The sequence below is a fragment of the Chryseobacterium taeanense genome (genome assembly GCF_900099685.1).
Classification (GTDB): Bacteria; Bacteroidota; Bacteroidia; order Flavobacteriales; family Weeksellaceae; genus Chryseobacterium; species Chryseobacterium taeanense.
Genome location: NZ_FNDW01000006.1, coordinates 1 through 230686, shown reverse-complemented (window position 1 = coordinate 230686; position 230686 = coordinate 1). Strand labels below are relative to the sequence as shown.

Sequence of the window (230686 nt, the reverse complement as noted above, 5' to 3'; positions counted from 1 at the left end):
CGAATTCATTAAAAAAGAAAAAGTATAAAAAGGCGACCTGAAGTTCAGGCTTCATTATTTACCGTAAATCTATAAAAGTAATCGGCTTCCTGCTATTCGGATTAAAAATTGTTTTAGACAAAACATCAAACTCAACCATTTCAATTTTCGGGCTCACTCTTAATTTTGCTCTGAAATGATCTCTCACCTCATTTACAAAAGTTTCGGAATCGCTGTCTGTGCTGATTTTAATGATAATTTCATCCAACCCGATTTCATTCGACTGGATAACTATCTGATAACACAGAATATTATTGAAATCATTAAGAATATCGCTCATCGCCGGCGGATATAATGTAGTTCCTTTATATTTAATCATTTGCTGTTTTCTTCCGATCACAGGCCCGAGTCTCATCGTATTTCTTCCGCACGCACAAGGCTCATAATGTGCTTTTACAATATCTCCCGTTTTGAATCTTAATAAAGGGATCGCTTCAACACCTAAAGTTGTAATGGTTAATTCTCCGCTTTCGCCTTCCTTAACGGGTTTTCCTTCATCATCAAGAATTTCTGTGATAATGAGTTCCGGATGCTGGTGACCGCCGATTTGTTCCTCACATTCTGTAAAGGCTGTACTCATTTCTGTTGAAGCGTACGTAGAGAATAGTTTAATATTCCATTTTTCTTTAATCTTCTGCGATAAAATATTATCGGTAAAATCCTGATTTTTGATGCTTTCTCCGATACAAACTGCGCCATAAACACTGGAATTTTTATAATCAACTCCGTGTTTTTCGGCATAATCGATCATTTTCAATAAAAAAGACGGAACAGTAATTAAATATTTCGGCCTATATCTGAAAATCGAATCCCACTGCAATTCAGGAATTCCGGGTCCCATTCTTACCACGCTGGCTCCCATTTTTCTTAACCCTAGAAAATAAGCGAGTCCTGCCATGAATCTTTTATCAATCGTCGTAATCATCTGCACCACATCTCCTTTTTGAATTCCGGCGCAGGCGAACGAAATAGCTTCGTTATAAGCCAGCCTTTCCAGATCATTATCTGATAACCCGAAAGTTACAGGATCACCCAACGTCCCTGATGTTGTGCTGTAATCCACAATTTTATCGGGTGTGATACAGAAAAAATAATCATTATTCTCCTGAATATCGTTTTTTGTCGTTGTCGGGATTTTCTGCAGATCTTCCAACGTCTGAATATCAGCGATATTGATATTGTTTTCTTTGAATAATTTTTGATAAAAGGGCGAATGAGTTTCAAGATAAACCAAAAGCTCCCGAAGTTTTTGCTCCTGAAACTTTTTTATTTCCTGAATGTCTGATCTTTCGATGGATGGATAAAATTCCAATGGTTGTTATTTTTAGAGGACAAATTTATTTAAAATTAAAAGATTGAATGATTAAAAATTTAAAATTAAATTCCGTTATGGATTTCAAAGATGATTGTATTTTAATGTCCCATGCAGATTTTGCAGATGGCGCAGATTTTTTGTTTGTGGAAAGTTTTTTTGAAACGACGTTTAGTAACATGATAAATTAACCTTTTTGAATAAATTGATTTCAAAAAATTCACTTATTCACCCTTGACCATGCATCTTTAATTTATATTTCCGAAACAGAACTTTTTCATTGCAAATATCAAAATAAAACATATATTATAAACCGGTAAATTTTAGTAAATTTGCCAACTTAATTAATCAACGATATTGATATATTACAATGAGCCAATTTAAAGAGTACAAAAACCTCAACCTTATTGACGTAGCCGAGAACATCGCAGAATTCTGGAAACAGAACAAAACTTTCAATAAAAGTGTTGAGATTCGTGAGGGGCAGCCTGAGTTTGTTTTTTATGAAGGTCCGCCTTCGGCAAACGGTATGCCCGGAATTCACCACGTAATGGCCAGAGCGTTGAAGGATATTTTCTGTCGTTATCAGACTCAGAACGGAAAACAGGTTTTCCGTAAAGCGGGTTGGGACACGCACGGACTTCCGGTAGAGCTTGGTGTGGAAAAGGAATTAGGAATCACTAAAGAAGATATTGGCAATAAAATTTCAATTGAGGATTACAACAAAGCGTGTCGTGAGGCGGTAATGCGTTACACAGACGTTTGGAACAACCTTACCGAAAAAATTGGTTACTGGGTTGATCTTGATGATCCGTATATCACGTACAAATCAAAATATATGGAGACCGTTTGGTGGCTGTTGAAACAATTGTACGATAAAGGATTATTATACAAAGGCTACACAATTCAGCCTTATTCTCCAAAAGCGGGAACCGGACTTTCTTCTCATGAAGTCAACCAACCGGGAGCTTACCGTGATGTTTCTGATACAACAGTAGTGGCGCAGTTTAAAACATTACCGGAAACATTACCTCCATTTTTACAAGGTTTTGGAGATGTACATTTCTTAGCTTGGACAACAACTCCCTGGACACTACCTTCCAACACAGCGTTGACGGTAGGTCCGAAAATCGATTATGTTTTGGTTAAAACTTTTAATCAGTATACCTTTGAACCGTTAAATGTTGTTTTAGCTAAAGCTTTGGTTGGAAAACAGTTTGCAAAAAAATACACTGAAGGTACAGAAGAAGATTTTGCAAATTACACTTCGGAAAGTAAAGTTATCCCTTATCAGATTTTAGCAGAATTCAAAGGTGCCGATTTGGTTGGAATTAAATATGAGCAACTTTTAGATTACGCTAAACCTCATCAAAATCCGGAAAATGCTTTCAGAGTAATTTCAGGAAACTTCGTAACAACGGAAGATGGAACTGGTATCGTTCACACAGCCCCTACTTTTGGTGCTGATGATGCTAAAGTGGCCAAAGAAGCGACTCCTGAAGTTCCGCCAATGCTTGTTCTGGATAAAAATGGAAATCCTGTTCCACTTGTTGATTTACAGGGAAGATTTTTACCACAGGTGAGCGATGAAATCTATGGTTTTGCCAATGAATATGTAAAAGGAGAATACCTGAGCGAAGCAGAAAAAGAAACAGAATTCAAAATTCAGAAGGAAAATCTCAAGTCGATTATTTCAGATTTAAAGACTTATCTTTCTGTTGATGAAAGAATTGCTTTAAAATTAAGAAAAGAAAACAAGGCTTTCAAAGTAGAAAAATACGTTCACAGTTATCCCCACAGCTGGAGAACGGATGAGCCTCTATTATATTACCCGTTGGATTCATGGTTTGTGAAAATGACTGCCGTGAAAGACAGACTGGTAGATTTAAACAAAGAAATCAACTGGAAGCCAAAAGCTACCGGAGAAGGTCGTTTCGCCAACTGGCTGGAAAACGTAAACGACTGGAACCTTTCCCGTTCGAGATACTGGGGAATTCCGCTACCGATCTGGAGAACAGACCCTTCGACAGCCTCAGGGCAGGCGGAAGAAAAAATCATCGGTTCCGTAGAAGAATTGTATAATGAGATCGAAAAATCTGTTGAAGCTGGATTCATGAAAGAAAATCCGTTCAAAGATTTTATCATCGGAAATATGTCTGAATCCAATTACGAACTTGTTGATCTTCATAAGAATGTAGTTGACAAAGTAATCTTAGTTTCAGATTCAGGAAAGCCAATGAAACGTGAAAGCGATCTAATCGACGTATGGTTCGATTCAGGTTCGATGCCTTATGCACAGCTGCACTATCCTTTTGAAAATAAAGAATTAATCGACAATCATAAAGCATTCCCTGCTGATTTCATTGCAGAAGGCGTTGACCAGACACGAGGTTGGTTCTACACACTTCATGCGATCGGAACTGCCGTTTTTGATTCTGTGGCTTATAAAAATGTAATGAGTAACGGACTTGTTTTGGATAAAAACGGTGTGAAAATGTCGAAATCCAAAGGAAATACAGTTGATCCGTTTGAAACAATTGCTATTTATGGACCAGACGCAACACGCTGGTACATGGTATCGAATGCAAATCCGTGGGAAAACCTGAAATTTGACATCGAAGGAATTGATGAAACGAGAAGAAAATTCTTCGGAACACTTTACAATACGTATTCATTCTTTGCTTTGTATGCGAATGTTGACGGATTCAACTATTCTGAAAAAGAAGTAGAAAACAGACCGGAAATCGACCGATGGATTTTATCTGAATTAAATTTATTAATCAAAGAAGTTAAAGCTTTCTACGAAGATTACGAGCCGACAAGAGTAGCAAGAGCCATTAATACTTTTGTAAATGATAATCTATCAAACTGGTATGTAAGATTATGCAGAAGACGTTTCTGGAAAGGTGATTATTCGGAAGATAAAATCTCTGCTTACCAGACTTTATATACTTGCCTTGAAACGGTTGCTAAATTATCTGCGCCAATCGCTCCATTCTTTATGGATCAATTATATCAGGATCTAAATAAAGTAACAGGAAAAGAAAATGCAGAATCGATCCACCTTACAGACTTCCCGGTTGCTGATGAAAGTTTGATTGATGAAAACCTTGTTGAAAAAACACATCTGGCTCAGAACATTACCAGTATGGTTTTCTCGTTGAGAAAGAAAGAAAACGTAAAAGTTCGTCAGCCACTACAAAAAGTTTTAATTCCAGTTTTAGATAAGAAAACGGAGGAACAGATTATTGCGGTTTCAGAGTTAATCAAACAGGAAGTAAATGTTAAAGAATTACAATTAATCAATGCAGAAGAAGCTTCACATTTAATTGTAAAACAGATCAAACCGAATTTCAAAGCGCTGGGTCCTAAATTAGGAAAAGACATGAAAACGGTTGGAGGAGAGATTGCCAATCTTAATGCGGAACAGATTTCAATACTTGAAAAAGAAGGAAAATTAGACATTCAAGGTTATGAAATAACTCTTGATGATGTCGAAATTTCTACAAAAGATATCCCGGGATGGACGGTAACTTCCGATGGGAAAACGACTGTGGCATTAGATTTGACATTAACAGACGAATTAAAATCTGAAGGGATTGCAAGAGAATTTATCAACAGAGTTCAGAATCTTAGAAAAGATAAAGAATTTGATCTGACAGACAGGATAAATATCTTCATTGAAGAAAATTCTCCGTTTATAAATGACATCAGGAAAAATGAAGAATATATTTCATCAGAGGTCTTGTCAAATAAAATAGAAATTGTATCTTCACTTTCAAATTTTAACGAAATCGAAATAGATGAGGTTAATTTTAAGATAAATGTTGAAAAAAATTAACATATAGTTATTGTTTTTCAAAATCCATTTCATAATTTTATTAAAAAAGAGAAACGAACATGTCAGACGAAAGAGTAAGATACAGTGATGCTGATTTACAAGAATTTAAGGCAATCATTAAGGAAAAAATAGAAAAGGCGGAAAATGATCTGAAACTGATCAGAGAAAGTTTCATTAATGACCAGAACAATGGTACCGATGATACTTCGCCTACATTTAAAGCGTTTGAAGAAGGTGCTGAAACGCTGAGTAAAGAACAGAATTCTATTTTGGCCGGGAGACAGGAGAAATTTGTACGAGATCTTAAAAATGCTCTGATAAGAATTGAAAACAAAACGTACGGTGTATGCAGAGTAACAGGAAAGCTGATTCCTAAAGAAAGACTTCTGGCTGTTCCTCACGCAACATTGAGCATTGAAGCGAAAAATATGCAGAAATAACCGGAAGGTTTATTAAAATAAATTTGGGTTTATATTGTATTTTTGACAAATACTTTATAAACCTAATTTTTAGTATATATCCATGAGCGAATTATTATTTTTAATTATTATTGTCGTTGCGGTTCTGGTGTTTTTCAACAGAGATTGGATTAAAAACAGATTCTTTCCTGATAAACAAAAAAACTATACAATTGACGATCAGTTTAATTCTGATAAACGCGAAAGGGAAAAAGAAATAGACAGACTTTTAAGCAAAATGGGCAAAAACGGCATCAATGATCTGTCGCCCAAAGAAAGAAAAAGGCTTGATGAACTGTCCAAAAAATAACTTAAACTTAAAAAAGTGGAATCCATTATCGTACATACTAAAAATGCAATGGAACTGAACGCACTGAAAAGCGTTTTAAAAGAAATGAACATTAAGTTCGAAAAATTCCATACCAAGAATACGCATCACAACCAGAAAACGATTAAGAAAATCGTTGATAAGAAAAATGAAAAGATAGGAAAACCTTCAAAACCAAAAGGACTGTAATGAAAAAGATCGTACTTGTAACTTTTCTTATTTTATTGATCGATCAGGTATCAAAAATCTATATAAAAACTCATTTTGAACTGAATGACAGCGTGTCTGTTTTACCTGGATTTAAACTTACTTTTGTAGAAAATCCGGGAATGGCTTACGGGCTTCATTTCGGAGGCATCATCGGTAAATATTTTCTCGTTATCGTAAGAGTTTTCCTGATTGGAGGAATGATTTATTTATTCAAAAAGTGGCTGCAAAGAGGTGAATCTAATTATCTCCTGATCCCAATGGCGATGATCTTTGCAGGAGCAATCGGCAACCTGATCGACGGAATGTTTTACGGCTTAATTTTCGACAGCGGAATGGTGTATGATGAAAGTGTCAATCAATGGATTGGCTATGGAGGAGTTTCTAAATTCGTTCCATTCGGACAAGGGTATTCCTCATTTATGAAAGGTTGTGTTGTTGATATGCTTCACTTTCCGCTGGTAGATTGGAATGTTCCTGAAAGCTGGCCTTTGATCGGAGGAAAACATATTGAATTTTTTAAATATATTTTCAATGTTGCAGATTCTGCGATCACTGTTGGAGCCGCATTGTTGTTGATTTTCAGAAAAAAAGCTTTCCCGAACGGACTGGAATTTTAAAGAATTTTTCACTCAATGAGAAAAATAATCAAAAATATTTTTAAATTTTTCCTGCTTCTTTTTGTGGCAGGAATTATTTTTATTGCCTGGGCCAATTACAGCATAAAAAAAGAAAGCGACCCTTATGTTTCTTACCAGGTTAAAAATCTTCCGGTAGCCAAAACAGCTCTGCTTCTGGGAACCAGCAAAACACTTAACAACGGTTTTCCGAACGCATATTTCTATAACAGGATTTATGCGGCCGTAGAATTGTACAAAAGCGGAAAAATACAGTATATTATTGTAAGCGGAGACAATAGCAGAAAAGATTACAATGAGCCTGAAGACATGCAATTTGCTTTGATGGAGCATGGAATTCCGCAGGACAAAATTTTCCTTGATTTTGCAGGTTTCAGGACGTTGGATTCTGTAGTCAGAGCAAAAGAAATTTTCGGTCAGAAAAAAATCATTATTGTTTCTCAGAAGTTTCATAATGAAAGAGCCGTATTTCTTGCCAGACAAAACGGAATGGAAGCTTTCGGGTTTAATGCTGAAGATGTGAATAAATATGCAGGCTTTAAAACCAATATGAGAGAATATCTTGCTAAGGCAAAAGCCTATTGGGATTTAATTTTCGGAATTGAACCTAAATTTGGAGGAGATAAAGTTTTGATTCCTTAAGCTGATTTACAGAGTACGCAGGCTTTATTGATGATATTGTTAAATTTCAGCTGAAGTCTAATCTTTAATTCCAGCTTCAATTTCCATCTAATCAACAGAGTTTTTCTTCATTAAAAAATTACAGAGTAAACATCTTTGTAAATTCATGAAATCTGTGGGATAAATCCATAAATTTGCAATTCATTAATTTTTAAATAAATTTTTAACAATGTCAAGAATTCTTACCGGCATTCAAGCCACCGGAACACCTCACTTAGGAAACTTGTTGGGTGCTATTATTCCTGCAATTGAGCTATCAAAACAGGAAGGAAACGAATCATTTTTATTCATCGCCAATCTTCATTCTTTAACCCAGATTAAAGATGCAAAAGAACTTAAACAAAATACCTACGAGATTGCTTCGGCTTGGCTTGCTTGTGGGCTGGATACTGAAAAAACCTATTTTTACAGACAGAGTGACATCCCTGAAACCTGTGAACTTTCTTGGCATTTATCATGTTTTTTTCCGTACCAGAGATTGACTTTAGCACATTCATTTAAAGATAAAGCGGACCGCTTACAGGACGTGAATGCCGGTTTGTTTACCTATCCGATTCTAATGGCTGCAGATATTTTATTGTATGATGCAGAGATTGTTCCTGTAGGAAAAGACCAGCTTCAGCATTTGGAAATCGCCCGTGATGTCGCTTCAAGGTTTAACAACCAAATGGGTGAAGTTTTTGTTTTGCCACAATCGGAACTCCAGGAAAACACCAAATATGTTCCCGGAATAGACGGACATAAAATGTCGAAATCGAGAGGAAATATCATTAATATTTTCTTACCTGAAAAACAACTGAAAAAACAGGTAATGAGCATCGAAACTGACTCTAAATCACTGGAAGAACCGAAAGATCCTGAGACAGATAAGGTATTTGCTATTTATCAATTAATTGCCACGCCTGAACAAACAGAAGAATTAAGAGCGAAATATCTAGCCGGAAACTTTGGTTATGGCCATGCGAAAAAGGAACTTTTGGATTTAATTTTAACAAGATTTGAGAAAGAAAGAGAACTGTTCTCTTATTACATGAACAATCTTGAGGAATTGGAAGCAAAACTTCAGGAAGGAGCAGCCAAAACGAGAGTGATTGCTACAGAAACGATTACAAGAGTGAGAGAAAGCTTGGGAATTTAATTTCTTGAGCCAGATAGTATATTTTCGGCGGCACCAAAGGTGCCGCCGAAAATATTATAAATACTCTTTTAATTGTAAAAGATGCTTAATCACTTTTAGTCCTTGCCCTTCCCTGTTTTCATGTAAAGCATCAAAGAAAATAACATCCATTCCAAAATTCTGCGCGCCAATAACATCAGCGATCCAGTCATCTCCTATAAACAAACTTTCCTCTTTTGATGCACCTGCAAGCTTGAGAGAATATTCAAAAATTTCAGGTTTGGGTTTTCTTACGCCAACAGAATCAGCACTCGTAATAGTCTGAAAGTATTGAGCTATTCCTGACAAAATGCATTTTCGTTCTGTTACTTCTTTAAAGCCATTGGAAATAATATGCAATGTATAATCTTTGGTTTTAAGATATTCCAAAATATATTCTGCTCCTTCAACCAATTCATTATGATTAAGTATTTTATCTAAAAAATGTTCTTCAAAATAAATTGACAATTCTTCATCATCAACATCGAAATGTTTAAACGTATCATAAAAACGATGCTTTCTTAAATATTCCTTATCAATAATTCCATCTCGTATATCTTCCCAAAGTTTTTCATTGATTCCGTGATAAACGGCATGAAACTGTTCAAATTCAATATTATATTTTAAGGCAATTTCTTCTTTCTCAAAAAGACTTTTAATCGTCAGATAAGCATTTCTGCGATGATCCCAGAGTGTATTGTCGAGATCAAAAAAAATGTGCTGAATTTTCATACAGCACAAAATTAATTTTAATTTTTGGAAATCAGATAATTCTTGCTCTTGGTTTTCACAACCTCAAGATTCTTCGAATAATTGAGCAGAAACTCAATCGTTTGTTTTTTTGGTTTCAAAGTTTTCACTTTTAAGGAATCATTTTTTCTCATAGGCGATTAAATGTTTTTCCTTAAAACGAGAATTTTCCGAAATTATTATCTATCGTGTCAAGACAATATGTTTTTCATCCATGATTTTTCTCAGGTTGATAAGTGCATACCGCACTCTTCCCAATGTAGTATTGATACTCATATCGGTATGATCTGCGATTTCTTTAAAACTTAGTCCGTCAAAAAATCTTAACTTTATTACTTCCTGCTGATTTTCAGGCAGAAATTGAAGCATTTTTAATAAGTCTTCCTGAATCTGGTTGGTCACCAGCTGATCCTCAATATTCTCAGATGGCTCTCTCAATAGATCAAAAACAGAATATTCGTCTGTCTCAAAAGTTGTTTCTGAAACTTTAATATTTTTTGCTTTTGCCCTGAAATGGTCGATAATAAGATTATAGGCAATTCTCTTTGCCCATAGAATGAACTTTCCTTCTTCGTTGTAACGTCCTTCTTTCAGCATAACGATAATTTTCATAAAGGTATCCTGAAAAACATCGTTTGCCAGATCTTCATCATTAATTTTGTAAAAAATGAATGTAAACAGTTCTCTCTGATGGCGGTGAATAAGGGTAGACAACGCCTCTTCGTCTCCTTTTTGGTAAAGGGAAATTAGTAAACTATCCGATTTTGATTTCATAACTCTTCTCAATAATATTTTTGCTGATAAATTACTTTCCAGATTTTTTACCTGGCTTCAGCTGTAAATACAAAACAATTCTTCAGAGTAAAGTCTAATCAATAGGCGGATACAATTTTTAATGATGTAAATATAATAATTTTTTAATAACTGTTAACCTATTATTAAATTTTTAAGAGAAAAATTTAAAAAAAATCATTTAAACATATCGTGAATGAACACAGTAGGGATATTTAGTGTAAAATTAATATTCAGTCCTTTTAATTCTTTGCCATTAATTCCGTTGTCTCCTATCGGAAAAGCATAGCCGCCTGTGAGGTCAAGCATCCCAAAAAGAGTAAAGCCCACTTTTGGAGCTACATATTTATTGGTGCCTTCCGCTCCAATCAGGAAATAATAAGAATGATAAAAATCTACATTTTTTTGAAAATTCAATAAAACATCAGTAGAAACTTTCGGCATGATGGCAAATTTTGAATTGGCAGAACCCATTAAAGCAGAACCGCCCAATCTGTAGATAACGTCATCATTTTTTAGAAAAAGAAGTTTTCCTCCTGCTTCACCGAAACTCTGGTTTTGATAAGTATAACCGACGGTTATCATTTTATGGACAGTAAGTTGCGCTTTTGTAAAAATGCCAAAGAAAAATATAGAAAGGATTGTGATTGCAAATCTGGTGTTTATCATTTTAATTTATTTAATCGTAAAATTAAAAAAAACTGCTTTACCGGAAAGATAAAGCAGGGTTTATTATGAAACGTTTTAGTTTATTATAAATTTAAAAATTAAATTCCGAAAGAAGCTTTAATCTCCTCCACTTTATCTAATTTCTCCCAGGTAAAGAACTCTAAATCAGTAAGCGTAAGCTCATTTTTCTGTCCTTTATTGAACGTTTTATCTGCTACATAATGTTCTTTCCCCATATGTCCGTAAGAAGCCGTCTCCTGGTAAATTGGATTTCTCAATTTAAGGTTTTGCTCGATAGCGTAAGGTCTGAGGTCAAAAATCTCAGAAACTTTCTTCGCAATGACTCCATCATGTAGATCAACTTTCGCAGTTCCATAAGTATTGATGTATAAACCGCAAGGTTCAGCAACACCGATCGCATAAGAAACCTGTACCAAAACTTCATCTGCAACACCTGCAGCTACTAAGTTCTTGGCAATATGTCTTGTCGCATATGCGGCACTTCTGTCTACTTTTGAAGGATCTTTTCCTGAGAAAGCACCACCACCGTGAGCTCCTTTTCCACCGTAAGTATCTACAATGATTTTTCTTCCTGTAAGACCTGTATCTCCGTGAGGACCACCAATTACAAATTTTCCGGTAGGATTAATGTGATATTTAATTTGGTCGTTGAATAAAGTTTTAATTTCATCAGACTGTAAAGCTACTACTCTTGGAATCAGAATATTTTTAATGTCTTCTCTAATTTTGTTAAGCATTTCTTCTTCAGTCCCGAAATCATCATGCTGGGTAGAAACAACGATGGAATCTATTCTTACCGGTTTGTGATCGTCAGAATATTCAATCGTTACCTGACTTTTCGCATCCGGACGAAGATATTTAATATCAGAATCTTCTCTTCTGATCGCAGAAAGTTCTTTAAGAATTGTATGGGCAAGATCAAGCGCTAAAGGCATATAGTTAGCCGTTTCATTCGTGGCATACCCAAACATCATTCCCTGGTCACCGGCTCCCTGTGCATTGGCCTTTGCTTCAAAAGACTCATTATCCACCGCTCTGTCAACCCCCTGGTTGATATCTGGAGACTGCTCATGAATCGCTGAAATCACCCCGCAAGAATCTCCATTGAACATATACTCTCCTTTCGTGTAGCCAATTCCGTTGATTACTTCTCTTGCAATCGTCTGTACATCAAGATAAGCATCTGATTTTACTTCACCCGCCAGCACTACCTGCCCAGTCGTAACAAGCGTTTCACAAGCTACTTTTGAAGATTTATCATATGCTAAAAAATGATCGATTAATGCATCAGAGATCTGATCGGCAATTTTATCCGGATGTCCTTCTGAAACGGATTCAGACGTAAATAAATAAGACATATTACTCTATTGTTTTAAAGATTAACATTCACGAAGAAAAATAAGAATAATTGTCGAAAGGGCTAAAAAGAAATACTGTTTTAGCATTTTTTTATAGAGGTTGCAATCAGGTCAAATTTTTCCTCGTTCGTAAACGTGGGCAAATTTAAGTACTATTTTTTTAATACTCAAATTTTTGCTTACTAATTATAATTTTCTTGAAACTAGCAGTTTAGAATCTCATTAGCAATAAAAACCTATTGTGGTTTTATGCTTACGAATTCTTTTGGATTTTCGTGATAATTAAGCTTTTTTTCTAATGAACTACGGATGGAATGCGATAATTCATCAATGATTTTCTGCTTGAATGTAGGCTTATAATAGATAATGCTGATCTCTCTGTACGGGAAAGGTTTTTTAAACCTGAAAACATTTTCTTTCTGCTGTTCCGAAAGCTGGCTTAGCGCAAGTTCCGGCAAAATACTGATTCCGCCGACTTTGTCTACCATATGAACTAATGTCTGAATATTGGAAGCAAGAAAATCCAGATTTTTAGGTTTTAATGTATTTTCCTTTAAATGACAAATATTTTCAAACTGATTTCTCAGACAGTTTCCTTCTTCAAGCAACCATACTTTCTCAACATTCAGATCTTCAGGAACAACATATGTATTTTTCTTGTTTGCTTCCGTGTCTGAGCTGTAAATCATCAATTCTTCATTAAACAGGAAATCCTGATAAAACTCATCGGCAGAATCATAAGGAGTGGAAATAATTCCCGCATCCAGTTCTCCGGATTTTAGAGCCTTAATAATATTATCCGTTGTCATTTCCTTTACATTCATCTGAATTTTCGGATTATCTTCCAGAAATTTAAAAATTTCCGTTGGGAGAATGAAAGAAGAAACGGTAGGAATAATTCCTACATTGATTGTTCCTCCTAAAATATTATTTAAAAGATTGGCTTTATTTTTAAGTTCATTGACAGATTCTATAATCACCTTGGCCTGATCGATAATCTGAAGCCCTACATCAGTGGTTCGGATCGGATGCGTGGTTCTGTCGAAAACCTTCACATCCAGTTCATCCTCAAATTTCTGTATCATGGCACTTAATGTAGGCTGAGTAATAAAGCACGCCTGAGCTGCTTTACCAAAATGTTTATACTTATCTACAGCGATAAGATACTCCAATTGCTGAATGTTCATCTGATTAATATTATCTATGACAAAGATAAAATGTTTTTGCAATTTGTAATTAAAAATTAGAGTAAATTTGATATTTAATACGTCATTATAAACTGATACAAGTTCAATATCAGCAAAACAAATCATAAGTATATGGATTCTAAAAAATTAACGTTAAGCAATGGCGCTCCTTACTATGAGCATCAGGATTCGCAAACAGTAGGACCAAGAGGTCCGGTATTATTGCAGGATTTCGTTTTACAGGAAAATCTTGCTCATTTTGTAAGAGAAAGAATCCCTGAAAGAATTGTTCATGCTAAAGGAACCGGCGCTTACGGAACATTCACGGTAACGCATGACATCAGCCAATATACAAAAGCAAAATTATTTTCAAAAGTTGGAAATTCATGCAGAATGTTTGCCCGTTTTTCTACAGTAGGCGGCGAGAAAGGAAGCGCGGACACTGCGAGAGATCCAAGAGGTTTTGCTTTAAAATTTTATACAGAAGACGGAAACTGGGATCTTGTAGGAAACAACACCCCTGTTTTCTTTATTAAGGATGCCAAAAAATTTCCTGATTTCATCCATACTCAAAAGAGGGTTCCGAAAACCAACCTGAAAAGCGCTACCATGATGTGGGATTTCTGGAGCCTTAATCCGGAATCTCTCCACCAGGTTTTAATCTTAATGTCCGACAGGGGAACACCTTACGGATACAGACATATGCACGGTTTTGGGTCTCATACTTTTTCGATGATAAATGATAAAAATGAAAGAGTTTGGGTAAAATTCCACATGAAAACAAAGCAGGGAATTAAGAATTTCACGGATGCTGAAGCGGTAAAAATGGCCGGTGAAAATCCCGATTTTGCTCAGGAAGATATGTGCAACGCTATTGAAGAAGGAAATTTCCCGAAATGGACGATGTACATTCAGGTGATGACGGAAGAGCAGGCAAGAGATTTCAGATGGAATCCTTTCGACATTACAAAAGTTTGGTTCCAGAGCGATTTCCCTTTAATTGAAGTCGGAGAAATGGAATTGAATGAAGTTCCTGTCAACTACTTTGCTCACGTTGAACAATCTACATTTTCACCAAGCAATTTAATTAGCGGAATCAGTTTTTCCCCGGATAAAATGCTTCAGGGAAGGTTGTTTTCCTATCCCGATGCACACCGTTATAGAGTTGGCGTTAATGCTCATCATCTGGAAGTAAACAGATGCCCGTTCGCTGTAAATAATTATCAGAGAGACGGCTTCATGGCAGATTCCAGCCATTATCAGGACAAACCGAATTATCATCCCAATAGTTTTGATGACATTAAACCTGACGCATCTTACAAAAACTACGAATACGAGCTGGACAGCGCCCATGTTGCCAACTACAGCAGAAATGAAAATGACGACGATCATTATACGCAACCCGGACTGCTCTATTCAAAAGCAATGAATCAGGAGGACAGACAAAATCTCGTGAATAATATTGTAGGAAGCATGAAAGGAATCACAGGTCCTAAAAAAGATGAAATCATCAACCGTCAGCTCTGTCATTTTTTCAGAGCTAATATTGAATTAGGCATGAAGGTGGCCACGCAGCTTAATGTGGTAATCGATGCCAATATGATGAATCATTCAAAATAATCATCGCAAAAAAACACTAATTTCAATCAAAAGGAAAAAAAAGCAAGATTTTTCCTTTTTTTTTGTAAAAAATTTATAATTTGCACAAGATAATATTTTATAGTGGAAAAATGGGTTACGAAAATATATTATTAGATAAAGAAGATAAAATCTCTATCATTACAATAAACCGCCCTGAAAGTTTAAATGCATTAAATGCAAAGACGATCAGTGAAATCAGTTCTGCCTTGGATGAATTAAACTCTGACGCAACCTGCAGAGTCATCATCCTTACAGGAAGTGGCGAAAAGTCTTTTGTTGCAGGAGCTGACATTAAAGAATTCAGTGATTTCGGACAGGAAAAAGCAGAGGAACTTGCCAGGAACGGACAAAACTCATTATTCAATAAAATAGAGAATATGACCAAGCCTGTGATTGCAGCCGTAAACGGTTTTGCATTAGGCGGAGGTCTGGAGCTTGCCATGGCGTGCCATATCAGATATGCATCGGAAAATGCTAAATTAGGTCTTCCGGAAGTAACGTTAGGATTAATTCCTGGCTACGGTGGAACCCAAAGGCTTCCGAAGCTTGTAGGAAAAGGTATTGCCAATGAAATGATCTTCTCTGCCAAAATGATTCCTGCACAGAGAGCAAAGGAAATCGGGCTGGTGAATGAAGTGTACCCTATTGAAGAATTATTAACTAAAACACGAGAATTAGCAAACATTATTGCCCGAAATTCCCCAATGGCAATATCTAAAGCAATTCATGCTGTTAACCTGTCGGACACAGACAAAGGCTTTGAAACCGAGATCAGATATTTCGGAGAGCTTTTTGACCTGGACGATAAAAAAGAAGGAGTTTCCGCTTTTTTAGAAAAGAGAAAACCTAACTTCTAACCTCAATTATCCTTAATACAAAATTATTTCGAAAATCAATGCTGCTGTATGAATAAGTTTGACAAAGCTTATCTAAAGATGGCTCAGGAATGGGCAAAACTTTCCTACTGTAAACGAAAGCAGGTAGGAGCTCTTATCGTAAAAGATAGGATGATTATTTCAGATGGTTATAATGGTACTCCTTCAGGATTTGAAAACTGCTGCGAGGACAATGAAGGAAAAACACACTGGTATGTACTCCATGCAGAAGCCAATGCTATTTTAAAACTGACTGCTTCCACACAATCTGCAAAAGGAGCCACGCTGTATTTAACGCTCTCTCCGTGTAAAGAATGCAGCAAACTGATTCTTCAGGCAGGAATTACCAGGCTTGTGTATATTAATGAGTATTCGGACGACGATGGGATATCATTTTTAAAAAACCATGGAATTGAAATAGAACAAATTTCGGACTGTGAACTAAAAAAATAACACAACATGACTTGGGATGAAAAAATTAAGGATTTTGAAATCTTTCTTCGTTTTGAAAGAAATTTTTCAGAAAACACTCTCGACGCGTACATTCGGGATATCAAAAAACTAAAAGAATATGCAGAAGCAGATCTGGAAAATATTGGCCCGGATACCATTGCTTACGAAAATCTGCAGGAATATATCTTTAACCTTTCCAAACAAAAATTCAGCGAACGGTCTCAGGCCAGATGGATATCTTCATTGAAAGCATTTTTCAAATATCTTGTGGAAGATGAATTTCGCGAAGACAATCCGGCTACTTTGCTTGAAGGACCAAAGCTTGGGCTTTATCTCCCTGATACATTGAGCCTTCCTGATATCAATAAAATCATCGGTGCCATTGAGCTGAATTCTGATCTCGGAAAGAGAAATCAATGTATTATTGAAGTACTTTATGGATGTGGTCTGCGCGTTTCAGAACTTATAGACCTGAAAATCTCCAACGTCAACTTCAGAGAGCATTACATTAAAATATTAGGAAAAGGAAATAAAACACGTTTCGTTCCCTTAGCCGATTATACCGCCCGATTGCTTCAAAATTATATTGCAGAGGTACGTTCTAAAGTGAAAGTGAATAAAAAGCATGAAGATACTCTTTTCCTGAATAGCAGAGGAACATCCATGTCAAGAGTTATTGTTTTTTTAATCATAAAAGAACTGACGGACAAGGCGGGGGTGAGCAAGAAAATATCGCCTCACACTTTCAGGCATTCTTTTGCGACACATCTTCTGCAAAACGGTGCAGACCTTCGTTTTATTCAGGAAATGTTGGGGCATTCCAGCATTACAACAACGGAAGTCTATACACACCTGAAAACAGAAGAGCTTCGGGATGTCATTCTGACTTATCATCCAAGAAATATTAATACGGCCTAATGAAAATATTGAAATACTGCCCAAACTGTGGTAAAGAATCTCTAAACTGGGATGGCGAAAAGAAATGGAGCTGCTCAAACTGTAATTTTCGGTTGTACAATAATGTAGCAGGAGCAGTTGCTGTTGTAATACGCTGTGACAATGAAATTTATCTTACCCGAAGGAACAGAGATCCGAAAAAAGGCAAGCTTGATCTTGCAGGAGGATTTGTAGATCCAAAGGAAAGCGCTGAAGAAACCTGTAAAAGAGAACTTTTTGAAGAACTGCAGCTTGAGGTGGATATTTCAAAATTAAAATATCTGAAAAGTCTTCCAAATATTTATCAGTACAAAGAAATTGATTACAATACAATTGATCTCTTTTACGAATATAATGTCGCTGAAAAGTTCGAGGTAAATCTTGATTTTTCGGAAATTTCGGAAGCGATCTGGATTCCTATAAAAGATCTTAACCTGGAAGACATTGCCTTTGATTCTCAGAAAAAGTTTTTTGAAGAATACCTGAAGTCTTATTAATATTATTACACATTTCCCGCAGATTGTGAAGATCGCTATAAACTAAACCTTTACAAGCTGTGGGAATTTATCAGTAAGTTTTTGATTCTAAAATTTCATTGAAATATCTTGTCAGCAAAGCTCTTTCAGCGTCGGATAAATTAGCTGCTTTATGATAAACAATATAACCGGGCATCGGCATTGTTTTATTTTGAATTGTCTGTACAGATTTATTGAGCATACTTTCTTTCAGCTCTTTATTGTATGTACCCCAAACGGAAAAATTAAGATGTTCCCGACCTTCGTTTACGTGACTCTTCACAGACCATGAAACAGGAGCTACATAGGCATATTCCGGATATACTGTTTCGTTGGAGTGACAGTCGTAGCAAGCTCCTCTAATGAGTTTTGCGATTTTCTGAGGTGTCTTTTTTACATCAATAAAATTTACTCTGCGGTCAACAGGCTCATTCACTTTATCCGTAGGAATGAACTGAATCAGCGCAAAGCCGATCAGACTCCAGAATAGTATTTTTTTAAATGTTTTCATTTTACCTTGTTGGTGTCAGCAAAGATTTATCAGATTGCAAATCCAGATTCTTATTGTCTTTCTGAGAAGGTGTACTGTCTGTTTTCGGAGCCGTCAGCTTTGAAGTGTCGAGTACTCTTGTATCTTTCAAATCCCAATTTTCATTGGTATCCCATAAAGGTCTTACGACTACCATTTTGTAATAAATATAAGAATCTTCCGCAAACACATCATTTACAAAATCTGCTTCATCCCAATATTTATTCTCATTATTATCGACCAGTATTTTTACAACATATTCGCCTGGCTTCAGGATATCAAATTTAACTTCACTTCCTTTGGTATATTTCTGATACGCTACTTTATCTGAAGAATCCACAAGCTGAATCCAATAGCTTGTAGACGGCGCGTTTTCCAGCTTAAAGGCTAGGCTGCCGTAATTTTCAACTTTATCAACTTCAAAATCAAATCGTTTTGACTGATAATTTTTAGCATAGAAGGATGAAATTGTCTCTTTCGGAACCGTTAGCTGATACTTTTTTCCTGAAATATAATCTGCGTGCACGATGATCTGATAAGGATTGGTTTCAGAAATTTTTGCGGTAAAAGGCAACGTATTCAGGCTGTCACCTTCAGCTCTGAAAATCCACTTATCTGTATTGATAGAATTGATATAGTAATTTGAGCTGATTTTAAAATCCTGTTTCGGAGCTAACATTCCGCCACCGTTATCACTATTTACATCCATTGTATTCTTGGCATTATAGCGGTAAAAAAGTGAAGCATTGTAAAGCGTGTCTTTTTTAGTTCCGGCATTATACCCGAATTTTAAATTTTCAACGGTACTCTGACCAATATTGCTTTTTACGGCATCAAACCAGATTCTTACCGTATCAGATTTTGGCTTATGGGTTACTTTATAATCCGTAAGTTTTTCGTTTAGTGATTTCACCGTTACACTATCTGGTCTTCCTTCAAAAGCCATTGAAACACCTCCCGGCACTTCTTTCATCTCCAGATATTTCACCGTTTTTTTAGATGGATAAAGCTTTAAATTCAATCCCGAAATAGATTTTTCAACAACCACAGAATCTTTCTGAAATCCTACCTTTTCTTTTCCCGGATCGTAGATTGAATTCCCGTTCTCGTCTTCGTAGGCAATAATCCTGTATTTTCCGGGAGCAAGATAATTCAGCTCATAATAGCCATCGTCATCCACTTTTGTAATATAGTACGGCTTCTGTTTGTAGTCGATCGTGTCTTTTACGGGATAAAGTCCTATAACAAATTTATTTTCGCTTGCTTTTTTAATAGAAAGAGCATCTTTTACCTCTCCACTAATATAAAGATCATCAAGCTTATCGCCTGTAGAAAAGGCAAAATTGAAATATCTTAGAATATTATTCTCATTGTTATCCGCAATGGCGTTTCCAAAATTAAAATTGTACGTTGTATTGGCCTGCAAAGTATCTTTCCATTGAATAAGAACGAATTTATTAGCAATATTGGAAGGAATAATTCTCGTAATATTTTTAATCGGAGGAGAAATACTGAGATTTTTGTTGATGTCTTTCAACGTGACATATTCGTCAAAATCAATGCGCAGTTCCTTAATATCTCTTGGAACATTGATACGCGTCGTATCTATATTTGAACCTAAAAACTTAGGAGCCAAGGAATCTTTCGGTCCTCCCACAGGTGATCCCACTCTTGCACACGACTGCAGAAGAAAGCCAAAAACAAATAATAAAAGAAGTCTTTTCATGAAAATGTTTACACAAAAATAAACATTATTCTCCATAAACTTCGCCATGTCCTTTCAATGTATCTTTATCATCACTCATAACACTGTGGAGCTTATCTTTCTGAGCAGGAAAATCTTCAAACAATCCCGAAAGAGCAAGTGCTGTGTAGACTCTGTTTGAATACTTGTTGCCTATCGCCACAATTGTCACTTTTGATTTCAGCAAATGAGCAAAAACAGAGTTGGTTCCGTGCCACCACCCATTATGATACGTGAGTTTTTCACCGTTATCGAAAATTTTCATTCTGAAACCAAACCCATAGTTATTCATGCCGGACTTTTCATTGCTGTAAGGTGTAAAAACCTGTTCCATGAGTTCCAGTTTTAAGAAATCCTTCGAAAACATCGCTTTAGAGAAATTATAAAGATCTCTTGGTGTGGTGTACACATTTTTATCTCCATAAATCAAATCCAGCCTATCTAAAGGATACAGTCTGTTTGCACCATAATAGAACGATTGTGATGCTGTAGGAATATCTTTTTCCTGAAAAATAAAAGTATTTTTCATCTTTAGCGGTTCAAAAACCATTTCTTTCATAGCTTGTGGAAAAGGTATTTTTGTCACTTTCTCAATAAGCAGTGCAAGCATAGCAAAATTGGTATTGCAATACATGAATCCGGTATCCGTTTCTCTTGCCAGATCAGGTTTATATTTAATCATCATATTCAAAATATCCTGATTGGTAAGGAAATCTTTTGAAAGTTCATCGGGAGCCGGCTTTATTTTTGTGATAAAGTATTCATATTTCGGAAGACCGCTTCTCTGGTCGAGCAATGTCTTAACGGTTACATTCGGATAAGGAAATCCCGGAAAAAACTCAGTCAGGTGATCTGAGAGTTTTATTTTTCCGGCTTCTACCAATTTAAGCATAGCCATTGCGGTGAGTGTTTTTGAGACAGAAGCTACGTGGAGTGGAGTATTTCTACCGATAGGATCCTGATTCCCTTCTCTCGCAAAACCTCTGTAGTTTTCGTACAGAATATCATCTCCTTTAGCTACCAGAATTCCACCGCTGAGATCCCCTCTCTCCCAAACTCTTTTGTAATACTGATCGATGTATCGTACAAGTGACGCCTTATCTTGAATCCGACTGTCTTCTTTTGTAAAAACCTTACTTAAATCTACATTCCCGTAATTGGGAAGATTCGTCGTACTTTCAACGACAGCTTCCTGATTTTCAGATTTGTTTTTGCATGAAAAAAGGGATAAAAAAACAGTGATAATAAGTATAAAAGTACGCATCTTACGAATTTCAAAATGAGCGGCAATTTAATAAAACTGAAAATAATTATTAAAAAATGATTCTAAATTATGAATTATTTAACATAATAATAAGGTACATCAGATCCCCTTTTCAGAGTCATTAAAAATAGAAGCTCAAAACTTATTTAAGAACTGTGCTATAATTTTATCCACAATCACCTGCGCGAGCTTTTCCTTGCTTTGCACAGTCCAGCCAGCGATGTGTGGTGTCACTATTACTTTTTCGGATTCCAGAAGAAATTTAAGATCTTCATTTTCAGATTCCAATTTTTCAAATGATGACTTTTCGTATTCCAGAACATCAAGACAAGCTCCTTTTACTTTTCCGGCTTTTATGGCCTCCACCAGACTTTTTGTTTCCACATTTTTCCCTCTGGCAGTATTCACGAAATAGAAATCATTCTTCATATCTGATATAAAAGGACCGTCAACCAGATAATATGATTCGTCAGTCAACGGAATATGAAGACTAAGAACCTCTGCTTTTTCTTTAAGTTCTTCAAGAGAAACCTGTGTAGCATATTCATCAGAAAGTCCCGAAAGAATATCATGGAAAATCACTTTACATCCAAAACCGGAAAGTCTTTTTGCCGTAGCTTTTCCCATATTTCCGTAGCCGATAAGACCAACAGTTTTGCCCAGCAGCTCATCGCCTCTGTTTTCTTCACGAAGCCAGATTCCATTTTTAACTTCCTGAGAAGCAATAAAAAGACGGTTCATAAGAATAAGCAGCATTCCGACAACATGTTCCGCCACGGAATCACGGTTTCCTTCCGGAGAGTTGATTAACTGAATTCCAAGCTTTTCTGCTACAGGAATATCAATATTTTCCATCCCTGCTCCTACTCGTGCAATAAATTTCAGATTTTTTGCTTTCTCCAAAAAGTTTTTATCTAAAGGGATTCTGCTTCTGATAATGACACCGTCATAATTTTCAATTTTATGACAAACCTCATCGTATGAAGACGTGAAATCTTCTTCAAGAATAAAATTTTTGGCTAAAAGCTGTTCGGTAATTAAAGGATGATTTTTATCGAGAAGAAGTATTTTCATATTTCGAGATTTCATTTTCAGAAATTATATTTTCCATCATGTTGCATTACGAAATACACTATTTTATATTAATAACAAGAATAATTATTTGTTGAAATTTGTGTAAAGATTTGTGTTTTTGTTTTTTAATTAGCTCGGTTCCTGAAAAAGCTTTTTAAGCTCCACAGATTCTGCCGGTTTCATTCTTCCGGAAAGAATCAGAGATAACTCTTTGCGTCTTAAAGCCGCCGCATATCTTTCTTTTTCAAGATCTGTCTCAGGCTGCATTTCGGGGATCGGGATCGGGCGGTTAAATTCGTCAACTGCTACAAAAGTGTAAATCCCTTTGTTGGTCTGAATTTTTTTATGATTGATAGGATCATCCAACCAAACATCTACATAAATTTCCATGGAAGTAGAAAACGCTCTCGAAACTTTAGATTCCATCACGACGATTCCACCTTCAGGAATCGGATGATCGAATGAAACATGATTTACCGAAGCGGTTACTACCCTTCTTTCACAATGTCTTGTTGCTGAGATAGACGCACATCTGTCCATTCTTGCCAACAGTTCGCCTCCGAAAAGATTTCTTAATTGATTTGTATCATTGGGAAGAACGATATTCGTCATCACCGTCAGGGATTCTGACGCTTTTTTTATTTTTGCCATTTTTTCTTAGTGTTGTTTGTAGATACAGGAACTTTTACCGTTTTTTCTGCTACAGGCTGAATATTCTGTTCCTTAATGCTATCCTTTTTTAAAGAATCTGCTGCAACCGGCGGTGTAATTACCTTTACTTTCGCAGTATCTTTTTTGATTCTGTGTGTTGTGGTCTGCACGGAAACATTTGCTTTGTCAAAAGATTTTTTACCAAAAAGGAGTTCCTGCTGCGTATAAGCGACGTACAGAAGTCCTAAAACAGGAATAACAATAAGGAAAATCCAGAGAATAGATTTATTAAACCTGTAATCTTTTTCGGATTTTTTGACAGCAGATGTATTAGTTTCCTTATTATTAATGTCTGAAAATTTAATTTCTTCAAGACCATAAAAATCAGGATGATCGGACTGAAGCCTGTTTCCTTTGAAATGCGTTTCGCCATCCTCAACAAAGAGGGTGCCGAGTCCCTGAATTTCCAGCATCTGATCGGCCTGTAATTTTTTCTTCCAGAAATCGGTCTGAATCTGCAAATCTGTTTTGGATGCGTCTACAGTCATCTGTTTGTGCCCGGCAATGAAAGCCGCCAGATCATCAGACTTCACCCTGTAATCCGGCGTGTACACAATTTTGCTTGCAGGAGGAAGAATACTCCCATTTTCGGAATTGATAATTGCCTTGGATTTTTCTAACGAAAATATGCCAAAATCCGGAACGGTAACGGTTCCGAACTGTTTCAAATATTCTAAAATGTAAGCTGAAATATTCATTTGGTGGCAAATTTATGACTTTTTCATGACTTTTTGTGAGATTTTATTTCCATGCATTGGTAAACCATATTGACTTCGAGAGCCAGTACCATCAAATGCCGACTGCTACCCTAGCCCCGATAGAAACGGCATCCTTTTGGGTTGCGGCCGGAGCAAAGCGGAGGCCGTAACCCAAAAGATATAGTGGATAGCGGGATCAGCTTCTTAAAAATAAAAAGGCCACCGAAGCAGCCTTAAAATCTAACTTTACTTTTTACTATAATTATTTCAATATAGCCTGATTGATTACTGAATTTTCCAGCTGATCCCGAACATAAAATTCGTTCCTGCCTGAGAAAAATAGTACGGAGAGCCATCGTACACAGCGCCGTTGTTCACATATTTTTTGTTGAAAATATTATTGACCAGGAGCTTGAGGGCGATGTCATTATTTTTAATTTTGAATTGATATTGGGCGTTAAAATCGGTCAGAAAATAATCTTTCAGCTGGAGATTTTGGTCTTCAGAATTGTCGAGATACTGTTTTCCTACATATTGATTAGTAAGGGCAAACTGGAAGTTTTTATCGGGATTAAATCTGATTCCGAGATTGGCGATCACGTCCGGCGAGAAGGAAATCTGAGTATTTCCGAGATCCTGCACGCCACTTTCATTTTCCACTTTAAAGTCTAAATTCCTATTATTGCTGAAACTCACATTTCCGGTAAGTTCCCATTGCTTGGAAAGTTTAGCCAAAGCTCCAAGTTCGATTCCGCTGCGGAAACTTTTACCTGAATTGGTTCTGATGAATGCGCCTACGTTATTCAGCTCACCATTCAGAACAAGCTGATTGACATAATACATATAATATAAGTTCGCTGTAAAAGATACAGGTCCGAACTGTCTTTCCAGACCTGCTTCAAAATCGTGAAGTTTTTCTGCTTTTACGTCATTATTTGCCAAAAGGTCGTCACGATTCGGTTCACGGTGAGCATGGGCGTAGGAAACAAAGATTTTTCCATTGCCAATATTATAGTTAACTCCAACTTTCGGATTGAAAAACAGCCAGTTTTTATCCAAATTAGCGCCTTCGTCATCTCCTGAAGTTAAGATTTTTATATTGTAGTCCACATTTCTCAGCTGAAGATCTCCGAAGAACTCAAAATCATGTACTCTTACCAATGCTTTTGCAAATCCTGCCACTTCATTCTTAACCGAGCGGTTTCTGTAATATTCGTGTTCATCAATCTGCGGAACGAAAACACCTGTCACATTTCCGAAATGCCTTCCGTAATATTGATTCGCAACTGCACCAAAATTTAAATCAACAATTCCCAGTTTTCCATAAAGAGTTGATACCATTCCGTAGAAATCATTATTCAACCATTTCTTTCTGATAAAATCCGAATATTCTTCACCATTAAAATCCGGCAAATTGTATCTGGCAAAAGGATCGCCCTGCTTATAATTTTCGTAGTATCCTTTTCCTTTTGTATAATGGAAAGTGGTCTCAAGGTTCCATTTATCATTAAACTTTTGCTGCCAAAGCAACTGATAATGATTCTGTCTGTAGTTGTCGGTTTCATTATCGTAAAAGCCTACAATATTCTCCCAGTTGGCATCGTAAATTGCCCCGGAATAATTGAATTTTGGATCGGTTTCCCAGGTTTTTCTGTCGATTCCGTTCCAGGCCTGATAGGTTTTCTCTTTACCACCGAACGCCATCAGGCGGATTCTGGTATTTCCTTCTTCGTACAAAGCTGTAAAGTTGTAAGAATTCAGCTTTGAAAACGCCCTGTCGATATATCCGTCGGAATTAATATGCGTATATCTTCCCATCACAGAAAGACGGTTGCCCCAGAATTTTCCGGAACCAAGTTCTGCGGAATATTTATAGGTATTAAATGATCCATAACTGTCATCTGTTTTTACATAAAACTTGTCTTCCGGATCTTTTGAAAGCACGTTAATGCTTGCTCCAAAAGCCGCGGCTCCGTTATTCGATGTTCCCACACCCCGCTGAATGACAATTTGCGATGCAGAACTCGTAAGATCAGGAACATTCACAAAGAAAGTACCTTGGCTTTCAGAATCATTGTACGGAACTCCGTTCATCATGACATTGATGCCGCTTCCTGAGACACCACGAATTCTGAAACCGGTATAGCCTACCCCGTTTCCGGCATCAGAAGTTGAAATCACAGAGGTTTGGTTTTTAAGGAGAATCGGAAGATCCTGTCCGAGATTTTTACTATCTAAATCTCTCTGAACGTTGATGATCTCTTTAGCAACAGGCAGTCTTTTGGTAAAATTAACAGCTTCAATTTCCTTTATTTGTAAGGAATCGGTATTCTGTGCCTGGATAAAGGCCACTGAGCCTATGGTAAGGCCTAAAAAAAATAATCCTTTCATTCTATAAATTTTAACATTTAATGAATAAAAGGGGTGGATTATCTTATAAATGATTAATGATAAAAGATGATTGATTTTGCGCTCTTATTGACAAATTATTTATCAATTATCATTTTTCAATTATTTATATGTTTCCCTAAACGGCATTACCCGTTCCAGGTTCATTGGGTATAATCTCAGCTTGTTAAAGCACCCCTTTATTTCTGTCGCAAAAGTACAAAATTATTGTTGGATCACCTTAAAAATTTAACCATTTCATTATATTCTATTATTTTTATAAACGACACCCCTCAATTTAAAGGCTAATTTTTAATATGTTTTATTATTTGAATCGATGTAATAATAATTTTTGCCATCTTTGGAAACATCAAACATTTTCCCAAGTTTCCAGCTGAAGTTCCGTTTGATATCGTCATATTCGAAAGGAATAATAATTCTGTTGTGAACATCAATAACTCCGAACATATTATTTTTAGAGGCAACGATCATAGGATTAGACACATCATCGCCTTCAAGAATAAATAAGTATTCATATTGAGGATAAATCTGAAACTGTCTGTAATCCGCCGGATCTTTAAAAGTAGCTTTCTCAATAATTCCGTAGAATCCGTTTAAAGTATAAGCCTGGTAAAGTTGCTGTGTATATTCTTTATGGACACATTTACCAAGATCTTCCTGCCTAAAACGATATACTCTTTTCCCCTTTTTATCTACTCTGTACGAGATTTCGTTCTTCTCTACTGTGGCATATTCCGCCATTCCGAATTTCCTTAGCTTTTCATCCGGAGAATTCAGAAGGTTACAGTCTTCATAAAAGAAAACAGCAATATGATACTCGGGCTTTATGACAAATTTTCCTTTCTGATCAACATACCCGAAATTACCGTCTTTCTTTTTTGGAATTAAAAGAGGAAGATCCTCATTAACAACAGGTAAAACAGTATTTCCCTTAGCAACAATCACTTTCTTTTTTACAGGTGCTTTTTTCGGAGCTGATTTTTGAGAAAATACAGTAATCGAAATCAACAAACTTAGAACCTGAATTATATTTTTTATACCCATATTGCCTGCAAAAATACGTTGAAAAATAGAAATTATAAAATTCATATTTATAAAGAATCTAAATAAGATAACCCCTATAAAATATTAAAAATTCGTACTTTTGGGAACATTTATAATTGTTTGATAATTTTAAAACATTTTTGAGATATGACATTTGATATCGATATGATCAAAAAAGTGTATGAGCGTTACCCTGAAAGGATTGCAGCAGCAAGACAGGTGGTGGGTAAACCTCTTACATTATCAGAAAAAATATTATACACTCACCTTTGGGAAGGAAATGCCACACAGGCACATGAAAGAGGAAATTCTTACGTAGACTTCGCACCGGACAGAGTAGCAATGCAGGATGCAACGGCACAGATGGCGCTTCTGCAGTTTATGCAAGCTGGAAAATCTAAAGTAGCCGTTCCTTCAACTGCTCACGCCGATCACCTTATTCAGGCAAAAGTTGGCGCTGATAAAGACTTACAGGAAGGTATCAATAAAAACTCTGAGGTTTTCAACTTTCTGAGTTCTGTTTGTGACAAATATGGAATCGGTTTCTGGAAGCCGGGAGCGGGAATCATCCACCAGGTAGTATTAGAAAACTATGCATTCCCAGGCGGTATGATGATCGGAACGGACTCTCACACGGTAAATGCAGGAGGTTTAGGAATGGTTGCTATCGGTGTCGGAGGCGCTGATGCGGTAGACGTAATGGCTGGTATGGCATGGGAACTTAAAATGCCTAAGCTTATCGGAGTAAAACTTACCGGTAAAATGTCAGGATGGACTTCTGCAAAAGATGTTATCCTTAAAGTAGCAGGTATCCTTACCGTAAAAGGAGGTACAGGATGTATTGTAGAATATTTCGGTGAAGGAGCAGAATCTCTTTCCGCAACAGGAAAAGGAACAATCTGTAACATGGGTGCTGAAATCGGTGCTACCACTTCTACTTTCGGGTACGATGATTCTATGAGAAGATATTTAGCAGCTACAGGAAGACAGGATGTCGTAGATGCAGCAGACAAAATTGCCGAACACTTAACAGGTGATGCTGAAGTATATGCAAACCCTGAACAATATTTTGACCAATTAATAGAAATCAACCTTTCTGAACTTACCCCTCATTTAAACGGACCTTTCACTCCGGATTTGGCAACTCCTGTTTCTGAATTCAGAGCAAAAGCTGAGGCTAACGGATGGCCTTTAGAAGTTGAATGGGCGTTGATCGGATCTTGTACCAACTCTTCTTATGAAGATTTATCAAGAGCTGCTTCTATCGTGGAAGACGCTGTTGCTAAAGGAGTTAAACCTAAAGCAATCTTAGGGATCAACCCAGGTTCTGAGCAGGTAAAATATACTGCTGAAAGAGACGGATTCTTAGACTCTTTCAGAAAATTTGAGAATGCAAGAATCTTTACCAATGCTTGTGGACCATGTATCGGACAATGGGACAGAGAAGGTGCTGAAAAAGGAGAGAAAAACTCTATCATCCACTCTTTTAACAGAAACTTTGCGAAAAGAGCAGATGGTAACCCAAATACCCACGCTTTCGTAGCTTCTCCTGAAATGGTAGCTGCGGTTGCAATCTCCGGGAGATTAGATTTTAACCCGATTACAGACACTTTAACAAACGAAGCGGGTGAGCAGATCAAATTAGACGAGCCAAAAGGTTCTGAATTACCTGCAAAAGGTTTTGCTGTAGAAGATGCAGGATATCAGGCTCCGTCTGAAGACGGATCTCACGTTGTGGTAAATGTAAGTCCTACTTCAGACCGACTTCAATTATTAGAAGAGTTCCCGGCTTGGGACGGTAAAAACATTGAAGGTGCTAAAGTTTTAATCAAAGCATTCGGAAAATGTACAACTGACCATATTTCTATGGCTGGACCATGGTTGAAATACAGAGGACACCTTGACAATATTTCCAACAACATGCTGATCGGAGCGGTAAACGCTTACAACATGGAAACCAATAAGGTGAAAAACCAGTTAGATGGTTCTTACGGTGAAGTTCCTGCTGTACAAAGAGCTTACAAAGCTGCAGGAGTTCCTTCAATTGTTGTAGGAGACCAGAATTATGGTGAAGGTTCTTCAAGAGAGCACGCTGCCATGGAACCAAGACATCTTGGGGTAAAAGCAGTATTGGTAAAATCATTCGCAAGAATCCATGAAACTAACCTTAAAAAACAGGGGATGCTTGGATTAACTTTCGCTAATGAAGCTGATTACGATAAAGTACAGGAGGATGATACAGTTAATTTCCTTGATCTTGAGCAATTTGCTCCTGGAAAACAACTTACTTTAGAATTCGTACACGCAGATGGATCTAAAGACATTGTTATGGCAAACCACACCTACAACGATCAGCAGATCGATTGGTTCAAGGCAGGTTCTGCACTAAACCTCATTAAACAACAAGAAAATTAATTGTTAGATTTAATTAATCATAGAAAAAGCAACTTCAAATTGAGGTTGCTTTTTTATTTGATGCGAGACATAAAATTCATTCTGTAGTTCTCTCCTATCGGGATCTCATGTTCAGGATTAATAATAATCTTTTTAGTTCCTACACTTTTAATTTGATTAAGATTGATAATAAAAGATTTGTGAATTCTCGTAAAAGAGCTTTCAGGAAGTTGCTGCTCCATTGACTTTAATGTATCTAAAACGATGAATTCTTCATCAGCAGTTTTTATATTAACATAATCTCTGATGCTCTCAATATATAAAATATCCGCAAAGTTGACCTTGTGCTGTTTTCCAGAAGATTTCACAAAGAAATGGTTTTGTTCCTGCTTACCCAACGAAAACCGTTCTTGAGCTTTTACAGCACTTTTGCGAAAACGCTCAAGGGAGATCGGTTTCAAAAGATAATCGACAATATTATGCTCATAACCTTCCAGAGCATATTCGGAATAAGCCGTCGTTAAAATATACTTCATCTTATCTCCAAGAATCTTCATGAAATTGATTCCCGTAAGCTCCGGCATCTGGATATCCAGAAATACAAGATCTGAATCATTTTTCTGAATGTATTCCAAAGCTTCAATGGGATTTTCAGAGGAAAAGGCCATCTCAAGAAAAGGAATTTCCCGTATATAATTCTCCAGCAGAGAGATAGCCAGTGGCTCATCATCAACAACAATACATTTAATGGTTTTCATCTCTTAAATTAATTTTCAAATCTACCACAAATTCCTTTTTCAGGTCTTTAATATCCAAAATATATTTTTGAGGATATAAAATTTCCAGTCTTTTTCTCACATTTTCAATACCAATTCCGGATACCGGATCTTTCATTTTTTCTTTTTTATAGTTTAAAAGATAAAAGTGTAATGTCTTATTCTCATCAGAAATTTTCATTTCAAAGCCTTTATTCCTGAAGTCACCATGTTTAAAAGCATTTTCAACAAACGGAACTAAAATCATTGGCGAAATACTGAGATTCGGATGAAGGATTTTCTTTTCAAACACCAGCAGTTCAGGATTTTTAATCCTGAGTTTTTCCAACGCCATCAAACTTTCAATATAACCAATCTCTTTTTCCAAAGCAATGCGGTCTTCGCCGAGGTCTTTCGTACTGTACCGGAGCAGCCGGCTCAACTCTTCAATAGCTGGCAATGCATTATCTGATTTCTGATATACAAGAGAATAAATGTTATTCAAAGAATTAAAGATAAAATGAGGATTGATCTGGGTTTTCAACGCCTGTAATTCTGCGGTTTTCCGGGCTTCAATAAGCTGAGATTTTTCTTCTTCTGCAATGATAGAATATTTGAAAAACCAAAACGTAGTGCTGATAAAGATCGTGGTGCTGCTGTAAAAAATATTATCGAAGAAATAAAAGCCGAAACTGGTATCTTCCGAATAATTCCTGATTCCGAAATAGGTTGGCAGAAACCATTCCTCTGCGAAATATCTTACCAATACAAAAGAACTTACGCTCAGGAAAAAAGCAACAAAAGATTTATAAATTTTGTCGGCATCGAAAAATCGGGGAACAACTATAAAATAGTTGACATAAAAGCAGATGATACTGGTGAAAAAGAAAGTAATATCCAAAATGGTATGCCTGGAATGGAATACAAAATACGGAATCAGAACCGCACCGATAATATAGATCGCCCAAAAGAAGATATGCAGATAAAGTAATTTACTGGTTTTCATATAACAAAAATAAATTTTCCATGAAAATTTACCCTATATTTTCGATAAACAAACCTTTTTTTCCGACCAATCTATTTCGTGGCTATTTTACTGGGGTTGGTCGAAAGGATATTACTTCTAATACTAACAAACGATAATTTTGTACAAAACCATACAGATTATCCATTCCTTAAACCTTAATCAATCATTATGAAAACATTAGTATACACATTTTTTCTTTGCTTATCAACAGTAATTACCGCCCAGAAAAAGCCTGCGGAATATTTTTACGTTTCCAAAGCAAAAGTGCTCGTCGTAGGATCCTTCCATTTCGATTATCCGAATCTCGATGCCCACAAGACCGAAAAAAAAGATCAGGTCGATGTACTGTCTCCGAAAACAGCAAAAGAAGTTACTGAGCTTGTGGAATATATCAAAAAATTTAAACCTACAAAAATTGCCATTGAAGCATTTCCCGATTGGAATGCCAACCAGAAACTAAAAGAATATAAAGAAGGTAAGCATAATGACAAAAGAGACGAGCGTTATCAGCTTGCCATGCGTATTGCAAAAGATCTTGGAATAAACGAGCTGCATAGTATTGACGCTAATTCGGTGCTGGGTGATCTGCAGGAAAAATTTGGAAAGACAGATTCATTATATTTCAAAAATCTGAGCGCAGAATATGACTTTAAAAGTAATGATCCTATTTCAAAACAATATGATGCATTCTTTAAAAGCTCGGAACCCAAAAACTTCAAATCACTGCTGGATCTCTTCAAATATATGAACGGAAAAGAATATCACCAGCATGAATATGGAGCCTACCTGAATGGAGATTTTAAGCTGAGAAAATATGATGGTGCAGATATGCTGGCATTATACTGGTACAACAGAAATCTGAGAATTTTCAGAAATATTCAGAATATTCCGCATAATTCGGAAGACAGATTGCTGGTGATTGTCGGCAATGGCCACGCCTCTGTGTTGAGACAGTTATTCACATCATCCCCCGAATTCAATTACATAGAATTTAATTCTTTGAAATAAGGCAATACTTTTTTTAGTGATACGATTACGACTTTCGAGCCTTCCATTAGTAGCCCCATATCTTTTCCGATTAAAAAACATTAACTATGAAAACCATATTTATAGTCCTGCTTATCTCTTCTTTTGCAGCTTCCATGCAGGCACAGCAGTTTAAAGATAAATTTAATGAAGCTATTCCTGTCTTGAATATTGCTACATTCCATATGGGAAACACTTCTGATGCGAACACGACCGAATTCGATGAGCACAATGCAGATAATAAAAGAAGCATCCATGAGATAGCCGGGGAGATTGCGGTATTCAAACCGACTATTATCATTGTGGAAGAATTGCCTGAAAACAATGAAAAGCTTCGTAAATCCTATTTCGAATATCTGGACAACCCTGAAAAGAAGTATGAAAATCCGGGTGAAATAGAATTATTAGCCTTTGAAATCGGAAGGCTTTCCCATACATCTAAAATCTTCGGTATAGACCATAAAGAGCCCTATAACTATAGCCTGTATTATAATCTCAAAAACAAACAGGAAGACGAAACCTATCAGAAATATGGTGAACTTGTAGAAGAAAGCGAAAAAAAGTATCCCGAAGATCAAATGACTTTCCGTGAATTATTTAAATTCAACAATCATCCTCAGGTATTGGATATGCTTATCAATATCAATGCTGATATGCTCACTTATGTTTTCACGAAAGATAAAAACGAAGGAGCAGATGAAGCCGCTAAAATGTATCATCGAAACCTGGTAATGTTCTCAAATCTTAATAAAATTCAGATTAATAAAAATGACCGTATCGTGCTGCTCATGGGAGGTACCCATACCGCATTTTTCATGGATTTTTTAAAAAGGAGCCCAAAATATAAGCAAGAATCCGTTTTAAAATATATAAAATAAAGCCAACTCCTGTAACAAAAATAAATTTCATGCGTCTAACCTGATACGACAAGACATTATGAAAAAAACAATTATTGCTTTATCATTTCTGGGTACGGTTTTTACCTACGCTCAGGAAAAGACCAATAACCAGGTTAAAGAAAAACAGATTGAAGGAGTAACGCTTACTAAAACTAAAAAAGCCGTTGAACAAAAAGCCGACCGTACGATTTTCGACTTTTCGGAGCAGCCACAGCTCAATAACGGAAATGTTTTAGAAGGCATTAAAAAACTTCCAGGATTGGTATCTACCGATATCGCAGGAATGATGTATCAGGGAAAGATGCTGGAAGTATATCTGAACGGAAGACCTTTGAACATTACCTCAAACGAGCTTAATTCATTTCTTGAAGGAATGCCTGCTAACTCTGTAGACAGAATTGAAGTGATTACCCAGCCGGGCGCAGAATTTCCGGCTACTTCAGGAGGCGCTATCATGAACATCATCACCAATAAGAACGCTAATAAATATTTAACGGCTACCTATTCCGGGAACTATTCATTTACGAACTATGATAAATTCCGCAGCAGAACCAGTAATTCGGTTAATCTAAATGCAAGAAATAAAATCTTCGGATGGCAATTAAATATTGGTCAGAACTACCGTGAAAGTATGCTGAACGGAAAACAGGATGAACTTTTAACCAGCAATACCGATCGATTTGGAAGAGGATATTTTGCAAAATCAGGATTGACTTTTGATCTCGGTCAGGACAGATTGTTATTAAACTATGATATTTACCATAACAACAATGACAATTATACTTTAAGTGATGGTAACGGGCAGGAAAAAAATCTGATTCCTAATACAGATCCTCAGCAATATACATACAAAGATTTTAATTTTGATGCATCCGATGCCGCTCATACACTTACAACAAGGCAGGAAGCAGTTGCAACTTACCAAAAGCGCTTTACAGACAAAGCTCAGAAATTGGATTTCCAGTTTGGATACACCACATCCGACAGCAAGTTTGCGCAGGATAATATTTTCAGAGATGTAACCTATGCAGACTCCGGCGCACAACCCAGAATCTCTTTAGGTAATCTTCTGAATAATAAATCTGATATGAGAATTGCCAATTTTAAAGTGGATTATTCTCAGCCAATCAATTTTCTTGACGGAGGAAAAGTAAGTTTGGGTGGTTTGTATGAACACCAGAAATTCGATACGGAAAGTAAAGGAATTACTAACCTGGATTATACTAGGCAAACCACTTCAACCTATCTCGAATTTCAGGCAAAGCTGAAGAAGTTTGATTTCATATTGGGAACCCGTGCAGAAAATTATGACATTTCGGGAATTACAAGATATTACGATAAAAACGATATGCTTATTGAAGCAGATCTTATTCCTTTTAATAAGTTTAAATTATTCCCCAATGCAAGTGTACAGTATAATCTGATGAATCAGGTGTACGTGGCGGCTAATTATAATAAAAAAATAAACCTTCCAAGTATATCTGCATTGAACCCGAATAACGTGACGTTCCAGGGACCTAATACGCAGGTTACCGGTAACCCGAATCTTCAACCAACTATTTTCGACAATTATGAACTAAAGATTTCGGCATTCGATTATGCATTCATCGGATACAGCGTGAGTTCAGCCAAAAATCAGGTGGCACAGATCATCAGGAAAGATGGAAAAAATTTATTTAACGAGCAGATCAATATTTCAGACATGAGAATTCATAATTTTAATGTCGGATTACCTGTTCCGTTTATGATTTTCAGCAAACCGTTGAGCGAGATCATGAAGTTTAATTTTAATCCTGATAAAATTAATTTCATGTACCTCTATGCCGGGTATCAAAAACATGAAATTGACAATCTGAATAACAAAGGTTTCTGGATCTTCAACATCATGACGCAGATCATTTTACCTAAAGATATCAAGCTCACTGCGAATTATAGTTACTTAACTCCTAAAGCCGGATACTTCTATTTCACGGCAGAAAAACCTTTCAACAATTCTTTTGACCTTACGGTGACAAAGAAATTTATGGATAATCGTCTCACTGTTTCTGTTTTTGCAAATGATATTTTTAACGGACAGGTAATGCAGGTGCGTTCTAACCCGCCAACAGGTGAATCGGTTTACATAAAAAGTAAATACGACACCAGAAACTTCGGACTTTCTATTAATTACAAAATCCCAACAAAAAACAAGCTGGCGAAAGAAGATGCCAGCATACTGAATCAGACTAAAAAAGAAGAAACAGGCGGCGTGATGCAGCAGGGACAATAATTGATAAAAAAACAGCTTCGATAGCGGAGCTGTTCTTTTTTCAATATCATTTCATTTATCATAACCATAAATAAAAAAGACTGTCCTTTCGGTCAGTCTTATATATAGTTAATCTTTTGATCCCAAATCATCCATCGGGTCATCCATTCCTTCAATGATGTTAGAATGATATACCCTTTGGGAGCCCAGGAAATAAATGTTATGTCTTGCCTTGGCAATGATTCCATTGTATTCTTCTTCGGTCATTCCTTCAGGAATATCTGTTTTATTCTCAGTTGGTTTTCTATAGACTTCAAGAGCACCTTGTTTATTTAAAATCGAATTTGCGCTCATCGCCTGTTCAATATTTTCGGCATAAACAATCACATTATTTCTACCTATACTATGCTTACGGTAAGCCTCCAGCATCTCTGCATCATGAGCAAAAGTATATTCAAAAAAACCTTTTGTCTGCTCGTCTTCATGGTAATCGTCAGGTGACAATCCACTTTCTAGATTTGATTTTGAAACAATAATATTTGCTTCGCTAAAACCGTTTTCTTTTAATTCTTTTTTTATTTCCTCTGTATCTACAGTCACCGGAAATACTGAAACTACTGTATAAGCCATAATGAAAATTTTCATTAAACTATACAAAAGCTATGCAACTTATACTTTTAAAAAGTTAATTTTAATTTAAAAATTTCTCCAAAATATCCACTGCGCACTTTGGAAGATTGGTACCCGGTCCGAAAATAAAGTCGGCTCCGTTGGCATACAAAAATTCATAATCCTGTTGCGGAATTACTCCCCCAACAACGATCGTGATATCATCGGCACCAAGTTTTTTCAATTCTTCCACAACCTGTGGAACGAGCGTTTTATGTCCGGCTGCCAGAGAAGAAACTCCCAGAATATGAATATCATTTTCCACGGCCTGCTTCGCCACTTCTTCCGGAGTCTGGAATAACGGGGCGACATCTACGTCAAATCCCATATCGGCAAACGCAGTGGCAACTACTTTTGCACCTCTGTCGTGACCGTCCTGTCCCATTTTGGCAACCATTAATCTCGGACGGCGACCTTCTTCTTCCTCAAATTTCTGAGTCAGATGTAAGGCTTTTTCAAAATATTCGTTCTTTCCTGCATTCATGGCATAAACTCCTGAAATTGTTCTGATGTTGGCTTTATATCTTCCAAAACTTTCTTCCATAGCATCGCTCATTTCACCAAGCGTTACCCTTCTGCGTGCCGCTTCGATACACAATGCGAGAAGATTTCCCTTTCCTGTTTTTGCAGATTCGCGGATTTCATTTAGAATTTCTTCAACTTTTTCAGAATTTCTTTCTGCTTTTATTTTATTTAATCTTTCGATTTGTTTTCTGCGAACTTCCGTGTTGTCAATATCTAAGATTTCAATTGCCTCTTGTTTTAAAGCTGATTTAAATGAATTTACGCCAATAATAAATTCTTCACCACTGTCGATTTTTGCCTGTTTTCTAGCTGCCGCTTCTTCAATTCTCATTTTAGGAATTCCGGCTTCTATGGCTTTTGTCATTCCACCTTCCTGCTCAACCTCATCAATGTATTTCATCGCCTCTTCGATCATTTGCTGGGTAAGACTTTCTACCAGATTACTTCCTCCCATCGGGTCTACCACGTCGCAAATTCCACTTTCCTGCTGAAGAATAATCTGGGTATTTCTTGCAATTTTTGCTGAATAATCTGTCGGAAGGGCAATAGCTTCATCCAAAGCATTGGTATGAAGAGACTGTGTTCCGCCTAATGCTGAAGATAGGGCTTCAATCGCTGTTCTGGTAATATTGTTGAAAGGCTCCTGCTCAGTTAATGACCAACCTGAAGTTTGCGAGTGTGTTCTTAGTGCTAAAGACTTAGGATTTTGTGGATTAAACTGCTTCAAAAGGGTTGCCCAAATATATCTCGCGGCACGCATTTTTGCGATTTCCATAAAGTGATTCATTCCAATAGCCCAGAAAAAAGATAGTCTTGGTGCGAAATCGTCAACGTTCATTCCTGCTTTGATTCCGGTTCTAACATATTCCAATCCGTCTGCAAGGGTGTAAGCCATTTCCAGCACCGGTGTAGCACCAGCTTCCTGCATATGATATCCTGAGATCGAAATCGAATTAAACTTCGGAATATTCTGCGATGTATATTCAAAAATATCGGCAATGATCTTCATGGAAGGTGCCGGCGGATAGATATACGTATTCCGTACCATGAATTCCTTCAAAATATCATTCTGAATCGTTCCTGAAAGCAGTTCCTGCGAAACGCCCTGTTCTTCTGCAGCAACAATATAAAAAGAAAGAATCGGCAAAACAGCTCCATTCATCGTCATGGAAACGGAAATCTGATCTAATGGAATTTCATTAAATAAAATTTTCATATCCTCGACAGAATCGATCGCCACCCCGGCTTTTCCAACATCGCCGACTACTCTTACATGATCCGAATCATACCCTCTGTGGGTCGCCAGATCGAAGGCAACAGAAAGACCTTTTTGTCCTGCCGCCAAGTTTCTCCGGTAAAAGGCATTGGATTCTTCTGCAGTTGAAAATCCGGCATATTGACGGATTGTCCAGGGTTTCTGAACATACATCGTAGAATAAGGACCTCGCAAATAAGGTTCTATTCCCGGAGTGGTATGGGTTAATTCTTTATCTTTAACGTCTTCTGCCTTATAAGAGGATTTTAATTGTAATCCGTCTTTCTCAAAACTGTAGATTTCAGTATTCTTTGATGATATGTTAAAATCCGGTTTTTTAACAGAAATTGTTTTTCGCATTTCAATATTTTTATCTCAGTAAAGTTAATTTTTTTAAACGAAAGAGAAAACTTTCATAAATAACTGTTCGTCAACAAATAACAATCCCGGACGTTTGCCCGGGATGTAAATATAAGGTTATATTTCCTATTTTTTAATCAATTTAGTTGTATATGTTTTAGAATCATCTTTAATGGTAATCACATAAACTCCTTTTATCAGATCTGACACATTAATTCTTTGATTATCAATTTTACCTGTCTGAACCAATCTTCCATCTGCACTATAGACCTTATAGTCTGCATTACCTTTCAGATTCTTGACTTCAACAAATGTATCGGCTGGATTTGGATAGATAGAAATTTCAGATTTTAAATCTTTTGTTTCATTAACTGCAAGGTTTGAATCAGAAATTTTAACAGAGAAATCCTTAAAAGATCCCTGTGAAATAACACCTCCACCACTTACTGGAACAGAAGGACTGCCACATGGACCTGAAGCTGTATTAAAGAACGTATTGGCAACTCTCATTCGTAAAAGTTTATCTCCTGAATAAGCTGTAGTAGGAACAGTAAATGTAAATGATCCTGTGTATTGCCCGCTAGCCGGCGGATCTGTGCTTACAGAACCTACCTTTTCAGAAGTTTCAAAAATACCATTTCTATTATAATCAATCCATACTTCCATATTATCATTATATGTTGAAGCTGTGGTTCCTACATTAAAGTAAGAAAAAGTGTATTGCGTTCCTTTCGTTAGGTTGATTAATTTGTTTGCATCTTCAGTAAAATCTCTATATGTACTAAAGATTGTACTGTAATACAATTCTGAATAGGTCAAATTGCTTAAAATAAATTGTGCTAAACCACTATTGTATGAGAAACTGGCAAAACTATTTCCTCCGGTAGTCATTAAGCAATAATCCACTCCTGTTTTCAATCCTTTTGTTTTAAAAGTGTAGCTTGGAGAAAAAGTTCCAACAACGGTATTAACTACAGTGGCAACCTGAGCCTCATAATCAGACTTATCCTCAAGCCCTGTTAGCAAAACAGAATTTATAGTGCTTGTTGTATTAGACCAGTTGGTTTGTCCTATTTTTCTATATTGTATTGAATACGTTGCTCCGGGTACACTGTTCCATGACAGTCTTGCAGTTGTTTTCATTATTTCGTTACTTAATGCTGCCACACCTGTCGGAGCTGCGGAAGTAGATGTTGGAGCGGTACCAATAGTTACTTGAGGAGAAACCGCATAGAATATATTTCCAATAGCAGAAATCTTAAGTTTTACTGCACCCGTTAAGCCGGAAGGCATTTGCAAAGTATAGCTTCCTGTATTAGGGGTTGAAGCGACCAACTCTGTCCACGTTGTTCCATTTGCAAGATCGGTTGTATATTCAATCTTTACATTAGATACATTATATGGGGCTGTATTAGTACTAGCGACATCCCAAGTTACAGTGTTTGATGCATTATTATACAAAATGGTAGAAGGTGTTAGGCCCGAGAATTTAAATGGCCCGTCACCACCAACAGTAACGGTGGTTTCGGATGAAATGAGCAATGGTCTTGTAGCATTTTCATCTCTCACTGTAACTGCATAGTTGAGGGTTCTCGGAATATATGAAACCGTTTCCCATTTTACTTTATCTGTCAGATTACCTGCCATCACACTAGGGAGACTTGGGAAATATCTTCTTCCGCTGGTTGTTCCGAAATATGATCTCGCGATAGCTCCCTGAGCATTGTAGCCCCATCCGCTATCCCCGGAAATGGAATTATAAGAATCAACACTGTCGTACTGTTCCCACGCATATTTAATTGGATCAGTATCCGTAGCGGATGCTTCCAAATAGTAAGCAGTCCCTTTAGGAATAGTATAAGCCATAAGAGGAGAAATTACCGGAGGAACATTTGTTGTAATTGCTTCCGATGTTCCGCAAGAGGTTTTACTATCCAGACTGTTTAATATCTGATTGATTGAGGAATAATGAAAATAAGCATCAGTATAATTCTGTACATTATCTCCTGTAATTCCTGCATATCCCATGATAGTTGTTCCACCTCCCGGCTCTACATTTACTCCGGATCCTTCAGAAACATGGGAAAAAGTATGATTGGCTCCCAGCTGATGCCCCATTTCGTGAGCAACATAATCAATATCAAAAAGGTCTCCTGTAGGATCTGTATTTTGAGTAAAGGCAGAACCTTTAGCCAAAGAAGTTGATGTTGCAGGATTTACACATGTCGAACCAATAGATCCGGCGTTACCATTACCTCCTGAAGCATTAAATACATGTCCCATATCATAATTAGCATTCCCAACCTGTGACGTTAATGTCTGCTGTAACTGTAAATTTAAATTATTTGTATATGGGTCTGTAGAGGGATCTGTATAGATAATATTTGGTAAATCCTGAACAATTAATTTAATTCCGAATTCTTTTTCAAAAACACCATTCACGCGAGTCATGGTAGCGTTCATTTGTATCACAGTGTTTGTGATTCCTCCAGTAGGGTCAAATTTCTTCGTGTATTCACCTGTTGTTGATAGTGCCAGTCTGTAGGTTCTATATTTCGTAGTAGCAGGTCTGTTGGTAATTCCTACATTAGAAAGACTGTTTCTTCCATTGTTTTCTAATGCTTTAATGTCTTTGAAGTTCTTTTCACCAGTAGTACATTCAAAGCCGTTATCACTTTTTGTTTTCTTCGTTTTATAGAATACACCGTAAGTTTTTTTATCAATGCTGATAGGCTCTATAAACTGAAATACACCATCTTTAATAATCATAGATTGAATTTCAGTCGGGGAAGTACTAAATCTCAGATACTTTGAAGGATCATCAACTCCCACTCCCACATAAGAGCCCAGTTGATATCTATCTGCCATAGATTTTTCTACCACGGGATTGCTGTAGACGGCAAATCTTTCAATTTTTCCTTCTGCTGTAGGTAGGGAAATAATCACCGGTTTGGCACCCGTTCCGGTTTCTACGGCATTTGAAAGCATGTTTCTTAATACCGATATATCAAATTTGTAGGAGTACCGTACATCCACTCCTTTTCTTATTTCAGAAAATTTCTGTGATGCAGGCTCCCATTTTTGTGCACAAACAGCTGTACTGAGACTTATGAATGAGCAAATTAATAAAGTTTTAGATTTCATATTCATGAATATTATCTTTCAAATTAAATATTTACAAAAGTTTTAAGCAAAAAAAAACGGACACTTTTAAAATAAGCATCCGTTTTTTATAATTTTTTAATCTTTTTACTTTAAATTTTTAATCCCCATTTCAAATAAAGCGAAAGAAATCAAGTCTGCATTTTCTCCGATCACCTGATCTGTAGATCTGCCTGCTCCGTGACCTGCATTTTTTTCAATCCTTAAAAGAATCGGATGATCGCATGCCTGCTTTTCCTGAAGCTCAGCTCCGAATTTGAAAGAATGCGCAGGAACCACCCTGTCATCATGATCGCTGGTAATAATCATGGTGGAAGGATAGCATGTTCCGGCTTTTACATTATGAACAGGAGAATAGGATTTTAAATATTCAAACATTTCTTTGCTGTCTTCAGCGGTTCCGTAATCGTACGACCAGCCAGCTCCGGCTGTGAATTTATTATACCTCAGCATATCCAACACGCCAACTCCCGGGAAAGCGATTCTTGCCAGATCGGGACGCATCGTCATTGTTGCACCCACCAGCAGTCCTCCATTTGATCTTCCCGAAAGAGCCATAAACTGTTTGGAAGTGTATCCTTTCTGCTGCAAATATTCTCCGGCAGCGATGAAATCGTTGAATACATTTTTCTTATTCATTTTTGTTCCGGCATCATGCCATTTTTTCCCATACTCACCACCTCCACGGATGTTCGGAACGGCATAAATACCACCGTTTTCCATCCAGATGGCATTGACTACAGAGAATGCAGGCTGCAAACTGATATTAAAACCTCCGTAAGAATATAAAATTGTAGGATTTTTACCATCGAGCTTAGTTCCTTTTTTATAGTTAATCATCATCGGGATTTTCGTTCCGTCTTTTGAGTTGTAGAAAACCTGTTCAGAGACATAATCGTCAGGATTAAATTTCACCTTCGGCTTCTGGTAAATCTCAGATTTTCCGGAATCTGCGTTGAATTTATACGTTGTTCCCGGTGTAATATAATTGGTGAATGAAAAATACAATTCTTTCTCGTTTTCCTTTCCTCCAAAACCAGAAACATTTCCTTTTCCGGGAAGTGTAATTTCACGGATCATTTTTCCTGCTCTGTCGTATTGTTTTACCTGATCAATCGCATCCACCATATAGGTAGCAAAGAAATATCCTCCGCCTGTTGTGATTCCCAAGACATTTTCCGTTTCCGGAATTACATCTTTCCATGTTTCAGGAGTCGAGTTTTTAATGGAGGTCTTCACCAAGCGCATATTCGGTGCATCTTTATCGGTAAAAATATAAAGATCGTCTCCTTGTGTATCGACTATATCGGCGTTGATATCAAAACCTTTATTAATCTGCACAAAATCTCCTCCGTTTTTAAGGTCTTTTATGTATAATTCATTTCCGTTGGTAGCGTTTGCTGCCGAAATAATAAGATATCTCTGATCTTCAGATACTCCTGCTCCCAAATATCTTCTCGGTGTTTTATCTCCTCCAAAAATCAATTGATCTTCGGACTGCTTTGTTCCTAACTTATGAAAATAGACTTTATGCTTATCGGTCATGCCGGAAAGTACGGTTCCTTCTTTCGGTTTGTCGTAGCTTGAATAATAGAAACCTTCATCACCCTGCCAGGAAATTCCGCTGAACTTTACATCTACTAGCGTTTCATCGATCTGTTTTTTAGATAAAGCGTCTATGATAATGATCTTGTTCCAGTCACTTCCTCCTTCTGAAATAGAATATGCGGCGAGGTTTCCTTTTTTGTTAAAAGACAATTGGGAAAGTGAGGTTGTTCCTTTGTCTGAAAATTTATTCGGATCTAAAAAGACTTCTGTTTCTTTCGTTTTGTTGTTGGTTCTGTAAAGTACAGATTGTGCCTGTAGTCCGTTATTTTTATAATAATAAGTATAATCACCTTCTTTGAAAGGAGCAGAAATTTTTTCGTAGTTCCAAATATCAGTGAGTTGTTTCCTGATTTCTTCTCTGAAAGGGATTTTTGCAAGATAATCCTGGCTATGTTTCACTTCTTCGTCAACCCATTTTTTGGTAGCTTCAGAATCATTTTCAAGATCTCTGAACGGGTCTGCAACAGCAGTTCCGAAATAATTATCGGTTTGCTTTCCTTTTAATGCTTTGGGATACATCATTTTTTGTGAATAGAATGTCGCCGAAAACAAGACTCCGGCGGTTAGTAATATTGGTCTGAATTTCATATTAAGCTATTTTCCCAAAAATAAGGAATCTGTTTAAATAAAAAAAGCCATCAGATCAGACTGACAGCTTTATAGAATTTTTCCGGGAATATTAGTTTTTGATAAACTTTAATGATTGCCTCTCACCTTTCGCCTCTGTCTGAATGATGTAGTTGCCTTTTTGTAATTCCTGAATATTTGTTTCTGCATTGAACTTGGAACTTCCAATTTGCACTATTCTTCCTGAAACATCGAAAATTCTGTATTCAAAACTGTCATTTCCTTTATTTTTGTTTTGAATGGTAAATGTATTTCCAACAGGATTCGGGTACAGTATCAATGAACTTTGGCTTCTGTCAACAGCGGTATCGTTCATTCCTAAAAAAGCACCGGTAAATTTGGTTAAATAACTTGAATAGCCATACACTCCACCACTACTTCCGGAATAGCTGAGAACGAATGAACCTTCATCGAGAACGAACAGTCTTTGAATGTCTTCGGCTTTTACTCCTGTTGACGGCGGTGTCGTATTAAATATCTGGTAGCCATTGGATGATGCTGAATAATCAATTGTACCATTGCCATTAAATCTCATTAAGATTAATTGCATATTAATATTGGCTGTCCAGAAATTGCTTACATTTCCTATCACCACTATTTTGGAATTGGGAAGCACTTTAATCTGTGACATATATAGACGAGGGGCGTTTGTAAATGAATAGTTCGGTGTTCTTCCTCCGTTTGAGAATCCGGTGACAAATGCACCATCCGAGATTTGGATTTTAGACAAAAATACACTGTCATATCCATCTGAGGCAGAATGCAAAAGCAGAATGGTATTGTTTGCATAGTCATATTCAAAATTGCTTATCACAGTATTCATATTACTTGGAACAATGACGCTTCCATTGTTGCCAAATGCGGTGTCATAGGTTCCATCTGCTAATCTTCTTTCAATATACGACTCATTGATGTTGGTAGAAGTATTCTTTTTTGAACCTACCAATACAAATTTTCCGTCATTTTGACGATACAATTTTCTCGGATCAAAAGAACCTAGCGCCAGACTTCCATTAGTTCCGAAACTATTATCTTTGATTCCGTTAGCATTAAATTTCAATATAAAATTACCCATGTTGTAGCCAAGTACATAGCTGTTTCCGGTATCATCGACAACGATGTCATCTGCTGTACCATACTGTCCCCATGGGATCTTTGTAAAGCCATTTGTCCCGAAAGTAGTATCTAAAGTTCCGTCTAAATTCATTCTTAAAATAAAAAGATTATACAAGCTGTAAGTAGGGTTTGCATTAGCTCTTCCGATCATAATTATCTTATTGTTGTGCAAAACCATCTTTTTCACAGATTCGCTTTCATCAATTGAACTGTAGCTGTCTATATCAATTATTTTTGTTCCAAAAGCCGCATCCACCGCTCCATTTTGATTGATTTTATTGATGTTAATATGGGAACTTGAGTTGTATGCCGTCAAAAACTGTCCGTCCGGCAGCATAATCGCATCTGAGAGTGTCGTACTATTGATTTTTCTATATCCGCTTTCACCAAAAGAAGCATCCAAGCTGAAGGTCTGCGCTGTCGTAAAATATGAAATTGCTAAAAGCAGTAAAAAGTAGTATTTCTTCATGGAGAATTAGTTTTATCTAATGATTTAAATGTATTAGTGTTAAATATTTTTTGCAAATATAATCTTTCAGAATTAAGTATCCATTAATAAAAAAGCCTCTGTTACCAGAGGCTTAACAAAGATTTTATGATAAAGATTTTATAAATTTTCTTCTTCGCCTTTCATTTTTTCGGCATTTTCTGCCATGATAACCGCATCGATCATTTCAGAAATATCTCCGTTCATATAAGCATCAAGATTATACATGGATTTGTTGATACGGTGATCCGTAACTCTTCCCTGAGGATAGTTGTACGTTTTGATTTTTGCGGAACGGTCTCCCGTAGAAACCATCGATTTACGCTGGGCGGCAATATCGCCCTGAACTTTCTGAAGCTCGATATCGTAGAGTTTGGTTCTCAGCATTTCCATTGCCAGTTCGCGGTTGGCCAGCTGAGAACGTGCCTGCTGACAAACCACTACCAATCCTGATGGTTTATGCGTCAGCTGAACTTTGGTTTCAACCTTGTTTACGTTCTGACCTCCGGCACCTCCAGATCTGGAAGTCTGCATTTCGATATCCGCGGGATTCAGTTCAAAATCCACCTCTTCGGCTTCCGGAAGAACAGCCACCGTAATAGCGGAAGTATGAACCCTACCTTGGGACTCGGTTTCCGGAACACGCTGCACTCTGTGAACACCGGACTCAAATTTCATGATTCCGTAAACACCTTCTCCTTCCACTTTCATGATGAGTTCCTTGTAGCCTTTTGCCGCTTCGTTAGAATCTGTCACCTCATGTCTCCAACCTTTTGTTTTGAAATACATGGAATACATTCTGTAAATATCTTCAACGAAAATCGCCGCCTCATCACCACCGGTTCCGGCACGAAGTTCCACAATCACGTTTTTATCATCTGCAGGATCTTTCGGAATCAACAATACTTTTAATTCTTCTTCCAGGCCGGGAATTTTTTCCAAAGCTTCGTTTTTCTCAATTTTTGCTAATTCCACAAAATCTTTATCGGATCCGTCAGCAATAATCTCGTCGGATTCTTCAATCGTATCCAAAGCACCTTTATATTGATCGTAAACTCTTACAATTTTCCCCAAATCACTATATTCTTTGTTCAGAGAAGAATATCTTTTCTGATCTGAAATAACATCAGGCTGAATAATAAGGTCTGCCACCTCATTATATCTTTGTTTTATAGCTTCTAATTTTGGAATTAAACTCTTAGACATAGTAAAAATTTAGTTGGCAAAGATACGGATTGATTTGTAGATGTGCTAATTTCGGAAGAAATGAGTATCGATTATCAATTTATAGCCTTTTTAAAAAGAAAAAAGACCGCAATTACGGTCTTTAAAATTTTATTTTATAATCATCTTCTGGATAGCAATTCCTGAATCAGATGTTAAATGAACAAGATATGTTCCCGGCGGATAGTTTATTTTTAATTCATAGGTTCCGTCTTCATTTTTCAGTTTAAAACTATCAAGCATTTTACCGCTCATATCGTAGATTCTGATTTCTCCATTTTTAGCTTTATGATAAATTAATTTTGCCATATTATTTTTTACAGGATTATCGGCGACTTGTAAAGATAACTTGAATGCTGCATTTTCGTCAAATGTAGATAAGCTTCCTGTGTAGTTTCCAAAAATCCTGAATTCTCCGGGCTGCAATGTGATGGTTGCCGTTGTAGAAGTAACGTTTGAAACCGTAGTATCCATCAGATTCTGCCACTGTCCGGTATATGGGAAATACGGAACAACATTTTGTGCAGCAGTGGTATAATTTGCCAGTACTACAATGTTTTTCACTCCGTTTGTAATGGTATTGTCGTACACGTAAATCCTTGTGATAAGCCCGTTCGGATCATTAGTAAGATTATTAGACTCAACAGAATATGTTTTTGATTTAAAAACCGGATACAAATTCCTGAAATTAATAATCTTCGCCCAAGTGTCATAGACTGCTTTTCTGTTTACATCAGTGTCATAGCCTAGATTAAACGCAATCGGCTTTTCATCTGTTCTGCATCCGGAATTTATAGACCCGTCGCTACATCTATTGATGCTGAATTCATAACCCAGCTCACCAAACTGCCAGATCATTTTGGGACCTGGAATGGTGAAAAATGTTGCCCCGAAAGCTTTCATTCTATCTAAAGCCGTATTAAGATTTTTTACATCGTAGCTTCCGTTTATTGCGCCATAGGATAGATTTTTGAACATTAACCGTTCTTCATCATGACTTTCACCATAACCAACCGCCGACATATTGGTAAAGCCGTGAAGCGAATGATTCATCCTGTCATAATTGCTGTTTTCCTTGTAACCCATTGTATTCTGGTTATAAGGATCTGTTTGTTTATTCCATAGCAACACTCCTTTTCCTTCCGCGATCCTGTAATTCGCCCATTGTTGTTCTTCTGCATCCGTTCCCAAATGCTCAAAAATCATATAGGAATTCGGATCAATTGCCCACTGGCGATCTGCATAATATTTCAAAATATCTACCCGGTCCTGCTGGTAGGAATTGGTGCAGGTCTCATCATTTTCAGAGCAACTTTGGGTAAATCCTTTGGTAAGATCCCAACGGAAGCCATCGATATGATATTCCGTCAGCCATTGTTGAAGACACCTTTCAACATAATATCTAGTTGAAGTACTTGTATGGTTGAAATCATTGAATACATTATATGAATGTTTCGGTACTGTATTGAAATATGGGTTATTGGAGGCAACATCACCATAACCGTCGCCATCCGGATCTACATTCCATAGTCTTACTAATGGCGAACGACCTGTTGCATGATTAAAAGCAACATCTAAAATAACAGCAATACCATTCTGATGGCAAAGATCAACGAATTCTTTGAATTTCTCAGGAGTTCCATACGCTTTATCTAAAGCATAATGGAAAGACGTATTGTATCCCCATGATAGATTTCCTTCAAATTCCATGATAGGCATTAGTTCAACAGCGTTAATATTTAAACCTTTTAAATAATTGATTTTATTAATTAATGACTGCCAATTTTTTTCCTGCGTAAAATCTCTCAGCAACAACTCATAAACTACAAGATTCTCTTTTGACGGCCTCTGGAAATTTGCGACCTGCCAATTGTAAGGGGTCTGCCCGGTTTTAAACATAGAAACTTCAAAACCTTGTCCGGCAGGAAATACCGGTAAATTCGGGTAAGTTGAAGATGTGATCCACTGATCGTCATAGGAAGACAAAATCTGTGGAGAATACGGGTCTGCTACTTTTCTAAGATCATTCGTTCGGTATTGAAAAGTATATAATTGCTGAGGAGTAAGACCCGTTAATTCAATCCAGTACAGATCCGGATTGGTGGTATCTCTTTTCATGAGATAAGTATCGTTTACCGTCCAGTTATTGAAACTTCCGATGACGTGAACGAAATTTTTGAATGGTGCATACAATGCAAGTCCTACTTTTGTCTGATCTGTTGGATGATAATTTATCCCTTGTCTGATCCAGCTTGGAATGGCTTCAGAAACCACATTTCTGGGAACCTGAAGGATGAATGTGGCATTTTTTGTATTTGAATTGGCATCTGTTGCAATGAGTTCCATATTGGCATCTCCGGTTACCGTGTAGCTGTAAGAATAAGAAGTCGAAGGTGTGGAAGTTGTATTTATTACAGATCCGTTGGCCTTGAGCTGAAATGTTGCATTAACATTTGTCGTAGCGGAAATATTAATGGAATTTCCGGATGGCACTGATGTGAGACTGTTTGCCGCAGGATTGGTCATGCTTATATTCAGAATTCCTACGTTTACCAAAACATCTGTAGTCTGATGTGCTCCTGTTTTATCCTTCAACAAAAAGCCAAGTCTTCCGATTCCCGTTCTCCCATAAAATGTTGTTGGCGTAAATGATAAAGAATAGGTGTCAGCAGTAGCATTGTAACTAAGCTTATTGAGCTCATTGGAGTTGTTCCAGCTTCCATTGGTAGGGCAATCCTGACTATTCTGATAATTGGTATCTAAAGACCACGACCAAATATAAACTGCATTGTTTGAAATTCCCCACGCTGATTCGTCAATCTGGCTTCCTGGAATGGTTAGTGTTACAGCATCCGTTTCATTAAAAGGATTTGGAGTAATGGTATAGCTTATCTGACCTGATATTATAGCGATCATAAGCAGTAAAATACCGGAATAAAGTTTTTTCATAAATATTTTTAATTGATAATACTAAAGTAATTTATTTTTAGAGAAGTTGACTTCTTAAGATAAATTTTAACGTATTAGAATATTATGCAACAGATTGAAATGTATTTCGATATAAATATTCTGGTTAATTATGTTTTATAAAAATGGAATCCGGCGCGGGACTTCGTCCCGCGCCGGATTCACTATGTAATTTAAATGAACTATTCAAAGAATTTTAATATTTAACTCTAATTTTTTATTATTTTTTTTGATAATATTTGTCCGTTTTTTAATTTCACCTCTACAATATAAATTCCGTTCGGAAGCTCCTGAAGATCAACCTTATTTTGGGAAAAACGAACATTGATATTTTGACCGACAAGATTTGTTACTTTTACCGTTTCAACAGAAGAATCTGTTTTAATATTTAAAATTCCTTTTGTGGGATTAGGATAGACCGCAACTGAATTCGTATTAAGATGGATATCAGACGTTGCCAGACCTGAAAAATCTTTTATACATCTCACCGATTCTCCCTGCCCTCTGGGAGCGCCTGCTCCAGGGTTAGCGATAGACGATCCTATGTAAAGATATTTTCCTCCGCTGTTGGCTGTCCCCGAACTCCAATAATAACCTCTTGTTCCTTCATAGGTAAATCCGCCGGTCGTATTGCTTCGGTAGCCGGCAGCGGGTAATTTAAGATAACTTGCAAATGCTGTAGCGGGGTTTCCTATCCCTTCGGCACCTACCAGTGCAGTCCATTCTGCAGGAGTAGGAAGTCTCCAGCCTTGCCCGACAGTTTTGCATGGATCTACACCAACAGCTGAAGTAATTTCAGATAACGAGGAAGCATTCCAGGCATCACTCGTGGCGTTGGTAGCCCACCATGATGCCGAACCTGATCCTAAAATAAAAGAGCTGATTCCTGAAAGCCCGTCAGGCGAATTCGCAGAAGGAGCTGTCGTGGTGGCAGAATTCCTCAACTGATGTCCGTCATCCCATCTTCCCCACTGGAAAAGATCTCCAAATGAATCTGCATCATCTAACGATGTCGCAACGCGGGAACTTCCTAAATTCTGCTGTAACCATATTTTTCCGTCAGCACCTCTTACTGTAGCGTAACTTACATCGTGTCCGTTATAGATAAATGTCACGCAACCCAGATCACCTGTATTGGTTCCCGGGTCTGTATTATTACAAACCGGATTTAAGGAAAACCTTTTCACCTTTGTTCCATTTTGGGAATATGCCAGCACAAGAGCATTATTAAAATTATCAAAAGCAAGATCATTATAAGTAGCCTGACCGTCTGAAATAAAACTTCCGCCAAGCACCTCCCATGTTTGGGATGCAGTATTTAAGTAATAAACTTTATTCTTTAAAAAATCATCATTTTCCCAACGGCTTGCCACAACATAAGGATTTCCTGATGCGCTCACCGCAATTGCCACATGCTGAACCTTTCCCTCTGAAAAGTTGGCATTTCCCAATTGTATCCAACTTGTTCCGTTGAACTTTTTCACGTTTAGCTTTTGTCCGTTTGCAGAATTGGAAACATATGCAACATATAGATTATTATTAACATCAATCGCTATATCAGAATTATACTGTTCACTCGCAGAAGCTGCATCCACAATATTGCCTCCCACAAGTACCCAATTGTCTGAAGTTGTTGCGGTCGTTGTATTCTCATAAACCCTCACTCCTCCGGATACATTACAGGTATAGACTTTATTGTTTGTCCCGATTACCATTTCAGCAAAAGTAGCTCCGTTGGAAAAACCGACATTTCCTACCTGCTCCCACACACCGTTGATATATCGCCGAACACTTCCGGAATTGTCTGTGGAATATGTAAACAGAACATTCGAAGGCGAAACTGCTGAAGCATGATAATTAATAGCAGATGTTGTCGCACTTGGCAGCTGCGTCCACGCAGATCCGTCGAATTGTCTTACTTCCAGGCCGCTACCCTGATTAGTATAATAGATATTTCCATTCGGTGCCGATAATAAAGAATTATAAGTTGCGTAGCTATTTGTAATTCCAGGGCTACCTCCTACGTATGACCAGGAACTTCCATCAAAAGCCTGAACAGAACCTTTCATTACAGATGTGTCATAGTACGAAATATAGTACTTTCCATTATTTATTACCAAATTGTTGAAACTACTTCCTCCGGCAGAAACAGTCGTCAAACCGCCTACATCTTCCCACTGTTGGGCGTATGCACAGGTCGCAGCTAATGACAATAAAGCCAGGCTGGCACTACGTATTTTAAAAAATATTTTTCTACACATAACAAATTATTATTTTTATTTATTCTAAATTATAATTAATTTTGTGCAAAAATACTTTAGATATATAAGCTCGAATAATCATTTCCGAACTTTTTGTTATCTGATATATACCTCTATTCAACTGTAGTATTATGAAGAATCTGTCGCATAAAGAATTATTATTCAGATCAGAAGCCATTAAAATTTTGTTTCAGGAAGGTTTTATCTCTGAAAAAATTCACCAATCTGACATAATAGAAGGACAGTCGAGTTTTAATCTGCTTTTTTTCCTGAGTTCAAATATTATTCTTAAAGCACAAGACTGCGGAACGAAATTGTCATTCAAAAAAAATCAATATATACTTCATTATTCCCGTGCAGAAGGCTCGGCCGAACTATGGTCAGAAAATGTTGAACCGCTCAAGTATTTACACATACAAATTGACTATGAATATATATTTAACCTCATCAATCCTGATTCCGACAAAGAAAATGAAGAGACTCTGGAAAGGATGATCCGGAACAATTATATTTTCCTTCATCAACAGACTCCGCCATTCATGACAGTTGAAATGCATATGATCTTAAATGAAATCATAAGTTATTCTAAAAAGGGAATGCTGAGGAAATTGTTTATTGAAGCAAAAATAATTAAACTTTTAATGCTGATTTTCGAACAGTTTGGTGAAAAAAATACTTTCAGGGAGAATCCTAAAATTCCCTCGATGATTAAAAAATTTGTTGACGAAAATTACCACAGAAATATTAAAGTAGAGGAAATCGGTAATATCATTGGTATCAATCAGAATAAAATCAGAAAGGAATTCAAAGCTCAATATCAGATGACCGTCAACGATTATATTGCTGAATTAAGAATGCTGAAAGCCAAGAAACTAATTATCAATAATGACATTATGATTAAAGAAATCGCTATAGAATGTGGTTATGAGTATGTTCAAAATTTTACGAGAGCCTTTAAAAAGAAATTCGGCATCTCTCCGGAAAAATTCAGAAATGAGTAAAAATCAGAAAAACCACTTATCGAGATAAGTGGTTTTAATATATGTTGTTTTGCTTTGATATTGTTTTTCCGGAATTCATGTGGAAAAACAATGACAATCAATTAATGATGTCCGTGGTTGTCGTGGCTATGATCGTGAATGAAAGGACCATGACCTTTTGGCTCGTTGTAGATAACTTCTACTCCTTCCTGCTCATACACCATTTTGCTTCTTACTTCTTCAGGATCAAAAGGCTTCACTTTACCGAAGTATTCTTTCAAGCCTTCCGTTAGCCATAAAGGAATTACAAATCCGAAGAACATGAAAATACACCAGAATCCTACAAGGAACATAATTATGAAAAATACAGTCCAAAGGAACTGGTAAAACGGCCAAAATGCTGATAAAATCGTTATCATTTTTCTTAAAGATTTTAGGCAAAAATAGGACTTTTTATTTTTTTATACAAAAGATATGTGTCCTATTTTATTATTTATTTTTATTTTAATTTAAAAGACTAAGAGATCATAGAAAAACAGATGATAGATTACATAGCTTTACTCTTATTCATCTATTCTCTATTCGTCTTTTATCTATCTGTCTTTTCTATCTTTTAATGTGCCAAATCAGCAAAGAAGTCATTTCCTTTATCATCGGTAATGATGAATGCCGGGAAATCTTTTACTTCAATCTTTCTTACCGCTTCCATTCCTAACTCCGGGAAATCCACAACTTCAACGGAAAGAATATTGTCTTTAGCCAATATAGCCGCAGGACCTCCGATAGAACCCAGATAGAAACCTCCGTATTTTCCGCAGGCATTGGTAACATCTTTACTTCTGTTTCCTTTGGCGAGCATAATCATACTTCCGCCATGGCTCTGGAATTCATCAACATAAACATCCATTCTTCCTGCTGTCGTAGGCCCGAAACTTCCAGACGCCATTCCTTCCGGAGTTTTTGCAGGTCCTGCGTAATAGATTGGATGATTTTTAAAATATTCCGGCATTGGTTTTCCGCTGTCAAGAATCTCTTTGATTTTTGCGTGCGCAATATCTCTTGCAACGATTAAGGTTCCATTAAGTTTTAATCTTGTTTTGATAGGATATTTAGAAAGTTCCGCCAGAATTTCAGACATTGGCTTATTAAGATCAATTTCAACAGCTTCTTCCAGGTGTGGAGGCGTATCTGGTAAAAATCTCTTAGGATTTTCTTCAAGCTGCTCAAGGAAAATACCTTCTTTTGTAATTTTTCCTTTAATATTTCTGTCTGCTGAGCACGAAACTCCCATTCCCACAGGACAAGATGCAGCATGACGAGGAAGTCTGATTACTCTGACATCGTGCGTTAAATATTTTCCGCCAAACTGTGCTCCGATAGCACTTTCCTGACAGATTTTCTGAACTTTCGCTTCCCATTCCAGGTCTCTGAACGCCTGACCAGCTTCGTTTCCTTCGGTAGGAAGGTTGTCGTAATATTTTGCAGATGCTTTTTTCACAGCCGCTAAATTTGCTTCCGCAGAAGTTCCCCCAATCACTAAAGCCAAGTGATAAGGCGGGCAAGCTGCCGTTCCAAGATCTGAGATTTTTTCTTTAATGAATTCTTCAAGAGATTTTTCGTTCAGTAAAGATTTAGTCTTTTGATAAAGGAAAGTTTTGTTGGCAGAACCTCCTCCTTTTGTTAAGAATAAAAACTCGTAATAATCTCCTTTTTTAGCATAGATATCGATCTGCGCAGGAAGGTTTGATCCCGAGTTTTTCTCATCAAACATCGTCAAAGGTACCACCTGAGAATATCTTAAATTTCTTCTCTGATAGGTATTATAGATTCCTTTGCTTAAATATTCACCGTCATCCACACCTGTATAAACGTTTTCTCCTTTTTTCCCCATCACAATTGCAGTTCCGGTATCCTGGCAGGAAGGTAAAGCTCCTTCAGCAGCCACTGCCGCATTCTGTAGTAAATTATATGCTACAAATCTGTCATTATCGGTAGCTTCAGGATCATCAATAATTCTTCTGAGACTTTCCAAATGTGAAGAACGAAGCATAAAAGAAACATCCGCCATCGCTTCTTCTGCAAGAAGCTCCAAGCCTTTTGGATCAATCGTTAAAATTTCTCTGTTACCGAGTTGTTCAACTTTTACATAATCTGATGTAAGTTTCTTATACACCGTATCATCCTTCTGAATAGGATACGGATCCTGATATCTAAATTCCATTCTTCTTTTTATTTGGTTGCAAAAATAAAACATCGCGAAAAAACATGAGTAAAATCAGACACTTAGATTGATATTTATAATGATTATAAATTGCGAATGTTTCAGGTAATGATTAACTTTAGGAAAACTTTTTAAACCACAAAAGTCACAAAAGATTTTTGACACATTAGTCATATAAGTTTTAAGTTAAAAACCTTTGGAAATAAAGAACACATCAGTGAAAATCAAAGATTTTCATTTTTGAGGTTTACCGATTGTTAAAACTAATCTTAAAATTTAAAATGAATTTTTTGTGCCTTTTTGATTAAATTAAAAATTTCCATCATAATGAATTACAGAATAGAAAAAGATACCATGGGCGAAGTGCAGGTTCCTGCAGATAAATTCTGGGGCGCACAAACCGAAAGATCCAGAAACAACTTCAAAATTGGTTCCGAGGGATCTATGCCTCATGAAATCATTGAAGCATTTGCCTATCTGAAAAAAGCGGCTGCTTTTACTAATGCCGATTTAGGTGTTCTTCCTGCCGAAAAAAGAGATATGATCGCAAAAGTATGTGATGAAATATTAGAAGGAAAACTGAATGACCAATTTCCTCTCGTAATCTGGCAAACGGGTTCAGGAACGCAGTCAAATATGAATGTAAATGAAGTAATTTCAAACCGTGCCCATGTAAACAATGGCGGAATATTGGGAGAAAAATCTGAAATTCATCCTAATGATGATGTTAATAAATCCCAGTCGTCCAACGATACCTATCCAACGGCAATGCATATCGCAGCTTATCGCAAAGTGGTTGAAATTACCATTCCTGCGGTTGAAAAACTGAAAGATACTTTAGCACAAAAATCAGAAACGTTTAAAGATATTGTTAAAATCGGGAGAACACATTTAATGGATGCAACTCCTCTGACTTTAGGACAAGAATTTTCCGGGTACGTTGCCCAGCTGAATTACGGAATAAAAGCTTTAAAAAATACACTTCCTCACCTTTCCGAACTGGCGTTGGGAGGAACTGCAGTAGGAACCGGACTGAACACTCCGAAAGGTTACGATGTAAAAGTCGCTGAATATATTTCTAAGTTTACCAATCATCCTTTTGTAACAGCAGAAAATAAGTTTGAAGCACTGGCCGCCCACGATGCCATTGTTGAATCTCATGGCGCTTTAAAACAACTCGCTGTTTCATTGTTTAAAATTGCCCAGGATATCAGATTACTCGCTTCCGGACCGCGCTCGGGAATTGGTGAAATTCACATTCCAGAAAATGAGCCTGGATCATCCATTATGCCAGGAAAAGTGAATCCTACGCAAAATGAAGCAATGACAATGGTTTGCGCACAGGTTTTAGGAAATGACACCACGATTTCCTTCGCAGGAACACAGGGAAATTATGAACTTAATGTTTTCAAACCTGTAATGGCTTATAATTTTTTACAGTCGGCTCAGTTGATTGCTGATGCCTGTATTTCATTTAACGATCATTGCGCTGTGGGAATTGAGCCTAATCATGACAGAATCAAAGAACTTGTTGATAAGTCATTAATGCTTGTTACTGCTTTAAATACGCATATCGGATATGAAAATGCAGCAAAAATTGCAAAAACTGCCCATAAAAACGGAACGACATTAAAAGAAGAAGCTGTAAATCTGGGACTTCTCACAGCAGAACAATTTGATGAATGGGTGAAACCTGAAAACATGGTAGGAAGTCTGAAATAAAGAATTAAATTTATCCGTTAATATTGTAAAAAAACGCCATGAAATTATTTCACGGCGTTTTTGTTATATATGAAATGGTTAAAAATTTAAACTACATTACAACCCGAGGGAAATTCCGAAAACAAGCGCTTTGTCGTTAGAAAAGTTCCCACCTTTAAAGTAGTTTGTAAAATCTTTTTTCACGAAAATACTGAAGTCGTCGTACGAAACGGTAAACTGAGCGCCAAACACAAACGGATTTACCTGATAGTTCCCTCTATCCCTGAAATCTGGGCCGTCGCCACTTATGATATTGTTGGTAGACATTTTAACTCCGCCATAAAAATATCCCGCCATTTTAAATCCGTCTCTGAAGTTTCTGTATTTAATGTCCATCCCTGCATCTTTCAGCCTGGAAAAATTATACTGTAATCCTAAAGGAACGATGATATAACCCGTTCTTAACTTATTTTTATCAAGACTTTTTCCATATTTATCGAGATAAACATTTCCTTCAGAATCTTTATTAAAGTAAAGATTATTGTCAAGGCGAAGTGTTCTCCATGAAAACCTGATTCCTGAAAGTAACCCAAAGTGGCTTGTTCTGCTGAAGTGGTAGTTAAAATTTAACCCAAATTCCAGATTACTTGCATATCCAATGTTTTTATCAAGTTCATTATCTGGCAAATCGTTGGTAAGATTCATAATTCCATAAGAAAAATAGCTGGAAAAGTTCTTTTTCGGACGATATTTCTCTAATATTTTAGCTCTAATTTCCTCATTTGAAGTTACATCTGAATTCAATAGTGAATATTTCACCTGTTTTTCTATCACTGAATCGAGGTCAAATCCCAGGTCTGCAATTCTTTTGTCGATTTTCTCGGAATAACGGTTGGCAATTTCTTTTTTCTGCAAATCAAAATCGGCTTTATCTAAATTTTTATTTTGAAGAGCAATCAGTTCTTCTTCCATCATTTTTTTTTCTTCCTGAATAATCTCGTCAATTTTCTTGGCGTAATCATCTACTTTTTCCTTTACAATAGGACTTATTTTCTCGTTTTCTTTGGAAGCCGGAAGGCTGAAAGACCATTTCGACTGAGCATATACATTATTGAATAAAATGCACGCGAAAGCCATCATGATAATTTTTTTGACCATAATATTAATTTTTTATTTTTTTAACGTTTATTTTTCTATTATTTCGATAGAAGCAACATTGCTCGTTCCTTTAGTTTGTTCTATGGCATCTTTATGTTCAATAGAAAAAAGCAAAGTAGAAGGATCGGTATATTTTCTTGTTTTTGCAGGGATCTTTGCAGAATCTGCCTGGGCAATAATTTTATCTTGCAGTACAGGTGCCGCTGTAACTGTAATATGTTTATTGATTAACGGCAATTCTTTTTGTTCTAGGGCTTCCGGAATATCAGACATTTCAGCTTTTTCAACAGAAACTATATTTTTTTCATAAGTCTCTGTTTTAGGTTTATTGTATATATACGAATCATTACTTTTAATCTTCTCCTCAAGCTTAATATCCTGCGATACAGCATCAATAACGTGAGCCGTCATTTTATTTTTATTGATTTGTCCATTTTCTTCATTAAAGAACAAAACAGCACCTAAACTGAATGTTAAAACCAGACACGCTGCCATCAGAAACCAGTTAACTCTTGATCCGGAAGATTTCATTTTCGTCTGACTTTCTATTTCTGACCAAAGGTTCCGCGAAGGGGCGATTTCCCTTTCTTCAATTTGTTTTCTGACTTGATATTCTATTGTATTTTTATCTGTTTTCATTTTGTATTTTTTTTTGTTGCTGATGATAGATTTTCCTCATTTTCTCCTTAGCCCGAAACAGCTGGGTTTTGCTTACTGCTGTAGAAATCTGTAATGCGTCCGCAATTTCCTGATGCGAGTAGTCTTCAAGGACATAGAGGTTAAAAACCATTCTGTAAGCATCGGGAAGCTGATCTAAAAGCTCCTGCGCATTAAAATTAAAATCAATAAATTCTTCCTGAATTTCTTCGGGATAATTGGGGTTGATATCCTCCAGATAAAAAACGGTCTTATGACTTTTAATAAAATTAAGACACTCATTCACTATTATTCTTCTCCCCCATCCTTCAAAACTTCCCTCACCTCGAAAACTTTCAATACTTTTAAAAATTTTGCAAAATGCTTTTATCACACAGTCTTCAGCCTGATAAAGATCGTTTATATAACTTCTGCTGACACTCAGGTATTTCTTTACATTCTGATCATAAAAAATTTTCTGTGCAGCCGGATCCTGTTTTTTGAGACGGCTGAGCAAATCATCTTTTTTATTTCCGAACAAAAGTTTCATAAATTATTTGTTTCTATTAGTAAGACAGTGAAAATCTTAAAAGGTTACAGGTTAGAGAAAAAACTTTTAAAAATATTTTTTTCAATCAATTGATGAAGAAGAAAGGTAATAATTTTAATTAAAGATATGGTGTTATTATTTTTTTTCATAAATTAGTGACTAATTACAAATCACTAACAAACAAATCATTATGAAAAATCTAAAAAAACTTCAGAGAGAAGACTTAAAGCAGGTTCTGGGCGGACACACATGCCCTCCGAATACGTATCACATTACGTACAATGGATATCATGCATGTTGCCTGCAAATCCCAACAGGAAACCCCTGTACATCAACATCCTGCCTCGTGCCTGTTGAAATGTGCGATTCGGGAGTCAGCTAAACTTATAATTAAAACAAATGGCCGGAGTTATTTTCCGGCCATACTTATATTTTATACAAATTTAAAATCAGCTAAGCATTCTCTGTGCTTTTTTCACGCCTTCAATTAATAAATCGATTTCATTAAAGGTGTTATACAATGCAAAGCTCGCTCTTACCGTTCCTGCAATATTGAAAAAATCCATTATTGGTTGCGTACAGTGATGCCCCGTTCTCACGGCAATTCCAAGTTTATCAAGGATCATTCCAACATCGGAAGCAATACCAACCCCTTCCAGATTAAAGGAAACAACCCCGGTTCTGACAGCTTTTTCACCATAAATTTTTATTCCTTCAAGCTCCAGAAGCTTTCTTTGTGCATATTCCAGTAAAGCATTTTCGTGATTCTGAATATTCTCCTGACCGACTTTTTGGATAAAATCCACAGCAGCTCCCAAAGCAATATTTCCTCCCACATTTGGTGTTCCGGCTTCATATTTAAATGGCAGACCTGCGTATGTTGTCCCATCAAAAGAACAAGTAGCGATCATTTCACCTCCTCCATGAAACGGCGGTAAATCTTCAAGAATCACCTGTTTTCCGTACAAAATTCCTGTTCCCATCGGTGCATACATTTTGTGTCCCGAGAAAACAAAAAAGTCGCAATCCATTTTCTGAACATCAATGATAAAGTGCGGTGCTGACTGCGCTCCGTCGATTACGATATAGGCATCTGTATTTTTTCTTGTTTTTGCAATGATTTCTTCAATCGGATTAACAATTCCCAAGGCATTAGAAACCTGATTTACAGAAACCACTTTCGTTTTCTCACTTAAAAAGGTCTCAAAAACATCAAGCTGAAGAATTCCGTTTTCATCCATCGGAATAACTCTTAATTTAGCTCCTGTCCTTTCACAAAGCATCTGCCAAGGAACGATATTGGAATGATGCTCCAGATAAGAGATAATAATTTCATCGTCTTTTTTTAACTTTTGGGTTAAAATATAAGCGATAAGATTTAATCCTTCTGTGGTTCCTTTGGTAAAAATTACTTCAAAATCATGTTTTGCATTAATGAATTTCTGGATTTTCCTTCTCGAAAGCTCCATCTCTTCAGTAGCCAACTGACTTAATGTATGAATTCCACGATGCACATTCGCATTAATCTCTGTATAATATCCATTCCATACTTCCAAAACGGAATTTGGTTTCTGTGATGTAGCCGCATTATCAAGATAAACCAATGGTTTACCGTTCACTTCCTGATTTAATATAGAAAACTGACTTCTGATTTCCTGAATGTCAAACATTTATTAAAAATTTAAATTAAAACGCTCTTATTTAGAACTCTTCAAATTTACGGCTTTTTTTCGGATTGTGGTTGATGGTTAATAGTTCGTGGTTGATAGAAAGATTCGATGGATTAGATATTTATTTTTCTTTCTAACGCTAAAGATCGTCAGTCATTGATAATTAATTGTGAAATATTTTAGTTCGCAAGGGCATTAAACTCAGCAAATGATAGCCATGTTATTAATTATAAAAAACTAAAATTTGGACCATTATCACTAAATTATTTTAACTATTGAAAGCATTCTAATACAAAGACGTTTCACTATAAAACGCAGAGGTTTTTTACTTTTAAAACAAAAAAAACCTGCCAAAAATGACAGGTTTCTATATTGTTTAAATAAGAAATTCTTATTCTGCAGAAGTTTCTTCTGTCGGAGCCGCTCCTTCTTCTTCATCTTCATCATCCATTGCTGCTGCACCTCCTTTCATTGCATTTCTAGACATCTTAACAGCTACAACAACTGCATTGTCCGGGTGCATGAAAGAATATCCTTCAGTTTTGATACCTCCAACATAAAGTTTGTTACCGATTCTTAGCGGAGTAACGTCCACAACGATTTCATCAGGTAAGTTAGCAGGAATTGCTTTTACTTTCAATTTTCTGAAAGACTGACGAAGAACACCACCAGCTACAACACCTTTTGAACGACCAGTGATTCTTACAGGAACTTCCATGATAACAGGCTTATCGTCAGCTAGCTGATAGAAGTCTGCGTGAAGGATTTTGTCTGTAATCGGGTGAAACTGAATATCCTGAAGAACAGCCGGAATTGTTTGACCATCAACCTCAATAGATACCGTGTGTGCTTCAGGAGTATATACCAAACCTTTGAATGCTCTCTCTTCTGCAGAGAAGTTCAATGGCTCACCACCTCCGTAAACAACACAAGGAACTAATTCAGCATCACGTAAAGCTTTTGTAGACTTTTTGCCCACGCTTTCTCTTTTTGTACCTTGAATTGTAATAGATTTCATTTATAAAAATTTAAAAAATTGTTTAAAACCAAATTTGCAATCTAATGAAAATCAATTAGATAATAAACTTACTACTAATTGATTGATGCTCGTGCACCATCTTCATAACGTCCGCAAATAATGGGGCGCAAGATAGCACTTTTATTTTAGATGACAAATTATTTTTCACAGGAATTGAGTCAGTTACAATAACTTCCAATAATTTCGAGTTTTCGATATTATCATAAGCTTTTCCTGAAAGCACTCCGTGAGTTGCCATAGCTCTCACCGTTTTTGCTCCTTTCTCGATCAAAATATCTGCTGCTTTGCAAAGTGTTCCTGCGGTATCGATCATATCATCAATAAGGATCACATTTTTGCCTACAACATCTCCGATAAGGAACATTTCTTCTACAACATTTGCTTTTTTCCTTTCTTTATAGGCAATTACTACATCCGCTCCAAGATGGCCGGCATAGTTTTTTGCTCTTTTAGCACCTCCCATATCAGGAGAAGCAATCGTAAGGTTTTCAAGATTCAGATTGCGGATATAATCTACGAAAATTGTAGATGCATATAAATGATCTACCGGAATTTCAAAGAATCCTTGGATCTGGTCAGCATGAAGATCCATGGTCATTACTCTTGTTGCTCCCGCAGCCGTTAAAAGATTGGCTACAAGCTTTGCACCGATCGGCGCTCTTGGTTTGTCTTTTCTATCCTGTCTGGCAAGTCCGAAATAAGGAAGCACTACGGTAATGCTTTTCGCAGAAGCTCTTTTTGCCGCGTCAATCATCAGCAGAAGTTCTAAAAGATTATCCGCCGGCGGAAAGGTAGAACCAATCAGGAAAACCCTGCCTCCTCTTACGGATTCGTCTAATACCGGTTCAAATTCTCCGTCACTGAAGGTTTGAAAATTGATTTTTCCTAATTCCTTCCCATAATGATGGGCAATTTTCTCTGCCAAGTCCTTGCTCGTCCTTGTACAAAATAGATAACTTAACTGGTGGGCCATTTTTACTTTTTAAAAGATTTTGCAAATTTAAAAAAAACCACAAGAATATATCTTGTGGTTTCTAAGTTTTTATTCAAAGTGTTATTACGGGAATTTGACTCCGGAATAATTATTTGGATTTACCTGTGGTAATGTAGATTTGTATTTTGCATTGATTGCTTTAATAAATTCGTTGGCTACAATTGCATATCCTCTTCCTGTAAGATGAACCCCGTCAAGAGAGAATGTACCTCCGGTTACGAATTTGGCAGTATATCTTATTCCGTCATACAAAATTCCGGACTGGGAATTTAGTTCTACCATTTTAGCATTGGCATCTACAAATGCAAGCCCTTTAGCATCTGCAATAGATTTAATAGAAGCATTATATGCATCCATAGCTGTTTTTACGCTTGCAGCTTCAGATTTTGTGAGTACATGCTGATTTTCTAAAGGATAAGAAATACCGTACACATTAATTGCAGATGGAGCACTAGGATTTGTAGCTCCTATCACTGCTCTTGTAGTAAGTAGTATATAATCTTCTGCTGTTGCCTGTCTAGCCTGTCCGTAAATCTGCCCGAAAGCAGCTGCCGTAGGAGCTCCTAAAGATGGTGTAAGCGCTGCAGTAAGCTGCGCAGATAAATTTGGCAAAGAAACATCCTTAATCAAAACAGGGTTTGCGGCAGTAGAAAATAAAAGATTAATTCTATCCCCTGCTCCAAAAGCGGTAAGTGCCTGTTTAAGCGGCCCGTATAGACTTGTGTTGAGCGTATTAAGATTAGCACCTAAAGCAGCCGGAGTTAACGGATTGTAAGGAACCGTTGTAAAGAAAGGAATTGTTGTTACACTTGGGATATTAGCAATGACTCCTTTTGCCCCGTTCGCTGTAAGAGCTGTTACGTAAGAGTTGATACTGGATGCGACTACATTAGGATCAGAAATATCATTAGATCCGTAAGTGGCAGGATTAAGATTTCCCGTTTGATCTACTCCAACACCACCACTTGTTGCATAACTTAAAATATCATTATTTCCGATCCATAAAGAGAAGAAAGTGGGATTTTGAGCCACTGCAGCCGCTACAGGACTCACCCCTGTAGAAAATCTTGAATAATAAGGATTAAGTGATCCATAGCTGGTAATTCCCAAATGGAAAGATTTTGCTCCTGGAATCCCTAAATTCTGATAAGGAGCTCCTGAAGAAATATTATCAAGTGTAGCTGCCGGTGCGGATGCTACTGGTGTCAAAGACCCATTTACCACACTAAGGACCAATTTTCCAGGAAAGCCTGTAAGATTACTGAAGCCTCCCACATTATTTGGCATCAACGGCTGTTTGAAATCTCCTCCACCCGCAAGTTTCATCTGCATCGCAATCATTGAAGGGTAAGATTCGTTTTGGCCGTCTATATAAAGAGATCCATCTCTATATCCTGATGTAAGAGAGTTTCCTAATGATACATATTTGGAAAAGTTGGCCTCTCCAGAAGTTACCACCACATCATTTACATCAGTATCGAATTCTGTGTCACAACTTACATTTAATAACAACGCTGAAATAGCGAATGTAGAAATTAATATTTTTTTCATAATTCTTTATTAAAAATTAAAATGCGTTATAAGACAAACCTAACCCAAAGTAAAATGCTTTTGCTTTAGCCTGTCCGTAAAAGTTATAAAATGCGTTGCTTATATCTCTGGATTTCTGGAAGTTGTAAGCTCCCGAAAGATCTACACCTAATCTATTTAATTTGAATCCAATACCTCCGGTAATCACATTCGCATCAAAAGATGGAGTCTCCGGACTGAAATGGTCGTCGGAGTACGGAGATTCATCATGATAATATCCAAGTCTCCCCGCAATCTTATCGGTTATCATATATTGAGTACCGATTCTGAAAGCTTTTGAATTATGGAAATTTTTAGGGGTAACATTTTTTGTAGGATCATCGACCTGATTTCCTGCCAATGCATTTTCAAAGTCTAATGTCAGTTTATTGTATTTTTCCCATCCGTAATAATTAAAATCACCGGATACCTGCCATTTCGGAGTTATTTTATAGGTCACCCCAATAGTATATTCATCAACTAATGGAAGAACAGCTTTAAAATTGTCTTGTCCGTTGGCATCTACTTTTACGGAAGAATAAAGAGCCTGAGAAATATTGAACGTTGCTTTTCCTTTATCTGCATTCATATATACCGGAGAGCGATAAGCAATACTGATATCCAGTTTATCCTCAGGTCTGAAATAGAAACCTAAACCAAAACCGTGTCCTGAAGCTTTATCGTCTTTTAAATTTAACGTTCCGCCCAGCTGGGTCACTGCTTTCGTCCAGTCTACGCTTCCTTTAGCATAAATATAGCTTGCTCCTACCGACACCCACGGAGACAATTTTACAGAAACCATTGGCTGGAAATAAAAAGCTTTTAATTCAATATTTTGTACAATTTCTTTTCCTGCCCAGTTATCCGGCCACTCTACAGTACTTCCGTATGGGGTAGAAAAATTAAAACCTAAAGAAAGATTATCTAAGACCTTATATGCCACAGCCGCGTAAATAGGAGTTCCCATAGGGTTATCTGTGGAATAAGACTCCAGCGTCGTAGGATTCTGATAGGTTACTTTAGAACTTATACCAAATCCACCTGCTGCAACACTCAGCCTTGAAGGGATAAATGACATCCCTGCAGGATTAAAAAACGTTACACTCGCATCTTCAGCGTGTGCGCTTGTATGTGCCATTGCCAGTTGTTTTACGCCCTGCAAAGAAACCCTGAAGCCTCCTGCATAAGATAAAACTCCTGCCAACAAAGCAGTTGATATTAATATTTTTTTCATAGACTATTATTATATTAACCCAAATATAAAATTATTTTACTTACTCCTGTTAATAAATCATAAAATTTTAAACAATAAATACAAATAAAACTATGTTTAAAATAGCATTTTCATTAAAAAGTGACATAAATAAAACAGTATAAGAAAATTAAACTAAAAATAGAAAGCTAAATTCAGGGTCTGTTTAAAACTAAACAGCCATCTTTCTTAATATTTGATTATATTAGACCTCATAAAGATAAAAATCATAAATTTGCAAATTAAATATATAATATATGAGTTGTGGATGTAAAACATCCGGCGATTCTGCACATTCTTGCGGACCCAAGAAGACCGCGAATGGCTGTGAAAATGTAAATACCTGTGGTAATAGTTATAAATTAAGTGTTTTTGACTGGCTTTCCGACATCAGCAATCCCGCACCGAACAGGTGTGATTTTGTTGAAGTTAGGTTTAAAAATGACAGAAAATCCTTTTATAAAAATGTAAATAATTTCCCTTTACACATAGGTAGTGTAGTAACAGTAGAATCAAGTCCCGGACATGATGTAGGTGTGGTAAGTCTCACCGGCGAACTGGTAAAGATTCAGATGAAAAAGAAAAGATTTTCTGAAGATTCTCTACTTAAAATATACAGGCTGGCCAACCAGAAAGATCTTGAGGTGTGGCAGGAAGCCAGAAAAAAAGAAGAAAACGTAAAGATAGAAGCGAGAAAAATTGCGCATCGTCTTGGTCTTGAAATGAAAATCACCGATGTAGAATATCAGGGAGATGCATCGAAGATTACATTTTATTATACTGCAGATAACCGGATAGATTTCAGACAGTTAATTAAAGATTACGCCGGAGCATTCCGGACGAAAATCGACATGAAGCAAATCGGTTTCAGACAGGAAGCTGCAAAAGTAGGAGGAATCGGCTCTTGCGGAAGAGAGCTTTGCTGCTCGACATGGCTTACGGATTTCAGATCGGTAAATACCAATGTTGCACGATATCAGCAATTGAGTATCAATCCTCAGAAACTGGCCGGGCAGTGTGGTAAGCTTAAATGCTGCCTTAATTATGAACTTGACAGCTACCTCGATGCATTGAGCAATTTCCCTTCTTCGTCAACAATGCTTGATACAGAGAAAGGACGCGCATTCTGCATTAAAATTGACGTTTTCAAAAAGAAAATGTGGTTTGCTTATGTAGACAATTCCATTGCATGGTATGATTTTGATATTGAATTAGTTAAAAAATTAATTGCAAAAAATAAACGTGGCGAAAAAACACTTCCTCTGGAAGAACTGAAGCAACCTGAAACACCTTTTGCAAGCATAGATCTGATTCAGGAGAACAATGTAGACCGTTTTGAAAAGAAAGGAAGAGGCAATAACAGAAACAGAAATCAGAACAGGCAAAATAACAATCAGAACAACCAAAATCAGGGACAGAGAAAAAATACCAATAACAGACCCGAAAGACAGGAACGTTCTGAAAGATCCGAAAGACCTCAGAAACAGGAAAGACAGCAAAACCCAAATCCGAACAACCAGCAGAAGCAACAAAGAAACCACCAACAGCAAAAGCCTCAGCCGGAAAAGATAGAAGCTGCTATGGATTCTCAGGGTGATAAAAAATCTACTCCCAACAAGAAAAAATTTAAAAAGAAATTTCCTCCAAAAAAAGATAACAATGCGTAAAATTTTAGGATTACTATCGCTTATTCTTTTCTTTAGCTGCAACTCTTCCTCAGAAGGAGAAGTGATGATGAATTCTGTTGATAACAAATGGAATAAGAAAAGTGAACAGAAATTTAATCTTGAAATTTCAGATCCGCAAAATCCTAAAAATATTATATTTGTTGTAAGAAATAATAATGAATATCCTTACAGCAATATTAGATTTATTGTGAATCTCACCGACCTGCAAACCAAAAAAAAGCAGACTGATACGCTGAATTATGTTTTGGCTAAGCCCAATGGAGAATGGTTGGGAACAGGCTTCGGAGACACTAAGGAAACTTTATTTCAGTATAAACTAAATTATAAATTTCCGGCAAAAGGAAAATATCAGATCGGGCTTACGCAGGCCATGAGAAATGATATTCTACCGGGGATTGAAGACATTGGAGTAAAAATAGAAACGGCTAAACCGTAATCATAAATGGAAGTGAACAAACAAAATACAGGAAATAAAGGGAAAACATTCCCTCTTCCTCCTAAAAAGAAAAATACCGGCTGGAAAAAGTGGGTAAAATTTATCTGGATCGGATTCTTTGCTGTAGTTTTAGGAATTTCAGGGCTTTTTTTCGCAGTCTCTCAGGGTTTCCTTGGGGAAATGCCGGATGTAAAAGAGCTTGAAAATCCGGATATTTATGTAGCCTCACAAATCTACTCTTCAGACGGAGTGCTGCTGGGTAAATTTGAGAAAGAAAAGACGCAGCCTATAACATATAAAGAACTTCCTCCTTTTTTGGTTTATGCGCTGCAGGCAAAAGAAGACGAGCGTTTTAAAGAGCATTCTGGAATTGATTTACAATCAGTTGCCAGGGCTGTAGTTTATGGAGGGGGACGTGGCGGTGGTTCTACGATTACGCAACAGCTCGCCAAACTACTTTTCACGAATGGTGCTTCTCAGAATAAAATCGAAAGAGCATTTCAGAAATTGAAAGAATGGGTCGTTGCGGTAAGTCTTGAAAAAAGATATACAAAAGAAGAAATCGTAACCTTGTATTTTAATAAGTTTGATTTCCTTTATAATGCCAACGGTATTGAAATGGCATCAAGAATTTATTTCAACAAGAAAACATCTGAGCTTACGCTGCCGGAAGCCGCTATGTTTGTAGCAATGCTTGAAAATCCTGTGAAAAACAATCCGATGAGAAATCCTGAAAGAGCAAAAGCAAGGAGAGATGTCGTTTTGGATCAGATGCTGAAGACAGGATATATCGATCAGACAACCTTTGACAAAGCAGAGGCAACACCTATTACTTTAGATTATCATCCTATTAAAAACATCAATGACGATTATTCTGCTTACTATAAGTTTTATTTGAAGAAAGAAATTGATGCTTATCTTAAGGATTACGAAAAAGAAAATGGTAAAAAGCTTAATCTTTACAAAGATGGCTTAAAAATATTCGTCACTCTTGATTCCAAAATGCAGAAATATGCAGAAGAGGCGATTAAAGAACATTTAACAGATCTTCAGAAAAGATTTGATGCCGAGCAGAGAGGTCGTAAAAACTGGCCTTTTTATTATATTAACGATAAGCAGATCAACGACCTGATGGTTCAGGCCATGAAAAGAACCGGCCGTTACAAACAACTGAAAGCCGCAGGAGTTTCTGAAGATTCCATCATGATGGAGTTTAAAAAACCAATCAAAACATCACGCTTTACATGGGCTGGTGAAGAAGAAGTGGAAATGTCTCCATGGGATTCTATCAGATGGCATAAAAAAGTCGCTCAGGCAGGTTTAATGTCGATGGTTCCGGGAACAGGAGAAATAAAAGCATGGGTAGGGGGAATCGATTGGCAGCATTTCCAGTATGACCATATCAAGCAGGGGAAAAGACAGGTAGGATCTACATTCAAACCTTTTGTATATGCAACTGCCATTATGAAATTAGGAATGACTCCATGCTCTACCGTTTCTAATGCAAGCTTTAATAAAGGAACTTACCATGTTCCGGGAAGAGGCGGAATGCTTACCCTGAAAGATGCATTAGCACATTCTCAAAACCCCGTAGCATTAAGACTCGCTGAGATGACTACCACACAAAGTGTGATTCAGACCGCAAGAGATCTTGGGGTAACAGAAGATATTTCAACAAGCCTTCCGATGGCGTTAGGTTCATCAGATATTACAATCTACGAAATGGTAGGTGCCTACAGTACTTTTGCTAACTATGGTAACTATAACAAGCCGGAAATGATCTGGAGAATTGAAGACGCGAATGGTAGAGTAATCAAAGAAGTAAATGTAGAACCTAAAGAAGTAATGAACCCATTATATGCCTACACCATGATCGAATTGATGAAAGGTGTGGCGCAGTATGGTACAGCTTCGGGAGAATTAGGAAGAAAAGGTATTTCAAAAGATATAGAAATTGCGGGTAAAACCGGTACAACTCAGAACAACTCAGACGGTTGGTTTATGGGAATCGTTCCGAAACTGGCTACCGGAGCATGGGTTGGCTGGGAAGACAGAGCAACCCACTTTTACGGAACTGGTGAAGGGCAGGGAGCTAAAATGGCACTTCCGATCTGGGCAATTTTCATGAAAAAAGTCTGGGCAGATAAAAGTCTGGGAGTTTCGCCTTCTGATAAATTTGTAAAGCCTTCCGAATGGAAAGATGGCTGCTCAAACCTTAAAGGATTAGGATCAGGTTACGGTGACGACGGCTCATTACAAACGATCGATGAGATTAAAAATCCCAAACCTACAGAACCTTCTGAACCGAAAAATTCTGGTAAAAAAGAAGAAAATGTAAATGAGAATCTCAATAAAAGCGAAGATGTAGACTTCAATAATAAATAAATTCTCTTTTATCAATATACAAGACCTTTCAACGATTTGGAAGGTCTTTTCTTTTTTAATTAATACCTTTGAGATATGAATATTGAAAACATACAGCAACCCTTTATAAAAAAATTTCCAGGGGATTTCTCGGGCAATACCATGCAGAGAAATACTCCGAAAGTTTTATTTTCAACAGTAAATCCGGTCGGTTTTGACCATCCGCAGCTTATTGCTTTTAATAAAAAACTTTCAGAAGAAATAGGACTGGGAAAATTTGAAGAAAAAGATCTCGATTTCTTAGTGGGAAATAATTTACCCGAAAACATAAAAACCTATTCAACGGTCTATGCCGGACATCAGTTTGGTAATTGGGCAGGACAGCTTGGGGACGGCAGGGCAATTCTTGCCGGAGAAATAACAAACAGTTCAGGACAAAAAAATGAAGTCCAGTGGAAAGGTGCCGGAGCAACACCTTACTCAAGGCACGCAGACGGAAGAGCCGTTTTAAGGTCTTCTTTACGCGAATACCTGATGAGTGAAGCGATGTTTCATTTAGGAATTCCAACGACCCGGGCTTTAAGCCTTGCCTTTACAGGAGAAGATGTGGTAAGAGACATTATGTACAATGGAAATCCTCAGTATGAAAAAGGCGCTGTGATCATAAGAACTGCGGAGAGCTTTTTACGTTTTGGACATTTCGAACTGATGTCTGCCCAGCAGGAATACAAAACCCTGCAAGAACTTACAGATTTTACTATTGAGAATTATTTTAAAGAAATTCAATCAGAAGGAAATCAGAAATATAAAGATTTTTTTGAAAGTGTATGCAGAAGAACAGCAGACCTCATGGTGGAATGGTACCGCGTAGGATTCGTTCATGGTGTCATGAATACAGATAACATGTCGGTTCTTGGGCTTACCATAGATTATGGCCCTTATTCAATGATGGATGAATACAATCTGAATTTTACTCCGAATACTACAGATCTGCCAGGAAGAAGATACGCTTTCGGAAGACAGGCTCAAATATCGCAATGGAACCTCTGGCAACTTGCCAATGCCCTGCACCCTTTAATTAAAGATGAAAAATTTCTGGAAGATATATTGAATGATTACGGAAGCTATTTCTGGGAATCTCATGATAAAATGCTCTGCAAAAAATTTGGTTTTGATGAATTGCAGTCCGGAGATGAAGATTTCTTCACCCGTTGGCAGAGCTTGATGCAGGATTTACAGTTAGATTACACACTGTTTTTTAATGAACTTGAAAAATATGACGATCAGAAAGATTTAAGGCTTCAGTTTGAAAATGTTTCTTATACTTTTCTGAATGATGAAAAGATTTCCAGATTGGAAGATTTTATAAAAGATTATCAGTTCAGACTGGAAAAAAACATTATTTCAAAAGAAAAATCTTTGGAAATTATGCATAAAACAAACCCTAAATTTATCTTAAGAAATTATCTTTTGTATCAATGTATTGAAGAAATTAACGCGGGAAAAACAGAAATGCTTGAAAAATTAACCCATGCCCTTGAAAATCCGTATCATACAATTTATCCGGAATTCTCTGCAAAAAGACCTTCTGATTATGATGATATTTCCGGATGTTCAATGCTTTCTTGTAGTTCTTAGTAAAATCAATTTAAAACTCATCAAAACTGATGGGTTTTTATTTACTTTTGCAAAAAACATTAAAAGTGTCAAAATTCAAGAAAAAATTTATTGAGTTTTTAAAACTCGTTTTTCCTTCAACCGGTATTGAGTTTATTATCCTCCTTTTCTTTCTGGTTGTTTACGGCTGTCTTGGTTCTTACATTGCGATCCATTACAAGATTATTTTCGACAGCAGAATTCCTTGGGATGCTTACTTTAGTTTTGATAATAAATCAATCGTTATGACTGGCGGAAGCTTCGAAAGACATCCTTTATCATACTATTTTTTCAAGCGTATTCGACAACTGGGCTTACTTTTCTCAGACGGAAAAATGGACGGAAATTTCAGATTTGCATTGGCTTGGTTCAGCAATATTGCAGTGAGCATGAGTATTGTTCAGGTGTTTAAATATTTAAAAAACATCATTCAGCTTCCATTGTTCATTTGTATTTTATTGATTCTTTTTCTGGGATCATTCTCGACAACAATTTTATTATCCTTCACTCCTGAAAATTTCACTTATACGTTTTTATTACTCACTCTTTTCAATTATTATTCAGCATTAAAACTAAGAAAAGATCAAAAAATACCGGCTCTGGCTCTGGTATTTTCAGGTATCGGCATCGGCGGGCTTACGATTACCAACATCGCTAAAGTTTTTGTTCCCGTTGCCTTTGAAAAAGATGTTTTTAAAAGCTGGAAAAAATTCGGGAATGCAGTTTTCAGAATAATTTTAACGTGCATTTGTTTTATTATACTGTATCTCAATAGAATTCATTTCAAGTACGACAACATTTTTAGCAAAACCAATGAACAGTATGAAAAGTTTTCAAATGTAAACAGCACACCTATTTGGGATATGATTCTTTCTTATTTCTTTGGAGGAAATGTTTTGTTTTCCAATTTTATTGTCACTGACAGAAATAATATGCAGGGATACAAGTACAAAGGTCTTCTAATGGACGTGTATTCATCGTGGATTCCTTACCTTTTTATTGCCACCTTATTAGTACTTGTTTTTTTGAGTTATTTCAGAAATTTCAGGAACAAGCTCGTGCAGATTCTTATCATTTCATTCCTGCTTGATATTATCATTCATTGCGTGATGAGATTCGGGCTGCATACTTCTTTTATTTACGGAGGGCATTTTGTTTTTGTGTATCCTTTACTTATTGGATGGCTGTTTAATTCTTATAAAAATTCTCCAAAAACACTATCTGGATTGATGGTTATATTCTGTATCCTTTTTGCTTATTTAGTGATAAACAATTATCTTAGAATGGTCGAATTCTTTTCGTTTTTAAACACTTATTATTAAATTCTAAAAACGATTTAATATCAATAAAAAAGCTGAGAAAGTATAATTCTCAGCTTTTACTTTTTATGATAAAAAATTATTATTTTGCCTCCGCACAGAAAATCCTGTACTGCACAGGAACCGCAGATTTGAAGTATTCTCTCACTCGTGAAAGATCTGAAGAAGCACTTTGCTTGGTAAAATAGCTTCCCGCTAAAATTTTATAGTTAGGTCGTAAAGAAGCATCTGTTTCTACTTTCAGATTAGGAAATCTTTTTCTGAAATAAGATTTCACTTCATTAGCCTCTTCATTACTTTTCACGACTGTGATCTGTATCTTGTATCCTAGAATTCTAGGATTTTTTCTGCATATTTCTGCATTCGTCAATTCTCGACTTGGCACATAGATTTTCGAGGGCTTTGAAGAACCATAATCCTCTTCATCTTCCTTGGCAACTGCCGTATTTACAGTTCTTGCACACTTATCTTCAATGCTTTTGAGTGCTGCATTTACCTTAGAATCCATCGTCATTACGAGTTCTGTGCCTGCCAATGTATCTTTTTTTACAATTTGTTGGGCATCAACAGTATAAAAACCCGCCAGCAACATTATCGAAAATATTTTAATCAAATTTTTCATTTAAACTTGTTTCCGCAAATTTAGACAAATTAAAAAATTATACCAAATACAGTTATTTAGAATGAGTACAAATTAAACGTAAATGATATTTTCCCCTTTCTATATACCGTTAAATTCCTGTTAAATATATTATTTTTGCGGAATTGATTGAATGTTCAATATTTACTAACATAAGATAATTTAAATGATTAGTTGGAGAAAGCATTATAGAAAAACGTTGATCGCAATAGGCTTATTGTTATCAACCAGTGCTTCAATTTACGGGCAAGATGGCGATCCTAAGAATGGTGAGAAACTTTTCAAAGCGAATTGTACTGCATGTCACGCACTAGACAAACAAGTTGTAGGACCACCTCTGAAAGGGGTTGTAGAACGAGTAAAAACAGAAGGTGGTGTAGACACAGACTGGCTTCACAAGTGGATCAAGGACAACAAAGCTCTTAGAGCTTCGGGAGACAAGTACGCCAATGAAATTTTTGAAAAGTACAACAAGACTGAGATGCAGGTCTTTCCAAATCTTACCGATAAGGATATTGATGACATCTTAGCTTACACAACTAATCCTCCGGAACCTGTAAAAACCGATGCTGCTAAAGACACAGCAAATGCAGTACCTGCAAATACAGCGCAAAGTTCTACCACTACAAACGTAGTCATCATTTCACTCTTAGCGATTGCAGGTTTATTGGTTTGGATCTTATTAAAACTAAGACAATTAGTAAAACTAGGGCAATCCGAAGACTTGGCAGGGCTTAACGAAACAAGAGTTAAATCTTTCAGCGAAATCTATGAAAAATACCATTATATCGGTAAAGGATTAATTGCAATTCTTGCATTATTAGCCGCATATGGTGTATGGAACTGGATCATGTGGATCGGTGTTTACAAAGGATATAAGCCGGAACAGCCTATCTATTTCTCTCACAAAATTCACGCTGGAGAACAAAAAATCGACTGTCAGCTTTGTCACTCCAGTGCCAAATACGGTAAAGTATCTGAAATCCCTTCTATGAACGTTTGTATGAACTGTCACAGAACAATTTCCGAATACAATGCAGAACACTATATGGAACCAGGAAAAGACAAAGCATTCTACGACGGAGAAATCCAGAAAATCTATGCTGCAACAGGTTGGGATCCTGAAAAACAACAGTACACAGGAAAAACTCAGCCGGTTGAATGGACAAGAATCCACAATATGCCTGATTTCGTTTACTTCAACCACTCTCAGCACGTTGTAGCAGGTGAGCAGGCGATCATCAATTCTTTCAACAAAAAGAATCCTAACAACAAAATAGATGTTGTATGTAAAGCTTGCCACGGAAAAATCGACACAATGAATGTGGTTCAGATGGCGAATGACTTCACAATGGGATGGTGTATCGAATGTCACAGAACTACTGAAGTTGATATGAACAACGGTTATAATAAAGAATACTTCAAAAATCTACATGACAAGTTGAAAAAACAATACCCTAAAGATGGTGGTAAGATTACTGTAGATGCAATTGGAGGTCTTGAGTGTGGTAAATGTCATTATTAATAACTAAAAATTAGAAGTATAAATGGCTTCAAACAAAATACAATTTAGAAGTATTCACGAACTTAAAGATCCGGCTCTAAACAATAAGCTGGCTCAGAAAGAGTTCCAGGAAGAAATTCCGGTAGAAGATTTCCTTGGAGATGCTGAAAAGAACGGATCCAGTACTTCAAGAAGAGATTTCTTAAAACTATTAGGATTCTCTACTGCAGCGGTAACTTTAGCTGCATGTGAAGCTCCGGTAATCAAAACGATTCCTTATGTGGTAAAACCGCATGATATCATTCCGGGGATTCCAAACTATTACGCTTCAACATATTTCGATGGTTTTGACTTTGCGAGTGTTTTAGTAAAAACAAGAGAAGGAAGACCAATCAAGATCGAACCTAATCCGATAGCCGGTGATTTAGGAAAAACAAGTGCAAGAGCACAGGCAAGTGTACTTTCTCTTTATGATAACGATAAAGTAAAGCAGCCTAAATTTGAAGGTAAAGATGAAACTTTTGATAAAGTAGACAGCTACATTATTAAAGGTCTGGAAGAAGCTAACGCAGCTGGTAAAAGAATCGTGTTATTATCACATTCTTTCGCTTCCCCTACTTTCAAAAAACTATTCGCTGATTTTAAGGCTAAATATCCTACAGCAGAATTAGTAACATACGATGCTTATCCATATGCTGCAGCATTAGACGCAGCTCAGGAAGTTTTCGGAACAAGAGCATTACCTGTTTATGATCTTAGAGGAACTGAATTGCTGGTTTCATTCCAGGCAGATTTCCTGGGAGATTACAACGGAGGAGGATTAGAATCTTCTTATGCTGCTGCAAGAAAACCGGGAGCAAATATGTTGAGACACATCCAGGTGGAATCAAACATGTCATTGACTGGTGCTAATGCAGATTCAAGATACAGATTAAAGCCTAGCCAGGTAAACAAAACTTTGGTTGAAGTTTACAATGCTATCGTTGGCGGAGGAACTTCTGACAAAACAGCTTCCGAAATCGCTAAAGAATTACAGGCAAAAGGAAGCAAAGCGGTAGTTTTTGCTGACGGTTCTAAAGGCGCTCAGGTTTTAGCTCACCTTATCAACCAGAAACTTGGTTCTACAGCTTTCACAGGTAAAGCGAATCTCTTAAAAGAGTTTGACAAAGCAAGATTCGAGGAATTCCTTGGATGGGTAAATGCAGGTCAGGTTGGAGTATTGATCGCCAACAACGTAGATCCTATTTACTCTTATCACAAAGGAGAAGATTTCAAAAAATCTTTAGCAAAAGTTCCTTACGTAATTGCTGTTGCTGATAAGAAAAACGAAATGTACAAAGCAGCGAAAGCTGTAATTCCTGTAGCCAACTGGCTTGAATCTTGGGGAGACATCGAACCACAGACAGGTGTATATTCATTAATGCAGCCAACGATCCAGAAAATTTACAAATCAAGACAGATCGAAGAGTCTTTATTGGTTTGGAAAAACGGAAAGAACAACGCTGCTAACAACTACTATGATTATTTGAAAGCAAATGCTTCTTCCATTTTAGGAGGAACTTCTTTCAACAAAGCTTTATATAATGGGTTTAATACTTCCACTAACGCGACAACATTATCGTATGCCGGTGGAAATGCGGCTCAAGCTGTTGCTGAATTAGGAAACTTCAAAGCTTCTGATTTAGAATTGGTATTATATACTAAAACAGCAATGGGTGATGGTACCCAAGCTAACAACCCTTGGCTACAGGAATTACCGGATCCTATTACAAGAATGTCTTGGGATAACTACTTAACAATTTCTCCTAAAGATGCAGAAAGATTAGGCATTGAAAATGATCTTAATGCAAGAATGCAGTTGGACGGTTCTATCGTAAACCTTACGGTAAACGGAGTTACCATAAAAGATGTTCCTGTATTCATCCAGCCGGGTCAGGCAGAAGGATCTGTTGGTCTTGCACTAGGATATGGTAAGAAAAACTCAGGAGCTACGGCTGATACCGGGGTAAATGCTTATCCTTTATTTGATGGTTCAAACCTTGCCGTTTCTAATGTTAAATTAGAAAAAACAGGTGAAGATCACGAATTTGCAGGTATACAGCTTCAGAATACATTAATGGGACGTTACGAAATCGCTAAGGAAGTTCCTTTAGCAGAATTCTTAAACGTAGCATTTGATGATGAACATAAAGGATGGAATAAACCTTTGGAATATCATACAATCAGCGGAGCTCTTCCTGCAAGAAAGATTGACCTTTGGGATGCTTTCGATGATACAGACGGACCTCACTTCAATATGTCTATCGATCTTAACTCATGTACAGGTTGCGGATCTTGTATCATTGCCTGCCAGGCAGAAAATAACGTTCCGGTTGTAGGTAAGGAAGAGATTAGAATGTCAAGAGATATGTATTGGTTAAGAATTGACCGTTATTATTCTTCAAGACAGAAAGTAGAAGTATATGAAGGATTAAAAGAAGGAATGGCAGTTCCTGAATTATATGGTACTGCATTCGGTGACGGAGGTGCATTGAACCACCCTGCTGACAATCCGGATGTAATCTTCCAGCCTGTAATGTGTCAGCATTGTAACCATGCTCCATGTGAAACAGTTTGTCCGGTAGCGGCAACTTCACACGGTAAGCAAGGTCAGAACCATATGGCTTACAACAGATGTATCGGTACAAGATATTGTGCAAACAACTGTCCGTACAAAGTAAGACGTTTCAACTGGTTTACCTATAACCTTAATGACAAGTTCGACTTCAATATGAACAACGATCTTGGAAGAATGGTTCTAAACCCGGACGTTGTTGTAAGAACAAGAGGGGTAATGGAGAAATGTTCATTATGTATCCAAATGACTCAGACGACTATTCTTGAAGCTAAAAAAGAGAACAGAGTAGTGAAAGACGGAGAATTCCAGACAGCATGTTCTAAAGCTTGTACTACAGGATCTATCCAGTTCGGAGACATGAATGATAAAGCATCTGAAGTTAGAAAATTATACGCTGGCGACAGAAGATATTATTTACTTGAAGAGATCGGAACCAAGCCAAATGTGTTCTATCACACTAAAGTAAGAAACAGAGTAGAAAAATAAAGTTTAAATAATAAATAGGTAAAAAATGTCAGGACATTACGAAGCTCCGATAAGGGAACCTCTAATTATTGGTCACAAAACTTATCACGATATCACAGAAGATATTGCACGACCTATCGAAGAAAGAGCAGGCAAATTATGGTGGATCTCATTGTATGCAGCCTTAGTTCTATTCATCTATGGATTCGGATGTATCGCTTATACTATCGGAACAGGTATTGGAGCATGGGGACTTAACAGAACTATTAACTGGGGTTGGGATATCACCAACTTCGTATGGTGGGTAGGTATCGGTCACGCCGGAACACTTATCTCCGCAGTATTATTATTATTTAGACAAAGATGGAGAATGTCTGTAAACAGATCTGCGGAAGCGATGACGATCTTCGCGGTAGTACAGGCAGCAATCTTCCCGGTAATTCACATGGGTAGAGTTTGGGTAGGATATTGGGTATTCCCTTTACCAAACCAGTTCGGTTCTCTTTGGGGGAACTTCAACTCTCCTCTACTTTGGGACGTATTTGCAATCTCTACGTATTTCTCAGTATCTACAGTATTCTGGTTCATGGGACTAATTCCTGACTTTGCAATGATCAGAGACAGAGCTAAAACACCTTGGACTAAAAAGATTTATACATTCCTTGCATTCGGTTGGGGTGGTAAAGCAAAACACTGGCAAAGATTCGAAGAACTTTCTTTGGTTCTTGCAGGGTTAGCAACACCGCTTGTATTCTCAGTACACACCACCGTATCTTTTGACTTCGCCACTTCGGTAATTAAAGGATGGCACTCTACGATATATCCTCCTTACTTCGTTGCCGGTGCGATCTTCTCAGGATTCGCAATGGTACAGACTCTATTACTTGTTGCAAGAAAAGTTTGTCACCTTGAAGATTATATCACTATGTATCATATTGAAATTATGAACATCGTAATTATCTTAACAGGTGGTATGGTAACAGTAGCTTACGCAACAGAATACTTCATCGGATGGTACTCAGGTTCAAGATTTGAAGATTTCACTTATCTTTCTCCAGGTGCTGCGGTAGGACCTTACTGGTGGGCGTTCTGGGCATTAATTTCTTGTAACTTAATTATTCCTGCGCTATTCTGGTTCAAGAAAGTAAGAACAAATATTATTGCAACATTTATCATTGCATTAATCATCAATATCGGTATGTGGTTTGAGCGTTTTGACATCATCGTTATTAACCTTTCAAGAGACTACTTACCTGGATCTTGGACGATGTTTAAGCCAACGATTATTGATGTGGGTGTATATTTAGGAACAATCGGATTCTTCTCTGTACTATTCTTATTATACGCAAGAACATTCCCTGTAATTGCACAGGCTGAATTAAAATCGATTTTGAAAATCTCAGGTGAAACTTATAAAGCAAAAGAAGGAGATGAGCACCACTAAAATTGTATACGGACTTTATGCTGACGACGACGATTTAATGAACGGCGTTAAAGCATTCAACGATAAAGGAATCGCAATCAACGAAGTTTACACTCCGTTTCCGGTTCACGGGCTAGACAAAGCTTTAGGGTTAAAGAAAACAAGAATTTCTGATGCCGCATTTCTTTACGCACTTTACGGTGTCACGATAGGTGCTACATTAACCTGGTATGTTATGAACCACGACTGGCCCCAAAATATTGGTGGTAAACCAGCTTTTGACTGGGCGCACAATATGCCGGCATTCGTAGTACCAATGTTTGAGCTTATGGTATTCTGTGCAGCTCACATGATGTCATTAACTTTCTTGGTAAGAAATAAAATGTATCCCGGAGCGCCGGCACAAAACCCGGATCCGAGAACAACGGATGATAAATTCATGATGGAATTTGTAACTGAAGATGTAGAATCTGTAAAACAGTTACTCATTGAAACTGGAGTTGAAGAAATAACTGTTAAAGATGCTTAAAATGAAAAAGAATGTACTAAAAATTACAGCAGTTTTAGGTTTAACAACAGTTTTACTTAACTCTTGCGGACCAAAAGAAAACGTACCGTTGGTATATTTCCCTGATATGTACTTTCCGGTAGCGTACGATCCATTGATGAAAGCACAGGATGCTTATTCAGATCATGAAAATGAAATTCCTGCTTTCGTAAAAAATAACGGAGCAACAGGTCTTGCACCGGTAGAAGGATCAGTTCCTCAAAATAAAGACGGCGTTTTTGAAGAAGGATTACTTCCGAAAACACCGGATCAGTATAACGCTGGTTATGATGCTTCCAAAAGTATGACTACTTCTCCTTTAAATCCGGCTAATGCTGCAAAAGATATTGAAAGAGGTAAAATATTGTTTGACCATACTTGTTCTGCATGTCATGGCACAGGAGGAGATGGACAAGGACCGATCGTTCAGTCAGGCGCTTTCTCTGGTGTACCAAACTATGCCGATAGAGAAATTACTGTAGGATCTGTTCATTATGTAATAACAAACGGTAGAAATGCAATGGGATCTTATGCGGGACAACTGAACGCAGGAGACAGATGGAGAGTTGCCATGTATGTGATGAATGCCTTCAAAAAAGGAGCAGCAGCACCGGCGACAGCTACAGCTACGGCTGCCGAACCAGCAGCGACTGAAACAAAAACTACCGAAACTAAAAAATAAGAAAAGAAATGTATAGTTTTTCACCAAAATTAAAATCAACTTCTATAATCCTTCTTGTTGTAGGTTTAGTTCTGTTTGGTATCGGTTTTTTCTTGAACAAAGGGATTTCTACTGAGAAAATAGAACAAATGATGGAAGCTGTTCACGCTTCTGGTCATACTGCTCCTACACATTCCAGTGAAATGGTTGGTCCTCAGGATCATGCTGCTCATTTAGAGCATGCTACTCTTCAGGTACACAATCAGCCCTTAGCGGCAATACATTTTATCGCTGTATTTTTCTTCGGAGTAAGCTGCTGCGTATTATTTTTCTATTCTATTCAGCACGCTGCACACGCAGGATGGCCAATCATTATTACAAGAGTAATGGAAGCAATCGCTTCTTATATTCCATATGGTGGTGCTATTTTGATTATCTTAATGCTTTTAAACATTACTCATCAAGGTCACCTTTTCCACTGGATGGATCCTGAATTGACAGACCCTGATTCTGCTCATTTTGATGTAATCTTATTTGAAAAAAGAATCTTCTTAAACATACCTTTCTATGCCGTAAGAACTTTCATCTATGTATTAGGTGCTTCTTTCTTCGCATGGAAACTGAAAGCTCAGTCTAAAAAAGTTGACGAAACTAAATCTAAAGTGGACTATCAGATGCTTTACAGATGGGCAGTAGGATATATCGCATTCTTCGGATTTGCTTCTGCGGCCTGGGCTTGGGACTGGTTGATGTCTATCGACCCTCACTGGTATTCTACGATGTATATCTGGTATTCTATGGTAAGCTGCCTTTCAAGTGGTATTGCAGTAATCATTCTTTTAAGTGTTTATTTAAAGAAAAACGGATTCCTTCCGCAATTCAATGATAATCACCTGCATGATTTAGGAGTATTCCTTTTCGCTACAAGTATGCTTTGGACATACACATGGTTTGCACAGTTCATGCTTTACTGGTATGCGAACATTCCGGAAGAGGTTAATTATTTCTTCGGAAGATTCCAGCACTACTCTCCTACTTTCTTACCGATGCTGATCGTAAACTTCTTATTACCGTTACTGGTATTGGTAAGCAGCAGCATCAAGAGAAACTACAAAGTGGTTACAACAATGGCAGTAGTGGTTATCTGTGGTCACATTTTAGATTACTTCAATATGGTAATGCCGGGAACAGTAGGACCATACTGGAAAACCCCTGAAGTATTCATTCTGATCTTAGGAGCTCTTCTGTTTGTAGTTGGATTATTTATGTTTACAGTGCTTTCAGCATTATCAAAACTTAAACTTATCCCTACAGGAAACCCTTACTTGCACGAATCTGAAATTTATGAATATCCTTTCTAAGGAATTTATAACAAGATAAAACGAAAAAGACTGATTGTACGATCAGTCTTTTTTTTGCATTAATTTGAAAAATTTAAAATTCAATGCAACCTTTTTAAATTTTCGTTGTCATATAATTAAGCAAAATTCATTTAAATCATTTTAATAAAATAATCATGAAAAAAAGTCTCCTATTATTATTTCTGACATTCGTATTAAATCTATTCACTGCACAAACCATTACTTTTATTTCAGAAAAAACAAATAAGCCATTACCTAAGGTTTCGGTATTTGGGAAAGATGGAAGCATTCTGGCATTTTCGGATATTGATGGTAAAATTGAAAAACAATCCTTAAAATCCGATCAGGAAAGATTTCAGTTGGTTTACGACAATGTTGTTTTGGCACAGCTCTCTTTTTCGGAAATAAATAAAGATATTGTAAAGCTTGATGATAAAATAAACGACATTGAACCTGTCGTTATCAAAAACAATAAACCGGCAAAATACCTTTTAATAAAAGGGAATTTTAATGCTTATGTCACCGTAAATAATTTGCTAAACTCTTACGTAGACGGAATAGTGACCTATGTTTTTGATAATAAAACTAAAAAAGTAAAAGATATAAAGGTACAACAGTATCGTATATTCAGTCTCGAAAATGCAACTTTTGAGAAAAAGCAAACCGGAGCCTGGGACTACAGTATGTTTTTAGATTTACCAAAATTAAAATACGCCGGAAACCTAGAAAAATACAATAATGGAGAACTGAAAATAAAAGAACTGAAAACACCTTCAAAAGACGAAGTAGAAATTACAGGAGAAGATCTTCAGGAAAAAGAAATGGCTATTTTGGGCTATAGGCTTTTCGATATTCGCGGAATCGTTAATTTCTCATTTGAAAAAAATTCAAAAAAAACGCTTCGTGATTTCAACAAATATAATTCCATTGAGTTCTTAAAATTAAAACACAAAAGTGAACCAGATTATAATCAGATCATCATCTACAAAAATTTTTATCCGACAGAACTTGATTTCAGCAACGAAAAAGACATTGCTGAAGTAAAGTATAATAAAAGACAAAGTAATTACACCATAAGATATTGGGATGAAGAAACTTTTCCAAATATGCAAAAAGTTTTCAGCTCGTTTTTCAAAGACGATTTAAAAGAAAAACAAAATATAAAATAAAAATCCTCAATTAATAAACGTTTTACTAAATTTGTGGCAAACAGAAAAAAAATGAAAAAGTTGTCTTTTCTACTAATTTTCAGCTTATTGCTTTTCACGGCATGTAAGAAAGATCATGTAGATGCTACAAATACTAAAACGCTACAGTCGAGTATTAATGATATGGCGGCTAGTCTGTCAACCATTAAGCAGATAAAATTTAATGAAGCACTGTACATATTAAAAACTTTCGGAGTAGAGGCAGACGGAGATGTAGCAGAATTAAAAGCCCTCGGACAGCTGATTAATGGAAAAAAAGTTCCTGAAATCATGGCAATGGCCGATGAAGTAGCACAAAAAAATGGCATAGACTGGGCCAGTACTGCGCCTCCTTCTTTAGGAGAAATGAATATTTTCGGGGATGACAAAGCAAAAGAAAGTGATCCAAACGACGTTAAAGCAAACTCATTAAGCATAAACACCACTCCGACAGGAGATGATGGAACAGGCGCTCCCACTGCTATACAGATTGTTCCTCGACTTGTTGACAATACAGGAAAACCTGTTTCGTTTACAGGTGCTGGGCTGGAAGCTACGCTTGAAGTTTTCAGTAATGGTGTAAAACTTTCTACCGCCAAAAATCTGATGCGGGATAACAATTTTAGAGGTTTTAATTTAAAATTCTCATCTCTTCCTGCCGAAAAAGTAGTTGATAATAAAATTGATATCACCGTATCTGTAAAAACAACGGCAAAAACATTTAAAATGACGAAAATCGGGTTAGATGTAAATCCTTTGTTATTGAAAATGCCTGCACCACCGGTGGTGGATTCTACAGCTGTTAATCAGGATCCAGCAGTTATAGATCCGAATAATCCAGGAGTAGCAGACCCAATGGATCCCAATGCGAGCAATAGCCCTACAGCACCAAAACAAACGGCAGCAGATCCTAAAACTGTTGTATCAGGATTTTTAAATAATGTAAGTTCTCAAAATCTTAAAGCAGCATATAACTCTTCAAGCAACCCAAGCTGGGGAAGTTACGAATCGTTCGCAAATCCTACTTCAGGATTCGGGTCGGTGAAAAATGTGAGCGTTAAAAATATTTCCACGAATCTTGCCAATGCCAATGTTGCCAGTGTAAATGCGACTTACGATGTTACGGACAAAAGCGGAAGAACAACTTCATTGAAAGTGACTTTTGGTTTAAAAAATGTAAATGGGGAATGGAAAATCTCCAGCTATAAAATCAATCCATAAATAATGCCTTCACAAGAATTAATAAAAAGACTGGAAGAAACCATTGAAAATATTCCTGACTTTCCGATTCCGGGAATTCAGTTTAAAGATATTTCGCCAATCTTCCTGGATCCGAAATTATATGAAGATGTGATTGCAGATCTAGTAAAGTTCAGCAAAGGAAAGGTTGATGCCGTTTGCGGCATTGAAAGCCGTGGTTATCTTTTCGGGATTGCTATTGCTGTTGCTTTGGAAGTTCCGTTTGTCTTAATTAGAAAATCAGGAAAGCTACCTCCACCTGTCATTTCAGAAAAATACGATCTTGAATACGGAAGCGCGGTCATCGAAACACGTGAAGGACAGATAAAACCCGGGCAGAGAGTTCTCATCCACGACGACCTTCTGGCAACAGGAGGAACTACAGAAGCCGCAGCAAAGCTGGTTGAAAAACAAGGAGCTACAGTTGCACAATTCAGTTTTCTAATCGGTTTAAAAGGATTAAACGGAGAAGAAAAGCTGAAGAAATTCAATGCAGAAGTTTATCACATTTTAGAATATTAAAATAAATATTCACGTTTAACAATTCACAATTCAATTTATTTGTTTAAATAAAATCAATAATACTCAGAAAGTATTTTGTAAATCATTCAGAAACAATTAAATTTGCATTTCAATTTTTAACAATTTATGGCAAAACTTACAAAGAATGCTCAACACGAGCAAGAAGGTAAAGAAACAGTGGAGTTTTTTAAAGATCTTGACAGAGAAGCTTTAAACACCGAAAGATTTATTGAAAGATATTCAAAACCATTGGGTATTGTTTTCGGAGTGCTTGTTTTAGGCGTTTTGGGATTCTTCGCATATAAACAGTTTGTTGTAGCTCCTAAAAATACTGAGGCTGTAAAAAGTTTCCTTGCTGCTCAGAAAAACCTTACGGAAGGTAAAGATAAGGAAGCATTGGGAGGAAAATCTGCTGCAAACCCTGGTTTCTTAGGAACGTATGATGAATATTCTAATACAAACATTGGTAAACTTTCTGCTTACAATGCCGGAATTTTAAAGTTTAAAGAAGGAAAATTCCAGGAAGCCTATGATCTTCTTGACAAATTTTCATCAGACAACAAAACATTAATGGCAATGAAGTATGGTGCGATGGCAGATGCACAGTCTGGTCTTAATAAAAACGATGATGCATTACAATTGCTTGATAAAGCAGCTTCTGCTTCCGATGATCCGTACACAACTTATTATTTCACAAGAAAAGCAGGTATTCTGGCATTAGGTCTTAACAAAAAAGCAGATGCTAAAAAATATTTTGCTACGATTGATGAAAAATATCAGGACTATGACAATGGAATGTCTGACTCTTATATTGAAATGACTAAATACTATTAAATAATGGCAACAGTTAATCTTTCCGATTACAAGCCACTTCATATAACCAATGCCGATGAGTTTTCTATCGGCATTGTTTTTTCTGAGTGGAATGATTTTGTAACCTACAATCTTCGTGATGCAGCTTTAGAAATTCTTCAAAAAGAAGGCGTAAAATCTGAAAATATAAAACTTTTTCCGGTTCCGGGAGCTTTTGAGCTCAACTATGCAAGTATGCAGCTTTGCAAAGAGCGAAAATTTGATGCTGTAATTTCTATCGGATGTGTAATCCGTGGTGAAACACCACACTTCGATTACGTTTGTTCTGCGGTTGCTCAGGGAATCAAAGACTGTAATATTTTGACAGATACTCCTACCATTTTCTGCGTGCTTACAGATGATACAAAAGAGCAATCCATCGCAAGAAGCGGCGGAGATTTAGGAAATAAAGGTGTGGAAGCCGCAGTTACAGCGTTGCGAATGATCGATTTCAGAAAGAATTTATCCGGCAAAAAGGGAAATATCGGTTTCGGGCATTAGTCATTAAGCTTTACTGAATTTAAATATATGGAGGACTGTACAAATAGTCCTCTTTTTTTAATATTATAAAACGCTATTACTTTTAATCACTATTAATTTTATAATATTATTTTAAATATTTATAAACTTTCTAATTAATATCAAATTTTAAGATTTTATATTAAACAATAATACGCAATAACTAAATTTGTAAGAATTAATATTTAATTAATAAAATATGTTTATTCAAAGAATAAAGCCTTTTTTGTATCTGGGATTTTTTTATCTGGCTATTTCGCTGGTATTGAGAATCATATTTCTTTTCCACCCAATCACAACTGCAGATTTCAGTTTTTTTGAGGTCATTAAAATTTTGATGATCGGAATCTTAAATGATTCCCTAGTCTTTGTGTTGACGTGTCCATTTTTGGCTTTATATTTTTTGTTTTTGTCCGATTCAAAATATCAAAAACCTTATGGATATATTATTTTAGGAGTATTACTTGTTTTCTTTTTATATATTCTTCTCATTCCGAATAACATTTTTAAACAGTATGGAGGATCCGTTGCGGAAATTGCACTTTCATTCATTGGCCTTAAGATTATTTTTTTCAGTTTGATGTTGTTTCTTCCGGAAAAACGTATTAAAATAAGAAACGTATTATATTTCATCACGATTTTTCTATATGTTTTGCTGATTGTATTTAATGCCGTGAGCGAATATTTCTTCTATAATGAATTTGGACTAAGATATAATTTCATCGCAGTAGATTATCTGATTTACACCAACGAGGTCATCGGAAACATCATGGAAAGTTATCCGGTGGTTCCTTTATTTCTGGCCATTTTTGCTATTGCTGCCGTTTTTACCATTTATATTTACCGGAAAACAAATGCAGAACTTCTGAATCTTCCCAACTTAAAACAAAAACTGATTCTATTAATATCATTTTGTGCTTTAGTAGGAATAAGTCTTATCGGATTAAATTTCACAACAAAACTTAAATCTGAAAATGTTTTTAAAGAAGAAATCCAGGCCAACGGATTACCAAAATTCTATTGGGCATTTACACATAATGAGCTGGATTATTTTCAGTTTTATCCCGTAATGAATCAACAGCAGGCAGATAGAACCTTCTTAAGTCAATACGCTCCTCCTCTTTTGAAGAGAAATATTGAATCCGGCAAACCTGAATTAAAGAAAAATGTTGTTTTAATTTCTATCGAAAGTTTATCGGCAGATTTTATGGAACATTATGGCAATACGCAGAAAATCACGCCTTTCCTGGACAGTCTTGCAGACCGATCTTTAATGTTCACCAATTTGTATGCTACCGGAAACAGAACCGTTCGTGGGCTTGAGGCGCTTACCCTCTGTATTCCTCCAACTGCCGGTGAAAGTATTATTAAAAGAGAAAACAATAAAAATAAATTTACAACCGGAAGTGTTTTTAAATCTAAAGGTTACGACGTAAAATTCTTATATGGCGGCTACAGCTACTTCGATAATATGAAAGACTTCTATGAAGGAAATGGCTACGGCATCGTAGACAGAAACAATTTTAGCCCGGAAGAAATTACCTTTGCCAATGTCTGGGGTGTTGCCGATGAAGATATGGCGAAAAAGACAATTCAAACAATGAATGCTGAAGCAAAATCCGGAAAACCATTTTTTAATCATTGGATGACGGTTTCCAATCACCGTCCATTTACCTATCCGAATGGAAAAATTGATATTCCCGGAGATGCAAAATCCCGTGAAGGCGGCGTAAAATACACCGATTATTCCTTGAAAAAATTCTTCGAGATGGCAAAAAAACAAGCATGGTATCAAAATACCGTTTTTGTTATCATTGCCGACCATTGTGCTTCAAGCGCCGGGAATACAGAACTTCCTATGGATAAATATAAAATTCCTGCGATGATTTTTTCAGAGGGTTTCATTCAGCCACAAAAATTCACGCAAACCATGTCACAGATTGATGTAATGCCTACCCTGTTGGGGTTGCTTAATTTTAATTATCAGTCAAAATTTTTAGGGCAGGATGTTTTCAGTAAAACTTTCCAACCGAAAGCTTATGTTGCCACTTATCAGGATCTTGGATTTATTAAAGATAACTATTTAACCATTATTTCTCCGGTAAAGAAGATTAAGCAATATTCACTTACACAGCAAAAAAACAATTTAAGCCCGGAATTCAATATTTATTATGATGAAAAATTTCTGAAACCCGATTCTCAGAACAAAAACCTTGTTGAACAGACCATTGCAGCGTATCAATCTACATCAAATTGGCTGAAGGAAAATCAACTCAACCGATAATGCTTAAAAATATTTTTTCATCCATAAAAAGTATATTTTTAAATAGTTAAATTTACATATCACAAAATAATAAAACTATGAGATGGACTGACGACAGAGGCGGTAACGTGGAAGACAGGCGTGGACTAGGCGGCGGAGCCGTAGTAGGAGGCGGACTGGGAACATTGATTATTGCAGCCATTATTTTTTTCCTGGGAGGAGATCCTTCTTCCATACTTTCATCCGGAAGCGGATCCGGATCTGCACAGACCGAGCAGAGAGAACTAACACCGGAAGAAATGAAAATCGGAGAAATGGTGGACATGATGGGAAAATGGAATACCATCACCTGGGATAAGGTTTTTAATGAAAACGGAATGACGTATGAACCTCCTAAAATTGTTCTTTTTGAAAGCACTACACAATCAGGGTGCGGAACCGCACAGGCAGCAATGGGACCTTTCTACTGCCCTGCAGACCAATCTGTTTATATGGACATGAGCTTTTTTAATGAGCTTCAGAAAAAATTCGGAGCAAAAGTAACAGAATTTACCGTTGCTTATGTTCTTGCCCATGAGGTAGGACACCATGTTCAGACGCTTTTGGGAACAACGCAAAAAGTAGATGAAATGAGAAGAAGCGGAAGATACAGCGAAACAGAAATGAACAGAGTTTCCGTGGCTACAGAACTGCAGGCTGATTTCTATGCCGGACTTTGGGCAAAAAGAACGGATGCTGAAAAACATATTTTAGAACCGGGAGACATCCAGTCTGCCATTGATGCTGCCGAAGCGGTAGGAGATGATAATATACAGAGAAGATCTCAGGGGTATGTTAATCAGGAAAGCTTTACACACGGATCTTCAGCGCAACGTAAAGAATGGTTTATGAAAGGATACAACACCGGAGACATCAAACAAGGCGACACTTTCAATCAGCTTTTGAAATAGTTATTTAACAAGATAAAATGAAAAGTCCTGAAGGAATTCTTCAGGGCTTTACTTTATTGTAATTCAATAGGATTACTGTTTTTCTTGGCTTCATCTTTTACTCTCTCTTCCATTCTTTTCCTCATATCAGCAGGATTTCCGCCGCCTCTGTTACCGCCTATTCTCATTGATCCGCCTTGAGACATAAAAGCCATAGGATCTTCCATGAATTTTTTCTGTTGCTTTATATAGTCTGTTCTTTTTACTTTAATGGTATTTCCAAATTGATTTAAAGTAGGAAAATCAGCAATTTTATAATTTTTCATTAAATCAAAAGAATATTCACCTTTATCATCTTCTACTTTTACGATAAGCCCTGGAAGTCCGCCGAATTTATAAGGGCCATCCTGATAAGGCAAGTCGGTCGTGAACCACGCAGTCCATTTTCTTCCACCAAAATCAGTTTCCGCCTTCTGAACCTTATATTCTCCTATCTTGGTGGTTTCCGGCATAATCTTCCAGTTTAAAGGCCGGTCTTCCTCATACGTATAAACATCTCTTCCTATTCTATCCTTAAAAATAATCTTCTGATCTTTTTTATCTTTTTCAATAGAATAGTTAATAATTGATCTCAGATTTTGCATCTGATCTCTATTGAAACCTCTTGCGCCACCACTCTGAATAGTTGCCTGAATTATTGAATCCCGTTTTATTCTGTTTTCAGAATAAAAAATCGATTTTTCAGCAGAAATATCAAGATATGCGTTTTCTGTTTTTATGTCATTTTTATCAGATGCATCAGGCTTCATGGTTACCTGATAAACAAACCTGTTGGTTTGTGCAAATACACAATGCATGAATAAGGTTAAAGCAATAATGCCTATTTTTTTCATTGGGATAAATTTAGTGTTTGGATTTTAAATCCTTCACAAAGTTAAAGCATCAATAATAAAAATTGATAAAATAAAATCGCTAATTTTTATATACTAATTATTGTACGTATTTTTGCATTATTAAATCATTCTAAATAAATACAATGATAAAAGTATCAGATCAAGCAAAAGCAAAAGCCATCCAGCTGATGACAGAAGATGGTTTTAAACCTTTTGAAGACTATATAAGAGTTGGGGTGAAAAGCGGAGGATGCTCTGGTTTAGAATATGTTTTGAAGTTTGACAATGAAAAAACAGATTCTGATCAAATTTTTGAAGACAATGATATCAAAATTATTGTAGATAAAAAATCAATTCTCTATCTGGCAGGAACCACTCTTGAGTATTCAGGAGGTTTAAATGGAAAAGGATTTATTTTTAATAATCCTAATGCATCCAGAACATGCGGATGTGGGGAAAGTTTTTCACTTTAAATTCAATATTTAAGATTTAAAATTCAATATTATTGGCAACGTATAAGAGTTTTGAAGATTTAGAAATATGGCAGCTTTCGAGAGAACTTTGTAATGATATTTACGAAATTATTGAAAATTCTGATCTTAAAAATAATTTTCGTTTAGCAAACCAAATCGATGGATCTTCAGGCTCAATAATGGATAATATTGCTGAAGGTTTTGAGAGAAACGGAAATAGAGAGTTTATACAATTCTTATACATTTCTAAAGCATTTTGTGGAGAGACAAGATCTCAATGATATAGAGTTTTAGATCGGAATTTTATTTCAAACGAAAAATTTGAGGTTTTAAAATTAAAAACGATAGATTTAAGTAAAAAGATAGGAGGCTTTATATTTTATTTACAAAATAGCGATCTTAAAGGATCTAAATATAAAAACAGATAAATAAAAAATAATTCGGAGAAGCAAAATTTTGAATTTCGAATTTTGAATTTTTTGAATATAAAATAATGAATAAATATACAGAGGACGATTTACGCGTCGACTTAGAAAATAAAAAATACGAATTCGGCTGGGAAACGAAAATCGATTACGAAGATTTTCCTATCGGTTTGAATGAAGATATTATCCGCGCCATTTCTGCCAAAAAAGAAGAGCCGGAATGGATGACAGAGTGGCGTCTGGAATCTTTCAAAATCTGGTTGAAAATGACTGAGCCTGATTGGGCTAATATCAAATACGAAAAACCTGACTTTCAGGCTGTACGCTATTATGCTGCACCAAAGGTAAAACCAGAACTAAACAGTTTGGATGAAGTTGATCCTGAATTATTGAAAACCTTTGAAAAATTGGGAATCAATATCGAAGAGCAAAAAAGACTTTCCGGAGTTGCAGTGGATATTGTAATGGACTCAGTTTCTGTGAAAACCACCTTCCAGGACACTCTGATGGAGAAAGGAATTATATTCTGTTCCATCTCTGAAGCCATTAAAAATCATCCGGATTTAGTACGAAAATATCTTGGCAAAGTAGTTCCGAGAGGGGATAATTTCTATGCCGCTTTGAATTCTGCAGTATTTTCTGACGGAAGTTTCTGCTATATTCCAAAAGGTGTAAAATGCCCTATGGAATTATCAACTTATTTCCGTATCAATCAGGCAGGAACAGGTCAGTTTGAAAGAACACTTGTAATCGCCGACGAAGGAAGTTATGTTTCTTATCTTGAAGGATGTACCGCGCCATCAAGAGACGAAAACCAGCTTCACGCCGCTGTTGTTGAATTAATCGCTTTGGATAACGCGGAAATTAAATATTCAACCGTACAAAACTGGTATCCCGGAAATGAAGAAGGAAAAGGCGGAGTTTTCAACTTTGTGACAAAAAGAGGACTTTGCGAGAGGAATGCAAAAATTTCCTGGACTCAGGTTGAAACAGGTTCTGCCGTAACCTGGAAATATCCTTCTTGTATCTTAAAAGGTGACGGATCAATCGGTGAGTTTTACTCTATCGCCGTGACCAACAATCACCAATATGCAGATACCGGAACAAAAATGATCCACATCGGTAAGAATACCAAATCAACAATTATTTCTAAAGGAATCTCTGCAGGAAAATCCCAGAACTCATACAGAGGTTTGGTAAAAGTAATGCCTTCCGCAAAAGGAGCAAGAAACTTCTCCCAATGTGACTCGTTGCTGATGGGTAACGAATGTGGAGCACATACTTTCCCTTATATTGAGATTAAAGATCCGACGGCTCAATTGGAACACGAAGCAACGACTTCAAAAATCGGGGAAGATCAGATTTTCTACTGCAACCAAAGAGGAATTGATACGGAAAGAGCAATTGCGTTAATCGTAAATGGTTTCAGTAAAGAAGTTTTAAATAAATTACCAATGGAGTTCGCTATTGAAGCCCAGAAATTGCTGGAGATTTCTTTAGAAGGTTCTGTGGGATAATATTTAAACATTAAGAAATTAAGTTTTATATTAAATGCTTAACGTTTTAAATATGAAGGAATTGATTAATCAATTCTTATAAAGAAATTAAGATGAATAAAATACAAATAACACAGCTCTCTTATGATATTGTAGGATGCGCAATCAAAGTTCATAAAGAACTTGGGCCGGGTTTGTTAGAAAGTGTTTATGAAATGTGTTTGGCATATGAATTAAAAGAAAAAGGATTTATAGTAAATCAACAGATCAGTACCAAAATCAATTATGGAAAAATTGAAATTGAAACTCCGTTAAAAATTGATTTGCTAGTGAATGACACAATTATTATAGAAATCAAAACGGTAGAAAATTTATTACCCGTTCATCAAGCTCAATTGATGACTTATATGAAAATATTGAAAAAGCCTCAAGGTCTTTTGATTAATTTTTACACGGATAATATTTCGAAATCGATGATTCCTTTGGTAAATGAGTATTTCACAAAACTTCCGGAATGATTTAATATTGATGAAATTAAGAACCGAAAGACCTTAAAAAATCTTAAATTAAAATCAATTTATTGATTTCCTTAAGAGAAATAATACATTAAAAATTGCTTAAATTCTTAATGTTTAAATAAAAAATAAAAATAGTATTTCATTCGCTGGCGTTAATGCCTTTGTAATTGTAGTTTAGTGTTATAAAGGATATACTTAAAGTCTAACCTTGCGATAAATTTGAATAAATATATGTTAGAGATAAAAAACTTACACGCCAAAATTGAAGACGGCGCAGAAATTTTAAAAGGGATCAATCTTGAAATAAAACCAGGTGAAGTTCACGCCATCATGGGACCGAACGGAGCCGGAAAATCTACTCTTTCTTCTGTTATCGCAGGAAAAGAAGACTATGAAGTGACCGATGGGGAAATTATCTTCAGAGGTGAAGATATCATTGAAGACGCTCCGGAAGACAGAGCCCACAAAGGGATTTTCCTTTCTTTTCAGTATCCGGTAGAAATTCCGGGAGTTTCTGTAACCAACTTCATCAAAGCAGCGATGAATGAAAACAGAAAAGCAAACGGATTGGATGAAATGCCAGCAAAAGAAATGTTGGCAATGATTCGTGAAAAATCTGAAAAATTGGGCATCAAAAAAGATTTCCTTTCAAGATCATTGAATGAAGGATTTTCAGGAGGTGAAAAGAAAAGAAACGAGATTTTCCAGATGATGATGCTTGATCCGAAACTGGCAATCCTTGATGAAACTGATTCAGGATTAGACATTGATGCATTAAGAATCGTTGCAGACGGTGTAAATGCTTTTAAAAATGAAGGAAATGCAGTTCTTTTGATTACCCACTATCAAAGATTGCTTAATTATATTCAACCTGACTTCGTTCATGTCCTTGCAAACGGAAAAATCATCAAAACAGGTGATAAATCTCTGGCTTTGGAACTGGAAGAAAAAGGGTACGACTGGCTTTTAAATTAATTAAAAGATTAAGAAATTCAGAGATCACGATCTCTTGGTTTAACAATTTTAGCCAAACAAAAAAAGAAAAAATGGTGCAAACCACAGATATACCAGTAATGGCATTAAAAGAACAGATTACAGAAAACCACCATGAATTTTTGGAAAGTCTTCATCACCGATTTTTGGACGAAGACAGAAAAGCAGCTCTTCAAAGATTTGAAAGCATGGGTTTTCCGACAAAAAAAGACGAAGAATATAAATATACCAGCTTAAAAGAGATTACTGAAAAAGCCTATAACTTTTTTCCGAAAGAACATCACAATATAACCCGTGAACAGCTGGATGAATTGCATTTGGGTGAAGAAAACTTCGATTGGATCACTTTCGTAAATGGTAAGCTTCACAAAGAGCTATCAAAAGTTTCGATTGAAAACGTTGAGTTTCTTTCATTTAATTATGCTTTAAATGATGAGAAGCACAGAGACGTTTTTGAGAAATATTTTAATACGATTGCTGAGGACAAATCAGCTTTCACGAATTTAAACCAGGCTTATTGTAAATACGGTTTTTTCTTGAAAGTTCCTAAAAATGTGGTGATTGAAAAACCAATTCACGTTTTCTATATTTCTCAGAATCAGGAAGAAAACACTTTTTATAATACGAGAAACTTATTAATCGTAGAAGAAGGGGCAAAAGTAGAAATCATTGAAAGCCATCATAATTTTGACAGTACTTACGTATTAACCAATTCGGTGACAGAAATTTTCACGTATCCGAATGCAAAAGCTGACTGGCATAAAGTACAAAATGACAATGATACTTCTTATTTAATCGACAATACTTTTGCAAAGCAGGAAAAAGATAGCTTAACCACTGTAAATACATTCTCTTTTGGAGGTAAACTGGTAAGAAACAATCTTGATTTTATTCATAACGGATCGAATATCAATTCTTTTATGAATGGAATCACGGTTATCGGAAAAGATCAGCTGGTTGACCATCATACGGCGGTTCACCACAACTTCCCGAACTGTGAGAGTTATCAGAACTACAAGGGTATTTTCGACGGAAAATCTCACGGGGTTTTCAACGGGAAAGTTTTTGTGGATAAAATTGCTCAGAAAACAAATGCTTACCAGCAGAATAATAATGTATTATTGAGCGAAGGTGCCGTCATCGATACAAAACCTCAGTTAGAAATTTTCGCCGATGATGTGAAATGTTCTCACGGTTGTACGGTCGGTCAGTTGAATGAAGATGCATTGTTCTATCTGAGAGCAAGAGGTATCTCTAAAAAAGAAGCTCAGGCATTATTACTGTATGCTTTCGCAAATGATGCGATGCAGAATATTGATATTGAGCCTTTAAAAGAAAAAATTTCAAAGCTTTTGGCAGAGAAACTTGAAGTAGATATAGAGTTTTAAACAATATATAATTGGTAATAATAAAGCACTTCATTTTGAGGTGCTTTTGTTTTTTAATGCTAACCACTTTTAGCGTTCCATTTATAAAATGACCAGCAGAATATCGTACAATTTGTGAAAACATTTGTGTTTTTTGTGCTTAGAAAATATTCAAATTTTGGATAAAGCCTTCATTGTATTAAACAAAAAAGTGAGCTAAAGCCCACTCTAAAGATATATTTCTTTGATTCATTATTTATTTTTTTATCCACCACTGGCTGTCCTTTCTGTCAGAACGTTTTCCGCCATTATCCAGCGTATAGGCAAAGCCAACTCCCAGCGTCTGTTTAAGCTGTGTTTTTTTGATTTGGTTATGATCGTACATTAAATCTACCGTAATATTGGAAGAAATAAATTTATTAACCTTTAAGTTTAAAACAAGCCCGTAAGCGAGAACCAGCCTTTCCGGATGATCGAGATAATTGGAGAAAACTGAAGCCGTATTGGTAACATTTATATTTTCCATTAATTTGAACTTATATAAAGCAGTTCCCAGAAAACCGTATTGCAGTAAAGAATTATCTCCATCGGCTTTCAGACCATACGTTCCTGCAGTCTGTAGATCTTCGTCAAAAACAAAAGTCCATCTGGCATTGGAAGGTCTCAATGTTACATTAATATTTTCATTGGGTCTGTAGGTGATCCCCATACCGACGTTAAGATAACCCGGTGCCATAAAGTTAGAAATTTTCTTAGCCTCAGGATTATTACCGTCTTCATATCCCACCGTAAACTGAGACTGCACACCTGCTCCTACAGAAAGATACCAGCTTTTGGAAACTTTTCTTCCGTAATTTGTAGAAAAATTAATGACATCCTGCGTTTTTCTTACGCCAAGACCTTTCGTATCGTTTTGACCGTAATTGAGGAGAATAATATTTTCCCAAAGATCATTGTCTTTTTCATATCTGATATTGTAATCTGCGCCTACAAGCCAACCGAAATTGTTTGCACCACCTCCGACCCAGTTGGAGAATGCTGCCTGATTAATCATTAAAGATTGCTTGCCAACCACCGACCAGTGCTTTACAGTATCTACTTTTATAGAAGCTGTATCCAGAATAACCTGTGCTTTCCCTAAAATTCCCAAAGAGATGGAAAGAATTAATAAAAACTTCTTCATGAGTTCAAGATTTCATTTTACAAAATTCTACACAAAAATATTAAATATAAATTTGACAAGACAAATTACATGCTTACAAATCTCTGTTTTATCGGTTTTATGTCCTTATAATTTCTTTTTTCATGACAGTTAAGTTAAAAATGAATAAAAGAAAGTAAAATCATAACTTTTTGGCTGAAATAAAAAAACAGCCTTGTAATTCATCGACAAATTTTCCGAAATTTATCCTTGGCTTTTCATTTGACATAAACACTTCATGCTAAAAAACAATGTAATTTCCAAAAAAGCTATTATCAGCCCTCTGCTCATGCTTGCAGCGATGTGGCTGGGATATTTTCTGCAGCTTCAGGGCTTTTTTGAAAGTTGTTTTGGGGCAATTATTCCCCTTCTGCCGGAAGGTTTATTAGGGATTATTACTTCACCTCTTTTACACGGAAATCTCGATCATCTTGTAGGAAATTCTATTCCTATTGCTATTCTCATGTTTCTTCTGTATCAGTTTTATCCTTTGGTCGCCAACAAAGTTTTTATACTGGGATGGCTTGCTACCGGTCTGCTGGTCTGGCTTCTTCCTCCTATTGATTTTATGACGGGCGAGTATTTGTACACCTGCACCATAGGAGCCAGCGGTGTAGTATATGTCCTTGCTTTCTTCCTTTTCTTCAGTGGTATTTTCAGATGGAATATGAAACTGCTCACCATTTCTTTACTCGTTGTACTATACTACGGAAGTCTGGTTTGGGGAATGCTGCCGGAAGAGTTATTTTATAATCTTCAGGAGCCAAGTAAAATTGCGTGGCAGGCACACCTTGCAGGAGCTGTTGTGGGCGTTATTCTTGCATTTATATTTAAAAAAGTAGGCGACAAAAAGAAAAAATATATCTGGGAATTCCCCAACTATTACAGCGAAAAAGACGATAAACTCTGGCAGGAATATAAAGAAAACCATCCTGATGATTTTATGGAACTTCCCTATAAAAAAAGAGATGATATCTGGGAGCATCTGGATGAGCTGAGACGAAAATAATTTGAACCATTCAGATTTAAATTAATAGTAAAAATTTTCTACATTTGTGAAAACGACACAAATGTATTCTGAAGAACACCTTTACTCTATTGCCCTGCGCGAATGCAACTTAATCGGTGACATTAATTTTTACAAGCTTGTACGCACTTTCGGAAGCGCAAAAAATGCCTGGCAACACACACGCAAAGAATATAAAAAAATTGAAGGACTTGGATATAAAATGGTCGCTGACATCGGAAATCCAGATCATCTGAAGTTTGCTGAAAATGAGCTTAGATTTTGTGAAAAGAATAATATCCGTATAAATCTGAGACATCATAACGAGCTTCCAAAATTACTGAATGAATGCTATGATGCCCCGGCTATTCTTTACCAAAAAGGCAGTTTCGACGATCACCAGCAAAAAGTGAGCATTGTAGGAACCCGAAATATGACTTCCTACGGCAGCCAGTTTCTTCATGACTTCTTTGAAGAAACGCAGTCCTGCAATTTTGCATCGGTGAGCGGTCTTGCTTTAGGTATCGACAAGGAAGTTCATGAGCAGTCTCTTCAAAAGCATATTCCTACAATTGCCGTACTGGCGCATGGTTTTCACACGATTTATCCTTCAAAAAACAAAAGACTTTCCGAAAAAATTATTGAAGAAGGAGGAGCTTTATTCACCGAATTTAATTCCTCACGAAAACCCGACCGCGAAAATTTTATTCAGAGAAACAGGATTGTGGCCGGCCTCTCCCCTGCTACAATCGTTGTAGAAACCGCATTTGGTGGCGGATCGATCAGTACGGCAACTTTTGCCAATCAGTATAATCGTGAAGTTTTTGCACTGCCCGGAAAAATTACCGACAAACAAAGCCAGGGCTGTAATCATCTGATATTTCAGCATAAAGCGGCGGCAATTTCTACAGTAAAAAACCTTATTGAAAATCTGGGAATCAAAAAGCCTAAAGCAAAAATGAAAGAATTGTTTTCCCATAGTGAAATCAATATTCAATTCTCTGAATCTCAACAACTCATATTCGACATTATTGCAGGCAACCCCAAGATATCTTTAGATGAAATCATCGAAAAAACAGACCTTTCTTCCCACAAAATTTTACCCATAATTCTGGAACTGGAACTTTTGGGGAGAGTAAAATCACTTTCAGGGAGACAATTTTTAGCAATATAAGATTTAACCTTTTCTTAATATTGCATTATTTTAAAGATAACATTTAATTTTTAATAACATTAAAGCGTAAATTATCAATTTAATAATATTAAGTGTTTATATTATTAAACTTTCAACAATCATTCATAAAGGTATTGTGAATCTTGAAAAAAAAATTAAATTTGTTGGCAATAATATTCAACCCTAATATATGGAACAATATAATATTGACCAGAAAATCCAAGAGTTTATAGCAAAAATTGAGGCCAAAAACCCTAACGAGCCAGAATTTTTACAAGCCGTAAAAGAAGTTGCTGTTACAGTAATTCCGTTTATTATGACTAAGAAGGAATATACGGGCATGAAACTTCTTGAAAGAATGGCGGAGGCTGAAAGAATCATCATCTTCAGAGTTCCGTGGGTTGACGATAAGGGAGAAATCCAGGTAAACAGAGGATACAGAATTCAGATGAACTCTGCGATCGGACCATATAAAGGAGGAATCCGATTCCATCCTACGGTAAACCTTTCGGTTCTTAAATTCTTAGCGTTCGAGCAGGTATTTAAAAACTCTCTTACGACACTTCCGATGGGAGGTGGTAAAGGAGGTTCAGACTTCGATCCGCAAGGTAAATCTGATATGGAGGTAATGCGTTTCTGCCAGGCATTCATGACAGAATTGTGTAAACATGTGGGTCCTGAAACAGACGTTCCTGCCGGGGATATCGGTGTTGGTGCCAGAGAGATCGGATATTTATTCGGACAGTATAAAAAAGTAAGAAACGAATTTACAGGAGTGCTTACCGGTAAAGGTCTTGCCTACGGTGGCTCACTGATCCGTCCTGAAGCTACCGGATACGGGGTAGTATATTTTGCTGAGCAAATGCTTAAAACAATCGGACAAACCTTTAAAGAAAAGGTGGTAACGGTTTCAGGTTTCGGAAACGTAGCCTGGGGGGTAATTAAGAAAGTATCCGAGCTTGGCGGTAAAGTTGTTACCATCTCCGGGCCTGACGGATATGTGTATGATAAAGATGGTATTGAAGGAGAAAAGATTGATTATTTGTTAGAATTAAGATCCTCAGGAAACAACAGAGCGGAAGATTATGCTAAAAAATATCCTTCTGCGCAATTCTTTGCAGGAAAACGCCCTTGGGAAGTAAAATGTGATGTAGCCATCCCATCTGCAACGCAGAATGAGCTTGATCTGGATGATGCAAAGCTGTTGGTTGAAAACGGATGCGTTTGCGTAACTGAAGCAGCCAATATGCCTTCGACATTAGATGCTATTAATTATTTCCTTGATAATAAAGTGTTGTTCTCTCCGGGGAAAGCGTCTAACGCAGGAGGTGTTGCAACTTCCGGATTAGAAATGACACAAAACTCTATCCGTCTGAACTGGACTTCTGAAGAGGTAGATGCAAGATTGAAAGAGATTATGATCGGAATCCATAAAGCATGCAGAGACTACGGCAAAGAGGAAGACGGCTATGTAAACTACGTGAAAGGCGCTAATATCGCCGGCTTCGTGAAAGTTGCAGAAGCAATGCTGGCTCAGGGAGTGGTATAAAATATACAAGGTTGGGAAAATTTCCCGACCTTTTTTGATACAGCCTGTTCCCGGGATTATAAATGGGATAAAAGTAAAAAGTGAAAGGAGAAAGCGTTGATAATTCAGCGCTTTTTTTGTTTTTAGTCATGCCATTGTGGAAGCTCTCGATTTTTTATAGGAATTTCCTAATCATTATACATCAACACACTCACAATAAAACACTCAGATACCTGAAACTCTCTTTTAAACCACCCCGTCAAAAATTCTTTAGAATTTTCGCCCCCCCTCCACTGAGGGGAAATTTTGTGACGTTTTAAACTCTCCCTCTCAATGGTGGCTTCGACTCCGCTCAGTCACCAAGATTTCAAATGTAACGCTGGTCTTCGACTCATCTGCGGCTCCGTCATACTATAACTTTTTGTTATTTTATAAGAATTCTCTAATCATTATACGTCAACATACTCACACTAAAGCTCTCAGACATGCAAAGGCTGGCTGAGCGGAGCCGAAGCCAAAACTCCGGCCTGGAAATCTTTCCCCAAGCCGGAGCTGTTGAATAAATCTTAAATTTTATTTTGGAATTGTTCACATCTGTGACACGATCCCACACGCACCTGTGACACTGGCCGGATCGTCCGAGTGGCAGTGTACGGACAGTACGGATGGCAGTGTGCGGACAGTACGAGTGGCACCGCCCGGTCTGAAATTACTCTACCGTAAGAGGCTTATCCAGTAATGCTGTTCTGGGTTGCTTCAGCATACTGCTGTCTGTAAACTGGGTTACTATTTCCAGATTATAGGTTCCTGCGGATAATTCAGGAATCACCACGATAATCTCCGAAGGATTATTGGTGACGATATCGGAAGTGTCTACTTTGGTTCTTGCCTGTGTTGTGGCATCTACAAAATAGATTCCCACCGAAGGATCTTCACCGGCGACTTTTATCTTGCTGCCCACAATCTTCAGGTTTCTGCCCGGTGTAAGAAGATCATTTACTGAACCACTCTTTACGTCCGTTACCTGTAAGATGACCGCAGAGGATTCAGCTACGCCAAGAATATTGACTTCAATATTAGGAATCTCCGTTCTCAGCTTTTCTCCCTGGTTAAACTGGAAAATAATGCTGTGCTTGTCTTTGTTAAAAGTCTCCGACGGACTGTCGAAGACCCCACGAATAGTAGTGCTTGCGGTAAAATACCCGGTATTGATGGAAAAACCATCACAAAGCTGGTAGGCCATTTCTTTTAGAAACAGCTCAGTCGCATGCTCCATTGCCGAAGCGGAAATATCTGCCCCGCCTCGGTTAGCTGCTGAAAGGCAGATCTGCTGTACGTTGAGACTGCGTTCGCTTGTAGTGCGTGCCGTGAAATCATTAGGATTGTCTTTGGTTAAAACGTTATCGTAGAGATACGCTTTGATTTTGTGAAGAATTGTTGCCATTGTTGTTGATTTTAAATGGTTGTTAAATTTGTTATTAAATCCTCATAGGTTTCTAAAACCTATGAGGATTAGGATTAATTAATGTAGTTGTTGTCGGATTGTTGGCGCATTCTATTACAAAAGTTTTTTAATTACAAGAGAGGTATTAGAATTATTAAAATTCCAAGCTCCAACACCTACTTGAATAAATGAACCAACATATATTGTTCCTGTAGAATTAAGAGTAAAAACTCCTACCCCCGTCATAAACCCTTCATTCGTACCAGATGTGGAATAAGAAGCTAATACTTGATAAAACGAATTATTAACATATAGGCGTTCATCAAAGTAATTTGCTATTGATGCTCCTGTAAATCCACCTCCGAGTGTAAAAACAACTTCGTAGGTTCCTTGTGGCAACGTAATAACATTTCCGGATCTGCTAGAACCTGAAATTAAATTTATTGTCTGGGAGTTTATATTTGGAATAAATGATGGGTTAGATCCTTGAGCTGCACTACTCGAAAAAGTATATCGATTTACCTGGGTAGAACCTCCAACAACAACAATTTTACCACTACCATCAACTCCTAAACCAGCTACATTTCCTGAAGTTGCAGAAGTACTTGATGTTAATTGGGTTAATTTTAATCCTGAATCATTAAGCGTTCCACTATTTACTTCTAAGTTTGCACTAGGAGCGTTTGTTCCTATTCCGACTTGCCCATTATCTTTTACAACGAAGTCTGTCCCTGCTGACCTAGCTGTTCCATCTGCTTTCGTTCCTAATTTTACCATACCGTTTGTAGTATCATTGATCCAGGCATCATTAGTGGTATCACCGGCTGCTGCACCTGTCATTTTTTGCCAGACACCACCGTCGAAATAATAATATCCTTCTGCGGTAATATTGGCTGTCTTGGTAGTTGGAGAAGCAACCGCCGAAAGGGCATAGACGATGGCTCCTTTTTGAGCGGTATCATATTTTGCATCTTTCCCTTTTATATCCACACCTTCCAACCTTGGGGCAATTAGTCCTTCAGCTGTAGTGCTGCCAGTTGTTTTAGCAGTAATATCGAGGGTCGCTTTTGGAGAGGTGTTATTAATCCCCACCTGAGCTTTAATAATGAGGCTGATGAATAGAACAGCCATTGTAATAAAATGTTTCATTGTTTTGTATTTAATTTATGTTGTTATATTTTTAATTGTGAACACGAAGTGCATTAAGATTTTTTATCTATGATACGTTTTTAAGTTTCACAAAGGCGTTACACTTATAAGAGCTCGCTAAGCTGGGCTTCGACAGACTCAACCTGATGTTGTGAACACTAAGCGCACTAAGACTCTTACTTTTCGTGCATTTTGATTCACTTCGTCACTTCGAGTAGACTTCGTAGAAGTCGTATCGAGAAGTTTATGAGTTTGAGGATCAATTTCATTCTCGATACATTTTTTTCTTCACCTTGTTACGAAAAAACACTCGAATTGACGACGAACCCAATATTCAAAATTTGGTTCCCTTACCCCTCCGATTGTCATCCCGTAGGGATCTAGGCTCGAATCTTTCCATAGTTCTATTACCAAACACTAAGCGCACTAAGATTCTTATTCGTTGTGCATTTTGATTCACTTCGTCACTTCGAGTAGACTTTGTAGAAGTCGTATCGAGAAGTTTATGAGCTTGAGGAACAATTTCATTCTCGATACATTTTTCCTTCACCTTGTTACGAAAAAACACTCGAATTGACGACGAGTCCAATACCCAAAATTTAGTTTCCTTACCACTCCGATTGTCATCCCGTAGGGATCTAAGCCAGAATCTTTCCATGCTACTATTACCAGCTATGCCGATATCAGCTATGCCGAGATTCCTAACGAGATGACAAAGACTTGTAAAACGTCGGTGACTGAGGTTCTCGAAGTCACACGCTCTGCATCATGCGTTACACTTATTTTTAAACACTAATAGTACTAATCTTTATACACTCAATTCACCATTGTTATGTGAAATGCTTTGCTGAGATCCCTACGGGATGACAAACAAAGTGGATAGTGAATGGATAATGAATGATAAAACGTTACGCAAGAAAATCGAAGATTTTCCAAGCTTATGTGTTCTATTTGTTTTCAAAGTTGTAACCTTATCTCTTATATGACTTATGTGCTAAAACTTTTGTGCCTTCAGAGGGAATTACAGGAGGAGGACGCACGAAGTGATTGATGATGATATTTCTAATTTGAAATGGATAAAACGCTCCGTTTGTAAGCTGCTTTCTATCCCTACCTATTACTACAAATGCGAGAAATAAAGATTTTATTATTTTGTCATGAAGCTTTACTGAAGAGCCTCCCATAATCCCCAACATTGAGGTACGAGAAATGCGTCCGGGGTCATTACGGTTCCACAGACTTCCTGTATAGCAGACCTTATGGGCTGCAATATTGACTGATTTTTGAGTAGAAAATGGTAAGGATGATCTTGTGAGAAAACCTCCAGACTTTTTAGCTGATGTAAAATCTTTATTCTGTTCAGAACCTGCAATAAAAACAGATGTTTCTGAATAAACATATGAGTCTTCAGCTACGAAAATAATGGAATCTGCCGGTACAAACGAACCAGAATATGCTTTTGAAGGGATGAAAATATACAACCAAACTACGCAAAAACGTAGTAACGGAAAGGGTTCATAACATTTCATCATTGTGTTCATACGTGCTATAGTAAAAAGTAGTCTTGGTTGGACTACTTTTCCTTGGTAATGAACAATAGATCACAAATATATAAAATAAATCAAGAAAACCGCAGTGTAAGTTTGTGAAGTCTTGTGGTTTTTGTTGTCAATATGTAAGAAATTAGAAAATAAGAGGTTAGTATTTGGCGGTGAAAATATTTTGTTTACATTTGTAGCTGAAAAAGTAGTCCAACCAAGACTACTTTTCTTATTAGACAAAATTTACTCAGGATCTGCTGAAGATTTTCACAATGATTGCGGATAATTTTGCACATAGCCAGCCCTTCATCAAGTCCCCTGCAAGCAAATGAAATGGTTGCATTTCTTTCGAATCTCAGCAGCTAGCTGTTCCTATCAATTTCAATATCGAATTTATATAAGAGACCATAGATTTCAGAAAGGGAAAATTTCGCCTTTTTAAGTCTGTTTTGAGAAGGATCTATAGAATATGCTATGGAGGTTCTGAAATCTGCTTTTTCAAGGTTTGTATGATCGAAAACGGCTCCCGAGAAATTACATTCTTTAAATACAGCTCCCGATAGATCACACTCTGAAAAATCTGCTTCTGTAAGGGTACACTTATCAAAAAATGTTTTCCTGAGAGTTGTTTTATAAAAGATGGAATTACTTAATATGCATCCGCTAAAACGGAATGACATTCCAAACTCATTGCAATCGCTAAAGTGAAGCCCGATCATTTTACATTCGTTAAAAGCAACGTCCCGAAAGGCTGTGGAATGCAACTTTATCATGCTCAGATTACATCCGATAAATTCACAGTCATTAAAATTGAATCCTGAAAGATCTGCATATTCAAAGTTGCAGTTTCTAAATGTACAGTTTTCGTACTCTGCCTTTTGTAAAGGTTTCTGTGTAAAATCCGTATTTTCGAAATGCTCTTCTGTGAAATAGTTGCCTGTCATCATTATTTTAGGAATAAATTAATTTTAACTCGAAGTATTAATCGTTTGGATGAGGGAAGCCGGAGGCTGGAAGTTTTTCCAGTTAATATTATAATCAGGCATCCTCAGATTACGATAAAATTGAACCCTTTACACACTAGATTCCGGATTGTAAACTTCAAGTTTCCATCATTCTGCTTCCAACCTTTACACCAAACTATTCTTATCTGAATAATTTAGTTTAAAGAAAATGAAAGTCATGATCGAGAAAGCAAGCAGTGAGCTTCCTCCGTAACTGAAATAGGGCAACGGAATCCCAACGGTAGGAAAAAGTCCCATAACCATCCCTAAATTGATCGTAAAGTGCATAAGAAGGATTGAGGCAAAGCAATACCCGAAAACCCGATTGAAACCCGATTTTTGCTGTTCTGCAAGATAGTATATCCTTCCGATGAAGATCATATAACAAAGAATCAGCACGGCGCTTCCTGCAAAGCCCCATTCTTCCCCTACGGTACAGAAAATATAATCGGTCTCCTGTTCTGGAACGAATTTTCCCTGGGTAACGGATCCTTCACGATAACCTTTCCCCCAAAGCCCGCCGGATCCAATAGCTGTTTTTGAATATAATAAATTGTAACCCGATGTATCTCTGAAAGCTTTTTCGCCTTTGTATAAAACTTCTATTCTTTCTCTCTGATGCTTAGGCAATTTTTCTAAAATATAAGGTGAGCCAAATGCCAGCCCGCAAAGAAGTACCACAGAGCCTACAATTCCTGAGATCGAAATGATGTTCCAGGACATTTTGTAATAATTCATGGCAATCCAACCTGCTACGATGAGAACAATGGAGATGGCAACCCAGATAGGATTTACGGCTAGTGAAATCAGGAAAACGCCGGCAAAAAGAAAACCAATGCCAAATAATAATCCGCTCATCCCTTCACGATATAAGGCGATAAAAAAGGCAATAAAAACCAGCATCGACCCCACATCCGGAATTGCCAGAACAACCACAGCGGGAATCCCTACGATAGCCAGCGTCGTCAGTAAGGATTTTCTGTTTTTTAAATTAAACTCAGGTCCGGAAACATAATTGGAAAGCATCAGGGCAGTTCCTATTTTAGCAAATTCTACAGGCTGCATGGTAAAACTTCCGAATTTGTACCAGTTTTTCTGTCCTAGAATTTCTTTACCAAAAGGGAAAAGACCAACGAGAAGCAGTACGCCACCTATATAGATGATCCCGGACATATTCTCGAAAAACTTACTTCTTCCAACAAAAATAACAAGACCTACAAACAAGGAAATACAAAAGAAGACCAACTGTTTTTCTCCTAATTTCTGATCGACACTGTAGATATTTGCAATGGCAAAAATGCAAAGCAGAAAATACAGGCCAAGACCTAATTTATCTATTCCTTCTGCCCATTTCATTGCTTAACCGGTTTTGTATTTTTTAGATTCTTTTTTTCGTCTTCTATCTTTTTCTGCATCTTCTTTTTCTGTTCATTCACCAGTTTTAAACTGTCCTGAATTCTCTTCTGTCTGATAGAATCTTCATTTGGCTTGTAAAGACCTTTACGTTTGAGATCGGCAATCCACTGTCTTTTGTATTCAGGCATAAAACTTGAGGTCACCATCTTCTTATAGAGATGTTCACGTTTGATGTCTCCCGTAATATACTTTTCAGCAATAATTGTCGCTGCCGGTCCTGCCCATGTTGCCCCAAATCCCGCATGTTCCATCACTGCAGCTACAACGATCTTAGGCTTATCTGCAGGAGCAATCAATACGAAAATCGAATTATCCTTTCCCTGAGGAACCTGTGCTGTGCCTGTTTTTGCAAGTTGTGTGAAATCGCTTGACTTTAGACCGCGTGCGGTACCATTTAAAACAACCGCTTCCATTCCTTTCAAAACGGGGTCAAAATACTTTTTATCGACTAATGTCTGATGTTTCTTTTTAAATCTAGGATCAGGATTTGGCTTTCCATCAATTGCTTTTACGATATGAGGCGTGTAATACCATCCTTTATTGGCAATCGCAGAAACATAATTGGCAAGCTGAAGTGGTGTTACCAGAACATCTCCCTGACCCATGCCGTTGTAGATGGCTCCGGTAGACATTTCGTCCCAGTTTTTGAAATCTGTTCTTTTTGAACCACTGGCTTTCATGATAGCCTTGAATCTATTTTCATAAAAATCCCCTGAAGGAATTCGACCTCTTGCCCCTACCGCAAAATCATTATTTAAAAACTCACCAACCCCAAAGCTGCTCATGATCTTCTTCCATTCATCAACACCTCTTGACGGATTTCCAGGGTACTTTTTAATAATAGCAATAAAAGCATACGTAAAAAAACAGTTGCTGGAAACCTGAATCGAAGGAATCAGAGGATCTGCTCCTCCGTGGCCTTTAATTCTTTTTCCTTTATAATAAAACCCGCCACCACAAGGAAAGATGGTATTTTCATCCATTACGCCCATCTGCATGGCAGCAAGAGCTGTTAACAATTTAAATGTAGATCCTGGCGGATAAGCTGCCTGAAGAGATCTGTCGAAAGTCGGTTTATTTTCGTAAATAGTGTCTTTTGAAAGAGCATATAAATTCTTTGATTTATTCGGACCGGTAAAACGGTTGGGGTCAATATCCGGACCGGTTGCGGCAACCAAGACTTCACCATTATTCGGATCAATCGCTACAATTGCACCGTGTTTGTTGACCATCATTTCCTCTGCAATTCTCTGCAAATCATAGTCAATAGTAAGAGTGATATCCTTTCCGGTAACCACATCTTTGTCTAAGGAACCGTTTTTATAAGGACCTACATTCCGTAATTTAATATCTTTCTGAATGTATTTCATTCCTTTTATTCCGCGAAGCTCCTTTTCATAAGCCTTTTCGATTCCCGTTTTACCGATGAAATCTCCCGGAAGATAATAAGCAGAATCTTTTTTAATTTCTCTCTCATTCACCTCACTGGTATAACCTAAAAGGTTTCCGGAAGTTGATACTTCATACTGCCGCTGTGGTCTTGAAACGATACTGAAGGCGGGATATTTGAATATAATTTCCTGAACTCTTGCAATATCTTCTCTGCTGAGGCTTTTCATGAAGGTCATCGGGGTGAGCTTGGAGTAATATTTTTCTTTTTTGATATTGTCAATTGTTTTGATGAAATCATTTTTTGAAATTTTCATCAGACTACAGAATGCGATTGTATCAAAATCAGGTCTCATCAGTGCCTGAGTGAAAGATATTTCATAAGCAGGCTGATTTCCCACCATGATTTTACCGTTTCTGTCGAAAATTACACCGCGTTGAGGAATAACGTATTCAATTTTAATGGAGGTATTGGCTGCATTCAGTGCGTATCTATCTGTAAATAATTGTAAATAAGCAAGCCTCGCCACAAAAATTGAAGCGATGACGATGAGAACGGAAAAAATTTTTAAATAACGTGTGTTCAAACTTTTTGTTTGATTTTAAATATTAATGCGTAAATAACTATAAATATAAACGAAATTATACTGGTTACCACTACATTAAATAATATTTCAAAAAATCTACTCAGCTTAAAGAACTCGATATACTGTACAAAAAGCTGATGTAAAAAGATACTTGTAAATAAAAACAGCAAAAACTGCGCCCATTGCAGGGACTGAAAAGAGAAAAAATCGGTAGAAGTATCGGTAGAAGTCCTGAATATCAAGGTTCTGAAATAGGCAATTAAGGTTGTTGCAAAAGCATTAATTCCCCAGGAAAAAAGAAATGCATCAACCGACAAACCGATCAGAAAGCTTAAAGCCAAAAACTGAAATTTATTTCTGAAAAAAGGATAGAACATAACAAATACCGGATAAAGTACCGGGGTGTACTTTCCGAAAAAGGTGATTCGGTTCAATACAAAAATTTGTAATGCAACCAGAAAAATCATGATTAATATGTCCGTAAATAAAGTCCTGCTAATCATCTTCCTTTTTTATTACAGATTGCATGGTATCCTGAATCTTTTGTACTTCCGCTTTTTTAAGATTTTTAACGATATATACTTTGTTCAGAGCTCCCATTTTCTCGCTCAGTTCCACTGAAATGTCCCAAAATCCGGTCTTATTATCTACGGAATAACCGGCGATGGTGCCGATCATTAAACCTTTAGGAAAAATTGCAGATTTTCCGTCTGTTACGACAGTATCCCCAACTTTCAAAGCAACATATTTTGGTATGTCTGCAAGATGCATCACTCGTGAGTTGTCTCCATTCCAAGTCAGTGTCCCGAAATACCCCGAATTCTTCAGAGCAGCATTAATTCTGATTTTATTTACACTCAACACCGACTGCACCAAAGCGTAGCTGTCAGTAGAATTGATTACAATTCCCGCAATTCCTTTAGGAGCCATAACCCCCATCTGCGGAAATACGCCGTCACGTCTTCCGCGGTTGACTGTAAAATAATTATTTCTTCTGTTGATGCTGTTGAAAACAATTTCTCCGTCTACAAAGGTGTAAATCTGTCCACCACCTAATGTATCGTGTACTTTTCTGAACTGAGGGTTTGTTGCTCCTTGTTTTCCGTACAGTTCCAGCATCAAAGCCTTATTTTGAGCTACGAGATCTTCATTAGTTTGCTTTAGCTTAAGATATGAAACTCCTTCATCAATATATCCGGAAACCCACGAATTCAAGGCCGCGGACTGTCCTGCGATCCAAGATCTCTGCATGGCATTTTTAGAGAATATCAGAATCAAAGCAATAATTTGCAGAAATATAAAGAAGACAAAAAGTGCATTCTTGGAAAATAATCTCAGCAAAAATCCCATTCAGATATGTGTCGTAAAAAGTTAGAATTATTTAATTAAGAAATTGAATTTATCCATATTCTTAAGAGCGATACCCGTTCCGCGAACAACAGCTCTCAACGGATCTTCTGCAACGAATACAGGAAGACCAGTTTTTTTATGCAATCTGTCCGCTAAACCTCTCAGTAAAGCACCTCCTCCGGCTAAATAAATTCCTGTTTTGTAAATATCAGCAGCCAATTCAGGAGGCGTAAGTGAAAGCGTTTCCATTACCGCATCCTCGATTCTGATGATGGATTTATCCAATGCTCTGGCTATTTCTTTGTAGCCAACCATAATTTCTTTAGGCTTACCAGTAATAAGGTCTCTACCTTGTACAGGAATATCTTCGATATCAACATCAAGATCTTCAACAGCTGAACCCACTTCAATTTTGATTCTTTCCGCAGTTCTTTCTCCGATATAAAGGTTGTGATGTGTTCTTAAGTAATAAGCAATATCGTTGGTAAATACATCACCTGCAATTTTCACAGATTTATCACAAACAATACCACCTAAAGCAACCACTGCAATTTCAGTTGTACCACCACCTATATCGATAATCATATTACCTTCAGGCTTCTGTACATCAATTCCAACCCCTATAGCGGCAGCCATTGGTTCGTAAATCAAACGTACTTCTTTGGCGTTTACTTTTTGAGCCGAATCTCTTACCGCTCTTTTTTCAACCTCTGTGATTCCGGAAGGAATACAGATCACGATTCTCAATGCCGGCTGAATGAATTTACCTTTAATTCCCGGAATTTTTTTGATAAATTCCTTAATCATGTGTTCAGAAGCATGGAAATCGGCAATCACCCCATCTTTCAAAGGGCGGATTGTTTTGATATCCTCGTGAGTTTTACCCTGCATATGTTTTGCCTGTTCACCCACGGCAATCGGTCTGCCTGTAGAACGTTCTATCGCAACAATCGAAGGCTGATCTATAACAATTTTATTATTATGGATGATAAGGGTATTGGCGGTACCAAGGTCTATCGCAATCTCTTGCGTAAACATATCGAATAAACTCATACTTTTACTTCTGATTTTTTAAAGAGTTACAAAGATATAAATTTAAGACGTGCAAAGAAATTTCGTGTGAAGATAATTTGGTTAAAATTTTATTAAAATTTGTAATCACCTATTAACTTTCAGTTTAAGTATTTACAGACCCCGATTTCAACCAGATTTAAGATGCATACTGACCACAAAAGGATTATCAATGAATGTTTCTTCCAAACAGGGCTGTGAAAGATTTAAAATTAAAAAATAAATCCTAATTTTTTAACATTAAATAGTTTGAATGATAAGATTTCAACCATGTTTTTTTAATGAATAAATTTATTATTTAGAATAAACCCAAAATAGTTTTTTACGATAATTATCATATACATTTTCAGAAAACGATTTATCAAAAAAAACGTAAATTTGCCCCGCTTATGTTACAGTATTCAAACATACATCAGACATCTAATTTTGCTGTACTTTCCATCAGTTTTGAGAAAGCCGATGTAGAAACGAGGGGGAAATTTGCATTTTTTGATGAAAATATCAAAAATTTTGTCACCCGGATTCATAATGAAGATTTAGGGGATGCATTTGTTGTTTCTACCTGTAACAGGACCGAGATTTATACCACTTCTCCCAACTACCTTTTGGTTGCAGAAGAATACTGCAAAACAATCGGGGTAAATCTGATGGATTTTCTTCAATTTGCCAATATCCTTACCAAAGAAGAAGCTTTAATTCATCTTTTCAGGGTAGCGGCGGGACTGGAAAGCCAGATTATCGGGGATTTTGAAATTATCGGACAGATTAAAAAAGCATACAGCAGGTTCAGAAAAGAAAGACAGAATTCTAATCCTTATCTGGAAAGAGCCATTAATGCAGCCATTCAGATTTCTAAGAGAATCAAAAATGAAACAGGAATATCCAACGGTGCGGCTTCGGTTTCTTATGCGGCGGTTCATTATATTTTAAACAATCAGAAAAGACTTACGGAAAAGAATATTCTTCTTCTCGGGGTGGGCGAAATAGGACAAAATACAGTGGAGAACCTTGTAAAACACGTCTATCAGCCAAAAATTAAAATCGCCAACAGAACACAGGAAACTGCCGAAAAAATTTCTGAAAAATATCAGATTCCTCATATCGATTATGCTGAATTCGATTATGAACTGAAACAGACTGATATTCTGATTGTAGCCACGGGAGCCAGACATCCTATCGTTAACAAATCTCATTTTCCGAACGGAAAAGAAACGCTGGTGATCGACCTTTCGATTCCGAACAATGTTGATAAAGATGTTACAGAGAATAAAAATGTAACTTTAATTGATGTTGATGAACTTTCAAAACAGATTCAGGAAACCATTCAGCAAAGAGAGAAAGAAATTCCAAAAGCTGAACAGATCATTAAGGAACTGATGAAAGACTTTCTGGAATGGGAGAAAAAGAGAAAGCTGGCACCAAATATTCATCATTTCAAAGCGGTTTTAAAGAATATGGAGCGCAATGAAATGCATAATTTTTACAAAAAAAATAAATATATAAACATCACGGATATGGAACTTTCTGACAAGATGATTCAGAAAATTACCAATCGTTTTGCAAAATATATCATCGATAATCCGTTAAAAGCCGAAGAAATTAGTAAATTAATGCACGAAATATTAGTTGAACAACCAAACAACGAATTTAATGAAAAGCATTAGAATCGGAACCAGAAATTCCGCACTTGCACTTTGGCAGGCGAGAGAAGTTGCGAGGCATCTTCAAAACAACAATTATTTAACGGAAATTGTTCCTATTGTATCTTCCGGCGATAAAAATCTTACACAGCCACTTTATTCATTAGGAATTACAGGCGTTTTTACACGAGATCTTGATATTGCATTATTAAATGACGAAATTGATATTGCTGTACACTCTCTGAAAGACGTACCAACCAATCTTCCGGAAAACCTTGAGATCGTAGCTTATCTGGAAAGAGATTATCCTCAGGACGTTTTAATAAGAAAAGAATCTGCAAAACATAAAGAATTTCATGAGCTTAAACTTGCCACAAGCAGTTTGAGGAGAAGGGCTTTCTGGCTTAAAAATTTTCCTGATGCCGAGTTTTCAGATATTCGTGGAAATATTCAGACAAGATTAAAGAAACTGGAAGAAGGGGATTTTGATGCAACCATTCTGTCTTTAGCCGGACTCAAAAGAATGAAAATGGATATCGATTATGAGATGATTCCTTTCATGATTCCAGCACCGTCACAAGGTGTTATTGCAGTAGCAGGCCATTCTGAGAAAAAAGAAATTAACGAAATCCTCAGTTCAATCAACCATGAGCGTACTCAGATCTGTGTAGAAATGGAAAGAAACTTTCTGAATACACTGGAAGGAGGTTGTACCGCACCAATCGGTGCCTTTGCTGAAGTTTTTGAGGATCAGATCCGTTTTAAAGCTGCTCTTTGCTCTCTGGATGGTAAAAACTGTATTGCTACAGATGAAAATTTTATCTACAACGAAGAAGAAAACTTCGGAGAAAAATTTGCGAAAGCAGTTCTTGAGAATGGAGGAAAAGAGCTGATGGCAGAGATTAAAGATCATTTCTAAACTTTCTCACCAGGCTTACGGCCTAAAAACCCACAATAAATGAAAATCTTATTTACCAAAAATATAGACCGTACTATTATATCCAGAGAATTGGGATACGATATTCCGGTTGATTGTGTTGAGGTAATCAGAACAAAAACAGTAAAGCTAAAACCTTTTGATCTAAAAGATAAATCATTGATTTTTACCAGTATTAATGGTGTGAATTCATTTTTTCAAAACGGATTCAGTCCCAATGAAGATTTCACAGAAAAAAATTATAACAAAATCTACTGTGTCGGCGAAAAAACAAAAAAAGAAGTACGCAAAAATGGGTTCGGAACTTTCAAAGTGCTTAAAAATGCAGACACACTCGCAAAATTTATCACCGGAAAATGCCAGCATGAAAGCTTTCTGCACTTTTGCGGAAACCTTGCTATAAATATTCTCGACAACGACCTTCCGCTGCAAAATATTAAATACAAAAAAGTTACCGTCTACCATACTGAAGAAATTAATCCGCAGATAAATGAAAAATATCATGCTGCCGTTTTTTTTAGTCCGAGCGGAGTTCGTAGTTTTGCAAAGCATAATTCTCTGGAAGGCTTGACTTTGATATCCATTGGCGAAACAACTTCCCGGGAACTTAGAAAATACACTTCAGAAAAAGTTTTAACCTCGGAAGAAAACAATCTTCTATCCGTTCTTAAACTGATTCGAAAAGAAGTTTTAAACAAAGACTGATATATAATTGTTCATTGGCGACAATGATATTTAATTGATTATGATTAAAAACGACCTATATTTAAAAGCGCTTCGCGGGGAAACCGTAGAAAGACCTCCGGTGTGGATGATGAGACAGGCCGGAAGATATCTGCCGGAATTTATTGCCCTTCGCGACAAATACGATTTCTTCACAAGGTGTCAGACTCCTGAGCTTGCTTCTGAGATTACTGTGCAGCCAATCAGAAGATTTCCGCTGGATGCAGCTATTCTTTTTTCAGACATTCTTGTGGTTCCGCAGGCAATGGGAATTGATTTTAAAATGAAAGAATCCGTAGGGCCGTGGCTAGATACTCCTATCAGAACGATGGAACAGGTTCAGCAAGTTGTGGTTCCGGATGTAAATGATACTTTAGGATACGTTTTTGATGCAATTGAGCTTACCTTACAGAAATTAAACAATGAAATTCCACTGATCGGTTTTGCCGGTTCTCCATGGACGATCCTTTGCTATTGTGTGGAAGGAAAAGGAAGTAAGGCTTTTGATATTGCTAAATCTTTCTGTTTCCAACAGCCGGAAGCAGCACATCTTCTTCTTCAGAAGATCACGGATACGACGATTGCTTATTTAAAAAGAAAAGTTGAAAAAGGCGTTTCTGCTGTTCAGGTTTTCGATTCGTGGGGCGGAATGCTTTCTCCTGCAGATTATCAGGAATTTTCTTGGAAATATATTAACCAGATTGTTGAAGCATTAAGTCCTTTAACTCACGTTGTGGTTTTTGGAAAAGGATGCTGGTTTGCTTTGGAAGACATGGCGCAATCTCCTGTTTCGGCATTAGGTGTGGACTGGACGATCACTCCGGAGTTTGCAAGAACGCTTACTAACCATACGATGACTCTTCAGGGAAATTTTGATCCTGCAAGATTGCATTCAACACCTGAAACGATCAAAAAAATGGTGACTGAAATGATTAACCGTTTCGGGAAAGACCGATATATTGCCAATCTTGGCCACGGAATTTTACCGAATATTCCTGTTGAAAATGCAGAAGCATTCATCAGAGCGGCGGTCGATTGGAAACCGAATATTGAGTTTTAATTATATTTTACTTTAAATAATAAAGTCCTCTTTCAGCCAGTGAAAGAGGACTTTTTATTAATATCTTTATGATATATTAAATATTTTCCACAGGCTTCGAAATCTGATCTGCAAAATACTGCTCCAATTCTCTCAGTGTCTCAGGGTTGGTCTGGATATCTTTCACGAGTTGTCCCTTATTCACAACAACAATCCGGTTGCATACTTCTGTTGTATGCGAAAGATCATGGCTTGAGATCAGGAATGTCACACCGTCCTGTTTTGAAAGTTCTTTAATAAGATTTTTCAGTTTAATTTGCGTTGATGGATCCAGGTTGGCAAAAGGTTCATCCAGAATGATAATCTCGGGATTGCCTAAAATTGCTCCTACTATTCCTACTTTTTTCTGATTTCCTTTCGAGAGGTCGCGTACATATTTTCCGGAATTTAATATTTCCCCATTAAAAAGATCATGAAATTGCTTTAAAAACTCGTCTACAGAAGCTTTATTCTGCCCTCTCAGTTCGCCAATAAAGTAGAAATATTCTTCAGGAGTCAAATAGCCGATAAGGAAAGAGTCGTCTACAAAAGCAGAAACTTTGTTTTTCCAGGCTTCAGATTCGTTTACTTTGATTCCGTCGATGCTTACATATCCTGTTGTGGCCTGAATAAGATCCAGCATCAGGCTGAATAAGGTGGTTTTTCCTGCTCCATTGTTTCCTACCAACCCGAAGGTTTCGCCATTGGGAATTTCAAGGTTTTCTATGTTTAAAACGGTTGCTTTTCCGTAGGTCTTTGATAAGTTATGTATTGTAATCATATTAGTCTTTGTTTTTGAATGCTTCCAGTGTACTGTATTTTTCTACTTTATAATGTTTTACGATGATATTGAATATTTTCTCCCTCATGAAAAATCCCAAGAGGCCTAAAATGGCTACACTTACAACGCCTGCTTCAATTCCATAGAAATGCTGTACAATTCCAAAAACAGCCATTGGCAAAAACATTTTAGGAATCAATAAAAGCATGGATTTCAGATTGAAGCTGTTTTTTTGTCCGAATCTTTTCTCTTTAGAATTAAGGTCGATCTGCATTTTATTAAACGCTCCCGACCAAAGGGTAAACTGTGAATTCACCCCAATATTATAAATTCCTGCCGCAAAAAAAGTAAGGTACATTTCCCAGCCGAAATAAGCATAGCAGATTGCAAGTATCATTGAAGCAGCGGTTACAATATTCATGAGCCACCATTTTGCCTTCAGATATTCTTTATAGGGTACATTCAGCGTCATCATCAACGGATAATATGAGCTGTCGAACGCAGGCACTCTTTGCCCGAACAGAAACTGAAATCCTCCCGTTACAAAAAGTCCCATAAACATCATCATAGCGGGCGTTTTATAGATAGATGAAGTAAACATCAGCATTCCATAGAAAAGAAATAAAAGGCTTCCCCAGAGAATTCCTTTGGTAACCTTATTTCTCTTCAACATTTTAATATCATTGTTAATGAATGTTCCGATGGCACCGTATTTATTAAGGAAAGCGATATTTTCGGTTTTTCCAACGGTTTTCTTTGCTTCAAGTCCTTCATCCAGATAGAATACGTTCCGGATATGGTGATAACAAATTTTCCATAAGCCGAGGAAAAGGATAGCCGGAATAATCGCAAAATAAGGACTGTCATAAAAACTATAGAAGATTTTTTCAGAATATTCCAGCGCAGGAATAACGTTATAATAAGTAAGGCCTGCAATCACTGCAATAACACTTCCTACAACAATAGCTACCGTTTCTTTATCGTTAAAAAGAATATTGATAAAATTATTCAGGTAAAATAATAAGGAAATTCCGAAGAACCAGGCGATAACACCGATGGCATCATATCCGTTAAAAATCGCAATAATGGAAAAAGTAACAAAAAATAGGGAATTCAGCCAACTGAAAGCTGATAAGAAAGTCTTGACAAACATGTAGTTGACCAATGTCTTCTTAGAAATATTAAGTGTCAGAAAGGGTTTTATATTCTGAGTGGGCATTTCCTGCCAGATGTATTTAAAGATCAGATCAACTACCCAAGCCACAATTAAAAACCTGGAAACAACTTTCAGCGGATCCTGATGTATTTCTTCCTGGATGTAGAAAAAAGCACCGAACGCACCACCCACAAGACACACCATAAAGTAAAGAATTCCAATAAAGCGAAGAATCTTCATCGCCAGATTGATTCCTAATGAACTGCCTCGAAAAAAACTTTTGATTTCTAACCTTAGAAATTTTAAAAACATAGTTATCTTTTTTACATTAGTCAATATAAGGATAAAAATGTTACAGAAATTGAATTTATATGGATAGAAAAACAAAACCGCAGAGATTTCTGCGGTCTGAGTTTTTACTTTTTTTCTTAAAAATCTTATACAAAAAATATATTTATTATAATTATTTGTCATTTAATTAATCCAATTCAAGGACTTATTTCATTTGTTTCTATAAGTATTATATATAAATCATTTTTTATTCTTCAGCCCAAGAAATACTAATTGTATTTCCATTGACATTATTGTACTTGGCTTTAATAAGATATACTACTATCATTCATTAATTTTGTAAACAACTTTTATTTCTTTATTATTTACATTGAATATTTTATAAAATATTTTTATCTCTTTTGTATGTATGTTGTCTTCATTTAGCTTATAATAATTATAGTCAAAAGTCTTATCATTAATTGGAAAGCATATGTTTTTACCATCAACTGTAGTGTAAATTGCAGAAGTAAAATATTTTCTTTTGATATTTGATATTTTACTTAAATTGGATTTTTCATCACTATTTAAGCATACTTTACCTATATCTTGTACTTTTAATTGCAAAACACTTAAATCTGAATACTGAACTTTACAGCCTTGGAGCAATATGATGCCACTAATTACCAATATTTTAATTAAACACTTTCTCATTTCAATTTGCTTTTTCTAATTTGTGTTAAGATATAAATTAATCCGTTTGCATATGGAGTCGCGGAAGTTCCTGAGATTATACCTGTAGCTTGATTATAATAAAGTTTATTATTTGGATTGGCTCCTAAACTTGCACTTCCTGATGCGTTATCATAAAATGTAAAGTATTTACCAGAATTATCGGATCCCATACCTACTATAACTATAAAATGATCAGTAGTTTGATCAGCATTACCAGGGTGTCCGGGAGCATCATGTACACCAACAATAACAGGGATATTATTTGACAAAGCATATTTTAGATAACTTAGTCCTGCAATTAAATTAGATTGATTAACTCCAGTTTGTTCTCTATAAATTTGGTACGTTTGTCCTGGTGCACCATAGTTAGATATTTGAAATCCTTTTATTGCAATTTGTGCCTTCGCATAATCCATACAATTTCTTTTGATTCCGGGATATCCCCATCCAATGAAACTACCAATAGGTATTATACTAGGAATTGTAGGCCAATTTTGTTGTAATGGGTCAAAATTATCATAAACCGCAGTATCATACCCTCCCGTAGTGTTATTGTCATCATCTCCTAATGAAGTTTCATATATTGTTTTATTATACATGAGATATTCAAACTGCTCCCAAGTTGTTGAAGGATTTTGAATAAAAAAATTAATTCCCCAATACATAAAATTAGCAGTATCCACATTTTGGTTCGTCAAGAAATAAGCTCTTAAATTGTCTGCTTCCATCAAATGATTTTGCAGATAAGAAAACTGCTGTGTATTTAAGCTCTGCATACCGATCTGTGTAAGCATATAATTAATAGCACTGGGTGCGGGAAGACTATAAGCAGGATTGCTTCCTGCACCTCCATCCGGTCCGTAGCTTCCACCATTTCCTATTTCATTATAAAATTCATCCTGAAAACAACTGTTAATAATTTGTGTATCGTAATAAGCAGCATTAATTGTTCCTGCATAAGCACAGGGTTTTCCCGGAAAATGCAAACCTTCTATACAGGAGACTGGTGTAGTAATTACTGTATAACAGCCAATTGCTGTCTTAGCAGCATTCTTAGCGGCTGTTTTTGCAATCCCGTTCTCGAAAGAAAGACTAGATATAAGTTCTCCGTCGTAAGACTTATAATGTACAACACCAGAAAAGGTTGTAAGATCCAGATAAGGAATTGGTGTGCTAGAAATATACTGTGCTATAAAGAATGATTCCTTTTCTCCTGTAGTGTACACCAGTATCTCATAAACAATATCATCTTTTTTAGTAAAAGTACTGTAAGATGTTTTGTTGCCTTTCTTTACAACATCTACCGGTTGATTATCAAAAAGCAATGCAGCGTAAGAATTGGATTTTGAAAAGTAATTGGACGAGTTTATTTTCGTTTCTAGAAAATTTTTAAAAGCAGGAACGTCCTTCATGAGGTAAACCTTCGCTTTTTCTTTTTGATTTTCAGAAGAAAAACTGTCGGATGAGGCATCTTCTGTTCGGCAGCTGAACATAAATAAGATTAATCCCATAAGCATTATAAAATAACTTTTTTTCATTTGTTATTAATTTTTTTTCGAGTGTTAAATTATAATTTTTTTTGATATTTCAAGATAGGGAAAATCCTATATTTTTATTTTTTTTCTTACGGATTATTTTATCCCGACCTATTCAATATTTTCATCGCTTTTAGATTTTTTTTAATTAAATATTTTTTCTTATTTACAAAAATAAATTTGCAGTGCGACAAAACTGTCGTATTAATTTTAATAAAAAGCCTTAGACAAAAATTTATTGGGATATAGAATGAATGCAAAAGGCACGGAGCAAAAGCCGATCTGACAAAGAGGTACTGCGAAGAACCCAAAGACCAAGAAAGACTTCGCCCGTGCCAGTTATAGTACACGGGCGTAAGTCTATCAAAATTTGGTCTTTTAAGAAGATTCGCAGTTTTCTTTGTTCCAAATTGATAGCTTACGCTTGTTTCGTTAAAATTATAAATCAAAAGTAATCATTTTTTTGAAATGAAAAATAGCTTTATTTTTATGTTAAATAGATACCCAAATAAAAAAGACCTCTGAAAATCCAGAAGTCTGTTATCGTTTATTTCGTTAAAACCTACCCTATCAATTCTTTAGCCTGCGCCAAAGCTGCTTCTGTAATTTTGCTTCCCGAAAGAAGCTGGGCAATTTCGTTGAGTTTCTCTTTATCATTAAGTGGAACAATGGTAGATTGCGTTCTTCCGGCAACATCCTGTTTCACGACTTTATAATTGTTATTACCTTTTGCCGCTACCTGTGCGAGATGAGAAATGACGATCAATTGCATATCGGCAGACATTTCGCGCATCAGGTTTCCGATTTCTTCGGCCACTTTTCCGGAAACTCCGGTATCGATTTCGTCTAAAATCAATGTTGGAAGTTCATCACTTTCGGCAATAATCTTCTTTACAGCCAACATAACCCTGGATCTTTCACCCCCTGAAATGGCTGTCTGAATTGGTTTTAAAGGAAATCCGGAATTCGCCTGAAACAATAGTTGGATGTTCTCTTTTCCAAACTGATTGAATTCAGTTGAGTTTTGCAATTCAATATCAACCCTGGCTTTTTCAAGACCAAGTTTTTTCAATAATTCTTCTGCTTTTTTTATAAATACAGGAACGTTTTTCTTTCTGTTTTTTGAAAGTTTATCGGCAAGGTTCTGCAACGTTTTTTCTTTTCCGGAAATGTTCTCCGTGATATCAGCAATTTGTGCTTCTAAATCAGAAGCACCTTTTTGTTCGCCAGCCAGTTGATCCCTGATCTGCCTTAATTCAGCTATATCGGAAACATTATGTTTTACGAAGAGAGAATTGATTCTGTTATTCAATTCAGCAAGCAATGCTAAGTTTTCCGGATTGATCTCTATTTTCTCGGCTTCATCTTCAAGTTCGGAAATAATGTCTTTTAATTCAACAAAAGAAGTTTCCAGTCTTTCATTGAGTTCAGAAAAACTGCCGGAGACTTCCGCAATTTTGGAGAGTTTATTTTTGGCTTCATTAAAAAAAGATAAGATCCCGACTTCTTCCTGATGAAATCTGGATAATACCTGAGCAAGATTATCGGAAATCATTTCAGCGTTTTCCTGAATAGAAAGTTGGTTCTGAAGTTCTTCATAATCGACATTATCAAGATAAAGTTCTTCAAGTTCATTTAATAAAAAAGTTTTATAATCACTTTCTTTATTAGCTTCCGAAAGCTGTGTCTGTAGTTTTTTAAGTTGAATCTTTAAACTTTGGAAATCAGAAAATTCGTGTTGATAATCGTTGATGATCTGTTTGTTATCAGAAAGCCCGTCGATGATTTTAAACTGATATTCCGAAGTAAACAGATTGGAAGTTTCAAACTGAGAATGAATGTCTATCAGTTGGGAAGACAATTCTTTTAGAATATCCAATGTGACCGGAACATCATTAATAAATGCCCTTGACTTTCCGGAAGGTAAAATTTCTCTCCGGATGATTGTCTGATGTTCATAATCAAGATCGTTTTCAATAAAGAATTTTTTAAACTGATTATTGAGCGAAAATTCTGTTTCAACGATGCTTTTTTCTTCTGCTTTTGAGATGGATTTTGCATCTGCTCTTTCTCCAAGAATCAGCCGCAAGGCACCCAGAATAATAGACTTTCCGGCACCCGTTTCCCCGGTGATTACCTGCAAACCGTTGTGAAGAGATACTTCAAGCGTATCGATCAGGGCGAAATTTTTAATATAAATTCTCGAAAGCATTGATAATAGCGATTATTTTAGCTATTGCAAATATAGAACTTTAGATTTCAGAATTCAAGTGGAGACTTCTATTTCCATTTGTTCCATCGTGATTCTGTACTTTTAGGAGAAATGATGGTCATCAGATTTTTTAAATCTCCCAAAACAATACCTCCGTTATTCCCGGAATTGAAAATATTGAATATCTCATCGGCTTTCGTATCCATAAAGAGGTTGAAATAGTAGGCTTGCTGAAAACTGTTCTCGTATTGTTTGAGCTGCATGAGAGCATCAAAAATCACTTTCTTAGCTGCGGTCTGATCCTGATTAAAGAGGTTATCCAGTCCAGCTCTGTGATAAGAATAGCTTGTTGCGCGTAGTTGACTCCAGTTCGGGCTCAAGATTTCTTTGATTAAAATAGAGCGGCTTCTGGGCTCATTGATCTGTTTCCAGCCATCATATGTATTCTGCGATTCTCCGTTTTGGGCGATCTGCTGGGCTTTCTGAAACCATTGCGTGCCTGCCATCGATTGGAAACTGTCGGCATCAACACCTAGAATAAGATATACATAGAAACTGATAACATCAATTAAATTTTTTCCTGAGAACTGTCTTTCGTTGAAGATAAGGTTTTCATTTTCTACATAATCAAAAGAAAACCGCTGATCCTGAAGATTTATCAGAGGAGATTCATAGGTTGTGTTAAAAACAGGACGAACAGCCTGCACAACAATACTCCCCCTGAAACGATTTCCATCTCTTTCGCTGATAACAATCGCAAAATTTGATTTTATCTTTTCAAAATTCTGGAGCCTCTTACCTGTCCAGCTGGTATTATTGATGAAATCTCTCAGGCTTTTCTCCAAAGCTTTGTACGCAGACTGGTTACTTCCTCCCAACTGTTGGGAATTCACCTGCACTGTTGCCAGCAGCTCCTGCGAAAAACTGAGATTACACAAAAACAGAAGTAAAAATATGCTTATTAATTTTTTCATTTTCTAGTAAAGATTGAGAACGGAAATTTATTAAAATTATTTTAAAAGTTGAGATTCAACGAAATCCAGAATATCTTTAGCAACATCATCCTTGGATTTCAGCTCAAACTCTTTCTTTTCCGTTTGGGTAAATATTTTTATTTTATTGGTGTCATTTTTAAAACCGGCACCTTCGTCGCGAAGAGAATTCAGGACAATCATATCCAGATTTTTCTTTTCTAATTTTCCCTTGGCATTTTCTTCTTCATTCTGAGTTTCCAGTGCGAAACCTACTAGGAACTGATGGGTTTTCTTATCACCCATCGTTTTAAGAATATCCGGATTTTTAACTAATTCAATCGTTAAGTTATCATCATTTTTTTTGATCTTTTCTGTTGCGACTTCCTTAGGCGCATAATCTGCAACGGCGGCACTGGCAATTCCTATGTCTGCCATGTCGTAAAATTCAAAAACCTTATGCAGCATTTCTTTTGCGGAAGTTACTTTATGAAGTTCAATATTTTTATTTTGAAGTTTTTGAGAAGTAGGACCCGAAATTAAAATCACTTTCGCTCCTCTTTCTGACGCTTCTTCTGCCAGTGAAAAGCCCATTTTTCCTGAAGAATGATTTCCTATAAATCTCACAGGGTCGATGGCTTCATACGTTGGCCCGGCCGTAATTAAAACCGTTTTTCCCTCCAGTGTTTTTTTAGTAGTTGAATTAAAAAAATCTTCAATGGTTTTGGCAATTGTTTCCGGTTCAGACATTCTTCCCTGTCCCACAAGTCCACTGGCGAGTTCGCCATTTTCCGCGGGAATAATGATGTGTCCGAAACTTTCTGCCAGCTCAAGGTTTCGTTTTGTGGAAGGGTGTGCGTACATATCCAGATCCATTGCCGGAGCTATAAAAACAGGACATTTCGCAGACATATAGGTTGCGATGACCAAATTATCACACATGCCATGAACCATTTTCGATAAAGTGCCTGCAGTACACGGGGCAATAATCATTACATCTGCCCATAAGGCCATTTCTACATGACTGTTCCACGTTCCGTTGTCACTGTAAAAATCTGAATAAACAGGCTTTTTAGACAATGTGGAAATACTGAGTTTGGTTACAAAATTTTCCGCATCAGGAGTCATGATCGCTTGTACTTCAGCACCTTTTTTAATAAAATCTCTGATTAGAAAGTGAATTTTGTATGCTGCAATTCCTCCGGAAATCGCGATGAGAATTTTTTTGCCGGAAAGATTCATTCAATTTTAATTTTAAGAATACTAAATTACTTATTTTTTCTTACAAACCTGTTCAACAACAAAGGTCATAAAGAAAAGATTTTCCTTTATGACCTTTATATATAAAAAACACATTGATTTTTATTTTCTCTCTTCAGTTTTTCTGAAGTACACATCTCCGTTCAGCCATTCTTCAATAGCAATAGAAGTTGGTTTCGGAAGTTTTTCGTAGTGTTTTGAGATTTCGATCTGCTCTCTGTTTTCGAAAACTTCTTCTAATGTGGAATTGTGAACCGCAAACTCGTCAAGCTTATTGTGAAGTTCCGTACGGATTTCAGCGTTGATCTGTTCTGCTCTTTTTCCCATGATAACAATCGCTTCGTAGATTGAGCCTACTTTGTCTTCAATCTTATCCTTATCGTAAGTAATGGTATTTACTTCTGCTTTTGTATCTTTTACACTCATTTTGAGAATATTAATTTTAATTTAGTTCGCAAATTTACGAATTATCTTTTAATTTTGAAAGTCGCTGCCGGCGGAGGGGTATTAATCGCGGCACTATCTCTACGAATCTGGGTTGCTTTTTTCTCTGCATCCACCTGATCTTTCATCTGCTGCTCGGTTTTTGCCTTTTCTGCATTTTGTGCCTCCAGTTTTTTCTGTCTTTCTGTTAATACGGCAATTCTCTCTTCAGTCTGCTTTTTAACAACGGCAAAATCCTTTTTCTCTTTTTCAAGCTTTTCTCTGATATCCATTGCTGTTTTCGCCACATCGGTATTTGGCATTTCTTTTTCAATCTGTCTTGTAAAAGATAATGCACTTTCGATACGTTCGTCTTTAAGATCATAAACCGATTTGTTTGCCAGCTCATATCTTGATTTCACGATGTAATCATAAATCTGCGGACGGAGTTTTGTGCTTGGGAAATCTTCCAATACATTTTCAAAAGCAACGTTAGCTGCTTTATATTCTGCCATTTTGTAATATTGTCTTGCATTTTCGTAAGCTTTGAATTCAAGCTTGTAAGACAATTCATCAATCAGGGTATTGATGTTTTTGGATCTTTCAGAAGTGGGATAGTTATTCAGGAAGTCCTGAAGCTCATTAATGGCCGACTGTGTGGTAGACTGATCGAGGTTATAATCCATAGACCCTTCATAGTAGCATAAAGCAGACATATAAGCCGCTTCTTCTGCTCTGGGATCTTTTGGAAAGTTTATCGCAAAACTTTTGAACTGATTTCCTGCCAGCCTGAAATTCTTATCATAATAGTTAGCATAAGCTGTATTAAAGCCTACAGTGGGAACGTCATCTGTTCCTGCTACCAAGTTGGTAAGTCTGTCATAAAGTGCCAGTGCATTTTTCCACTTCTTTTTAGCAAAATTTTCATTGGCAGTTTTTAAAATGAGGTCTTTATCCGCACTTTTCATTGCTCTTTCCTGTTTGCTTACGCATGATGCTACAACAGCTACAGCAAAAAGTCCTAAAATATATTTTTTCATATAAAAAATTCAACAGTTTTCGGATGATACAGCCGATTTACTAATTTGCAAAAATATAACTTTTTTATCAATAGATTTTTTTTTATGATTATTTAACGTAAATTTAGTCAGCAGCGTATCCCAAAATTGCAAAAACGCTCATTAAAAGATTCATTTTTACTTTTTTTTCTGCTTCTTTGGCGTATGTTTCTTCATTTTTATTGGGAACATACAATTCATAGAAATTTCTGTTGCGTATTACGAAAAGCGTTGATCCGATAATGGTCGTAAGGATATCTTCTGGTTTTGGTGTAAAGGTAAATACTCCCGAAGCCACTCCTTTTTTGATGACTTCGTCAAGTTTTTTAACAAAAAGCTGGTAAAAATCCATCAGTTCATCCTTTAGATTTTCTGTATGCCGAAGTTCCTGGGTGACAAATCCGTGAAAATAATTGTATTTAAATAATTGAGAAACAATATATTTAATAATTTCTTTCATCTGCATTTCCGGTTTGCCATCTTTAATGGTATCGGCAAATTCAGAAAAGTTTTCTCTGGTTTTCAGGACGCGATACTGATAGAGATACGACATCATTTTTTCTTTAGAACCGAAATAATAAGAAATCATGGCGACATTAATATTTGCTTTCGAGCAGATATCTCTCACTGACGTTCCTTCATAACCCTTTTTGGCAATTAACTCTTCGGCAATATCTAAAATGTGTATCTGTTTTTCTGTAAATTTTTTTCTCATGAACTGCACTTTAAGTAAAGTTAGGGAATTTTTAACACATTTATAAACGTTCGTTTAAGAATTTTAGATTAGATCTAAATTTATAGTATTTTTGACTATGGATTTTTTTGATTTTCATCATCATAAGAAGTATGTAAGAAACGGAATTTACAATTTGGATATTGAACAGATTCCGCCGGATTCACCATACTCAATAGGAATTCATCCGAAAGATATTGATGTAAATGCTATTGATAAGCAATTTTCATGGATACAAAGCATGATCTTTAAAAACTGTTTTGCAGTCGGTGAATGTGGCTTAGATTCTTTTGTGGATATTGATCCGAAAATTCAGGAAGAAGTCTTTTTAAGACAGATAAAACTCGCTAATGAAATCAAAAAGCCCATCATTATTCATTGTGTGAGAAAATTTTATGAAGTGATTTCATGTAAGAAATATGCGGAACAGCCGATGATTATTCATGGTTTTAATAAAAAAGAACGTATTGCTGAAGATTTACTTAAAAATAATTTTTACCTGAGTTTTGGAAAAGCCGTTTTGTATAATGTATTTTTGCAAAATACGTTGAAAATAGTTCCTTTAGATAAAATTTTTCTGGAAACAGACAACGACGATTTTAATATCGAAGAACTGTACACAAAAGTTGCTGAGCTGAAAGGTATTTCACTTGAAATTTTAAATAAACAAATTGCTGAAAATTTAGAGACAATACAAAATGGATAAAAAATGGTTGGAGAGAACGGAACTTCTCATCAAGGAAGAAGGAGTGGAAAAGCTTAATAAAGCGACAGTTCTGGTTGTTGGACTGGGAGGTGTCGGTTCTTTTGCAGCAGAATTTCTTGCCAGAGCGGGAGTCGGAAGTATGACAATCGTGGATGGAGACACAGTGGATATCACGAATATCAACAGGCAGTTACCTGCATTACGTTCAACTGTAGGAAAGCATAAAGTAGAAGTCGTAGGAGAAAGACTTCTGGATATTAATCCTGATCTTAATTTGATAAAAATCAATGAATTCCTCAATCCTGAAAGAATGGATGAAGTGCTTAATTCTGCAAAATTCGATTATGTTTTGGATTGTATCGACAGTGTTACTCCGAAGCTATGTCTCATTATTGCGGCGAAAAAACGAAGAATAAAAATCGTGAGCTCTATGGGAGCTGGCGGAAAGACGGATCCGAGTAAAGTGATGGTACGCGATATCAGCAAAACTGAACACTGCCATCTCGCAAGACAGGTAAGAAAAAGGCTTAAAAAAGAAAAAATAGACAAAGGAGTGCGTTGTGTGTTTGCTAATGATATTCAGGATGAAGACAGTCTGAAAATGACCGATGGTACAAATTATAAAAGATCTTTTTACGGTACGATAAGCTATATGCCTGCAATTTTCGGATTGTATGCCGCTTCAGAGGTTATCAATTATTTATTGAATCAGGATTAAATTTTTCCCACAGATTTCCGAAGCTGATTGCTATTTCATGTGCAAAAAGAAATGTGCTTAGGCAAAAAAATAAACTATATTTATAGACTGTAAATGACAAACTTCAAATATCCCAGAGCCGAAAAACTCAAGAAAAATACAGAGATCTCTTTACTTTTTGAAAAAGGTAAGTGGAGAACGATCGGGAATTTGCGAATTATTGTCCTGAAAAATAAACCGGCAACACCTGTTGAAGTAACAAAATTTGCGGTTTCAGTATCTAAAAAATATTTTAAAAAAGCGGTTCACAGAAATCGAGTGAAAAGACTTTTGCGCGAGTGTTACCGCCTGAATAAAGATCTTTTCAAAGAAGCTTTCGGAGATCAGACACTTACAATGCTCTTCTGGGCATCTTCAGAAATGCCGCAAAAATATCAGGATGTTGAAGAGCAGTTTGTAAGGCTTTGCCAGGCTCAGAAGAAAACCTGAAAAGAAATAAAAAACGAGCAGAAGTTATTTTCCGCTCGTTTTTTATTTCTTTGTATAGTTTCCTGCAATAATTCCCAAAACACCTATGACAGGGATCATAAGTACCGCCAAATAAGGAAGTATGCCCGATTTGTTTTTAAATAAGATGGCAAAGGCTGTAATATACAATGCGATTATTGCCAAACCTGAAGATATGATATGAATTGGTGTAATTGATAATACGTTCATAATGGTTTATCCTTTCGTTCTAAAATCTTTGATTTCCTGAATTCTGTTCTCGAAGTATTCTTTTTTCTCAGGTGTTTTTTTGATCAGAATTTCAAATGCTTTAATGGCTTTCGTATAAAGTTTTTGCTCAAAATACAAATTAGCCAAGGTTTCCGTCATCAAGTGTGAAATATCGTCCCCTTTTTCCTTTACAACGAAATTGCTTTCTTCCTTGAGTTGGCTGATCTTAGGATTGTTTTCAATAAAACTTTCAATAACCTTATTTTTGACTTCTATTTTCTCCTTCTTAACATCTTCTGAGCGGTCAATTTTCAGCCAGCTCTGCCATGTATTGATGAATCCCGGAACATTACTGTCAAGAGAGCTTGATGTTTTATTTTCAGCAGTATTCACTACAATCGTTTCGGTAGATTTTTCTTCTTCATTTTCCTGCTTTATTTCTTCCTTTTTTTCAGATTGAGAAATTGACCACCCGGAACCAAAGAAAGAAACATTCATGACAGGAACTTCTTCTTTAGATTCTTCTGATTTTTCCGAATTTGTGTTTTCTTCCTGCCCTTTCTCTGCTGTTTCTATATTTTCAGAATTTTTCTCCTGCAATGGATCAGAAGTATTTGCTTCGGAATGAGTTTCTTGAGCTTGTTCCTGAACTGTTTCAACTAAAGGCATCTCAATTTCAGGTTGAGTCATTTCTTCAGGTTTAGTGAGCAAAGCATCAGGAAGGTTCGTCTCAAATGACATAGGCTTCCATGTAGAATTTACTTCAGGCTCGGGTACCGGAGTAATTTCTGGCGCTTCATCTTTGAGCTTTATTTCCGGTTGGTCAATTTTCTGATTTATTTCTTTAGTTTCATCTTCAGCATTTAATTCTGCAGGTTTCACTTCAAAACTTTGGGTTTCTGCAAAACTTATATCATGACCAATATCTTCCGGCTCATCTTGTTTTTTATTTTTTTCTGAAGCCGCTTTTTCTTTCATCTTTCTCTCAACTTCTTCAATAAGACGGCGCATTTCATCTTCATGCTTACTGAAGTTTGACTGAGGAATTTCCGGTGCTTTTTCTTCGGAATTATTAGCCTTTATTTTTACTTCAGGCAGGAAAGATTCCATGCCGTGAAAACTCAATTCGGAATCATCGCTAACAGATTCTTCTTCCGTTGCTGATGAAATTTCATCTTCGTTAATGATGGTTTCCGGAGTAAAATCTGCCGTTTCTTCTGCCTCATTTAAAGAATAATCCTTATTCTCAACTTCATCTGCTGAAATCTGAACATTCGGAAGAAAAGGTTCTGTTTCATGGAAACTTAGTTCAGATTTTTCAAGAATATCATCTTTTTCGGTTTCAGAAACTATTTTTTGTTCCTCTATAATTGTTTCAGGGGTAAAGCTTTCTTCCTGAATTTCTGTTGATTCAACTTGCTGAATATCATTTTTTTCAATAAAAACAGGCTGTTCACTTTTTTCAGCTTTCTGAGTAATGATAGAACCGGATTCCAAGGTTGATTCCAGATCGATGGTTTCTGCATTTTTATCATCCAGAAAATTTTCTTCTCCTTCAAATAAAATTCTGTTGCGTTCTCCTTTAACAAAAACGTTTTTAAACTCAGGCTTTGGTGTAGGGGGCACTCCAAAACTTTCCTCTATATTTGCTTGCTGTGGCTGAACGGGTTCATATTCCTTTTCTTTAACGAATGTATCTTCTCTTTTCAAAGGAAAAGCCGAACTTTTTGATTTCAGTAAAAGCTGAAGCGGATTTTCTGCAGGAATTACCTTTTCCTTTAGAACTCCGGTTTGTTGTTCTGGTTTAGGTTTCTGTTCTATTTTACCGTTTATTAGCTGATAAAGAATTTTCTTATCTGTGGTATAAGCAGCCGTGGTTGAAAGTACTTTCTGATAATTATCTTTATCATACAGATGCACTCCATACAAATATAATGCTCTGATATTCTGAATATAGGGAAAAGAATTAATTTCCTCTTTCAGAAGATTGAGATCCTCTGACTGAATGCTTTTTGGGGTCTTTAATAATTCTAAAACTCTATGATTCATCTTACCAATTCGCTACAATATCGTTAAATATCTTGTTAATAATTCTATCGGTCGCAATTTTAACCTGAGAACTTTCGATTTCAGACTGCGACAAATTACTGTTGAAAACGGCTTCATCGGAATATGTTCTGTCGAAACTTAGTTCAGGATGGAGCTTATTTTCATAATGCACTTTTACGGTGATTGTTAATTTATTCTGAGATTCCTGCACCGTTCCTCCCGTGTTTGTAGATACGGTTGTAGAGCTTATGGTTGTTGGTGTAATCGAGTAATCTGTAATTTCACCTTCTACCAATATATCCGGATTTTGCTTTGTTCCTTTTAAAGTTGTTCTCTGTAAAAACCTGTTCTGAATGTCGGTTGAAAACTGCTGCGATAATGTAGGATTCACCAAAGCTGCATTATTCGGGAATTCATTGATCTGAATGGTTTTTTCATCCTTCAGAGATGATCCCGTGAAGCTGTAGCATTGCTGAAACAATGAAAGAATGATGAATCCGAAGATAATTTTTATCTTATTCATAACTAATTTTTTGATTTTGTGTCTCAAGGACATCTTTATATGCTGCATATCTTATGCATATTCCCAAAGGAATGGTGAAAAATAATCCGATACCACACGCTATAATTCCTAATTGTGAGATAATACTCACGATAATAGTAAATAGGAAAATTAACAAGAAATTCTTTTTGGCAATCTTCCAAGAAAGCGAATAAGCTTGTCTCACGCTCTGAACTCTATATAGAGAAATAAGAGGCTGAACAAAGAAAAGAGATACCGAGAATGCTGTTAAAAATAAAATATACAGGAAAAACCAGATTCCCATACCTCCAAACAACGTTGCAGCGTCAATATGCTCATTATCCTGTGATGCCGCAATAAAAATAGGAATTAATGTTATTTGTATTGGGATCATCAAAATCATAATAATGATGAAGACAAGTACCAATAGTTTTAAATATACCACAAAATCGGTAAAATCAAATATATCTCCTGCCTGCACTTTTTCTCCACGATCTACTTTTTTACAGATTTTATAAAAGTTTCCAATGGCGAGTATTCCGCAAAATGGGATGATACTCATTACAATAGACAATAGTGTTGCTAAAATGAAACCTCCGATATCCTTTTTAAAAATTTCAAATCCTTCTGAAATGTATTTTCCAATATTAAAATTATAGCCTTTGCTGGTGATTAGATCAAAATTCATTGTTAATAGTTTATTCTTCTAAATTATATTGTTTTATTTTTCTGTACAGTGTTCTCTGTGAAATTCCCAATTCGTCAGCTGCTCTGTTCCTTCTTCCTTTGTGTTTTTCCAATGCTTTGATTATTAGGTCTTTTTCGTTATTTTGAAGAGATAAAGATTCAGGTTTGTTTTCTTCTATCTCAATATCTTCAACATCTTCGTAGCTGTCTTCATGTCCCGAAATAATGGTAGGATTCTGGACAACCGGAACATCATTATTTTTATTCTCGAAAAACAGCAAAGAATTTGGAGTCACATTTTGTTGATTTTCAGAGGTGTAAATTCTGTTAATCAGATTTTTTTCATGGCTGCTGAGGTCTGTGTTTTCACGGTTTTTAATCAACTCCGAAGTTAAGGATTTTAAATCATTAATATCGTTTCTCATATCGAAGAGAATTTTGTACATAATTTCTCTTTCGCTGCCGAAATCGTTTTGCTTCTGATTATTAGGAGCATTCACCACCATCGGAAGGTGCGACTCCATAGGAATATATTCTGCTAATTTTTCTACCGTAACTTTTCTGTGTCTTTCCACTACAGTCATTTGCTCAACGAGATTTCTCAGCTGGCGCACGTTTCCCGGGAAAGTATAGTTTTCTATATAATGTACGGCTCCCGGCTCCAGTTCCAGTTCGGGCATCCTGTATTTTTCGGCAAAATCAATAGCAAACTTTCTGAAAAGCAGATGGATGTCGCCTTTTCTTTCTCTCAGGGGCGGCATATCGATCTGTACAGTATTTAAACGATAAAAAAGGTCTTCCCGGAATCTTCCGTCCTGAATGGCCTTCATCATATTAACATTGGTGGCCGCGACAATCCTCACGTTTGTTTTCTGAACCTGTGAAGAACCTACTTTCATGAATTCGCCGCTTTCGAGTACTCTTAATAGGCGAACCTGGGTCTGCAAAGGTAATTCTCCGACCTCATCAAGGAAAATTGTTCCTCCGTCTGCCACCTCGAAGTATCCTTTTCGGGTTGCAGTAGCGCCTGTAAATGCACCCTTTTCATGCCCGAACAATTCTGAATCTATGGTTCCTTCCGGAATAGCTCCGCAGTTTACCACAATATAAGGCTGATGTTTTCTTTTGGATTCTGAATGGATAATTTTGGGGATAAATTCTTTTCCCACACCGCTCTCGCCGATTACAAGGACTGAGATGTCTGTCGGTGCAACCTGAATGGCTTTTTCCAAAGCACGGTTTAAAGCCGGAAAATTTCCGATAATTCCGAAACGGTTTTTTATATTTTGAAGTTCGTTACTCATAAAGTATTAGATTATTTTATCTACAGTTTCGTTTTACTGTAAAAAGTTTAAATGAATGATTAAATTAATTTCTGAATTTTCTTCTTTAATAATCAAATCACACTTAAATAATCTTTGTTTCTGATTTTTGAAACTTTAGCTTTAAAATATAAGAGTTTGGCAAAGAGATTTTCTTTACTGTTTTTTTCAAAATTCAATAGAAGCTTACAATACTTCTCATTTTCAGAAAAGCTTGATCCTTTTTTATTGTTGAAAAAACGGGAATGCTGTTTTTCAGGGAAATTTTTCCCAATAATGTCATTTGCATTTCGCTTATCATGAATCGCAAAATGATGTTTTGGGCTTTCATTTTTGCAGAATTCCTGGGAAGCTTTGCAATCGCGGTTTAATATCTTGCTGTAAAGCTCGTATAATTGTTTATAATCTTCGTTTTCAAGAATTCCGCTGTTTACCTGCGCCGAGATATTACTGCAGATTATTACCAACAATACACTTAGGCAATATTTATGAAGTTTTTCCATTGTCTGAGTTTAAAATGTTAATAAAATCTTCTTTGCTTGGCAACACCGTAAAATATTTACTTGCAAATATCTGATCATTATCCTCGGGTAAAGTATATTGCACAAGTGCTTCACTTTTGTCCTGACAGAGAATAATTCCGATTGTCTTATTTTCTCCTTCAAGACGCTTTTCTCTGTCGAAATAATTCACGTACATCTGCATCTGTCCGATATCCTGATGTTTAAGTTCACCTATTTTTAAATCTATTAAAACAGAACATCTCAGAATCCTGTTATAAAAAACAAGATCAATATAAAAGTGTTTTTCTTCAAAAGAAATTCTTTGCTGTCTTCCTACAAAGGTGAAGCCATTACTCAATTCTAAAAGGAAATGCTCTAATTTATCGATTAATTCAGATTCGAGATCACCTTCGGAATAATGTGGTTTTTCAGACAATCCTAAAAATTCCAGCACGTAAGGATCTTTAATGAGATCTTTCGGTTTTTCTATAATCTGACCTTTTTCTGCAAGCTGAAGAATTTCTTCTTTATTTTTACTTAAAGACAGCCTTATATATAAAGCAGAATCATATTGCCGTTGAAGTTCGCGTAAGCTCCAGTTATTTTTATAGCTTTCTATTTCGTAGAATTTTCTTTCATTATTATCTTTGATTCTCATCAATTTAAGATAATGCGACCAGGAAAGATTGAATTTTGCAGATGGTGTGTGCGAAATTTGGTTTTGAGAATTCGTCAACACTGTTGACGAAATTTCTTCTGAATAAGTTTTGTAAAAAAATCTCATTCTGTCCAGGTTTTCAACTGAGAAACCTTTCCCAAATCTAGCAGAAAGATGTAAAGATAAATCTTTAAGAACAGCCTTGCCATATTCTGCACGGTTTTCTCCATTCTGTTCATCTTCCACAATCATTCTTCCAATTTCAAAATAGGTAAGAACGATGGTTTGATTAACGGCAACAACAACTTTATTCCTGGCATTTTCAAGCAATGCAGAAATATTTTTTACAAGTTGTTCATTCGTTAAATCCACCGATATCGTTTATTTTGAAACAGTTTCCCCTAAAAGTGTGCCCTGTGTGTTGTCAAACACAAAAACGTTCACAATGTCACCAATTTTCTGTCCTTCCAATTTATCAAAAACACAAACGGCATTCTGCGAATTTCTTCCTTTCCATTGGTTTTCGTTCTTTTTGGAAGTTCCTTCGATTAAAATCTGGTGAACTCTTCCAACGTAAGATTTCATTCTTTTTCTGGACAATTCGCCCTGTAAAGCAATTACTTCCGCTAAACGTCTCTGTTTCACATCAGCCGGAATATTATCCTCCATTTTTTTATGAGCCGGAGTTCCAGGTCTTTCTGAATAGGCGAACATATATCCATAGTCATATTCCACTTCTTTCATCAGGCTTAAAGTATCTTGGTGATCTTCTTCCGTTTCGTTACAGAAACCTACAATCATATCTTGGGAAAATGCTACTTCAGGAACAATTTCTTTTGCTTTTTTAATTAAATCTAAATACTCTTCACGGGTATGTTGTCTGTTCATGGCTTCTAGCATATTGTTGCTTCCGCTTTGCACCGGTAAGTGAACATATTTGCAGATATTATCGTGCTTTGCCATCATTGTAAATACATCAAGACTCATATCCTGAGGATTGGAAGTTGAGAAACGGATTCTCATTTCCGGAACAGCCTTAGCCACTAAATCAAGTAATTGTGCAAAATTTACAGCGGTTGCTTTCTGCATTTCGGATGCTTTGGCAAAATCTTTTTTGGGACCGCCTCCGTACCAAAGGTAAGAGTCTACGTTCTGTCCCAATAACGTAATTTCTTTATAACCACTGTTCCAAAGATCTTTACATTCTTGCAGAATAGAATGCGGATCGCGGCTTCTTTCTCTTCCTCTTGTAAAAGGAACGACGCAGAATGTACACATATTGTCGCATCCTCTGGTAATGGTAACGAAAGCAGTAACGCCGTTTCCTCCTAAACGAACAGGATTGATGTCTGCATACGTCTCTTCCTTTGAAAGAATAACGTTAATGGCATCTCTTCCGTCTTCCGTTTCTTTTAAAAGATTTGGTAAATCTCTGTAGGCATCAGGTCCTACAACCAGATCAACCAATTGCTCTTCTTCAAGGAATTTGGTTTTCAGCCTTTCAGCCATACAGCCGAGAACTCCAACCGTCATGTTCGGTCTTTCTTTTTTAAGATTTTTAAATTGGGAAAGGCGCATTCTTACGGTCTGCTCAGCTTTTTCACGGATAGAGCATGTGTTTAAAAGGATAAGATCAGCTTCTTCGGCTTTAAGAGTGGTATTGTATCCTTGTTCATTAAGAATGGATGCAACAATTTCAGAGTCAGAGAAATTCATCTGACAGCCATAGCTTTCTAAAAATAATTTCTTAGAATTTCCGTCCTTTTCGGCAATTGCAAAAGCTTCACCTTGTTTTGTTTCGTCTATATATTTTTCCTGCACAATGATCTGTTTAAGGTTCAATAATTAAAGTTCAACGTTTTTGACATTGAGTTTTTAAACTTTAAAAATCTGAATTAATTTGCAAAGATACAAAATCTTGTGACAGAATGGCAGGATTATCTTTCGTAAAAAGTCGTTGAGAAACGCATCGGATAATTCACCCTTTGTTTTATCGGTATATTAGAATATAAAGCTGGTTTCCATACTTTATGAAGCCTTGAAAGCGTTCTTAAAAATTCAATATTAAAACTTCGGTCACGTATTTCAGGGTATATTCTGGGATTGGAAATATGTCCCTCTTTATCAACATAAAATTCCAGATTAATATTTCCGTTAATATGATAATCCATAAATAAGGTCATGAATTCATCATGGAAATCTTTTCCGAGCTTATCATAGCCTCCCGGATATTGGGCTGGTATTATGAATTCCATGGCATTATATCCTTCCTTGTAATTACCCATTACATCCTTTGGGTAAAGAATGAATTCTGTAAGTGCACCAATTTTTAGTCCTTTTACTTCCGCAGGTTTCCAGTTTTTCAGGTTTTTTAAAAGGCTTATAGAGATTTCGTAAGCACACTTGTTTTTTGAAATATTTGCCGTATCTGAATCTTTTACCAATTTAATACCGCCTTCTTTGGTTACGATAAATCGGGGTTGATAAATTTCTTTTGAATCACAGTCTTTAACTTTATTTTTCGTTAAATAATCATGACTTTCCCGGTAAAAATTTACCAAACCTCCTTCATAAAAATCTTGTTTTTCCGGATATTCATCTAAAACCTGTGATTGAAAAAAGGAGAAAACAATTGTAAATAGACAAATTATAAACTTTCTAATCATGATCGTACGCATTATTACTAAAATTCACCTTCATTACAAATTTGGAATCTACCGGAATTCCGTTTCGGGTAGCAGGCTTCCATTTGCCTTTTACTTTCTTCGCAGCATATTTCATGTCATCAATGAACATTTCATTATCTTTAAATTTCGGAAGCACCTCTATCTGATTGATTTTTCCTTTGGTGTCAATATTTAAAATGAACGTTACCTGTCCCTGAATTGCATATAAGGCAATATCGATATAGGCGTGTACCATATTCATGAATTCTTTTTGAAAGGCCTCATCGCCACCCGGAAATTCTGCTTTTTGATAGTTCTCCGTATTCTGTTGAACAACAACTGTTGTTGTCTGAGAAAAGCCTTTATAACTTAACATTAATAAAGGCATCATTACAATGTATTTTTTCATGGTTAAAAGAGTTGCTAGATATCTGTAGCGATGGTAGATAAATTCATTTTTATTTTAATCTGGGAAATTACAGGTTTTCCGTTACAGGTTGCAGGGAGCCAGTTTTTTTTAATTCTCCTTACAATGTATTTCATGTCGTCGAAAAATATCTGACTGTTTGCAACTTTAGGAGATCCTTCAATATTGATAACCTTTCCGTTTTGGTCAATTGTTAGGGTAAACGTGAAATCGCCGTTTAACACATAGAAATCAGTATTGAGATACACATACATATATTTTCTCAGAGTTTCTTTATAAACGGAAACTCCGCCTTCAAAAGAAGCTGCTTTGAAATTGTCACAGTTTTTAACAGCAACCTGTAGTAAAGGTTCCTTAATATCTATCTTTAGAATACTCTTATTGTTTTCGGCAATAAAATTATCGTCTCTGTCCTCTACATCAGACTGAGCAAATACAAAATTTGAGACCAGAAGCATTGATAAAAATACAAAAGCCTTCATAGAATTTTTAATGTTAAATTTATTATAACAAAGGTAATATTTATCCCGTTTAAAGAATAGCTTCCTGTAAAATATGAAGTCCTATTTTACAAAATATCTTTAATGTGTTTAAAATTGCTTTTTACAGTATCTAATGCTTCTTCCATTTTCCCGCCGAGCATGAGCTGCGCCATTGATTTCGTCATTCCCATTACCTGATTGAGTTCAATTTTAGGTGGTAAAGCCAGTGCATTTGGATTCGTAAAAATATTCAACAGGTAAGGACCGTTATAGTCAAGACACTCTGTGATCGCAGATTCTACTTCTTCAGGTTTATGAACATTTTTGCCAGGGTATCCCATGGCATGAGCAATCATTGCAAAATCGGGATTTACCATATCGGTTTCATTATCCGGCATACCCCCAACTTCCATTTCAAGTTTTACCATTCCTAAAGATCTGTTGTTGAAAACAATGATTTTTACAGGAAGCTTATACTGAAATATAGTCGCCAGATCTCCCAAAAGCATGGACAGGCCGCCATCGCCGCACATTGCAATTACCTGTCTTCCGGGATGGGCCAAGGATGCGCCAATGGCCATCGGCATCGCATTTGCCATAGAACCGTGATTGAATGAACCCAGCATTTTCCTTTCGTCTGTTCCGGTGATATATCTCGCGCCCCAAACACAGCACATTCCTGTATCTACAGTAAAAATGGAATCTTTTTTTGCCAGCTTGTCCAAAGTATAAGTTACAAATTCAGGCTGAATAGCATTTTCTGTTCCCGGATCTTTTACATAAGTCAACTGATTTTCCTTCACCTTCTCATAAAATTCCAATTGTTGTTTAAGAAAATCAATATCGGTTTTTTCATTTAGTAAAGGCAATAATGCTTTAATGGTTTCTTTTACGTCACCTGCGAGTCCCATTTCCAGCTTCGCTCTTCTTCCCAATCGTTCCGGGCTTTCATCAACCTGCACAATTTTGTTTTTAACAGGCATGAATTTCTGATAAGGGAAATCTGTTCCTAAGAGAATTAATAAATCGGCTTCATGCATCGCGTGATATGCAGAAGGGAGTCCCAAAAGGCCGGTAAGTCCGACTTCATTAGGGTTATTCGGCTGGATGGCCATTTTACCACGAAAAGAATATCCTACCGGTGCTTTTAAATATTTTGAAAGCTCTACCACTTCTGCATTGGCGTGCTGAGCGCCTATACCGCAGTAGATTGTCACTTTTTTACTTTCATTGATTAAGTCTGCCAATTGGCGCAGTTCTTCATCTGATGGACGTAAAATAGCATTGGTTTTAAAAGTTTTATTGGATGTCGTTGCTTCTTCTGCGTCTAGTTCTGAAACATCACCGGGAAGGCCGATTACCGCGACTCCTTTTTTCGAGATCGCATGCTGAATCGCCGTCTGAACTGTTCGCTGAACCTGCTCCGGACGGGTAATCATTTGATTATAATGGCTGCAATCGTCAAAAAGTTTTATCGTATTGGTTTCCTGAAAATAATCCATACCCATTTCATCACTTTGGATAGTAGATGCAATTACGAGCATAGGAAGGTGAGAACGATGAGCTTCGTAAACCCCGTTGATGAGGTGTACGTGGCCAGGGCCGCAACTTCCGGCGCAAACTGCAAATCCGTCAAGTTCAGCTTCTGCGGCGGCGGCGTAAGCTCCCGCTTCTTCGTGTCTCACATGAATCCATTCGATGCTGCTTTTTTTAACGGCTGTATTCAAATGATTAAGACTGTCACCGGTAACAGCATAAATTCTTTTTACATTTGCATTTTCAAGCATTTCTACAATTTGCTCTGCTATATTTTTAGCCATAATTAATATTTTTTTGATGTTATTTTTGTGAATTTGAAATCCGGAAAGGATCAACAGTTTTATCTGAAAAGATTATGCCATTAATAAAATCTAAGAATAACAAGAATTTGAATGGAAAGTTTCTTCATTTAATAAAAAAACTCCGCAAATGATGCGGAGCCTTGTATTGTTAAATTACTTCGATCTGATTTCTCAGAAGATCTTCAAATTCATCTCTTTTTCTTATAAGATGGGCTTTTCCGTTAAGGAAAAGAACTTCAGCGGGTTTTAATCTGGAATTAAAATTAGAACTCATTTCAAAACCATACGCTCCCGCATTACGGAATGCCAAAATATCACCCTCTCTCACTTCGTTCAGTTTTCTGTCCCAGGCGAAAGTATCTGTTTCACAGATGTTTCCGACTACCGTGTAAATTCTTTCCGCTCCTTTCGGGTTGGACAGATTTTCGATAACGTGGTAAGAATCGTAGAACATCGGTCGGATTAAATGATTGAATCCTGAATTTATCCCAACAAAAACCGTTGCTGTTGTCTGCTTGATGACATTGGCTTTCACTAATAAATATCCGCTTTTTCCGACAAGGAATTTCCCGGGTTCAAACCATAATTCAAACTTTTTCCCGGTAGATTTTGAAAACTCAGAAATTACTTTCTCTACTTTTTGCCCTAAAGTTTTTACATCCGTTTCTTCTTCGGTATCCTGATAAGGAATTTTGAAACCACTTCCCATGTCTAAATATTTTAAATTTGGGAAATGCTCAGAAAGTTCCAGCATAATATCCAGCGCCTGAAGGAACACGTCCGGGTCTTTAATTTCACTTCCTGTATGCATATGAAGTCCTTCAACATTTAGGTTGGTAGATTTCATCACTCTTTCGATATGGCGAACCTGATGAATGGAAATCCCGAACTTACTGTCGATATGGCCTGTAGAAATTTTATAGTTTCCTCCTGCAAAAATATGCGGGTTGATTCTTACCAAAATAGGATAAGTGTTTCCGTACTTATTCCCAAACTGCTCCAGGATGGAAATGTTATCAATATTAATATGTACTCCGAAGGTCATCGCCTCTTCAATCTCTGCAAGATCGACACAATTCGGGGTGAACAATATTTTTTCTTTCGGAAATCCCGCTTTCAGTCCAAGTTTAACTTCATTAATCGATACACAATCCAAAGAAGCACCCAGGTTCTTGACATACTTCAGGATGTTGATGTTGGTCAACGCCTTTGCAGCATAGAAGAACTTAGTGTGTTTAAGAAAAGAAGATGTAAGTTTTTCGTATTGAGTTTTGATCGATTCAGCATCGTAAACATACACCGGTGTACCAAATTCATTGGCAATCTTTAGTAATTCTTTTGGATTCATAATTAATTAAGTAAAAATTTCTTTTGTATTGATAAAGAAAGTACAAAGGTAATAAGAAATTCTTTACCATTTAAAATCAAATAGATAGAACATTATTCTTTTATTTTTAATTTTAAAGAATAAAAAACTTCAAAAAAGCATGAAAAAAGTTTTTTTACTTAGTGCTGAAACGCTTTGTTATGAGAATAATCGCTATTAAAATCAATATAAATAGGGTTACAGAAAAAGGATTCGCAAAATTAACCGTCCAGCCTAAACCTGTTCTTTTAGGCGGAAACAAACGTTTATCTTTTTTATTATAATAGAATATACCAAGTTTCCAAAACGAATTTTGATCACGATTTTTCATTATTCTATTTGAGTATTAATGGATGAAATTACTTTGGAAGCGGTAATGTCTCAAAATCACTTCGAAGCAAAGCTAATTGCAATTCGTTGATGAGATCTCCAGACTGATACTGCAGGTCAATTTTCAGTTTAGAAATTTTGCTCAGTGTCTGAATCTGAGTGAAAAGCTCGTAAAATCCATAAGAAATTACCTTTCCGTTTTCAATGACGATAAATAGTTTTTCGCCAAGTTTTCTTCCCTGTCCAAGCCAGAGTTCATTTCGTTTTTTGAAATCAATTTTCTTTTTAAAAAACTCAATATCAGAATATTCATCTATTTTCCCGATAAACTCAACGGCTTTTACCCCTTGTGTAAATGATCTGAACTTCAGGATGGGTTTTTCGGTTTTATTCAGCTTATTTTTTTCTACAATATATTTGTTGTGTCTGTGATAAAGACCGAAAGGCAACGTTTCTTTTTTTCTGATTCCTTTTGAATTAAGGATGAGTTTGGCAATAATATCTGTTCCGGTAAGTTCATAATTGATCTGTGTGACAGCCTGTTGAATGCTTTCCCATCTTTTAGATTTAGAATTGAAAACTTTTTTAGAAAACTTATTGATGTCTTGCACGTAATCGGAAAAAATAATCTTTCCTTCCTCATTCTGAAAATAAACAAAGCCTTTTTCATTCGGAAGATCCTGCGTCAGTTCTTTAATTTTATTAATATAGGTCTTCGCGTTGGCTTCTTCATGTTGCTTCTGAATAATTTCGTTTTCAGTATCCTTTGAAATTAAAAGTTTAAATAATTCCAACGTGGCACGGGCATCTCCATCCGCTCTGTGATGATGGGTAAGAGGAATTCCCAGAGACTTTACAAGTTTTCCGAGCGAGTAGCTTACCTCATCAGGAATCAGTTTTTTAGCAATAGGAATCGTGTCTAATGTATTGATTTTGAAATCATATCCTAGCCTTTGAAAAGACTGGCGAAGCATCCTGTAGTCGAAATCGATATTGTGTCCTACTAAAGTTGTATTGTTTGTAATTTCTACAATTCTGCGCGCAATTTCATGAAATTTAGGAGCCGTTTTCACCATTTTTGGCGTAATGTTGGTGAGTTTCTGAACAAAAGGTGTAATATCGCTTTCAGGATTTACAAGCGAAATAAACTGGTCTGTGATCTTCTGACCATCATACCTGTAAATAGCAATATCTATAATGCATTCTTTTCTGTAACCTGCACCATTGCTTTCTATATCAATAATTGAATACATTAAATTTTATACAACTTTCTTTTAAATTGATTTTACTATATGTACAGGCTTTTATATTTAATTCCGATATGAATTTCAAACCACAAACTTAGAGTTTAAAGAATATACCTTAATTTTTTAATGATGAAAAACATAACTTTTAAAAGACGCTGTACTTTACTTTTAAACGTAACATAACCTATGCCATAAAGCATGAAATTTCGCCTAAGACAATCCTGCTAAATTAGGAAAAATTATGTCAATTTTAACAAATTCAGTTTCAAACTGTCTACAATATGTTATGCTTTACAAATTAATAATCTCGAATCACCTTTTCCTGCCACCAATGCCCAGCATTCCTAAGATTGCTTTCGCACCTTCGCGCATTAAAGTGCTTGTAAACGTTCGTCCCGCTTTGCTCTGCAAGACTTTTTCGAACATTCCGGGTTCTTCTTTTACAGGTTTTGTTTTTTGATTTGAAGGTGCTTCAGCCGCGGCCTTCTCCATTCTTCGTACTAAAATTTCGTACGCTGATTCGTTGTCAATCACTTTTTTGTATTTCGCAACTAAAGCCGAGTTATCTGTTAATTCCGAAATCTCCGCATCGTTGAGAATATCCATTCTGGACTCCGGTGAAATTAAAAATGTATGAACCAGCGGTGTGGGAATTCCTTTTTCATCCAGAGCAGTTACAAAAGCTTCGCCGATTCCCAAATTCTGAATCAGTGTCGGAGCATCATAAAATTCTGTTGTGGGATAATTTTCGACTGCCTTGGAAATTTCTTTTTTGTCTTTTGCTGTGAAGCCTCTCAGTGCATGCTGAATTTTCAGACCCAATTGTGAAAGAATAGCTTCGGGAACATCTCCCGGTATCTGGGTAATAAAATAAATACCAACTCCTTTTGAACGGATCAGTTTTACCATTGTTTCGATCTGAGAAACCAATGCTTTGGAAGACTCATCAAAAATCAGATGTGCTTCATCAATAAACAGAACCAGTTTCGGTTTACCGGTATCGCCTTCTTCAGGAAAAGTCATATAAATTTCAGCAAAAAGGGAAAGCATAAAAGTAGAAAACAACTGTGGCTTACTTTGAATATCAGCAACTCTTAAAATATTGATAACTCCTTTTCCGTCTCTTGTTTGTAGCAGGTCATTCACATCAAAGCTTAATTCTCCGAAAAATGTTGAAGCCCCCTGTTGCTCCAACGCAACGATTGATCTCAGAATCGCACCTAATGAAGAAGAAGTAATCGATCCGTAATCTGCCGCAAGCTCTACTTTTCCTTGGGGATTTTCCGTAACGTACTGAAGAACTTTTTTAAGATCATTTAAATCAATCAAAGGTAATCCTTTGTCATCACAATATTTGAAAACAATCGCCATGATACTTTGCTGTGTATCATTCAGCTGTAAAATTTTACTTAATAAAACCGGTCCGAATTCAGTTACTGTGGCTCTTAATTTCACTCCTCTTTCTCCGGAAATGGTCATTAATTCTACCGGAAAAGGTTGTGGGCTATAAGGAAGCAGCGTTTTTGCATATCGTTCCTGAATGGCGGGATTTTCTTTTCCTGCTTCGGCAATTCCTGAAAAATCACCTTTGATATCCAAAACCAAAGAAGGAATTCCGGCATGAGAAAGCTGTTCTGCAAATACCTGAAGTGTTTTCGTTTTTCCCGTACCTGTTGCACCTGCGATAAGTCCGTGACGGTTAATGGTTTTTAAAGGAATTGTGACGTTTACTTCGGGAACGACTTCTCCATCCAACATTCCTTTTCCTAATATGATATGATCTCCTTTCGGCGTATATTTTTTGTTTAATTCTTCAATGAATTGTGTCTTATTTGTCATTTCATTTTTTACATAAATATAAATTTTTTAGAATATAGAGTCAGTAGTTTTTTTCATAATTTATTTTGAACTACAAGTTTTAACAAATATACTTACCTTAGTATCACGAAATTCCGAACTATTTGTATTATAAATGGATAATGAGAATATCTGAGCTTTATAGATTTATTCTATCAATACAGATTTTTTTATTTTGCTTTTTTTAAAAAAATAAACACGATTTTTGTATCTTAAACATTAAAATAGTCACAACCGCATAATGAAAATCGAACAAATATATACAGGATGTCTTGCTCAGGGTGCTTATTATATCGTATCAGAAAATGAAGCAGCAATCATTGATCCCTTGAGAGAGGTAAAACCTTATCTGGATCGCCTGGAAAAAGATAATGTAACGTTAAAGTATATTTTTGAAACGCATTTTCATGCAGATTTTGTTTCGGGACATTTGGATTTAAGTAAGAAAACAGGAGCGCCAATCGTTTACGGACCCACTGCACAACCTGAATTTGAAGCTGTTATTTCAAAGGATAACCAGATTTTTGAGTTGGGGAAAGTAAAAATAAAAGTTCTGCATACGCCAGGTCACACAATGGAAAGCACAACTTATCTTCTAATTGACGAAAACGGTGTGGAAAATGCCATTTTTACCGGGGATACATTATTCTTAGGAGATGTGGGAAGACCTGATCTTGCACAGAAGGCTACCAATCTGAGTCAGGAAGATCTTGCCGGAATTTTATACGATAGCCTGCATAATAAAATTATGCCTCTTGATGATAGCATTACGGTATATCCGGCTCACGGAGCAGGTTCTGCATGCGGAAAAAACATGCAGAAAGAAACGGTGGATATCTTAGGAAATCAAAAAAGAACAAATTACGCACTCAATCAGCCGGATAAAGAATCTTTTGTAAGAGAAGTTCTTGATGGGCTAACTGCTCCTCCAAAATATTTCGGAATGAATGTCGCCATGAACAAAGGCGGTTATGAAAGTCTAGATACCGTAATGAATAAAGGACTGACTCCAATTCCTGTGAAAGATTTTGAAGCTTACGCAGAGGAAACCGGCGCATTAATTTTAGATACAAGAAGCGCTGGAGAATTCTATAAAGGATTTGTTCCAAATTCTGTAAATATCGGACTCAAAGGTGATTTCGCGCCATGGGTTGGAGCCTTGGTCGTTGATGTAAAACACCCATTGTTGCTGATTGCTGAAGGAGGAACTGAAGAAGAAGTAATTACAAGGCTTAGCAGAGTTGGATTTGACAATGTTTTGGGATATTTGGAAGGTGGTTTTGAAGCCTGGAAAAGCAGCGGAAAAGAAACCGATGAAATTAAAAGGATATCACCTGAAGAATTTGCAGGGCAATTCACCGAAGATTCAAAAGTGATCGATGTACGTAAAATCTCGGAATATTCTGCAGAGCATATTGATAATGCTTACAATCGGCCTTTGGATAATATCAGCGACTGGGTAAATACCATCGATGATTCCGAACATTTTTTCCTTCACTGCGCAGGCGGATACAGAAGCATGATTGCAGCAAGTATTCTTAATTCTCATGGAATCAGGAATTTCACAGAAATAGAAGGAGGCTTTAACGGAATTAAAAAAACAGGAAAACTTCCGACTTCCGATTTCGTTTGCCAGTCTAAAACACTGTAAAAATAAAATTATGTCACAAAAATTCCAGGAAATAATAGAATCCGAAAGACCTGTATTGATTGATTTTTTTGCAACATGGTGTCAGCCCTGCAAAGTACAGTCTTCGGTTCTCAACACCGTAAAAGAAAACATAGGCGAAGGTGCAAGAATCGTTAAAGTAGATGTAGACCAATATCCGGCAATAGCTTCTCAGTACGGCGTGCGTGGCGTTCCTACATTAGCCATTTTCAAACAAGGAGAATTATTGTGGAAAGAAAGCGGCGTGCATGATGTTAATACGCTTACACAACTTTTACAACAATACACTTAAAAGAAAGGCTAAGGTTGAGGATTCTAAGTCTGAACCTCAACCTTAGCCTCAATTTTATAATTCAATTGAAAAAGAATCTCGGTCATTCAGAAACTGAAAATGATTTCTGAAATCTTTTAATTCCTCTAAATTTAATTCCGCAGTTACAAGATTTCCTTCTTTTTGAGAAATTTCTTTTCCATCCGCAAAGAAACAGTGTGAACTTTCCTGATAAAAAAGGCCATTTCCATCCGTTCCGATTCTGTTGAGTCCGAAAACAAAAGATAAGTTTTCAATTGCTCTTGCTTTCAAAAGATGTTCCCAAGCCGCAACTCTTTTCTCGGGCCAGTTGGCAACGTATAAAATCGCATCATAATCATTATTATTTCTCGCAAAAACAGGAAACCTAAGATCGTAGCAAACCTGCAGCAAAATCCTGAAATCCTTATAATTTACGATAACTCTTTCATTTCCGGGCGTGTACACTTTATCCTCACCGGAAAAAGAAAATAAATGCCGTTTATCGTAGAAATCAACTTTTTTATCGGGATGAACAAAATACATTCTGTTATAAAATTTACCGTTTTCTTCTACCGGAGCACTTCCGCAAAACGCTGCATTTTTCTCTCTTGCCATTTTCTTTAGAAAATCAAGAGATTCCTGATGTGTGTCTGCAACTTCCGCAGCATCCATACAAAAACCTGTCGAAAACATTTCGGGCAGAAGGAAAAGATCTGCTTCCTGATGTTGCAGCTCTTTTTCAATATGTTTGAAATTCTGCTCTTTGTTCTTCCAGCTAATATCTAAATTCAGTCCTGTGATTTTCATAAACTATGTTAAAAAACTTCACTAAAAATACGATTTTAAGATGATTTCGGTTCTATCTTTGTTGCAAATAATTTTTTAAACAATAACATAAAAGAATACTTTATGAAGAAATTGATTTTTATGCTGATGCTGATTTTTGCAGGAGCAACAGCCAGCGCGCAGGCCTGGACAGGAAAAGGAGACCAGAAAATCAATGCCGGTTTAAGTGCATGGGGATACGGAACAGGAATCACAGGAACATATGACTATGGACTCAATGGGCTTATCTCCGTAGGTGCCGGACTGAATGTCTATTTCAGTAATTATAAGGATAATGACAACGATAACCGTGTTTTTGTTTTTGGAAGATTGAATTTTCATTTAAAAGACGTTTTGCAGCTGCCGGAAAAACTGGATATCTATCCGGGTATGGACGTAGGAGTTGTGGGAAAAGATTTTGGTCTTGGCGCTCATATTGGCGCAAGATACTTTTTTACCGAGAGAATCGGAGTTTTTGCAGAAGTCGGCAACAATGGCAGTCTCGGAGTATCTATTAATTTATAATAAATCATTGCATTATATGACAAAGCTTCTCGTTTCGGGAGGCTTTTTTATTTGGCATAGTTTTGAGAATTGTTACCTTTGCAAATTAACATACAAAAGCATTAATGGAAATAGCAATCAAACTGTTTCAATTTATATTGAGCATTTCTATCCTGGTTATTCTACACGAACTTGGGCATTTCTTACCCGCAAAATGGTTTAAGACTAAAGTTGAAAAATTCTATCTGTTTTTCGATCCGTGGTTTTCTTTAGTGAAGAAAAAAATTGGTGAAACCGAATATGGAATTGGATGGCTTCCTTTCGGAGGTTACGTAAAAATTGCCGGAATGGTGGATGAAAGCATGGATACCGAGCAGTTAAAACAGCCCGCTCAACCTTGGGAGTTCAGGGCAAAACCGGCATGGCAGAGACTAATCATCATGTTGGGTGGAGTTACGGTAAATTTCTTCTTGGCATGGCTTATATATACTTGTCTTTCTCTTTTTAATGGTGAAATCTACACTGATCTTACAAAATTTGAAAATGGAATAGGAGTAACGGAAGCCGGCAAAAAAATGGGATTCCAGAATGGTGATAAAATCGTAAGTATTGACGGAAAGCCTGCCGAAAGACTGGAAAACGCTTCCATCAATATTTTACTGGGAGATCATGTAACGGTTCTCAGAAACGGAAAAGAAACCACTTTCCCGATTAATAAAGACGGTGTTGCAGATGTTTTGAAGCAAAAAGAAGCCAAACTATACATCACACCGAGATTCCCAATGATGATTGATTCTCTTGTAACGCCATCTGCAAAAGCTTCCGGGCTTGCTAAAGGAGATAAAGTAATTGCTATCAACGGACAGCCAACACAATATTTTGATGAGGTTGGAACTATTTTAAATCAGAATAAAGGGAAAAAGGTAACTATTGAAGTTTTAAGAAACGGTAAACCTGAAACGGTTTCAGTTGCGGTTGATAAAAACGGGAAATTAGGGATTTTAACTGATCAAAAAGCCCTTTTAAATGTTGTTACCAATAAAAAATATTCTTTCGGAGAAGCGATTCCGAGAGGTTTTGTAAGAACAATCGAAGCGCTTACCATGCAGGTAAAGCAGTTTAAGATCATGTTTAATTCTAAAATCCAGGGATATAAAAACGTTGGTGGTCCTATCGCTATCGTTAAAAACATGCCTGTTGACAAAGATATAAACGGTAATTTTTCTGTTAACTGGGCTGCATTCTGGAGCTTTACGGCAATGTTCTCTGTTTGGCTGGCTTTCCTGAATTTAATTCCGATTCCTGGATTAGATGGTGGACATGTAATTTTTACATTGTATGAGATTATTGTAGGAAAACCTGTTCCTCAGAAGGTTCTTGAAAACGCTCAGATGATCGGTGTAATCTTCCTTTTAGGGTTGATGATTTTGATCTTCGGAAGTGATATTTTCAAGATATTTGCAGGGAAATTGTAATATCTAAAAATTTTAAAAAAATATTTGCAGGGTATAAATATTCGTCCTATATTTGCACCACTTAAAACAAAGGACATTCCTCCTTAGCTCAGTTGGTTAGAGCATCTGACTGTTAATCAGAGGGTCGCTGGTTCGAGCCCAGCAGGAGGAGCAAAAAGACTTACAGAAATGTAGGTCTTTTTTTATTTTAAAAATGTTGAAAAAATCCTCTTAAAAAAATTCATTTTTAATTAACTGAAAAATAATTAAATAGCTCTTCAATGCCTATTATCAAAGGATATTTTTCATTATTTCTAAAATAAAAATTTGTTTGGTATTGAAAATGATATTATATTTGCACCACTAAAACAATAGGAAATTCCTCCTTAGCTCAGTTGGTTAGAGCATCTGACTGTTAATCAGAGGGTCGCTGGTTCGAGCCCAGCAGGAGGAGCAAAAGACTTACAGAAATGTAGGTCTTTTTTTTGTTTTACACGTCACTATTATCTTTTTGGTTATGTGGCTCATAAATAATAGCATTAACACCCTCTGAATAACCACCTTATTTCACTACATTTGCAGTTTTGTATTCAGATATTTAAAAATTTAAATATTATTGAATCCTTTTACAATAAATCTGCATACTTTTTGTTTATGCAATAGCTTGAAGAACAACAAATGTTAATTAACAACTCGAGATATTATCCTCTTTTTATTTTTATCCTCTTATCACATTTTGTATGCGCCCAAAACGCTGCATCCGGAAAAATCGTAGACGCTAAAACGAATAAAGAACTCACCGGTGTCGATATCTTTATCAATGAAAGCAATAAGGCTGCACTGACGACAACTTCTGGGAACTTTGCCGTTCAGTCTGACAGTATTATTTACAAATTGAAATTTTTAAGGAAAAATTATTCCTTAGAAAGTGTAGATGTAACTCCTGAAAATGCAACGAATATTTTTGTAAAGCTTTCCCAGGAAAAAGAAAGCAACATACAGGAAGTGGTCATCCATAACGAAAGACCTAAGTACAAAAATAAAAAAGAAAACCCTGCCTATGCGATCATGCAGAAAGTTTGGGCGAGAAAGAGAAATAACGGTCTGGATAAATTCGATACTTACACTTACAAGGAATACGAGAAAATCCAGTTCGACGCCAATAATCTGGATAGCGCTTTCATGAAGAAGAAAATCTTCAATAAGCTGGAATTCATCTTTGATTATAAAGATTCTACTGCTAGCGGTAAAATCGGACTTCCTGTATTTCTTAATGAAGCTGTTTACGAAAATTATGGTGAAAACAGACCTTCCAAAAGGACAAAAAGATTGTTGGTAGCTCAAAAAACCTCAGGTTTCCAGGATAATCAGATTGTAACGCTTACTGCTAAAAACCTATACAGGGATATTAATATTTATGACAATACGTTAAATTATTTCGACATCGGCTTTCCAAGTCCGGTAGGAGAAACGGGCTTCAGTACGTATGATTATAATTTGGTAGACACCATCTCTATACGCGGCGAAAATACTTTTAAAATCCGCTATTTGCCAAAGAGAACGGAAGTTCTGGCATTTCAGGGATATCTGTATATTGATACAGACAGTTATGCGGTTTTAGGAGCTACTTTAAAATCAACCCAGAAAATCAATGTTAATTTCATTAATGGAATTTCAACCGAGCTTGAATACGATAACCCTGACGAAAATACCTTTTTACCCAGAAAATTCGTCACGGAAATTGAAATGACACCGTTTTCGAAAAAGAAAACCGCAAAAAGTATTGTTGCCAAACGGTCGGTTGATTATTCTGAATATGAATTTAATAAACCTTTGGAAGATAAGATTTTCAAAAGAACCGAAGAAGAATATTCCGATAGCTTCACGGACAAGGATGATGCTTACTGGCTTAAAGCCAGACCGGATTCTTTATCTAAATCCGAACAGGGAATTTATGATATGCTGGATAAGCTTCAGCAAACCCCAAAATTCAACAGAATTGTGAAGTTATATGAAACGTTGGGTTCCGGTTATTATAACGTAAAAAAATTAGGGATTGATATTGGTCCCATTTTCTCAGTTTACGGTAAAAATGAAGTAGAAGGAGACAGAATAAGGTTAGGGGCAAGAACTTATTTTACACGAAATGACCCTTGGAGAGTCCAGTTTTATACCGCTTATGGCTTTAAAGACGAGCAGGTAAAATATGGTGCTGAAGCAAGATTTATGTTTAATCGGGTAAACCGATTTACCGTAGGAGCCGGAACCCGAAGAGATATTTTACAACTTGGAGTACAATTGACGAATGACGATGGAATTATGGCCAGAACATTTGCTTCATCAACAATTTTTGCAAGAGGAGAAAATGCATCTTTAAGTTCGGTTAATCAAACCAATATTTTTACTTCAATAGAGCCCTGGAAAAACTTTCAGATAAGACTTGATGGTACCATGCAAAGCATCAAATCTGCCAATCCTGACGGTTTTAGCCTGATGTATTATAAAGATGGCGGTTTGAGAAAAACAACAAACGATTCACACTTTACATTAAGTTTAATCGCAAGACCCGGCGCAAAATTCTCGCAAACTGGCCTAGACCGTTATGAGCATGGAACATTAGCTCCGACAATTGTCTTAAAATACACCAGAGGCTTTGAAGGATTATTCGGTTCGGATTTTAATTATAATAAACTACAGTTCCTATTCTATAAGCCTGTTTTAATCGGGAGCTGGGGAAAAACGTTGGTCAGCTTTGAGGCAGGGAAAAACTTTGATACCGTTCCTTTGGCTTTACAAAATGTTATTCCGGGAAACCAGTCGTACAGCCTTGCCCAAAATACTTTTGCCCAGTTAAACTATTATGAATTCGTTGCCGACACTTACACAACGCTTCATCTTGAACATCATTTTAATGGAAAAATACTTTCATTCATTCCTCTTATCAAGAAATTAAAATTACGGGAAATTGCTTTTATCAGAGGGGCTTACGGAACACTGAGCGATGCGTCAAAAGCAATTAATGTGGAAGGATTTAAATATTCTGCACCAAGCGATCATATTTATTACGAATACGGATTCGGGATTGAAAATATAGGTTTTGGAAACCTGAGAATTTTCAGGGTCGATTTCAACTGGCGGGGTAATTATCTTGACCGTCCCAACATTTCGACATTTGGGATAAAAGCAGGATTTCAGGTTGGCTTTTAAAATACAAAACTCCTTCAAATCGAAGGAGTTTTTTTGCTTAATATTCTGCAGGATAATCTTTGCAGCCGTTGCAATGCGCCACAATATAAACGATTTTGCACGGCGGTCTTTGTCCTTCCGGAATGCTACAATACACATCACACGGTAAGCATCCCTGATCAGGGGTGGCTCCACCCATTACGTTTTTTAGCTCCTGTCTGTTGACTTTCTTTAAATTTTTCATGATAATGGATTTTAAATTAATTTAAGCGTTTTCAAATTATAAGTGAAGATCTAGCAAGAGCAAGGAGCATCGATTACTGCATTGCGGCAGTTTGCTTTTTGCCATTCGGTCCACGAGCACCACTGTGAGCACCAAGTTGCAAGTCCGGGACATACTTCTCCTCCAGCTATTGTTTTAAGCTGCTTTTTTGTTAGTTTTCTTAGATTTTTCATATTGATTTTGTTTAATTTGTCGCCTACTCTATCTGCTTTTCGGCTACTGCAATATTATTAACTTTGTGATTATCAAATATAAAAATATTTCTCAATTAAATGAAAAAAAATACGTTGAATTAATTTTTTCTACCCACGCACAAAAAAACCTCAGCAAATCTGCCGAGGTTTTGATTTTATAAAACGCTTAAATTATGCGTTTGCTTCTACAGATACGAAAGATCTGTTATTTGCTTTCTTAGTGAAAACTACTTTACCGTCTACTAGAGCGAACAAAGTGTGGTCTTTACCGATTCCCACGTTTGCACCTGGGTGGTGCTGTGTACCTCTTTGTCTAACAATAATATTCCCGGCAATAGCCTCCTGACCTCCGAAAATCTTTACACCTAATCTTTTAGAGTGAGATTCTCTACCGTTTTTGGAACTACCAACTCCTTTCTTATGTGCCATTTTATTTTAAGGTTTTTTGGTTTAACAATTATTCTGCGCTTTCAGCAGCTTCAGCATCTGCCTTTTTTGTTGTCTTTTTAGCAGGTTTCTCTGCTTTTTTAGCTCCTTCAAATCCCGTAATACCAGTGATCTGAATCTGAGTTAATGATTGTCTGTGACCGTTTTTCACTTTGTAACCTTTTCTTCTTTTCTTTTTGAAAACGATTACTTTATCAGCTTTTACATGGTCTAGGATCTCTGCTTCTACAGTGATTCCGCTTACAGCTGGGGCGCCTACAGTGATTGCTCCGTTTACAGTAAGAAGCACTTTATCAAAAGATACTTTCCCTCCTTTGTCTCCTGACAAACGGTTTACAAACAACTTCTGGTCTTGTTCAACTTTGTATTGAAGCCCTGCTATTTCTACAATTGCAAACATTGTTTATAAGATTTTTAGTTATTTCGAGGTGCAAATATAAGAATTATTTTCTAATCTACTAAAATTCAACGTAATCTTTTTTAAATTAAAATTTTAACTATGTTTTGAATAATTTATCACAATAAAGTGATGTTAAATTCCGTTAAATTTAATAACTTCGTTACTACCAAAAAATATTATATATGAAAAGAAACTTTAATTTCCGCATCATTGCGGGAGCCATTGCTGCACTTTTTCTGTCAGCATGTAATGACGAATCACTGGAAACTCCTGTACAGCCAGAGCAACAGGCGCAAAGCCTGAAGATTGACCAGCCCAACGATTTTGAAAAAGTATGTTATTATGTAGACCAATATTGGAGTTCGTCTTCGGTTCTGCTTACTTCTCTACAAAATTCTACGGATACCAATTTTATGAATTCTCAGATGACAAACATTGCAAGTATGTGGGGAAGAAGCAAACCAACACTTCGATTTGTCAATGATCCGTCGAATTACAATTCTACCTATAATGCAATCTCGTATTCAACGGGTAAAATTTATTACGGATATGCCATTTATTACGATGCTAAGTCAAAAGGCGGAAACATCGTTAATGCGATGATTTTAGCTCATGAGTACGGACACCAGCTGCAATATATCTTCGGACTTCCTTCCGTTAGCGAATCTACAGCAAGACCCAACGAGCTCGAAGCAGACGGATTTGCAGGATATTATTTAAGAAGACCTAATGGTTACAACCAGACCAGTTTCAACCAGATTGCTGCTGCTTATGAATTTGCACAAAGCATCGGAGATTACCAGACATCAAGCCCGGGGCATCACGGAACGCCGCCCCAGAGAAGATCTGCTGTACGTTTAGGCTTCCTGTTGGGACAATATGATCTTACGGCTTCTGCGTTTGATTATAACTTCTTCTATTACTATCAGGGTGTTTTAAATGGAACTTATAAAACCGCAAAAAACTCTCAGTATCCTGAACTCGATGCTTACATGAGCCAATATCTTGACGAGTTAAAGAAAATTCAGACCGGAGAAATATCAGCAGAAGAATTTAAAAATCTTAAGTAACATTCATTTCGATATATCTTTCTTAGAGGCAGGGCAATTCCTGTCTCTTTTTCTTTTAAAAATATTCATAAAGTTTATTACTTTTGATGCATTATCTGTAAAATAATGAAAAGAGATCTCTATATTGATTTTGCTAAAGGACTGGCAACACTGTCTATCATATTCATTCATACCGCTTTTTGGTCCGGACAGTTTTACAGTCCGGCAGAAGTGAGAGTTTTTTCGTTAGTATTCGATGTCGCTCTATTTTATGCTTTAAGCGGAATTACTTCAGGTTCAAATATTGAAAAAACTTTTTACAGATTACTGAAACTACAGATCACGTATATGATTTTCGTGACTTTTTTGTTTTTTCTAGATTATTTCTTTAAAGTTTTCGGATTGAATTTCTTCTCCTTAGAATGGTTAAAGAAATTTTATTCAACATTTGGATCAAAATATACAATTGCCAATATTTCTAATGTTCCGCAATGGGAAAATCTCGGAAATTGGTATCTCCATCAATATACCAATGCAGATACTTTTCCGGTCGTGATGGGAAGTTTCTGGTATCTGAAAGTTTATTTTATTCTGACGGTTTTCGGAGTGTTGATTCTGAAATTTTTCCCAAAGCATATCAATTGGTTCATCGCATTATGCGTTATTCTGACTTTACTATTTAATATCTTTCCGGAAATATATCCGACAGGACAAGTTGGGTACGTTGCTTTTTATCTTACAATATTCCTGATTGGTAACAGAATGAAAGGTAAAAAAATACCCGCCAAAATAATTCCTTTACTGTATGGGTTAGTTGCAGTTGCTTTAGTTTGGATGTTTTGGTTTTATGGAAATGAAATTTTTTACAAAATCAACAGGAATAAATTTCCTCCGAAAATTCCTTACATCATCTGGACATTTTTTTCTCTTGTAACACTTTTTACATTGTATAACAGAGTGAAGATATCTTCAGAAAACTTTGTAACCTACATAGGAAAAAATGCGATCTTTTTCTATTTTGCTCAGGGAATTAGCTCTTCTCTTGTTTATTTTTTAGTTGTCCCTTTAAAAGAATACCTGTCCTGGTGGATCCTGATGATATTGATATACCTTATTAATGTGATCCTCGCTTTCGGGATCTCTGCTATTTTAAAGAAAATCGACGGTCTTGGGTGGAATATTCTGGAAATATTAAGAAAAAAAACTGCTGTTAAATAGCAGTTTTTATTATTCTCTTCTTCCGCTTCTTGCAATTAGAGCTATAATGATAATGAGTAGAATGGCTCCGCCGATAAGATACATAGGGTCAGCATACCATTCTGTAGTGGTGGTCGTTTTGTTTTCTGTGGTTACGACTCCACCGGCAGTATCCTGTGCAAATGTAAAAACAGACATCAGTACAGAAAAAGCCAATGCAAGAAAAGAATTCATCTTACTTTTAACAAATGTAATTGTTTCCATATGTTTATATTTTTAATTGGTTTCTGAACAATAAACAAAAACAATACCATCATTTTCACATATTCTTTAAAGAAAATAAATTTATATGAAAAATCTTTAAAAGAAATAAAACGTTTATCATATCTCAAAATATTTTAATTTTACACAAAATTTAAAACATGTTTAAGTTGAAACTTCCTACCGACCCGAGGTGGGCAAATATTGCAGAAGGAAACATTGAAGAAATTTTAACGGATCACGCGTGGTGCGAGCAGAAAGCTGCAACCAATGCCATCGGACTTATCACAATGCTTCCTGAATATCCGGAGATTGTAACCGAACTTCTTGCCATTGCACAGGAAGAGCTTGAGCATTTTCAGCAGGTGCATGAGATTATCAAAAAGAGAGGATATACATTCGGACGTACCCGAAAAGATGATTATGTTAACGAATTGGTAAATTTTATCCAGAAAGGCGGCAACAGAGATGATCTTATTGTAGATAAAATGCTTTTTGCAGCCATGATCGAAGCAAGAAGTTGTGAACGATTTAAAGTGCTTACGGAGAATATAAAAGATGAAGAACTTAAAACCTTCTACAGAGAATTGATGATTTCAGAAGCTAACCATTATACAACTTTCATCGGTTTTGCGAGGCAACTGGGAGACGAGCAGAAAGTAAATGCAAGATGGGAAGAATGGCTGGAATATGAAGCTAAAGTCATCCAATCGTACGGAAAAGGAGAAACCATTCACGGATAAAACTATATTTTGAAAAAACTGACGTTTGAAAATATTGCCAATTTCTTCCTGAAAAACTTCTTTCAGGGGCTTGTCATTATCGGTCCTATCGGACTGACAATGTTTGTGATCTGGTATATTGTTACCTCTATTGACAATATTATTCCTTCGTTGGCAAAACAAATTCCCGGACTTGTTTTTCTTTCAACTATTCTGTTTACAGCGCTTTTAGGATATTTAGGAAACAAATTTGTGGTTGGGCGGTTCTTTTTCGACGCAATGGATCGTCTTCTTGAAAAAACTCCCGGAGTAAAACATATTTACACTCCTACAAAAGATGTCATGTCTTCATTTGTGGGGGATAAGAAAAAATTTAATGATCCCGTATGGGTAAAAACCAACGAAAATCCTGAAATATGGAGAATAGGTTTTCTCACCCAAAAGGAAATGGCCGATGTTGAAAAACATAATTACGTTGCGGTTTATCTTCCCCATTCGTATGCCATTTCAGGATGGGTAATTGTTACGGAAGAAAAGAACATCAAACCTGTAGTGGGAATGACGGCCGCTTCTGCAATGAAATTTGCGGTAAGTGGCGGCGTTGCAGGATTCCACTCGGATGACAATATTTTTAAAGCTCCTGAATAGTCAGGCTTTTTAAATATCTTTTGATGAATTTGAATTATTTCAAATAAAATTTTCTTTACAAAACAATCTAATAAATACTTATCATGAATTTACCGTACGCGGAACCTTTCCGCATTAAAATGATTGAGGAAATCCGTCAGTCAACAAGAGAAGAAAGAGAGCAATGGCTTAAAGAAGCAAACTATAATTTATTCAATCTAAAATCTTCACAGGTTTTCATCGACCTTCTTACCGATTCCGGAACCGGAGCGATGTCCGACAGACAGTGGGGCGCTTTGATGATGGGGGATGAAAGCTATGCCGGTTCACGTTCATTTGAGCAACTTCACCAGACCGTACAGAATATTACAGGCTTTAAATATCTTTTGCCAACACATCAGGGAAGAGCCGCGGAAAATGTGCTTTTCTCAGTTTTGGTGAAAGAAGGAGACGTAATTCCCGGAAACTCTCATTTTGACACCACAAAAGGACACATCGAATTCAGAAAAGCTCACGCTGTCGACTGTACGATCGATGAAGCTTTTGATATCAATGATCTTCATCCTTTTAAAGGAAATATCAACCTTGAAAAGCTTGAGGAAGTTTATAAAAGTCACCCAACAGAAAAAATCCCATTTTGCCTTATTACCATTACGTGTAATTCTTCCGGCGGGCAACCTGTTTCACTTGAAAATATGAAAGCAGTAAAAGAACTTTCTGACAAGTATGGCGTACCCGTATTCTTTGATTCGGCAAGATTTGCAGAAAATGCTTATTTCATTAAGAAAAGAGAAGCAGGGCAGGAAAACAGAAGCATCAAGGAAATCTGCAAAGAAATTTTCTCTTATGGAGAAGGTATGACCATGAGTTCTAAAAAAGACGGACTGGTAAATATCGGAGGTTTTATAGCATTAAATAATGAAGAAGTTTTTAGAAAAGCTTCCAATTTCACGATTATTTACGAAGGCTTCATTACTTACGGAGGAATGGCAGGAAGAGACATGGCAGCTTTAGCAGTCGGTCTTGATGAAGCGACCGAATTTGCATATTTAGAAAGCAGAATTTCTCAGGTGGAATATCTTGGAAATAAATTAATTGAATACGGAATTCCTGTTCAGAAGCCTATCGGAGGACATGCTGTGTTTATCGACTCTCTGAATTTCCTTCCAAAAGTTGATCGCTCAGAATATCCTGCACAAACGTTGGGACTTGAGATCTATAAAGAAGCAGGAATCAGAACGGTAGAAATAGGAACTTTGCTGGCCGACAGAGATCCTGAAACAAGAGAGAACCGCTATCCAAAACTGGAATTGGTTCGTTTGGCGATCCCAAGAAGGACTTATACCAACAACCATATGGATTATATTGCTGCTGCCATCAGAAACGTTTACGAAAGACGTGATGAAATTGCAAAAGGCTATAAAATTACATGGGAACCGGAATTGTTGAGACATTTCACAGTTCAATTGGAAGAAGCTTAAGAGTAAATCAGTTCGGGCTCAAAACTTCGTTTTGAGCCCGAACTTTATATAAAAGACTACGTAAGATTATTTTTTAGAAATTTTATATAATTTTCCACTGTCTGTTACCGCATACAGATTGCCATCGCTACCGTTCAGTACATCGCGAAATCTTTCATTCTGATCTTCTAAAAGCCGCTCTTCACCAACTACTTTATTGTCTTTCATGACGATTCTGTTGATATGTTCACCGCTAAGGCAACCGATCATCAGATTTCCTTTCCATTCATCAATATTTCCGGTGTAGAAAGTTACGCCGCTCGGTGAAATCACCGGATCCCAATAATAAACAGGCTGTTCTGTTCCTGCTTTTTGAGTCGTTCCATTATTTATTTTTTCTCCAGAATATTCGATTCCATAGGTGACATCACCCCAACCATAATTTTTTCCTGGTTTAATTAAATTAATTTCATCTCCACCTCTAGGACCCATTTCCACGTCCCAGAGATTTCCGTTGGGATCAATTGCCATTCCTTGTGGATTTCGGATTCCGTAGGCATAAATTTCAGGTTTAAATCCCGATTTTCCGATAAACGGATTTCCGGATGCCGGTTTACCATCTTTGGTTATTTTTAATATTTTACCTAAATAATTATCGGTTTTCTGTGCGTAGACTCTTGTTTGCTTGTCGGATCTTTCGCCGGTGCTAACAAATAAATTTCCGTCTTTATCAAAAGCGAGCCTGCTTCCGTAATGTTTGTCGCCGTCGTACGTAGGCGTTGCCCGGAAAATGACTTTTACATCTGAAATATTTTTTAAATCCTGAGACAGTTTGCCTTTCGCAACAGCGGTATGATTCCCCTTACCGTATGGTTCCGAAAAGCTGAAATAAATAATGTTGTTTGTTGAGAATTCGGGATCAAGCGCTACATCAAGCATTCCTCCCTGTCCTTTGTCATCAACTTTAGGAAAGCCATCAATTTTTGATATCTGCTTTCCATCTGTTGAAAATACATTCATATAACCTCTTTTATCAGTAATCAATAATCTTCCGTCAGGCAGATTAATAATTCCCCAAGGTTTTCCAAGGTCTTTACTAAGAACTTCAACCTTATAAGGAGTTGTCGTTTTTACGGCTTTAATTCTGGTTTGTCCGGCAAAAGCAGGCTTATATTCAGGTGAATTGGGAACCTTCGTCTCTACGCTTCCATCGCTTCCGATCTTTTGTGCATTAACTTTATTTTCTTTACAGGATGTAAATATTAAAAATAAACTTATTGCTGAAACACAAAATTTATTGATTTTCATATTATTATATTAGATGGTTTTGCTTTAGAATGGAAAAATAATGCCATAAATTTGATATTTTAAATTTTTATTCTACATTTGTAGAGTATAATATTAAAATGTAGAATATGAAAGAAATAAAACTAACAGATTCTGAAAAAGATGTTATGGAAATACTCTGGGAAAAGAAAAAGGCCTTTATGAAAGATATTTTGGAGTCTTTTCCTGATCCAAAACCCGCAACAACGACTGTCGCGACCCTGCTCAAAAGGATGCAGAATAAGGATTTTGTTGGCTACACATTGTATGGAAATTCCCGTGAATACTTTCCGAAAATAGCGAAAGGGGAATATTTCAAGGAAGAAATGTCTTCTATGATTGACCGTTTTTTCAATAGTTCTGTGACCCAGTTTGCTTCATTTTTTACTTCGAATGCAAAACTGTCGCAAAAACAACTGAAAGAACTCCGGGAAATGATCGACAAACAAATTGAAGAAAAATGATTTACATTTTAAAAATAATATTGTGTTCCTCATTGCTTATTGCGCTGTATTTTGTTTTCCTGGAAAAAGAGAAAATGTACCGGTTTAATCGTTTTTACTTACTTTTTTCTGTTATCTTATCTTATACCGTCCCTTTTATCACCGTTACCTCGGAACATCCGAAGCCGACCGGCAAAGTACAGACTGCTCTTGAAGCGACCACGCAGGTTTTAGATCTTACACAACATTACGAGCGATTCAACTGGATCAGTTTTATTTGGATCTTGTATGGAATAATAACTGTGATTCTGTTAATGAAAACCATTTATTCCATTGTGAAAATCAAAAAAATCAAAGGAAAAGAAATATGGTATGAAAATCAAAAAGTAGTGCTGACTGATGAAAATATTCCTGCTTTCAGCTTCTGGAAAACTATTTACATTGGAAAAATTTATCTGGTCAACAATAAGATTGATCCAAGGATTTTCCTTCACGAAAAAAGTCATATCGACCAGAAACACAGTATTGATCTGCTGTTTATTGAAGTTCTGAAAATTTTCACTTGGTTTAATCCTTCTCTTTATTTGTATAAAAAAGCTGTCGTTATCAATCATGAATTTCTGGCGGATGAATCTGTATTAGATAAAAAATTTAACGTAAAAGATTATCAGCATCTTATTCTTGATGAAATTATTTCACAAAAAAACTATAACCTTACCCATACATTCAATTTTAATAACACTAAAAAACGATTTATTATGATGAACGCTAAAAAATCTAAACTGGCAAACTTTAAAAAAATAGCCATCGCGCCTGTTTTGCTTCTTGCTTTCGGACTATTTGTGCAGAAAACATATGCAAACCCTATTGAAAAAATCATTGAGGAAACGCAGAATAAAACTTCAGAAGTCCTGAAAAAATCACTTTCTGAAGATACTGGAAAGGTATTTGACGAGTCTGAAAATAAATTTTTAAATCAACAAATTGAAACACAAGGAACACAAATTGAAAATACAAACAGTAGCAGAACAGTTCAGGATACAGTTCGCCCAAAAGAAGGTAAAAATACAAATCTAAAAGAGGAAATAGCAGCAAGGAACACAGAAACAGCAACACCTAAAGACGATGTGACATCACTTCCACAGTATCCGGGAGGATTTAATGCACTGAGAACCAAGATTTCAAAGTTATTTGACCCATCAAAATTGAATACCGATAAATCCAAAAAATTCAATAGAACTGAACTTACCTATACCGTTGATGAAACAGGAAATGTTATCGATGTAGACGCCACCGGAAATGATGAAATTTTCAATACTGAAGCGATTTCAGCACTAAAAAAAGCCAATGAAAATGTTGTCTGGATACCTGCAGAAAAAGACGGAAAACCTGTTCGTTATCGAATGAAAATCCCATTGGCTATGTCTTTTCAGTAATTATTAAACACTCATTGCGAGTGTTTTTTTTATTTCAAATATTTTAGAATTTTTCTATACATTCAATTTCTTTTGAGGTATCTAATACTTTTCAATGTCAAATATTTCTTTCGTACTTTTGTTAGATAAGATCACAATTTTCTATGCAATTCAACCTTCAATCAGAATATAAACCCACCGGAGACCAGCCGCAAGCTATCGAAAAGCTTACCGAAGGCATAAAAATCGGCGAAAAATACCAGACCCTTCTGGGAGTTACAGGATCCGGTAAGACCTTTACGGTAGCCAATGTAGTGCAGCAGGTACAGAAACCCACTTTGGTTCTGGCTCACAATAAAACCTTGGCAGCACAGCTCTTCATGGAATTTAAAGAGTTCTTTCCGGAAAATGCCGTTGAGTATTTCGTTAGCTATTACGACTATTATCAGCCCGAAGCTTATATTGCCACAACAGGAACTTATATCGAAAAGGATCTCAGCATTAATGAAGAAGTTGAGAAGCTCAGACTTTCTGCAACGGCAAGTTTGCTTTCAGGAAGACGGGATGTTTTAATCGTAGCGTCTGTATCATGCATTTACGGTATCGGAAACCCAACGGAATTTCACAAATCTCTGATATCTATTGCTATAGGAGAAAAAGTGACACGGACTGCTTTGTTACATTCTTTGGTGAATGCGCTTTATTCCAGAACTTTAAATGAATTCCAGAGAGGTACATTCCGTGTAAAAGGCGACGTTATTGATGTTTTTCCGGCATATGCAGATAATGCGGTGAGAATTCAGTTTTTTGGAGATGAAATTGAAAAAATACAAAGCTTTGATCCAGTTTCCGGAAATGTAACATCAAGCTTTGAGCAGATTCAAATTTACCCCGCCAATCTTTTCGTAACCTCAAAAGAAACATTGAATGGAGCCATCAGAGATATTCAAGATGATTTGGTAAAACAGGTTGATTTCTTCAATTCAATTGAAAAACCCCTTGAAGCTAAAAGACTTCAGGAAAGAACTGAGCTTGATCTTGAAATGATTAAAGAGCTGGGCTATTGTTCCGGAATTGAGAACTATTCAAGATACCTTGACGGCAGGCTGCCCGGCACAAGACCTTTCTGCCTGCTGGATTATTTTCCCAAGGATTATTTAATGGTTATTGATGAGAGCCACGTTACCGTTCCACAGGTACATGCGATGTACGGCGGAGACCGAAGCAGAAAAGAATCTCTGGTAGAATACGGATTCCGGCTTCCTGCCGCAATGGATAACAGGCCTTTGAAATTTGAAGAATTTGAAGCGATACAAAATCAGGTGATCTATGTTTCCGCAACACCTGCAGATTATGAGCTGGAAAAGACCGGAGGTGCTTATATTGAACAAATTATACGTCCAACAGGGCTTCTGGATCCGGTAATCGAAATAAGACCGACGATAAATCAGATCGATGATTTGATGGAAGAAATTCATAAAAGAGCTGATCTTGATGAAAGAGTTCTTGTAACAACGCTGACTAAAAAAATGGCGGAAGAACTAACCAAATATTTCACGAAATTCGGTATCAGAACGAGATATATTCACTCCGATGTGGAGACACTGGAACGTATTCAGATCATGCAGGACTTGCGTGTAGGACTTTTTGATGTATTAATTGGAGTAAATTTATTAAGAGAAGGTCTCGATCTTCCTGAAGTTTCACTGGTTGCCATTCTGGATGCTGATAAAGAAGGAATGCTGAGAAGCCGAAGATCTATGATCCAGACGGTTGGGCGAGCTGCAAGAAACCTTAACGGAAAAGCCATCATGTACGCCGATAAGATTACAAAATCAATGCAGGCCACATTAGACGAAACTGAATACCGCCGGGCTAAACAGATGGAGTATAACAAAGAACATGGTAAAGTACCTGTCGCTTTAAATAAGAAAATATCTGAAAGTTTAGTGGGAAGAACAAAAGATTTTCCAGATGAAAGATATACACAGAAGGAAATCCTTCAGAAGGTAGCTGAGGCAAAAGCAACTTATACCAGTGAAGATATGGAAAAAGTGATTGCCCAAAAACAGAAAGAAATGGAATCTGCAGCCAAAAATCTGGACTTTATAAAAGCCGCGAAATTGAGAGATGAAATTGCAGCTTTAAAGGGATAATAAAAGTTTCGGCGGCACCAAAGGTGCCGCCGAAAATATTTAGAATTTATAAGTCTTGTTCTTATATTTTTCATAATTCGTTGCTCCTCCCCGAATGGGAATCAGCAAATCCATCAAGCCGTTTAATTTTATTTCATAAATTGTTGACAGCTGCATTCCCAATTTTCCTTTAGGCATCCCTTTACGATGAAACCATTCAAGATAGCTAATTGGCAGATCTGCCAGAATCGTTCCTTCATATTTCCCGAAAGGCATTTTAACCTCGCAGATTTCTTTTAATATTTCGGGGTTTATTCCATATTCCATTTTATACTAATAAATCTATTTTTTCTTCAATTTCATCATCTTTATCAGGGAGCTTAAGGTCGGGGATGTCATCTTCAGAAAATTCATTTCTGTACACCTGTATCAGCAACAATGTCAGAGATATAAGAATCGGACCAAAAACCAATCCCATAAAACCGAATAAGTTCATTCCCATAATAATTCCGAAAACAGTATTTAAAGGATGAATATCTTCCAGTTTCTTTAACAATGTAAAACGCAAGACATTATCCGTAAGTCCTACAATAACAAGGCAGTACGCAGCTAATCCAAGTCCCGGCCCGGTATTTCCTTCCGCAATCATATAAATACAAATCGGGATGTAAATAATCGCACCTCCCACAACAGGGATCATCGAAGTAGCAGCCGTTAAAGCAAAAAGAAGAATTGGGCTCGGTGCGCCGAAGATGAAATATCCTATCATGGCAACAATGCCCTGACCCAATGCTACCACGGGAATTCCGATTGCATTTGCCATAATGAGCTTTCTCATTTTTTCTCCTATTAAAGAAACGTTCGATCGCTTTAATGGTGCTGATGATGATAATATTTTCTCGAAAAACCGTGGTCTTTCAAGCATAAAATAAAGAATGAAATACATTGACATTATTACGGTCAGTGTATTGAACGTCCCGCTAAGAGCTTTGGTAGAAAATTGTCCCACATTATTCTTAAGCTTATCCATATTTTCCTTGCTTAAGATATCAAAGCCGACTTTGGAATAAATAAAAGTATGAATTTTCTCAAGAAATACATTAAACTTATCCATATAAGCCTGTGCATTACCGAGTTTTTCAATGAGTAAATCTCCGATAAAATAAACAGGAAGAATAAGCACAACAAGACTTGCAAACATTAAAGCCAATGAAGAAGCCCAGGGTTTCCAGTTTTTTTCTTCCTGAAGATAAAAATTATACTTCCGGCAAACCACATAAATGGTAATAGCACCTAAAACGGAAGGGATAAAAAGGGCAAGATTAAAACAGATCAGCCCTGCCAAAACCAAAATTATGGCAAGCAACGAAACCTGTTTTATTTTAACACTGCTTATTTGTTCTTGTTTGTTCATTATTTATTAAACATTATTTGTCTTGGTTTTCCCACATAAGCGCAGTATAAGGAATACATCACTATAAAGATAAACGGTGCCGTCAGAATTACTCCGATGAAGCAAAGTACAATTCCTGCCATTGATAAAAGGAACCCTACAAATGTTGCGCCAAGGAAAACACCATAATTTTCTTTTACGATATTAAATGATTTTCCTAAAGCTTCCGTTGCAGACACATTTTCAAATAACAAAATCGGATATCCCAACATTAGAAAAGGATAAACAAAAATGATCGGCAACACACAAAGTGAAAGAGCAACCGCAGAAATTATCCCGGCTAATAAAGCGTAGATCAAAATATTAACAAAATTCTGTTTGTAGCCAATAAAAAGATCAGAAAATTCAATAGGATTTTTCGTATTGTATTTATTGGTCATGTAAATTAACCCAACATACAACGGAGAAAGCAAAAGTCCCAAAAGCCCCGATAAACCAAAATACAAAGGCATTCCGGGTGTACTAAACACTGAGAAATTTGAATAATCACCAGAATCGCGCATTTCTTCAAGCATCGCTGCAGAATTCATTCCCGTAAGAGACTGGATGATTGCACCTAAAATACTATAAATAATCATTGCCACTACAGCGTAAAGGAAAACCCCTTTATACATTTCGAAAGCATGAGAAATAACGGACCCTGTACTCTTTTCCGGAACAGAACCCTGTTGGTCAAATTCATTAAATTCTGACATGATGTGATTTTTTTAATGTTATTACTACCAAATTAAACTTTTTCCGGCAGAAATACATTAAAAACAATCTAAAATTAATTTTTCTCGGAAAAAATAACTTTATAAAGTGAGTAAATCATCGCATTCCAGAATGGAAAAGTAAATAACCCTCCTATAAAAAGCAATGCAAAGCCGATATATTTAAAGAAAACAGCTACCATAATGCACACCAAAATTTCCAGAAAATACATTCGAAGTGCTTTGAAATTTAATGAAAGTGATTCTAAAATACTTTTGTTCATAAAGAACATCATCGGCGCCACAAACATTGTGATCGAAACCCAGATTACCCCCAATATAATTGTCTGAATGCTGTATGCAAAAATAAAATACCAGAAGATATAATAACCGATATATCTAAAAAAGTTCAAGCCGTTGTAGCCTACGAAAAGATCTCCCAGTTCAATTTTTTCTCCAAGATCCATTTTTCTGTAAATCTGATAAAAGCCAAGATTCAGAGGGTACAAAAATATATTTGTCCCCATTATCCATAGCGAAAAATTCTGAAAGTTTTCTGTAACCAAAAGCTTCTGTAGCTCTGCTGTATATACCTGAACTCCTTCTTTAGCATATTTTGCAGTTTCCAGATAGCCATCCAGAATTCCGTATTTCGCATCGCAGAAAAAAAACACCGTCATCATAATTCCAAAATACATGATCGAGAACATCAGCTGAAAAACCAATGTCTTATTCCAGTAGAAAAATGCCTGCTTCAGTATAAAATCCAATCCCGGTTTCTGTGGATATTTGTTTTCCATGAAAAATATTTTGTGCAAAAGTAAACATCAATAATTACTTTTGCGGAATGTTTTCATTGAATCATCAAAAATTTATGGAAATGGACGAACTTTCACTTCAGAAAGTTCCCTATTTTTTCATGGTCGATTTCCTTGCACAAAATGTTGAAATATTTAAAGAAAAAGAAATTGAAAAATCAGGTTTATTAATTGATTTTCAAAACTTTTCAAGCTTAAAAAAACAACACGAATTACCGGAAAAAATAGTCTGGAAATCGTTTCCTGAAACACTTGAAAGTTTTAAAAGCGGTTTTGATAAAGTTCAGAAAAATATTCGCTTCGGAAACTCATATCTTGTAAATTATACACGAAAAACCAAAATTGAAACGAATTTAACACTGGAAGAAATTTTTTATCATTCTTCTGCGAAATATAAAGTGTTTTATAAAGATTTTTTTGTATTTTTTTCTCCTGAAACTTTTGTGAAAATCATTGATGGCAAAATCTTTACGTACCCGATGAAAGGTACTATTGATGCCTCTTTGGAAAATGCCGCAGAAATTCTCAGGAATGATAAAAAGGAAAAAGCAGAACACTATACGGTGGTTGATTTGCTACGCAATGATCTCAGCGTGGTAGCAGATAATGTGAAGGTTGACAAATTTCAGTATATTGATTTCATTAAAACCAAGCAGAAAGATCTTTATGCCATGAGTTCTGAAATTTCGGGAATTTTAAAACCTGAATATAATGGAAAAATAGGAAGTATTATGGAAAAAATTCTTCCTGCCGGATCTATTTTAGGTGCACCAAAACCCAAAACGCTGGAAATTATTCTGGATGCGGAAGGATATGATAGAGGTTACTATACAGGAGTTTGCGGATGGTTTGACGGCAAAAATCTCGACAGTTGCGTAATGATCCGCTTTATTGAAAAGGAAGGTGATGCGCTGTATTTTAAAAGTGGTGGCGGAATTACACACATGAGCAGATTAGAAGACGAATATCAGGAAATGAAAAATAAAATTTATGTCCCAATTCATTGAAAGCATTAAGATAGAAGATCAGGAGATTTTCTTATTGGAACTACATCAGAAACGTGTAGATGATACTTTTGCCCATTTCGGAAAAGAAGGGTCAATCGATCTTGCCAAAATTTATAAACATCTTGAACATGATGAAGATGGTCTTTTCAAACTGAGAATTGTGTACAGCCTTGATAAAAAAATCCGGACTCAGATGATTCCTTACGCAATCCCGGAAATAGAAAATTTTCAGCTCGTTGAAAACAACAGTTTCGACTATTCTTTCAAATTTGAAGATCGCACTGAGCTGGAAAAAATGAAAACCAAATCTAAGGCTGAAGAGATTATCATCGTTAAAAACAATCATATTACCGATACTTCTTACTCTAATCTTCTTTTTCTGAAAGGAAAAAGCTGGTTTACGCCGACTTCTTATCTCTTAAATGGTGTACAAAGGCAGCATCTTTTAAGAACAAAAGCTATAAAAGAAACCGAAATTACCCTTCAGAATATCAAAGAATTTTCTCATTTTCAGATCATTAATGCTTTAAATGACTTTGATGAAAATTTCATTTATCCTATTGACAGAATTATTAACTTACCGGGAAATGAGGAATATGCAGATCTTTAATTTTCTTTAAGATAATTAAAATATGCTTTCTGTATATCAGCATTGTTCTTGCCGTAAGTATTAACTTCCAGTATTTTAGGTTGATTGTCTGGTTTGAAGAAATTTTCAAGTACTCTGTCTAAAGTTAATTCTTCATCGACTTTAGTGTAAGAAAATCCGAAGTGTTTGGCCAGAAACTCTGCATTCTTATGATGCTTTGTGGCAATAAATTCGTCCAAAGTATTCGGATTTGCATTTCCAGGTCCCGGAATAATTTTAAAAATATTTCCTTCTCCGTTATTAAAAATCATTACTCTCACAAATGGTGGGATATATTGATTCCAAAGTCCGTTGATATCATAAAAAAAGCTGAGATCTCCTGTAACCAATAAAGTTGGATTGGCATTCTTTATGGCAAATCCCATTGCCGTGGAAGTGGAACCATCGATTCCGCTCGTCCCTCGGTTGCAGTAAATTTTTCTCTTCCCATAATCAAACAGTTGAGCATAGCGTATCGCCGAACTATTACTAAAATGGATATTGTAATTTTCAGGAATTGTCTGTGAAGTTTTATTGAAAAAATAAAAATCGGAAAATTCTACAGTACTGAGAAATTTCTCATGTTTTGCATCTTTTTTATCCCTCAGCACATCCCAGAGATTGTAGTATGGACTTGGTTCAAGATTAATAAATTTCAGCAATTTAGAAAAGAAAACTTCTGGTTTTACTTCCACTTTTTCCGTCAATGCAAAATAAGTATCCGGCTGCCATACTTCGTCCAGATGCCAATGCTGTTTTGGTCTTGCTTTTCTAAGAAACTGCTTTACTTTTTTAGAAACAACATTCTGCCCTACTGTAATCAGCAAATCAGGCGCATAGGTTTTAAAATCTTCTTCCGTAAAATTGAAAACATAACGGTCAATATGTCTGAAAAACTTCTCATGATGAAGATTTGAATTTGCTTCACTTAAAACAACAACAGAGTGATTTTTAACTAATTGTGTTAGCTGGTTTTCAAGTTCAGGACTGTAATCTCTTGTCCCGACCAGGATCATGATTCTCTGAGAAGTATTCCAGTCTGCGACTAAATTGGAAGGGATTTCGTATTCTTTTTGTTTAAAGGTTTTCTCAATGGTAGGGAAAGTCGGAAGTTCCGAAACCAACTCATAAAGAGGTTCTTCCAAAGGAATGTTGATATGAACGGGGCCTTGCTTTTCTATGCACAATTCAATAGCTTTTTTAATCGTATCAAAATTAAGGTCTTCCGCATTTTCCTTGCTGTCTTCAAGCAATTGAAAGTCCCCGTAAGAATGCTGATGAAAAAGATTATTCTGCCTGATGGTCTGTCCGTCAAAAATATCCACATAATCTATTGGCCTGTCGGCTGTTAACACCAAAAGCGGAATATTGGAGTAAAATGCTTCTGTTACAGCAGGATAATAATTTGCTGCCGCCGAACCACTTGTACAGGTTATGGCTACAGGTTTTTTTTCGCTCATTGCCATACCCATTCCTACAAAAGCTGCACTTCTTTCGTCTACAATACTGAAACAATTGAAGCTGTCAATTTCTGAAAAATGAATAGCCAACGGTGCGTTTCTGGATCCCGGGGAAATAATAATATCTGAAATTCCGTACTGCTGAAGAAGATGCGCCAATATCTGAATACTTCTTTTGGAAGAATATTTTTTCATAGGACAAATTTAATTGATAAATAATTAACTCTAAAAAGATTTTTCATTTAAAATATTTAATTTAGCCATTCGTTAAATTTCTAAAAATGGACAAAATACCTAGTGTAGACCTGCGTGATTTCCTTTCGGGTGACCCGGAACGCAAACAGAAATTTGTAAATGAAATCGGAAAAGCTTATGAAGAAATTGGTTTTGTTGCCTTAAAAGGCCATTTTCTTGATGACAAATTGGTAGATGAACTCTATGGAGAAGTGAAAAATTTTTTTGAACTGCCAACGGAAACAAAACAGAAGTATGAAATTCCGGGGATTGGCGGACAAAGAGGCTATGTGGGATTCGGTAAGGAAACTGCTAAAGGCTTCAAAAAAGGAGACCTGAAAGAATTTTGGCACTTCGGACAATACGTGTCTGATGATTCCAAATATAAAAGCGAGTATCCTGACAATGTAATTGTTGAAGAGCTTCCAAAGTTCAATGAAGTGGGGAAGGAAGCTTACCAAATGCTGGAAAAAACAGGACAGTATGTTTTAAGAGCTTTGGCATTGTATCTTGGTCTGGATGAATTTTATTTTGATGATAAAATTGCGGAAGGAAACTCGATTTTAAGGCCAATTCATTACCCGCCGATCACAGAAGAGCCGAACGATGCGGTAAGAGCAGCGGCACACGGCGACATCAATCTGATTACCCTTTTAATGGGTTCTCAGGGGAAAGGTCTTCAGGTTCAGAATCATACAGGAGAATGGATTGATGCTATCGCAGAACCCGACGAACTGATGATTAACGTTGGAGATATGCTTTCAAGGCATACCAACAACAAACTGAAATCGACAATCCATAGGGTAGTAAACCCGCCAAGAGAATTGTGGGGAACTTCAAGATATTCCATCCCGTTTTTTATGCATCCCGTGAGTTCCATGTCATTAAACGCACTTGAGAATTGTGTTAATGAAAATAATCCGAAGTTGTACGAAGATACTACGGCCGGAGAGTTTTTACATGAAAGGCTGATTGAATTGGGACTGATAAAAAAATAATAGTAAAACCGGGTTATTTAGCCCGGTTTTGTTTTATAGTTTTGCATGAAATTTTTCTGTTAGAATCTTGCTGTATTTTTCAGCTCTTACCGTATCTTTTTTGTGAACCCAAAAATCAAGACTGCTTCTGAAGTAATATTCCTGGCATTTTGCCGGTAAATATTGATTGATTTCATCTTCATCCGTATGTTCTATAATTTCATATTTCGGAAGATCTATATTGAGTGATTTCCGGAATAAGGAATATCTGCGCAGAATATTATAATCTGACCATGAATTACATGAGAATTTCGATATATCTTTTTTAAAATACTTTTCAAAATAGTTAAGCATCAGTTCTTTTTCGGTATTGTTTATTTTGCTGCTACTGAAACTTATAAAAACGGTAAAAAACCAGAGTTCTTTAGCTTTTCTCTCAATTGCTTTATAGTGAATATCTTCTCTTCCGAATGGTGAGTTATTTAATTGTGCAACTTTTTTTAATACATCTGCTAAATACATCTCTGAAGTACGGATAAACCCCTTGGTATCATTGTTTTGGTAATATTTCTGATATTCAGATATCTTTAAAGTTAAATCATTTTCCAATCTTCCATTAACATAATCATGAAGTGAACTTTTATCCCCTGTGAATATTGCAGAGTCCTGCTTGATATTTATATTTAAAGATTCATGTGAATTTAAAAATAAATAAATATTTCTTTTTTTATGGTTCTTATAAAAGACAGATAAAATATTTCCATCATTTTTCACATTGATTGTTTTCTTTTGATTATCTCCGATATCAACTTTTTTTTGAGCGTATTTAACCTCAATCGGGAAATTACTCTTGTTGTTAATCGTTATATTCTGAGCTGGACACATATATGAAAATACCACAAATAATAATATTTTACTGCTTTTTTTAAATCTTACATATTTCATCGAGGATAAATTTAAAACAAATTAATATACCACTCTATATTGACATATGTTTTTTTTCATTATCTTTACATTACTATCAAATTTTTAACTAAAACAATATGAAAAATTTAAAAAAACTAAGCAAAGGCCAGTTAAAAAACATTAAAGGAGAAGGAATCAATCTTCCGGAGCCTGAATTTTGTATGTACGTATGCGGAGATATGGTAATCTGCGCGACTTGCAGTAAAGATTTCAAATGCCCGGTGGATGACACTATGTAATTGAAATTCAGAAAAATCATAAAGAAAGCCGTTCCTGTATGAGAGCGGCTTTCTTTAATCAAAAAATCTAAGCTGTTGGTCTTTAGCCCCGGTAAAATTTTTGGTAGAAAGCTTAGGAAATTCTTTGTTCTCAAAAAACTTTTTACGACCTATTTTAAAGGTATTATGAATCATCTCTGCGATATTTCCTTCCCCTTTTTGTCGGTCAAAATATCTTTTCTCACCCAGCTTTCCGCCCCGCATGGAACGGATTAAATTCAAAACTTTCTGCGCACGTTCAGGAAAGGCATTTTCAATCCATTTGACAAATACAGGTTCTACAGAATCGTTCAGCCTTACCAGAGTATATCCGAAACTCTGCGCTCCGGCATCAGAAATTGCTTTTAGAATCGTTAAAGGTTCGTCGCTGTTCAGCCCCGGAATGATAGGAGCAACCATCACGTTTACCGGAATACTGTTTTCAGACAAAATTTCTATGGCTTTCAATTTATTTTTTGCAGAACTTGTACGCGGTTCCATTTTCCTTCGAAGCTCTTCATTAATGGTCGGAATACTTAATGAAACGGAAACAAGATTTTGTTCTGCCATGGGCTTTAAAATATCCAGATCTCTCAAAACCAAAGCATTTTTTGTAAGAATGTTGACAGGATGTCTGTAATCAAGACACACCTGCAGAATTTTTCTTGTGATTTCAAACTTTCTTTCTGCGGGCTGGTAGCAATCTGTATTTCCTGATAATAAAATAGGTTCGGGTTTATAATTTCTTTTCTGAAAAAATTTTTCTAAAAGTTCCGGGGCATTTTTCTTTACCATGATTTTTCTTTCAAAATCGATTCCGGCGCTGTATCCCCAATATTCATGCGTTGGTCTTGCAAAACAATATGAACAACCATGTTCACAACCCTGATATGGATTCATGGAATATTCCATCGGAAGATCTTCGCTTTTTACCTGATTGACAATTGTTTTCGGAAAGACTTCTGTAAAAGAAGTTTTCAGAGACTCATAATCTTCATCTTCCGGTTCAAAAGTGTAGCGGTCGAAACGATTGATTACATTTCGCTGAGCTCCCTGACCTTTTATGATGTTTTCGTTCTGCATTACACTGTAAAATTAGAACGGAAATTTTACATAATAATAAGTTTTAACATTAAAGTTTTCCACAAAAAAAATCCAGCAAAGTATTAATGCTGGATTCCTTAGATTTGAATATATTTTACTACTTCATTGCATAAAATTCGATTCCGTGATAATCTTCTTCATGACTATTTTTGTCGAAATGTCTATGATAATCCGAATAAGAATCGCTGTATTTTTTATCTTTTTTTTCTAATATTTTTTTAATTCCGATAATACTTAATACCGCCAAAAGGCCAACTCCTCCTGCCAGTAAAACGCCTACTTCCTTTTTCATATTTTGCTTGATTTATTAAACTTTCCACTGCAAAAAGCATACCCAATTGCCGCTTTAAATATATAATTTTTGTTAACAAATAAGGAATAAATAAAAATACCACATTAAAAAAGCGAATGGTTTAATTATTGCATTTTTAGATAAAAAATATTATTATGGAAGACACAGGAAATATTGACAAAATGACAACATTGAGTCAGGTAATGACACGACTTGCTCAAAGAGGCATTCACAGAGAATTCAGAATGAATGAAAGTGGGGAAGTAAAATTAGATAATTCTGAAAAAACATATCAGCCTGATGATCTCACTATTATAAAGACTTACCGTTTTGAGGGAGCAAGCAATCCCGACGATAATGCGGTATTGTATTTGATAAAAGATTGTGACGCAAATATGGGTATTATCATAGATTCTTATGGCGCGGAAAGTAATCATCCTAAGGAATTCGACAATTTTCTCCGAAAAGTCCCTATTCTCGAAAGCGACGAATTTGATTTTGATTAATATAAAAAAGCCCGGAACTTATTCAGTTTCGGGTTTCTCTTTTTTCCTGAATATTCCTTTTAAAAAACCTTTCTTTTCCTTGTCACTTTTCCCTTTCTGCTGAGATTTTTGCGGATCTTTTTCCTCAGGAGTCTTCTTCATAGCCTGTCCTATTTCTTTGGCAGACTCCTTCATTTCCTTCACGTCTTGTTTTACATTTTTCACCGTAGAGACAGTTTTATCTGCTGTTTTTTTTGCTTTGTCAATATTAATTCCGATCAGTGTTTTCTTTAATCCCTGCTCGATCCCTTTCCAGAAAAGGTTAAAGAACGATTTGGTAGGATCTCTTTCTACATCCTCTACATCGACATCTTCAGGAAGTTTTCCCGAATCTGTTTTTACGAGAAGATTGGCAATAGCAGTAAGGAACCCTTTTTTTTCTTTATTTTCTTTATCTAAAATAGCCACTTTCAAATCCTTATGCTTAAGGTTGAATTTCCCGTTCAATCCCTTAGGGTTTCCTCTGAAATTAAAGAGCATTTCCTGAATGGTTCCTGTAGCGGTAACGTGAAGATATGGGCGGATAAAAGGGTTAATTCCTGTAGCAGGAAGATTGGTCGTTCTCCCTGAAATGGTAAAGTTATCTCCCTGATCGGCAACATCAAAACCCCAATTTACAGAAAGTGGAGCCATATTCATAAAAGAACAGTTGATTTTAATGTCAACTTTTGTCGGTTTGCCCTTCATTTTTGCAGAGTTTAGGTTTGCAACATTCATATTAAAATTACTGAATGTCAGTTTTCCCGGCCCTGCACTTTTAGGAGTATCTTCCTCATATTCCAATTTAGAATCTTTAAGTATAAGATGGTTCACAACCATCGGAATTTTAATGGAGCGCAACATTCTTGAATACAATGGTTTTTCTTTCGGATCATCTTTCGGAATCTTGCTTCTGAAAATATTGGCATCCGCATTCTGAATCGTAACGTTAGAAGCTGTTATTGATTTCTGAGCAGAAAATAAATCCCAATTTCCATTTGCTGTAATCTGATTCGCTGTAATATCATACAAATCTCTTTCTACAGGAATCATCTTAATAAACTGACTTCTGGAAACTCGCGGTTTCATGGCAAAATTGGTCACTTTGATATTGCTTTGATCTAGCTTTAAAAAATCTGCCGTCATATTATATACCTGTGTCTTGTAAACGAAGCTTTTCGTTGAAAGAGAATATCGGTGTATTTTCGTCTCAATTCCTGAATGATCTTTTTTGGAAACTAATTGAATATCATTAATCGTCGCATTAAGATCAATAAAACTAAGTGGCTGATTATTTTTTTCATACGTAATATCCGAATGTTGCAAAACAACTTTTCTGATGAGAATCGGAAATTGAATTCCGTTTAAGTCTGGTTTTCCGGTGCTTTTTACTTTTGCCGTACCGGCTGTGATCTTTCCTTTGATACGATTCAGAAGAATGTCTTTTACATCAAGATTCATTTTTTTATCAACAAAATCCCATTTATTAATATTAAATCCTATATAATCGGCAACAAGATCCATTGATGTTTTCTCTTGTGCTGTTCCGTTCGGAGTAATCGAAACACTTCTTATCTCCCCTTTTTTAGGTGTTAAATGAATACTGCCAAATGTAAAATCCTGATGATTGGAAAACAAAACATCTTTTCCGGAAATCTTAAAATCTTTGTATCCTACAGGAATCATCTCTGTTCGTGTTTCTTTATCAAATTTTAGTTGACTGATTTCTGCATTAAGTTCGTTTGCATACAGAAGTTTATTGCCGTTTGGTTTTATGATCTTCACCGTAGCATTCTTCAATAGTATATTATCTAAATTCAGTTCAAAATTTAAAGATTTTTTGGGCTTAACAGGAGTGGCATTTGTGGTGTAAACTAAAAGATCAGGATCGTAAAAAACCGCATTGCCCAAAGAAACTTTATTCTTCTTCAGAACCACATCTTTAAATTCTATTTTTTTAATGTTAAACTGGAAAAGCTTATTTTTTTTAGGGTAATACTTTTTAAACTGATCAAAATCCAGTACGGGAACAAGCTGAAAATTATCTATAGACATTTGTCCGTTTGAAGTCTTAATGGAATTAATTCTTAAAGCATAAATATTATCGGGACGTATAAAAAAATTCTTTCCTTTAATATAATATCTATCAAAAACAACAGGAAGTTTATCTTCAACGGATTCTTCAGTGAGCTGCAGGTTTTCTACATAAAGGTAAAGGTTCTGAACGGAAACAAATTTTTGTTTTGTATGCCTGAATATACTGATATTTCCATCATTAATTCTGATATTTTCAAAACGGACAGGATTTCTTTTCTTGCCTGTTTTATCATCCACAGGTTTGGCCAGAATTACATTGAGGTTTGGTTTTGAAAGTAAAAGATCTGATGAGCTGATCTGTTTATTGAAAAGCGCATCATAAATTCCGAAACGGCTTATTTTCAATGTGTCGATAGTCCCCTGAAGCCCAATTAGGTTTGTATTTTGAGGATTTTTACTGTTGACTGATATTTTTGTAGCCAGAATATTTCCGGACAGCAGGTCTACCTCAATTTTTTTGTACGAAACCTTGTAGGCGGTATTGTTTTTAATGTATTTCGGGAGCTGGGTTTTAAGCCAGATATTAAGTCCGAAATTTGCCAGTAAAATAATCACCAGCAGAATTCCCAGACCGAAAAACAGCTTTTTAACCCATTTTTTCATGTTATTTATTTTGTTTTATTTGCATAAAGATTAGTTCTTTATACCGAGTTCAATCACATACCCTTCATGCCCCCTGATATTGATAAATTCTCCGCCGTCAAAACCTAGATACTGCCCTTTAATGCCAGTCAGTTTTCCGGTAAATTCAGGTCTTTTATCGAGAGTAAAAGATGTTACTTTATCTGGTTTTTCATAAGGGTAATCCAGTTTCCACAAATCTTCGCCTTCACTATAAAACTTCTGAAAATCTTCAGGGAAATACTCTTTTATTTTCCGCTGAAAATCTGCTAGGTCAATATCGTCTTCAAAATCATCCTGAAGCATTTTTTTCCAGCTGGTTTTATCGGGAACGTGTTGTTTGAGCGCAACTTCTATCATTCCTGCTTCATACCGGTTTTCGGTTCTCGCAATAGGCAGAGCAAAAGTCGCGCCTTGGTCGATCCATCGCGTGGGAATTTGTGTATTTCTCGTAACACCCACCTTTACTTCCCCTGTATAAGCCAGATAAACTGTATGAGGCTGAAGCTGAATTCCTTTTTCTACTTCCAGATCCCGTTCTGCAATTCCCAGGTGTGCGGTAGAAAGCTCAGGGCGGATAATCGTATCACTGGCATACGGACTTTCAAAAAAACAGTTTTTGCAGAAACCCATTCTGTAGATCGGTTTATTTTGTTGGCAGTTTACACACTGAAATCCGATATGTTTTATAGTTAATTCCTTCCCGAAGAGTTCGTTCATATGAATGAGATCACCCGAAAGGTTGAGATAATATTGAATCGGCTCGTCGTTGAAGCTTGTCATTTTTAAAATTTGTCCCTGAAACTGCATATTAATGTAAATTACTTTTTCAAGTAAAATTAATGATTATATTTTCAAAAAATAAATTTATATTTTTGTCACAAATAAAAGTCACGAATGATTTATCTAGTCACTGGCGGAAGCGGATTCATTGGTTCTCACTTGGTTGAGCAATTGTTAAAAAAGGGACATTCTGTCATAAACATTGACAATTTTGATGATTTCTACAATTATCAGATAAAAATTAAAAATACTTTAGCGTCAATTGGTAAAAATTCGGATTTTAAGTTTTCTGATAAAGATAATGATATTCGGGAATTGGTTTCCATTTCAAAATCAGATAATTACATACTTTATTATCAGGATATTCGTGATAAGTGTGGGCTGGAAGAAATATTTAAAAAACATAAAATTGATTTAATCATCCATCTTGCCGCATTAGCTGGTGTTCGTCCATCTATCGAAAGACCATTAGACTATGAAGAAGTCAATATTCGTGGAACCATGAATCTTTGGGAATTATGTAAGGATTTTAATATTAAAAAATTTGTTTGCGCTTCATCTTCAAGTGTTTATGGAAATAATGAAAAGATTCCTTTTTCTGAAACCGATAATGTAGACAATCCGATTTCGCCTTATGCTGCCACCAAGAAATGTGGTGAAATTTTAGGACACGTGTATCATGATCTATATAAAATCGATATGATCCAACTGCGGTTTTTTACAGTTTACGGCTCCAGACAAAGACCAGATCTTGCCATTCACAAATTCACAAAATTAATCTCTGAAAACCAAGAAGTACCTTTCTACGGCGACGGAACCACCTCAAGAGATTATACTTATATCGATGATATTATTGATGGGATAACAAAATCAATTAGTTATCTGGAAAACAATTCAGACATTTATGAAATTATAAATCTTGGAGAAAGTCAGGTCATCAGCCTTCATGAAATGCTTTCAACTATTGAAAATGAATTGGGAAAATCTGCCATCCGGAAAAATCTGCCAATGCAGCCAGGGGATGTTCTTAAAACCAATGCAGATATCACAAAAGCTAAGACATTGATAGGCTATAAACCTGACACAAACTTCCAAAATGGCATAAAAAAATTTGTGGAATGGTTTTTGAGAAAATGACCTCAAATAAGGTTGCAGGAGATAGATCTAATGGTTTCTGCATATCTAAATGAACAAAACTTAATAAAAAGAATTGAAAATCAGGTATAAAAAAGCGTATAATATAAGCTATTTTTATACTTTTGCAAAAAATTAGAAAATTATGTACTGGACATTAGAATTAGCTTCATATTTAAGTGACGCACCTTGGCCAATGACAAAAGCAGAACTTATTGATTACGCAATCAGAACTGGTGCACCTATGGAAGTTGTGGAAAACCTTCAGGCAATCGAAGACGAGGGTGAAATCTATGATGCAATCGACGAGATCTGGAGCGACTATCCTACGGACGAAGACTATCTTTGGAACGAAGACGAATATTAATCAAAGCATTAAGCTTTAGGCCTGGCTTAGAGCTTTTTTGCCCTTTTTTATACATCAATTTTACACGATAAGCGTGTTATTAAAACGCTTAAAGCATATCGCTTTAGGCATAAAGCAAAAAATTTATGAGTTTTTTAAACAAAGTTCTTAAAGGGTTTTTGGGAGACAAAAAAGCGCAGGACCTAAAAGAAGTAAAAAAAGTTGTAACAAAAATCAAAGCTGTTGAACCGACTATTCAGGAATTATCTGATGACGGTTTAAGAGAGAAAACTGCTGAGTTTAAAGAGAGCATCAAATCTGCAACCAGCAAAATTACCGCTCAGATAGAACAGATACAAGAGCAGATAAAAAATTCGAAGAACGTAGACGAAAAAGAAGCGCTTTTTTCAAAAATTGAAGCTCTAAAAAAGGAATCATACGAAATTGAAGAGAAAGTTCTAGGTCAAATTCTTCCCGAAGCTTTTGCATTAGTAAAAGAGACGGCCAGAAGATGGGCTCAAAATGGGCAAATCCGCGTAAAAGCAACCGATTGGGACAGACAGTTAGCTGCCGCAGGCAAAGACTTCTTAGAGATTCAGGGAGATGATGCAATCTGGAAAAACTCTTGGGATGCTGCCGGAACTCCTGTAAATTGGGATATGGTACATTACGATGTTCAGTTCATCGGAGGGGTGATTCTTCACAGTGGTAAAATTGCTGAGATGGCAACCGGTGAGGGTAAAACGTTGGTAGGAACACTTCCTATTTTCTTAAATGCTCTTCCTGGAAGAGGGGTTCACGTTGTAACGGTGAACGACTACCTTGCTAAAAGGGACTCGGCTTGGATGGGGCCCTTGTACCAATTCCACGGAATGTCGATCGACTGTATTGATAATCACCAGCCGAATTCAGACGGAAGAAGAAAAGCTTATAATTCAGATATTACTTACGGAACCAATAACGAATTTGGTTTTGACTATCTGAGAGATAATATGGTGACTTCACCTTCAGAACTGGTGCAGAGAGAATTAAACTTTGCAATCGTTGATGAGGTTGACTCTGTATTAGTAGATGATGCAAGAACGCCATTGATTATTTCAGGACCTGTTCCTCAGGGAGACAGACAGGAGTTTGATGTGTTAAAGCCTTCTATCGACAGAATCGTTGAAGTACAGAAAAAAACTGTTTCTGCAATTTTTAACGAAGCCAAAAAGTTAATTGCAGCAGGAAACAACAAAGAGGGGGGATTCAAATTACTTCAGGCTTACAGAGGTCTTCCCAAAAACAGACAGTTAATTAAATTCTTATCGGAAAGCGGAAACCGTGCATTGCTTCAGAAAACAGAAGCGCAATATATGCAGGATAACAACCGTGATATGCCGATCGTAGATAAAGACCTTTACTTCGTTATTGAAGAAAAAAATAATCAGGTAGATCTTACAGACAAAGGTGTTGAATATATGTCTCAAGGTAATTCTGATGCCAATTTCTTCGTACTTCCGGATATCGGAACTGAAATCGCTGAGCTGGAAGCTAAGAATTTATCCAAAGAGGAAGAATTTGAAGCTAAAGAAAAACTTTTCTCTGATTTTGCAGAAAAATCTGAAAGAGTACATACCATGAGCCAGTTATTGAAAGCTTATACATTATTTGAAAAAGATGATGAATATGTTGTTATCGATGGTGAAGTAAAAATCGTTGATGAGCAGACAGGCCGTATCATGGAAGGAAGACGTTACTCAGACGGACTTCACCAGGCTATCGAGGCTAAAGAAAACGTGAAAATCGAAGCGGCTACGCAGACGTTTGCAACGATTACCCTTCAGAACTATTTCCGTATGTACAATAAACTCGCGGGGATGACCGGTACTGCTGAAACGGAAGCTGGTGAACTTTGGGAAATCTACAAACTTGATGTTGTAGTAATCCCGACAAACCGTCCGATTTTAAGACACGACAAACAGGATTTGGTTTATAAGACCAATAGAGAAAAATACAATGCCGTTATTGAAGAAATTGAAAAATTAACAGCAGCGAAAAGACCTGTTCTGGTAGGTACAACGTCTGTTGAGATTTCTCAACTACTTTCAAAAGCTCTGCAATTAAGAAAAATTCCTCACCAGGTTCTTAACGCGAAACTTCACAAAAAAGAAGCAGAAATCGTTGCAGGAGCAGGACAGCCGGGAGTTGTTACAATAGCAACCAACATGGCAGGTCGTGGTACCGATATTAAGCTGACTAAAGAAGTAAAAGAAGCAGGTGGTTTAGCGATTATTGGTACAGAAAGACACGATTCAAGACGAGTTGACCGACAGTTAAGGGGTAGAGCAGGTCGTCAGGGAGATCCGGGAAGTTCCCAGTTCTATGTTTCACTGGAAGACAATTTGATGCGTCTTTTCGGTTCTGAAAGAATCGCTAAAATGATGGACAGAATGGGACATAAAGAAGGTGAAGTTATTCAGCATTCCATGATTTCCAAGTCTATCGAAAGAGCACAGAAAAAGGTGGAAGAAAACAACTTCGGAACAAGAAAAAGACTTCTTGAGTATGATGACGTAATGAATAAGCAGCGTGATGTAATCTATAAAAGAAGAAAGAACGCTTTATTCGGAGATCACCTGAAATATGATATTGCAAATATGATCTTTGATGTGGCAAATTCTATTGTCACAAAAGGAAGAGCTACAGGAAGTTATAAGGATTTCGAATATGAAATAATTAAGACATTCACGATGGAATCTCCGGTTTCTGAAAATGATTTTAAATCTAAAACCATTCAGGATCTTACGAATATCTTGTTTAAGGCTGCTCAGGAAGATTACCAGATGAAACTGAATCTGCTGAAAGAAAAATCATTCCCGATTATTGAAAACGTATATCAGAATCAGGGTTCGATGTTTAAAATGATTCAGGTTCCATTCACCGACGGTCATAAGACAATGACGATTGTAACCGATCTTAAGGAAGCTTATGAAACACAATGCGACAGCTTAATTAATGATTTTGAAAAGAACATCACCTTATCTATCATCGACGAGAACTGGAAATTGCATTTACGTGAAATGGACGACTTGAGAAGATCTTCACAGGGAGCTGTTTACGAGCAAAAAGATCCGTTGGTAATCTACAAACAGGAATCTTTCCACCTATTCAGTGAAATGATCGATAAATTGAATAAAGAAATTATCTCATTCTTGTATAAAGGAGAAATTCCAGCGTAAGAATAATAATTCAATATATAGAAAAGTCGCTTCAGAATGTTCTGAAGCGGCTTTTGTTATTTCATGGATATTAATTTTATGATAAATATCAACCCGATTATTTATTTAGAATAATTAAAAACAATATATTTGCAGAAAATTTTAGTTTCATGAAAAATGTACTGATCTGTGCGTCACTATTGGGTTCTATGCTGACATTTGCTCAGGAAAAAGATACAATTAAGTCAAATGATATTGAAGAGGTTGTTGTAAATGGTAAATATTATAAGAAATATGTTGAGAAGGAAGGTTCATCATCATTGCGTCTAAATGAAGAACTTATAAAGGTGCCTCAAAATATTTCAATAATTACTAACAGAGCCTTGGAGGACCAGCAGGTGACTACAATTTCGGATGGACTTTTAAGAAATGTGGCAGGAGCTCAAAGATTGGAGCATTGGGGAGAAATGTACTCAAGAATTAACATGAGAGGATCTCGTGCAGGTGCTTTTTTTAACGGAGTGAATGTGACATCAAATTGGGGTCCGCTATCTGAAGATATGAGCTATGTTGATCATATCGAATTCGTAAAAGGACCAGGAGGATTTTTAATGTCGGCCGGAGAGCCTAGCGGAATATATAATGTCGTTACTAAAAAGCCTACAGGAAACCCATTCAATGGTTCTGCAAGGGTAACATTAGGGAGTTTTGATATGTATAGAGCAGAAACGGACTTAGATAGCAGATTGTCTAAAAAAGTTTCAGTTCGTTTAAATTTAATGGGTTCACAAAGAAATAGTTTTAGAGATTATGAATTTAATAACAGATATGTTATAAATCCTTCTGTAAAAGTTGAGTTGACAGATAAAACAACTTTAACTGCAGAATATATCTATCAAAAAGCTAAAATGTCTGAAGTGGGTTCTGCGTATGTATTCTCTACTGAAGGTTATGCTACAAGACCTGTGAATTATACCCATACAGATCCCGGAATTATGCCTTCAAATATGGAAGATCATACCGTGAATGTAAATTTACAGCATCAATTTAATAAAAACTGGAAATTAACAACTCAGGTTACTTATCTTAATGATTACACGAATGCAAGCGACATTTGGCCAGATGCTGTAAATTCAGATGGCACAATGATTAGAAGACTTTCTTATTGGGAAGGCTCCAATGTCATGAAATTCGGACAGGTTTACCTGAATGGATACGAAAAAACAGGAAAAGTTTCACACAGAATTTTAGCTGGGTTAGATTTGGGAAGTAAAAAATATTTAGCCGACTGGAATTATTCTCATGTTTTGGATGCAACACCATTCAATACTAATATTCTGACATATCAGCCTGTAACGAATGGATATGGATATGAAGAGTGGATTGAGCGAATTAATAGTTCTCCTTTAAACCAAAGAGCAACGCCGGGAGGAACGATTGACCAAAATTATTCTGGTGTTTATTTACAAGATGAATTAGGATTTCTAGAAGACAGATTGCGTTTAACAGTTGCTGCAAGATATACCAACATTAAACAAAACAATTACGGAGATACTTTTGAGGCAGATAAAATTTCTCCTAGAGTAGGTTTAAGTTATTCTATTGATGACAATACTTCTGCTTATGCCCTATACGACCAATCTTTTACTCCACAATCCGGTTTGTTCAGAGATGGATCTACCGCAAAACCTTTAACAGGAAACAGCTATGAAATAGGATTAAAAAGAGATTGGTTTAACGGAAAATGGAATACAACATTGTCGCTCTATAATATCAGAAAAGACAATGCGATCAGCAGAGATCCGGCAGATCCTACCTCTAAGTACTCAATCCTGGACGGCAAAACGGGTGTTCAGGGTGTGGAGTTTGATTTGAAAGGGGAAGTTGTAAAAGGGTTTAATGCAATCTTCAATTACGCTTATACGGATAATGAATATAAAGAAGCAATAACTTATATTGATCCTGCAACAAATACTCCTAAAATACTTCATAATGAAGGTGATAAAGTGGCAGGCTATGCAAAGCACACTCTAAACGGTTGGTTAAATTATACATTTACAAATGGTACACTAGAAGGATTTGGCCTTTCATTCGGAGGGAGTTATTTAGCCGACAGAACTTCTTGGACATGGGATTCTACAGGAACAACTAAACCAATGAATGATTATCTGAAATTTGATGCTGGTGCTTCTTGGGAAAATTCAAAAATACGTGTAAATCTGAATATTTTTAATGTATTCAACAGATATTTATATTCCGGAGCAAGTTATGGTTCATATTATTACTATCAGGCAGAAGCACCAAGAAACTGGAGGTTCTCAATTTCATATAAATTCTAACAACATATCAAAAGTTAACCCCTCAAAAGGTTAACTTTTTTCTCATGAGAAAGAAGCATCATCATAAAAAGAAATCTTCTTTTACCAAAAAATGGTCTGCCAAACTGCATTTGTGGTTTGGCTTATCCGTTGGTTTGATCGTTTTTATTGTTTCGCTTTCCGGGACGATATACGTTTTTAAAGATGAAATTCAGAATCAGCTGAGGAAAGATGTCTTGTATGTAAAAGCTGAAACAATTAAGCAAAAGCCGATTCCCATTGAAGTTTTAAAAGAAAAAATCACTTTAGAACTCAATGAAAAGGGTCCGTTAACTTCCGTTGAAATCCCTCTGGATAAAAACAAATCCTATGAATTTCTCTACTACGAAAAAGATAAAAAGGCCTGGAACTATTTTGATGAAGTAAAAATCAATAAGCTGGTATATGTTAATCCTTATAATGGTGAAATTCTGGATGTTTACAACGAGAAATACGATATCTTTCCTATCCTGAAATCCATTCATTGGAGTTTATTGTTAAAAACAGATTGGGGAAAATATGTGGTGGGAATTCCCGTTGTACTTTTCATCATCATGCTGATTACAGGCATTATTCTCTGGTGGCCGAAAAATAAAAAAGCAAGACAGGGACGATTTTCATTCGACTGGAAAAATGTAAAAACATGGAAACGTAAAAATTATGATCTCCACAACGTGCTGGGATTTTATGTTTCATTCATTGCATTGGTAATAAGTTTATCCGGAATTTACTTTTCCTACCCTTGGGTTAAAAACATTTTCAACTTCACCTTATCCGGGTCATTGGAAGTTTCTAAAGAAAAATCAATGCAGTCGCCGGATTCACTAATGGCAAAAAACAATTCCGTTTTTGATCTCACGGCACAGGAAGCAAGAAAACTATATCCAACGTATTCAAGCTTCAGAATGCCTTTAAATGGGAAAAACAAGAAAGGAAAAGAATTAAAAAATATTCCGGTCACTGTTTATGGACAAGACGGAAGATTTGCCGTCAGAAGTCAGCTTTTCTTTGATAAATATTCAGGGAAACTATTGATGAACAGATCTCATCAGCAGCTAAATACGGCAGAGAAATATGCTAATGCCAACTATGACATCCACACCGGATCATACTTCGGCATCTTCGGAAAAATCATTTGGTTCATTGCTGGGCTTATATGTACCTCATTACCCGTAACCGGATTTTTAATATGGCTTGGTAAAAAAAAGAAAAAAGGAATTAGAAAAACATGAAAAAGATCATCTTATCGGTAGCTGCTTTAGCTGCAACGACAATTACTGCACAGCAAAAAGATTCTCTACAGATTAAAGACGTAGATGAAGTTGTACTTACAGCTTCCAGAAAAAGAGAAAACATCAAAGAGATTCCCAGCTCTGTAACGATTGTAAATCAGAAGCAGATCCAGTCGCAGCTGACTGTAAACTCCGATATCACCAATATATTACAATATACTGTTCCCAGTTTGGCTACAAGCTCGGGAATGACCACCAATAGCGGACAAACCCTGAGAGGAAGACAAGTCTTGGTACTGATCGACGGAATCCCACAGTCTACTCCCTTAAGAAACGGTTCAAGAGACATACGATCTATTGATCCATCAGTAATTGAAAGGATTGAAGTGATTAAAGGTGCCACGTCAATTTACGGAAACGGATCCGACGGAGGAATCATCAACTACATTACCAGAAAAGCAGGGAGTGACAAGACTATTTCTGGACAATCCCAAATAGGAATTACCGGACAACTTTACGGAGGAACCCTGGGTTTTAGAGCAAGCCAGTTTTTAGCAGGAAAAATTACTTCGAAATTTGATTACGCTGCATCCATGGCGTATGAAAAGACAGGATATATGAAAGATGCCGACGGAATCAATCTCAGCCCTACTTCAAGCCCGGCCCGAATGAATAACTACAACGGAATGCTGAAACTTGGCTACGATCTGAATGAAAATCAAAGAATAGAAGCCTCCTACATCGGGTATGCCTCCAAATCGGATCTTGATCTTGGACTTAAAACAGGAAAATACGGAGTTACTCCCACGATTGGTGAAGGATCAGCGGCCAATCAGGGAACGACCCCGCAGGGAACACCGAGAAATCATAATTTCAAAATAAGCTACGACAATAAAAGAATATGGCAGGGGACATCATTGAATGTAAACCTGTATCTGCAAGATTTCAGGACAGTGTATGGCTATAGCGATACTTTCCTGAACGGCGGACAGTCAAACGTTATTTCAAAGAAAAAAGGAGCAAGGTTTAATTTAGACACCCAACTTTGGAATGCGCAGAACTCACAGGGAGAAATTATTTACGGGGCAGATATTTTAAATGACAAAACCGTTCAGAAACTTGAAGACGGAAGATACTGGACTCCGGATATGGACATGACCAATATTGCTCCCTTTATGCTGGTGAAAGTTGATTTATTTAAAAAACTCATCCTGAAAGGAGGACTACGTTATGAAAATATAAAAGTAAAAGTAGGCGATTTCAATACACTTTCCACCATTAAAAACGATGGAACATTTACCAAAAGTATTTTCGTAAAAGGCGGCGATCTGGAATACAATGCATTAGTAGGAAATATCGGATTCCGTTATAATATTAATCCTGAAATCAATCTTTTCGGAAGCTTTTCACAATCCTATTCTATCAATGAGCTGGGGAGAATCTTAAGAACATCAACGTCAGAAACCATCAATAATCTTGAAACGAAGCCAATTATCGTCAACAATTACGAATTGGGCGCAACCGGGCAGATCACCAGATGGCTCAATTATGAAGTGACTTCTTACGTGAGCACCTCAAAGCTGGGCGCTACCTTCATTCAGAGTCCCGATCGGGCATTGATGATTCAGAGAGCTCCGGAAGTGGTATATGGTGTGGAAGGATTTTTACATTTCAATCCGGCAAGGTGGATCAATTTCGGAGGAAGCTACAGCTGGATGGAAGGTATCACCTCTCCCAAAGATGACGGAGATTATTCAACGAAAATCAACAACAGCAGAATTTCTGCGCCGAAGATTTTAGCCTACATTCAGGTAAGGCCTCTTCAGAACTTATCTGTAGGCGTAGATATGCTTCACGCTTTTGAGCAGGACCGGTTTCAGCCGAATGCCAAGACAGGACTGTACGTTTATGGTGAAGGAAGAGTTCCCGAATACACGATCTTCAACCTTAAATCCAGCTATGAGATTAATAAAAACTGGAGAATCGCTGTAGGAATCGAAAACCTTTTCAACAGAATGTATCAACCGGCAATAGCCTGGTGGGCAGCGAGGGACAGCGATTTTACCAATGCTCTGGGCATGAGAGGAACCTTTATGCTGGAATATAAATTTTAAAATAACTATTTGTAAGTGTTCTAAATAAACTTAAAGGCTTATCTTTGCCAGACTTAAAGATTTTATGAGAAAAAAGCATCATCATAAGAAAAAACCAAGCGCTTTTAAAAAATGGACAGGCAAGCTTCATTTGTGGTTTGGTCTGGGAATCGGGTTTTTAATCTTTATCATTTCCATTACAGGAGCTTTGTATGTATTCAAAGATGAAATTGAAAACTTTACCCGTAAAGATGTCATCTATCACCATGAGCAGAATATCGATCAGAAGAAAGTTCTCCCGATCCGTGTGCTGGAAAAGGCTGTTGTAGAGCAGGTAAAAGAAAAGTATCCTGTACATTGGGTGAATATTCCCATCGATAAAAAAATGTCGTATCTCTTTTACTGGTACGAGCACGACCCTAAAGGCTGGAACTATTTCGATGAATTTCCGATCTATAAAGTTGCCTACGTAAATCCTTACAACGGAAAAGTCTTACGAACATACGATGAGAAAAACGGCTTTTTCCAGATTGTCAAAATGATTCATTGGAGTTATCTTCTGAAACAATCCTGGGGAACGTATCTGGTGGGAATCCCGGTGATTATATTTATCATCATGCTCATTTCCGGAATCATCCTCTGGTGGCCGAAAAATAAAGCCGCAAGAAAACAGCGCTTTTCTTTCAAATGGCAAAATGTAAAAGGCTGGAAAAGGAAAAACTATGACCTTCATAACGTTCTAGGTTTTTATACTTCTATCTTTGCACTCATATTTTCAATAACAGGGTTGTTTTATGCTTTCTTTGTCGTTCAGGCAGCGATTTACTTTATCTTTTCGGGAGGAAAGACTGCTTATCCTGATTTCTCATCCATTAAGACCAAGGCTCCGATCGAGTTGAGAACCGAAGGAACGTTGGATAAAATCAGCAATACCGTTAAAGCAAAATATCCTGATTCCTATGGATTTTCCATTGATCTCGGACATGAACATATGGACGATCACGAGCATCCGAATTTTGAAGTCTATGTGAAACATTTATCTTACTCTTATCATAAAAGCAGCAGTCTTATTTTTGATGAAAACTCTGGCGAATTGCTTCATACTCACGACATGAAAGACAAAAATTTCGGTGAAAAAGCAGTAGGAGCCAACTACGATATTCACGTAGGAGCTATTCTGGGGCTTCCCACAAAGATCATCGCTTTTTTGGTGAGTCTCATATGTGCTTCATTACCAGTGACTGGCTTCATGATCTGGTGGGGAAGACGGAAAAAGAAGAAGGTAAAAGCAACATAATATTTTTTTTAAAGAAAATGCTGCTTAATCGTCTAATAATAATATCTTTTTTATAATTTTAACCTTTTAGAATTATTAAGAAGAAAAATGTCATTAGTAGATTTGTCAAAAAACGTTGCGCTGGGAATTGATATCGGCGGTACGAACACAAAATTCGGAGTGGTAAACCACAGAGGTGAAGTTTTGGAAAAAGGAAATATCCGAACCGATGCCTATCCTACCGTAGAAGAATATATTGATGCTTTATACGAGGCTGTTCATCCCCTGATCGAGAGCCACGGAAAAGAAAAAAACTTTGATGGGATAGGAGTAGGCGCTCCAAATGCCAACTACTATACAGGAACCATAGAGCAGGCACCCAATCTTCCATGGAAAGGAATTATTCCTTTTGCGGAACTGATAAAAGCTAAATTCGGACTGCCCTGTACCATCACCAATGATGCCAATGCTGCCGCTATAGGAGAAATGCTCTTCGGAGCAGCAAGAGGCATGAAGGATTTCATTATGATTACTCTGGGAACAGGCGTTGGAAGCGGTATTGTTGCCGGTGGCAAACTGATCTACGGACACGACGGATTTGCAGGAGAATTGGGGCATACCATTGTAAAGCCGGGCGGAAGAAAACACTGGAGTACAGGTTCTGAAGGCTGTCTTGAAGCCTATGCTTCTGCAACCGGAATTTCCATTACCGCAAAAAAAATGCGTGCCGAGTTCCCTGAATCTATGCTGAATCAGTATCCCGAAGAAGCCATCAATTCTAAAACCGTACACGAATGCGCATTGAAAGGCGATCCTATCTCCATAGAGGTTTTCAGATATACCGGGCAGAAATTAGGAGAAGCGTTGGCCAATTTTGTCATGTTCTCATCTCCTGAAGCCATTCTGCTTTTTGGCGGAGTAATAAAAGCGGGTGATTTTATTTTAAAACCTACAAAACTTCATATGGAAAGAAATCTACTTCCTATTTTCAGAAATAAAGTGAAACTGGTTTTCAGTGAACTGGATGAGGCAGATGCCGCCATTTTAGGGGCAAGCGCCCTGGTTTGGGAGAAATAAAATTGAAAGCTTCGACTCCGCTCAGCCACTCTCCCCAAGCCCTCCAACTACAAGGTGGCTGAGCGGAGCCGAAGCCACCTCAAGCTCCGTCATTCTACAACTTTTTGTCGTTTTATAGGAATTCTCTAATCATAATACACAAACACATTCACCCTAAAACCCTCAAACTCTCTCACTCAATGGTGGCTTCGACTCCGCTCAGCCACCAAGATTTTCAGTGTAACGCGAGCCTTCGAGTTACCTTAGACTCCGCCATTCTATAACTTTTGTTGTTTTATACGAATTCTCTAATTATTATACATCAACATACACAACGTTGGCTGAGCGGAGCCGAAGCCAAAACTCCGGCCGGGAAGATTCCCAACCGGAGTAACACATGATGAAAATACCCATTCCAATGATGGGTTGCTTGTGCGCTGATAAGAGCCTTACGGTAGTACGGCATAATCTGCGTACGGTCAACACACCCACACTCGGGCGGTCAAGACACCCTTGACCGAGCGGTCAACGCACCCTTGATCGGGCGGTCAACGCGGTGTTGACAAATACACCTGTTCTTACATTACAGTAAGCACTTTATCTAGGGTAGCTGTTCGCGGTTCTTTAAGAAGAGCGCCCTGCGTAAACTGCGTCACCACTTCCAAATTGTAGGTACCAGCCGGTAATGCTGGAATCACCACCATAAGCTCGGAGGGATTGTTCGTTACAATATCGAACGCCTCTACCATTGTTCTGTCTTGTGTAGCGGTATTGATGAAATAAACTCCCCGCGTAGGGTTATCGCCCATGATTTTGATCTTGCTGCCCACAATCCTCAGATTTCTGCCCGGAGTGAGAAGATCATTAACAGAGCCGCTCTTCATATCTGTTACCTGCAAGATCACCGCAGAAGCTTCTGCTACGCCAAGGATTTCTACCTCAATGTTTGAAATCTCAGCCCGTAGCTTTTCTCCCTGGTTAAACTGGAAGATAATACCGTGCTTCTCTTTGTTAAAGGTCTCAGACGGGCTGTCGAATACCCCACGGATAGTAGTGCTTGCGGTAAAATATCCGGTATTGACTGAAAAACCATCGCATAGCTGGTACGCCATTTCTTTAAGAAACAGCTCTGTCGCATGCTCCATTGCCGAAGCGGAAACATCTGCCCCACCACGGCTGGCAGCAGCTTCACATATCTGCTTTACAGAAAGGGAACGCTCGCTTGCCGTACGGGCAATGAAATCGTTGGGATTGTCTTTGGTTAAAGTGTTGTCGTAGAGATACGCTTTGATTTTGTGTAAGATTGACATTGTACTTTGTTTTTTAAATTGTTTATTATTTATATCGGGTAATGGTAAATAATCCATATATATTGTTATGACCTGCTCCATCATTCGCAGACATCATTGACCAAGTTGCAATGTAAAACTGTACACTCCCATCCGTAGTGTTATGAATTAAAATGTTCGAGTTTAGATATTCGCTATTGGAATTTGTAATTATATTAAAACCATCATTACCATCTATTTGGTAGCATACAGCTCCTGCGGCCAACCACATTCCTGCCCCTAAAGTCATATTAGCATCTCCTGTTGAAAGAGCATTCAAACTGTAAAATATTGGTAAAGATGAAGTGTTTATAATTTTGGGAGCATAAAAAGAACCTGAATACCCACCAGAAGCAAAATCCATCCTCAATGCTCCGTTAGGTCCAAAGTTCACAAATCCATTTGTACTTCCTGCCGCATCTGATAAAAGTTTATAATTTACATTTTGTGTATTGTTTACTGCTCTTCCATTCATCCAGGTACGATTAATTCCAGTTGATGCAACTAGAAATGAAGACGTTGGTACTGTGATCACTGCTGTACGTGTTTCTCCAATATTGAGATCTGTAGCAGAAGAAGTACCTCCATCTCCCTTCAGGCTTGTCCATTGCGATCCATCCCAATAATACATTCCTGTGCTTTTAAGAGATCCGGCTCCTGTATTGTACACTAATAATCCTGCAGTTGGAGAACTAATGGTTGTGACATCTGTTTTGCTGTTAAGTGCTACTCTTGGAGGAAGAAAACCTTTATTAGTAGAAGCCACTTCTAATGCTGCACTGGCATCCGGACTGCTCGTTCCGATTCCGACCTGTCCATTGTCTTTGGCAACAAAATCGGTTCCTGCTGCTCTTGTTGTACCATCTGCTTTGGTTCCTAATTTTACAATACTGTTGGTGGTGTCATTGATCCACGCATCGTTGGTGGTATCTCCTGCTGTAGGTGCCCAGGCTGTTCCGTTCCAACCCAGTACCTGTCCTGATGTGGCGGACATCTGGTTAAGCTTTGAAGCTGTTACTGCACCATCTGCTATTTTAGCAGAAGTTACTGCACCGCTTGTAATAGTAGGGGCAGCAACAGGTCCTGCTAAATCTCCTGCCAGTTGTATAATCCCTTTTGTCGTTGCCGTAGCATCATTCGCTGAAAAAGAAGTTCCTGTAAGCGTTAAACCACTTCCCGCTGTGTACGTGGTATTGGTATCTGTATCCGCAGCAGGTTCCCAGGCACTTGTGGTAGTATTGTATTTTAATACCTGCCCATTGGTAGGCGCTGTGGAAGAAACTGCCTTATTCTGTATTTTAGCCACAGTCGGTGAAGCTGCCGTTCCTGCTAAGTCTCCTGCTAACTGTACAATCCCTTTGGTACCTGTCGTAGCATCATTCGCTGAAAAGGAAGTTCCTGTAAGAGTGAGTCCGTTTCCTGCGGTGTACGTAGTATTGGTATCCGTAGGTGTTACCCATGTTCCGTCTCCTCGTAAAAAGGTTGTCGCAGTCGCTCCTGCGGGAAGCTTCGCTACGGTTACTGCATTATTGGCAAGGTGTGTCGTGGTAACTTTGCCTGCACCTATGGAAGTGGCTCCGGTATTGGAAATGGTAACATCTCCTGTCGGACTTACGGCTGTGGCAACGTTAGAGGCACTTCCTACATAGATGTTTCCGCTGGCAAGCGAAGTGCTGACTGCATTTCCTGTCGAGATTTTCTGCCAGTTCGTTCCATCGAAATAATAATATCCCGCAGCGGTAATATTAGCTGTTGTACTTATAGGAGATGAGTCAGCGGAGGTAGCATAGATGATAAGTCCTTTCTGGTTTGATCCGTAAACTCCTGCTGCTGTCGCGGTATGGATATTACTACCGGATAATTGAGGGATAATGAGTCCTTCCGGTTTGCTGCCGTCAGTGGTTTTGGCGGTGATATCGAGGGTTGCTTTTGGGGAAGTATTATTAATCCCCACCTGAGCGAATGCTGTCATGCTGAGCAGCAAAGCGGCGGCTGTAAATAAATGTTTCATTGTTTTGTATTTATGAGTTTGTTATATTTTTTTGATGACTTATAATGTTGCGACTATTGTAACACGAAGCCCACAAAGATTTTTTTTTAATATGTTCTGTTTTTAAGTTTCACAAAGGCGTTGCACTTATAAGGGCTCGCTGAGTCTATCGTCACTTCGAGTAGACTTTGTAAAAGTCGTATCGAGAAGTTTATAAGCTTGAGGATACATTTCATTCTCGATACATTTTTTCTTCACTTTGTTACGAAAAAACACTCGAATTGACGACGAATCCAATACCCAAAATTTAGTTTCCTTACCCCTCCGGTTGTCATCCCGTAGGGACCTAAGCCCGAATCTTTCCATGCTACTGTTACAAGCTATGCCGAGATTCGTCACTTCGAGTAGACTTTGAAAAAGTCGTATCGAGAAGTTTATGAGTTTGAGGATACATTTCATTCTCGATACATTTTTTCTTCACGTTGTTACGAAAAAACACTCGAATTGACGACGAGTCCAATATCCAAAATTTAGCTTCCTTACCCCTCCGGTTGTCATCAGTAGGGATCTAAGCCCGAATCTTTCCATGCTACTGTTACAAGCTATGCCGAGATTCCTAACGAAATGACAAAGACTTGTAAAATGCCGGTGACTGAGGTTCTCGAAGTCACATCCTCTGCATCAGGCGTTTCGCTTATAGAAGCTCGCTGAGTCTATCGTCACTTCGAGTAGACTTTGTAGAAGTCGTATCGAGAAGTTTATGAGCTTGAGAACACATTTATTCTCGATACATTTTTTCTTCACCTTGTTACGAAAAAACACTCGAATTGACGACGAACCCAATATCCAAAATTTGGTTCCCTTACCACTCCGGTTGTCATCCCGTAGGGATCTAAGCCCGAATCTTTCCATGCTACTATTACCAGCTATGCCGAGATTCCTGCGGAAATCACAGATTCGACGTAGTCAATGACAAAGACTTGTAAAACGCCGGTGACTGAGGTTCTCGAAGTCACATCCTCTGCCTCAGGCGTTGAACTTATAAGAGCTCACTGAGTCTATCGTCACTTCGAGTAGACTTTGTAGAAGTCGTATCGAGAAGTATATGAGCTTGAGAACACATTTATTCTCGATACATTTTTTCTTCACTTTGTTACGAAAAAACACTCGAATTGACGACGAATTCACAATTGCTATCTGAAATGCTTTGCCGAGATCCCTACGGGATGACAAACGAAGTGGCTCGTGAGTGGATAATGAATGATAAAACGTTACTCAGGAAAATCAAAGATTTTCAAAAGCTTATGTGTTCTATTTGTTTTCAAAGCTGTAACCTTCTCTTATATGACTTATGTGTTAAAAACTTTTGTGCCTTCAGATAGAAGTACAGGCGGAGGGCGAACGAAATGATTGATGGTAATATTTGTAATCTGAAATGGATAAAGTACAATATTTATAAGCTTTTTTCTATCCCTGCCTGTGTCAGGAAGTTGAGGGAACACGGGTTTTATGACTTTCTGTTGTAGCTTCAGGGATGAAGATGCTGTCAGCACGGCCGGCGAAGAAGAATTTTCGGAGCTGCTGAAATGAGACGTTTCGCAGGAGGGCGTAATCTTGGAAGACGGGCTAAGGCTGCCCGAAGTATATTTTTTGGAAGTTCCTTTTTTTATTGCCGGGTTTACGGCATTGTGCCGGGCGAGCGGGGGAGGTGTGCGTGGTGTTGGGTTGTCGCCCGGAACTGCCGCAATAATCGTAAGAGATTGTTCGCCGCAAATAAAAGCACCCTCTGTAATGCAGATCCCGGAAGAGATGTCGCCCGGAGACTGAGCCCATATAGATCCTGCGGTAAGAAATCCCAGCAGGAACAATATCCTCAGGAGTATCTTAGGGGAACGTAGTGGCAGGAAAAAGGCTTTCATTTGTGCTTTCATCGGGGGTGTTCTTAATAAGTAGTCCAGCATAGACTACTTTTGTTATTTAACAGGTTGTAATAGAGATTTAATATTGAATTTTGGAGAAAACCATATGGTACAGAGATGAGGCTTTCTTACCCATTTGTAAAAACAAACTCATCTCATGTAAGAAAATAAAGAATTAGAAAACAATATGTTAATTATTTGAGGATAATGATATTTTTTTTACATTTGTTGCGAAAAGTAGTCTATGCTGGACTACTTTTTATGTTAAATTTGCATAGGATAAATCGTTAAATTTTAAACTATGGAAATTCACTACTCTCTCCCCGAGCATTGGGAGACGAATGATCTTCATCTGACAGTGAGTGATCCGGCCAGCAATACCAAGCTGCGTTTCAGGACCTACCTGCAAATAGATAGAGACGATTGGGATTTGTACAGGCAAAGGCCCAAGAACATTTACCTGAAAAAGTATAAGATAATCAACACGAAGCTGGATATCATCCGGGTTCGCATCAGGGAGATGATCGAAAGCAAAAAAAACACCCTGTCTCACCGAAATCTTGCAAGAACCATCAAAGGCATCAGTATGGGAAATAACCATAAGTATGCGCAGGACTCCTTCCTGGGGTTTGTAGAAGAGTACATCAATTCGCGGAAGGTATTCATCTGCTATTCTACCTACAAGCGGTATATGGTATTCTTCAGGCTTCTGCAAAGATTCCAGGGCATGGTCGGCAAAACACTTACGGTGGATGATATTAACTACCGGTTTGTCGGAGATTTTATACACTTCGGAAAGGATGAAGAGTACAGCGAAAACACGATCTTCCGAAGCATACACTTCGTGAAAACCATCCTTAATTTTATTGAAAGAAAGGGGCTGCGAACTTTCGTCCGCGAGCTCGAGATCCGAAGAGATTCCAGACGACGCGAGGTGGTTACCATCTCAGAAGACGAGATCGACCGCATCAGAAAGTGCCCGGTGCCTGCAGGACTTCGGACTGCCAAAAACTGGCTGCTTATCAGCTGCTACACAGGGCAGAGAGTCTCCGACTTTATGCAGTTTACCACTGACAAACTGATTGATGTTAAAGGAATTTTATGTATTTCTTTTACGCAGCAGAAGACCCAGAAAGAGATCACATTGCCACTACATCCTGCGGTAATGGATATTCTTCGTACAAACGGTGGAAATTTTCCTGTGCCTTTACCTCCTGTTGTCTACAACGATCAGATCCGTGAGATTGCCAGGCTGGCAGGATTGAGCTGCCAGATCAGGGCTAAAAAGAGAATAGGACACCGTGTAAAAGCAATCATTACCGAAAAATGGAATATGATTACCAGCCATATCGGAAGAAGAAGCTTTGCCACCAATTTCTACGGTACGATCCCTACGTCGCTCCTTATGGAGGCTACAGGGCATTCTACCGAGCAGATGTTCCTGAAGTATATCAACAGAATGGACAATGCCAGAGTGGTGTCTCTAAGCGGCTATTTCGACCAGAACTATGAATTGAACAAAGGATTAACGGCTATTTAGAGCCTTGTCTTTTGTAATTCATACAAAGGCTGAATTATAAGGTTAAAGAGTAGAAAGACTGATGATAATGGGGAAGATGGAATGAAGAGGAATATCGCAGAAAATCTAAAAGACTCTACAAGAAGAAAATGGATGGAAAATGATAAGGCTTTAGAAAAGATAAAAGAGATGAAGAAAACTGTCATGATAATAAAAGAACTGTCTGCATATAACATATAAAAAAGATTAACCTTGTTATATATAAATAGGGTGTTGTACTGTTGCAAATCTAAGTGCTATTAGAGCAATAAGTTACATTGGTTACTATTTAAAAACAGCTTCTGGAATTATCAGAAAAGATCTTTCTCTCCGCAATCATCAGCTTTTATTTTCCAGTGTAAAGATATTTGAAAATATACCTGTTTTTGCTACCATATAATTTGAGAGCAAATACTGAAGGGTGTATGTAAGAAAGCCAAACGGTTTACTATTAAGATTATCAGGCGCAGATAAATAATTATCTCGCTCCTGGTGGGAGCTTTAATAATATACAAAGTATAAGATTGTTATAAAAACAGGTATGGAATCCTCTTTGAATTTACTGCTGAAAAAATAAATTTTCGTGCTAAGTGGCGGTATAGTATAGGGATATATACAGTGTAAACAGTTTTTTATGGTTCCATGTAATTCTGATAAGATAACCATTCTTTTTTTGATTATGATTTCAGAAAAAACCGGCTTTCTACGATCGTAACCTAGAAATAGGCAAAATAAACTTAAAAAATTATTTCTTAAAAAAGCCCGGAACTGAAAAGTTCCGGGCTCTTTAATCAAATCGATATGCAAAGGTTGAATATCCTTATAAAATTGTTGATGGTTTTTGGTTAACACTTGATGGTTTTAAGGCCTGTCAACCAACAACCGTCAACCAACAACTAGGAGAGCAGTCTTTTCGCCGTCTCGGAAATGCTTTTCCCGTCAGATTTTCCGGCTAAAGACTTAGAAGCTGTTGCCATCACTTTACCTAAATCTTTTATTGATTCGGCTCCTGTTTCGGCAATGATTTTCTTCATTTCAGCTTCCAGCTCTTCTGCAGAAAGCTGCTTGGGAAGAAACTGCTCGATAATCTTCATCTGTGCTTCTTCCACTTCCGCAAGGTCATTTCTTCCCTGTGCGGTAAACTGGTCGTAAGAATCCTTACGCTGCTTCACCATTCTCTGAAGGATGGCGATCTCCTGATCCTCGGTTACTTCCGCATCGCGGGCTTCCGTTTTTAGTAATAATATCTGCGATTTCACAGCACGAAGAGAATCCAAAGCCACTCTGTCTTTCGCTCTCATTGCTGTTTTTATCGCTTCGTTTATGGTGTTTTCTAGGCTCATTTTATTTGCTTTAGGCTTTAGGCTTTAAGCAGTAAGCTAACGGTGCGGCTAAAATGCCTGCTGCCTACTGCTTATTGCTTACAGCAATTACTCTACATCTTTTATTGCTTCGCTATGGTATTTATTTGCTTTAGGCTTTAAGCAGTAAGCTAACGGTGCGGGTAAAATGCCTACTGCTTATTGCTTACAGCAATTAGTCTACATCTTTTATTGCTTTGCTATGGTATTTATTTGCTTTAGGCTTTAAGCAGTAAGCTATGATGCGGCTAAAATGCCTGTTGCCTACTGCCTACTGCTTACAGCAATTAATCTACGTCTTTATTCAAAAATCTGTTTTCTCTGATCTGCATATTTCCATTGTTGTCAGACAGATAGGTATTGATATTCTGGTCTGAAGCGTTGGCTCCTTCAATGGAGATGTTTTTTCTTTTGAAGGCCGGAACAGATTCAAATTCACTGGAGCTGTCGAAGCTCTGGTAACGTGAATTGAATTCCTTCAGCTTGTTCCTTCTTTCCATTACTCTTTCCTGGTCTACCGTTTTATTCACAAACGTGAATTCTTCTTCTGCAGGTTTCGGTGCTTCGGTCTCAGCTTTGGTTTCAATTACCGGCTCTTCTTTCAGATGCTGGAAGAAATGCTCCACTTTCTGAAGCGGCTCTTCTGTAAGCTGGTTGACTTCACTCGCTGATTTAAACTCAGCTTTCGGCTGTCCGGAGTCTGGCTTCGGCTCACTATTTTTCGGCTCATTCACAAAAAAGCTGAACTCTACAGACTTCTCTTCAAAATAAGAAGTGCTGGAAGAACCCGTGTTCTGCTGCTCTTCTTTTTTATGATCGAAATCAAACCTGAAAGATTCTGTTTCCAAATCGTTGGCATCTTCCTGATCTTCTTCCAGGGAAAACAGACTGTATGATTCTTCTTCGTTATTTCTCCAGCTCTGTTCAGGGGTTTGCAATGTATCTTCTTCTTTGTCAGTGAATTTTATTTCGGTTCTTGCAGGTTCTTCTTCAATGGTCATTTTTTTTTCAGAAGACGAGTTGAAGAATGGTGCATCATTATCTTCATCATCGAGTCTGAAAAGGTTTTTCCCTCCAAAATCATAACCCTGTTCAGGCGCTTCTTCTCTCTCCTGTCTTGTCTTAAAAGGAGATTCTTTCGGAGTGTCGAAACTGTCGTTCAGGCTGATCTTGATCTTTTCTGTAGGCCCTGAGAATTTTTTATTGTCATTAGAGAAACCTGTTGCGATAACAAGAACGCTTACAGAGTCTCCAAGTTCTTCATCAGAACCCACCCCGAAGATGATATCTGCGGTATTTCCTGCTTCTTTCTGGATATGATCCATGATTACCCCGATTTCGTCCATCGTTACTTCTTCCACACCACTACGGATCAATAGAAGAACATTTTTCGCTCCTGTGATTTTATTGTCATTCAACAATGGGGAATCCAATGCTTTTTTAACGGCTTCTTCTGCTTTATTTTCACCTGAAGCAACTCCTGTAGACATCAACGCTGTTCCAGAGTTCTGAAGTACAGATTTAGCATCTCTAAAGTCAATGTTTACATCAAAATACCCGGTAATAACTTCTGCCATTCCTTTGGCAGCATTGGTTAACACTTCATCGGCCTTTGAGAATCCCTGCTTGAAACCAAGATTTCCGAACTGCTGTCTTAATTTATCATTATTGATAACGATCAGGGAGTCTACATTATTTCTTAATTTATCGAGTCCGTTTTCCGCCTGCTCCAGTCTTCTTTTTCCTTCAAAGCTGAAAGGAACCGTAACGATACCCACGGTAAGGATGCCCATGTCTTTTGCGACTTTGGCAATCACGGGAGCAGCACCGGTTCCGGTACCACCGCCCATTCCGGCAGTGATGAAAACCATCTTGGTATTCTGTCCCATCGCCGCTTTGATATCCTCGATGCTTTCGATGGCCGATTTTTCACCCACTTCAGGATCAGCGCCTGCACCAAGCCCTTCGGTAATGGTCGTTCCTAACTGTACTTTGTTGGCAACCGGGTTATTATCCAACGTCTGGGCATCTGTATTACAGATCACGAAATCTACCCCGTGAATTCCTTTTTCGTACATGTGCTTCAGTGCGTTGTTTCCGCCGCCTCCAACACCGATTACTTTTATTATTGATGAGTTCCCTTTTGGCAAATCAAATGAAAACCCTTGTGTTCCTAAATTTTCCATAACTATACTTTTTATAATTATAATTGATAATTGATTGATGATAATTGATAAGGAAAAATCGTGTATCGCTTATCATTTCATCATTTATAATTTACTCTACTTCTTCAAAGAATTTTTTTACTTTTTCCATGAGCGACTGCCCGAAAGTAAGCTTTGCCGCTTTTTTAGATTGCTGCTCTTTTACAGTCTGCTCTGGCTGAGGAATTTCTGTCTGCTGTACCGATTCCTGAACGGCTTCAGCCTTAGGAGTCTGAACTTCCGTTTTTACTTCCGACTGTTCCTCAATGGTTTCCTGAACTTCAGCATGCTGCTTTTTGTCCCTGATCTTTAAACTCTCCATCAGCAATCCGATGGAAGTTGCGAATTCAGGTCCTTTAAGATACTGGTTTTTATCGTTCGCAATATATTCATTGGCAAAACCAATCCTGCTGTCGAACCCTGTGGTGTAGTTCGCAAGCTGACGCAGATGTTTTAAATTGGAACCGCCCCCGGTAAGAACAATACCCGCAATGAGCTTTTTCTTCTGCTCAAATGCGCCGTAAGCTTTAAGTTCTGTATTCACCATTTCCAGGATTTCCTCTACTCTCGCATTGATAATCTGAGCGAGGGTTTTCAGAGAGATCTCTTTATCCGGTCTTCCGTGAAGTCCGGGAATGGTTACATAAGTACTGTCTTTTTCCAGCTCGGGAACTGCCGAACCAAATTTCACCTTCAGCTGCTCTGCGTGTTTTTCAATGATCGAACAGCCTTCTTTAATATCTTCTGTAATTATTCCGCCACCGTAAGGAATTACACAGGTGTGGCGAATAATATTGTCTTTAAAAATTGCGATATCCGTTGTTCCGCCACCGATATCTACGATGGCTACGCCGGCTTCTTTTTCTTCTTTGGTAAGAACTGCTTCTGAAGAAGCTAATGGTTCCAGCGTAAGGGCTTCCATTTCGAGCCCTGCTTCACGGACACATCTTGCAATATTGCGGATGCTTCCCATCTGGCCTACGACAACGTGGAAATTGGCTTCCAGACGTTTTCCGTGCATGCCGACAGGTTCTTGGATTTCACCCTCGGAATCTACTTTATATTCCTGAGGAAGTACGTGTATAATTTCTTCACCGGGAAGCATGACCAGCTTCTTGACCTGATCTTTCAATGCTTCAATGTCATCATCTGTGATAAATTTGTCCGGATGTTCACGCATAATATAATCGGAGTGCTGCAGTGAACGGATGTGTTTTCCTGCAATACCTACCGTTACTTTATGGATAGGTACTCCTGCGCTGGACTGTGCCTCAGACACAGCAGCTTTGATTGAATTAATGGTCTGCGAAATATTATTCACAATACCTTTGTGAACACCAAGACTCTTAGCCTTCCCTACACCGAGAACTTCTATTTTCCCATGTGCATTCCTCCTTCCGACAATCGCAACGATTTTCGTCGTCCCGATGTCCAGACCTACTGAATACTCTTGATTTTCCATTTGTTTATATCGATTTGATTTTTATTCTATTTTAACTTTTGCCTTTGTTTTCGGCTTTTCTGCCGTAGGTTTCTTCTCTGTTTTTTTGGCTTCTTTTGGCTTGGTTACTGTTTTTGGTTTTAATGAAGAGGAGGTTATATTTTTACTTATCTTTTTTCTTTCTGCAGGTTTAGATATATCGTCGGGTTTTCTTACCGGAACAATTGAAGCTTTAGCCAGCTCTTTATTTCTCACTCTCAGAATACTGTCGTTTTCCTTAAAATAAGGATTTAAAGTGGTGACGATCTGGTTCTGGTATTTTACAGATATCATATTATACTTTTCAGGATCCTGATACACCAGGTATTTTTCTACAAATGTTTTAAAACCTTTTACCTTGAATTCAATATTATCGAGATCCCCGATTTCCACTTTATAGTTTCCTTCGCTGGTCAACAGGTTATAATCTCCATTGTCTTTTGATATCCCGATGAAATATTTCTTGCTGAAATCATCTTTGTCAATTTTCTCCACCAGCTCAGCCAATTTCTGATATTCGTCTTTCTGCACATCTCCCGTTACCAGCATACACGGATGAGAATACGTTTTAGAGATCGGAAATTCTACTCCTTTTTCATCTACATAAAAGTCTCTGCCGTTTTTATTCAGCCTGAAAACGGGAACTCTCTGTTTGATATCCAGATTTAATTTCCCATTCAGATTAAGGTAAACATTAGCACTGTCTACCGCTGGTAGGGCATTGATTTTCTTTTCCAGCGCGGGAATATTCAAATCACCCACCTTTCCGGAAGGATTTTCCTTTTTCACAATCTCCCGGATGTCTTTTTCATCAATAAAATACACCGGAGTTTTGTCGCTCATCTTTACAGAAATCTTATTGTCCGTAATCTTCTGTCCACTGAATTTTTTCAGTGAAAAGCTCAACAGAAACCCAAGGAGAATTAATGTGACGGCAATTTTTAATATTCTGTATTTATTTTTCATTTTTATATTTAACGCTATGAGCGCAAGGTTTTTCTTTAAGTGCTTACTTTATATTTTTCGTTCGCAAAGGCGTTTTACTCAGCAAATGATAGCTGAAAACATTCTTTGCAATTTTAATATTATAATTTGTTTACTGCTCTTTTTACTCCATCTTTAAATAAGGTAGAATGGAAATTTAAAATCATTCCCAATTTCATTTCTGTAACTCTTAAATAGTTAAGAAGCTGAAAGAAATGATACTTATTAATGTCCGGAACTGCTTTAATTTCTATAATTACTTTATTTTCAATTAACAAATCAACTCTAAATGCCTTCTCAATGAGCAAACCTTCATAATTGACACTAATGTCTTTTTGACTTTCAACATTGAGTCCACAATTTTTCAATTCGTAAATTAAGCATTGCTCATACACATTTTCATAGAGTCCTATTCCAAGTTTTCGATGCACTTTCATCCCTGCATCAAAAACTATATTTGATATTTCATTTTCTGTCATTTGTGTGTTTTTAATTTACTCCGAAATGATATTTTCAGCTATCATTTGCTGAGTGAAACGCCTTTGCGAACGATTTTATATGGGTTATATAAATTTCCGTTGCGCTCGTTACGTTTATTAAATTAGTATTTACACATCCATTCACAGATAGGATCATACAGTGTGTCAATATTTCCTGCACCTACAGTGAGAAGGATATCAAATTCTTTTTCTTTTATCTTATCGAAAGCCTCGTTTAAAGGTGAAACTTCCTTTTTATCTAAATTAACTTTTTCCAGAAGCCAGTCTGAAGTAATTCCTTCAAAGTTTTCCTGAAGCTCTCGTGCAGGATAAATATCGAGAAGGATCAATTCATCGCTCTGACTCAGGCTTTCTGCAAAACCATCAGCAAAATCTCTTGTTCTACTGAACAGATGCGGCTGGAAAACCACCAGCAATTTCTTTTCAGGGTAAAAAGTTCTGATCGAGCTCATTACCGCATTAATTTCTGTCGGATGGTGAGCGTAATCGTCGATGTAAATTTTACCGTTATCATATCTGTGTTTGGTATATCTTCTTTTAATCCCTTTGAAATTAGCAATTGCCTTTTTAAGAGTTTCAAAGCTTACTCCTAACTTATGAAGAATCGCCAGTGCCGCAGTGGCATTTTCTACATTATGGATTCCCGGAATTTCCCAGGCAAAATCTTTTACTGTTTCTTCAGGAGTATGGAAATCAAAATAAATTGTATCATTCTCCATTCGCAGGTTATCGGAATAATAATCTGCCTTTTCGTTTACAGCATACGTAAGATGAGGTCTGCCGATGTCAATTCCTTTTCTTACAAAAAGCTGTTTGCCTTCCGGAACCAAAGCGGCAAACTGCCTGAAACCTTCTTCAATGGTGTTTTTGTCCCCATAAATATCGAGATGATCTGCATCAATCGACGTTATTACAGCCCAATCTGGTGAAAGGTTCAGGAAGCTTCGGTCATATTCGTCTGCTTCTACCACAGAATATTGTGTTCCATTATAAAGGAAATTCGACTTGAAATTCTCGGAAATTCCGCCAAGGAAACAAGAGAACGGCAAATCTGCTTCTTTACATAAATGCGAAACCAATGTAGAAGTCGTTGTCTTTCCATGGGTTCCTGCAACGGCTATACAATCGGTATTTTCCGTAATTAAACCTAAAACTTTCGCCCGTTTCAGAACTTCAAACTGATGTTCATTGAAATAGTCTAAAATCCCAAGCTTTTTAATTGCCGGAGTATAAATTACCAATGTATCTTCCTTCTGCAGAGCTGTGATTTTTTCGTCAATTATATCATCAAAAACAATATCAATTCCTTCGTTCATCAGAGCCTGTGTAAGCTTGGTGTTGGTTTTGTCATAGCCCAACACTTTTTTGCCCGAAGCATGGAAATACCGTGCCAGCGCACTCATCCCGATACCTCCGATTCCCACGAAGTAAAAATTCTGATATGTTTTTAAATTGTTCATTTTATATCTGTTAATTAAAAAGCTTAAACCCGATCCACACAAAAAATGCAATTGCAGAGATAATCAGAATGTTTTGACCATGACTCCTGTCATTTCTGTTGAAGCCATAAATTCTGTCTCCGTTTGGCAGAGCTTTTTTATAATACATTAAATAACCACCAATGAATATCCCCAGAAACCCTGCGAAGAAGGCGGATACATATCCAATGATAATTAGCCACACAGGACTTTCTTCCTGTACTGAGAGACTTTCAATTCTCTGTTTATTAATAACATATAAGAGTTCCGGATTTATTTCTTTTCCTCTTTCTTTTAATATTTTTTGAGCAAGCAAATAATCAAACTTATTCCATTCATCTTTTTTGGTTACGATTTCGATGAGTTCTTCATCAGAATAATCAAAAAGATGATAGCTTTTTTCTACGTTTTCAAGATCATTTTTTACGAGGTCTTCTTCAATTTTTTCAACTTCGATAAAATCATCTTTTCTAATTTTTAGTTCATACTGCTTTGTATTGATATCTCCTCCGAAACTTGCATCTAATTTTGAAGAGTTATCCGTAAGCTCATACACAAAGTAATTCTCTTCCAGAATTCTTGCCAATTCTAAAGCATCATCTTTATAAATGAATTTTCTATGTACTGAAAGTTCGTTTGACATTATACTTATAGTGCTTTTAAAATTTCATCTACAATTTCTTTTGCGGCATTAGGCTTAGCAAAATATTTCAGATTATCAGACATTTCTTTTCTCAATTCATCATTTTCGCAGATCTCTGAGAGCGTGTTCCAGAATTTTTCCTTCATTTCAGAGTCTTTTACCATTCTGGCTGCATTTTTCTCCACCAGATTCATCGCGTTTTTAGCCTGGTGATCTTCTGCTGCAAAAGGGAAAGGAACCAATAAAACAGGTTTCTGCGCTACCGCCAATTCTGAGATGGCAATCGCTCCCGCTCTTGAAACAATAACATCTGCCGCAGAATAAGCTGTTTCCATATCTTTGATGAATTCCTTTATTTGGATCTGGTTGCTGGTTGCTGGTTGCTGGTTATTTCCATCAACTGACAACTGAAGGGCATCAACAATTTCTTTATAATCCAATTTTCCGGTTTGCCAGATCAGTTGGTAGCCTTTTTCTTTTAGATTTTCCAGATTTTCTTTCCATCCGTTATTTAATGTTCTTGAGCCTAAAGATCCGCCGACAGATAAAATGGTCAGTTTATCTTTATCAAGTCCCATTTTTTCTTTTGCCTGAGCAGTTTCCTGCATTCCGGAAACAATATTCTCACGAATTGGATTACCCAGGAAATGTATTTTTTCAGTCGGAAAACCTTCTACTTTTGGGTAGGCGGTAAATACGGCTTTTGCTTTTTTACTTAAAATTTTATTTGTTACGCCTGCGTGTGCATTCTGTTCCTGAATAAAAATCGGAATTCCGAGTTTGCTTGCTTCATATAAAGCCGGTCCGCTTGCGAATCCTCCTGTTCCTATGGCGAAATCAGGAGAGAAACTTTTAATGATTTTCTTAGATTTGGATAAACTTTTTAGAACCTTGAAAGGTAGTCCTAAATTTGACAGCATATTTCCTCTGTCAATTCCGGCGATATCAATTCCTTCAATTCTATAGCCAGCCTGTGGAACTTTTTCCATTTCCATCTTGCCATTGGCTCCAATGAACAAAAATTCTGCGTCAGGAAATCTTTTTTTGATTTCGTCTGCAATAGCGATTGCCGGGAAGATATGTCCTCCTGTACCTCCTCCGGATAGCAATACGCGGATGGTTCTTGGCTTCTGGCTATTTACTGATTGATTGTCCATTTTTTATTATTTAATCAAATTCTATATGATTCGTTTTATTTTAGATAAGATTTACATCCTATCTTGATTTATGTCGTCCCTTCGGGAATCTCTATTTTCATTAAGCAATATCATTTATTTCTGCTATGCTTTGTTTTTTGCCCAACCCTTCTTCATCATAAATCTGTATTCTTGAGCTTATATTTAAAATAATTCCCAGCTGCAAATAAGTTACCAGCATGGATGTTCCTCCGTAGCTAATCAACGGTAATGGCTGACCCGTCACCGGAATCAGATTAATGGCTACTGCAATATTCACCGAAAGCTGCACAAAAATCATCACTCCGAGACTGAGTACGAGCAACGATCCGAAGAAAGCAGGCATTTTGCTGGCAATCATCACGATTCTTATCATCATGATGAGGTACATACTGATGAGAAAAGCAGCTCCTATAAGTCCGTATTCTTCAACAATTACTGCGAAAATAAAGTCGGAAGCCGACTGTGGCAGCATTTGTTTCAAAGCGCTTTTACCAGGTCCCATTCCGGTAATTCCTCCATGAACGATGGCTGCTTTGGCCTGCATGACCTGGTAGTTTTTGGCTTTCACACTTTCATCATCTACATCAGCTGATTTGGCTTTACTTGAGGTAAATGTTTCAATACGGCTCATCCAGGTGTGTACCCGGTTTCCGCCGATAAGGTTGGTGTTTAATGCAATAATTAAAAACAAAACAATTGCGATAAATGATGCGGATATAAATCCTGCAATATATTTCCAGTGGAGCTGTCCGATAATCAATACAATTACAGAAACCATTAAGATCATCAGCGCCGTAGATCCGTTGTCTTTTGCTACGAGAACAAAAACAAGCAGGATAGGACCAAAGATGTACATGATGTTCTCAATCGGCAATCTTTCTCGGGTTATCTTTTTGGTTAAATATCTGCAGAGGTAAATAATCAGCATCAAAAAGGCAAAAGAGGAAGGCTGGAAGGAAATCGGTGTCCCTGGAATTTTCAGCCATCTGGATGCACTCGCACCATCGATCGTCTGTCCGGTAAACATCGTAACCACCAACAGAATAATCATTAAACCGAGCAAGATGCTGCTGAGCTTTCCGATGTATTCATATTTTATCATTCCGACTATTCTCATAATTGCAAGGCCTAAGACTACAAAAAACATATGTTTGATAACGTGACCAGTTGTGGTTCCGTTATTTACGATATATTCCAGATTCGAGCTTGCAGAATACACCGGGAAAATAGAGAAGATGGAGATCACAAGAATGACCATCCAAAGTACTTTATCGCCCTTCAGGAATTCAAATCTGTTTTCTGTGTCTTGTTCGTTCATATTATGGTACTACTGGCTGTTGGCTAATTGCCGATGCCTTTTAAAACTTGCTGTTTAAATTGCTGACCTCTGTCTTCATAGCTTTTAAATAAATCAAAGCTTGCACAGCATGGAGAGAGTAAAACCGTATCTCCTTTTTGAGCCAGAGATTTTGAGATCTTTACGGCTTCTTCCATGCTTGAGGTGTCATAAATAAACTCTTTTTGAGCTTTAAAAAAGTTTATAATTTTCTCATTATCGATGCCTAAGCAGACAATCGCTTTTACTTTTCTTTTGACTAAATCTTCAATTTCGGTATAGTCGTTTCCTTTATCTACTCCGCCTACGATCCAAACAGTTGGATTTTTCATGCTTTCTAAAGCATAATACGTTGCGTTTACATTGGTTGCTTTACTGTCGTTGATGTATTTTACGCCTTCAATTTCAGTGACAAATTCTAACCTGTGTTCAACTGCCTGAAAGGTCATTAATGAATTTCTTATGCTTTCATTATTGATTTCCAATATTTTACCTGCGATAGAGGCAGCAAGGCTATTGGCAACATTATGATTCCCGAGGAGCGATAGTTCTTCAATTTTCATTGAGAATTCATCTTTCATTTTCACCACGATATGATCCTCATCGATGAAACCTCCTTCGTTGAGTTTTTCTTTGATGGAAAAAGGAATCATTTTCGCTTTAATCTCCAGCTTTTCAAGAATATTTTTGCTCATTTCATCATCCTTATTATAAATGAAGAAATTATCATTTTCCTGATTTTCCGTAATTCTGAATTTTGCTAGCGCATATTCTTCGTAGTTGTAATTGTACTGATCGAGGTGATCCTGTGACAAATTCAACAATAAAGAAATATACGGTCTGAAATTCTGAATATCATCTAACTGAAAAGAGCTTACCTCCAAAACATAATAGTCATGATTTTCATCGGCAACCTGCTTGGCAAAGCTGTATCCTATGTTTCCTCCTAAGCCGACATTTAATCCGTCATTTTTCAGGATATAGTAGATCAGCGACGTTGTCGTTGTTTTCCCGTTGCTTCCGGTAATTGCGATGATTTTGGCATCGGTAAATTCTGAAGCAAATTCAATTTCAGAAGAAAGTCTTATTCCTTTATCATGAATTTTATGGATAATATCTGCCTTTTTGGGAATTCCCGGACTTTTTACGATCCAGTCTGCGTTTAGAATTCTTTCCTCATCATGATTTTCCTCTTCAAATTCAATTTCATTGTCTGTAAGAAACTGCTTATAATTATCTTTAATAGTTCCTTTGTCTGAAAGAAAAATCTCCAGACCTTGTTTTTTAGCCAGATAAGCCGCTCCGCAACCACTTTCACCTCCTCCTAAAACAACTATTTTCATACTTTTTGCTTTATGCTGTAGATATAGGCTGTAATTCTGATTGTTACAGCTTATTGCTTACAGCTGGTTTTATCTCATCTTCAATGTAATCAGGCATACAATTGCCAGCATTACTCCGATGATTATCATTCGGTTTACTATTTTACTCTCATGAAAGCCTCCCTTCTGATAATGGTGATGTAAGGGTGACATTCTGAATAGTCTATTGTTCTGGGCGTATTCCAACCCGTATTTTCTTTTTCTGTATTTGAAAACAATGACCTGAAGCATCACGGAAATGTTTTCTATTAAGAAGATTCCACACAATATGGGAATCATGAGTTCTTTTCTTAAAATAATGGCTAAAACGGCAATTACACCTCCTAACATCAAACTTCCGGTATCTCCCATAAAAACCTGTGCAGGATAGGTATTGTACCAGAAGAACCCGATTACAGCTCCTACCATAGCGACTACGAAAATGGTTGTTTCACCCATATTCGGAAGGAACATAATATTCAGATAATCGGCGAAAATGATGTTCCCTGAAAGGTAAGCGAATAGCCCGAGTGTAAGTAAAATAACTGTGCTGGTACCAGCAGCAAGACCGTCAATCCCGTCCGTGATATTGGCTCCATTTGAAACGGCTGTTACAATGAAAATTACGATAGGAATAAAAACAATCCATGCCCATTCGTGAGCATCTTTATCATTCATCCAAAACAGCATTCCGCTGTAGTCGAATTCATTATTTTTAGCAAAAGGTACTGTGGAAACAGCGATTTTTTCGGTAGGCATGAAGTTCTGCTCTACGTTATTCCGGTTTACTACTTTTGCGTCTGCATATTTTCTTTTAACCGTAATGTCAGGGTGGAAATACATTGTAACTCCGACAATTAACCCTAATCCAACCTGACCTACAATTTTGAATTTACCACTGAGCCCATCTTTATTCTTTTTAATTTTCTTCAGATAATCATCCAGGAAGCCGATAGCTCCCATCCACAATACTGAAACAATGAGCAGTACGATATAAACATTCGTAATCTTTGTGAACAATAATACCGGGATAAGAGTTGCCAGAATGATAATAAGACCTCCCATTGTTGGGGTTCCTTCTTTCTGTTTTTGTCCATCTAAACCAAGATCGCGCACCAGCTCACCCATCTGTTTTGCTCTCAGATAGTTGATAATTCTTTTTCCATAGATAAGAGCAATGGTTAAAGAAAAAAGCACTGCCATTCCTGCACGGAAAGAGATGTATTTTAACAATCCAAGTCCGGGAACATGGATGCCGTGGTTGGTCAGATATTCGTATAGATAGTATAACATCGGTTTCTTGATTTAAAAATTTAATTTATTTAAAGATTTAAAGGCTTTGGTCTCTCAATATTTTCATTCAAATATTTAACAAAATTTGAAATATTTGAAGAAATTATTCTTGACAAATTAATGATTTCCTCTGCCTTATTTTCATCCCCTAATTTTAATCTTTTACTTACAATCATCATACTTCTAACTTCTGCACAACTGCCTTTTGCAATTTTTAGATATTTAATAAATTGTCTGTTATTATTATACTCCGAGCCTTCTGCAATATTATTTGATATGGAGAAGCCTGCTCTTTTTATTTGATTATTAAATTCAAATTCTTTATCAAGACTTTTATCTTGAAGAAATTGATAGACTTTTTCAATTAAATCTAAACTTTTGATGTAAACCGGAAAGTTTTCAAAATTTTTTGTCTTCATCAAATTTTTAAATTTTTAAATCGATTCAATCTTTTAATTAATAATTTACTTACTCATAAGCTTCCAAAGCTCATTAATAGTTTCTTTGTCATCAAAATGATGTTTCACACCATTTATTTCCTGATAGGTTTCATGGCCTTTTCCTGCAACGAGGACAATATCTTTCGGCTCGGCAAACTTTATCGCCATTTTTATAGCTTCTCTTCTGTCGGGAATTGAAGTGTATTTACTGAAATTCTGAGGTTCAACGCCGGCCTCAATTTCTTTAATAATGGCTGCCGGATCTTCCGTTCTCGGATTGTCTGAAGTAATGATCGCCAATGTTGATTTTTTCGTGGCAATATTTCCCATTTCAGGTCTTTTCGAGTGATCCCTGTCGCCTCCACAACCAAAGACTGTGATCAGTCTTTCGTTTTTCGTTCTGATATCATTGATGCTGTCCAGAATATTTTCCAATGCATCCGGAGTATGTGCATAATCTACGATGAAGAAAATTCCGCCATCTGATTTAAAAGTTTCAAATCTTCCGGAAACTCTTTTCAGCTGACTGATCGCCTGAAGAATTTCATCTTGTTCAAAACCCAGTTCAGAAGCAATACCGAAAACAAGCAGCAAATTATAAACATTGAATTTTCCTGTAAGGGTCGTCCAGAATTCTTTTCCGTTGAAATTCAACAGCATTCCGTTGAAATCTACTTCCAGTAACCTTCCGTGATAGTCTGCCATCGTTTTCAGAGCATAAGACTTTTTTGTTGCCTTTGTATTCTGAAGCATCACATTTCCGTTTTTATCATCAACATTGGTGATAGCAACGGATTCGGTATCAAGCTCGTCAAAAAATCTTTTCTTTGTTTTTAAATATTCATCAAAAGTTTTGTGATAATCCAGATGATCGTGGGTAAGATTGGTGAAGCCTGCAATTTTAAAATGCAGCCCTTCGATTCTATTTTGGGCAATTCCGTGAGAACTTACTTCCATGAAAGCAAATTCGCATCCTTCCTCAACCGCCTGAGCCAAAATCTTATTAATGGTAATAACATCCGGAGTTGTATGTGTTGCCGGAATCACCTGATCTGCAATTCTTATCTCAACCGTAGAAAGCAGTGCAGAGTCATATCCTAGATTTTTAAAAACATCGAAAAGAAGGGTAGAAACAGATGTTTTTCCATTTGTTCCTGTTACTCCTATTAATTTTAATTTTTCAGAAGGGTTTCCGTAAAAATTAGAAGCCAGCTGTCCCAAAGCTTTAGAAGAATCTTTCACTTTTACATAAGTGATATCTTCTTTTAAATTATCAGGAAATTCTTCGCAAATAATTGCTTTTGCTCCTTTCTCTTCTGAAGATGCAATAAATGAATGTCCATCCGCAACCGTTCCTCTCACTGCAATGTACAGGGAGTTTTCCGTAACCTTTCTGCTGTCGAATACCAATTGTGAAATCTCACGGCTTTCATCGCCATGAATTTCTAAGACTGGAATTCTTCTTAATAAATCAACTAATTGCATGTTTTTATTTTTAATAGGATTTTATCCTATTCTGTTTTAAATCGTCCTTTCAGGACTCCTTTTTTTAATTCTGCAGAGACAAATAAATTCTCTGATTTTTACTGATCGTGGTGCCTTCCAGCGGGAATTGCTCTTTAATTCTTCCCACACCTTTAAAGTCAACACGGTAGCCTAAATTTTCAAGTTGCGGAATTACGTTTTTTCCGATCAATCCTACAACATTGGGCATTTGTTTATTATTGACTGCTACTTTTACATTAGGTTCAACCATTTTATTAAGGTTTACCTTTTTGTCGACCAGCATTTCTCTTTCAATATTTTGTGGTGTTTTCAGGAATGTTTTCCCCGCGATTTCCTTAAATACTGGTGCCGCTACCGTAGCTCCGTAAAATCCTTTTGCCGTATTTGGCTCACTGACCATCACATAGCAGGTGTATTTCGGATTGTCTGCCGGATAGAATCCTGCAAATGATGAACGGTATTTCATAGGGCCGGGAAGCCAATATTCGAACCTTGCTGTTCCTGTTTTTCCTGCCATTTTTAAATTCGGTGTGAAGATACTTTTTGCTGTTCCTTTTTCCACAGCTTTCGTTAATGCATCAGTCATCATTCTGATTGCCTTTTCGGAAGCCATTCTGTTGACCATTGTTTCAGGTGTTGCAGTGTATATTACTTTTCCGTCTTTCATGATTTTATCAATGAACAAAGGCTTGAGCATTTTACCCTTATTGGCAACACCGTTGTAGAATGTCGCTAATTGCAGGAGATTAATGTTTGAAGAATATCCATAAGCAATTGATGCCAGTGTGGCTGCATTCCATCTTTTGTTGTCCGGGGTAACAATTCTTGGCTTTGCAATTCCCGGAAGCTCAATGTCCATTTTGTCAAACAATTTCCAGCGTCTCAAATGATCCAGAAAAATCTGTGGCTTTTCGGCATAATATTTTGTGATTAATTTTGCCGATCCTACGTTGCTTGATTTTGCTAAAACATCACTAATGTCGTACGTTCCTCCGCCATGTCCGTCGGAAATTCTTTGCTTGGCATAAACCCAGACTCCGTTTCCTACATCAACCGTAGTATTTTCATCGATAAAACCGTCGTCCATCGCCGCCAGAAGCGAAATGGTTTTGAAAGTAGAACCCGGCTCAATATTATCTTTTAAAGCATAATTGTATGAATCAACATAGTCTCCGTCATCATTTCTTCTTAAATTCACCATTGCACGGACTTTTCCTGTTGCCACTTCCATCACAATTACAGTTCCGTGTTTTGCCTCGAAATTGATAAGCTGTTTTTGTAAAGCTGAGTGCGCAATATCCTGAATTCTAAGATCTAAAGTGGTATAAACATCTTCTCCGTCTACCGGTTCCTGAACTTTCCAGAAGTCAATCGGCTTCCATTGAGATGAATTGATTCTCTGCTCCAGTCTTTTTCCGTCGGTTCCTCTTAAATATTTTGAAAAAGCACCTTCAAGCCCTGAGCTGTATTTTCCATTATCCATACCGATAGTTCCGGCACCAATTTCTGATGTTGCAAGCTCTCTTTTATAGTTTCTATCAACGATGAAACCGCCTTTGTTTTTGCCTCTTCTGAAAATCGGGAATTTACGAATTCTGTCGTACTGATCGAAGTCGAGACCTCTCACCAAAGTATAATATTGGTTTTTCTTTTTTCTCTGCTCGTCAAACTTCTTTCTGAATTCTCCTCTTGGTTTTCCGAACATTTTACTTAAAGAATCTGTAAGAGCGCCGATATTGTTGGTGTATATCGTGTCCTTCATCGTTTTGAAGTCAAGAAAAATATCGTAGCGCATAACGGTAGTCGCAAGAATAGAACCATCTGAAGCGAAAAGGTTTCCACGAGCAGCTTTAAGAGTCGCTTCGCGATAATTTTTATTGATGTAATCGTCTTTAATCTCCTGAACATTCGTATTCTGAAGGATTACAATTCTTGCTAAGAACATGACAAACACGCACAAAGCTACCACTGCAAAGAGGTAGCCCCAACGTAACGTTTTTTTACGCTTGTTATCGTATTCATTTTGTTTTTGCATCCGTACTATCCAGTTTTATGAGCAATTTATGAGGATGGTTTTCCAGGGTCATTAATGAATCCCGGGCAACTTCTTTCCCCAATTCCGATTCCATTTTTACTTTAATCAGCTTACTTTGGGCGTAAGCATTTCTTGATTTATATTCTTCAGTTTGTTCTTTAAGGGCATTAACGATTTTGATTTTCTTATTAACCAAATGGTTACTGTAAATCATAGCCATCATCAATACGAACAACAGCAAAAAATACCGGTAATGTATTTTAATCTCATCACGGTTCAGAAAATTTCCTTTTATAATATCTATAAAAGTGAGTTTCTTCTGAGGGCGATATGTTGTTCTTTTTGCCAATTTTAAATGTCAATCTGTTTTGCAGTGAATTCACTTTGTTGTCAATTGTCAATTTTTTCAGGTTGAAATTAAATTGACAATTCACATATTCACTTTTAAACTTTTATTCCTGTTCTCATTTTTGCGCTTCTGGCTCTTGAGTTTTCTTCAATCTCCTTATCATCGGGGATGATTGCCTTACTCTTTACCAACTCAAACGCTTTTTTATAATTTCCGTAAATGTCTCTTTCAGGCTCGCCTTCAAACATTCCGTTCTTTAAAAATCTCTTTACCAGCCTGTCTTCCAGAGAATGGTAAGAAATCACCACCAATCTGCCTTCTGGTTTTAAAACATTGTAAGCCTGAACCAACATTTCTTTCAAAACTTCCAGTTCCTGATTTACCTCAATTCTAATCGCCTGAAACAATTGTGCATAGAATTTATTTACTTTATGCGGAGGAATATAGCTGAACATTTTCTTCAGATCTTCCGTTGTTTCTATGCTTTTTGTTTTCCTGTGATGAACAATATCCCTTGCCAGCTTTCTTGCTTCACGCAATTCACCGTAATGATAAAAAATATCCGCAAGCTCTTCCTCTTCATATTCATTAATTACCCTTTTGGCATCAAGATTCTGCATTACGTTCATTCTCATATCGAGAGGCGCATTACTTCTTGTTGAGAAACCTCTGTCGGCCTCATCAAACTGGTGAGAAGAAACGCCCAGATCTGCCAGAATACCATCCACCTGGGAAACATCATACATTAATAATGAGTTTTCCAGGAACCTGAAATTCTGATTGATTAATGTAAATCTAGGGTCATCAATTGTATTTTTCAGCGCATCTAAGTCCTGATCAAAACTGAAAAGCCTGCCCTTATCGGAAAGTCTGCTCAATATTTCTTTTGAATGGCCGCCGCCGCCAAAAGTACAGTCCACGTATGTTCCGTCTGGATTCGTCACCAAATCATCAACACTTTGCTTCAACAAAACGGGGTTATGATACATGTTTAAGTTGTGTTTTTAGCTTTAATTAATAATCAGCTTTGTTATTCTTCATCGAAAGCGCCCATCACATCTTCGGCAATGCTTGCAAAATCTTCTTCGTTAATGGAAATCACTTTTTCATAAGCTTCCTTATCCCATATCTCGAAAAGTTCTCCTGCGCTGGTAATTACAATGTCTTTCTGGAGATGAGCGAACGACATAAGATCTTTTGAGATCTGAAGCCTTCCCGCATTATCCAGCTCAACTGTTTTTACACCTGCTGTAAACATTCTAATGAAATCAGCATTCTTTTTAATGAACCTGTTTAGTTTATTAATTTTGCCCATTACTTTATCCCATGCATTCATAGGATAGACTTCCAGGCAGGATTGGAACACAGATCTTTTAACCACGAATGTTTTGTCTTCGAAGTTTTCCATTTGTTTAATCAAAGAAGAAGGTAGCTTTAAGCGTCCTTTATCATCGATTTTACACTCATATGTTCCAATGAAATTTTTCATTTGGGACAAATTTATATAATAATTTCCAAAAGTTCCCACTTTTTCCCACTTTTTACCTTAATGTTGATAAGTTTTATTAATGATTGAATTTCAGCTATATAATAAACTGGTATGCTGATTGTTGGGTAAACTGTTATTTAAGCCATAGCAAAGTGTTTAAGAAAAAAAGCTTTAAAAAAGACTTTGGTATATTATTTTTATTTTAAATTAGGCTTATCAAAATATTTTTGAGGTTTAATTTGTATTTTTGCAAGGCTTTATTAAAGGCATTATATGATATTTAGTACAAAAAAAGAAAAGAAATATACCTTCGTTGAGGCGGGAGAGGGACATCCATTGGTGCTGTTGCACGGTTTAATGGGTGGGTTGAGTAATTTCGATAAGATGGTGGATTTTTTTTCAGACAGAGGATTCAAAGTATATGTTCCTCAACTGCCGATCTACGATTTGCCGGTACTCAATACCAACCTTACAACGATAGCAAAATATATCGCCAAGTTTATAGAAACTCACATTGATGCACCTGTAACCATTGTCGGAAATTCAATGGGAGGTCACATCGGGTTGATTTTAACATTGGCAAGACCTGATTTAATTAAAAATCTTGTTCTTACAGGAAGCTCCGGTTTATATGAAAGAACTTTCGGAGACAGCTTTCCGAGAAAGAATGACCGATCTTATATCAGAAAGAAAACGGAAGAGGTGTTTTACGATCCTGCGATTGCAACGGAAGATCTGGTAGACGAAGTTTTTTCGGTAGTCAACGACAGAATGAAAGGGATTAAAACGGTCATGCTGGCAAGAAGTGCCATTAAGCACAACATGCTTCATGATCTGCCGAAGATTCTTACACCAACCTGTCTGATCTGGGGAAAACAGGATAATGTGACTCCTCCTGAAGTAGCGGAAGATATGCATAAATTTATTCCAAATTCAGATCTTTTCTGGATTGATAAATGTGGTCATGCTGCGATGATGGAAAAGCCTGATGAATTCAATGAAATTCTTTACAGCTGGTTAAAAGATAAAGTTTAAATTAAAATATAACAGACCATTAAGAACTTTCTTAATGGTTTGTTTTTCTAAAATATTTCAAGATGGTTATTAAAACAGCAACATTCGTAAAGAGTAGCGGCAAATGGCAGGATTGCCCCGAACCTAATATTCCGGAATATGCTTTCATAGGAAGATCCAACGTAGGAAAGTCTTCATTGATTAATGCAATGATGAATCATAAGGATCTTGCTAAAACTTCACAGACACCGGGAAAAACCCAGCTTATCAATCATTTTTTAGTGAATGAAAACTGGTATCTGACAGATTTACCGGGATATGGTTACGCAAAAGTATCAAAGTCAATAAGAAAGGATTTTGAAAAGCTGATTACCAATTATATTCTTAACCGAAAAAACCTGGTTAATCTTTTTGTTCTGGTGGATTCCCGTCATAAGCCACAAACGATAGACTTGGAATTTATCCAATGGTGCGGGGAAAGCGGCGTACCTTTTTCTATTGTTTTCACTAAAGTAGATAAGCTGAAACCCAATGTTGCTATAAAAAATGTTGAAGATTATAAAGCTGAGCTGCACAAAACCTGGGAAGACCTTCCTGAAATCTATGTAACATCTGCGGAGAAAAAAGAAGGATGTGATGAAATTCTTAATTTTATCCAAAATACCAATGAGTTTTTGGCGAATAATAATGTGAGCTTCGATGAGTAATATTATCTGGAAAATAAAAACTTTTGATGAATTTACCGTTCCGGAATTATATAGCGTTTTAAAAGCAAGAATTGACGTTTTTGTGGTAGAGCAAAATTGCCCTTATCCAGATCTGGACGATTACGATCAGAAAGCTGTTCATATATGGGCGGAAGAAAATGGAGAAGTCCTAGCCAACTGCCGTATTTTTGACAAAGGAATAAAATATCCCGAAGCATCCATCGGAAGAGTTCTCACTACAGAGAAGGCAAGAGGAAAAAGATTAGGGAAACAACTGATACAGTATGCCCTTGATGCTATCGAAGCACGTTTTCATACTTCTGAAGTAAGAATTTCTGCACAGGATTATTTATTGAAATTTTACGGAGAATTTGGTTTTAAAGACACCGGTAAAAAATATCTTGAAGACGATATTCCGCATACGGAAATGTTTTACAGTAAAAAATAATAATAAGGCTGTTTCAAATCTGAGACAGCCTTATTATTTTATTGCTCATTCAGCATTCCAAGCTCACCGAAATGCTTTTTAAACTTCTGAATTTTCGGTCCGACAACAGCGCTGCAATAAGGCTGTGTAGGATTCTCATTGTAATATCCCTGATGATATTGTTCCGCGGGCCAGAATTTTTCAAATTTCGTCAGCTCTGTTACATAAGTTCCCTGCCATCTTCCGGATTGTTTAGACTTTTCAATAGCCTCTTCAGCCTTTGCCTTTTCTGCATCATCTTTATAATAAATTACAGAACGGTACTGTGTTCCGATATCATTACCCTGACGATTCAATTGGGTAGGATCGTGAAGGAAGAAGAAAACATCCATTAATTGTTCATAAGAAATTAAGGACGGATCATAGAAAATCTGTACGACTTCTGCATGACCCGTTTCTCCGGTGCAAACCTCTTCATAGGTCGGGTTGTCCTTATGTCCACCCGAATATCCTGAAATGGCAGATTGTACTCCTTTCAGCATATTAAAACAGCTTTCCACGCACCAAAAACATCCGCCACCGAAAGTAATCTGCTCTAAATTATTATTGTTCATTCTAAGTTGATTATTATATTTAAATATTTCTCCGAATTAAGGAATACGATGGAGAAAAAACGTATCAAAAATAGTAAAATCTTTTTCAATTTATACTTTCTCAGCGTTCTAAACATAAATTATGTTGATAGATAATACAAATTATTTAAATACCATGAGCATTACTGTTTTTTACAAAAATATATTATCAAATTATTCAGATTCGTTCAGTAAGAAGTATGTTTATAGGAAAGATATGATCAAAAAAAATCCTGAAAAGGTATTCAGGATTTCGATACAATGCATTATCTATTTATTTTTCTTTTTCATTTTTCTGTCGCCTGTTGTGGTTTCTCTGTTATTCCATTTGGCCGTATCGGTTTTTGGCTTATCCATACTGTTGTTATTCATATTACCCGTTGTCATGTCGCTATTCCTTACGGTGTCTGGTTTAATAGTGTCTGTCTTAGTCTTTTGTGGTGTTATCTGTGCAGATACTGCGATTGTTCCAAACATTGCGAATGCTGTCGCTAAAATTAAATTTTTCATAATATAATGATTTAGTGGTTTGTGTATTTTCTAAGTACAATGATTGTACAAAATGACAGGTGTAAATATTTTAATTTGACTTATCGTATTTTAAGAAAAATACTCATTGTCAGCTGAAGAAGAATCCCGGAATATAAAATCCCGGGATTTCATTACTACTTTACTTAAATACTTACTTCGACTTTTTCTTTTTAGATTTCTTCTCTTCTTTAGTTGCCTCGTCATTGGGTTTGGTTGCCTCCGCATTCGGATCTGTGCTCAGCGTTGCTGAAGCATCAGTAGCGGTAGTTGCTGCGGATGCATCTACTGTGGTTGTTGCATTTTGATCTTGAGCGGTTGTTTCCGGACTGGAGGTTGCCTGTGGATCCTGTTGTGTTTGAGTGGTCGGTTGGTTACCAGAATTTTGATTTTGCGACGGGTTCTGTTGTGTTGTGTCCGTCTGAGCCGATACTGCGATTACTCCGACTAATGTAAACGCTGCTGTTAAAACTAACTTCTTCATAATAATTAATATTTTTAATATGGTTTGTTTAGCTAAAACGCCGACGATTTACCGAATATTATCTGTAAGCTCTTTATTTAACGTACTTTATAAATATTTAAGAATGATTTTGAATAATAAATTACTTTGCCAAATTTTTCATAATTCTTTCTACAAACTCATATGCAGCGGGGCATATCAGGGTATTTTTCATGGTAAGATTATTGATCTGGTAAATTTTTTTTCGATCTGTATGAGGATATTCCCGGCAGGCTTTAGGACGCACTTCGTAGACAGAACATGTATTGTCGCTGTTCAAAAAAAAGCATGGGAGATGTTGTAATACTTTGTCATTGTCTTCATCAACCCTAAGATATTTAGCCTCAAAATCTGCAGGTTTCATGCGGAGATGTTTCGCAATTCTTTCAATATCTTTTTCTGTGTACAATGGTCCTGTGGTCTTACAGCAATTGGCGCACTGAAGGCAATCTATATTTTCAAAAACTTCATCATGTGTTTCCTGAACTACATAATCCAAATTTTTCGGCGGCTTTTTTTTAAGGCCATCTAAAAACTTTTTATGCTCTTTCTGCTTCTGTAAAGCCTGCTTTTTATAAAATTCTAAATTCATTATTCATTTTCTTGCTGAAAGGCCGGAAGATCAACTTGTTGATATTGGTTAATTTTATCCAGATCTAGCACGGTTGAAAGATTTTTCTTATCAGGATAATACATTCGGACAAATCTGGCTCCGTAAACGATTTCTCCGGTAACATAAGATGTCCGCTGTACGACTGTATTGGAAAATACTTCATCGAATGCACGTACATGAACGATAATTTCGATATCCGTATTTTTAAAATCCTCTTCAGAGAAACCGAAAAACGGAGAACTTTCATCAATCTGATGAACGATCGTCCAGTTCAAAGCCAACGTGTTAATTTTGCTCAGCTGTGTTTTCAGGGTATAAAAATTACTTCTTGCAACACCGTTTTCAATGACTTCAATTGCTGCTGAAACAATGACATCAGTTTCCGTTAATGAATTGTTTTTGTAAGGCGCCAGCCTGAACATCAATGCTGTTTTATCTTTAAAAGGAGCTATCAGTGCAATATCAGAAAACCTTAAGTAAGCTCTCGGCCGCGAAAATCTTCCATAAAAAAGACCTGTTGCGATGGCAAAAGTAAGCAATCCGAGGAAAGCTTCAAAAGTAGCCACAAGACTCGCCAAAAAACCTACCGGTGCAATTCTACCGTAACCAACTGTGGTAAAAGTCTGTGAGCTGAAGAAAAAAACATCAATAAACTCATTCAGCGGGTTGCTTTTGTCAATGCCCGTCAAATGTTCAACGCCGATGAGATAATATATTAATGCAAAAAAAAGATTAACCAGAACATAAGCAACAACGAGATAAGAAAGGAAATGGAAGGTAGACAGATCCAGCATCGTATGATACCAGCTAAAACGGTTGAAAATATTAACTCCTTTCCTGTTGACATTCGGGAGGCCATCTTTATTGATAAACCGACCCGAAGCATAATCTCCGAAGCCGCTGTTATCCATATTTTTCTGGCGAATTTTCTGCCTGAATCCTTTTGCCATTTTTATCTCTTTTAAACTTTAATCCTTATAAATGATAACTGTGCTAATGATTTAGGTCTTGGTTTCATTTAAAATAATATGCAAAGATAAAACATTGTTCATATGAAATTTATCAACTTTACAATTGAATTTCAGAATAAATTTTAAACTAAATTTGAAATATGAAAAAGCTGGAATCAAGAGAAGATATTGAGCATCTCGTTAATACATTTTACGCAAAAGTCGTCAAAGACGACACCATCAGTTTCTTTTTTACTGATGTTGCTAAGGTAAACTGGGACAAACACTTACCCAAAATGTATTCTTTCTGGGAGTCTATACTGTTTGGGCAGATGACGTATAAAGGAAATCCTATGGGTGCACATTTTCCGATCAATGAAATTCAGGCAATGGAACAAAAACATTTTAATCGCTGGCTGGATCTCTGGAAAGCAACCATCGAAGAAAATTTTGTCGGCGAAAATGCAGATATGGCCATCTATAAATCTGAAAATATCGCTAAACTAATGGCTTTTAAAATGGATCTGGCAAGACGGCTTTAGAATGCAATTTTAAGGAACAATCACCGTAAAAATATACGCTGCAAGATTTACCAGCAAAACCGTTCCGTACAGAATATTGGTTTTTCCACGGCTTAGAGAAAGCATAACGATAAAAACCGACAAGGAAAGAAGAATAATGTCTTTCTTATCAAGTCCTAAAACCAGCGGAATATCATACATAATACAAACAACTGAAACTGCCGGTATGGTAAGTCCGATACTTGCCAACGCAGATCCCAAAGCCAGATTAAGACTCGACTGAATCTGATTACTTCGGGCAGCCCTGATTGCCGCCAGTCCTTCCGGCAATAATACGACTGCCGCAATAATTACCCCGACCAGAGATTTTGGTGCGCCAATGCTCTGAACCATACTTTCTATCGTTCCCGAGAGACCTTTTGCCATTAGCACAACGATGGCAAGACAGATCACCAGAAAAGCAAAACTGAGCATTGTTTTCTGAAAAGACGGAATATAGTGTTCTTGAGGATGCTCATCCGGAACAATAAAGTAATTTCGGTGTCTTACGGTTTGTACCATCAAGAAAACTCCATAAATGACCAGGCACGCAATAGAGACGAATATCAGCTGCGCCCGGTTATAGAAAGGGCCGTTGACACTGGATGTAAAATTCGGAAGAACAAGAGTAAGAATTAAAATAGAAACAATACTGACGAGATACGTTGTAGCAGAGGTTCTCGCAAAAAACTGCTCGTAATATTTTACACCTCCTACAAGAATACCGATTCCCAAGATTCCGTTAAGGATCAGCATTACTGCAGCGAATACTGTATCTCTTGCAAGTGTATTTGCCTGATCGCCGCCTGCTACCATCAGCGAAATAATCAGGGCGACTTCCAAAATGGTAATACAGAGTGCAAGAATAATCGTTCCGAAAGGTTCCCCAACTTTATGGGCGACTACTTCCGCATGATGAACTGCAGAAATCACACTTCCGGTCAATAAAATTCCGGCAATAATATCAAAAATGATTCCGCTTCCCATGAGTCCGGAAACATAATATCCCACAGCCAGAATGGGAAAAACATACGTATAATGTAAAAGTTCTTTTAAATTCATAAGTGCCTACAAAATACAAAAAATCTATGGTTTTTGAAATATCAAAAGAAAATATTAATGATATTTTAATGGTTCCAGAGGTAAAAATCCTGAAAGTCGGTCAGCATATGAAACAAAAGTCCGATACCTATGATTCTTATATTTCCTTTAAAAAACAGCATCAAAAAATAAACCGCAATAGCATAATAGGAATGTAAAAAATGAAAACCGATACTTCCTCTGTCGGGATCGAAAATTGGGTCTGCAAAAAGATGATCCAGGTCTACAAGCATGGTAGCCAATAAAATAAGATACACTTTCTTCCAGTTTTCCCGGTAAAAAATCAGTGCAATGAAAAGCGGGAACACAAAATGAAGGAAATAATGTACGAATGTTTTAATATAGACAATGTCTGATAAATCCATTTTTAATCATTTGTTACCACCGAAGTATCAGAGGCAGATTGTTTTCTTTGAATTTTAATTTAACATAATAATCACTGTCTTTATTCCCATAAAAAAGATAGTCAATGTCAGAGAATATTTTCTTTTCGTTCGAGGTGAAGGATTTTAAATTTGAATATAATAACTCATTATTTCTGACAAAAATATAATTTTCATTTATCTGTCCGGAAGGATGGACTGTTTTTCTTGTTGATCTAATCTCAAAACCGTGAGCGTTTTTCTCAATTACATTCGGCTGAAACGGAATCGCAATAAATTGACGCTTAGCATTAATCCATTTTCTATTTTCAAAATATTGCATTGTTTTTTCCGGATCTGAGCTTTGAAGAGAAATTAAATAATTGGGCTGAATGATCTTCTGAATAGTCTTTTTTTCGATTTCATTAAAATCATCATCGTATCCGTACGTGATAATGGTGTCATTCACGCGCTCAAGCTCTGCCGTTGCTTTTAAATAATCAATTCCTGCAGAATCGGAAAATTTCTTATCAAAAAAAGAAGCAAAATTTTTAATGTTTTCGCTGTTTAATTCTGCTGCAAAGAAAGGAACCTTTTGCTGAACTTCAGAAATAATGGATGTGAAATTATTTATGCCGGGAGCTTTTATTTCGATGTCATGAGTATTTACATCCATTGAAAAATTACGGATTTTACCATTCGAAATCACTGAAATGCTTCCTAAAGAACCATCAATAAAAGTATCTGATGTAAAATTCGTTCTCTGGGAAAAAGCCAGAAACAAACGGTTTATATTTTCAAAAGCCTTATCGGAAGTTCCGAGAATACAGTTTTTGCCTTCTATTTTAATAAAAATACGGCCTTTATGAAAGAGTTCATTTTTCTTTTCGGCAAATCCTTTTTGTTTTAAATAAGTAAGAAATTTCTTTTTATTCTTAATTTCAAGAATACCGTACCAATCGGAAAACGATGTATTTTCGATATGAAAGACCTGTAAAAAATCCGGAATTTTCACGCCCGATTCACGAATAGAAATTTCACTTGTTTTTTCATCGGCATTCCTGAACCATTCTGAAGGATGACTCAGAAAATCTGATAGATATTGCCGTGTCACTTTTTTAGTATCCAAAAGAATTACCACATCGGCATTTCGGGGAATGAATTTTAATTCTTTATCCTTGTAATATAATATGAAATAAACAAATATCGCTGCAATAAGTACAACAAAGGCAATAAGTTTCTTCTTCATTATAAAATCGGCGGCTTTTTATCTGATTCTTTAATTTTATAAATCTCGTCAAACAAATCAAAGAAATACATGAGGCTGTTTTCTGAAGAGTTTTTCACCGAATAATCGATCTCGGTTTCTATCCTGTCCCCTTTGGATTCTGATTTAAAATAAATATCGCCAACATTTTTCCTTACCAGGTCGAGCATTTTTCTTTCGGAATTACTCTTGAATTCTTTTTCCAGCCCTGCAAGAAGTTTACGAATATCAAATCTTCCTGAAATTGGATATTTTGAAGAATCCTTCATCCAGATTTTTGACTTTTCAGACTGATTTTCAGACTTTAAATTATTTGCAGCGGTGGTTACATAGACAATTCCATCTTTTACGGTAAAGAAAATCTCATCCATAAAACCTGTGCTTTTTTCTTCTTTAAACAGATAGAAATCTCCGTTTTTAGAGAAGTTTTTTGACGTTTTTTTATTAGTAGTCAGCAAATCGAATATTCTTTTCCAATACCCTTCATTTTCCGTTGCGAAAGCAAAAGTGAAATCCGGAACCGCAACTTCTTTTGTTTTTTTTACTTCTTTTTCGTTGTAATTGTCATCATATTCAAAATCTGTATATTCTACGGTCTTAGATTTCAATTCATTGAGTACGAAGATTCCGTTTCCGGGCGCTATTTTTGCGATGGCTTCTTCATCCAGAACAATCTTTACCGTTTCCATGATGAGTTCCGTTTCTTTCTGATATTCAGAATCTCCCGCATTTTTCATAAGCGCATACATCATGTCAAAATACTTACTTCCATCAACGTTAATTGCATAATAGCCAATGCTTTTGTCACTGATAAGTCTTGCCAGCTTTTTGTTTTTCCTGCCTTTGTAAATTGCTGAAACGCTTTTCTGAACTTCGGGATTTTTATGCTGATAAGTGTTGACCAACTTTACTTTATCTTCATCGAAATAGAGGTTGTAAGAGGAATTTGAATTATATACAGCATTCAGCAGACTGCCAAACTGATAGCGCTTCATCATTTTACCATATATTCCGTTATTGACAATTCGCCCATAATCTGTGTACACAAAAACATCAGAGCCGGCATCGCGGAAAGCGGTCATTTCATTCGGGATATCAAGTTCCAGATTAGAATTAAAATACTCATCAAAAGATTGTTCTGCCAGCTGTTTCACCACTTTGAACTTCTCGATTTTCAGAGAATCCATTTGTTTCTTAAAATCATCATATTCCGGAATTTGCAGATCTTCCATATCCTCTTCCGGATCTGGTGACGGGCGTTTTTCTACACTGTCATCCGAATAGTTTTCATCTGTTGTTCCTTTATCTTCTTTCGGATATTCGTGATGTTTTTCAAGATATTTGATGTCTTTCTGGATTCTCGCTATTTCAGCATTGTTTTCTTTTATGCTTTCTTTTAAATATTTGATATCATCTTTCAGGTATTTAATCTCTTCCTTATAGTCAAATGCTTTTTCGGGTTCTTCAACATAGGCACTGTCTACAACGGCAGTAGCTACACTATCTATGACTGCTGTTGCACTATCAGCAATTGTCTCATCATTCCATTTTTCTTTATAGGGTTTGTTGTAATTTACCATCTTCAGAACAGCACGGTTTCCATTCCATCCAACAAAAATGTCGTCATCCAGACTTACATAAGAATAGTTGGTTTTGCGTGAGGTTTCCAGTCCTTCTTTCTTGACTGAATTGATGAATTCCTGAAACTTATCTTTATTATCCAGAATAAAAATTGCCGTGTAAACCTGTACTGAATCATTAAAGGATGCATAGTGATACTGTGTCGCATTATATTTGATTCCGGTTTTAGAATAATCTGTCCATGTCGGTTTTTCTTTTTCTTTTCCTTTTTTAACAACTTCCTGCAAAATAGGATTGAATTTTTGCCAATTGATCTTTTTATCCAGCTGTTTTCCGTTGATTTCCATATAGAAAAGAGCATCAGCAGGCATCTTCATACGTTGCTGCGTGAATGCCAGAGAAAAAACTAAAAATAAAATTACAATTTGTATTTTTTGTACAATAGATTTCATGGTTCGTGTTTAAATTATTGAAATATAATAGTATTCTGTAATTGCTTACGCTGGAGAATCAGATCTTCAATATCCGCTTCCAGCTTTACAGCCTTTTTATGAGGAGAAAGAGAGTACTGGCTATTGGTTTGTGATTTTACCATATTTTCAAACTGGAGCACTGAGATATAGCTTGCATTATTAAAAATTTCTTTATCGGCGTTGCTCATCTTATCGTAATCGCTTTTAAAAGTGCTGACTTTATTTCTTGTAAATATTTTTTTTGCAGGATTGTATCCGTAAATGTTCGTGGGGATCATTTTGCCGATTATCCCGCCGGATTTCAATTGCTCCAGACCGGAATTGATATTTTCAATTTTCCTGAAATTACAACTTAGCTTAATGATATAATTATCAAAATCCATGGAGGTTTTCACATTGGAAATTCCAGGTGTAGCCTTGAAAATTCTTGCCGCCTGACTAATCTTCGCTTCAATTTCTGCTCTTTTTGGAACTTTTTTCCCGTTAATGGTTTCCATTTTAGAGATCGAGGCCAGCCTTGTTTTGCTTTTACTGGCATTCAGTATCAAAGTGTATTCACCGCTTCCGTCGGCTTTTACATTTACTTTATCTAAAATATCGAAACAACTTGTCGCCAATAAAAGAGGCAATAGCAGGAGCAGTCGTTTAATATAGTTCTTCATAATTTTTATTTCATATTTAAATTCTGCCTTTCAGGTAATCCTGTCTCAGTTCTTCATCCAGTTTTTCGATGGCATATCTCAGGCAGGTTCTGGGCATTTCTTTGTAATTTTGGTTTAAATAACCGATGAGTTCCTGTCTGTTTTTCTGCCCCATTTCCCGAAGCAGCCATCCGGTGGCTTTATGCATCAGGTCGTGAGGATGTTTCATGTTTTGGGTAACGAACTCTTTTGTAAGCTCAAACAATCCTTTTTTCACATAATGCATGGTTCCTACCACAGCGATTCTCTTGTGCCACATTATTTCTGATGACGAAAGTTCTCTGAGCAATTCTTCTTTTTGATTTTCAAAGCAATATCTGCCCAGAATTTTATAGCAGCTTGAATCTACCAGATCCCAATTGTTTATATACTCCAGATGATTCAGATAAAATTCAATAATTTTTTTTTGAACTTCGCCATCTTTCGTTTTTTCAAATTTATAGGTAAGTATAAGCAAAGCGGTTAGCCTGTGTTCATGATACTTTGAAGAAAGCAGTTCGCTCAATTCCGCTAAAGAGATTTTAGAAAAAAATGCTTTGGCTACGGAACGCTGATCCGGAACCGTAACGCCTAAAAACAAATCTCCCTCTCCATATTCTCCTTTTCCCGTTTTGAAAAATTTTGGAAAAAATTCTGCTTTTTCGGAAATAGACAAGATGGCTAAAGCTTCTGTTATCTCTTTAATTATACTCATTTGAAATTTCTTTATGCTGATTAATCGCAAACAGTAAATAACCTGAGTTCGGTTTAAGCAAAGTTTAAAAATAGTTGACCGTCATTTACCTTTTTCAAGTTGAGTGACGGTTTCTTTGGAAAGAAACAA

At 36.7% G+C, this 230686-nt stretch carries 203 protein-coding genes, 2 tRNA genes and 2 pseudogenes (1 of these 207 cut by a window edge); 87 read left to right on the top strand and 120 right to left on the bottom strand.

Annotated features, from left to right (window positions below):
- Positions 1-28, top strand: partial view of an NAD(P)/FAD-dependent oxidoreductase gene (locus BLR30_RS10640; RefSeq protein ID WP_089858136.1) — the end only. The gene continues 1211 nt to the left of window position 1, outside the view; only the last 28 of its 1239 coding nucleotides appear in the window; its start codon lies beyond the left edge, outside the window; the stop codon is at positions 26-28.
- Between the two features lie 30 nt (positions 29-58).
- Here BLR30_RS10640 and BLR30_RS10635 read toward each other — a convergent pair whose 3' ends face one another.
- Positions 59-1351: a flexirubin biosynthesis putative acyl-CoA ligase FlxY gene (locus BLR30_RS10635; protein WP_089858135.1), complete on the bottom strand. Its 1293-nt coding sequence runs from the start codon at positions 1349-1351 to the stop codon at positions 59-61.
- A 370-nt stretch (positions 1352-1721) separates the two neighbouring features.
- Between BLR30_RS10635 and ileS the strand changes: the two genes are divergently transcribed.
- From ileS to trpS, 7 genes are all read left to right on the top strand, one after another.
- Complete coding sequence (gene ileS / locus BLR30_RS10630) at positions 1722-5192, top strand: isoleucine--tRNA ligase (RefSeq protein WP_089858134.1); 3471 nt, start codon at positions 1722-1724, stop codon at positions 5190-5192.
- Positions 5193-5251: 59 nt separating this feature from the next.
- Entirely contained in the window at positions 5252-5632 is a 381-nt protein-coding gene (locus tag BLR30_RS10625; protein ID WP_027378898.1) for a TraR/DksA family transcriptional regulator, read from the top strand.
- Positions 5633-5714: 82 nt separating this feature from the next.
- The gene (locus BLR30_RS10620) at positions 5715-5960 is read left to right on the top strand and encodes a DUF6576 domain-containing protein (protein WP_089858131.1); all 246 of its coding nucleotides are present in this window, start codon (positions 5715-5717) and stop codon (positions 5958-5960) included.
- A gap of 15 nt (positions 5961-5975) precedes the next feature.
- The gene (locus tag BLR30_RS10615; protein WP_089858127.1) at positions 5976-6167 is read left to right on the top strand and encodes a DUF2683 family protein; all 192 of its coding nucleotides are present in this window, start codon (positions 5976-5978) and stop codon (positions 6165-6167) included.
- The gene (locus BLR30_RS10610; protein ID WP_089858122.1) at positions 6167-6805 is read left to right on the top strand and encodes a lipoprotein signal peptidase; all 639 of its coding nucleotides are present in this window, start codon (positions 6167-6169) and stop codon (positions 6803-6805) included. Before BLR30_RS10615 ends, BLR30_RS10610 begins: the two co-directional genes overlap by 1 nt.
- A gap of 15 nt (positions 6806-6820) precedes the next feature.
- Positions 6821-7465 carry a SanA/YdcF family protein gene (locus BLR30_RS10605; protein ID WP_089858119.1) on the top strand — a complete coding sequence of 215 codons (645 nt, stop codon included), beginning with the start codon at positions 6821-6823 and terminating at the stop codon, positions 7463-7465.
- Positions 7466-7673: 208 nt separating this feature from the next.
- The gene (trpS, locus tag BLR30_RS10600) at positions 7674-8642 is read left to right on the top strand and encodes a tryptophan--tRNA ligase (protein WP_089858115.1); all 969 of its coding nucleotides are present in this window, start codon (positions 7674-7676) and stop codon (positions 8640-8642) included.
- A gap of 54 nt (positions 8643-8696) precedes the next feature.
- Here the strand turns inward: trpS and BLR30_RS10595 are convergent, their stop codons facing one another.
- The 5 genes from BLR30_RS10595 to BLR30_RS10575 all read right to left on the bottom strand — a co-directional run bounded on the left by BLR30_RS10595 (position 8697) and on the right by BLR30_RS10575 (position 13437).
- Positions 8697-9392: a YjjG family noncanonical pyrimidine nucleotidase gene (locus BLR30_RS10595; protein ID WP_089858111.1), complete on the bottom strand. Its 696-nt coding sequence runs from the start codon at positions 9390-9392 to the stop codon at positions 8697-8699.
- 201 nt (positions 9393-9593) lie between these two features.
- On the bottom strand, positions 9594-10184 hold the full coding sequence (locus BLR30_RS10590) for an RNA polymerase sigma factor (protein ID WP_089858108.1): 591 nt from the start codon (positions 10182-10184) through the stop codon (positions 9594-9596).
- A 195-nt stretch (positions 10185-10379) separates the two neighbouring features.
- Entirely contained in the window at positions 10380-10871 is a 492-nt protein-coding gene (locus tag BLR30_RS10585) for a hypothetical protein (protein ID WP_089858105.1), read from the bottom strand.
- A 98-nt stretch (positions 10872-10969) separates the two neighbouring features.
- Positions 10970-12250 (bottom strand): methionine adenosyltransferase, encoded by a 1281-nt coding sequence (gene metK / locus BLR30_RS10580; RefSeq protein WP_089858102.1) that lies wholly within the window; start codon positions 12248-12250, stop codon positions 10970-10972.
- A gap of 236 nt (positions 12251-12486) precedes the next feature.
- Positions 12487-13437 carry a LysR substrate-binding domain-containing protein gene (locus BLR30_RS10575; protein ID WP_089858335.1) on the bottom strand — a complete coding sequence of 317 codons (951 nt, stop codon included), beginning with the start codon at positions 13435-13437 and terminating at the stop codon, positions 12487-12489.
- A 132-nt stretch (positions 13438-13569) separates the two neighbouring features.
- On the opposite strand from BLR30_RS10575, the gene BLR30_RS10570 reads away from it, so the two are divergent.
- The 5 genes from BLR30_RS10570 to BLR30_RS10550 all read left to right on the top strand — a co-directional run bounded on the left by BLR30_RS10570 (position 13570) and on the right by BLR30_RS10550 (position 17839).
- Complete coding sequence (locus BLR30_RS10570; protein WP_089858099.1) at positions 13570-15057, top strand: catalase; 1488 nt, start codon at positions 13570-13572, stop codon at positions 15055-15057.
- Between the two features lie 110 nt (positions 15058-15167).
- Positions 15168-15935 (top strand): enoyl-CoA hydratase/isomerase family protein, encoded by a 768-nt coding sequence (locus tag BLR30_RS10565; RefSeq protein WP_089858096.1) that lies wholly within the window; start codon positions 15168-15170, stop codon positions 15933-15935.
- A 48-nt stretch (positions 15936-15983) separates the two neighbouring features.
- Entirely contained in the window at positions 15984-16406 is a 423-nt protein-coding gene (locus tag BLR30_RS10560) for a deoxycytidylate deaminase (protein ID WP_089858094.1), read from the top strand.
- Positions 16407-16412: 6 nt separating this feature from the next.
- The gene (xerD, locus tag BLR30_RS10555) at positions 16413-17324 is read left to right on the top strand and encodes a site-specific tyrosine recombinase XerD (RefSeq protein WP_089858091.1); all 912 of its coding nucleotides are present in this window, start codon (positions 16413-16415) and stop codon (positions 17322-17324) included.
- Complete coding sequence (locus BLR30_RS10550) at positions 17324-17839, top strand: NUDIX hydrolase (RefSeq protein WP_089858088.1); 516 nt, start codon at positions 17324-17326, stop codon at positions 17837-17839. The genes xerD and BLR30_RS10550 overlap by 1 nt, the downstream gene beginning before the upstream one ends.
- Positions 17840-17909: 70 nt before the next feature.
- Here BLR30_RS10550 and BLR30_RS10545 read toward each other — a convergent pair whose 3' ends face one another.
- From BLR30_RS10545 to BLR30_RS10510, 8 genes are all read right to left on the bottom strand, one after another.
- Positions 17910-18368 (bottom strand): heme-binding domain-containing protein, encoded by a 459-nt coding sequence (locus BLR30_RS10545; protein WP_089858085.1) that lies wholly within the window; start codon positions 18366-18368, stop codon positions 17910-17912.
- Position 18369: 1 nt separating this feature from the next.
- Positions 18370-20112, bottom strand: a complete 1743-nt coding sequence (locus BLR30_RS10540) for an Ig-like domain-containing domain (RefSeq protein WP_089858333.1) — start codon at positions 20110-20112, stop codon at positions 18370-18372.
- A gap of 25 nt (positions 20113-20137) precedes the next feature.
- Positions 20138-21394, bottom strand: a complete 1257-nt coding sequence (locus BLR30_RS10535; protein WP_089858082.1) for a serine hydrolase domain-containing protein — start codon at positions 21392-21394, stop codon at positions 20138-20140.
- A 135-nt stretch (positions 21395-21529) separates the two neighbouring features.
- The gene (locus BLR30_RS10530; RefSeq protein ID WP_089858065.1) at positions 21530-22468 is read right to left on the bottom strand and encodes a 2-hydroxyacid dehydrogenase; all 939 of its coding nucleotides are present in this window, start codon (positions 22466-22468) and stop codon (positions 21530-21532) included.
- Between the two features lie 129 nt (positions 22469-22597).
- Positions 22598-23119, bottom strand: coding sequence for an acyl-CoA thioesterase (locus BLR30_RS10525; RefSeq protein WP_089858061.1), 522 nt, complete (start codon positions 23117-23119; stop codon positions 22598-22600).
- The gene (locus BLR30_RS10520) at positions 23107-23877 is read right to left on the bottom strand and encodes a hypothetical protein (RefSeq protein WP_175443644.1); all 771 of its coding nucleotides are present in this window, start codon (positions 23875-23877) and stop codon (positions 23107-23109) included. The genes BLR30_RS10525 and BLR30_RS10520 overlap by 13 nt, the downstream gene beginning before the upstream one ends.
- 285 nt (positions 23878-24162) lie before the next feature.
- Positions 24163-26268: a TonB-dependent receptor gene (locus BLR30_RS10515; RefSeq protein WP_089858056.1), complete on the bottom strand. Its 2106-nt coding sequence runs from the start codon at positions 26266-26268 to the stop codon at positions 24163-24165.
- Positions 26269-26577: 309 nt separating this feature from the next.
- Positions 26578-27375 (bottom strand): WG repeat-containing protein, encoded by a 798-nt coding sequence (locus tag BLR30_RS10510; RefSeq protein ID WP_228400754.1) that lies wholly within the window; start codon positions 27373-27375, stop codon positions 26578-26580.
- Positions 27376-27477: 102 nt separating this feature from the next.
- Between BLR30_RS10510 and BLR30_RS10505 the strand changes: the two genes are divergently transcribed.
- Positions 27478-29745, top strand: coding sequence for an aconitate hydratase (locus BLR30_RS10505; RefSeq protein WP_089858053.1), 2268 nt, complete (start codon positions 27478-27480; stop codon positions 29743-29745).
- Positions 29746-29798: 53 nt separating this feature from the next.
- Here the strand turns inward: BLR30_RS10505 and BLR30_RS10500 are convergent, their stop codons facing one another.
- Together BLR30_RS10500 and BLR30_RS10495 are read right to left on the bottom strand one after the other, a co-directional pair.
- The gene (locus tag BLR30_RS10500; protein ID WP_089858050.1) at positions 29799-30482 is read right to left on the bottom strand and encodes a LytR/AlgR family response regulator transcription factor; all 684 of its coding nucleotides are present in this window, start codon (positions 30480-30482) and stop codon (positions 29799-29801) included.
- The gene (locus tag BLR30_RS10495) at positions 30469-31485 is read right to left on the bottom strand and encodes a sensor histidine kinase (RefSeq protein WP_089858047.1); all 1017 of its coding nucleotides are present in this window, start codon (positions 31483-31485) and stop codon (positions 30469-30471) included. The genes BLR30_RS10500 and BLR30_RS10495 overlap by 14 nt, the downstream gene beginning before the upstream one ends.
- A gap of 189 nt (positions 31486-31674) precedes the next feature.
- Between BLR30_RS10495 and BLR30_RS10490 the strand changes: the two genes are divergently transcribed.
- From BLR30_RS10490 to BLR30_RS10480, 3 genes are all read left to right on the top strand, one after another.
- Entirely contained in the window at positions 31675-32514 is an 840-nt protein-coding gene (locus tag BLR30_RS10490) for a DUF5694 domain-containing protein (protein WP_089858044.1), read from the top strand.
- Positions 32515-32600: 86 nt separating this feature from the next.
- On the top strand, positions 32601-33410 hold the full coding sequence (locus BLR30_RS10485) for a DUF5694 domain-containing protein (RefSeq protein ID WP_089858041.1): 810 nt from the start codon (positions 32601-32603) through the stop codon (positions 33408-33410).
- A gap of 58 nt (positions 33411-33468) precedes the next feature.
- Positions 33469-35700: an outer membrane beta-barrel family protein gene (locus tag BLR30_RS10480; protein WP_089858039.1), complete on the top strand. Its 2232-nt coding sequence runs from the start codon at positions 33469-33471 to the stop codon at positions 35698-35700.
- 108 nt (positions 35701-35808) lie between these two features.
- On the opposite strand, the gene BLR30_RS10475 is transcribed toward BLR30_RS10480, so the two are convergent.
- The 8 genes from BLR30_RS10475 to BLR30_RS10440 all read right to left on the bottom strand — a co-directional run bounded on the left by BLR30_RS10475 (position 35809) and on the right by BLR30_RS10440 (position 51940).
- Entirely contained in the window at positions 35809-36309 is a 501-nt protein-coding gene (locus BLR30_RS10475; RefSeq protein WP_139164618.1) for a hypothetical protein, read from the bottom strand.
- 61 nt (positions 36310-36370) lie between these two features.
- Positions 36371-38488, bottom strand: coding sequence for a methylmalonyl-CoA mutase (scpA, locus tag BLR30_RS10470; RefSeq protein WP_089858032.1), 2118 nt, complete (start codon positions 38486-38488; stop codon positions 36371-36373).
- A gap of 126 nt (positions 38489-38614) precedes the next feature.
- Positions 38615-41632, bottom strand: coding sequence for a reprolysin-like metallopeptidase (locus tag BLR30_RS10465; RefSeq protein WP_175443643.1), 3018 nt, complete (start codon positions 41630-41632; stop codon positions 38615-38617).
- 105 nt (positions 41633-41737) lie between these two features.
- On the bottom strand, positions 41738-43846 hold the full coding sequence (locus BLR30_RS10460) for a prolyl oligopeptidase family serine peptidase (protein WP_089858025.1): 2109 nt from the start codon (positions 43844-43846) through the stop codon (positions 41738-41740).
- 91 nt (positions 43847-43937) lie between these two features.
- Positions 43938-45470, bottom strand: a complete 1533-nt coding sequence (locus BLR30_RS10455) for a T9SS type A sorting domain-containing protein (protein WP_089858022.1) — start codon at positions 45468-45470, stop codon at positions 43938-43940.
- Between the two features lie 138 nt (positions 45471-45608).
- Complete coding sequence (prfA, locus tag BLR30_RS10450) at positions 45609-46694, bottom strand: peptide chain release factor 1 (protein WP_089858019.1); 1086 nt, start codon at positions 46692-46694, stop codon at positions 45609-45611.
- Between the two features lie 129 nt (positions 46695-46823).
- Positions 46824-49661, bottom strand: coding sequence for an alpha-amylase family glycosyl hydrolase (locus tag BLR30_RS10445; protein ID WP_089858015.1), 2838 nt, complete (start codon positions 49659-49661; stop codon positions 46824-46826).
- Positions 49662-49888: 227 nt separating this feature from the next.
- On the bottom strand, positions 49889-51940 hold the full coding sequence (locus BLR30_RS10440) for a T9SS type A sorting domain-containing protein (RefSeq protein ID WP_089858012.1): 2052 nt from the start codon (positions 51938-51940) through the stop codon (positions 49889-49891).
- A 131-nt stretch (positions 51941-52071) separates the two neighbouring features.
- Here BLR30_RS10440 and BLR30_RS10435 point away from each other — a divergent pair, with 131 nt between their 5' ends.
- Complete coding sequence (locus BLR30_RS10435) at positions 52072-52941, top strand: helix-turn-helix domain-containing protein (RefSeq protein ID WP_089858009.1); 870 nt, start codon at positions 52072-52074, stop codon at positions 52939-52941.
- Between the two features lie 101 nt (positions 52942-53042).
- Here BLR30_RS10435 and BLR30_RS10430 read toward each other — a convergent pair whose 3' ends face one another.
- Both BLR30_RS10430 and BLR30_RS10425 read right to left on the bottom strand, forming a co-directional pair.
- A complete protein-coding gene (locus BLR30_RS10430; protein ID WP_175443642.1) occupies positions 53043-53339 on the bottom strand; it encodes a hypothetical protein in 297 nt (98 codons plus the stop codon).
- Positions 53340-53533: 194 nt separating this feature from the next.
- Entirely contained in the window at positions 53534-55141 is a 1608-nt protein-coding gene (locus tag BLR30_RS10425) for a fumarate hydratase (protein WP_089858006.1), read from the bottom strand.
- Between the two features lie 327 nt (positions 55142-55468).
- Between BLR30_RS10425 and fumC the strand changes: the two genes are divergently transcribed.
- Positions 55469-56863 carry a class II fumarate hydratase gene (fumC, locus tag BLR30_RS10420; RefSeq protein WP_089858003.1) on the top strand — a complete coding sequence of 465 codons (1395 nt, stop codon included), beginning with the start codon at positions 55469-55471 and terminating at the stop codon, positions 56861-56863.
- Between the two features lie 96 nt (positions 56864-56959).
- Here the strand turns inward: fumC and BLR30_RS10415 are convergent, their stop codons facing one another.
- From BLR30_RS10415 to BLR30_RS10405, 3 genes are read right to left on the bottom strand one after another with little or no spacing between them, the layout of a single operon-like run.
- Positions 56960-58000: an outer membrane beta-barrel protein gene (locus BLR30_RS10415; RefSeq protein ID WP_089858000.1), complete on the bottom strand. Its 1041-nt coding sequence runs from the start codon at positions 57998-58000 to the stop codon at positions 56960-56962.
- 27 nt (positions 58001-58027) lie between these two features.
- Positions 58028-58639 carry a hypothetical protein gene (locus BLR30_RS10410; protein ID WP_089857997.1) on the bottom strand — a complete coding sequence of 204 codons (612 nt, stop codon included), beginning with the start codon at positions 58637-58639 and terminating at the stop codon, positions 58028-58030.
- Positions 58626-59186, bottom strand: coding sequence for an RNA polymerase sigma factor (locus BLR30_RS10405; protein WP_089857995.1), 561 nt, complete (start codon positions 59184-59186; stop codon positions 58626-58628). Before BLR30_RS10405 ends, BLR30_RS10410 begins: the two co-directional genes overlap by 14 nt.
- A 190-nt stretch (positions 59187-59376) precedes the next feature.
- Here BLR30_RS10405 and BLR30_RS10400 point away from each other — a divergent pair, with 190 nt between their 5' ends.
- Complete coding sequence (locus tag BLR30_RS10400; protein ID WP_089857988.1) at positions 59377-59568, top strand: bacteriocin-like protein; 192 nt, start codon at positions 59377-59379, stop codon at positions 59566-59568.
- Between the two features lie 67 nt (positions 59569-59635).
- On the opposite strand, the gene BLR30_RS10395 is transcribed toward BLR30_RS10400, so the two are convergent.
- The 5 genes from BLR30_RS10395 to BLR30_RS10375 all read right to left on the bottom strand — a co-directional run bounded on the left by BLR30_RS10395 (position 59636) and on the right by BLR30_RS10375 (position 65692).
- Entirely contained in the window at positions 59636-60856 is a 1221-nt protein-coding gene (locus BLR30_RS10395) for an aminotransferase class V-fold PLP-dependent enzyme (protein ID WP_089857985.1), read from the bottom strand.
- A gap of 391 nt (positions 60857-61247) precedes the next feature.
- Positions 61248-61874, bottom strand: a complete 627-nt coding sequence (locus tag BLR30_RS10390; protein ID WP_089857980.1) for a 50S ribosomal protein L25/general stress protein Ctc — start codon at positions 61872-61874, stop codon at positions 61248-61250.
- A gap of 55 nt (positions 61875-61929) precedes the next feature.
- Positions 61930-62868, bottom strand: a complete 939-nt coding sequence (locus BLR30_RS10385; RefSeq protein WP_089857977.1) for a ribose-phosphate pyrophosphokinase — start codon at positions 62866-62868, stop codon at positions 61930-61932.
- Positions 62869-62952: 84 nt separating this feature from the next.
- Positions 62953-64440 carry a G-D-S-L family lipolytic protein gene (locus BLR30_RS10380; RefSeq protein ID WP_089857974.1) on the bottom strand — a complete coding sequence of 496 codons (1488 nt, stop codon included), beginning with the start codon at positions 64438-64440 and terminating at the stop codon, positions 62953-62955.
- A gap of 16 nt (positions 64441-64456) precedes the next feature.
- Positions 64457-65692, bottom strand: coding sequence for an OmpP1/FadL family transporter (locus tag BLR30_RS10375; protein WP_089857970.1), 1236 nt, complete (start codon positions 65690-65692; stop codon positions 64457-64459).
- A 275-nt stretch (positions 65693-65967) separates the two neighbouring features.
- On the opposite strand from BLR30_RS10375, the gene BLR30_RS10370 reads away from it, so the two are divergent.
- The 5 genes from BLR30_RS10370 to BLR30_RS10350 all read left to right on the top strand — a co-directional run bounded on the left by BLR30_RS10370 (position 65968) and on the right by BLR30_RS10350 (position 73176).
- On the top strand, positions 65968-67377 hold the full coding sequence (locus BLR30_RS10370) for a PSP1 domain-containing protein (protein ID WP_089857965.1): 1410 nt from the start codon (positions 65968-65970) through the stop codon (positions 67375-67377).
- Positions 67370-67834 carry a gliding motility lipoprotein GldH gene (locus tag BLR30_RS10365; RefSeq protein ID WP_089857962.1) on the top strand — a complete coding sequence of 155 codons (465 nt, stop codon included), beginning with the start codon at positions 67370-67372 and terminating at the stop codon, positions 67832-67834. The genes BLR30_RS10370 and BLR30_RS10365 overlap by 8 nt, the downstream gene beginning before the upstream one ends.
- A 6-nt stretch (positions 67835-67840) precedes the next feature.
- Complete coding sequence (locus tag BLR30_RS10360; protein ID WP_089857958.1) at positions 67841-70219, top strand: penicillin-binding protein 1A; 2379 nt, start codon at positions 67841-67843, stop codon at positions 70217-70219.
- Between the two features lie 75 nt (positions 70220-70294).
- On the top strand, positions 70295-71836 hold the full coding sequence (locus tag BLR30_RS10355) for a protein adenylyltransferase SelO (protein WP_089857955.1): 1542 nt from the start codon (positions 70295-70297) through the stop codon (positions 71834-71836).
- Positions 71837-71901: 65 nt separating this feature from the next.
- The gene (locus BLR30_RS10350) at positions 71902-73176 is read left to right on the top strand and encodes a DUF6080 domain-containing protein (protein WP_228400753.1); all 1275 of its coding nucleotides are present in this window, start codon (positions 71902-71904) and stop codon (positions 73174-73176) included.
- A gap of 79 nt (positions 73177-73255) precedes the next feature.
- Here the strand turns inward: BLR30_RS10350 and BLR30_RS10345 are convergent, their stop codons facing one another.
- A complete protein-coding gene (locus tag BLR30_RS10345) occupies positions 73256-73795 on the bottom strand; it encodes a sporulation protein (RefSeq protein WP_089857952.1) in 540 nt (179 codons plus the stop codon).
- Positions 73796-73979: 184 nt separating this feature from the next.
- Between BLR30_RS10345 and BLR30_RS10340 the strand changes: the two genes are divergently transcribed.
- The 13 genes from BLR30_RS10340 (at position 73980) to ypfJ (ending at position 89923) form a co-directional block, all read left to right on the top strand.
- Positions 73980-75338, top strand: coding sequence for a c-type cytochrome (locus BLR30_RS10340; protein WP_089857949.1), 1359 nt, complete (start codon positions 73980-73982; stop codon positions 75336-75338).
- A 22-nt stretch (positions 75339-75360) separates the two neighbouring features.
- Complete coding sequence (locus tag BLR30_RS10335) at positions 75361-78420, top strand: TAT-variant-translocated molybdopterin oxidoreductase (protein WP_089857946.1); 3060 nt, start codon at positions 75361-75363, stop codon at positions 78418-78420.
- 25 nt (positions 78421-78445) lie between these two features.
- Positions 78446-79843: an NrfD/PsrC family molybdoenzyme membrane anchor subunit gene (nrfD, locus tag BLR30_RS10330; protein WP_089857943.1), complete on the top strand. Its 1398-nt coding sequence runs from the start codon at positions 78446-78448 to the stop codon at positions 79841-79843.
- On the top strand, positions 79830-80351 hold the full coding sequence (locus BLR30_RS10325; RefSeq protein ID WP_089693017.1) for a DUF3341 domain-containing protein: 522 nt from the start codon (positions 79830-79832) through the stop codon (positions 80349-80351). The genes nrfD and BLR30_RS10325 overlap by 14 nt, the downstream gene beginning before the upstream one ends.
- Complete coding sequence (locus BLR30_RS10320; protein ID WP_089857940.1) at positions 80344-81051, top strand: c-type cytochrome; 708 nt, start codon at positions 80344-80346, stop codon at positions 81049-81051. The genes BLR30_RS10325 and BLR30_RS10320 overlap by 8 nt, the downstream gene beginning before the upstream one ends.
- An 8-nt stretch (positions 81052-81059) precedes the next feature.
- Positions 81060-82391, top strand: coding sequence for a quinol:cytochrome C oxidoreductase (locus BLR30_RS10315; protein WP_089857937.1), 1332 nt, complete (start codon positions 81060-81062; stop codon positions 82389-82391).
- Between the two features lie 155 nt (positions 82392-82546).
- Positions 82547-83560, top strand: a complete 1014-nt coding sequence (locus tag BLR30_RS10310) for a hypothetical protein (protein WP_089857934.1) — start codon at positions 82547-82549, stop codon at positions 83558-83560.
- 51 nt (positions 83561-83611) lie between these two features.
- Positions 83612-84799 (top strand): hypothetical protein, encoded by a 1188-nt coding sequence (locus BLR30_RS10305; protein WP_089857931.1) that lies wholly within the window; start codon positions 83612-83614, stop codon positions 84797-84799.
- A gap of 3 nt (positions 84800-84802) precedes the next feature.
- On the top strand, positions 84803-85339 hold the full coding sequence (locus BLR30_RS10300; RefSeq protein WP_089857928.1) for an adenine phosphoribosyltransferase: 537 nt from the start codon (positions 84803-84805) through the stop codon (positions 85337-85339).
- Between the two features lie 126 nt (positions 85340-85465).
- On the top strand, positions 85466-86173 hold the full coding sequence (locus BLR30_RS10295; protein ID WP_089857925.1) for a YfgM family protein: 708 nt from the start codon (positions 85466-85468) through the stop codon (positions 86171-86173).
- A 3-nt stretch (positions 86174-86176) separates the two neighbouring features.
- On the top strand, positions 86177-86692 hold the full coding sequence (gene ribH, locus BLR30_RS10290) for a 6,7-dimethyl-8-ribityllumazine synthase (protein ID WP_089857922.1): 516 nt from the start codon (positions 86177-86179) through the stop codon (positions 86690-86692).
- A gap of 217 nt (positions 86693-86909) precedes the next feature.
- Entirely contained in the window at positions 86910-88994 is a 2085-nt protein-coding gene (locus BLR30_RS10285; protein ID WP_089857919.1) for an LTA synthase family protein, read from the top strand.
- A gap of 77 nt (positions 88995-89071) precedes the next feature.
- A complete protein-coding gene (ypfJ, locus tag BLR30_RS10280) occupies positions 89072-89923 on the top strand; it encodes a KPN_02809 family neutral zinc metallopeptidase (RefSeq protein ID WP_089857916.1) in 852 nt (283 codons plus the stop codon).
- 53 nt (positions 89924-89976) lie between these two features.
- Here the strand turns inward: ypfJ and BLR30_RS10275 are convergent, their stop codons facing one another.
- Positions 89977-90795, bottom strand: a complete 819-nt coding sequence (locus tag BLR30_RS10275) for a GLPGLI family protein (protein ID WP_089857913.1) — start codon at positions 90793-90795, stop codon at positions 89977-89979.
- Between the two features lie 143 nt (positions 90796-90938).
- Here BLR30_RS10275 and BLR30_RS10270 point away from each other — a divergent pair, with 143 nt between their 5' ends.
- The 6 genes and pseudogenes from BLR30_RS10270 (at position 90939) to sufD (ending at position 96088) form a co-directional block, all read left to right on the top strand.
- Positions 90939-91268 carry a HesB/IscA family protein gene (locus BLR30_RS10270; RefSeq protein ID WP_089857910.1) on the top strand — a complete coding sequence of 110 codons (330 nt, stop codon included), beginning with the start codon at positions 90939-90941 and terminating at the stop codon, positions 91266-91268.
- Positions 91269-91300: 32 nt separating this feature from the next.
- Positions 91301-91696, top strand: a pseudogene (locus BLR30_RS10265) (four helix bundle protein).
- Positions 91697-91761: 65 nt separating this feature from the next.
- Complete coding sequence (gene sufB / locus BLR30_RS10260) at positions 91762-93210, top strand: Fe-S cluster assembly protein SufB (RefSeq protein ID WP_089857907.1); 1449 nt, start codon at positions 91762-91764, stop codon at positions 93208-93210.
- Between the two features lie 92 nt (positions 93211-93302).
- A complete protein-coding gene (locus tag BLR30_RS10255; protein ID WP_089857904.1) occupies positions 93303-93707 on the top strand; it encodes a GxxExxY protein in 405 nt (134 codons plus the stop codon).
- 231 nt (positions 93708-93938) lie between these two features.
- The gene (gene sufC, locus BLR30_RS10250) at positions 93939-94682 is read left to right on the top strand and encodes a Fe-S cluster assembly ATPase SufC (protein ID WP_089857901.1); all 744 of its coding nucleotides are present in this window, start codon (positions 93939-93941) and stop codon (positions 94680-94682) included.
- Between the two features lie 98 nt (positions 94683-94780).
- The gene (sufD, locus tag BLR30_RS10245) at positions 94781-96088 is read left to right on the top strand and encodes a Fe-S cluster assembly protein SufD (protein ID WP_175443647.1); all 1308 of its coding nucleotides are present in this window, start codon (positions 94781-94783) and stop codon (positions 96086-96088) included.
- A 235-nt stretch (positions 96089-96323) separates the two neighbouring features.
- Here sufD and BLR30_RS10240 read toward each other — a convergent pair whose 3' ends face one another.
- Positions 96324-97250: a DUF3078 domain-containing protein gene (locus BLR30_RS10240; RefSeq protein WP_089857899.1), complete on the bottom strand. Its 927-nt coding sequence runs from the start codon at positions 97248-97250 to the stop codon at positions 96324-96326.
- A 256-nt stretch (positions 97251-97506) separates the two neighbouring features.
- Here BLR30_RS10240 and BLR30_RS10235 point away from each other — a divergent pair, with 256 nt between their 5' ends.
- From BLR30_RS10235 to gdhA, 3 genes are all read left to right on the top strand, one after another.
- Positions 97507-98277 carry a rhomboid family intramembrane serine protease gene (locus tag BLR30_RS10235; protein ID WP_089857897.1) on the top strand — a complete coding sequence of 257 codons (771 nt, stop codon included), beginning with the start codon at positions 97507-97509 and terminating at the stop codon, positions 98275-98277.
- A gap of 61 nt (positions 98278-98338) precedes the next feature.
- Positions 98339-99448, top strand: a complete 1110-nt coding sequence (gene dprA, locus BLR30_RS10230; protein WP_089857893.1) for a DNA-processing protein DprA — start codon at positions 98339-98341, stop codon at positions 99446-99448.
- Positions 99449-99638: 190 nt separating this feature from the next.
- Positions 99639-100997, top strand: coding sequence for an NADP-specific glutamate dehydrogenase (gene gdhA, locus BLR30_RS10225; RefSeq protein ID WP_089857890.1), 1359 nt, complete (start codon positions 99639-99641; stop codon positions 100995-100997).
- 688 nt (positions 100998-101685) lie between these two features.
- Here the strand turns inward: gdhA and BLR30_RS10220 are convergent.
- The 9 genes from BLR30_RS10220 to BLR30_RS10175 all read right to left on the bottom strand — a co-directional run bounded on the left by BLR30_RS10220 (position 101686) and on the right by BLR30_RS10175 (position 111909).
- Positions 101686-102420 carry a DNA-binding domain-containing protein gene (locus BLR30_RS10220; RefSeq protein WP_089857887.1) on the bottom strand — a complete coding sequence of 245 codons (735 nt, stop codon included), beginning with the start codon at positions 102418-102420 and terminating at the stop codon, positions 101686-101688.
- Between the two features lie 114 nt (positions 102421-102534).
- Positions 102535-103551 (bottom strand): hypothetical protein, encoded by a 1017-nt coding sequence (locus BLR30_RS10215; protein ID WP_089857884.1) that lies wholly within the window; start codon positions 103549-103551, stop codon positions 102535-102537.
- Between the two features lie 989 nt (positions 103552-104540).
- The gene (locus tag BLR30_RS10205) at positions 104541-105101 is read right to left on the bottom strand and encodes a hypothetical protein (protein ID WP_139164617.1); all 561 of its coding nucleotides are present in this window, start codon (positions 105099-105101) and stop codon (positions 104541-104543) included.
- 371 nt (positions 105102-105472) lie between these two features.
- Positions 105473-106057: a pentapeptide repeat-containing protein gene (locus BLR30_RS10200; protein ID WP_089857876.1), complete on the bottom strand. Its 585-nt coding sequence runs from the start codon at positions 106055-106057 to the stop codon at positions 105473-105475.
- Positions 106058-106240: 183 nt separating this feature from the next.
- Positions 106241-107470 (bottom strand): rod shape-determining protein RodA, encoded by a 1230-nt coding sequence (rodA, locus tag BLR30_RS10195; RefSeq protein ID WP_089857872.1) that lies wholly within the window; start codon positions 107468-107470, stop codon positions 106241-106243.
- Positions 107467-109506, bottom strand: a complete 2040-nt coding sequence (locus BLR30_RS10190) for a peptidoglycan D,D-transpeptidase FtsI family protein (protein WP_089857869.1) — start codon at positions 109504-109506, stop codon at positions 107467-107469. The genes rodA and BLR30_RS10190 overlap by 4 nt, the downstream gene beginning before the upstream one ends.
- A complete protein-coding gene (locus BLR30_RS10185) occupies positions 109503-110009 on the bottom strand; it encodes a rod shape-determining protein MreD (RefSeq protein ID WP_089857866.1) in 507 nt (168 codons plus the stop codon). Before BLR30_RS10185 ends, BLR30_RS10190 begins: the two co-directional genes overlap by 4 nt.
- Positions 110002-110856 (bottom strand): rod shape-determining protein MreC, encoded by an 855-nt coding sequence (gene mreC, locus BLR30_RS10180; protein WP_089857863.1) that lies wholly within the window; start codon positions 110854-110856, stop codon positions 110002-110004. The genes BLR30_RS10185 and mreC overlap by 8 nt, the downstream gene beginning before the upstream one ends.
- Positions 110857-110883: 27 nt before the next feature.
- Positions 110884-111909 carry a rod shape-determining protein gene (locus tag BLR30_RS10175; protein ID WP_027381028.1) on the bottom strand — a complete coding sequence of 342 codons (1026 nt, stop codon included), beginning with the start codon at positions 111907-111909 and terminating at the stop codon, positions 110884-110886.
- Between the two features lie 407 nt (positions 111910-112316).
- Between BLR30_RS10175 and hemA the strand changes: the two genes are divergently transcribed.
- From hemA to hemE, 4 genes are read left to right on the top strand one after another with little or no spacing between them, the layout of a single operon-like run.
- A complete protein-coding gene (gene hemA, locus BLR30_RS10170; protein ID WP_089857860.1) occupies positions 112317-113591 on the top strand; it encodes a glutamyl-tRNA reductase in 1275 nt (424 codons plus the stop codon).
- Positions 113578-114486, top strand: coding sequence for a hydroxymethylbilane synthase (hemC, locus tag BLR30_RS10165; protein ID WP_089857857.1), 909 nt, complete (start codon positions 113578-113580; stop codon positions 114484-114486). The genes hemA and hemC overlap by 14 nt, the downstream gene beginning before the upstream one ends.
- A 39-nt stretch (positions 114487-114525) precedes the next feature.
- Positions 114526-115209, top strand: a complete 684-nt coding sequence (locus BLR30_RS10160; RefSeq protein ID WP_089857853.1) for a uroporphyrinogen-III synthase — start codon at positions 114526-114528, stop codon at positions 115207-115209.
- 40 nt (positions 115210-115249) lie between these two features.
- On the top strand, positions 115250-116287 hold the full coding sequence (gene hemE, locus BLR30_RS10155; protein ID WP_089857850.1) for a uroporphyrinogen decarboxylase: 1038 nt from the start codon (positions 115250-115252) through the stop codon (positions 116285-116287).
- A 76-nt stretch (positions 116288-116363) separates the two neighbouring features.
- Here the strand turns inward: hemE and BLR30_RS10150 are convergent, their stop codons facing one another.
- The 10 genes from BLR30_RS10150 to BLR30_RS10105 form a co-directional block, all read right to left on the bottom strand.
- Positions 116364-117086 (bottom strand): ABC transporter ATP-binding protein, encoded by a 723-nt coding sequence (locus tag BLR30_RS10150; RefSeq protein WP_089857847.1) that lies wholly within the window; start codon positions 117084-117086, stop codon positions 116364-116366.
- A 1-nt stretch (position 117087) separates the two neighbouring features.
- Positions 117088-118554, bottom strand: a complete 1467-nt coding sequence (locus BLR30_RS10145) for a DUF5687 family protein (protein ID WP_089858315.1) — start codon at positions 118552-118554, stop codon at positions 117088-117090.
- 303 nt (positions 118555-118857) lie between these two features.
- A complete protein-coding gene (locus BLR30_RS10140) occupies positions 118858-119226 on the bottom strand; it encodes a hypothetical protein (protein WP_089857845.1) in 369 nt (122 codons plus the stop codon).
- Positions 119223-120785, bottom strand: a complete 1563-nt coding sequence (locus BLR30_RS10135; protein ID WP_139164616.1) for a hypothetical protein — start codon at positions 120783-120785, stop codon at positions 119223-119225. Before BLR30_RS10135 ends, BLR30_RS10140 begins: the two co-directional genes overlap by 4 nt.
- A 559-nt stretch (positions 120786-121344) precedes the next feature.
- Positions 121345-122994: a DNA repair protein RecN gene (locus BLR30_RS10130; protein ID WP_089857839.1), complete on the bottom strand. Its 1650-nt coding sequence runs from the start codon at positions 122992-122994 to the stop codon at positions 121345-121347.
- A gap of 68 nt (positions 122995-123062) precedes the next feature.
- Complete coding sequence (porD, locus tag BLR30_RS10125) at positions 123063-123968, bottom strand: type IX secretion system protein PorD (RefSeq protein ID WP_089857836.1); 906 nt, start codon at positions 123966-123968, stop codon at positions 123063-123065.
- Between the two features lie 36 nt (positions 123969-124004).
- Positions 124005-125207 carry a bifunctional phosphopantothenoylcysteine decarboxylase/phosphopantothenate--cysteine ligase CoaBC gene (coaBC, locus tag BLR30_RS10120; protein ID WP_089857833.1) on the bottom strand — a complete coding sequence of 401 codons (1203 nt, stop codon included), beginning with the start codon at positions 125205-125207 and terminating at the stop codon, positions 124005-124007.
- 120 nt (positions 125208-125327) lie between these two features.
- Positions 125328-125651, bottom strand: a complete 324-nt coding sequence (locus BLR30_RS10115; RefSeq protein ID WP_029298198.1) for a DNA-directed RNA polymerase subunit omega — start codon at positions 125649-125651, stop codon at positions 125328-125330.
- Positions 125652-125692: 41 nt separating this feature from the next.
- Positions 125693-126688 (bottom strand): outer membrane protein assembly factor BamD, encoded by a 996-nt coding sequence (locus BLR30_RS10110; protein WP_089857830.1) that lies wholly within the window; start codon positions 126686-126688, stop codon positions 125693-125695.
- Between the two features lie 103 nt (positions 126689-126791).
- The gene (locus tag BLR30_RS10105) at positions 126792-127421 is read right to left on the bottom strand and encodes a TetR/AcrR family transcriptional regulator (protein ID WP_089857827.1); all 630 of its coding nucleotides are present in this window, start codon (positions 127419-127421) and stop codon (positions 126792-126794) included.
- A gap of 97 nt (positions 127422-127518) precedes the next feature.
- On the opposite strand from BLR30_RS10105, the gene BLR30_RS10100 reads away from it, so the two are divergent.
- The 3 genes from BLR30_RS10100 to rnpA all read left to right on the top strand — a co-directional run bounded on the left by BLR30_RS10100 (position 127519) and on the right by rnpA (position 129331).
- Positions 127519-128145 carry a TatD family hydrolase gene (locus tag BLR30_RS10100; RefSeq protein ID WP_089857825.1) on the top strand — a complete coding sequence of 209 codons (627 nt, stop codon included), beginning with the start codon at positions 127519-127521 and terminating at the stop codon, positions 128143-128145.
- Positions 128138-128863: a tRNA threonylcarbamoyladenosine dehydratase gene (locus tag BLR30_RS10095; RefSeq protein WP_089857823.1), complete on the top strand. Its 726-nt coding sequence runs from the start codon at positions 128138-128140 to the stop codon at positions 128861-128863. Before BLR30_RS10100 ends, BLR30_RS10095 begins: the two co-directional genes overlap by 8 nt.
- Positions 128864-128956: 93 nt before the next feature.
- Positions 128957-129331 (top strand): ribonuclease P protein component, encoded by a 375-nt coding sequence (gene rnpA, locus BLR30_RS10090; RefSeq protein WP_089857820.1) that lies wholly within the window; start codon positions 128957-128959, stop codon positions 129329-129331.
- Between the two features lie 42 nt (positions 129332-129373).
- On the opposite strand, the gene BLR30_RS10085 is transcribed toward rnpA, so the two are convergent.
- From BLR30_RS10085 to BLR30_RS10010, 16 genes are all read right to left on the bottom strand, one after another.
- Entirely contained in the window at positions 129374-129559 is a 186-nt protein-coding gene (locus tag BLR30_RS10085; RefSeq protein WP_089857816.1) for a hypothetical protein, read from the bottom strand.
- 6 nt (positions 129560-129565) lie between these two features.
- Complete coding sequence (locus tag BLR30_RS10080; protein WP_089857813.1) at positions 129566-131608, bottom strand: hypothetical protein; 2043 nt, start codon at positions 131606-131608, stop codon at positions 129566-129568.
- Position 131609: 1 nt separating this feature from the next.
- Positions 131610-132131, bottom strand: a complete 522-nt coding sequence (gene lptE / locus BLR30_RS10075) for an LPS assembly lipoprotein LptE (protein WP_089858312.1) — start codon at positions 132129-132131, stop codon at positions 131610-131612.
- Positions 132124-132819, bottom strand: a complete 696-nt coding sequence (locus BLR30_RS10070; protein WP_089857811.1) for a DUF4013 domain-containing protein — start codon at positions 132817-132819, stop codon at positions 132124-132126. The genes lptE and BLR30_RS10070 overlap by 8 nt, the downstream gene beginning before the upstream one ends.
- A gap of 10 nt (positions 132820-132829) precedes the next feature.
- Positions 132830-134122, bottom strand: coding sequence for a sigma-54 interaction domain-containing protein (locus BLR30_RS10065; protein ID WP_089857808.1), 1293 nt, complete (start codon positions 134120-134122; stop codon positions 132830-132832).
- Positions 134123-134214: 92 nt separating this feature from the next.
- Complete coding sequence (locus BLR30_RS10060; RefSeq protein ID WP_089857804.1) at positions 134215-134643, bottom strand: hypothetical protein; 429 nt, start codon at positions 134641-134643, stop codon at positions 134215-134217.
- Complete coding sequence (locus tag BLR30_RS10055; RefSeq protein ID WP_262484104.1) at positions 134627-135673, bottom strand: PDDEXK nuclease domain-containing protein; 1047 nt, start codon at positions 135671-135673, stop codon at positions 134627-134629. The genes BLR30_RS10060 and BLR30_RS10055 overlap by 17 nt, the downstream gene beginning before the upstream one ends.
- A gap of 9 nt (positions 135674-135682) precedes the next feature.
- Positions 135683-137122, bottom strand: a complete 1440-nt coding sequence (miaB, locus tag BLR30_RS10050; RefSeq protein ID WP_089858309.1) for a tRNA (N6-isopentenyl adenosine(37)-C2)-methylthiotransferase MiaB — start codon at positions 137120-137122, stop codon at positions 135683-135685.
- Positions 137123-137238: 116 nt separating this feature from the next.
- Positions 137239-137967 (bottom strand): energy transducer TonB, encoded by a 729-nt coding sequence (locus BLR30_RS10045; protein WP_089857797.1) that lies wholly within the window; start codon positions 137965-137967, stop codon positions 137239-137241.
- Complete coding sequence (locus BLR30_RS10040; RefSeq protein WP_089857794.1) at positions 137960-138376, bottom strand: energy transducer TonB; 417 nt, start codon at positions 138374-138376, stop codon at positions 137960-137962. The genes BLR30_RS10045 and BLR30_RS10040 overlap by 8 nt, the downstream gene beginning before the upstream one ends.
- A 14-nt stretch (positions 138377-138390) precedes the next feature.
- Positions 138391-138876: a hypothetical protein gene (locus BLR30_RS10035; protein WP_089857791.1), complete on the bottom strand. Its 486-nt coding sequence runs from the start codon at positions 138874-138876 to the stop codon at positions 138391-138393.
- Positions 138877-138962: 86 nt separating this feature from the next.
- Entirely contained in the window at positions 138963-140696 is a 1734-nt protein-coding gene (locus tag BLR30_RS10030) for a thiamine pyrophosphate-dependent enzyme (protein WP_089858306.1), read from the bottom strand.
- Positions 140697-140865: 169 nt separating this feature from the next.
- The gene (lysA, locus tag BLR30_RS10025; protein WP_175443640.1) at positions 140866-142065 is read right to left on the bottom strand and encodes a diaminopimelate decarboxylase; all 1200 of its coding nucleotides are present in this window, start codon (positions 142063-142065) and stop codon (positions 140866-140868) included.
- Between the two features lie 154 nt (positions 142066-142219).
- Complete coding sequence (locus tag BLR30_RS17910) at positions 142220-142414, bottom strand: DUF5808 domain-containing protein (RefSeq protein WP_089857783.1); 195 nt, start codon at positions 142412-142414, stop codon at positions 142220-142222.
- A gap of 28 nt (positions 142415-142442) precedes the next feature.
- Complete coding sequence (locus BLR30_RS10015; RefSeq protein ID WP_089857781.1) at positions 142443-143666, bottom strand: 3'-5' exonuclease; 1224 nt, start codon at positions 143664-143666, stop codon at positions 142443-142445.
- 306 nt (positions 143667-143972) lie between these two features.
- A complete protein-coding gene (locus BLR30_RS10010; RefSeq protein ID WP_089857778.1) occupies positions 143973-145499 on the bottom strand; it encodes a helicase HerA-like domain-containing protein in 1527 nt (508 codons plus the stop codon).
- Positions 145500-145758: 259 nt separating this feature from the next.
- On the opposite strand from BLR30_RS10010, the gene BLR30_RS10005 reads away from it, so the two are divergent.
- Positions 145759-147168, top strand: coding sequence for an MBL fold metallo-hydrolase (locus BLR30_RS10005; RefSeq protein ID WP_089857776.1), 1410 nt, complete (start codon positions 145759-145761; stop codon positions 147166-147168).
- Positions 147169-147178: 10 nt separating this feature from the next.
- Positions 147179-147478 (top strand): thioredoxin family protein, encoded by a 300-nt coding sequence (locus BLR30_RS10000; protein ID WP_089857774.1) that lies wholly within the window; start codon positions 147179-147181, stop codon positions 147476-147478.
- Positions 147479-147532: 54 nt separating this feature from the next.
- Here the strand turns inward: BLR30_RS10000 and BLR30_RS09995 are convergent, their stop codons facing one another.
- Positions 147533-148285, bottom strand: coding sequence for a nitrilase family protein (locus tag BLR30_RS09995; protein WP_089857771.1), 753 nt, complete (start codon positions 148283-148285; stop codon positions 147533-147535).
- Between the two features lie 102 nt (positions 148286-148387).
- Between BLR30_RS09995 and BLR30_RS09990 the strand changes: the two genes are divergently transcribed.
- The 5 genes from BLR30_RS09990 to BLR30_RS09970 all read left to right on the top strand — a co-directional run bounded on the left by BLR30_RS09990 (position 148388) and on the right by BLR30_RS09970 (position 153468).
- Positions 148388-148828 carry a DUF6646 family protein gene (locus BLR30_RS09990; protein WP_089857768.1) on the top strand — a complete coding sequence of 147 codons (441 nt, stop codon included), beginning with the start codon at positions 148388-148390 and terminating at the stop codon, positions 148826-148828.
- Positions 148829-148932: 104 nt separating this feature from the next.
- Entirely contained in the window at positions 148933-150282 is a 1350-nt protein-coding gene (gene rseP, locus BLR30_RS09985; RefSeq protein ID WP_089857765.1) for an RIP metalloprotease RseP, read from the top strand.
- A gap of 77 nt (positions 150283-150359) precedes the next feature.
- Positions 150360-150433: transfer RNA gene (locus BLR30_RS09980), tRNA-Asn, on the top strand.
- Between the two features lie 208 nt (positions 150434-150641).
- A tRNA-Asn gene (locus BLR30_RS09975) sits at positions 150642-150715 on the top strand.
- Positions 150716-150939: 224 nt separating this feature from the next.
- Positions 150940-153468, top strand: coding sequence for a DUF5686 family protein (locus BLR30_RS09970; protein WP_089857762.1), 2529 nt, complete (start codon positions 150940-150942; stop codon positions 153466-153468).
- 37 nt (positions 153469-153505) lie between these two features.
- Here the strand turns inward: BLR30_RS09970 and BLR30_RS17745 are convergent, their stop codons facing one another.
- The 4 genes and pseudogenes from BLR30_RS17745 to rplU form a co-directional block, all read right to left on the bottom strand.
- Complete coding sequence (locus tag BLR30_RS17745; RefSeq protein WP_089857759.1) at positions 153506-153691, bottom strand: bacteriocin-like protein; 186 nt, start codon at positions 153689-153691, stop codon at positions 153506-153508.
- Positions 153692-153741: 50 nt separating this feature from the next.
- Positions 153742-153903 (bottom strand): bacteriocin-like protein, encoded by a 162-nt coding sequence (locus BLR30_RS18085; RefSeq protein WP_159102966.1) that lies wholly within the window; start codon positions 153901-153903, stop codon positions 153742-153744.
- Positions 153904-154095: 192 nt separating this feature from the next.
- On the bottom strand, positions 154096-154353 hold the full coding sequence (gene rpmA, locus BLR30_RS09960) for a 50S ribosomal protein L27 (protein ID WP_089857756.1): 258 nt from the start codon (positions 154351-154353) through the stop codon (positions 154096-154098).
- A 55-nt stretch (positions 154354-154408) separates the two neighbouring features.
- Positions 154409-154771: pseudogene (gene rplU / locus BLR30_RS09955) on the bottom strand (50S ribosomal protein L21); the annotation flags it as partial.
- A 182-nt stretch (positions 154772-154953) separates the two neighbouring features.
- Between rplU and BLR30_RS09950 the strand changes: the two are divergent.
- Entirely contained in the window at positions 154954-155841 is an 888-nt protein-coding gene (locus BLR30_RS09950) for a neutral zinc metallopeptidase (protein ID WP_089857753.1), read from the top strand.
- A gap of 105 nt (positions 155842-155946) precedes the next feature.
- The gene (locus BLR30_RS09945) at positions 155947-157038 is read left to right on the top strand and encodes an acyltransferase family protein (protein ID WP_089857750.1); all 1092 of its coding nucleotides are present in this window, start codon (positions 155947-155949) and stop codon (positions 157036-157038) included.
- Positions 157039-157047: 9 nt separating this feature from the next.
- Here the strand turns inward: BLR30_RS09945 and BLR30_RS09940 are convergent, their stop codons facing one another.
- Complete coding sequence (locus BLR30_RS09940) at positions 157048-157281, bottom strand: hypothetical protein (RefSeq protein WP_089857747.1); 234 nt, start codon at positions 157279-157281, stop codon at positions 157048-157050.
- A gap of 158 nt (positions 157282-157439) precedes the next feature.
- Between BLR30_RS09940 and miaE the strand changes: the two genes are divergently transcribed.
- From miaE to BLR30_RS09925, 3 genes are all read left to right on the top strand, one after another.
- Entirely contained in the window at positions 157440-158021 is a 582-nt protein-coding gene (miaE, locus tag BLR30_RS09935; RefSeq protein WP_089857743.1) for a MiaE family protein, read from the top strand.
- A gap of 9 nt (positions 158022-158030) precedes the next feature.
- Complete coding sequence (locus BLR30_RS09930; protein ID WP_089857740.1) at positions 158031-158648, top strand: DUF502 domain-containing protein; 618 nt, start codon at positions 158031-158033, stop codon at positions 158646-158648.
- A gap of 83 nt (positions 158649-158731) precedes the next feature.
- A complete protein-coding gene (locus BLR30_RS09925; RefSeq protein ID WP_089857735.1) occupies positions 158732-160108 on the top strand; it encodes a tryptophanase in 1377 nt (458 codons plus the stop codon).
- A 66-nt stretch (positions 160109-160174) separates the two neighbouring features.
- On the opposite strand, the gene BLR30_RS09920 is transcribed toward BLR30_RS09925, so the two are convergent.
- Positions 160175-161395: a PQQ-dependent sugar dehydrogenase gene (locus BLR30_RS09920; RefSeq protein ID WP_089857732.1), complete on the bottom strand. Its 1221-nt coding sequence runs from the start codon at positions 161393-161395 to the stop codon at positions 160175-160177.
- Between the two features lie 107 nt (positions 161396-161502).
- On the opposite strand from BLR30_RS09920, the gene BLR30_RS09915 reads away from it, so the two are divergent.
- The 3 genes from BLR30_RS09915 (at position 161503) to uvrB (ending at position 165427) form a co-directional block, all read left to right on the top strand.
- A complete protein-coding gene (locus BLR30_RS09915) occupies positions 161503-161877 on the top strand; it encodes a BlaI/MecI/CopY family transcriptional regulator (RefSeq protein WP_089857730.1) in 375 nt (124 codons plus the stop codon).
- Positions 161874-163292 (top strand): M56 family metallopeptidase, encoded by a 1419-nt coding sequence (locus tag BLR30_RS09910; protein WP_089857728.1) that lies wholly within the window; start codon positions 161874-161876, stop codon positions 163290-163292. Before BLR30_RS09915 ends, BLR30_RS09910 begins: the two co-directional genes overlap by 4 nt.
- Before the next feature lie 143 nt (positions 163293-163435).
- Positions 163436-165427 carry an excinuclease ABC subunit UvrB gene (gene uvrB, locus BLR30_RS09905; RefSeq protein WP_089857724.1) on the top strand — a complete coding sequence of 664 codons (1992 nt, stop codon included), beginning with the start codon at positions 163436-163438 and terminating at the stop codon, positions 165425-165427.
- Positions 165428-165466: 39 nt separating this feature from the next.
- Here the strand turns inward: uvrB and BLR30_RS09900 are convergent, their stop codons facing one another.
- The 4 genes from BLR30_RS09900 to BLR30_RS09885 all read right to left on the bottom strand — a co-directional run bounded on the left by BLR30_RS09900 (position 165467) and on the right by BLR30_RS09885 (position 168351).
- Positions 165467-165721, bottom strand: coding sequence for a DUF3820 family protein (locus BLR30_RS09900; RefSeq protein WP_089858302.1), 255 nt, complete (start codon positions 165719-165721; stop codon positions 165467-165469).
- Between the two features lie 13 nt (positions 165722-165734).
- A complete protein-coding gene (locus BLR30_RS09895; protein WP_089857722.1) occupies positions 165735-166820 on the bottom strand; it encodes an AI-2E family transporter in 1086 nt (361 codons plus the stop codon).
- Positions 166820-167554 (bottom strand): beta-carotene 15,15'-monooxygenase, encoded by a 735-nt coding sequence (locus BLR30_RS09890; protein WP_089857720.1) that lies wholly within the window; start codon positions 167552-167554, stop codon positions 166820-166822. Before BLR30_RS09890 ends, BLR30_RS09895 begins: the two co-directional genes overlap by 1 nt.
- 74 nt (positions 167555-167628) lie before the next feature.
- The gene (locus BLR30_RS09885; protein ID WP_089857718.1) at positions 167629-168351 is read right to left on the bottom strand and encodes a hypothetical protein; all 723 of its coding nucleotides are present in this window, start codon (positions 168349-168351) and stop codon (positions 167629-167631) included.
- Between the two features lie 47 nt (positions 168352-168398).
- Here BLR30_RS09885 and BLR30_RS09880 point away from each other — a divergent pair, with 47 nt between their 5' ends.
- Together BLR30_RS09880 and BLR30_RS09875 are read left to right on the top strand one after the other, a co-directional pair.
- Positions 168399-169376: an aminodeoxychorismate synthase component I gene (locus BLR30_RS09880; protein ID WP_089857717.1), complete on the top strand. Its 978-nt coding sequence runs from the start codon at positions 168399-168401 to the stop codon at positions 169374-169376.
- Positions 169360-169986, top strand: a complete 627-nt coding sequence (locus BLR30_RS09875; RefSeq protein WP_089857715.1) for an aminotransferase class IV — start codon at positions 169360-169362, stop codon at positions 169984-169986. Before BLR30_RS09880 ends, BLR30_RS09875 begins: the two co-directional genes overlap by 17 nt.
- Here the strand turns inward: BLR30_RS09875 and menD are convergent.
- Positions 169983-171659, bottom strand: a complete 1677-nt coding sequence (gene menD / locus BLR30_RS09870) for a 2-succinyl-5-enolpyruvyl-6-hydroxy-3-cyclohexene-1-carboxylic-acid synthase (protein WP_089857713.1) — start codon at positions 171657-171659, stop codon at positions 169983-169985. The genes BLR30_RS09875 and menD overlap by 4 nt on opposite strands.
- An 86-nt stretch (positions 171660-171745) precedes the next feature.
- On the opposite strand from menD, the gene BLR30_RS09865 reads away from it, so the two are divergent.
- On the top strand, positions 171746-172696 hold the full coding sequence (locus BLR30_RS09865) for an isopenicillin N synthase family dioxygenase (protein WP_089857711.1): 951 nt from the start codon (positions 171746-171748) through the stop codon (positions 172694-172696).
- A 33-nt stretch (positions 172697-172729) separates the two neighbouring features.
- Here BLR30_RS09865 and BLR30_RS09860 read toward each other — a convergent pair whose 3' ends face one another.
- The gene (locus tag BLR30_RS09860) at positions 172730-173620 is read right to left on the bottom strand and encodes a hypothetical protein (RefSeq protein ID WP_089857710.1); all 891 of its coding nucleotides are present in this window, start codon (positions 173618-173620) and stop codon (positions 172730-172732) included.
- Positions 173621-173718: 98 nt separating this feature from the next.
- Here BLR30_RS09860 and BLR30_RS17740 point away from each other — a divergent pair, with 98 nt between their 5' ends.
- Positions 173719-173880 carry a bacteriocin-like protein gene (locus BLR30_RS17740; protein WP_175443639.1) on the top strand — a complete coding sequence of 54 codons (162 nt, stop codon included), beginning with the start codon at positions 173719-173721 and terminating at the stop codon, positions 173878-173880.
- Positions 173881-173934: 54 nt separating this feature from the next.
- Here BLR30_RS17740 and BLR30_RS09855 read toward each other — a convergent pair whose 3' ends face one another.
- Both BLR30_RS09855 and BLR30_RS09850 read right to left on the bottom strand, forming a co-directional pair.
- The gene (locus tag BLR30_RS09855; RefSeq protein ID WP_089857707.1) at positions 173935-174981 is read right to left on the bottom strand and encodes a PA0069 family radical SAM protein; all 1047 of its coding nucleotides are present in this window, start codon (positions 174979-174981) and stop codon (positions 173935-173937) included.
- A gap of 118 nt (positions 174982-175099) precedes the next feature.
- The gene (locus BLR30_RS09850; protein ID WP_089857704.1) at positions 175100-175294 is read right to left on the bottom strand and encodes a hypothetical protein; all 195 of its coding nucleotides are present in this window, start codon (positions 175292-175294) and stop codon (positions 175100-175102) included.
- Between the two features lie 155 nt (positions 175295-175449).
- On the opposite strand from BLR30_RS09850, the gene BLR30_RS09845 reads away from it, so the two are divergent.
- Entirely contained in the window at positions 175450-175800 is a 351-nt protein-coding gene (locus BLR30_RS09845) for a hypothetical protein (RefSeq protein WP_089857702.1), read from the top strand.
- Between the two features lie 18 nt (positions 175801-175818).
- Here BLR30_RS09845 and BLR30_RS09840 read toward each other — a convergent pair whose 3' ends face one another.
- Positions 175819-178518, bottom strand: coding sequence for a hypothetical protein (locus tag BLR30_RS09840; RefSeq protein ID WP_089857701.1), 2700 nt, complete (start codon positions 178516-178518; stop codon positions 175819-175821).
- A gap of 30 nt (positions 178519-178548) precedes the next feature.
- Positions 178549-179346, bottom strand: coding sequence for a DUF2797 domain-containing protein (locus BLR30_RS09835; RefSeq protein ID WP_089857699.1), 798 nt, complete (start codon positions 179344-179346; stop codon positions 178549-178551).
- An 87-nt stretch (positions 179347-179433) separates the two neighbouring features.
- On the opposite strand from BLR30_RS09835, the gene BLR30_RS09830 reads away from it, so the two are divergent.
- From BLR30_RS09830 to BLR30_RS09795, 8 genes are all read left to right on the top strand, one after another.
- Entirely contained in the window at positions 179434-180456 is a 1023-nt protein-coding gene (locus tag BLR30_RS09830; RefSeq protein ID WP_089857696.1) for a GDP-mannose 4,6-dehydratase, read from the top strand.
- Positions 180457-180598: 142 nt separating this feature from the next.
- Positions 180599-180820, top strand: a complete 222-nt coding sequence (locus BLR30_RS09825) for a DUF2795 domain-containing protein (RefSeq protein WP_027382805.1) — start codon at positions 180599-180601, stop codon at positions 180818-180820.
- A gap of 125 nt (positions 180821-180945) precedes the next feature.
- Positions 180946-184020 carry a preprotein translocase subunit SecA gene (gene secA, locus BLR30_RS09820; protein ID WP_089857693.1) on the top strand — a complete coding sequence of 1025 codons (3075 nt, stop codon included), beginning with the start codon at positions 180946-180948 and terminating at the stop codon, positions 184018-184020.
- A gap of 149 nt (positions 184021-184169) precedes the next feature.
- On the top strand, positions 184170-186338 hold the full coding sequence (locus BLR30_RS09815; protein ID WP_089857690.1) for a TonB-dependent siderophore receptor: 2169 nt from the start codon (positions 184170-184172) through the stop codon (positions 186336-186338).
- Between the two features lie 44 nt (positions 186339-186382).
- A complete protein-coding gene (locus BLR30_RS09810) occupies positions 186383-187588 on the top strand; it encodes a PepSY-associated TM helix domain-containing protein (RefSeq protein ID WP_089857688.1) in 1206 nt (401 codons plus the stop codon).
- Positions 187585-189702, top strand: coding sequence for a TonB-dependent receptor (locus BLR30_RS09805; protein WP_089857686.1), 2118 nt, complete (start codon positions 187585-187587; stop codon positions 189700-189702). Before BLR30_RS09810 ends, BLR30_RS09805 begins: the two co-directional genes overlap by 4 nt.
- Positions 189703-189766: 64 nt before the next feature.
- Positions 189767-190978 (top strand): PepSY-associated TM helix domain-containing protein, encoded by a 1212-nt coding sequence (locus tag BLR30_RS09800; protein ID WP_089857684.1) that lies wholly within the window; start codon positions 189767-189769, stop codon positions 190976-190978.
- Positions 190979-191065: 87 nt separating this feature from the next.
- Positions 191066-192034 (top strand): ROK family protein, encoded by a 969-nt coding sequence (locus BLR30_RS09795; protein ID WP_089857682.1) that lies wholly within the window; start codon positions 191066-191068, stop codon positions 192032-192034.
- 557 nt (positions 192035-192591) lie between these two features.
- On the opposite strand, the gene BLR30_RS09790 is transcribed toward BLR30_RS09795, so the two are convergent.
- From BLR30_RS09790 to BLR30_RS09775, 3 genes are all read right to left on the bottom strand, one after another.
- Positions 192592-193323, bottom strand: coding sequence for a DNA-binding domain-containing protein (locus BLR30_RS09790; protein WP_089858299.1), 732 nt, complete (start codon positions 193321-193323; stop codon positions 192592-192594).
- A gap of 25 nt (positions 193324-193348) precedes the next feature.
- Positions 193349-195352, bottom strand: coding sequence for a beta strand repeat-containing protein (locus BLR30_RS09785; RefSeq protein WP_139164615.1), 2004 nt, complete (start codon positions 195350-195352; stop codon positions 193349-193351).
- A 1328-nt stretch (positions 195353-196680) separates the two neighbouring features.
- Positions 196681-197292 carry a hypothetical protein gene (locus BLR30_RS09775; RefSeq protein WP_089857676.1) on the bottom strand — a complete coding sequence of 204 codons (612 nt, stop codon included), beginning with the start codon at positions 197290-197292 and terminating at the stop codon, positions 196681-196683.
- A gap of 259 nt (positions 197293-197551) precedes the next feature.
- Here BLR30_RS09775 and BLR30_RS09770 point away from each other — a divergent pair, with 259 nt between their 5' ends.
- The gene (locus BLR30_RS09770; protein ID WP_089857674.1) at positions 197552-198790 is read left to right on the top strand and encodes a phage integrase SAM-like domain-containing protein; all 1239 of its coding nucleotides are present in this window, start codon (positions 197552-197554) and stop codon (positions 198788-198790) included.
- A gap of 914 nt (positions 198791-199704) precedes the next feature.
- On the opposite strand, the gene BLR30_RS09765 is transcribed toward BLR30_RS09770, so the two are convergent.
- From BLR30_RS09765 to mraZ, 17 genes are all read right to left on the bottom strand, one after another.
- On the bottom strand, positions 199705-200151 hold the full coding sequence (locus BLR30_RS09765; RefSeq protein WP_089857672.1) for a GatB/YqeY domain-containing protein: 447 nt from the start codon (positions 200149-200151) through the stop codon (positions 199705-199707).
- A gap of 305 nt (positions 200152-200456) precedes the next feature.
- Positions 200457-202355 carry a cell division protein FtsZ gene (gene ftsZ, locus BLR30_RS09760; RefSeq protein WP_089857670.1) on the bottom strand — a complete coding sequence of 633 codons (1899 nt, stop codon included), beginning with the start codon at positions 202353-202355 and terminating at the stop codon, positions 200457-200459.
- A 91-nt stretch (positions 202356-202446) separates the two neighbouring features.
- Complete coding sequence (gene ftsA, locus BLR30_RS09755) at positions 202447-203835, bottom strand: cell division protein FtsA (protein WP_089857668.1); 1389 nt, start codon at positions 203833-203835, stop codon at positions 202447-202449.
- A 21-nt stretch (positions 203836-203856) separates the two neighbouring features.
- Positions 203857-204819, bottom strand: coding sequence for a cell division protein FtsQ/DivIB (locus BLR30_RS09750; RefSeq protein ID WP_089857666.1), 963 nt, complete (start codon positions 204817-204819; stop codon positions 203857-203859).
- 119 nt (positions 204820-204938) lie between these two features.
- Positions 204939-205316, bottom strand: a complete 378-nt coding sequence (locus BLR30_RS09745; RefSeq protein ID WP_089857664.1) for a GxxExxY protein — start codon at positions 205314-205316, stop codon at positions 204939-204941.
- 122 nt (positions 205317-205438) lie between these two features.
- The gene (gene murC, locus BLR30_RS09740; RefSeq protein ID WP_089857663.1) at positions 205439-206797 is read right to left on the bottom strand and encodes a UDP-N-acetylmuramate--L-alanine ligase; all 1359 of its coding nucleotides are present in this window, start codon (positions 206795-206797) and stop codon (positions 205439-205441) included.
- 10 nt (positions 206798-206807) lie between these two features.
- Positions 206808-207458, bottom strand: a complete 651-nt coding sequence (locus tag BLR30_RS09735; RefSeq protein WP_089857661.1) for a hypothetical protein — start codon at positions 207456-207458, stop codon at positions 206808-206810.
- 5 nt (positions 207459-207463) lie between these two features.
- On the bottom strand, positions 207464-208615 hold the full coding sequence (gene murG / locus BLR30_RS09730; RefSeq protein WP_089857659.1) for an undecaprenyldiphospho-muramoylpentapeptide beta-N-acetylglucosaminyltransferase: 1152 nt from the start codon (positions 208613-208615) through the stop codon (positions 207464-207466).
- 100 nt (positions 208616-208715) lie between these two features.
- Positions 208716-209954 carry an FtsW/RodA/SpoVE family cell cycle protein gene (locus BLR30_RS09725; RefSeq protein WP_089857656.1) on the bottom strand — a complete coding sequence of 413 codons (1239 nt, stop codon included), beginning with the start codon at positions 209952-209954 and terminating at the stop codon, positions 208716-208718.
- 23 nt (positions 209955-209977) lie between these two features.
- Complete coding sequence (murD, locus tag BLR30_RS09720; protein ID WP_089857654.1) at positions 209978-211315, bottom strand: UDP-N-acetylmuramoyl-L-alanine--D-glutamate ligase; 1338 nt, start codon at positions 211313-211315, stop codon at positions 209978-209980.
- Between the two features lie 69 nt (positions 211316-211384).
- Positions 211385-212626: a phospho-N-acetylmuramoyl-pentapeptide-transferase gene (gene mraY, locus BLR30_RS09715; protein WP_089857652.1), complete on the bottom strand. Its 1242-nt coding sequence runs from the start codon at positions 212624-212626 to the stop codon at positions 211385-211387.
- Between the two features lie 29 nt (positions 212627-212655).
- A complete protein-coding gene (locus BLR30_RS09710; protein WP_089857650.1) occupies positions 212656-213045 on the bottom strand; it encodes a four helix bundle protein in 390 nt (129 codons plus the stop codon).
- 45 nt (positions 213046-213090) lie between these two features.
- Complete coding sequence (locus BLR30_RS09705; protein WP_089857648.1) at positions 213091-214551, bottom strand: UDP-N-acetylmuramoyl-L-alanyl-D-glutamate--2,6-diaminopimelate ligase; 1461 nt, start codon at positions 214549-214551, stop codon at positions 213091-213093.
- Between the two features lie 64 nt (positions 214552-214615).
- Positions 214616-216607: a penicillin-binding transpeptidase domain-containing protein gene (locus BLR30_RS09700; protein WP_089857646.1), complete on the bottom strand. Its 1992-nt coding sequence runs from the start codon at positions 216605-216607 to the stop codon at positions 214616-214618.
- Positions 216591-216956, bottom strand: coding sequence for an FtsL-like putative cell division protein (locus tag BLR30_RS09695; protein WP_089857644.1), 366 nt, complete (start codon positions 216954-216956; stop codon positions 216591-216593). Before BLR30_RS09695 ends, BLR30_RS09700 begins: the two co-directional genes overlap by 17 nt.
- A gap of 95 nt (positions 216957-217051) precedes the next feature.
- Positions 217052-217945: a 16S rRNA (cytosine(1402)-N(4))-methyltransferase RsmH gene (gene rsmH, locus BLR30_RS09690; RefSeq protein ID WP_089857642.1), complete on the bottom strand. Its 894-nt coding sequence runs from the start codon at positions 217943-217945 to the stop codon at positions 217052-217054.
- A gap of 41 nt (positions 217946-217986) precedes the next feature.
- Entirely contained in the window at positions 217987-218445 is a 459-nt protein-coding gene (gene mraZ, locus BLR30_RS09685) for a division/cell wall cluster transcriptional repressor MraZ (RefSeq protein WP_089857640.1), read from the bottom strand.
- Positions 218446-218718: 273 nt separating this feature from the next.
- Between mraZ and BLR30_RS09680 the strand changes: the two genes are divergently transcribed.
- The 3 genes from BLR30_RS09680 (at position 218719) to BLR30_RS09670 (ending at position 220614) form a co-directional block, all read left to right on the top strand.
- Positions 218719-219480: an alpha/beta fold hydrolase gene (locus BLR30_RS09680; RefSeq protein WP_089857638.1), complete on the top strand. Its 762-nt coding sequence runs from the start codon at positions 218719-218721 to the stop codon at positions 219478-219480.
- A gap of 62 nt (positions 219481-219542) precedes the next feature.
- Positions 219543-220166 carry a ribosome biogenesis GTP-binding protein YihA/YsxC gene (yihA, locus tag BLR30_RS09675; protein WP_089857636.1) on the top strand — a complete coding sequence of 208 codons (624 nt, stop codon included), beginning with the start codon at positions 219543-219545 and terminating at the stop codon, positions 220164-220166.
- A complete protein-coding gene (locus BLR30_RS09670) occupies positions 220159-220614 on the top strand; it encodes a GNAT family N-acetyltransferase (RefSeq protein ID WP_089857634.1) in 456 nt (151 codons plus the stop codon). The genes yihA and BLR30_RS09670 overlap by 8 nt, the downstream gene beginning before the upstream one ends.
- Positions 220615-220652: 38 nt before the next feature.
- Here BLR30_RS09670 and msrA read toward each other — a convergent pair whose 3' ends face one another.
- The 5 genes from msrA to BLR30_RS09645 form a co-directional block, all read right to left on the bottom strand.
- Positions 220653-221207 (bottom strand): peptide-methionine (S)-S-oxide reductase MsrA, encoded by a 555-nt coding sequence (msrA, locus tag BLR30_RS09665; protein ID WP_089857632.1) that lies wholly within the window; start codon positions 221205-221207, stop codon positions 220653-220655.
- A 288-nt stretch (positions 221208-221495) separates the two neighbouring features.
- The gene (locus BLR30_RS09660; RefSeq protein WP_089857630.1) at positions 221496-221735 is read right to left on the bottom strand and encodes a hypothetical protein; all 240 of its coding nucleotides are present in this window, start codon (positions 221733-221735) and stop codon (positions 221496-221498) included.
- 172 nt (positions 221736-221907) lie between these two features.
- On the bottom strand, positions 221908-222237 hold the full coding sequence (locus BLR30_RS09655) for a hypothetical protein (protein WP_089857628.1): 330 nt from the start codon (positions 222235-222237) through the stop codon (positions 221908-221910).
- Positions 222238-222358: 121 nt separating this feature from the next.
- Entirely contained in the window at positions 222359-222847 is a 489-nt protein-coding gene (locus BLR30_RS09650; RefSeq protein WP_089857626.1) for a YkgJ family cysteine cluster protein, read from the bottom strand.
- Complete coding sequence (locus BLR30_RS09645) at positions 222847-223818, bottom strand: ion channel (RefSeq protein ID WP_089857624.1); 972 nt, start codon at positions 223816-223818, stop codon at positions 222847-222849. The genes BLR30_RS09650 and BLR30_RS09645 overlap by 1 nt, the downstream gene beginning before the upstream one ends.
- A gap of 161 nt (positions 223819-223979) precedes the next feature.
- On the opposite strand from BLR30_RS09645, the gene BLR30_RS09640 reads away from it, so the two are divergent.
- Complete coding sequence (locus BLR30_RS09640; RefSeq protein WP_089857622.1) at positions 223980-224360, top strand: group III truncated hemoglobin; 381 nt, start codon at positions 223980-223982, stop codon at positions 224358-224360.
- Positions 224361-224369: 9 nt separating this feature from the next.
- Here BLR30_RS09640 and BLR30_RS09635 read toward each other — a convergent pair whose 3' ends face one another.
- The 6 genes from BLR30_RS09635 to BLR30_RS09610 all read right to left on the bottom strand — a co-directional run bounded on the left by BLR30_RS09635 (position 224370) and on the right by BLR30_RS09610 (position 230557).
- Complete coding sequence (locus BLR30_RS09635) at positions 224370-225440, bottom strand: calcium:cation antiporter (protein WP_089857620.1); 1071 nt, start codon at positions 225438-225440, stop codon at positions 224370-224372.
- Between the two features lie 65 nt (positions 225441-225505).
- On the bottom strand, positions 225506-225844 hold the full coding sequence (locus BLR30_RS09630; protein WP_089857618.1) for a DUF6122 family protein: 339 nt from the start codon (positions 225842-225844) through the stop codon (positions 225506-225508).
- Positions 225845-225857: 13 nt separating this feature from the next.
- A complete protein-coding gene (locus BLR30_RS09625) occupies positions 225858-227090 on the bottom strand; it encodes a hypothetical protein (RefSeq protein ID WP_228400752.1) in 1233 nt (410 codons plus the stop codon).
- On the bottom strand, positions 227090-229141 hold the full coding sequence (locus BLR30_RS09620; RefSeq protein WP_089857614.1) for a hypothetical protein: 2052 nt from the start codon (positions 229139-229141) through the stop codon (positions 227090-227092). Before BLR30_RS09620 ends, BLR30_RS09625 begins: the two co-directional genes overlap by 1 nt.
- Before the next feature lie 14 nt (positions 229142-229155).
- Positions 229156-229824 (bottom strand): hypothetical protein, encoded by a 669-nt coding sequence (locus BLR30_RS09615; protein ID WP_089857611.1) that lies wholly within the window; start codon positions 229822-229824, stop codon positions 229156-229158.
- A 16-nt stretch (positions 229825-229840) separates the two neighbouring features.
- Positions 229841-230557 carry a DNA alkylation repair protein gene (locus tag BLR30_RS09610; RefSeq protein WP_089857609.1) on the bottom strand — a complete coding sequence of 239 codons (717 nt, stop codon included), beginning with the start codon at positions 230555-230557 and terminating at the stop codon, positions 229841-229843.
- Between the last annotated feature and the right edge of the window lie 129 nt (positions 230558-230686).

What these genes read in the sequence shown, in the direction of transcription:
- BLR30_RS10410 (WP_089857997.1), bottom strand. Translation starts at nt 58,639, where the DNA reads ATGAAAACAGATAAAAATACAATAGAATATCAAGTCAGAAAACAAATT.
- BLR30_RS10605 (WP_089858119.1), top strand. Translation starts at nt 6,821, where the DNA reads ATGAGAAAAATAATCAAAAATATTTTTAAATTTTTCCTGCTTCTTTTT.
- BLR30_RS09880 (WP_089857717.1), top strand. Translation starts at nt 168,399, where the DNA reads ATGTTTTCATTGAATCATCAAAAATTTATGGAAATGGACGAACTTTCA.
- rpmA (WP_089857756.1), bottom strand. Translation starts at nt 154,353, where the DNA reads ATGGCACATAAGAAAGGAGTTGGTAGTTCCAAAAACGGTAGAGAATCT.
- BLR30_RS10200 (WP_089857876.1), bottom strand. Translation starts at nt 106,057, where the DNA reads ATGATGACAGGCAACTATTTCACAGAAGAGCATTTCGAAAATACGGAT.
- BLR30_RS10015 (WP_089857781.1), bottom strand. Translation starts at nt 143,666, where the DNA reads ATGTATTCAATTATTGATATAGAAAGCAATGGTGCAGGTTACAGAAAA.
- ftsA (WP_089857668.1), bottom strand. Translation starts at nt 203,835, where the DNA reads ATGGAAAATCAAGAGTATTCAGTAGGTCTGGACATCGGGACGACGAAA.
- BLR30_RS09860 (WP_089857710.1), bottom strand. Translation starts at nt 173,620, where the DNA reads ATGAAATATGTAAGATTTAAAAAAAGCAGTAAAATATTATTATTTGTG.
- rsmH (WP_089857642.1), bottom strand. Translation starts at nt 217,945, where the DNA reads ATGTATCATAACCCCGTTTTGTTGAAGCAAAGTGTTGATGATTTGGTG.
- BLR30_RS09895 (WP_089857722.1), bottom strand. Translation starts at nt 166,820, where the DNA reads ATGAACAAACAAGAACAAATAAGCAGTGTTAAAATAAAACAGGTTTCG.
- BLR30_RS10425 (WP_089858006.1), bottom strand. Translation starts at nt 55,141, where the DNA reads ATGGAATTTAGATATCAGGATCCGTATCCTATTCAGAAGGATGATACG.
- BLR30_RS10440 (WP_089858012.1), bottom strand. Translation starts at nt 51,940, where the DNA reads ATGTGTAGAAAAATATTTTTTAAAATACGTAGTGCCAGCCTGGCTTTA.
- BLR30_RS10625 (WP_027378898.1), top strand. Translation starts at nt 5,252, where the DNA reads ATGTCAGACGAAAGAGTAAGATACAGTGATGCTGATTTACAAGAATTT.
- secA (WP_089857693.1), top strand. Translation starts at nt 180,946, where the DNA reads ATGAGTTTTTTAAACAAAGTTCTTAAAGGGTTTTTGGGAGACAAAAAA.
- BLR30_RS09620 (WP_089857614.1), bottom strand. Translation starts at nt 229,141, where the DNA reads ATGAAATCTATTGTACAAAAAATACAAATTGTAATTTTATTTTTAGTT.
- BLR30_RS09790 (WP_089858299.1), bottom strand. Translation starts at nt 193,323, where the DNA reads ATGTCAATCTTACACAAAATCAAAGCGTATCTCTACGACAACACTTTA.
- BLR30_RS10215 (WP_089857884.1), bottom strand. Translation starts at nt 103,551, where the DNA reads ATGGCTGTTCTATTCATCAGCCTCATTATTAAAGCTCAGGTGGGGATT.
- metK (WP_089858102.1), bottom strand. Translation starts at nt 12,250, where the DNA reads ATGTCTTATTTATTTACGTCTGAATCCGTTTCAGAAGGACATCCGGAT.
- BLR30_RS10185 (WP_089857866.1), bottom strand. Translation starts at nt 110,009, where the DNA reads ATGATTAGCAGGACTTTATTTACGGACATATTAATCATGATTTTTCTG.
- BLR30_RS10005 (WP_089857776.1), top strand. Translation starts at nt 145,759, where the DNA reads ATGAAAATCGAACAAATATATACAGGATGTCTTGCTCAGGGTGCTTAT.
- BLR30_RS09805 (WP_089857686.1), top strand. Translation starts at nt 187,585, where the DNA reads ATGAAAAAGATCATCTTATCGGTAGCTGCTTTAGCTGCAACGACAATT.
- BLR30_RS09725 (WP_089857656.1), bottom strand. Translation starts at nt 209,954, where the DNA reads ATGAACGAACAAGACACAGAAAACAGATTTGAATTCCTGAAGGGCGAT.
- BLR30_RS10130 (WP_089857839.1), bottom strand. Translation starts at nt 122,994, where the DNA reads ATGCTTTCGAGAATTTATATTAAAAATTTCGCCCTGATCGATACGCTT.
- BLR30_RS10495 (WP_089858047.1), bottom strand. Translation starts at nt 31,485, where the DNA reads ATGAAAACCAGTAAATTACTTTATCTGCATATCTTCTTTTGGGCGATC.
- BLR30_RS10045 (WP_089857797.1), bottom strand. Translation starts at nt 137,967, where the DNA reads ATGATTAGAAAGTTTATAATTTGTCTATTTACAATTGTTTTCTCCTTT.
- BLR30_RS10135 (WP_139164616.1), bottom strand. Translation starts at nt 120,785, where the DNA reads ATGAAAAAAAGTTATTTTATAATGCTTATGGGATTAATCTTATTTATG.
- mreC (WP_089857863.1), bottom strand. Translation starts at nt 110,856, where the DNA reads ATGGGATTTTTGCTGAGATTATTTTCCAAGAATGCACTTTTTGTCTTC.
- yihA (WP_089857636.1), top strand. Translation starts at nt 219,543, where the DNA reads ATGGTTATTAAAACAGCAACATTCGTAAAGAGTAGCGGCAAATGGCAG.
- BLR30_RS10160 (WP_089857853.1), top strand. Translation starts at nt 114,526, where the DNA reads ATGAAAATCTTATTTACCAAAAATATAGACCGTACTATTATATCCAGA.
- mraY (WP_089857652.1), bottom strand. Translation starts at nt 212,626, where the DNA reads ATGTTATACTATCTATACGAATATCTGACCAACCACGGCATCCATGTT.
- miaE (WP_089857743.1), top strand. Translation starts at nt 157,440, where the DNA reads ATGTTTAAGTTGAAACTTCCTACCGACCCGAGGTGGGCAAATATTGCA.
- BLR30_RS10620 (WP_089858131.1), top strand. Translation starts at nt 5,715, where the DNA reads ATGAGCGAATTATTATTTTTAATTATTATTGTCGTTGCGGTTCTGGTG.
- BLR30_RS09940 (WP_089857747.1), bottom strand. Translation starts at nt 157,281, where the DNA reads ATGGAAACAATTACATTTGTTAAAAGTAAGATGAATTCTTTTCTTGCA.
- BLR30_RS09630 (WP_089857618.1), bottom strand. Translation starts at nt 225,844, where the DNA reads ATGGATTTATCAGACATTGTCTATATTAAAACATTCGTACATTATTTC.
- BLR30_RS09835 (WP_089857699.1), bottom strand. Translation starts at nt 179,346, where the DNA reads ATGCAGTTTCAGGGACAAATTTTAAAAATGACAAGCTTCAACGACGAG.
- BLR30_RS09915 (WP_089857730.1), top strand. Translation starts at nt 161,503, where the DNA reads ATGAAAGAAATAAAACTAACAGATTCTGAAAAAGATGTTATGGAAATA.
- BLR30_RS10235 (WP_089857897.1), top strand. Translation starts at nt 97,507, where the DNA reads ATGCTAAAAAACAATGTAATTTCCAAAAAAGCTATTATCAGCCCTCTG.
- BLR30_RS09670 (WP_089857634.1), top strand. Translation starts at nt 220,159, where the DNA reads ATGAGTAATATTATCTGGAAAATAAAAACTTTTGATGAATTTACCGTT.
- lysA (WP_175443640.1), bottom strand. Translation starts at nt 142,065, where the DNA reads ATGAATCCAAAAGAATTACTAAAGATTGCCAATGAATTTGGTACACCG.
- BLR30_RS09875 (WP_089857715.1), top strand. Translation starts at nt 169,360, where the DNA reads ATGTCCCAATTCATTGAAAGCATTAAGATAGAAGATCAGGAGATTTTC.
- BLR30_RS09635 (WP_089857620.1), bottom strand. Translation starts at nt 225,440, where the DNA reads ATGAATTTAAAAGAACTTTTACATTATACGTATGTTTTTCCCATTCTG.
- BLR30_RS09735 (WP_089857661.1), bottom strand. Translation starts at nt 207,458, where the DNA reads ATGTCAAACGAACTTTCAGTACATAGAAAATTCATTTATAAAGATGAT.
- BLR30_RS09610 (WP_089857609.1), bottom strand. Translation starts at nt 230,557, where the DNA reads ATGAGTATAATTAAAGAGATAACAGAAGCTTTAGCCATCTTGTCTATT.
- BLR30_RS10545 (WP_089858085.1), bottom strand. Translation starts at nt 18,368, where the DNA reads ATGAAAACATTTAAAAAAATACTATTCTGGAGTCTGATCGGCTTTGCG.
- BLR30_RS10035 (WP_089857791.1), bottom strand. Translation starts at nt 138,876, where the DNA reads ATGAAGGCTTTTGTATTTTTATCAATGCTTCTGGTCTCAAATTTTGTA.
- BLR30_RS09615 (WP_089857611.1), bottom strand. Translation starts at nt 229,824, where the DNA reads ATGAAGAACTATATTAAACGACTGCTCCTGCTATTGCCTCTTTTATTG.
- BLR30_RS10480 (WP_089858039.1), top strand. Translation starts at nt 33,469, where the DNA reads ATGAAAAAAACAATTATTGCTTTATCATTTCTGGGTACGGTTTTTACC.
- BLR30_RS10220 (WP_089857887.1), bottom strand. Translation starts at nt 102,420, where the DNA reads ATGGCAACAATTCTTCACAAAATCAAAGCGTATCTCTACGATAACGTT.
- BLR30_RS09810 (WP_089857688.1), top strand. Translation starts at nt 186,383, where the DNA reads ATGAGAAAGAAGCATCATCATAAAAAGAAATCTTCTTTTACCAAAAAA.
- BLR30_RS10435 (WP_089858009.1), top strand. Translation starts at nt 52,072, where the DNA reads ATGAAGAATCTGTCGCATAAAGAATTATTATTCAGATCAGAAGCCATT.
- BLR30_RS09655 (WP_089857628.1), bottom strand. Translation starts at nt 222,237, where the DNA reads ATGAAGAAGTTAGTTTTAACAGCAGCGTTTACATTAGTCGGAGTAATC.
- gdhA (WP_089857890.1), top strand. Translation starts at nt 99,639, where the DNA reads ATGGAACAATATAATATTGACCAGAAAATCCAAGAGTTTATAGCAAAA.
- BLR30_RS10465 (WP_175443643.1), bottom strand. Translation starts at nt 41,632, where the DNA reads ATGAAATCTAAAACTTTATTAATTTGCTCATTCATAAGTCTCAGTACA.
- uvrB (WP_089857724.1), top strand. Translation starts at nt 163,436, where the DNA reads ATGCAATTCAACCTTCAATCAGAATATAAACCCACCGGAGACCAGCCG.
- BLR30_RS10255 (WP_089857904.1), top strand. Translation starts at nt 93,303, where the DNA reads ATGAATAAAATACAAATAACACAGCTCTCTTATGATATTGTAGGATGC.
- sufB (WP_089857907.1), top strand. Translation starts at nt 91,762, where the DNA reads ATGAATAAATATACAGAGGACGATTTACGCGTCGACTTAGAAAATAAA.
- BLR30_RS10115 (WP_029298198.1), bottom strand. Translation starts at nt 125,651, where the DNA reads ATGAGTGTAAAAGATACAAAAGCAGAAGTAAATACCATTACTTACGAT.
- BLR30_RS10485 (WP_089858041.1), top strand. Translation starts at nt 32,601, where the DNA reads ATGAAAACCATATTTATAGTCCTGCTTATCTCTTCTTTTGCAGCTTCC.
- BLR30_RS10000 (WP_089857774.1), top strand. Translation starts at nt 147,179, where the DNA reads ATGTCACAAAAATTCCAGGAAATAATAGAATCCGAAAGACCTGTATTG.
- BLR30_RS09765 (WP_089857672.1), bottom strand. Translation starts at nt 200,151, where the DNA reads ATGAGCCTAGAAAACACCATAAACGAAGCGATAAAAACAGCAATGAGA.
- BLR30_RS10085 (WP_089857816.1), bottom strand. Translation starts at nt 129,559, where the DNA reads ATGAACGTATTATCAATTACACCAATTCATATCATATCTTCAGGTTTG.
- sufD (WP_175443647.1), top strand. Translation starts at nt 94,781, where the DNA reads ATGGCATTAAAAGAACAGATTACAGAAAACCACCATGAATTTTTGGAA.
- ileS (WP_089858134.1), top strand. Translation starts at nt 1,722, where the DNA reads ATGAGCCAATTTAAAGAGTACAAAAACCTCAACCTTATTGACGTAGCC.
- msrA (WP_089857632.1), bottom strand. Translation starts at nt 221,207, where the DNA reads ATGAACAATAATAATTTAGAGCAGATTACTTTCGGTGGCGGATGTTTT.
- BLR30_RS10590 (WP_089858108.1), bottom strand. Translation starts at nt 10,184, where the DNA reads ATGAAATCAAAATCGGATAGTTTACTAATTTCCCTTTACCAAAAAGGA.
- BLR30_RS10355 (WP_089857955.1), top strand. Translation starts at nt 70,295, where the DNA reads ATGAATATTGAAAACATACAGCAACCCTTTATAAAAAAATTTCCAGGG.
- BLR30_RS10505 (WP_089858053.1), top strand. Translation starts at nt 27,478, where the DNA reads ATGACATTTGATATCGATATGATCAAAAAAGTGTATGAGCGTTACCCT.
- BLR30_RS09750 (WP_089857666.1), bottom strand. Translation starts at nt 204,819, where the DNA reads ATGAAAAATAAATACAGAATATTAAAAATTGCCGTCACATTAATTCTC.
- BLR30_RS17745 (WP_089857759.1), bottom strand. Translation starts at nt 153,691, where the DNA reads ATGAAAAATTTAAAGAAAGTCAACAGACAGGAGCTAAAAAACGTAATG.
- murC (WP_089857663.1), bottom strand. Translation starts at nt 206,797, where the DNA reads ATGAACAATTTAAAAACATATCAGAATTTTTACTTCGTGGGAATCGGA.
- BLR30_RS17740 (WP_175443639.1), top strand. Translation starts at nt 173,719, where the DNA reads ATGAAAAATTTAAAAAAACTAAGCAAAGGCCAGTTAAAAAACATTAAA.
- BLR30_RS10360 (WP_089857958.1), top strand. Translation starts at nt 67,841, where the DNA reads ATGGAAGTGAACAAACAAAATACAGGAAATAAAGGGAAAACATTCCCT.
- lptE (WP_089858312.1), bottom strand. Translation starts at nt 132,131, where the DNA reads ATGAATAAGATAAAAATTATCTTCGGATTCATCATTCTTTCATTGTTT.
- BLR30_RS09890 (WP_089857720.1), bottom strand. Translation starts at nt 167,554, where the DNA reads ATGTCAGAATTTAATGAATTTGACCAACAGGGTTCTGTTCCGGAAAAG.
- BLR30_RS10515 (WP_089858056.1), bottom strand. Translation starts at nt 26,268, where the DNA reads ATGAAAGGATTATTTTTTTTAGGCCTTACCATAGGCTCAGTGGCCTTT.
- BLR30_RS10445 (WP_089858015.1), bottom strand. Translation starts at nt 49,661, where the DNA reads ATGAAAAAACTTTATTCCGGTATTTTACTGCTTATGATCGCTATAATA.
- BLR30_RS10540 (WP_089858333.1), bottom strand. Translation starts at nt 20,112, where the DNA reads ATGAAAAGACTTCTTTTATTATTTGTTTTTGGCTTTCTTCTGCAGTCG.
- BLR30_RS09800 (WP_089857684.1), top strand. Translation starts at nt 189,767, where the DNA reads ATGAGAAAAAAGCATCATCATAAGAAAAAACCAAGCGCTTTTAAAAAA.
- BLR30_RS10335 (WP_089857946.1), top strand. Translation starts at nt 75,361, where the DNA reads ATGGCTTCAAACAAAATACAATTTAGAAGTATTCACGAACTTAAAGAT.
- BLR30_RS10010 (WP_089857778.1), bottom strand. Translation starts at nt 145,499, where the DNA reads ATGACAAATAAGACACAATTCATTGAAGAATTAAACAAAAAATATACG.
- BLR30_RS10100 (WP_089857825.1), top strand. Translation starts at nt 127,519, where the DNA reads ATGGATTTTTTTGATTTTCATCATCATAAGAAGTATGTAAGAAACGGA.
- BLR30_RS09700 (WP_089857646.1), bottom strand. Translation starts at nt 216,607, where the DNA reads ATGCAAAAACAAAATGAATACGATAACAAGCGTAAAAAAACGTTACGT.
- porD (WP_089857836.1), bottom strand. Translation starts at nt 123,968, where the DNA reads ATGAAAAAATTAATAAGCATATTTTTACTTCTGTTTTTGTGTAATCTC.
- murD (WP_089857654.1), bottom strand. Translation starts at nt 211,315, where the DNA reads ATGAAAATAGTTGTTTTAGGAGGAGGTGAAAGTGGTTGCGGAGCGGCT.
- BLR30_RS09640 (WP_089857622.1), top strand. Translation starts at nt 223,980, where the DNA reads ATGAAAAAGCTGGAATCAAGAGAAGATATTGAGCATCTCGTTAATACA.
- BLR30_RS10385 (WP_089857977.1), bottom strand. Translation starts at nt 62,868, where the DNA reads ATGGCCCACCAGTTAAGTTATCTATTTTGTACAAGGACGAGCAAGGAC.
- BLR30_RS10205 (WP_139164617.1), bottom strand. Translation starts at nt 105,101, where the DNA reads ATGATGAAATGTTATGAACCCTTTCCGTTACTACGTTTTTGCGTAGTT.
- BLR30_RS09650 (WP_089857626.1), bottom strand. Translation starts at nt 222,847, where the DNA reads ATGAATTTAGAATTTTATAAAAAGCAGGCTTTACAGAAGCAGAAAGAG.
- BLR30_RS09925 (WP_089857735.1), top strand. Translation starts at nt 158,732, where the DNA reads ATGAATTTACCGTACGCGGAACCTTTCCGCATTAAAATGATTGAGGAA.
- BLR30_RS10310 (WP_089857934.1), top strand. Translation starts at nt 82,547, where the DNA reads ATGAAAAAAAGTCTCCTATTATTATTTCTGACATTCGTATTAAATCTA.
- BLR30_RS09705 (WP_089857648.1), bottom strand. Translation starts at nt 214,551, where the DNA reads ATGCAATTAGTTGATTTATTAAGAAGAATTCCAGTCTTAGAAATTCAT.
- BLR30_RS09680 (WP_089857638.1), top strand. Translation starts at nt 218,719, where the DNA reads ATGATATTTAGTACAAAAAAAGAAAAGAAATATACCTTCGTTGAGGCG.
- BLR30_RS10510 (WP_228400754.1), bottom strand. Translation starts at nt 27,375, where the DNA reads ATGAATTTTATAATTTCTATTTTTCAACGTATTTTTGCAGGCAATATG.
- BLR30_RS09855 (WP_089857707.1), bottom strand. Translation starts at nt 174,981, where the DNA reads ATGCAGAACGAAAACATCATAAAAGGTCAGGGAGCTCAGCGAAATGTA.
- BLR30_RS10320 (WP_089857940.1), top strand. Translation starts at nt 80,344, where the DNA reads ATGCTTAAAATGAAAAAGAATGTACTAAAAATTACAGCAGTTTTAGGT.
- hemE (WP_089857850.1), top strand. Translation starts at nt 115,250, where the DNA reads ATGATTAAAAACGACCTATATTTAAAAGCGCTTCGCGGGGAAACCGTA.
- BLR30_RS10295 (WP_089857925.1), top strand. Translation starts at nt 85,466, where the DNA reads ATGGCAAAACTTACAAAGAATGCTCAACACGAGCAAGAAGGTAAAGAA.
- BLR30_RS09845 (WP_089857702.1), top strand. Translation starts at nt 175,450, where the DNA reads ATGGAAGACACAGGAAATATTGACAAAATGACAACATTGAGTCAGGTA.
- BLR30_RS10475 (WP_139164618.1), bottom strand. Translation starts at nt 36,309, where the DNA reads ATGGCTTATACAGTAGTTTCAGTATTTCCGGTGACTGTAGATACAGAG.
- BLR30_RS10340 (WP_089857949.1), top strand. Translation starts at nt 73,980, where the DNA reads ATGATTAGTTGGAGAAAGCATTATAGAAAAACGTTGATCGCAATAGGC.
- sufC (WP_089857901.1), top strand. Translation starts at nt 93,939, where the DNA reads ATGTTAGAGATAAAAAACTTACACGCCAAAATTGAAGACGGCGCAGAA.
- prfA (WP_089858019.1), bottom strand. Translation starts at nt 46,694, where the DNA reads ATGTCTAAGAGTTTAATTCCAAAATTAGAAGCTATAAAACAAAGATAT.
- BLR30_RS10575 (WP_089858335.1), bottom strand. Translation starts at nt 13,437, where the DNA reads ATGAACATTCAGCAATTGGAGTATCTTATCGCTGTAGATAAGTATAAA.
- BLR30_RS10595 (WP_089858111.1), bottom strand. Translation starts at nt 9,392, where the DNA reads ATGAAAATTCAGCACATTTTTTTTGATCTCGACAATACACTCTGGGAT.
- BLR30_RS10325 (WP_089693017.1), top strand. Translation starts at nt 79,830, where the DNA reads ATGAGCACCACTAAAATTGTATACGGACTTTATGCTGACGACGACGAT.
- xerD (WP_089858091.1), top strand. Translation starts at nt 16,413, where the DNA reads ATGACTTGGGATGAAAAAATTAAGGATTTTGAAATCTTTCTTCGTTTT.
- BLR30_RS10400 (WP_089857988.1), top strand. Translation starts at nt 59,377, where the DNA reads ATGAAAAATCTAAAAAAACTTCAGAGAGAAGACTTAAAGCAGGTTCTG.
- hemC (WP_089857857.1), top strand. Translation starts at nt 113,578, where the DNA reads ATGAAAAGCATTAGAATCGGAACCAGAAATTCCGCACTTGCACTTTGG.
- BLR30_RS10415 (WP_089858000.1), bottom strand. Translation starts at nt 58,000, where the DNA reads ATGGTCAAAAAAATTATCATGATGGCTTTCGCGTGCATTTTATTCAAT.
- BLR30_RS09710 (WP_089857650.1), bottom strand. Translation starts at nt 213,045, where the DNA reads ATGAAGACAAAAAATTTTGAAAACTTTCCGGTTTACATCAAAAGTTTA.
- nrfD (WP_089857943.1), top strand. Translation starts at nt 78,446, where the DNA reads ATGTCAGGACATTACGAAGCTCCGATAAGGGAACCTCTAATTATTGGT.
- BLR30_RS10145 (WP_089858315.1), bottom strand. Translation starts at nt 118,554, where the DNA reads ATGTTTTTAAAATTTCTAAGGTTAGAAATCAAAAGTTTTTTTCGAGGC.
- BLR30_RS09660 (WP_089857630.1), bottom strand. Translation starts at nt 221,735, where the DNA reads ATGAAAAATTTAATTTTAGCGACAGCATTCGCAATGTTTGGAACAATC.
- BLR30_RS10570 (WP_089858099.1), top strand. Translation starts at nt 13,570, where the DNA reads ATGGATTCTAAAAAATTAACGTTAAGCAATGGCGCTCCTTACTATGAG.
- BLR30_RS09910 (WP_089857728.1), top strand. Translation starts at nt 161,874, where the DNA reads ATGATTTACATTTTAAAAATAATATTGTGTTCCTCATTGCTTATTGCG.
- BLR30_RS10380 (WP_089857974.1), bottom strand. Translation starts at nt 64,440, where the DNA reads ATGAAAAAAATATTAATTTCTACATTCGCTATTTCAGCGTTGTTATTA.
- BLR30_RS10240 (WP_089857899.1), bottom strand. Translation starts at nt 97,250, where the DNA reads ATGAAGAAGTTTTTATTAATTCTTTCCATCTCTTTGGGAATTTTAGGG.
- BLR30_RS10270 (WP_089857910.1), top strand. Translation starts at nt 90,939, where the DNA reads ATGATAAAAGTATCAGATCAAGCAAAAGCAAAAGCCATCCAGCTGATG.
- BLR30_RS10110 (WP_089857830.1), bottom strand. Translation starts at nt 126,688, where the DNA reads ATGAAAAAATATATTTTAGGACTTTTTGCTGTAGCTGTTGTAGCATCA.
- BLR30_RS09775 (WP_089857676.1), bottom strand. Translation starts at nt 197,292, where the DNA reads ATGCTGGACTACTTATTAAGAACACCCCCGATGAAAGCACAAATGAAA.
- BLR30_RS10460 (WP_089858025.1), bottom strand. Translation starts at nt 43,846, where the DNA reads ATGAAATTCAGACCAATATTACTAACCGCCGGAGTCTTGTTTTCGGCG.
- BLR30_RS10175 (WP_027381028.1), bottom strand. Translation starts at nt 111,909, where the DNA reads ATGAGTTTATTCGATATGTTTACGCAAGAGATTGCGATAGACCTTGGT.
- BLR30_RS10395 (WP_089857985.1), bottom strand. Translation starts at nt 60,856, where the DNA reads ATGTTTGACATTCAGGAAATCAGAAGTCAGTTTTCTATATTAAATCAG.
- BLR30_RS10610 (WP_089858122.1), top strand. Translation starts at nt 6,167, where the DNA reads ATGAAAAAGATCGTACTTGTAACTTTTCTTATTTTATTGATCGATCAG.
- mraZ (WP_089857640.1), bottom strand. Translation starts at nt 218,445, where the DNA reads ATGAAAAATTTCATTGGAACATATGAGTGTAAAATCGATGATAAAGGA.
- BLR30_RS10070 (WP_089857811.1), bottom strand. Translation starts at nt 132,819, where the DNA reads ATGAATTTTGATCTAATCACCAGCAAAGGCTATAATTTTAATATTGGA.
- trpS (WP_089858115.1), top strand. Translation starts at nt 7,674, where the DNA reads ATGTCAAGAATTCTTACCGGCATTCAAGCCACCGGAACACCTCACTTA.
- BLR30_RS18085 (WP_159102966.1), bottom strand. Translation starts at nt 153,903, where the DNA reads ATGAAAAATCTAAGAAAACTAACAAAAAAGCAGCTTAAAACAATAGCT.
- BLR30_RS09850 (WP_089857704.1), bottom strand. Translation starts at nt 175,294, where the DNA reads ATGAAAAAGGAAGTAGGCGTTTTACTGGCAGGAGGAGTTGGCCTTTTG.
- BLR30_RS10345 (WP_089857952.1), bottom strand. Translation starts at nt 73,795, where the DNA reads ATGAAAAATTTGATTAAAATATTTTCGATAATGTTGCTGGCGGGTTTT.
- BLR30_RS10405 (WP_089857995.1), bottom strand. Translation starts at nt 59,186, where the DNA reads ATGAAACTTTTGTTCGGAAATAAAAAAGATGATTTGCTCAGCCGTCTC.
- coaBC (WP_089857833.1), bottom strand. Translation starts at nt 125,207, where the DNA reads ATGAATCTTTCCGGCAAAAAAATTCTCATCGCGATTTCCGGAGGAATT.
- rodA (WP_089857872.1), bottom strand. Translation starts at nt 107,470, where the DNA reads ATGAAATGGGCAGAAGGAATAGATAAATTAGGTCTTGGCCTGTATTTT.
- BLR30_RS09815 (WP_089857690.1), top strand. Translation starts at nt 184,170, where the DNA reads ATGAAAAATGTACTGATCTGTGCGTCACTATTGGGTTCTATGCTGACA.
- BLR30_RS10500 (WP_089858050.1), bottom strand. Translation starts at nt 30,482, where the DNA reads ATGAAAACCATTAAATGTATTGTTGTTGATGATGAGCCACTGGCTATC.
- BLR30_RS09970 (WP_089857762.1), top strand. Translation starts at nt 150,940, where the DNA reads ATGTTAATTAACAACTCGAGATATTATCCTCTTTTTATTTTTATCCTC.
- BLR30_RS10550 (WP_089858088.1), top strand. Translation starts at nt 17,324, where the DNA reads ATGAAAATATTGAAATACTGCCCAAACTGTGGTAAAGAATCTCTAAAC.
- BLR30_RS09990 (WP_089857768.1), top strand. Translation starts at nt 148,388, where the DNA reads ATGAAGAAATTGATTTTTATGCTGATGCTGATTTTTGCAGGAGCAACA.
- BLR30_RS09920 (WP_089857732.1), bottom strand. Translation starts at nt 161,395, where the DNA reads ATGAAAATCAATAAATTTTGTGTTTCAGCAATAAGTTTATTTTTAATA.
- rseP (WP_089857765.1), top strand. Translation starts at nt 148,933, where the DNA reads ATGGAAATAGCAATCAAACTGTTTCAATTTATATTGAGCATTTCTATC.
- ribH (WP_089857922.1), top strand. Translation starts at nt 86,177, where the DNA reads ATGGCAACAGTTAATCTTTCCGATTACAAGCCACTTCATATAACCAAT.
- BLR30_RS09625 (WP_228400752.1), bottom strand. Translation starts at nt 227,090, where the DNA reads ATGAAGAAGAAACTTATTGCCTTTGTTGTACTTATTGCAGCGATATTT.
- BLR30_RS09950 (WP_089857753.1), top strand. Translation starts at nt 154,954, where the DNA reads ATGAAAAGAAACTTTAATTTCCGCATCATTGCGGGAGCCATTGCTGCA.
- BLR30_RS10565 (WP_089858096.1), top strand. Translation starts at nt 15,168, where the DNA reads ATGGGTTACGAAAATATATTATTAGATAAAGAAGATAAAATCTCTATC.
- fumC (WP_089858003.1), top strand. Translation starts at nt 55,469, where the DNA reads ATGAATTACAGAATAGAAAAAGATACCATGGGCGAAGTGCAGGTTCCT.
- BLR30_RS10140 (WP_089857845.1), bottom strand. Translation starts at nt 119,226, where the DNA reads ATGAGAAAGTGTTTAATTAAAATATTGGTAATTAGTGGCATCATATTG.
- BLR30_RS10095 (WP_089857823.1), top strand. Translation starts at nt 128,138, where the DNA reads ATGGATAAAAAATGGTTGGAGAGAACGGAACTTCTCATCAAGGAAGAA.
- BLR30_RS10315 (WP_089857937.1), top strand. Translation starts at nt 81,060, where the DNA reads ATGTATAGTTTTTCACCAAAATTAAAATCAACTTCTATAATCCTTCTT.
- BLR30_RS10300 (WP_089857928.1), top strand. Translation starts at nt 84,803, where the DNA reads ATGCCTTCACAAGAATTAATAAAAAGACTGGAAGAAACCATTGAAAAT.
- BLR30_RS09645 (WP_089857624.1), bottom strand. Translation starts at nt 223,818, where the DNA reads ATGGCAAAAGGATTCAGGCAGAAAATTCGCCAGAAAAATATGGATAAC.
- BLR30_RS09945 (WP_089857750.1), top strand. Translation starts at nt 155,947, where the DNA reads ATGAAAAGAGATCTCTATATTGATTTTGCTAAAGGACTGGCAACACTG.
- BLR30_RS10560 (WP_089858094.1), top strand. Translation starts at nt 15,984, where the DNA reads ATGAATAAGTTTGACAAAGCTTATCTAAAGATGGCTCAGGAATGGGCA.
- BLR30_RS10390 (WP_089857980.1), bottom strand. Translation starts at nt 61,874, where the DNA reads ATGAAATCTATTACAATTCAAGGTACAAAAAGAGAAAGCGTGGGCAAA.
- BLR30_RS10490 (WP_089858044.1), top strand. Translation starts at nt 31,675, where the DNA reads ATGAAAACATTAGTATACACATTTTTTCTTTGCTTATCAACAGTAATT.
- rnpA (WP_089857820.1), top strand. Translation starts at nt 128,957, where the DNA reads ATGACAAACTTCAAATATCCCAGAGCCGAAAAACTCAAGAAAAATACA.
- BLR30_RS10375 (WP_089857970.1), bottom strand. Translation starts at nt 65,692, where the DNA reads ATGAAAAAAATATTAATATCAACTGCTTTGTTGGCAGGAGTTTTATCT.
- hemA (WP_089857860.1), top strand. Translation starts at nt 112,317, where the DNA reads ATGTTACAGTATTCAAACATACATCAGACATCTAATTTTGCTGTACTT.
- BLR30_RS17910 (WP_089857783.1), bottom strand. Translation starts at nt 142,414, where the DNA reads ATGAAAAATCGTGATCAAAATTCGTTTTGGAAACTTGGTATATTCTAT.
- BLR30_RS10530 (WP_089858065.1), bottom strand. Translation starts at nt 22,468, where the DNA reads ATGAAAATACTTCTTCTCGATAAAAATCATCCTTTAATTACCGAACAG.
- BLR30_RS10065 (WP_089857808.1), bottom strand. Translation starts at nt 134,122, where the DNA reads ATGAGTAACGAACTTCAAAATATAAAAAACCGTTTCGGAATTATCGGA.
- BLR30_RS10455 (WP_089858022.1), bottom strand. Translation starts at nt 45,470, where the DNA reads ATGAAGAAATACTACTTTTTACTGCTTTTAGCAATTTCATATTTTACG.
- murG (WP_089857659.1), bottom strand. Translation starts at nt 208,615, where the DNA reads ATGGACAATCAATCAGTAAATAGCCAGAAGCCAAGAACCATCCGCGTA.
- BLR30_RS10430 (WP_175443642.1), bottom strand. Translation starts at nt 53,339, where the DNA reads ATGATAACGATTTTATCAGCATTTTGGCCGTTTTACCAGTTCCTTTGG.
- BLR30_RS10305 (WP_089857931.1), top strand. Translation starts at nt 83,612, where the DNA reads ATGAAAAAGTTGTCTTTTCTACTAATTTTCAGCTTATTGCTTTTCACG.
- BLR30_RS09785 (WP_139164615.1), bottom strand. Translation starts at nt 195,352, where the DNA reads ATGAAACATTTATTTACAGCCGCCGCTTTGCTGCTCAGCATGACAGCA.
- BLR30_RS09865 (WP_089857711.1), top strand. Translation starts at nt 171,746, where the DNA reads ATGGACAAAATACCTAGTGTAGACCTGCGTGATTTCCTTTCGGGTGAC.
- BLR30_RS10275 (WP_089857913.1), bottom strand. Translation starts at nt 90,795, where the DNA reads ATGAAAAAAATAGGCATTATTGCTTTAACCTTATTCATGCATTGTGTA.
- BLR30_RS10150 (WP_089857847.1), bottom strand. Translation starts at nt 117,086, where the DNA reads ATGATTACAATACATAACTTATCAAAGACCTACGGAAAAGCAACCGTT.
- BLR30_RS10105 (WP_089857827.1), bottom strand. Translation starts at nt 127,421, where the DNA reads ATGAGAAAAAAATTTACAGAAAAACAGATACACATTTTAGATATTGCC.
- scpA (WP_089858032.1), bottom strand. Translation starts at nt 38,488, where the DNA reads ATGCGAAAAACAATTTCTGTTAAAAAACCGGATTTTAACATATCATCA.
- BLR30_RS10365 (WP_089857962.1), top strand. Translation starts at nt 67,370, where the DNA reads ATGCGTAAAATTTTAGGATTACTATCGCTTATTCTTTTCTTTAGCTGC.
- BLR30_RS09840 (WP_089857701.1), bottom strand. Translation starts at nt 178,518, where the DNA reads ATGAAAAAATGGGTTAAAAAGCTGTTTTTCGGTCTGGGAATTCTGCTG.
- BLR30_RS10585 (WP_089858105.1), bottom strand. Translation starts at nt 10,871, where the DNA reads ATGATAAACACCAGATTTGCAATCACAATCCTTTCTATATTTTTCTTT.
- BLR30_RS10520 (WP_175443644.1), bottom strand. Translation starts at nt 23,877, where the DNA reads ATGAATATTTCAGCTTACATTTTAGAATATTTGAAACAGTTCGGAACC.
- ypfJ (WP_089857916.1), top strand. Translation starts at nt 89,072, where the DNA reads ATGAGATGGACTGACGACAGAGGCGGTAACGTGGAAGACAGGCGTGGA.
- menD (WP_089857713.1), bottom strand. Translation starts at nt 171,659, where the DNA reads ATGAAAAAATATTCTTCCAAAAGAAGTATTCAGATATTGGCGCATCTT.
- BLR30_RS09830 (WP_089857696.1), top strand. Translation starts at nt 179,434, where the DNA reads ATGATTTATCTAGTCACTGGCGGAAGCGGATTCATTGGTTCTCACTTG.
- BLR30_RS10285 (WP_089857919.1), top strand. Translation starts at nt 86,910, where the DNA reads ATGTTTATTCAAAGAATAAAGCCTTTTTTGTATCTGGGATTTTTTTAT.
- BLR30_RS09995 (WP_089857771.1), bottom strand. Translation starts at nt 148,285, where the DNA reads ATGAAAATCACAGGACTGAATTTAGATATTAGCTGGAAGAACAAAGAG.
- ftsZ (WP_089857670.1), bottom strand. Translation starts at nt 202,355, where the DNA reads ATGGAAAATTTAGGAACACAAGGGTTTTCATTTGATTTGCCAAAAGGG.
- BLR30_RS10030 (WP_089858306.1), bottom strand. Translation starts at nt 140,696, where the DNA reads ATGGCTAAAAATATAGCAGAGCAAATTGTAGAAATGCTTGAAAATGCA.
- BLR30_RS09745 (WP_089857664.1), bottom strand. Translation starts at nt 205,316, where the DNA reads ATGACAGAAAATGAAATATCAAATATAGTTTTTGATGCAGGGATGAAA.
- BLR30_RS10535 (WP_089858082.1), bottom strand. Translation starts at nt 21,394, where the DNA reads ATGCGTACTTTTATACTTATTATCACTGTTTTTTTATCCCTTTTTTCA.
- BLR30_RS10040 (WP_089857794.1), bottom strand. Translation starts at nt 138,376, where the DNA reads ATGAAAAAATACATTGTAATGATGCCTTTATTAATGTTAAGTTATAAA.
- BLR30_RS09825 (WP_027382805.1), top strand. Translation starts at nt 180,599, where the DNA reads ATGTACTGGACATTAGAATTAGCTTCATATTTAAGTGACGCACCTTGG.
- BLR30_RS10525 (WP_089858061.1), bottom strand. Translation starts at nt 23,119, where the DNA reads ATGGCAAAAATAAAAAAAGCGTCAGAATCCCTGACGGTGATGACGAAT.
- BLR30_RS10370 (WP_089857965.1), top strand. Translation starts at nt 65,968, where the DNA reads ATGAGTTGTGGATGTAAAACATCCGGCGATTCTGCACATTCTTGCGGA.
- dprA (WP_089857893.1), top strand. Translation starts at nt 98,339, where the DNA reads ATGTATTCTGAAGAACACCTTTACTCTATTGCCCTGCGCGAATGCAAC.
- BLR30_RS09885 (WP_089857718.1), bottom strand. Translation starts at nt 168,351, where the DNA reads ATGGAAAACAAATATCCACAGAAACCGGGATTGGATTTTATACTGAAG.
- BLR30_RS09795 (WP_089857682.1), top strand. Translation starts at nt 191,066, where the DNA reads ATGTCATTAGTAGATTTGTCAAAAAACGTTGCGCTGGGAATTGATATC.
- BLR30_RS09770 (WP_089857674.1), top strand. Translation starts at nt 197,552, where the DNA reads ATGGAAATTCACTACTCTCTCCCCGAGCATTGGGAGACGAATGATCTT.
- BLR30_RS10080 (WP_089857813.1), bottom strand. Translation starts at nt 131,608, where the DNA reads ATGAATCATAGAGTTTTAGAATTATTAAAGACCCCAAAAAGCATTCAG.
- BLR30_RS10060 (WP_089857804.1), bottom strand. Translation starts at nt 134,643, where the DNA reads ATGGAAAAACTTCATAAATATTGCCTAAGTGTATTGTTGGTAATAATC.